Origin of the sequence: Curtobacterium sp. MR_MD2014 (assembly GCF_000772085.1) — a bacterium.
GTDB lineage: Bacteria > Actinomycetota > Actinomycetes > Actinomycetales > Microbacteriaceae > Curtobacterium.
This window is the reverse complement of the sequence record NZ_CP009755.1, coordinates 451,156-680,218: the sequence shown is the minus strand read 5'-3', so window position 1 is coordinate 680,218 and position 229,063 is coordinate 451,156. Positions and strand designations below refer to the sequence as shown.

General features: G+C 72.0%; 209 protein-coding genes and 1 tRNA gene (1 of these 210 cut by a window edge). 94 read left to right on the top strand and 116 right to left on the bottom strand.

Going from position 1 to position 229,063, the window contains the following annotated elements:
* The 3 genes from NI26_RS03265 to NI26_RS03255 form a co-directional block, all read right to left on the bottom strand.
* A protein-coding gene (locus tag NI26_RS03265; protein ID WP_066652332.1) for an ABC transporter substrate-binding protein crosses the window boundary here: on the bottom strand, nucleotides 1-694 show its 5' portion. 626 nt of this gene lie to the left of the window's left edge; only the first 694 of its 1,320 coding nucleotides appear in the window; the start codon lies at nucleotides 692-694; the stop codon falls past the left edge of the window.
* An 89-nt stretch (nucleotides 695-783) separates the two neighbouring features.
* Nucleotides 784-1,845 carry a LacI family DNA-binding transcriptional regulator gene (locus NI26_RS03260; protein WP_066652330.1) on the bottom strand — a complete coding sequence of 354 codons (1,062 nt, stop codon included), beginning with the start codon at nucleotides 1,843-1,845 and terminating at the stop codon, nucleotides 784-786.
* 111 nt (nucleotides 1,846-1,956) lie between these two features.
* Nucleotides 1,957-2,259, bottom strand: a complete 303-nt coding sequence (locus NI26_RS03255) for a hypothetical protein (RefSeq protein WP_066652329.1) — start codon at nucleotides 2,257-2,259, stop codon at nucleotides 1,957-1,959.
* 103 nt (nucleotides 2,260-2,362) lie between these two features.
* Here NI26_RS03255 and NI26_RS03250 point away from each other — a divergent pair, with 103 nt between their 5' ends.
* Nucleotides 2,363-2,872 carry a BLUF domain-containing protein gene (locus tag NI26_RS03250; RefSeq protein WP_066652328.1) on the top strand — a complete coding sequence of 170 codons (510 nt, stop codon included), beginning with the start codon at nucleotides 2,363-2,365 and terminating at the stop codon, nucleotides 2,870-2,872.
* Nucleotides 2,873-3,029: 157 nt separating this feature from the next.
* On the opposite strand, the gene NI26_RS03245 is transcribed toward NI26_RS03250, so the two are convergent.
* A complete protein-coding gene (locus NI26_RS03245) occupies nucleotides 3,030-3,710 on the bottom strand; it encodes a response regulator (RefSeq protein WP_066652327.1) in 681 nt (226 codons plus the stop codon).
* Nucleotides 3,707-5,368: a sensor histidine kinase gene (locus tag NI26_RS03240; RefSeq protein WP_158407727.1), complete on the bottom strand. Its 1,662-nt coding sequence runs from the start codon at nucleotides 5,366-5,368 to the stop codon at nucleotides 3,707-3,709. Before NI26_RS03240 ends, NI26_RS03245 begins: the two co-directional genes overlap by 4 nt.
* A 190-nt stretch (nucleotides 5,369-5,558) precedes the next feature.
* On the opposite strand from NI26_RS03240, the gene NI26_RS03235 reads away from it, so the two are divergent.
* Genes NI26_RS03235 through NI26_RS03225 form a run of 3 tightly spaced genes read left to right on the top strand, consistent with a single transcriptional unit; the run spans nucleotide 5,559 to nucleotide 10,405 of the window.
* Nucleotides 5,559-6,995 (top strand): cation:dicarboxylate symporter family transporter, encoded by a 1,437-nt coding sequence (locus tag NI26_RS03235; protein ID WP_066652321.1) that lies wholly within the window; start codon nucleotides 5,559-5,561, stop codon nucleotides 6,993-6,995.
* A gap of 24 nt (nucleotides 6,996-7,019) precedes the next feature.
* Nucleotides 7,020-8,879 carry a phosphoenolpyruvate carboxykinase (GTP) gene (locus NI26_RS03230; RefSeq protein WP_066652319.1) on the top strand — a complete coding sequence of 620 codons (1,860 nt, stop codon included), beginning with the start codon at nucleotides 7,020-7,022 and terminating at the stop codon, nucleotides 8,877-8,879.
* Nucleotides 8,879-10,405 (top strand): glyceraldehyde-3-phosphate dehydrogenase, encoded by a 1,527-nt coding sequence (locus NI26_RS03225; protein WP_066652317.1) that lies wholly within the window; start codon nucleotides 8,879-8,881, stop codon nucleotides 10,403-10,405. The genes NI26_RS03230 and NI26_RS03225 overlap by 1 nt, the downstream gene beginning before the upstream one ends.
* 190 nt (nucleotides 10,406-10,595) lie before the next feature.
* Here the strand turns inward: NI26_RS03225 and NI26_RS03220 are convergent, their stop codons facing one another.
* The gene (locus tag NI26_RS03220) at nucleotides 10,596-10,979 is read right to left on the bottom strand and encodes a hypothetical protein (protein ID WP_066652315.1); all 384 of its coding nucleotides are present in this window, start codon (nucleotides 10,977-10,979) and stop codon (nucleotides 10,596-10,598) included.
* A 305-nt stretch (nucleotides 10,980-11,284) separates the two neighbouring features.
* On the opposite strand from NI26_RS03220, the gene NI26_RS03215 reads away from it, so the two are divergent.
* From NI26_RS03215 to NI26_RS03205, 3 genes are all read left to right on the top strand, one after another.
* Nucleotides 11,285-11,962 (top strand): DsbA family oxidoreductase, encoded by a 678-nt coding sequence (locus tag NI26_RS03215; protein WP_066657769.1) that lies wholly within the window; start codon nucleotides 11,285-11,287, stop codon nucleotides 11,960-11,962.
* A gap of 158 nt (nucleotides 11,963-12,120) precedes the next feature.
* On the top strand, nucleotides 12,121-13,128 hold the full coding sequence (locus tag NI26_RS03210) for an aldo/keto reductase (protein WP_066652313.1): 1,008 nt from the start codon (nucleotides 12,121-12,123) through the stop codon (nucleotides 13,126-13,128).
* 26 nt (nucleotides 13,129-13,154) lie between these two features.
* Nucleotides 13,155-13,838 (top strand): SDR family NAD(P)-dependent oxidoreductase, encoded by a 684-nt coding sequence (locus NI26_RS03205; RefSeq protein ID WP_066652307.1) that lies wholly within the window; start codon nucleotides 13,155-13,157, stop codon nucleotides 13,836-13,838.
* A gap of 927 nt (nucleotides 13,839-14,765) precedes the next feature.
* Here the strand turns inward: NI26_RS03205 and NI26_RS03200 are convergent.
* Nucleotides 14,766-15,299: a cysteine hydrolase family protein gene (locus tag NI26_RS03200; RefSeq protein WP_066652306.1), complete on the bottom strand. Its 534-nt coding sequence runs from the start codon at nucleotides 15,297-15,299 to the stop codon at nucleotides 14,766-14,768.
* Nucleotides 15,300-15,809: 510 nt separating this feature from the next.
* On the opposite strand from NI26_RS03200, the gene NI26_RS03195 reads away from it, so the two are divergent.
* Both NI26_RS03195 and NI26_RS03190 read left to right on the top strand, forming a co-directional pair.
* Complete coding sequence (locus NI26_RS03195) at nucleotides 15,810-16,040, top strand: hypothetical protein (RefSeq protein ID WP_066652305.1); 231 nt, start codon at nucleotides 15,810-15,812, stop codon at nucleotides 16,038-16,040.
* 202 nt (nucleotides 16,041-16,242) lie between these two features.
* Entirely contained in the window at nucleotides 16,243-16,755 is a 513-nt protein-coding gene (locus NI26_RS03190; RefSeq protein ID WP_066652301.1) for an AAA family ATPase, read from the top strand.
* A gap of 24 nt (nucleotides 16,756-16,779) precedes the next feature.
* Here NI26_RS03190 and NI26_RS03185 read toward each other — a convergent pair whose 3' ends face one another.
* The 3 genes from NI26_RS03185 to NI26_RS03175 all read right to left on the bottom strand — a co-directional run bounded on the left by NI26_RS03185 (nucleotide 16,780) and on the right by NI26_RS03175 (nucleotide 18,491).
* Nucleotides 16,780-17,034 (bottom strand): hypothetical protein, encoded by a 255-nt coding sequence (locus tag NI26_RS03185; protein WP_066652300.1) that lies wholly within the window; start codon nucleotides 17,032-17,034, stop codon nucleotides 16,780-16,782.
* 90 nt (nucleotides 17,035-17,124) lie between these two features.
* On the bottom strand, nucleotides 17,125-17,904 hold the full coding sequence (locus tag NI26_RS03180; RefSeq protein ID WP_066652298.1) for an alpha/beta fold hydrolase: 780 nt from the start codon (nucleotides 17,902-17,904) through the stop codon (nucleotides 17,125-17,127).
* 164 nt (nucleotides 17,905-18,068) lie between these two features.
* Nucleotides 18,069-18,491 carry a GNAT family N-acetyltransferase gene (locus tag NI26_RS03175; protein ID WP_066652295.1) on the bottom strand — a complete coding sequence of 141 codons (423 nt, stop codon included), beginning with the start codon at nucleotides 18,489-18,491 and terminating at the stop codon, nucleotides 18,069-18,071.
* A gap of 233 nt (nucleotides 18,492-18,724) precedes the next feature.
* Between NI26_RS03175 and NI26_RS16095 the strand changes: the two genes are divergently transcribed.
* Complete coding sequence (locus NI26_RS16095; protein ID WP_081984643.1) at nucleotides 18,725-19,270, top strand: hypothetical protein; 546 nt, start codon at nucleotides 18,725-18,727, stop codon at nucleotides 19,268-19,270.
* On the opposite strand, the gene NI26_RS03170 is transcribed toward NI26_RS16095, so the two are convergent.
* A tRNA-Gln gene (locus tag NI26_RS03170) sits at nucleotides 19,240-19,311 on the bottom strand. The genes NI26_RS16095 and NI26_RS03170 overlap by 31 nt on opposite strands.
* A 94-nt stretch (nucleotides 19,312-19,405) precedes the next feature.
* Here NI26_RS03170 and NI26_RS03165 point away from each other — a divergent pair.
* Genes NI26_RS03165 through NI26_RS03155 form a run of 3 tightly spaced genes read left to right on the top strand, consistent with a single transcriptional unit; the run spans nucleotide 19,406 to nucleotide 20,825 of the window.
* Nucleotides 19,406-19,900, top strand: coding sequence for a MarR family winged helix-turn-helix transcriptional regulator (locus tag NI26_RS03165; RefSeq protein ID WP_066652288.1), 495 nt, complete (start codon nucleotides 19,406-19,408; stop codon nucleotides 19,898-19,900).
* 58 nt (nucleotides 19,901-19,958) lie between these two features.
* Nucleotides 19,959-20,447 (top strand): VOC family protein, encoded by a 489-nt coding sequence (locus NI26_RS03160; protein ID WP_144411231.1) that lies wholly within the window; start codon nucleotides 19,959-19,961, stop codon nucleotides 20,445-20,447.
* A gap of 33 nt (nucleotides 20,448-20,480) precedes the next feature.
* Nucleotides 20,481-20,825 (top strand): hypothetical protein, encoded by a 345-nt coding sequence (locus tag NI26_RS03155; protein WP_066652286.1) that lies wholly within the window; start codon nucleotides 20,481-20,483, stop codon nucleotides 20,823-20,825.
* A gap of 60 nt (nucleotides 20,826-20,885) precedes the next feature.
* Here the strand turns inward: NI26_RS03155 and NI26_RS03150 are convergent, their stop codons facing one another.
* The 7 genes from NI26_RS03150 to NI26_RS03120 form a co-directional block, all read right to left on the bottom strand.
* Nucleotides 20,886-22,733, bottom strand: coding sequence for an ABC-F family ATP-binding cassette domain-containing protein (locus NI26_RS03150; RefSeq protein WP_066652282.1), 1,848 nt, complete (start codon nucleotides 22,731-22,733; stop codon nucleotides 20,886-20,888).
* 234 nt (nucleotides 22,734-22,967) lie between these two features.
* A complete protein-coding gene (locus NI26_RS03145) occupies nucleotides 22,968-23,366 on the bottom strand; it encodes a PLD nuclease N-terminal domain-containing protein (protein ID WP_066652280.1) in 399 nt (132 codons plus the stop codon).
* 58 nt (nucleotides 23,367-23,424) lie between these two features.
* The gene (locus NI26_RS03140) at nucleotides 23,425-24,093 is read right to left on the bottom strand and encodes a hypothetical protein (protein ID WP_066652278.1); all 669 of its coding nucleotides are present in this window, start codon (nucleotides 24,091-24,093) and stop codon (nucleotides 23,425-23,427) included.
* Nucleotides 24,090-24,497, bottom strand: a complete 408-nt coding sequence (locus NI26_RS17045) for a molybdenum cofactor biosynthesis protein MoaE (protein ID WP_235426479.1) — start codon at nucleotides 24,495-24,497, stop codon at nucleotides 24,090-24,092. Before NI26_RS17045 ends, NI26_RS03140 begins: the two co-directional genes overlap by 4 nt.
* A 17-nt stretch (nucleotides 24,498-24,514) precedes the next feature.
* Entirely contained in the window at nucleotides 24,515-25,027 is a 513-nt protein-coding gene (locus NI26_RS17040) for a MogA/MoaB family molybdenum cofactor biosynthesis protein (RefSeq protein WP_066652261.1), read from the bottom strand.
* Nucleotides 25,024-25,524: a cyclic pyranopterin monophosphate synthase MoaC gene (moaC, locus tag NI26_RS03125; protein WP_066652259.1), complete on the bottom strand. Its 501-nt coding sequence runs from the start codon at nucleotides 25,522-25,524 to the stop codon at nucleotides 25,024-25,026. The genes NI26_RS17040 and moaC overlap by 4 nt, the downstream gene beginning before the upstream one ends.
* A complete protein-coding gene (locus NI26_RS03120; protein WP_235426473.1) occupies nucleotides 25,521-26,762 on the bottom strand; it encodes a molybdopterin molybdotransferase MoeA in 1,242 nt (413 codons plus the stop codon). The genes moaC and NI26_RS03120 overlap by 4 nt, the downstream gene beginning before the upstream one ends.
* Nucleotides 26,763-26,879: 117 nt before the next feature.
* Here NI26_RS03120 and NI26_RS03115 point away from each other — a divergent pair, with 117 nt between their 5' ends.
* From NI26_RS03115 to NI26_RS03080, 8 genes are all read left to right on the top strand, one after another.
* Nucleotides 26,880-27,740 (top strand): MTAP family purine nucleoside phosphorylase, encoded by an 861-nt coding sequence (locus NI26_RS03115; RefSeq protein ID WP_235426472.1) that lies wholly within the window; start codon nucleotides 26,880-26,882, stop codon nucleotides 27,738-27,740.
* Complete coding sequence (locus tag NI26_RS03110) at nucleotides 27,737-28,810, top strand: NAD-dependent epimerase/dehydratase family protein (protein ID WP_066652257.1); 1,074 nt, start codon at nucleotides 27,737-27,739, stop codon at nucleotides 28,808-28,810. Before NI26_RS03115 ends, NI26_RS03110 begins: the two co-directional genes overlap by 4 nt.
* Nucleotides 28,811-29,224: 414 nt before the next feature.
* Nucleotides 29,225-29,968: a glycosyltransferase family 2 protein gene (locus NI26_RS03105; RefSeq protein WP_058728516.1), complete on the top strand. Its 744-nt coding sequence runs from the start codon at nucleotides 29,225-29,227 to the stop codon at nucleotides 29,966-29,968.
* Entirely contained in the window at nucleotides 29,965-30,615 is a 651-nt protein-coding gene (locus NI26_RS03100; RefSeq protein ID WP_066652251.1) for a TIGR04282 family arsenosugar biosynthesis glycosyltransferase, read from the top strand. The genes NI26_RS03105 and NI26_RS03100 overlap by 4 nt, the downstream gene beginning before the upstream one ends.
* Nucleotides 30,612-31,274 carry a class I SAM-dependent DNA methyltransferase gene (locus NI26_RS03095; RefSeq protein ID WP_066652249.1) on the top strand — a complete coding sequence of 221 codons (663 nt, stop codon included), beginning with the start codon at nucleotides 30,612-30,614 and terminating at the stop codon, nucleotides 31,272-31,274. The genes NI26_RS03100 and NI26_RS03095 overlap by 4 nt, the downstream gene beginning before the upstream one ends.
* A 120-nt stretch (nucleotides 31,275-31,394) precedes the next feature.
* Nucleotides 31,395-31,640, top strand: a complete 246-nt coding sequence (locus NI26_RS03090) for a hypothetical protein (RefSeq protein WP_066652247.1) — start codon at nucleotides 31,395-31,397, stop codon at nucleotides 31,638-31,640.
* 163 nt (nucleotides 31,641-31,803) lie between these two features.
* Entirely contained in the window at nucleotides 31,804-33,423 is a 1,620-nt protein-coding gene (gene pgm, locus NI26_RS03085; RefSeq protein ID WP_066652245.1) for a phosphoglucomutase (alpha-D-glucose-1,6-bisphosphate-dependent), read from the top strand.
* Nucleotides 33,424-33,635: 212 nt separating this feature from the next.
* A complete protein-coding gene (locus tag NI26_RS03080; protein WP_081984641.1) occupies nucleotides 33,636-36,059 on the top strand; it encodes an MDR family MFS transporter in 2,424 nt (807 codons plus the stop codon).
* A gap of 89 nt (nucleotides 36,060-36,148) precedes the next feature.
* Here NI26_RS03080 and NI26_RS03075 read toward each other — a convergent pair whose 3' ends face one another.
* Both NI26_RS03075 and NI26_RS03070 read right to left on the bottom strand, forming a co-directional pair.
* Entirely contained in the window at nucleotides 36,149-36,655 is a 507-nt protein-coding gene (locus NI26_RS03075; protein ID WP_066652243.1) for a hypothetical protein, read from the bottom strand.
* A 67-nt stretch (nucleotides 36,656-36,722) separates the two neighbouring features.
* Nucleotides 36,723-37,619: a DNA-methyltransferase gene (locus tag NI26_RS03070; RefSeq protein ID WP_442854640.1), complete on the bottom strand. Its 897-nt coding sequence runs from the start codon at nucleotides 37,617-37,619 to the stop codon at nucleotides 36,723-36,725.
* Between the two features lie 79 nt (nucleotides 37,620-37,698).
* Here NI26_RS03070 and NI26_RS03065 point away from each other — a divergent pair, with 79 nt between their 5' ends.
* Nucleotides 37,699-37,983 carry a GNAT family N-acetyltransferase gene (locus NI26_RS03065; protein ID WP_066652241.1) on the top strand — a complete coding sequence of 95 codons (285 nt, stop codon included), beginning with the start codon at nucleotides 37,699-37,701 and terminating at the stop codon, nucleotides 37,981-37,983.
* 18 nt (nucleotides 37,984-38,001) lie between these two features.
* On the opposite strand, the gene NI26_RS03060 is transcribed toward NI26_RS03065, so the two are convergent.
* From NI26_RS03060 to NI26_RS03045, 4 genes are all read right to left on the bottom strand, one after another.
* Nucleotides 38,002-38,331: a hypothetical protein gene (locus tag NI26_RS03060; protein ID WP_066652239.1), complete on the bottom strand. Its 330-nt coding sequence runs from the start codon at nucleotides 38,329-38,331 to the stop codon at nucleotides 38,002-38,004.
* A gap of 119 nt (nucleotides 38,332-38,450) precedes the next feature.
* Complete coding sequence (locus NI26_RS03055; RefSeq protein WP_066652236.1) at nucleotides 38,451-38,972, bottom strand: hypothetical protein; 522 nt, start codon at nucleotides 38,970-38,972, stop codon at nucleotides 38,451-38,453.
* Between the two features lie 43 nt (nucleotides 38,973-39,015).
* Nucleotides 39,016-40,065, bottom strand: coding sequence for a lipoate--protein ligase family protein (locus NI26_RS03050; protein ID WP_066652234.1), 1,050 nt, complete (start codon nucleotides 40,063-40,065; stop codon nucleotides 39,016-39,018).
* An 83-nt stretch (nucleotides 40,066-40,148) separates the two neighbouring features.
* The gene (locus NI26_RS03045) at nucleotides 40,149-41,018 is read right to left on the bottom strand and encodes an alpha/beta hydrolase (protein ID WP_066657760.1); all 870 of its coding nucleotides are present in this window, start codon (nucleotides 41,016-41,018) and stop codon (nucleotides 40,149-40,151) included.
* A 126-nt stretch (nucleotides 41,019-41,144) separates the two neighbouring features.
* Between NI26_RS03045 and NI26_RS03040 the strand changes: the two genes are divergently transcribed.
* Complete coding sequence (locus NI26_RS03040) at nucleotides 41,145-42,086, top strand: acetamidase/formamidase family protein (RefSeq protein WP_066652232.1); 942 nt, start codon at nucleotides 41,145-41,147, stop codon at nucleotides 42,084-42,086.
* A gap of 410 nt (nucleotides 42,087-42,496) precedes the next feature.
* Here NI26_RS03040 and NI26_RS03035 read toward each other — a convergent pair whose 3' ends face one another.
* The gene (locus tag NI26_RS03035) at nucleotides 42,497-43,249 is read right to left on the bottom strand and encodes an SDR family NAD(P)-dependent oxidoreductase (RefSeq protein ID WP_066657758.1); all 753 of its coding nucleotides are present in this window, start codon (nucleotides 43,247-43,249) and stop codon (nucleotides 42,497-42,499) included.
* 118 nt (nucleotides 43,250-43,367) lie between these two features.
* Between NI26_RS03035 and NI26_RS03030 the strand changes: the two genes are divergently transcribed.
* Both NI26_RS03030 and NI26_RS03025 read left to right on the top strand, forming a co-directional pair.
* Nucleotides 43,368-43,787, top strand: a complete 420-nt coding sequence (locus tag NI26_RS03030) for a MarR family winged helix-turn-helix transcriptional regulator (protein WP_066652230.1) — start codon at nucleotides 43,368-43,370, stop codon at nucleotides 43,785-43,787.
* The gene (locus NI26_RS03025; protein WP_066652228.1) at nucleotides 43,784-45,130 is read left to right on the top strand and encodes an MFS transporter; all 1,347 of its coding nucleotides are present in this window, start codon (nucleotides 43,784-43,786) and stop codon (nucleotides 45,128-45,130) included. The genes NI26_RS03030 and NI26_RS03025 overlap by 4 nt, the downstream gene beginning before the upstream one ends.
* 139 nt (nucleotides 45,131-45,269) lie before the next feature.
* Here the strand turns inward: NI26_RS03025 and NI26_RS03020 are convergent, their stop codons facing one another.
* Nucleotides 45,270-46,163 (bottom strand): alpha-E domain-containing protein, encoded by an 894-nt coding sequence (locus tag NI26_RS03020; RefSeq protein WP_066652226.1) that lies wholly within the window; start codon nucleotides 46,161-46,163, stop codon nucleotides 45,270-45,272.
* A 146-nt stretch (nucleotides 46,164-46,309) separates the two neighbouring features.
* Here NI26_RS03020 and NI26_RS03015 point away from each other — a divergent pair, with 146 nt between their 5' ends.
* Nucleotides 46,310-46,831 carry a MarR family winged helix-turn-helix transcriptional regulator gene (locus NI26_RS03015; protein WP_066652224.1) on the top strand — a complete coding sequence of 174 codons (522 nt, stop codon included), beginning with the start codon at nucleotides 46,310-46,312 and terminating at the stop codon, nucleotides 46,829-46,831.
* Nucleotides 46,832-46,840: 9 nt separating this feature from the next.
* Nucleotides 46,841-47,104, top strand: a complete 264-nt coding sequence (locus NI26_RS03010; RefSeq protein ID WP_066652222.1) for a hypothetical protein — start codon at nucleotides 46,841-46,843, stop codon at nucleotides 47,102-47,104.
* Nucleotides 47,105-47,117: 13 nt separating this feature from the next.
* Here NI26_RS03010 and NI26_RS03005 read toward each other — a convergent pair whose 3' ends face one another.
* The 7 genes from NI26_RS03005 to NI26_RS02975 form a co-directional block, all read right to left on the bottom strand.
* A complete protein-coding gene (locus NI26_RS03005; RefSeq protein WP_081985207.1) occupies nucleotides 47,118-47,975 on the bottom strand; it encodes an NAD(P)-dependent oxidoreductase in 858 nt (285 codons plus the stop codon).
* 142 nt (nucleotides 47,976-48,117) lie between these two features.
* A complete protein-coding gene (locus NI26_RS03000; protein WP_144411230.1) occupies nucleotides 48,118-49,227 on the bottom strand; it encodes a M23 family metallopeptidase in 1,110 nt (369 codons plus the stop codon).
* 118 nt (nucleotides 49,228-49,345) lie between these two features.
* Nucleotides 49,346-49,789, bottom strand: a complete 444-nt coding sequence (locus NI26_RS17035) for a hypothetical protein (protein WP_066652218.1) — start codon at nucleotides 49,787-49,789, stop codon at nucleotides 49,346-49,348.
* Nucleotides 49,790-49,910: 121 nt separating this feature from the next.
* Entirely contained in the window at nucleotides 49,911-50,624 is a 714-nt protein-coding gene (locus tag NI26_RS02990; protein ID WP_081985203.1) for a lysophospholipid acyltransferase family protein, read from the bottom strand.
* Between the two features lie 141 nt (nucleotides 50,625-50,765).
* Nucleotides 50,766-53,915 carry a DUF7507 domain-containing protein gene (locus NI26_RS02985; RefSeq protein ID WP_066652216.1) on the bottom strand — a complete coding sequence of 1,050 codons (3,150 nt, stop codon included), beginning with the start codon at nucleotides 53,913-53,915 and terminating at the stop codon, nucleotides 50,766-50,768.
* A 171-nt stretch (nucleotides 53,916-54,086) separates the two neighbouring features.
* Complete coding sequence (gene recQ / locus NI26_RS02980) at nucleotides 54,087-55,928, bottom strand: DNA helicase RecQ (RefSeq protein WP_066652214.1); 1,842 nt, start codon at nucleotides 55,926-55,928, stop codon at nucleotides 54,087-54,089.
* A gap of 9 nt (nucleotides 55,929-55,937) precedes the next feature.
* The gene (locus NI26_RS02975) at nucleotides 55,938-57,068 is read right to left on the bottom strand and encodes a CPBP family intramembrane glutamic endopeptidase (protein WP_066652212.1); all 1,131 of its coding nucleotides are present in this window, start codon (nucleotides 57,066-57,068) and stop codon (nucleotides 55,938-55,940) included.
* A gap of 35 nt (nucleotides 57,069-57,103) precedes the next feature.
* Here NI26_RS02975 and NI26_RS02970 point away from each other — a divergent pair, with 35 nt between their 5' ends.
* Nucleotides 57,104-58,126: an EamA family transporter gene (locus NI26_RS02970; protein WP_066652211.1), complete on the top strand. Its 1,023-nt coding sequence runs from the start codon at nucleotides 57,104-57,106 to the stop codon at nucleotides 58,124-58,126.
* A 170-nt stretch (nucleotides 58,127-58,296) separates the two neighbouring features.
* On the opposite strand, the gene NI26_RS02965 is transcribed toward NI26_RS02970, so the two are convergent.
* Nucleotides 58,297-58,755, bottom strand: a complete 459-nt coding sequence (locus NI26_RS02965; RefSeq protein ID WP_066652210.1) for a GNAT family acetyltransferase — start codon at nucleotides 58,753-58,755, stop codon at nucleotides 58,297-58,299.
* A 111-nt stretch (nucleotides 58,756-58,866) separates the two neighbouring features.
* Between NI26_RS02965 and NI26_RS02960 the strand changes: the two genes are divergently transcribed.
* Together NI26_RS02960 and NI26_RS16760 are read left to right on the top strand one after the other, a co-directional pair.
* Complete coding sequence (locus NI26_RS02960; protein ID WP_235426468.1) at nucleotides 58,867-59,673, top strand: class E sortase; 807 nt, start codon at nucleotides 58,867-58,869, stop codon at nucleotides 59,671-59,673.
* Complete coding sequence (locus tag NI26_RS16760; protein ID WP_158407726.1) at nucleotides 59,670-59,846, top strand: hypothetical protein; 177 nt, start codon at nucleotides 59,670-59,672, stop codon at nucleotides 59,844-59,846. Before NI26_RS02960 ends, NI26_RS16760 begins: the two co-directional genes overlap by 4 nt.
* A gap of 97 nt (nucleotides 59,847-59,943) precedes the next feature.
* Here the strand turns inward: NI26_RS16760 and NI26_RS02955 are convergent, their stop codons facing one another.
* The 4 genes from NI26_RS02955 to NI26_RS02940 form a co-directional block, all read right to left on the bottom strand.
* The gene (locus tag NI26_RS02955; protein ID WP_066652208.1) at nucleotides 59,944-62,982 is read right to left on the bottom strand and encodes an AAA family ATPase; all 3,039 of its coding nucleotides are present in this window, start codon (nucleotides 62,980-62,982) and stop codon (nucleotides 59,944-59,946) included.
* Nucleotides 62,982-64,145 (bottom strand): metallophosphoesterase family protein, encoded by a 1,164-nt coding sequence (locus NI26_RS02950; RefSeq protein WP_066652206.1) that lies wholly within the window; start codon nucleotides 64,143-64,145, stop codon nucleotides 62,982-62,984. The genes NI26_RS02955 and NI26_RS02950 overlap by 1 nt, the downstream gene beginning before the upstream one ends.
* Before the next feature lie 90 nt (nucleotides 64,146-64,235).
* Nucleotides 64,236-65,450, bottom strand: a complete 1,215-nt coding sequence (locus NI26_RS02945) for a S24/S26 family peptidase (RefSeq protein WP_066652203.1) — start codon at nucleotides 65,448-65,450, stop codon at nucleotides 64,236-64,238.
* A gap of 43 nt (nucleotides 65,451-65,493) precedes the next feature.
* Nucleotides 65,494-66,093, bottom strand: a complete 600-nt coding sequence (locus NI26_RS02940) for a hypothetical protein (RefSeq protein ID WP_066652201.1) — start codon at nucleotides 66,091-66,093, stop codon at nucleotides 65,494-65,496.
* A gap of 247 nt (nucleotides 66,094-66,340) precedes the next feature.
* Between NI26_RS02940 and NI26_RS02935 the strand changes: the two genes are divergently transcribed.
* Nucleotides 66,341-66,934 (top strand): MarR family transcriptional regulator, encoded by a 594-nt coding sequence (locus NI26_RS02935; protein ID WP_066652199.1) that lies wholly within the window; start codon nucleotides 66,341-66,343, stop codon nucleotides 66,932-66,934.
* A gap of 54 nt (nucleotides 66,935-66,988) precedes the next feature.
* Nucleotides 66,989-67,498, top strand: coding sequence for a mycothiol transferase (locus tag NI26_RS02930; RefSeq protein ID WP_066652197.1), 510 nt, complete (start codon nucleotides 66,989-66,991; stop codon nucleotides 67,496-67,498).
* Nucleotides 67,499-67,568: 70 nt separating this feature from the next.
* Here NI26_RS02930 and NI26_RS02925 read toward each other — a convergent pair whose 3' ends face one another.
* Nucleotides 67,569-69,746 (bottom strand): DEAD/DEAH box helicase, encoded by a 2,178-nt coding sequence (locus NI26_RS02925; RefSeq protein ID WP_066652195.1) that lies wholly within the window; start codon nucleotides 69,744-69,746, stop codon nucleotides 67,569-67,571.
* A 287-nt stretch (nucleotides 69,747-70,033) separates the two neighbouring features.
* A complete protein-coding gene (locus NI26_RS02920; RefSeq protein ID WP_081984632.1) occupies nucleotides 70,034-70,915 on the bottom strand; it encodes a PPK2 family polyphosphate kinase in 882 nt (293 codons plus the stop codon).
* A gap of 311 nt (nucleotides 70,916-71,226) precedes the next feature.
* On the opposite strand from NI26_RS02920, the gene NI26_RS02915 reads away from it, so the two are divergent.
* Both NI26_RS02915 and NI26_RS02910 read left to right on the top strand, forming a co-directional pair.
* The gene (locus tag NI26_RS02915; protein ID WP_066652193.1) at nucleotides 71,227-72,258 is read left to right on the top strand and encodes an alpha/beta hydrolase; all 1,032 of its coding nucleotides are present in this window, start codon (nucleotides 71,227-71,229) and stop codon (nucleotides 72,256-72,258) included.
* An 83-nt stretch (nucleotides 72,259-72,341) separates the two neighbouring features.
* Nucleotides 72,342-72,596 carry a hypothetical protein gene (locus NI26_RS02910; protein WP_066652192.1) on the top strand — a complete coding sequence of 85 codons (255 nt, stop codon included), beginning with the start codon at nucleotides 72,342-72,344 and terminating at the stop codon, nucleotides 72,594-72,596.
* A gap of 128 nt (nucleotides 72,597-72,724) precedes the next feature.
* On the opposite strand, the gene NI26_RS02905 is transcribed toward NI26_RS02910, so the two are convergent.
* Both NI26_RS02905 and yczR read right to left on the bottom strand, forming a co-directional pair.
* The gene (locus NI26_RS02905) at nucleotides 72,725-76,147 is read right to left on the bottom strand and encodes an efflux RND transporter permease subunit (protein ID WP_066652191.1); all 3,423 of its coding nucleotides are present in this window, start codon (nucleotides 76,145-76,147) and stop codon (nucleotides 72,725-72,727) included.
* 85 nt (nucleotides 76,148-76,232) lie between these two features.
* Nucleotides 76,233-77,684 carry a MocR-like transcription factor YczR gene (gene yczR / locus NI26_RS02900; protein ID WP_066652190.1) on the bottom strand — a complete coding sequence of 484 codons (1,452 nt, stop codon included), beginning with the start codon at nucleotides 77,682-77,684 and terminating at the stop codon, nucleotides 76,233-76,235.
* A gap of 61 nt (nucleotides 77,685-77,745) precedes the next feature.
* Between yczR and yczE the strand changes: the two genes are divergently transcribed.
* Complete coding sequence (gene yczE / locus NI26_RS02895; RefSeq protein ID WP_200884130.1) at nucleotides 77,746-78,459, top strand: membrane protein YczE; 714 nt, start codon at nucleotides 77,746-77,748, stop codon at nucleotides 78,457-78,459.
* Nucleotides 78,402-79,271: a sugar phosphate isomerase/epimerase family protein gene (locus NI26_RS02890; protein WP_081984628.1), complete on the top strand. Its 870-nt coding sequence runs from the start codon at nucleotides 78,402-78,404 to the stop codon at nucleotides 79,269-79,271. The genes yczE and NI26_RS02890 overlap by 58 nt, the downstream gene beginning before the upstream one ends.
* A 91-nt stretch (nucleotides 79,272-79,362) precedes the next feature.
* Here NI26_RS02890 and NI26_RS02885 read toward each other — a convergent pair whose 3' ends face one another.
* The 4 genes from NI26_RS02885 to NI26_RS02870 are packed head-to-tail and all read right to left on the bottom strand — an operon-like array spanning nucleotide 79,363 to nucleotide 83,748.
* A complete protein-coding gene (locus tag NI26_RS02885; protein WP_235426464.1) occupies nucleotides 79,363-80,394 on the bottom strand; it encodes a Gfo/Idh/MocA family protein in 1,032 nt (343 codons plus the stop codon).
* Nucleotides 80,391-81,407 carry a Gfo/Idh/MocA family protein gene (locus NI26_RS02880; RefSeq protein WP_066652184.1) on the bottom strand — a complete coding sequence of 339 codons (1,017 nt, stop codon included), beginning with the start codon at nucleotides 81,405-81,407 and terminating at the stop codon, nucleotides 80,391-80,393. The genes NI26_RS02885 and NI26_RS02880 overlap by 4 nt, the downstream gene beginning before the upstream one ends.
* On the bottom strand, nucleotides 81,404-82,531 hold the full coding sequence (locus NI26_RS02875; RefSeq protein ID WP_066652177.1) for an ROK family protein: 1,128 nt from the start codon (nucleotides 82,529-82,531) through the stop codon (nucleotides 81,404-81,406). The genes NI26_RS02880 and NI26_RS02875 overlap by 4 nt, the downstream gene beginning before the upstream one ends.
* The gene (locus tag NI26_RS02870; protein WP_066652175.1) at nucleotides 82,528-83,748 is read right to left on the bottom strand and encodes an ROK family transcriptional regulator; all 1,221 of its coding nucleotides are present in this window, start codon (nucleotides 83,746-83,748) and stop codon (nucleotides 82,528-82,530) included. The genes NI26_RS02875 and NI26_RS02870 overlap by 4 nt, the downstream gene beginning before the upstream one ends.
* Before the next feature lie 139 nt (nucleotides 83,749-83,887).
* Between NI26_RS02870 and NI26_RS02865 the strand changes: the two genes are divergently transcribed.
* The 10 genes from NI26_RS02865 (at nucleotide 83,888) to NI26_RS02820 (ending at nucleotide 93,239) form a co-directional block, all read left to right on the top strand.
* Nucleotides 83,888-84,844 (top strand): carbohydrate ABC transporter permease, encoded by a 957-nt coding sequence (locus NI26_RS02865; RefSeq protein ID WP_081984625.1) that lies wholly within the window; start codon nucleotides 83,888-83,890, stop codon nucleotides 84,842-84,844.
* 10 nt (nucleotides 84,845-84,854) lie between these two features.
* The gene (locus tag NI26_RS02860; protein WP_066652173.1) at nucleotides 84,855-85,757 is read left to right on the top strand and encodes a carbohydrate ABC transporter permease; all 903 of its coding nucleotides are present in this window, start codon (nucleotides 84,855-84,857) and stop codon (nucleotides 85,755-85,757) included.
* 94 nt (nucleotides 85,758-85,851) lie between these two features.
* Complete coding sequence (locus NI26_RS02855) at nucleotides 85,852-87,159, top strand: ABC transporter substrate-binding protein (protein ID WP_066652171.1); 1,308 nt, start codon at nucleotides 85,852-85,854, stop codon at nucleotides 87,157-87,159.
* A gap of 132 nt (nucleotides 87,160-87,291) precedes the next feature.
* Complete coding sequence (locus NI26_RS02850) at nucleotides 87,292-88,137, top strand: DUF4097 family beta strand repeat-containing protein (RefSeq protein WP_066652169.1); 846 nt, start codon at nucleotides 87,292-87,294, stop codon at nucleotides 88,135-88,137.
* Nucleotides 88,134-88,715 (top strand): PadR family transcriptional regulator, encoded by a 582-nt coding sequence (locus tag NI26_RS02845; protein ID WP_066652167.1) that lies wholly within the window; start codon nucleotides 88,134-88,136, stop codon nucleotides 88,713-88,715. Before NI26_RS02850 ends, NI26_RS02845 begins: the two co-directional genes overlap by 4 nt.
* 128 nt (nucleotides 88,716-88,843) lie before the next feature.
* Nucleotides 88,844-91,093: an APC family permease gene (locus NI26_RS02840; RefSeq protein WP_066652165.1), complete on the top strand. Its 2,250-nt coding sequence runs from the start codon at nucleotides 88,844-88,846 to the stop codon at nucleotides 91,091-91,093.
* A gap of 13 nt (nucleotides 91,094-91,106) precedes the next feature.
* Nucleotides 91,107-91,862 carry a hypothetical protein gene (locus NI26_RS02835; RefSeq protein ID WP_144411229.1) on the top strand — a complete coding sequence of 252 codons (756 nt, stop codon included), beginning with the start codon at nucleotides 91,107-91,109 and terminating at the stop codon, nucleotides 91,860-91,862.
* Between the two features lie 107 nt (nucleotides 91,863-91,969).
* Nucleotides 91,970-92,236: a DUF3072 domain-containing protein gene (locus tag NI26_RS02830; protein ID WP_066652161.1), complete on the top strand. Its 267-nt coding sequence runs from the start codon at nucleotides 91,970-91,972 to the stop codon at nucleotides 92,234-92,236.
* Between the two features lie 171 nt (nucleotides 92,237-92,407).
* Nucleotides 92,408-92,848, top strand: a complete 441-nt coding sequence (locus NI26_RS02825; RefSeq protein WP_066652159.1) for a DoxX family protein — start codon at nucleotides 92,408-92,410, stop codon at nucleotides 92,846-92,848.
* A 169-nt stretch (nucleotides 92,849-93,017) separates the two neighbouring features.
* A complete protein-coding gene (locus NI26_RS02820) occupies nucleotides 93,018-93,239 on the top strand; it encodes a DUF3073 domain-containing protein (RefSeq protein WP_066652157.1) in 222 nt (73 codons plus the stop codon).
* A 498-nt stretch (nucleotides 93,240-93,737) separates the two neighbouring features.
* On the opposite strand, the gene purM is transcribed toward NI26_RS02820, so the two are convergent.
* The gene (purM, locus tag NI26_RS02815; RefSeq protein WP_081984622.1) at nucleotides 93,738-94,838 is read right to left on the bottom strand and encodes a phosphoribosylformylglycinamidine cyclo-ligase; all 1,101 of its coding nucleotides are present in this window, start codon (nucleotides 94,836-94,838) and stop codon (nucleotides 93,738-93,740) included.
* A 71-nt stretch (nucleotides 94,839-94,909) separates the two neighbouring features.
* On the opposite strand from purM, the gene purF reads away from it, so the two are divergent.
* Nucleotides 94,910-96,367 carry an amidophosphoribosyltransferase gene (purF, locus tag NI26_RS02810; protein WP_066652154.1) on the top strand — a complete coding sequence of 486 codons (1,458 nt, stop codon included), beginning with the start codon at nucleotides 94,910-94,912 and terminating at the stop codon, nucleotides 96,365-96,367.
* 87 nt (nucleotides 96,368-96,454) lie between these two features.
* Here the strand turns inward: purF and NI26_RS02805 are convergent, their stop codons facing one another.
* Nucleotides 96,455-96,889, bottom strand: a complete 435-nt coding sequence (locus NI26_RS02805; RefSeq protein WP_066652153.1) for a hypothetical protein — start codon at nucleotides 96,887-96,889, stop codon at nucleotides 96,455-96,457.
* Nucleotides 96,890-97,091: 202 nt separating this feature from the next.
* Here NI26_RS02805 and NI26_RS02800 point away from each other — a divergent pair, with 202 nt between their 5' ends.
* The gene (locus tag NI26_RS02800) at nucleotides 97,092-99,683 is read left to right on the top strand and encodes a helix-turn-helix transcriptional regulator (protein WP_066652152.1); all 2,592 of its coding nucleotides are present in this window, start codon (nucleotides 97,092-97,094) and stop codon (nucleotides 99,681-99,683) included.
* Between the two features lie 346 nt (nucleotides 99,684-100,029).
* On the opposite strand, the gene NI26_RS02795 is transcribed toward NI26_RS02800, so the two are convergent.
* Nucleotides 100,030-100,392: a sterol carrier family protein gene (locus tag NI26_RS02795; RefSeq protein ID WP_066657743.1), complete on the bottom strand. Its 363-nt coding sequence runs from the start codon at nucleotides 100,390-100,392 to the stop codon at nucleotides 100,030-100,032.
* 57 nt (nucleotides 100,393-100,449) lie between these two features.
* Between NI26_RS02795 and purD the strand changes: the two genes are divergently transcribed.
* Complete coding sequence (gene purD / locus NI26_RS02790) at nucleotides 100,450-101,718, top strand: phosphoribosylamine--glycine ligase (protein ID WP_066652151.1); 1,269 nt, start codon at nucleotides 100,450-100,452, stop codon at nucleotides 101,716-101,718.
* A 5-nt stretch (nucleotides 101,719-101,723) separates the two neighbouring features.
* On the top strand, nucleotides 101,724-102,584 hold the full coding sequence (locus tag NI26_RS02785) for a phosphoribosylaminoimidazolesuccinocarboxamide synthase (protein ID WP_066657742.1): 861 nt from the start codon (nucleotides 101,724-101,726) through the stop codon (nucleotides 102,582-102,584).
* Between the two features lie 251 nt (nucleotides 102,585-102,835).
* On the opposite strand, the gene NI26_RS02780 is transcribed toward NI26_RS02785, so the two are convergent.
* The gene (locus NI26_RS02780; protein ID WP_144411228.1) at nucleotides 102,836-104,032 is read right to left on the bottom strand and encodes a PP2C family protein-serine/threonine phosphatase; all 1,197 of its coding nucleotides are present in this window, start codon (nucleotides 104,030-104,032) and stop codon (nucleotides 102,836-102,838) included.
* A 117-nt stretch (nucleotides 104,033-104,149) separates the two neighbouring features.
* Here NI26_RS02780 and NI26_RS02775 point away from each other — a divergent pair, with 117 nt between their 5' ends.
* On the top strand, nucleotides 104,150-104,470 hold the full coding sequence (locus NI26_RS02775; protein ID WP_144411227.1) for a hypothetical protein: 321 nt from the start codon (nucleotides 104,150-104,152) through the stop codon (nucleotides 104,468-104,470).
* A 93-nt stretch (nucleotides 104,471-104,563) separates the two neighbouring features.
* Here NI26_RS02775 and lepB read toward each other — a convergent pair whose 3' ends face one another.
* Both lepB and NI26_RS02765 read right to left on the bottom strand, forming a co-directional pair.
* Nucleotides 104,564-105,193, bottom strand: a complete 630-nt coding sequence (gene lepB / locus NI26_RS02770; protein WP_066652147.1) for a signal peptidase I — start codon at nucleotides 105,191-105,193, stop codon at nucleotides 104,564-104,566.
* Nucleotides 105,190-105,714: a hypothetical protein gene (locus tag NI26_RS02765; RefSeq protein WP_066652146.1), complete on the bottom strand. Its 525-nt coding sequence runs from the start codon at nucleotides 105,712-105,714 to the stop codon at nucleotides 105,190-105,192. Before NI26_RS02765 ends, lepB begins: the two co-directional genes overlap by 4 nt.
* A 109-nt stretch (nucleotides 105,715-105,823) precedes the next feature.
* On the opposite strand from NI26_RS02765, the gene NI26_RS02760 reads away from it, so the two are divergent.
* The 3 genes from NI26_RS02760 to NI26_RS02750 all read left to right on the top strand — a co-directional run bounded on the left by NI26_RS02760 (nucleotide 105,824) and on the right by NI26_RS02750 (nucleotide 108,242).
* Complete coding sequence (locus NI26_RS02760; RefSeq protein ID WP_066652145.1) at nucleotides 105,824-106,615, top strand: SDR family oxidoreductase; 792 nt, start codon at nucleotides 105,824-105,826, stop codon at nucleotides 106,613-106,615.
* Between the two features lie 53 nt (nucleotides 106,616-106,668).
* Complete coding sequence (locus NI26_RS02755) at nucleotides 106,669-107,541, top strand: VOC family protein (protein WP_066652144.1); 873 nt, start codon at nucleotides 106,669-106,671, stop codon at nucleotides 107,539-107,541.
* 134 nt (nucleotides 107,542-107,675) lie between these two features.
* Nucleotides 107,676-108,242, top strand: a complete 567-nt coding sequence (locus NI26_RS02750) for a GNAT family N-acetyltransferase (RefSeq protein ID WP_066652139.1) — start codon at nucleotides 107,676-107,678, stop codon at nucleotides 108,240-108,242.
* Nucleotides 108,243-108,376: 134 nt separating this feature from the next.
* Here the strand turns inward: NI26_RS02750 and NI26_RS02745 are convergent, their stop codons facing one another.
* The gene (locus tag NI26_RS02745) at nucleotides 108,377-109,900 is read right to left on the bottom strand and encodes a catalase (protein ID WP_066652137.1); all 1,524 of its coding nucleotides are present in this window, start codon (nucleotides 109,898-109,900) and stop codon (nucleotides 108,377-108,379) included.
* Nucleotides 109,901-110,016: 116 nt separating this feature from the next.
* Entirely contained in the window at nucleotides 110,017-110,460 is a 444-nt protein-coding gene (locus tag NI26_RS02740; protein WP_066652134.1) for a Fur family transcriptional regulator, read from the bottom strand.
* Between the two features lie 263 nt (nucleotides 110,461-110,723).
* Here NI26_RS02740 and NI26_RS02735 point away from each other — a divergent pair, with 263 nt between their 5' ends.
* Nucleotides 110,724-112,064, top strand: a complete 1,341-nt coding sequence (locus NI26_RS02735; RefSeq protein ID WP_066652132.1) for an acyltransferase family protein — start codon at nucleotides 110,724-110,726, stop codon at nucleotides 112,062-112,064.
* 156 nt (nucleotides 112,065-112,220) lie between these two features.
* Nucleotides 112,221-113,042, top strand: coding sequence for a cytochrome c oxidase assembly protein (locus tag NI26_RS02730; RefSeq protein WP_235426461.1), 822 nt, complete (start codon nucleotides 112,221-112,223; stop codon nucleotides 113,040-113,042).
* Nucleotides 113,043-113,300: 258 nt separating this feature from the next.
* Here NI26_RS02730 and NI26_RS02725 read toward each other — a convergent pair whose 3' ends face one another.
* Nucleotides 113,301-114,845 carry a DHA2 family efflux MFS transporter permease subunit gene (locus NI26_RS02725; RefSeq protein WP_144411226.1) on the bottom strand — a complete coding sequence of 515 codons (1,545 nt, stop codon included), beginning with the start codon at nucleotides 114,843-114,845 and terminating at the stop codon, nucleotides 113,301-113,303.
* Nucleotides 114,842-115,450 (bottom strand): PadR family transcriptional regulator, encoded by a 609-nt coding sequence (locus NI26_RS02720; protein ID WP_066652130.1) that lies wholly within the window; start codon nucleotides 115,448-115,450, stop codon nucleotides 114,842-114,844. Before NI26_RS02720 ends, NI26_RS02725 begins: the two co-directional genes overlap by 4 nt.
* Nucleotides 115,451-115,596: 146 nt before the next feature.
* Between NI26_RS02720 and purS the strand changes: the two genes are divergently transcribed.
* The 4 genes from purS to NI26_RS02700 are packed head-to-tail and all read left to right on the top strand — an operon-like array spanning nucleotide 115,597 to nucleotide 119,924.
* Nucleotides 115,597-115,848, top strand: a complete 252-nt coding sequence (gene purS, locus NI26_RS02715) for a phosphoribosylformylglycinamidine synthase subunit PurS (protein WP_066652126.1) — start codon at nucleotides 115,597-115,599, stop codon at nucleotides 115,846-115,848.
* A 5-nt stretch (nucleotides 115,849-115,853) separates the two neighbouring features.
* Complete coding sequence (gene purQ / locus NI26_RS02710) at nucleotides 115,854-116,549, top strand: phosphoribosylformylglycinamidine synthase subunit PurQ (RefSeq protein ID WP_066657734.1); 696 nt, start codon at nucleotides 115,854-115,856, stop codon at nucleotides 116,547-116,549.
* Between the two features lie 47 nt (nucleotides 116,550-116,596).
* On the top strand, nucleotides 116,597-118,978 hold the full coding sequence (gene purL, locus NI26_RS02705; RefSeq protein WP_235426458.1) for a phosphoribosylformylglycinamidine synthase subunit PurL: 2,382 nt from the start codon (nucleotides 116,597-116,599) through the stop codon (nucleotides 118,976-118,978).
* 25 nt (nucleotides 118,979-119,003) lie between these two features.
* On the top strand, nucleotides 119,004-119,924 hold the full coding sequence (locus tag NI26_RS02700) for a 2-hydroxyacid dehydrogenase (protein WP_066652122.1): 921 nt from the start codon (nucleotides 119,004-119,006) through the stop codon (nucleotides 119,922-119,924).
* 12 nt (nucleotides 119,925-119,936) lie between these two features.
* Here the strand turns inward: NI26_RS02700 and NI26_RS02695 are convergent, their stop codons facing one another.
* The 3 genes from NI26_RS02695 to NI26_RS02685 are packed head-to-tail and all read right to left on the bottom strand — an operon-like array spanning nucleotide 119,937 to nucleotide 121,893.
* Nucleotides 119,937-120,389: a GNAT family N-acetyltransferase gene (locus NI26_RS02695; protein ID WP_235426456.1), complete on the bottom strand. Its 453-nt coding sequence runs from the start codon at nucleotides 120,387-120,389 to the stop codon at nucleotides 119,937-119,939.
* Between the two features lie 59 nt (nucleotides 120,390-120,448).
* Nucleotides 120,449-121,576, bottom strand: coding sequence for a lactonase family protein (locus NI26_RS02690; protein WP_066652120.1), 1,128 nt, complete (start codon nucleotides 121,574-121,576; stop codon nucleotides 120,449-120,451).
* Entirely contained in the window at nucleotides 121,573-121,893 is a 321-nt protein-coding gene (locus NI26_RS02685) for a chorismate mutase (protein ID WP_066652113.1), read from the bottom strand. Before NI26_RS02685 ends, NI26_RS02690 begins: the two co-directional genes overlap by 4 nt.
* A gap of 88 nt (nucleotides 121,894-121,981) precedes the next feature.
* Between NI26_RS02685 and NI26_RS02680 the strand changes: the two genes are divergently transcribed.
* On the top strand, nucleotides 121,982-122,389 hold the full coding sequence (locus NI26_RS02680) for a DUF1304 domain-containing protein (protein WP_200884129.1): 408 nt from the start codon (nucleotides 121,982-121,984) through the stop codon (nucleotides 122,387-122,389).
* Nucleotides 122,390-122,599: 210 nt separating this feature from the next.
* Here the strand turns inward: NI26_RS02680 and NI26_RS02675 are convergent, their stop codons facing one another.
* Nucleotides 122,600-123,616 (bottom strand): iron-siderophore ABC transporter substrate-binding protein, encoded by a 1,017-nt coding sequence (locus tag NI26_RS02675; protein WP_066652111.1) that lies wholly within the window; start codon nucleotides 123,614-123,616, stop codon nucleotides 122,600-122,602.
* A gap of 58 nt (nucleotides 123,617-123,674) precedes the next feature.
* Between NI26_RS02675 and NI26_RS02670 the strand changes: the two genes are divergently transcribed.
* Nucleotides 123,675-124,541, top strand: a complete 867-nt coding sequence (locus tag NI26_RS02670; protein WP_066652109.1) for a shikimate dehydrogenase family protein — start codon at nucleotides 123,675-123,677, stop codon at nucleotides 124,539-124,541.
* A 44-nt stretch (nucleotides 124,542-124,585) separates the two neighbouring features.
* On the opposite strand, the gene NI26_RS02665 is transcribed toward NI26_RS02670, so the two are convergent.
* Nucleotides 124,586-124,969 carry a YchJ family protein gene (locus NI26_RS02665; protein WP_066652107.1) on the bottom strand — a complete coding sequence of 128 codons (384 nt, stop codon included), beginning with the start codon at nucleotides 124,967-124,969 and terminating at the stop codon, nucleotides 124,586-124,588.
* Between the two features lie 54 nt (nucleotides 124,970-125,023).
* Between NI26_RS02665 and NI26_RS02660 the strand changes: the two genes are divergently transcribed.
* A complete protein-coding gene (locus NI26_RS02660) occupies nucleotides 125,024-125,692 on the top strand; it encodes a hypothetical protein (RefSeq protein ID WP_066652105.1) in 669 nt (222 codons plus the stop codon).
* A 48-nt stretch (nucleotides 125,693-125,740) separates the two neighbouring features.
* Complete coding sequence (locus NI26_RS02655; RefSeq protein WP_081984614.1) at nucleotides 125,741-126,472, top strand: SOS response-associated peptidase; 732 nt, start codon at nucleotides 125,741-125,743, stop codon at nucleotides 126,470-126,472.
* Between the two features lie 152 nt (nucleotides 126,473-126,624).
* On the opposite strand, the gene NI26_RS02650 is transcribed toward NI26_RS02655, so the two are convergent.
* The 3 genes from NI26_RS02650 to NI26_RS02640 form a co-directional block, all read right to left on the bottom strand.
* Nucleotides 126,625-132,183: an Ig-like domain-containing protein gene (locus tag NI26_RS02650; protein WP_081984612.1), complete on the bottom strand. Its 5,559-nt coding sequence runs from the start codon at nucleotides 132,181-132,183 to the stop codon at nucleotides 126,625-126,627.
* Between the two features lie 268 nt (nucleotides 132,184-132,451).
* Nucleotides 132,452-132,781: a hypothetical protein gene (locus NI26_RS02645; protein WP_144411225.1), complete on the bottom strand. Its 330-nt coding sequence runs from the start codon at nucleotides 132,779-132,781 to the stop codon at nucleotides 132,452-132,454.
* Nucleotides 132,782-132,894: 113 nt separating this feature from the next.
* Nucleotides 132,895-133,221, bottom strand: coding sequence for a hypothetical protein (locus NI26_RS02640; protein WP_066652101.1), 327 nt, complete (start codon nucleotides 133,219-133,221; stop codon nucleotides 132,895-132,897).
* Nucleotides 133,222-133,492: 271 nt separating this feature from the next.
* Between NI26_RS02640 and NI26_RS16085 the strand changes: the two genes are divergently transcribed.
* Nucleotides 133,493-134,383 carry a VanZ family protein gene (locus tag NI26_RS16085; RefSeq protein ID WP_144411224.1) on the top strand — a complete coding sequence of 297 codons (891 nt, stop codon included), beginning with the start codon at nucleotides 133,493-133,495 and terminating at the stop codon, nucleotides 134,381-134,383.
* 52 nt (nucleotides 134,384-134,435) lie between these two features.
* Nucleotides 134,436-134,564: a hypothetical protein gene (locus NI26_RS17260; RefSeq protein WP_268746769.1), complete on the top strand. Its 129-nt coding sequence runs from the start codon at nucleotides 134,436-134,438 to the stop codon at nucleotides 134,562-134,564.
* A gap of 94 nt (nucleotides 134,565-134,658) precedes the next feature.
* Here the strand turns inward: NI26_RS17260 and NI26_RS02630 are convergent, their stop codons facing one another.
* Both NI26_RS02630 and NI26_RS02625 read right to left on the bottom strand, forming a co-directional pair.
* Nucleotides 134,659-135,216 (bottom strand): hypothetical protein, encoded by a 558-nt coding sequence (locus tag NI26_RS02630; protein WP_066652095.1) that lies wholly within the window; start codon nucleotides 135,214-135,216, stop codon nucleotides 134,659-134,661.
* Between the two features lie 439 nt (nucleotides 135,217-135,655).
* Entirely contained in the window at nucleotides 135,656-137,476 is a 1,821-nt protein-coding gene (locus tag NI26_RS02625; RefSeq protein WP_144411223.1) for a DUF4012 domain-containing protein, read from the bottom strand.
* Between the two features lie 144 nt (nucleotides 137,477-137,620).
* On the opposite strand from NI26_RS02625, the gene NI26_RS02620 reads away from it, so the two are divergent.
* From NI26_RS02620 to NI26_RS02605, 4 genes are read left to right on the top strand one after another with little or no spacing between them, the layout of a single operon-like run.
* Nucleotides 137,621-138,715 (top strand): glycosyltransferase, encoded by a 1,095-nt coding sequence (locus NI26_RS02620; protein WP_200884128.1) that lies wholly within the window; start codon nucleotides 137,621-137,623, stop codon nucleotides 138,713-138,715.
* The gene (locus tag NI26_RS02615) at nucleotides 138,712-139,779 is read left to right on the top strand and encodes a glycosyltransferase (RefSeq protein WP_066652089.1); all 1,068 of its coding nucleotides are present in this window, start codon (nucleotides 138,712-138,714) and stop codon (nucleotides 139,777-139,779) included. Before NI26_RS02620 ends, NI26_RS02615 begins: the two co-directional genes overlap by 4 nt.
* Complete coding sequence (locus NI26_RS02610; protein WP_066652087.1) at nucleotides 139,776-140,651, top strand: glycosyltransferase; 876 nt, start codon at nucleotides 139,776-139,778, stop codon at nucleotides 140,649-140,651. Before NI26_RS02615 ends, NI26_RS02610 begins: the two co-directional genes overlap by 4 nt.
* Complete coding sequence (locus NI26_RS02605) at nucleotides 140,648-141,598, top strand: glycosyltransferase family protein (RefSeq protein WP_144411222.1); 951 nt, start codon at nucleotides 140,648-140,650, stop codon at nucleotides 141,596-141,598. Before NI26_RS02610 ends, NI26_RS02605 begins: the two co-directional genes overlap by 4 nt.
* 164 nt (nucleotides 141,599-141,762) lie before the next feature.
* On the opposite strand, the gene NI26_RS02600 is transcribed toward NI26_RS02605, so the two are convergent.
* Nucleotides 141,763-143,184, bottom strand: a complete 1,422-nt coding sequence (locus tag NI26_RS02600; protein ID WP_066652083.1) for an O-antigen ligase family protein — start codon at nucleotides 143,182-143,184, stop codon at nucleotides 141,763-141,765.
* 84 nt (nucleotides 143,185-143,268) lie between these two features.
* Here NI26_RS02600 and NI26_RS02595 point away from each other — a divergent pair, with 84 nt between their 5' ends.
* On the top strand, nucleotides 143,269-144,342 hold the full coding sequence (locus NI26_RS02595) for an acyltransferase family protein (RefSeq protein WP_066652081.1): 1,074 nt from the start codon (nucleotides 143,269-143,271) through the stop codon (nucleotides 144,340-144,342).
* Nucleotides 144,343-144,521: 179 nt separating this feature from the next.
* Here NI26_RS02595 and NI26_RS02590 read toward each other — a convergent pair whose 3' ends face one another.
* The 6 genes from NI26_RS02590 to NI26_RS02565 are packed head-to-tail and all read right to left on the bottom strand — an operon-like array spanning nucleotide 144,522 to nucleotide 152,029.
* Nucleotides 144,522-145,523 carry a glycosyltransferase family 4 protein gene (locus NI26_RS02590; protein ID WP_066652079.1) on the bottom strand — a complete coding sequence of 334 codons (1,002 nt, stop codon included), beginning with the start codon at nucleotides 145,521-145,523 and terminating at the stop codon, nucleotides 144,522-144,524.
* A 20-nt stretch (nucleotides 145,524-145,543) separates the two neighbouring features.
* Nucleotides 145,544-146,608, bottom strand: coding sequence for a polysaccharide pyruvyl transferase family protein (locus NI26_RS02585; protein ID WP_235426697.1), 1,065 nt, complete (start codon nucleotides 146,606-146,608; stop codon nucleotides 145,544-145,546).
* A gap of 5 nt (nucleotides 146,609-146,613) precedes the next feature.
* Nucleotides 146,614-148,143 carry a lipopolysaccharide biosynthesis protein gene (locus NI26_RS02580; protein ID WP_066652075.1) on the bottom strand — a complete coding sequence of 510 codons (1,530 nt, stop codon included), beginning with the start codon at nucleotides 148,141-148,143 and terminating at the stop codon, nucleotides 146,614-146,616.
* Nucleotides 148,143-149,618, bottom strand: coding sequence for a sugar transferase (locus tag NI26_RS02575; protein WP_066652073.1), 1,476 nt, complete (start codon nucleotides 149,616-149,618; stop codon nucleotides 148,143-148,145). Before NI26_RS02575 ends, NI26_RS02580 begins: the two co-directional genes overlap by 1 nt.
* 4 nt (nucleotides 149,619-149,622) lie before the next feature.
* Nucleotides 149,623-150,567 carry a hypothetical protein gene (locus NI26_RS02570; RefSeq protein ID WP_066652071.1) on the bottom strand — a complete coding sequence of 315 codons (945 nt, stop codon included), beginning with the start codon at nucleotides 150,565-150,567 and terminating at the stop codon, nucleotides 149,623-149,625.
* 13 nt (nucleotides 150,568-150,580) lie between these two features.
* The gene (locus tag NI26_RS02565) at nucleotides 150,581-152,029 is read right to left on the bottom strand and encodes a polysaccharide biosynthesis tyrosine autokinase (RefSeq protein ID WP_066652069.1); all 1,449 of its coding nucleotides are present in this window, start codon (nucleotides 152,027-152,029) and stop codon (nucleotides 150,581-150,583) included.
* 153 nt (nucleotides 152,030-152,182) lie between these two features.
* Between NI26_RS02565 and NI26_RS02560 the strand changes: the two genes are divergently transcribed.
* Nucleotides 152,183-152,902 (top strand): CPBP family intramembrane glutamic endopeptidase, encoded by a 720-nt coding sequence (locus tag NI26_RS02560; protein ID WP_081984608.1) that lies wholly within the window; start codon nucleotides 152,183-152,185, stop codon nucleotides 152,900-152,902.
* A 51-nt stretch (nucleotides 152,903-152,953) separates the two neighbouring features.
* On the opposite strand, the gene NI26_RS02555 is transcribed toward NI26_RS02560, so the two are convergent.
* Entirely contained in the window at nucleotides 152,954-153,898 is a 945-nt protein-coding gene (locus NI26_RS02555; RefSeq protein WP_144411220.1) for a hypothetical protein, read from the bottom strand.
* Nucleotides 153,899-154,036: 138 nt separating this feature from the next.
* Between NI26_RS02555 and NI26_RS02550 the strand changes: the two genes are divergently transcribed.
* Nucleotides 154,037-155,035: a nuclease-related domain-containing protein gene (locus NI26_RS02550; RefSeq protein WP_066652065.1), complete on the top strand. Its 999-nt coding sequence runs from the start codon at nucleotides 154,037-154,039 to the stop codon at nucleotides 155,033-155,035.
* Nucleotides 155,036-155,098: 63 nt separating this feature from the next.
* Here NI26_RS02550 and NI26_RS02545 read toward each other — a convergent pair whose 3' ends face one another.
* Both NI26_RS02545 and NI26_RS02540 read right to left on the bottom strand, forming a co-directional pair.
* Nucleotides 155,099-155,656 carry an arsenate reductase/protein-tyrosine-phosphatase family protein gene (locus NI26_RS02545; protein ID WP_066652063.1) on the bottom strand — a complete coding sequence of 186 codons (558 nt, stop codon included), beginning with the start codon at nucleotides 155,654-155,656 and terminating at the stop codon, nucleotides 155,099-155,101.
* A gap of 2 nt (nucleotides 155,657-155,658) precedes the next feature.
* A complete protein-coding gene (locus NI26_RS02540; protein WP_066652061.1) occupies nucleotides 155,659-156,963 on the bottom strand; it encodes an adenylosuccinate synthase in 1,305 nt (434 codons plus the stop codon).
* Between the two features lie 372 nt (nucleotides 156,964-157,335).
* Between NI26_RS02540 and NI26_RS02535 the strand changes: the two genes are divergently transcribed.
* The 3 genes from NI26_RS02535 to NI26_RS02525 all read left to right on the top strand — a co-directional run bounded on the left by NI26_RS02535 (nucleotide 157,336) and on the right by NI26_RS02525 (nucleotide 160,126).
* Nucleotides 157,336-158,913 (top strand): hypothetical protein, encoded by a 1,578-nt coding sequence (locus NI26_RS02535; RefSeq protein WP_066652059.1) that lies wholly within the window; start codon nucleotides 157,336-157,338, stop codon nucleotides 158,911-158,913.
* A gap of 75 nt (nucleotides 158,914-158,988) precedes the next feature.
* Nucleotides 158,989-159,867, top strand: a complete 879-nt coding sequence (locus NI26_RS02530) for a L,D-transpeptidase (protein ID WP_066652057.1) — start codon at nucleotides 158,989-158,991, stop codon at nucleotides 159,865-159,867.
* 85 nt (nucleotides 159,868-159,952) lie between these two features.
* Nucleotides 159,953-160,126, top strand: coding sequence for an Rv0909 family putative TA system antitoxin (locus NI26_RS02525; protein WP_066652055.1), 174 nt, complete (start codon nucleotides 159,953-159,955; stop codon nucleotides 160,124-160,126).
* A gap of 80 nt (nucleotides 160,127-160,206) precedes the next feature.
* On the opposite strand, the gene NI26_RS16755 is transcribed toward NI26_RS02525, so the two are convergent.
* Complete coding sequence (locus tag NI26_RS16755) at nucleotides 160,207-160,377, bottom strand: hypothetical protein (protein WP_153257418.1); 171 nt, start codon at nucleotides 160,375-160,377, stop codon at nucleotides 160,207-160,209.
* A 135-nt stretch (nucleotides 160,378-160,512) separates the two neighbouring features.
* Nucleotides 160,513-164,172 (bottom strand): S8 family peptidase, encoded by a 3,660-nt coding sequence (locus tag NI26_RS02520; protein ID WP_066652053.1) that lies wholly within the window; start codon nucleotides 164,170-164,172, stop codon nucleotides 160,513-160,515.
* Nucleotides 164,173-164,330: 158 nt separating this feature from the next.
* Here NI26_RS02520 and NI26_RS02515 point away from each other — a divergent pair, with 158 nt between their 5' ends.
* From NI26_RS02515 to NI26_RS02500, 4 genes are all read left to right on the top strand, one after another.
* Nucleotides 164,331-164,987: a TetR/AcrR family transcriptional regulator gene (locus tag NI26_RS02515; protein WP_066657692.1), complete on the top strand. Its 657-nt coding sequence runs from the start codon at nucleotides 164,331-164,333 to the stop codon at nucleotides 164,985-164,987.
* Nucleotides 164,984-165,700, top strand: coding sequence for a hypothetical protein (locus NI26_RS02510; RefSeq protein ID WP_066652052.1), 717 nt, complete (start codon nucleotides 164,984-164,986; stop codon nucleotides 165,698-165,700). The genes NI26_RS02515 and NI26_RS02510 overlap by 4 nt, the downstream gene beginning before the upstream one ends.
* Nucleotides 165,697-167,766 carry a YhgE/Pip domain-containing protein gene (locus NI26_RS02505; RefSeq protein ID WP_066652051.1) on the top strand — a complete coding sequence of 690 codons (2,070 nt, stop codon included), beginning with the start codon at nucleotides 165,697-165,699 and terminating at the stop codon, nucleotides 167,764-167,766. Before NI26_RS02510 ends, NI26_RS02505 begins: the two co-directional genes overlap by 4 nt.
* Before the next feature lie 281 nt (nucleotides 167,767-168,047).
* Complete coding sequence (locus NI26_RS02500; RefSeq protein WP_066652050.1) at nucleotides 168,048-169,067, top strand: LacI family DNA-binding transcriptional regulator; 1,020 nt, start codon at nucleotides 168,048-168,050, stop codon at nucleotides 169,065-169,067.
* A gap of 215 nt (nucleotides 169,068-169,282) precedes the next feature.
* Here NI26_RS02500 and NI26_RS02495 read toward each other — a convergent pair whose 3' ends face one another.
* From NI26_RS02495 to NI26_RS02480, 4 genes are all read right to left on the bottom strand, one after another.
* Nucleotides 169,283-169,954, bottom strand: a complete 672-nt coding sequence (locus NI26_RS02495; protein ID WP_442854643.1) for a TrmH family RNA methyltransferase — start codon at nucleotides 169,952-169,954, stop codon at nucleotides 169,283-169,285.
* An 87-nt stretch (nucleotides 169,955-170,041) separates the two neighbouring features.
* Nucleotides 170,042-170,353: a DUF4190 domain-containing protein gene (locus tag NI26_RS02490; protein ID WP_066652049.1), complete on the bottom strand. Its 312-nt coding sequence runs from the start codon at nucleotides 170,351-170,353 to the stop codon at nucleotides 170,042-170,044.
* 58 nt (nucleotides 170,354-170,411) lie between these two features.
* Entirely contained in the window at nucleotides 170,412-171,278 is an 867-nt protein-coding gene (locus tag NI26_RS02485) for a DUF3592 domain-containing protein (RefSeq protein WP_066652048.1), read from the bottom strand.
* The gene (locus NI26_RS02480; protein ID WP_066652046.1) at nucleotides 171,275-172,021 is read right to left on the bottom strand and encodes a TetR/AcrR family transcriptional regulator; all 747 of its coding nucleotides are present in this window, start codon (nucleotides 172,019-172,021) and stop codon (nucleotides 171,275-171,277) included. Before NI26_RS02480 ends, NI26_RS02485 begins: the two co-directional genes overlap by 4 nt.
* A 138-nt stretch (nucleotides 172,022-172,159) precedes the next feature.
* Between NI26_RS02480 and NI26_RS02475 the strand changes: the two genes are divergently transcribed.
* Nucleotides 172,160-172,957: an HAD-IIA family hydrolase gene (locus tag NI26_RS02475; RefSeq protein WP_058730132.1), complete on the top strand. Its 798-nt coding sequence runs from the start codon at nucleotides 172,160-172,162 to the stop codon at nucleotides 172,955-172,957.
* Between the two features lie 19 nt (nucleotides 172,958-172,976).
* Here NI26_RS02475 and NI26_RS02470 read toward each other — a convergent pair whose 3' ends face one another.
* From NI26_RS02470 to NI26_RS02450, 5 genes are all read right to left on the bottom strand, one after another.
* On the bottom strand, nucleotides 172,977-174,428 hold the full coding sequence (locus NI26_RS02470) for a phytoene desaturase family protein (protein ID WP_066652044.1): 1,452 nt from the start codon (nucleotides 174,426-174,428) through the stop codon (nucleotides 172,977-172,979).
* Nucleotides 174,425-175,321: a UbiA family prenyltransferase gene (locus NI26_RS02465; protein ID WP_066652042.1), complete on the bottom strand. Its 897-nt coding sequence runs from the start codon at nucleotides 175,319-175,321 to the stop codon at nucleotides 174,425-174,427. The genes NI26_RS02470 and NI26_RS02465 overlap by 4 nt, the downstream gene beginning before the upstream one ends.
* A gap of 29 nt (nucleotides 175,322-175,350) precedes the next feature.
* Nucleotides 175,351-176,226 (bottom strand): L,D-transpeptidase, encoded by an 876-nt coding sequence (locus NI26_RS02460; protein ID WP_144411218.1) that lies wholly within the window; start codon nucleotides 176,224-176,226, stop codon nucleotides 175,351-175,353.
* 144 nt (nucleotides 176,227-176,370) lie between these two features.
* A complete protein-coding gene (locus tag NI26_RS02455) occupies nucleotides 176,371-178,170 on the bottom strand; it encodes a phosphatase PAP2 family protein (protein ID WP_081984600.1) in 1,800 nt (599 codons plus the stop codon).
* Between the two features lie 213 nt (nucleotides 178,171-178,383).
* A complete protein-coding gene (locus NI26_RS02450; protein WP_066652040.1) occupies nucleotides 178,384-179,265 on the bottom strand; it encodes a CPBP family intramembrane glutamic endopeptidase in 882 nt (293 codons plus the stop codon).
* 22 nt (nucleotides 179,266-179,287) lie between these two features.
* On the opposite strand from NI26_RS02450, the gene NI26_RS02445 reads away from it, so the two are divergent.
* Complete coding sequence (locus NI26_RS02445) at nucleotides 179,288-179,977, top strand: metal-dependent transcriptional regulator (RefSeq protein WP_066652032.1); 690 nt, start codon at nucleotides 179,288-179,290, stop codon at nucleotides 179,975-179,977.
* A 571-nt stretch (nucleotides 179,978-180,548) separates the two neighbouring features.
* Here NI26_RS02445 and NI26_RS02440 read toward each other — a convergent pair.
* Both NI26_RS02440 and NI26_RS02435 read right to left on the bottom strand, forming a co-directional pair.
* Nucleotides 180,549-181,844 carry a sodium:proton exchanger gene (locus NI26_RS02440; RefSeq protein WP_235426454.1) on the bottom strand — a complete coding sequence of 432 codons (1,296 nt, stop codon included), beginning with the start codon at nucleotides 181,842-181,844 and terminating at the stop codon, nucleotides 180,549-180,551.
* Between the two features lie 349 nt (nucleotides 181,845-182,193).
* Entirely contained in the window at nucleotides 182,194-182,838 is a 645-nt protein-coding gene (locus NI26_RS02435; RefSeq protein WP_066652030.1) for a HEAT repeat domain-containing protein, read from the bottom strand.
* 91 nt (nucleotides 182,839-182,929) lie between these two features.
* On the opposite strand from NI26_RS02435, the gene NI26_RS02430 reads away from it, so the two are divergent.
* A complete protein-coding gene (locus tag NI26_RS02430) occupies nucleotides 182,930-183,883 on the top strand; it encodes an aldo/keto reductase (protein WP_066652028.1) in 954 nt (317 codons plus the stop codon).
* A 153-nt stretch (nucleotides 183,884-184,036) separates the two neighbouring features.
* Here the strand turns inward: NI26_RS02430 and NI26_RS02425 are convergent, their stop codons facing one another.
* Both NI26_RS02425 and pyrE read right to left on the bottom strand, forming a co-directional pair.
* Nucleotides 184,037-186,463: a hypothetical protein gene (locus NI26_RS02425; protein WP_066652026.1), complete on the bottom strand. Its 2,427-nt coding sequence runs from the start codon at nucleotides 186,461-186,463 to the stop codon at nucleotides 184,037-184,039.
* On the bottom strand, nucleotides 186,460-187,011 hold the full coding sequence (pyrE, locus tag NI26_RS02420) for an orotate phosphoribosyltransferase (protein WP_066652024.1): 552 nt from the start codon (nucleotides 187,009-187,011) through the stop codon (nucleotides 186,460-186,462). Before pyrE ends, NI26_RS02425 begins: the two co-directional genes overlap by 4 nt.
* Before the next feature lie 76 nt (nucleotides 187,012-187,087).
* Between pyrE and NI26_RS02415 the strand changes: the two genes are divergently transcribed.
* The 3 genes from NI26_RS02415 (at nucleotide 187,088) to NI26_RS02405 (ending at nucleotide 191,289) form a co-directional block, all read left to right on the top strand.
* On the top strand, nucleotides 187,088-188,776 hold the full coding sequence (locus NI26_RS02415) for a hypothetical protein (protein ID WP_066652022.1): 1,689 nt from the start codon (nucleotides 187,088-187,090) through the stop codon (nucleotides 188,774-188,776).
* A 93-nt stretch (nucleotides 188,777-188,869) separates the two neighbouring features.
* Nucleotides 188,870-190,234: a M23 family metallopeptidase gene (locus NI26_RS17030; protein WP_066652021.1), complete on the top strand. Its 1,365-nt coding sequence runs from the start codon at nucleotides 188,870-188,872 to the stop codon at nucleotides 190,232-190,234.
* Between the two features lie 218 nt (nucleotides 190,235-190,452).
* A complete protein-coding gene (locus tag NI26_RS02405; protein WP_066652020.1) occupies nucleotides 190,453-191,289 on the top strand; it encodes an exodeoxyribonuclease III in 837 nt (278 codons plus the stop codon).
* 367 nt (nucleotides 191,290-191,656) lie between these two features.
* On the opposite strand, the gene NI26_RS02400 is transcribed toward NI26_RS02405, so the two are convergent.
* Entirely contained in the window at nucleotides 191,657-192,580 is a 924-nt protein-coding gene (locus tag NI26_RS02400; RefSeq protein ID WP_066652019.1) for an AEC family transporter, read from the bottom strand.
* A gap of 174 nt (nucleotides 192,581-192,754) precedes the next feature.
* Between NI26_RS02400 and NI26_RS02395 the strand changes: the two genes are divergently transcribed.
* Together NI26_RS02395 and NI26_RS02390 are read left to right on the top strand one after the other, a co-directional pair.
* On the top strand, nucleotides 192,755-193,348 hold the full coding sequence (locus NI26_RS02395; RefSeq protein ID WP_066652018.1) for a nitroreductase family protein: 594 nt from the start codon (nucleotides 192,755-192,757) through the stop codon (nucleotides 193,346-193,348).
* 110 nt (nucleotides 193,349-193,458) lie between these two features.
* On the top strand, nucleotides 193,459-194,217 hold the full coding sequence (locus tag NI26_RS02390) for an HAD-IIB family hydrolase (RefSeq protein ID WP_066652016.1): 759 nt from the start codon (nucleotides 193,459-193,461) through the stop codon (nucleotides 194,215-194,217).
* Nucleotides 194,218-194,308: 91 nt separating this feature from the next.
* Here NI26_RS02390 and NI26_RS02385 read toward each other — a convergent pair whose 3' ends face one another.
* Together NI26_RS02385 and NI26_RS02380 are read right to left on the bottom strand one after the other, a co-directional pair.
* Entirely contained in the window at nucleotides 194,309-194,932 is a 624-nt protein-coding gene (locus NI26_RS02385; protein WP_066652014.1) for a phosphoribosylanthranilate isomerase, read from the bottom strand.
* Nucleotides 194,933-194,996: 64 nt separating this feature from the next.
* On the bottom strand, nucleotides 194,997-196,049 hold the full coding sequence (locus NI26_RS02380; protein WP_066652012.1) for a serine/threonine-protein kinase: 1,053 nt from the start codon (nucleotides 196,047-196,049) through the stop codon (nucleotides 194,997-194,999).
* 200 nt (nucleotides 196,050-196,249) lie between these two features.
* Here NI26_RS02380 and NI26_RS02375 point away from each other — a divergent pair, with 200 nt between their 5' ends.
* Nucleotides 196,250-196,453 (top strand): DUF2945 domain-containing protein, encoded by a 204-nt coding sequence (locus NI26_RS02375; RefSeq protein ID WP_066652010.1) that lies wholly within the window; start codon nucleotides 196,250-196,252, stop codon nucleotides 196,451-196,453.
* A 4-nt stretch (nucleotides 196,454-196,457) separates the two neighbouring features.
* Here the strand turns inward: NI26_RS02375 and NI26_RS02370 are convergent, their stop codons facing one another.
* The 14 genes from NI26_RS02370 to NI26_RS02305 form a co-directional block, all read right to left on the bottom strand.
* Nucleotides 196,458-197,231 (bottom strand): DedA family protein, encoded by a 774-nt coding sequence (locus NI26_RS02370; protein ID WP_081984594.1) that lies wholly within the window; start codon nucleotides 197,229-197,231, stop codon nucleotides 196,458-196,460.
* 332 nt (nucleotides 197,232-197,563) lie between these two features.
* Nucleotides 197,564-199,693: a PTS fructose transporter subunit IIABC gene (locus NI26_RS02365; RefSeq protein ID WP_066652008.1), complete on the bottom strand. Its 2,130-nt coding sequence runs from the start codon at nucleotides 199,691-199,693 to the stop codon at nucleotides 197,564-197,566.
* Nucleotides 199,694-199,788: 95 nt separating this feature from the next.
* On the bottom strand, nucleotides 199,789-200,793 hold the full coding sequence (locus NI26_RS02360; protein ID WP_235426453.1) for a 1-phosphofructokinase family hexose kinase: 1,005 nt from the start codon (nucleotides 200,791-200,793) through the stop codon (nucleotides 199,789-199,791).
* 17 nt (nucleotides 200,794-200,810) lie between these two features.
* Complete coding sequence (locus tag NI26_RS02355) at nucleotides 200,811-201,599, bottom strand: DeoR/GlpR family DNA-binding transcription regulator (protein WP_066652003.1); 789 nt, start codon at nucleotides 201,597-201,599, stop codon at nucleotides 200,811-200,813.
* Between the two features lie 149 nt (nucleotides 201,600-201,748).
* A complete protein-coding gene (locus NI26_RS02350) occupies nucleotides 201,749-202,303 on the bottom strand; it encodes a DUF2231 domain-containing protein (RefSeq protein ID WP_066652001.1) in 555 nt (184 codons plus the stop codon).
* A gap of 91 nt (nucleotides 202,304-202,394) precedes the next feature.
* Nucleotides 202,395-203,603 carry an ABC transporter permease gene (locus tag NI26_RS02345; protein WP_066651999.1) on the bottom strand — a complete coding sequence of 403 codons (1,209 nt, stop codon included), beginning with the start codon at nucleotides 203,601-203,603 and terminating at the stop codon, nucleotides 202,395-202,397.
* Complete coding sequence (locus NI26_RS02340) at nucleotides 203,600-204,364, bottom strand: ABC transporter ATP-binding protein (RefSeq protein ID WP_235426449.1); 765 nt, start codon at nucleotides 204,362-204,364, stop codon at nucleotides 203,600-203,602. The genes NI26_RS02345 and NI26_RS02340 overlap by 4 nt, the downstream gene beginning before the upstream one ends.
* On the bottom strand, nucleotides 204,361-205,407 hold the full coding sequence (locus NI26_RS02335; protein WP_066651992.1) for an efflux RND transporter periplasmic adaptor subunit: 1,047 nt from the start codon (nucleotides 205,405-205,407) through the stop codon (nucleotides 204,361-204,363). Before NI26_RS02335 ends, NI26_RS02340 begins: the two co-directional genes overlap by 4 nt.
* Nucleotides 205,404-205,880, bottom strand: a complete 477-nt coding sequence (locus NI26_RS02330) for a hypothetical protein (RefSeq protein WP_144411217.1) — start codon at nucleotides 205,878-205,880, stop codon at nucleotides 205,404-205,406. Before NI26_RS02330 ends, NI26_RS02335 begins: the two co-directional genes overlap by 4 nt.
* Before the next feature lie 53 nt (nucleotides 205,881-205,933).
* Entirely contained in the window at nucleotides 205,934-206,443 is a 510-nt protein-coding gene (locus tag NI26_RS02325; protein ID WP_066651981.1) for a hypothetical protein, read from the bottom strand.
* 85 nt (nucleotides 206,444-206,528) lie between these two features.
* Nucleotides 206,529-207,677, bottom strand: a complete 1,149-nt coding sequence (locus NI26_RS02320) for a sensor histidine kinase (protein ID WP_144411216.1) — start codon at nucleotides 207,675-207,677, stop codon at nucleotides 206,529-206,531.
* On the bottom strand, nucleotides 207,659-208,312 hold the full coding sequence (locus NI26_RS02315) for a response regulator transcription factor (protein WP_200884151.1): 654 nt from the start codon (nucleotides 208,310-208,312) through the stop codon (nucleotides 207,659-207,661). The genes NI26_RS02320 and NI26_RS02315 overlap by 19 nt, the downstream gene beginning before the upstream one ends.
* 282 nt (nucleotides 208,313-208,594) lie before the next feature.
* Nucleotides 208,595-210,763: an ATP-dependent Clp protease ATP-binding subunit gene (locus NI26_RS02310; protein WP_081984593.1), complete on the bottom strand. Its 2,169-nt coding sequence runs from the start codon at nucleotides 210,761-210,763 to the stop codon at nucleotides 208,595-208,597.
* Nucleotides 210,764-210,816: 53 nt separating this feature from the next.
* A complete protein-coding gene (locus NI26_RS02305) occupies nucleotides 210,817-212,211 on the bottom strand; it encodes an MFS transporter (protein WP_066651976.1) in 1,395 nt (464 codons plus the stop codon).
* 77 nt (nucleotides 212,212-212,288) lie between these two features.
* Between NI26_RS02305 and NI26_RS02300 the strand changes: the two genes are divergently transcribed.
* Nucleotides 212,289-213,476, top strand: a complete 1,188-nt coding sequence (locus NI26_RS02300) for a heparan-alpha-glucosaminide N-acetyltransferase domain-containing protein (RefSeq protein WP_081984591.1) — start codon at nucleotides 212,289-212,291, stop codon at nucleotides 213,474-213,476.
* A 101-nt stretch (nucleotides 213,477-213,577) separates the two neighbouring features.
* On the opposite strand, the gene tatA is transcribed toward NI26_RS02300, so the two are convergent.
* The 3 genes from tatA to NI26_RS02285 form a co-directional block, all read right to left on the bottom strand.
* Nucleotides 213,578-213,868 (bottom strand): twin-arginine translocase TatA/TatE family subunit, encoded by a 291-nt coding sequence (tatA, locus tag NI26_RS02295; RefSeq protein WP_396137163.1) that lies wholly within the window; start codon nucleotides 213,866-213,868, stop codon nucleotides 213,578-213,580.
* A 235-nt stretch (nucleotides 213,869-214,103) separates the two neighbouring features.
* Nucleotides 214,104-215,546 (bottom strand): sugar transferase, encoded by a 1,443-nt coding sequence (locus tag NI26_RS02290; protein ID WP_066651971.1) that lies wholly within the window; start codon nucleotides 215,544-215,546, stop codon nucleotides 214,104-214,106.
* Nucleotides 215,547-215,642: 96 nt separating this feature from the next.
* The gene (locus tag NI26_RS02285; protein ID WP_066651969.1) at nucleotides 215,643-218,387 is read right to left on the bottom strand and encodes a glycoside hydrolase family 2 protein; all 2,745 of its coding nucleotides are present in this window, start codon (nucleotides 218,385-218,387) and stop codon (nucleotides 215,643-215,645) included.
* A 318-nt stretch (nucleotides 218,388-218,705) separates the two neighbouring features.
* Here NI26_RS02285 and NI26_RS02280 point away from each other — a divergent pair, with 318 nt between their 5' ends.
* The 3 genes from NI26_RS02280 (at nucleotide 218,706) to NI26_RS02270 (ending at nucleotide 222,264) form a co-directional block, all read left to right on the top strand.
* Nucleotides 218,706-219,104, top strand: coding sequence for a pilus assembly protein CpaE (locus tag NI26_RS02280; RefSeq protein WP_066651968.1), 399 nt, complete (start codon nucleotides 218,706-218,708; stop codon nucleotides 219,102-219,104).
* Between the two features lie 80 nt (nucleotides 219,105-219,184).
* Nucleotides 219,185-220,015, top strand: coding sequence for an aldo/keto reductase (locus NI26_RS02275; RefSeq protein ID WP_066651966.1), 831 nt, complete (start codon nucleotides 219,185-219,187; stop codon nucleotides 220,013-220,015).
* A gap of 152 nt (nucleotides 220,016-220,167) precedes the next feature.
* On the top strand, nucleotides 220,168-222,264 hold the full coding sequence (locus tag NI26_RS02270; protein ID WP_066651963.1) for a hypothetical protein: 2,097 nt from the start codon (nucleotides 220,168-220,170) through the stop codon (nucleotides 222,262-222,264).
* Between the two features lie 62 nt (nucleotides 222,265-222,326).
* Here the strand turns inward: NI26_RS02270 and NI26_RS02265 are convergent, their stop codons facing one another.
* Nucleotides 222,327-223,475 (bottom strand): class I SAM-dependent methyltransferase, encoded by a 1,149-nt coding sequence (locus NI26_RS02265; protein WP_066651961.1) that lies wholly within the window; start codon nucleotides 223,473-223,475, stop codon nucleotides 222,327-222,329.
* A gap of 145 nt (nucleotides 223,476-223,620) precedes the next feature.
* On the opposite strand from NI26_RS02265, the gene NI26_RS02260 reads away from it, so the two are divergent.
* Nucleotides 223,621-224,277, top strand: coding sequence for a GntR family transcriptional regulator (locus NI26_RS02260; RefSeq protein WP_066651959.1), 657 nt, complete (start codon nucleotides 223,621-223,623; stop codon nucleotides 224,275-224,277).
* A 153-nt stretch (nucleotides 224,278-224,430) separates the two neighbouring features.
* Here the strand turns inward: NI26_RS02260 and NI26_RS02255 are convergent, their stop codons facing one another.
* The 4 genes from NI26_RS02255 to dnaK form a co-directional block, all read right to left on the bottom strand.
* Entirely contained in the window at nucleotides 224,431-224,841 is a 411-nt protein-coding gene (locus NI26_RS02255) for a heat shock protein transcriptional repressor HspR (protein ID WP_066657671.1), read from the bottom strand.
* Between the two features lie 123 nt (nucleotides 224,842-224,964).
* Nucleotides 224,965-225,969 carry a DnaJ C-terminal domain-containing protein gene (locus NI26_RS02250; protein ID WP_066651957.1) on the bottom strand — a complete coding sequence of 335 codons (1,005 nt, stop codon included), beginning with the start codon at nucleotides 225,967-225,969 and terminating at the stop codon, nucleotides 224,965-224,967.
* Nucleotides 225,970-225,992: 23 nt separating this feature from the next.
* A complete protein-coding gene (locus tag NI26_RS17115) occupies nucleotides 225,993-226,682 on the bottom strand; it encodes a nucleotide exchange factor GrpE (protein ID WP_081984588.1) in 690 nt (229 codons plus the stop codon).
* A 2-nt stretch (nucleotides 226,683-226,684) separates the two neighbouring features.
* Nucleotides 226,685-228,550 (bottom strand): molecular chaperone DnaK, encoded by a 1,866-nt coding sequence (gene dnaK, locus NI26_RS02240; protein WP_066651955.1) that lies wholly within the window; start codon nucleotides 228,548-228,550, stop codon nucleotides 226,685-226,687.
* Nucleotides 228,551-229,063: the final 513 nt, after the last annotated feature.

The window sequence follows — 229,063 nt, the reverse complement described above, 5'->3', positions numbered from 1 at the left end:
CCAGGGGCGAGTCGAACTTCACCTCGTGGGTGATCCAGTCGTCGTACTTCTCGAGGCCGCCGTAGCGGAGCACGTACTCCTCGAGCCAGTCCGTCATCGGCCAGCCGTTCGAGCCCTGCGACGCGATGCCGACGCACCACGGGTAGCCGGAGCCGTCCTTGATGATCTTCTCCTGCAGCGCGGTGAGCTCGGCGTCGGTCTTCGGGACCTCGTACCCCTTGGCCTCGAACGCGGCCGGGTCGTACCAGACGAGCGACTTCACGTTGATGTTGTAGGGCAGGCCGTACGTCTTGCCGTTGACCTTCGCGATGTCGGCGAGGCCGTTCGCCTCGTCCGCGGTGACGCTCTTGACGTCCACGAGGTCGTCGAGCGGCTGGATGCCCTGGCTGATGAGGGACTTGAGCACGCCGGGCTGGGGGAAGATCGCGACGTCGGGGGCCTGGCCGCCCTTCACCTGCGTGACGATCGACGTCTGGAAGCTGTCGCTGCCCGAGTACTTGACCGTGATGCCCTGGCCCTCGGCCCACGTGTCCAGGTCCTTCTGGAACGCCGTGGCCTGCGCACCGGTGAAGCCACCGGAGATCGTGACCGTGCCGTCGGACGATGCGGATCCTCCGGCGCTGCAGCCGGTCAGCGTCAAGCCGGTCCCGACCGCGAGCGCGGCGGCGACGGCGATGCCCTTACGAAGCCTCATTACTTCGACCTTTCACTCGCACAAACCCAAATCGTTTTGTGTTGAGGAAGAGCATCACACAGGGGCCGACCGCTCGCCACGGGCGCGGGTCACGAACGAGTAACGGTTACCGGTCCGATCGAGTCGCGGACGACGAGCTCTCCGCGGAGCCGCTCGACCCCGGCACGCGGCGTCGGCGGTGCGGTCAGCGCTCCCGTCTGCTCGAGCGCACGGCGGACCGCCGCACGACCCATCTGCTCGTGCGGGAGCGCGACGGTCGTCAGGCCCGGACGCAGGGCGGCGGCCACGAGCTGCAGGTCGTCGATGCCGACGACCGACAGGTCACGGCCGATCCGCATGCCCCGCTCCTCCGCGACCTGGTAGACCCCCATCGCCATCTGGTCGTTGAAGGCGAACACCGCGGTCGGGCGCTCGGCGGCGCGGTCGCCGGCTGCCTCCGGTACCGGTCCGAACAGCTCCGTCGCCGCCCGGAAGCCCGCTGCGGCATCCGCGACCTCGCCGACCGCGCGGACCACCACGGGGGTGCCGCCGGCCTCCACCAGGGTCCGCTCGTACCCCTCGACCCGGCCGGTCACGGCGGGACCGGCGCCCTCGACCGTCAGGTGCGCGATGCGCCGGTGCCCCGCCGCGAGCAACGCGCGGACCGCCGTCGCGGCGATGTCCTGCTCGTCGGGCACCACCGACGGCACCGGAGCAGCGGGGTCGAACGCGTCGAGCAGCACCGTCCGGGCCGGGTCGAGCGACCGCGGCAGCCGGATGACCCGGTTCGACGCCGAGGCGAACACCACCGCGTCGACCTGCCGCTGGATCAGGGCGTCGATGCGCGGGTCGTCGAACTCCCCGGCTGCGATGTCGACGATCATCAGGACGTGGTCGTGCGCGGCCGCCTCGGCCTGCGCCCCGACGATGATCTTGCCCGCGTACGGGGTCGACGCGATCTCCTCGGACACGAACCCCAGGACCGCCCGTCGGTCGGTCCGCATGGCACGGGCGATCGGGTTCGGCGCGTACCCGAGCCGTTCGACCGCTTCCTCGACCCGGAGGCGCGTCCGGGCACTCACGGTGCCCTTGCCGCTCAGCGCGTGCGACACCGTCGTGATCGACACCCCGGCCTCGGCCGCCACGTCGCGGATGCTCGTCGCTCGCGCCACGTGGTCTCCTGCTCTCTGCCCGTCCGGCCCGACGGCCCTTCCGGGAACCACCCGCGGACCGCACGTGCTGAGCCTAGTCACGCACTCGGCGGACGCGGGCACGGCGAGGGACTAGCGCGGAGCGGGCGCTCCCACGGCGAGCGCCGACGCCAGGGTCGCGATCAGCCCGAGCCGGGCGAAGTACGGTCGGGCGCCCACGGGGAGCACCGCGATCAGGGCGAACGCGTTCGCTGCGGTGTCCGCGAGCCGGTCCTGCTCGGACGCCGACAGCGGCACCCCGGCCACGACGAGGGTCGCCCACCCGACGATCTCCGCGCTCGGCAGCTCCGGGTCGCAGGCACTGGCACGGTCCACGCCGTCGGGCAGTGGCGTGACGCGGTGTGCCTGCAGGACCGCCTCGAGCTCTTCTCGCATCGCTCCACCGTAGAGAGCGGCACGACGTCGGTCACAGGGAACCGGGGGACGTCACCGCCCGGTCACCGGGTCGGCTCTCGGCTCGCGCGGGTTGAGTGGACCCGTGCAGCCCTCATCGGAACCGACGCAGACCCCGGGTGACGGCGCGCTGCTGTCGCTCGTCTACGCCAGCCGCGCGGTCGTCGGCTTCGGACTCGACGACCTCGACGACCTGCTGGCGCACGCCCGCAGCGCGAACGCCCGCGCCGGCGTGACCGGCCTGCTGCTGTTCCGCGACCACCGGTTCCTGCAGCTGCTCGAGGGGCCCGCCACGGCGGTCCGCGAGAAGATGGCGTACATCGCCGAGGACCCGCGCCACGACCAGGTCACCGTGCTGCTCGAGGAACAGGTGCCCGCACGGCAGTTTCCGGACTGGTCGATGGGCTACGCGGCCGAGACCACCCTGCAGCGCGCCGCGGTGCCCGGTCACCGCACCACCTTCGACGACCTCGACTTCCTGCCGGACGACCACGGCGGGGCACCGGACCTCGCCGCGGTGCGGGAGCTCCTGCAGTGGTTCCGGCAGGACCGGACCGGAGCAGGTGCGGACGCGGGCACGGCCCGCGCACGCTGACCCCGCTGCCGGGGCGACCGGACCACGGACGGGAGGCGCGGTGCCGGCCCGCACCGTGCCTCCCGTCCGGCACCGCGCACGGCCGCAGCGTGCCGCGCCGGCACGCGTCGTGCCTCCCGTCCGGTACGCCGCACGTCGCACGCCCGCAGCGCGCCGATCAGCGCAACCAGCGGTACTCGTACTCCGGCCGTCCCTGCCCGCGGTGGCGGACGTCCTTGGCGACCTGCCCGGCAGCGGCCAGGTGCTCGAGGTACCGCCGGACGGTGACCCGCGACAGCCCGGTCGCCTCGGCGACCTCGGATGCCGAACCACCGTCGGACCGCTGCAGCAGTGCGTCGCGCACCACCTCGAGCGTCTCCGGGGCGATGCCCTTCTCGTGGTCGGCGGGCGCGACCGGACGGAGCGTCCCGAGCCGCTGGTCGATGTCGGCCTGCGTGAGGGCACGACGGTCCTCGAACCCGCGCCGGAACTCGCGGTACGACGTCATCCGGTCGGCGAACGACCGGAAGCTGAAGGGCTTGACGAGGTACTGCACGACCCCGAGGGCGATCGCGTTCCGCACCGCCTGGACGTCGTGTGCCGCGGTCACCGCGACGACGTCGACGGCGGAACCGGCGGCTCGCAGCGTGCGGACGAGCTGCAGGCCGTGGGCGTCCGGCAGGTTCAGGTCGAGCAGCACGAGGTCCGGTCGCTCCGCAGCGACCGCGGCGAGCATCGCCCGACCGCTCCCCACGGTGCCGACCACGGCGAAGCCCTCGAGGCGCGACACGTAGGCCGTGTGCGCCTCGGCGGTCAGCGGCTCGTCCTCGACGATGAGGACCCGGATGGGCGCGGTCACGAGGGCACCCGCCCGGTGGTGATCTCGACGGTGAACGTGCTGCCGTCCGGTCCCGTGGTCACGGCGACGTCACCGCCGATGCGGGCCAGGGTGGCGCGGACGAGGTCGAGGCCGATGCCGCGTCCCTCGGGACCGGACTGCTTCGTCGACCACCCGCGCTCGTAGACGGCGTCGACGTCGGCGATGCCCGGTCCGTCGTCGCGGACGACGAGCCGGACGGTCCCGCCGGCTGCGGCGACGACGACCTCGACGCGGCCGCGGTCCGGGCCCTGCGGGGAACCGGCGACGGCGTCGACGGCGTTGTCCACGAGGTTGCCGAGCACGGTGACCACGTCGGCGGGTGCGGCCGGGACGGGGCCGAGCAGTCCGCTCGTGTCGGCGACCAGGTCGACGCCGCGCTCGCCCGCCTGTGCCCGCTTGGCGGCGAGGAGGGCGTCGAGCACCTCGGGCTCGGTGTGCGCCGGGTCGGCGCACGGGTCGCTCTCGCCGGACGCGTCGGTCCCGCTGCGCCGGTCGGTCTCGCCGTGCCGCTCGACCTCGCTGTGCCGGTCGATCTCGTGTGCGGCGAACCGGATCGCCTCGTCGACCCGACCGAGCTCCAGCAGCGCGACGACGGTGTGCAGGCGGTTGGCGAACTCGTGCGTCTGCGAGCGCAGCGCATCGGTGAGCGTCCTGGTGGCGGCGAGCTCGCCGGACAGGTGCAGCAGGTCGGTCTGGTCGCGGATGGTCGCGACGGTGCCGACCGGCCGGGTCGCCCCCCGCGGGAACGCCATCTCCTGGTTGACCACGAGCACCCGGTCGCTCGTGGCGTACGTCTCGTCCACGGCACGGTCACCCGATGCGAGCAGGGTCCGGAGGGCATCCGGCACGTCGAGCGCCGCCAGCGGCACCGGATCCTGGCGTTCGGCCGGCGCCGGCAGGTGCAGCAGCTCCGCCGCACGGTCGTTGTGCAGGACGACCGCCCCCGACCGGTCGACGACCACGAGCCCCTCGTGCACCGAGTGGAGCACGCCCTCGTAGGACGCGAAGACCCGCGCGAGCTCCTCCGGGCCCCGTCCCGCGGTGACCCGACCGAGGTACCGGCTGAGCAACCACGAGAACAACGCGGACACCGCGACCACCGCCAGGCCGAGCAGGACGACCGACGTGAGTCGCGGCACGAGGGCACTCGAGATGTTCGCCACGGTGACCCCGGCGGCGACCAGCCCGACGATCCGGCCGTCGTCGTCGGTGATCGGCGTGACGGCCCGCACCGAGGGGCCGAGCGTCCCGGTGGAGGTCTCGGTGAAGGTCCGGCCGTCGAGCGCCGGCTGGACCGTACCGCGGAACGGCCGGCCGAGCTCCGACCGGTCGGGGTGCGTCCACCGGGTCCGGTCGGGCGCCATGATCGTGATGAAGTCCGTGTGGGTGCGGCGCATCAGGTCGAGCGCGTACGGCTCGAGGCGCTCGGACGGGTCCGCGGTGGTCGCCTGCTGGACCACGAACGGGTTCCGGGCGATCGACACCGCGACGGCGGTGGACTTCTCGGCCGCGTCCGCCTCGAGGTCGGCTCGCGCCGAGGTCCAGCTCCAGACGCCACCGACCGCCACCCCGACCACGACGAACAGCAGCTGCAGCGCGAAGAGTCGCGCGGCGATGCTCCACCGACGGGGTACCACTGAGCTGCCTCCTCGCTCCGTTGCGGGACGACCCATCCTCGCGCACGGGGGCCCGTCCGCGCAGCCTCCCCGTGAACGTTGTGAACACAAGTCGCCGCCGTGGGGCGCTCCGCGCGAGGGTGTGTCCGTTCCCCCGAGGACGAACCGACCGGAGCGACGCCGCTCCCGGTCCTGACGACAAGGAAGTCGCATGGCATCGACGCACTCGACCACCGCCCGCCCACGGCGACGCGGTCTGGATCGCTCGCACTGGCTCTACATCGCGGTCATCGTGGCCGTGCTCGCCGGCATCGTGGTCGGCCTGACGGCCCCCGACTTCGCCGTCGGACTCAAGCCGATCGGCGACGGCTTCATCGCGCTGATCAAGATGATGATCGCGCCGGTCATCTTCTGCACGATCGTGCTCGGCGTCGGCTCCATCGCGAAGGCGGCGACGGTCGGCAAGGTCGGCGGGTTGGCGCTCGGCTACTTCGTCGCGATGTCGACGTTCGCCCTGGCGATCGGCCTCGTCGTCGGCAACCTCATCCACCCCGGCGACCAGCTCGACATGTCGAAGGCGACGTACGAGCTGCCCGCCGGCACCGAGGAGAGCGCGTCCTCGACGTCCGGGTTCCTGCTCGGGATCATCCCCGCGACGCTCGTGTCGTCCCTGACGAGCGGCAGCATCCTGCAGACCCTGTTCGTCGCGCTGCTCGTCGGCTTCGCGCTGCAGGCGATGGGCGAGAAGGGTGCGCCGATCCTCACCGGCATCCGCCACCTGCAGGCCCTGGTGTTCCGCATCCTCGCGATGGTCATGTGGGCCGCCCCGATCGGCGCCTTCGGGGCCATCGCAGCGGTGGTCGGTGCCACCGGCGTCGCGGCGCTCGTCGCGCTCGGGACCCTCATGGTCGCGTTCTACATCACCTGCATCGTGTTCGTCGTCGGCGTCCTCGGTGTCCTGCTCCGCGTCGTGACCGGCGTCAACATCTTCCGGCTCATGAAGTACCTCGGCCGCGAGTACCTGCTCATCGTGTCGACGTCCTCCAGCGAGGTCAGCCTCCCGCGGCTCATCGCGAAGATGGAGCACCTCGGCGTCTCGAAGCCCGTCGTCGGCGTCACGGTGCCGACCGGGTACTCGTTCAACCTCGACGGCACCGCGATCTACCTGACGATGTCCTCGCTGTTCATCGCGAACGCCCTCGGCACGCCGCTGAACATCCCCGAGCAGATCTCGCTCCTGGTCTTCATGATCATCGCGTCGAAGGGTGCTGCCGGGGTGACCGGTGCCGGACTCGCCACCCTCGCCGGCGGCCTGCAGGCGCACCGCCCGGACCTGGTCGACGGCGTCGGCCTGATCGTCGGCATCGACCGGTTCATGTCCGAGGCCCGCGCGCTGACGAACTTCACCGGGAACGCCGTGGCCACGGTGCTGGTCGGGACGTGGACGAAGCAGATCGACAAGCAGCAGGTCGAGCGGGTGCTGTCCGGTGCGGCGCCGTTCGACGAGCGGACGATGTCCGCCGACGACCACGGCGCGTCGGCTCGCGCAGACGGTCCCGGCTCGGCTCCCGCCACCGACGAGCGGATCTCGACCGAGGCCGTCCGCACCATCGTCGAGCCCGAGGGCTCGACCGCCACCCGCCGGTAGTCCCTCGTCACGAGGAGATCGACGATGATCACGAACCCCAACCACACGAGTCCCGCACCGCACACCGTGCCCGGCTCGCCCCGCGTCGCCCTGGAGGCGTGGGTCGCCCGGATCGCGTCCCTCACCTGCCCGGACCAGGTCGTCTGGTGCGACGGGTCAGCCGACGAGACCGCCCGCCTGACGCAGCAGCTCGTCGACGAGGGCAAGCTGATCGCCCTCGACCCGGGACGCCGACCGAACAGCTACCTCGCCCGGTCGGACCCGGACGACGTCGCCCGGGTCGAGGGGCGCACGTTCACCTGCTCCCGCACACCCGAGGACGCCGGTCCGACGAACCACTGGCGGGAACCGACCGCGATGCGCGCCGAGCTCGACGAGCGGTTCGCCGGGAGCATGCGCGGCCGCACGATGTACGTCGTGCCGTTCTCGATGGGACCGGTGGGCGGCCCGATCTCGCAGCTCGGCGTCGAGGTCACCGACTCGGCCTACGTCGTCCTCAGCATGGGCAGGACGACCCGGCTCGGGGCGGACGTGCTCCGCGCGATCGACGCCGGCGTGCCGTGGGTCGCGACCGTGCACAGCGTCGGGCACCCGCTCCGCGACGACCAGGGCGTCCCGCAGCCGGACGTGTCCTGGCCCTGCAACGCGACGAAGTACATCGTGCAGTTCCCGGAGACCCGCGAGGTCTGGTCGTACGGCTCCGGGTACGGCGGCAACGCCCTGCTCGCCAAGAAGTGCTTCGCGCTCCGGATCGCCTCGGTGATGGGTCGTGACGAGGGGTGGCTCGCCGAGCACATGCTGCTCGTCCGGCTCACCTCGCCCGAGGGCCGGGCCGTCCACGTCGCCGCCGCGTTCCCCTCGGCCTGCGGCAAGACCAACCTCGCGATGCTGCAGCCGGCCCTGCCCGGGTGGTCCGTCGAGACCATCGGCGACGACATCGCCTGGCTCCGCCCGGGTGCCGACGGACGACTGCACGCGATCAACCCGGAGGCCGGGCTGTTCGGCGTCGCACCGGGGACCGGCCCCGACACGAACCCCGTCGCGGTCGAGACGATCGCCGCGGACACGATCTTCACGAACGTCGCGCTGACCGACGACGGCGACGTCTGGTGGGAGGGCCTCACCCCCGAACCGCCCGCGCACCTGGTCGACTGGACCGGCGCCGCCTGGACACCGGCGAGCGGCACTCCGGCCGCGCACCCGAACGCCCGGTTCACGGTGGCGCTCGACCGGGTCCCGACGCTCGCCGACGGGTGGGAGCGCAGCGTCCCCGTCGACGCCGTCGTGTTCGGCGGTCGTCGGTCGACGAACGTCCCGCTCGTGGCGCAGGCGTCGTCCTGGGCCGAGGGCGTGTTCATGGGTGCGACGGTGTCGTCCGAGCGGACCGCCGCAGCCGAGGGCACCGTCGGGGAGCTCCGCCGCGACCCCTTCGCGATGCTGCCGTTCTGCGGCTACGACATGGCCGACCACTGGGTGCACTGGCTCCGGATCGGCGAGCGCCTCGGCGCCGGGGCACCGGCGGTGTTCCAGGTCAACTGGTTCCGGCGTGGCGAGGACGGCGCCTTCCTGTGGCCGGGCTTCCGCGAGAACGCCCGCGTGCTCGAGTGGATCGCGCGCCGCGTCGAGGGCACCGTGCCGGCGGTCGAGAGCCCGGTCGGCCTCCTCCCCGACCTGGACGACCTGGATGTGCACGGGCTCGACGTCACCGCCGCACAGCTCGAGGCCCTCTTCGCCGTCGACCCCGGGCCGTGGCTCGAGGAGTGCGACCTGACCGAGGAGTTCCTCGCCGGGTTCGGCGACCGCACGCCCCCGGTGTTCACCGCGATCCTCGACGAGCGTCGCGCCGCCCTGCACGCCACGGCCGACGTCCGGCAGGTCGCCTGATGCCGTCCGGCGCCCCGACCACGACCGGGGTGTCCACCGCCGCCGAGCGTGCGCGCCTGCAGCGGGTGTGGGACGAGAAGCTCGCTGCCGCCGAGGCGATGGTGCCGCTCATCGGACGGCTGTACCGGCGGGACGACGTCGTGCCGTCCGTCCACGGCCGTCCCCTGGTGGGGCAGTCCCCGATCGGGATCGTCAAGGCGCACCGGTCGAGCCGCCGGGTCGACGAGACCGAACTGCCGGTCGCGACGAGCCTGGCGATCCTGACCGAACTCGACACGATGGCGCTGTCGTCGGTGTCGGTGGACCTCGGCGACCTCGCGTCCCGCCACCGACGTGACCGCCTCGGCAGCACCCTGCGCGAGTTCCTCACCGACGAGTTCTTCCTGCACCGGGGCACGGCGGACGGACCGCACCGCGACGCCCCACGCGACGTCGTGCTGTACGGGTTCGGGCGGATCGGTCGGATGCTCGCCCGGATCCTGCTCGAACGCGCCGGGGAGCACGCCCCGCTCGCCCTGCGTGCCGTCGTCGTCCGCCGTCGCGGGCCCGGCGACCTGGTCAAGCGGGCGAGCCTGCTCCGCCGGGACTCGATCCACGGCCCCTTCGCCGGCACGGTGACCGTCGACACCGAGCACGACACCATCACCGCGAACGGCACCCTCGTGCAGTTCGTCTCGGCCGACTCCCCCGACGCCGTCGACTACCGCGCGCACGGCATCGAGGACGCGATCGTCGTCGACACCACCGGTCGCTGGCGCGACGCCGAGGGGCTCGGGCAGCACCTCCTCGCCCCCGGAGCGGCCCGCGTGCTGCTCACCGCGCCGGGGAAGGGCGACGTACCGAACGTGGTGCACGGCATCAACCACGACGGCATCGGCGACGACCCGGTCGTGAGTGCCGCCTCGTGCACGACGAACGCGATCGTCCCGGTGCTCAAGGTCGTGTCCGACGCCTGGGGCATCGTCCACGGGCACGTCGAGACCGTGCACTCCGCCACGAACGACCAGAACCTGGTCGACAACTACCACCCCGCCGACCGGCGAGGGCGGGCGGCGGGCCTGAACATGGTGATCACCGCGACCGGCGCAGCGAAGGCCGCCGAGAAGGCACTGCCCGAACTCCGCGGCCGGCTCACCGGCAGCGCCGTCCGCGTCCCCACGCCGAACGTCTCGCTCGCGGTCATCCACCTGACGCTCGGTCACCCGGTCGGACGCGACGAGCTGAACGGGGTGCTCCGGGACGCCTCGCTCACCTCGCCGCTCCGGCGGCAGATCGACTACGTCGAGTCGCCGGAGGTCGTCTCGACGGACCTGCTCGGCAGTCGGCGGGCGGGCATCGTGGACGGGCTCGCGACGATCGCGGACGGGTCCGAGCACGCGGTGCTGTACGTCTGGTACGACAACGAGTCCGGCTACAGCCGACAGGTGCACCGGGTCCTGCAGGAGATGGCCGGCGGCCGGCGGGCGGCGTCGCCCGCCGGTCACGCACTCCGTCCGGTCCGTGCGGCAGCGCACCTGTCGTCCTGACGGGGCGGACGGGAGGCGCGGACCACCGGACGCCGACCGGCGACGGTGATCCGCGCCTCCAGTCCGTCGTCGCGGTGCCGGTCCGTCAGCCGGCCTGCGGACGACCGGCACGATCGCCGTGCCACGTCGACCGCTCGGGACGCGACGTCGGTGCCGTCTCCCTCGACGTCGGTGCCGTCACCTGCACCGGCTAGGTGAAGAAGATGACGGTACCGACCCCGATCCAGGCGAGGCCGATGGCGGCCAGGGCGGCGAGGCTGGTGAGACTGGTCGCGATGACCGCCGACACCTGTTCGCGCCAGACGCGGAGCGAGCTCGCTGCGATGCAGAGGGCGAGGACGGCGACGGGCAGGGACGCGATCAGCGCGACGGCCTGGACGGCCGAGGTCCGACGATCGGCTGCTGTGGGCGGGAGCATGCCGTCGTCGTGGTCGAACTGGGACGGCGGGGTCTGGCGAGCGGGATCGAAGACGCCGGTCGCCACGAGCACGATGCCCCACAGGACGATCAGTGCGATCGCGAGGAGGGCCCGGACGTTGACCTGCCGCGACCGGTCCCGCCCCCGAAGCCCCATGCGCCGACCCTAGCGCGCTGGGCGCCGGACCTCCGCGAGCACGGCCCGCCCGGTGGCGGTCGGACGTCACGACAGCCGACAGGAGCGGTACCTCGTCCTCGAGAGCGACCGCATCGGCACAGGCCGCGCGCGGAACGGCGAGGACCGGCCGAGGGGATGAGCTGCAGCCGGTGGCTCCGGGGACGCTGGTCCGGTCGGTCTCGAGGCTGGGCTGTCAGTGCGGGCGGCGCACTTCGAAGTGCCTTTTGTAGGGCGCTGACGAACGGGTGATGATCTCGTCACGCACTACCAGTGAGGTGAACGAGATGAACGACACGACGTCGCCCGACTCCACGAGGCCGATCACGGTCGAGGTGTGGGCAGACCTGGGCTGTCCCTGGTGTTACATCGGCAAGCACCGACTCGAGGACGCGATCGCGCGGCGACCCGATCGTGACCGGTTCGAGCTCCGCCTGCGCTCCTTCGAACTGAACCCTGGCGCCCCGCACACTCCAGAGACGATCGAGAGCGCGTTCATCCGTTCGCACCGCGGCGACGCTGCAGTCGTCCTCCGTGCCGAACGGCAGATCCAGGCGGTCGCGCAGAGCGAGGGGCTCGCCTTCTCGCTCGACCGGTTGAACGCGAACACGTTCGACTTCCACCGCGTCGTCCACCACGCCGACGAGCAGGGGCTCGGGCTGGCGTTCTCCACCCTCGTTCAGGACCGGTTCTTCGCCGGCGAGCTGAACCCGTTCGACGTGGACGCCCTCGCGGCAACCGCTGCCGAGGTGGGACTCTCAGCCGACCGTGTCCGCGACGTCCTCGCCGGGGACACGTACGGCGACGCCGTCCGAGCCGACGTCGCCGAGGGCCGCGCGCTCGGTGCGCAGGGTGTCCCCTTCGTCGTCTTCGACCGCCGGTTCGCCGCATCCGGCGCGCAGTCCGTCGACGGGTACGCGCAGGCCCTCGACGCCGCCGCCGAAGCACCCGCAGGTGTCGCATGACCGGGACCGCGAGCACCTCCTCGGAGCAGACGCCGCTGCCGATCCCGACGCTTCGGCCGATCGGTGATGCCGGGGCGGCGTCCTGCGACCCCGACTCCGACGGCGCCTGCGCCCTCCCGGCCCGGACACACGAGAGCAGCTGAGGAAGAGGAAGCATCATGGAACGCAGGTACCTCGGAGCGACCGGCATCTCGGTCTCCGCGACAGCCCTCGGCACGATGAACTTCGGGGGGTTCGGCAACACCGACCGCGCCGAGGTGAACCGGATGATCCACACCGCGATCGATGCCGGCATCAACCTCATCGACACCGCCGACCGGTACGGCAACGGCGACTCCGAACGGATCGTCGGCGACGCGATCCGCGACCGCCGCGACGAGGTCGTCCTGGCGACGAAGTTCGGCCTGCCCGACGTCCGGGACCCGAACCAGCGCGGCGCGTCCCCACGCTGGATCCGCACGGCCGTCGAAGCGAGCCTGCAGCGACTCGGCACCGACCACATCGACCTGTACCAGCTGCACCGGTACGACTGGAACACCGATCTCGACGAGACCCTCGGGGCACTGTCCGACCTGAAACGGGAGGGGCTGATCCGCGCGTTCGGGCACTCGATGTTCCCGGCGGAGAAGATCGTCGAAGCACAGTGGGTCGCCGACCGACGCGCCCACGCACGCTTCACCACCGAACAAGCCCGCTACTCGATCCTGAACCGCCGCGTCGAAGCATCCGTCCTCCCCACCGCACGCCGGTACGACATGGGGGTGCTGACCTTCAGCCCACTCGCGAACGGGTGGCTCAGCGGCCGCGACCTCGCCGAGAACAGCCGCGCCCGACTCAGCCCCGGCATGTTCGACCGCACCGCTCCCGGCAACGCCGAGCGCTGGCACGTCGTCGAAGGCCTCCAGGACATCGCGTCGCAGGCTGGGCTGAGCCTGCCGCACCTCGCGACCGCGTTCGTCCGCAGCCACCCCGCGGTCACCGCCGTCATCGTCGGTCCGCGCACGCCGGAACAGCTCGACGACCTCATCGCCGCAGCCGAGCACACCCTCACGCACGACGTCCTCGACGCGATCGACGCCGTGGCAGACCCCGGCACGGAGACCCTCCCCGCCGACCACCTCACCGAGACTCCGGCGCTGACCGACCCGGCACAGCGCCGCCGCTGACCAGCACCACGACAGGAAGAAGCCTCATGCCCACCATCGCCATCATCGGAGCCGGTTCCGGCCTCGGACTCGCCATCGCCCGCACGTTCGGCGCCCAGGGATACGCCGTTGCCCTGATCTCCCGCACCCAGCACAAGCTCGACACGCTCACCGAGACGCTCGCAGCCGACGGCATCACCGCTGCCGGCTTCGCCGCGGACGTCCTCGACCGTCCCTCGCTCACCGCAGCCCTCGAGGCGGCGACGGACCGTTTCGGCAGCATCGACGTCCTCGAGTACTCCCCGGCCGACGCGACTTCGGGCGCCACCGCGCCCGTCGACGTCCGGCAGGCCACTCCGGAGAACGTGCAACCGCAGGTCGAGTACTACCTCTACGGCGCCATGGCCGCGACCGCGACCGTCCTGCCCGCCATGCTCGAAGCCGGCGCCGGGACGATCATCGTCACCACCGGTGCGGGATCCGTCTACCCGGTGCCGATGTTCGGCAACGTCACCGCCGGCGGCGCAGCACTTCGCAACTGGGCGCTGAACCTCGGTTCCGCGCTCGAAGCCGACGAGAGCGGCGTGCACGTCGCGCACGTCGCGATCGGCGTCTGGATCACCGACCAGGCACCGGAGGGCGTCGCGAGCCTGACGGCCGACGAGATCGCACCGCGGTACTGGGACCTCGTCACGACGAAGCGCGACCACGAGGTCGTCATCCAGGGCTGAGGGACGAGCCGCGGAGGACCTGACCCGAGCGCGTCCTCCGCAGCCGCTCCGGGAGCGGCGAGAAGAAACCATCGTGTTGGTGTTCGCGGCTTCCTCGGGGACCTCCTGGATGACGTCCCAGTGCTCGACGATCGGGCCGCCGTCCGATCGCCAGAAGTCGGCCACCGCCATACCGCGGGCGCCAGGTGCCAGGTGCCAGGTGCCGGTTGCTGTGGGTGACGACGAGGTCGCCTCGGCGATGGTCCGCTTGACGTCGAGGTGCAGTTCGGGGAACTGTCCGCGGAGCCAGTGCACGTACCCGACGAACGCGTCCGGGCCGTCGCCAGCCTGCGGGTTGTGCTGCGTGTAGGTCTCGCCGAGGGCTCGCGCGGCCGCGGCTTCCGGTTCGGATAAGAACAAAGCCCCCCTTGAAGCGTGCGAAAGGGATCAGCACAAGATCCGACCGGGCGCTGGCCTGTCGTCTGCGCTACAGGTGAGGAGGAGCCCGGCCCGATCAGGCGGCGGGGATCACCACGGTCGAGAGAATCGGCGCAATCACACCGTCAGGGCACGACAAGGCGCATGCCGGTCCCATCCGGAGCCACGTCCATGAAGCCGCGTTGCTCGTACAGATGTCGCCCCGGCGGGTCCGCAGTCAGGGTCACGTAGGCGCCGGCCGGCGCGTGACCAGGAGCTGTCGCCGACGACCCGGCCCACACCGGCAACGACGCCGGCCGGATCGACGACGTGCCGGAATGTCCAAGAGCCCGTCAATGCACCGGCGCCCTGCTCCTCGGACTTGGGCATCAAGCCGCTCTCACGTCGCAGCCGCAGGTAGTCAGCGAGCGGTGGTGGGCCCTCGAGAAGTCGGTGTCCGGAGCGCAGGGGCACCTGACGGGTCTGTCAGGAGAACGATCGGATCCGGGTACCTTCCGGTGCGCGGATCTCTCAGAAGCGCACCCGGTCATGCGCCTCTGCCGCGTAGTGTCGGCCGGGATAGCGCAGACCGCCGAAGTACATGTTCGTGTGCGCCACGATCTGCTCTCCGCTGATGTGCGCACCGTCATGCTCTGCATCCGTCGTCGTGTGGGCGTCGGACACCAGCGTGACGTCGAACCCTCGTGCCGCCGCCGCCTGGGTCGTCGTGCGGATGCAGTAGTCGCTCTGAGCTCCCGCGACCACGAGACGCTTCACGCGCAGAGATTCAAGGACTCCGTCCAGGTCGGTATCCGCGAACGAGTCGCGGTACTCCTTCCGAACTAGCGGCTCATCGGCTCGACGATGGAGCGGAGCCGCCAGCTCCCACTCCGCGGACCCCTCGGCGAAATTGCCGTGGTCCTGAACCCATACCACCGGCACGCCGGTGGATCGGGCTCGTTCGACGAGCTGGGCAGTTCGCTCGAGAACACCTGCTGCGTCGAAGCAGTCCTGGACGACACCGTGCTGGAGGTCGATGACAAGGAGGGCACTCGTGGTGGACACGACGCAATCATTGCAACAGCCAACCCCTTTGGCTCTCCGCAGCGCGCCATCGACCTGCGTGACCCGGTCCCCAAGGAACTCCGGTGGTCCACGACGCAGCCACGACGTGGAGCGGCGCGAGAAAGACGACATCGAACGAAGCTGCCCACACTGAGACAGCAGAAGTTGCGGTGGGAGCAGGCCACGCTGGTGCGCCCGTTGAACGACCGGCCACCGGACGTCGCAGCAACGCTTTCCGTGCGGCCCGTCAGCGCTTGCGACGAAGGAACGAGACGACGGCCACACCGACGATCGCGACTGCAAGGACGATGACCAACCAAGGCGGAATCGAGCCTTCATCGTTCGGGTTCACCACCGCGAGGACAGTCGGGGGACCTCTACGAGCAGCGCACTCATCGGCCGAATCCATCTACGCCTGCTGGTACCAGCCATAGCCTCGCCCGGTGGCGCATCGGCTTCTGAGACGGCCTGGATGTCGACGTCTCGTCCGATCCCGTAGAGAATGCGACGATGAATTCGTCTCGCCTCGCCTGCCTGACCGGCGGCATCCTCCTCACTGTCGGAGGCGTTCTCTGCGGCGGCGCGTTCCTCGCAGAGGTCACGTCCGATCCGGACGGCGGCGCGAACATCGGTGCCGGCGTTCTGTTGTTCCTCGGTCAGCCTCTCGCGTACATCGGCGTGATGCTCCTCGTCGTCAGCTCGATGCTGTTCGCCCGGTCCGACCGTTTCCCGCAACACTGAGGGCCCAGGAACTCCTGACTGGCGCCGATCGTGATCGTCGCGAGCGGAACTTGCCCTCATCGCGATGGCGGCCCTGGCTGCCGTTCGGGCCGACATCGGCTACTGGACGCATTCCCAGGGCTTTGGTGGTCGTGTCCACTTCGCGGGTGCGGCGCGTCCATGACCGATGGACAAGGAGCTACGGCCAACGAAGGAGTCGTCGATGCTGGTCCAGATCTGCGGGCTTCCCGGTGCAGGGAAATCGACGCTGTCTGCCGCGATCGCTGGGTTGACGCCTTCGCTGACGCTCCGCGTCGACGCGATCGAAGGCGCCATGTGGAAGTACGGGATCCCAAGCGAGCAGTCCGGGATCGCCGCGTACTCGATCATGCATGCCATCGCAGTACCCAACCTGCGGCGAGGACAGACGGTCATCGCAGACGCGGTGAGCGGCGTAGCAGCCGCTCGGGCTGGATGGGTGTCGACAGCAGATGCCGCCGGGGTACCGCTGCGCGTGATCGAGGTCGTGTGCGCGGACGCCGACGAACACCGCCGCCGCGTGGAACAGCGTGCGAACGACCTGCCAGGGTTCACGTTGCCGACGTGGGACGAGGTACAGCGCACCGCAGACGAGTACGAGCCCCGCACGGACGAGCGGCTCGTCATCGACAGCACCCGCGCGCTCGGAGAAACGGTCCGCCAGGCACTCGACTACCTTCAACTCCGCGCCCGGTAGCCGATCAGCTGTCGGACACGGATCTCAGGTCGATTCCGCTCCGGCGCTGGTTCTGCGGACTCCTGCGCGGCGCACAACGAAAGAGCCGATCGTTGCAGGGACCGCGAGGAGCACGGAACTCAAGGAAGCGCCGGAAGCGATCACGAGGGACCGCTCGGCGCGCTCAGGGTCCTCCCCGGGGAGGTTGCCGATGGCGGCGAGCAAGTAGGTCGGCAGCGTCAGCGCGACGAGCCAGAAGATTCCGGCGACGAGGGCCAGCACGAGTGCCAGGTCGGGCATGCGCGTGTTCGGTTCTCCGGGTTGTCGTCGCACAGTTCATCAAACCAGTCGGCAATGCAGGCTACGGCTCGCATCTCGACAGCCGGTCGGCTAGCGGTCGATCTGCGCGAGCCAGTCGCGGATCAGGGCGGCGGTGGTCCCGGGGAGCTCGAGGTGCACGTTGTGTCCAGCACCGTCGAGGACGACGAAGCTCCCGCGCGGGTAGTGGTCCCGGAGTGCGAGCCCGTCCTCGTACCCGACGACGTCGTCCTGCCGACCGAACAGATGCAGGGCCGGAGCGGTGAACGGCTCCGGGTGCCGCTCCTCTGGCACCGCGTCCAGCGCGTAGTCGGCCGAGATGCGGTCCATCACAGCAGGGTCGGCGCCACGGAGACCCGGGAGCACGTACCGCTCGAACGCCGCGAATGCGGTCTCGTCCTGGATGACGCTGACCTCCTCGAACGCCTCTCGCGCGTCGCCGGCGGAGTCGAGGACGGACGGTTCGATGTGCAGCACGGTGCGCTCGGGGACGGCCCTGTCTGCGTGTGCCGCATGCACCACACCCGCCAGGGTCGCGACGCCGAGGACGTGGTCTCGGCGTTCGTGAGCAACATGTCGGGCGATCATGCCGCCGAAGGAGTTCCCGATGACGGCGAACGGCTCGTCCCCGAGGTGGTCGTCGATCTCAGCGAGCACCCCGGCGGCCACGTCGACCGCGCTCTCCGCGGTCGCGGTCACCGCAGCGGCTTCGGCCCACGGCAGGTCGAGGAACACCATCCGCCAAGGCAGGTCCTGCACCGCATCCGCCAGCGGCAGCATGATCCGGTGGTCCACCCCGAAGCCGTGGAGAGCGACGAGCGGACGACCAGAACCAAGAACTTGCGCGATCACCCAGCAAGCCTACGAGCAGCTCGTACCGGTAGCCGATCGGCCGTCGAGACGCCGTCGGGCGCAGTTCATCGGGCCGGGAGGGCTGCGCTCGGTAGCCCTCCCGGCTCCGGTCAGAGAGTCCGGGCGTGATCGACGGTCGGGTACGGGATGAAGCCGAGGGATTCCTAGAGGGCTCGTGCCGGGGCGTGGAACTCGTCGCCGCCCGTTCCGATGTGCACCACGGTGACCCCAAGGTCTCCGAGCCTGGTCAGCGCCGCCGAGCAGAGCGCTCGCGCGACTCCGCGCCGTCGAGCGTCAGGGTGAACGGCAACCATCTCGAGTCGTCCGGAGGTCGCACCGGTGGTGTTCCAGCCGACGTAGCCGAGCGGTTCGCCGGGTTCTTCCGCCAGTGTGATGAAGCGACCCTCGTCGGGAGCCAGCAGGGAAGGGACTTCCTGGCGGTGGTCGTCCTCCCAGCGCCCATGGTCGTGCGCGGTGACCTCGGCCCGTAGCTGCGCGAGGGAGCCGGCGAGGAGAGGCCGGAACGTCTCGATCGTCAGTGCGGTGAGCGCGGGCAGGTCAAGCGGCGTGCAGTCGCGGATGTGCATGGTTGTGCTTCTTTCGTGAGCAGTCCGAAGGCTCCAGGCCCGGGGTCGGGGTAGAGGAGAGCGACGGCCTGAGCCGTCCCTCCAGATGCGCGTGCGCCAGCTCGCGAAGCAGTCCATGTGACCACGGTGACCAGGGGGTCTCAGCCAGGGAAGAGATGCGTCCTCCCTCGCACCGGTCGCTCACCGGAACGTGTGGTTGGTCTGAGGCAATCCGCCAGCGGGAGGACTCGACGATGCGACCGCTCCTCCTCTCGGGCGGCCCGGCAGTCGGTGAGACGACCTGCGCTCGGGCTCTCGCAGCCGATCAGGAGCGCGCAGCCTACATCGATGGTGACGACGTTCGTCAGCTCGTCGTCGCGTGCTTCATCGTGCACTCGGCTGTCACCCTCGACGAGGCCCGCAAGCGAGCAACAACCCGTCCGGTCTCCATCACGGATGAGGAGTTCGAGCTGTTGCACCGAATCAGTGCCACTCCGCCGCCGGTAGACCTCGTCCTCGACGTCACGCGAATGACCGTTGACGACCAGATCGAGCGCATCCGTGACGCTCGGGTGAAGGCGGAGTCGGATGTCCGGTGGTCGATCGCCCATCGAGACGGTGAGTCCGAGGGTCAGGGCGAGAGCCGTCGCCGTCTCCGATGCGCGCTTCCAGTCGATGTGGGCATCTTCGGCCGCGGCATGGAAGACGACTCCTCCGCCGAGCCGCGGAACGTCTCGACCCGAACGCCGAGAACTCGGAGCAACCCACGCTCCGCCTCCAGGATTCGAACCCGGACCTAACGGCACCAAAGGCCGTCGTGCTGCCGTTACACCAAGGCGGAACACACCGGACGGGGTGGAGCCCGTCCGGTGCCCGTCCATCCTCCCACGGCCCGGGCGCTGGCCGCGCGCGACCGGTTCGGCCAAGATGGAGGGATGCCGCAGCAGGACGAGGTCGACCGGATCGTCGCGGCGTGGGGTCGGGAGCGGGGCGACCTGGACTTCGGGCCGCTCGAGGTCCTGTCCCGCGTCGACCGGCTCGCCCGGCACCTCGACCGCGCACGACGGGCCGCGTTCGACGCGAGCGACGTCGAGCCTTGGGAGTTCGACGTGCTGTCGGCGCTGCGGCGTGCGGGCGAACCGTACGAGCTCAGCCCGAAGGCGCTGCTGCAGCAGACCCTGGTGTCGAGCGGCACGATGACGAACCGGGTCGACCGGCTCGCGGCGCGAGGGCTCGTGAACCGGCGGACGGACCCGCGGGACGGTCGGGGCATCCTCGTGTCCCTCACGGCGAGCGGTCGCGCAGCCGTGGACGCTGCGATCGCGGACCTGCTCCAGGCCGAACGCGCGATCCTGTCCGGGGTGTCCGAGGACGAGCAGGCGCAGCTGTCCGGGCTGCTCCGACGACTCATCCTCGGGCTCGGCGACTGACGGCAGCCGGCAGACGGCAGCCGGCAGCCGGCGGCCGGTCCGGCGTAGCGTGCGCGGCATGCACGCCATCACCCTCGCCGTGGCCGACGTCGGACGCTCGGCAGCCTTCTACCGCGCACTGCTCGGCATGGACGGCAGCGGGATCATCGGCACCGAGTACCCCGCGTCCGAGACCGCGGCGGGCGGCACCACGGCGATGTTCACCCTCGACGACGGGTTGATCGTCAGTGTCTACGGGCGCGAGGACATGCGGAAGGACTCCGGCGTCGCACTCGCCGAGGCACCGAGCACCACCATCGGGCACTTCGAGCCGTCGCAGGAGGCCGCACAGGCGTTCCTCGACCGTGCGGCAGCCGCCGGAGCGACGATGCTCGCGGCGCCGTACACGCGCCCGTGGGGAATGTGGTCCGGCTTCTTCCAGGACCCGGACGGCCACCTCTGGGAGGTCGTGGCGAACCCCGGTGGCGGTGACCCGGCCGGAGCCGACCCCGAGCAGGACAGCGTCGACCCGGAGTCGACGACAGCGACGCAGCCGCCTGGTTCCTGACGGCGTTCGCCAACGACACCGCCCACGACGTGCATGTCCGCACGGTCCGGGTCGACACCGTGCGAACACCTCGCGCTCGCGCCGCACCCGACCGCCGACGCTGCCGGGCTCACCGTCACCGAGGACGCCGCGCGCCCGTCGGAGTACGGCCGGACGGTACCGGTCGACAGCGGGGTCGTCGTCCCGCCGCACGGGTACCTCGACGTCGTCGGTCGGTTCGTGCTCGACCCGGACCAGCGCGCCGGGTTCGTCCGCGCCGTCGTCGTCACCGAGCAGGACCGGCTCGGCCGACTGCGCACGGTCACGGATCCGTCCGCCTACGGCGTGGGCCGGGGCGCGGACCTCGAGCCGACCGAACTCGACTGCGAGGGCCCCTGACCCGGGTCGTCCGGCAACGCTGCGTCGGTCGAGCTACGGGTCTCGGACCCGTGGCTCCCGCTACACCCCGAGCTGCTCGGCCACCTCGAGCCACCGCTCCTCGAGCTGCTCGACCTCGGCGTCGAGCGCCCCGAGCTTCGTCTGCAGCGCCCCGAGCCCCGCGTAGTCCGACTGGTCGTGCGCGGCGAACGCGTCGAGCAGCTTCTGCCGGTCCTGCCCCGCCTTCGCGATCTTCCGGTCGAGGGCCGACATCTCCTTCTCCGCGGCGCGACGGTCCGCACCCGACAGGCCGGACGCGGCAGGGGCGCTGGACCCGGCCGCGGCACCGCCGGAGCCGCCTGCCGGCGCCGTGTCGGGCCTCCCGGCCGAGGCGGCGGCGGCCGCAGCAGCCGTCTGCGGGACGGAGCCGGACGCGCGCAGCCGCATGTACTCGTCGACGCCGCCTGGCAGGTGGCGGAGGTGCCCGCCGAGGACCGCGTACTGCTGGTCGGTGACCCGCTCGAGCAGGTACCGGTCGTGCGACACGACGAGCAGGGTGCCCGGCCAGGTGTCGAGCAGGTCCTCCATCGCGGCGAGCATGTCGGTGTCGAGGTCGTTCGTGGGCTCGTCGAGGATCAGCACGTTCGGCTCGTCGAGCAGGATGAGCATGAGCTGCAGGCGGCGCTTCTGCCCGCCGGAGAGGTCCTTGACCGGCGTGGACAGCTGCTCCGAGGTGAAGCCGAGCCGCTCGAGCAGCTGCGACGGCGTCATCTCCTTGCCGTCTGCGATGTAACTCGTCTTCTTGCGGGCGACGACCTCGCGGACACGGTCGTCCGCGAACTGCTGCAGGTCGGCGAGCTGCTGGTCGAGCACCGCGACCTGCACGGTCTTGCCGGTCTTCACGCGGCCGGTGGTCGGCTGCAGCTTGCCGGACACCAGGTTGAGGAGCGTGGACTTGCCCGCACCGTTCGGTCCGAGGATGCCGGTCCGCTCCCCCGGTGCGATCCGCCACTCGACGTCACGCAGGATCACGTCGTCGCCGAACGAGACACCGATGTCGAGCAGGTCGACGACGTCCTTGCCCAGCCGGGCGGTCGCCATCTGCGACAGGCCGACGGTGTCACGGATCGGCGGCACGTCGTCGATCAGGGCGTTCGCCGCGTCGATGCGGAACTTCGGCTTGCTGGTCCGCGCGGGGGCACCGCGGCGGAGCCAGGCGAGCTCCTTGCGGGCCAGGTTCTGCCGCCGCTGCTCGCTCGCGGCTGCCTGCCGGTCACGCTCGACGCGCTGCAGGATGTACGCCGCGTAGCCGCCCTCGAACGGCTCGACGACACCGTCGTGGACCTCCCACGTGTCGGTCGACACCGCGTCGAGGAACCACCGGTCGTGCGTCACGACGACCATGCCGCCCTGGTTCGACGACCACCGGCGGTTGATGTGGTCGGCGAGCCACTGGATGCCCTCGACGTCGAGGTGGTTCGTCGGCTCGTCGAGGAACAGCACGTCCCAGTCACCCACGAGCAGCTTCGCGAGCGCGATCCGTCGCCGCTGCCCACCGGACAGGTCGTCGACCCTGGCCTCCCACGGGATGTCGGACACGAGGCCACCGATGATGTCGCGGATCTTCGGGTCCCCGGCCCACTCGTGTTCCTCGAGCTCGCCGACGACGATGCTGCCGACGGTCGCCCCCGCAGGCAGGACGTCGCGCTGGTCGAGGTACCCGACGGTCAGGCCGCGCCGATGGGTGACGCGGCCGGCGTCCGGCTCGAGGCGCTGCGCGAGCAGGGCGAGCAGGGTCGACTTGCCGTCACCGTTGCGGCCGACGACGCCGATGCGGTCGCCCTCGTCGAGGCCGAGGGTGACGCTGTCGAAGACGACACGGGTGGGGAACTCGAGATGCACGTTCTCGGCGCCGAGGAGATGAGCCACCCGTCAAGGGTAGGCGGCGCGGCGGGGTGCGGGTGCCGCGGGGTGCGGGTGCCGCGGGGCGCGGGTGCCGCGGGGTGCGGGTGCTGCGGGGTGGCGTTGAGTGCTCCCGCACAACCGTAAGCACGTCGCGCCACGAGATTCCGCGGCGCGACGTGCTTTGGGTTGTGCTGCGGCGAGCGGGGTGGCGGCTGCGGCGAGCGAGCGGGGCAGCGGCTGCCGGCCTGGAGGCGCGGCTCAGCTCCCCGGGGTCGGCTCGCCCTCGCCCGCGGCCTCCTTGGCACGCCGGAGGCGCGCCTGCGCCTCCCAGTACTCGATCTCGCGTTCGAGCGCAGCGAGCTCCTGCTCGGTGCCGTTCACGCGCTTGTCGCCGTGGGCGGCGCGGGCGTGACCGATGCTGGCGTACCGGTCCTCGTGGCGGTTCGGCTCGAGGTAGCGGCCGTGGTTCCGGTCGTTCGCGCTCCAGTCGTGCCCGACGGCGAACCACACGATGCTGCCGACCACGGGCACGAAGATGCAGATCAGGACCCAGGCGAACTTCGGGAGTCCGCGGACCTGGTCCTCGCCCCGGGTGACGATGTCGATCAGGGCGAAGACGAGCAGCACGATCCCCGCGCCGTACAGCAGAACGCTCATGGCTCCGGAGTCTATGGATCCGCCGAGTGCGGGACCATGCCCTGAACGAGTGCCGGGATCACGATCGGGCGTCGGTCTCCTGCGCGGTTCCACAGGTCTCGGCCGTGGTGACGTCGAGAGGGCCCGCGGCCAGCGGGTGCTGCGTCAGCCACCGTCGCGCGGCGAGGGTGTCCCGAGCGGGAACGACGACGGCTGCGATGTTCACCACGGCGAGCGCGGCGTACATCGGCCAGAGCGTGCCACCGACGGCAGCGCTGCTCACCCAGAGCACCGCTGTGGCACAGAACCACACCAGCTCGGTTCCCGACGCTGCCTGCACGGCCGCGGCGGTCACGACGTCGTGACGGTCGTCCGGCACGAGACGGCGGCCGTGGAACGCCTGCCGGACCGCGTGCCGCTCGCGCGTCTGCAGGACCGCCACCACCGGCGCTGGCGCCGGTCCGGCGCGTCGACGTGCCGCGGCTGCTCGGATGATCTGCGTGAGCAGGAGGACGAGCGCGCCGAGGGCGACGCCGATCGACACCACCGTCCTCGCGGGTGCCTCGGGTGGCACCGTGAGTGCCAGCGCGACCAGGACGGCGACGATCCCCGCAGACCCGCCGAGGACCCGTGCGACGGCACCCGCCGATCGCTGACGGTCGGCCGGGGCAGCAACCGCGAGCACGGCCTCCGCGCGCTCCTGCGCGAGTGCCCACCGGTGACCGGCCGCGGTCTCCTCGTCCGTCACAGCGCAGCGACCCACTCGTCCGTGCCGTCGGTGAACTCCTGGCGCTTCCAGATCGGCGTCCGCTCCTTCACCAGGTCGACGAGCGCGGCGCAGGCTGCGAAGGCCTCGGCACGGTGCGGCGACGCCACTGCTGCGGCGAGCGCCACGTCCCCGATGCCGAGCGCGCCGACGCGGTGCAGCACGGCGATGCAGACCTCGGGGTGGTCGACGGCGATCGTCCGGGCGACCTCGGCGATGACGTCTCCCGCGCTCGGGTGCCGTTCGTAGTCGAGTGCCGTGACGCCCTTGCCCTCGTCGTGGTCGCGGACGACCCCGGCGAAGGTCACGACGGCGCCGTCGCGGTCGGTCGTGACGGCAGCGGAGACCTCGTCCACCGTGATCACCCGGTCCACGACGTCGGCCACGACGACACGGTCGCCGCTCACGACGCGCTCCGGGGTGCGTGGCCCTCGCCGTGCAGCTGGGCCAGCACGTGGTCGAGCACCCCGTCCAGCACCGCGAGCCCGTCGGCGACGCCCCCGCGCGACCCGGGCAGGGTCACGACGACGGTGCGGCCACCGGCGATGCCCGCGACCCCGCGGGTCAGCAGCGCGGTCGGACCGGCACCGGCGAGTCCGCGCCGGCGGATCTCCTCGGTGATGCCCGGCAGCTCGAGGTCGATCAGGGGTGCGACGGCCTCGGGCGTGCGGTCGGTCGGGGTCACGCCCGTACCGCCCGTGGTGACGACGACCTTCGCGTCCGCGAGGAGCTCGGCGGACACCGTCTCGGCGATCGGGCCGCCGTCGGGCACGATCGTCGGCTCGGCGACGGCGAAGCCGCGCTCGCGCAGCCATGCGGCGATGACGGGTCCGGTGCGGTCGAGCGCGGGGTCGGTCGAGGCCTGCGTGGAGACCACGACGACGCCCGCGCGGCCCCTGGTCGGTTCGGGGTTCATCGGTTGCTCCAGTCGCCCGAGCGTCCGCCGTGCTTCTCGAGCACCCGGACGTCCGTGATCACGGCCGTGCGGTCGACGGCCTTCACCATGTCGTACACGGTCAGTGCCGCGACGCTCGCGCCGGTCAGGGCCTCCATCTCGACACCGGTGCGGGAGGTCGTGCGCACGGAGACCTCGATCCGCACGCGGTCGCCGTCGCCGGTGATGTCCACCTCGACCCCGGCGATGGGCAGCGGGTGGCAGAGCGGCACCAGGTCCGACGTCTTCTTGACGGCCATGATCGCCGCGATCCGGGCGGTGCCGATCACCTCTCCCTTGGGCAGCGACCCGTCGAGGATCCGCTCGACGACGTCGGTGCGGGTCACCAGCGTGGCCGTGGCCGTGGCCGAGCGGGCAGTGACGTCCTTGTCGGACACGTCGACCATGTGCGCGGTGCCGTCGGCGCGGACGTGGGAGAGCTCGGCGTCGCGCACGCCGTTCGGGTGGTCGTCGGTCATCGGAGGCTCCAGACGGTCAGCGGGTCCCCCGGTTCGACGGAGTCGGTGCCGAGGGGGACGTGGACGAGGTGGGTGGCAGCGGCGAGGTGCCCGAGCAGGTGCGAGCTCGGCCCGCCCACGAAGTGCACACGCCCGTCGGCGACCCGGCCGCGGCGGACCTGGTGCTTGCCGACGGGTGAGCTCGCCGACTCGGCGGCCGGCAGCTCGGCGGTCGGGCGGTCCGGTGCACCGACGAGGGCCGCGAGCTCCGGCCGCAGGAACACCTCGAACGACACGAGGGCGGACACGGGGTTGCCCGGGAACGCCACGACCGGCACTCGTCGACCGGCGAGGTCGACGAGTCCGAGGGCCTGGGGTCCGCCGGGCTGCATCGCGACCGGGGTCACGGCGAGTCCGCGCGGCTCGAGCACCTGACGCACGACCTCGTACGCCCCCGCACTGATCCCACCGGTGGTCAGGACGACGTCGGCCCAGTCACCGACGGCCGACTCGAGTCCCGGCAGGAAGGCGTCCGGGGCGTCGCTGAGCCGGACGCCACGGGCGATCGCACCGACCTCGGCCAGGGCCGCACGGAGCGCGACACCGTTCGCGTCGCGGATCACCGCGCCCGCTCCGTCGAGCCCGTCAGGCGCGGCGTCATCGGTGAGTTCGCTGCCGGTGGACACGACGAGCACGTGGACCGGGCGGACCACGGACACCTCGCCGACACCCGCCGAGGCCAGGGCCCCCAGGAGCGCCGGCGTCACCGGGGACCCGGTCGGGGCGAGCTCGGCGCCGACGGCGACGTCGCTGCCGACCCGGCGGACGAACGTCCCGGTGGTCGTCCCGGCGGGCACGGTCAGCGTGTCGAGCCCCAGCGCCGCGGGGAACGCCCCCGGCGGTGTCGCCTCGACCGGCACGACGGCGTCCGCGCCCTCGGGGATCCGCGCCCCGGTCATGATCGGCGCAGCGGTGCCCGGGCCGAGCGGTGCCGGCACGGCCCCGGCGGGGATCGGGTCGACCACGCGGACGTCGTTGCCGGCATCGGTCGACCGGACGGCGAACCCGTCCATCTGGCTGTTGTCGAACACCGGCAGCGGGACCGGCGCGGAGACGGCCCGGGTGAGCACCCGGTACCCACGGCCGGCACCGGCGCCGTCCGCCAGCGCGTCGAGCGGCAGGGTCTCCTCCGCCCGCGCAGCGAGCACGGGCGCGAGGAGCGCGGCGACCTCGTCGCGGTGCTGACCGATCGTGCGCACGGATGCCTCCGAACCTCGTGGGGACGCCCCGTTCCCGGTCGATGCCGGAGGGGCGTCAGTAGCGTATCCAGGGCGCACCACGCGCCGAGGACATCCGGAGGACCTGTGGAGGACCACGTGACCACGACCGAACCTGTGGACGGAACGACGGCTCGCATCGGGGTGATCGGGGGCTCCGGCCTCTACCGCCTCTTCGAGGAGGGCACCGCCGACGAGATCACCCTGGACACGCCCTACGGCCCGACGTCGAGTCCGATCACGGTCGGCACGATGGCCGGCAAGCGCGTCGCGTTCCTCACCCGCCACGGTCGCGAGCACTCGGTCGCCCCGCACCTGATCAACCACCGCGCGAACGTCTGGGCTCTCCGGTCCCTCGGCGTGCGTGCGATCGTCTCGTCGAGCGCGGTCGGTGGCCTGCACCCGGACTACGCCCCCGGCACCTTCGTCGTGACCGACCAGCTGATCGACCGCACCTGGGGCCGGAAGGACACGTTCTTCGAGGACCAGGTGCAGCACCTGTCCTTCGCCGACCCCTTCGACCCGGTGCTCCGCCGCGCCGCGATCGACGCCGTCGCCGCGCTCGACGTGCCCTTCCGGCCGACGGGCACGTGCGTCGTCATCCAGGGCCCGCGCTTCTCGACCCGCGCGGAGTCGACCTGGATGCGCGAGGCCGGCGGCCACACGATCAACATGACGATGACGCCCGAGGTGCCGCTCGCTGCCGAGCTCGGCATCGGCACGGTCAACCTGTCCTTCGTGACCGACGCCGACGCCGGCCTGGCCCCCATCGAGGACGAGGCGGCACGGTCCACCGAGGCCCCTGTCACCCACGGCGCCGTCATGGAGCGCCTGGCCCGCGCGAACGAGGTCATCGTCCGCGCCATCGGTGGCGTCGTCGCCGCGTTGCCCGACGACTACACCCCGCGCGAGCTCGTCCCCGCTGCCGCCAGCGCCAGCGTCCTCGGGGCGACGGCGTGAGCCGCCTGCTCGTCACCGGCGGCGCGGGCTTCATCGGGTCCGCGATCGTCCGTCGCGCCCTCGCCGAGGGGCACGAGGTCCGCGTGCTCGACTCCCTGCGCGACGACGTGCACGGCGACCCGGCCGAGGTCGTCCGCGCCCACGAGCAGCAGGGCCTGTCGTTCGTGCACGGTGACGTCCGTGACCGCGTCGCCCTCGAGGCGGCGCTCGACGGCGTCGACGTCGTCTGCCACCAGGCGGCCAAGGTCGGCCTCGGCGTCGACTTCCAGGACGCCCCGGACTACGTGTCGTCCAACGACGCCGGGACCGCGCACGTGCTCGCGGGCATGGACCGGCACGGCATCGGCCGCCTGGTCGTCGCGAGCTCGATGGTGGTCTACGGCGAGGGCGCCTACGAGACCGCCGACGGTGAACCGATGCGGCCGCCGGCACGACGACGCGAGGACCTCGACGCCGGACGCTTCGACCCGATCGGGCCCGACGGTCGCGCGCTCGTGCCCGGGCTGATCGACGAGTCGGCCGCCCTGGACCCCCGCAACGTCTACGCGCAGACGAAGGTCGCGCAGGAGCACCTGGCCTCGTCGTGGGCCCGCGCGACCGGCGGTACCGCGATCGCCCTGCGCTACCACAACGTCTACGGGCCGGGCATGCCGTCGAACACCCCGTACGCCGGTGTCGCGTCGCTCTTCCGCTCTGCCCTGGCCCGCGGCGAGGCACCCCGCGTCTTCGAGGACGGCCGCCAGCGTCGCGACTTCGTGCACGTGGACGACGTCGCGGGTGCCAACGCCGCGTCGATCGCCGCGACCGCGGAGCTGCCCGCCGAGACCTTCCGCGCGTACAACGTGGGCTCGGGCGTCGTCCACACCATCGGTGACATGGCCGCGGCCATCGCCGGGCCGGACGGCCCGCAGCCGGTCGTCACCGGGGAGTACCGACTCGGAGACGTCCGGCACGTCACGGCGTCGTCCGAGCGGATCCGTTCGGAGCTCGGCTGGCACGCGCAGGTCGACTTCGAGCAGGGCATGCGTGACTTCGCGACCGCACCGCTCCGCGCCGCCGTGCAGCGGTGACGCAGCGTCCAGCGGACGACGCCGCCTGAGACTCGTCTCAGCGGACACGGCTCGCGCCTCGGGGCGCGAGCCGTGTCCGCCCAGGCGAGTCTCGCGTCCGCCACCGCACCAGCGCGGGACGCCACCGCACCAGCGCGAGACGCCACCGCACCAGCGCGGGGCGAGCACGCACCACCCGCCCGCGCACGCGGACCCGGGACCGCACCCGGGCCTCCCGGCCGTCCCCCGATCGCGGGCCAGACGGTCCGATCACCGCGCTCGACACGCCCTGGGGGACAGGATCCTGTACCCCGCGACGTGTCATCGTGTTACGTCGTGAGCATGGACCGAACCCCACCCGCCGGCGACCAGCCCGACGAGGACGCGACGCGCGCGACCGGAGATCGGCCCCGTCGCCAGGGCGACCCGCACCGAATGGACCACATGACCGTCGACGTGATCCTCCCCTGCCTGGACGAGGCGGACGCGCTCCCGCGCGTCATCGGCCGCCTGCCCGAGGGGTACCGCGCCATCGTCGTCGACAACGGCTCGACCGACGGATCCGCCGACGTCGCCCGCGCCCACGGCGCGACGGTCGTCACCGAACCGGTCAAGGGCTTCGGCTCGGCGTGTGCCGCCGGCGTCGCCGCCGCGACCGCGGAGTACGTCGCGTTCTGCGACGCCGATGCCTCGATGGACCCCGCGGAGCTGCCCGACCTCGTCGCCCGCGTGGCCGACGGGCGGACCGACCTCGCCCTCGGTCGGCGCGTGCCGACCACCCGTGGCGCGTGGGCGCCGCACGCCCGCTTCGCGAACCGCGTGCTCGCGGTCCTGATGCGCCGCGCGACCGGCTACCGCCTCCGCGACCTCGGTCCGATGCGCGTCATGCGCCGCGCCGACCTGGTCGCCCTCGACCTGCAGGACCGACGCAGCGGCTACCCGCTCGAGATGGTCCTGGCGGCACACGCGGCCGGGTGGCGGGTCGACGAGTCCGACATCGGGTACGCCCAGCGCGTCGGTGACAGCAAGGTCACCGGCACGCTCCGCGGGACGGTCAACGCCGTCCGCGACATGTCCCGTCTGCTGCGCGAGTACGGCCGGGAGGCACGCCCCCGCGTGGTCGCGCCCGGTCCGGCCCGCGACGTGGCCGGGTCCACCACGGAAGGAGCACGCTCATGACGGACGTCACGGTGGTCGTCGTGGCCAAGGAGTGCCTGCCCGGCAAGGTCAAGACCCGGCTGACGCCGGCCCTGACCCCGGAGGGTGCTGCCCGCGTCGCCTCGGCCGCGCTGGCCGACACGATCGCGACGGTGCGTGCCCTGCCCGCCTCGCGTCGCGTGCTGCTCTACGACGGCGTCGTCCTGCCCGAGGGCACCGACGACTTCGAGGTCCTGCACCAGGTCGGCGGCGGCCTCGACGAGCGCCTCGGGGCGATGTTCGACGCGATGACCGGTCCGACGCTGCTCGTCGGCATGGACACCCCGCAGGCCACCTCCGAGCACCTCGCACCCGTGTTCGACGACCCGGAACGCGACGCGTGGTTCGGTCCGGCGGACGACGGTGGCTTCTGGTCGCTGTACCTGCGCGAGCCCGACGGCGCCCTGCTCCGCGGCGTCCCGATGTCGCAGGACGACACGGGCGCCGTGCAGCTCGCGCGCCTGACCGACGCCGGCCTGTCGGTCGGCACCCTGCCCGCGCTGCTCGACGTCGACACCGTCGCGGACGCCGAGCAGGTCGCCGCCCTCGCGCCGACCTCGCGCTTCGCCACGGCCTTCGCCGCCGAGCACGACACGACCATGACCACGACGACCGGAGGTGCCCGATGACGATGCACGACACCGTCACGTTCGGCGCCGGCGGCGGCGAGCCGTACGCCCGCGCCCTGCAGACCGACGGCCACCTGCGCCTGACCGACCCGGAGCGTCCCGACGTCGAGGTCACGATGGACGTCGGCCGGTGGAGCGCCGCAGCCGACCGGATCGACCGTTCCCTCCTCGAGGGCGCGGACGGCCCCGTGATCGACATCGGGTGCGGCCCCGGTCGCATGCTCGTCGCCGCCCGGGCGCTCGGCATCCCCTCGCTCGGCGTGGACGTCTCCGCCGAGGCCGTCGCGATCGCCCGACGCTCCGGCGGCACGGCCGTGCAGGGCTCGGTGTTCGACCCGATCCCCGACGAGGGCCGCTGGGACACCGCCCTCGTGATCGACGGCAACATCGGCATCGGCGGCGACCCGGTCGCGCTCCTGGCCCGGTGCGGCGAGATCGTCCGCGACGGCGGCCGCGTGGTCGTCGAGACCCACGTGGACCGCGCGGCGGACCGTGCGTTCACCGCGCACGTGGTCGACGTGGACGGCAACCGGAGCGAGGGCTTCCCGTGGGCCGAGGTCGGCGTCGACGCACTCCTCCGTCACGCGGCCACGGCGGGGCTGCGAGCCCGGCAGAGCTGGACCGCCGACGGACGGACGTTCTGCGAACTCGTCGCGTGACCGCGTCGCGTTGTCTTGCATGATTCAAGACAAAGCGGTAGCGTCGTGGGCAACAGCCGACGGCGTCCTGGTCGTCGGTCCGACGACCCGGGACCCTCGGCACGACGACGAGGAGCACCCGTGCAGAACCGACAGAACCCCCTCGGCGGCGCCTACGTCTCCGGTCTCGAGCAGCGCGACGAGCTCGGCGCGTACACGGTCGAGGCCGCATGGCGCCCGGTCGGCAGCTACACCGGCACCGGGGCGGGCCGTGCGCTCGGCCGCTTCGTGGACACCCAGTCCCGCCGTCCCGGCACCGCGACGTCCTCGACGCGGACCGTGACCGGCTCGCTGCGGACGACGACCGGGTCGTTCCGGACCGCCTGAGCCCCGGCTCCCCCAGACCGCGAGCGGTCGCCCGACCCGGGACGTCCCCCCACGTCCCCGGCAGGGCGGCCGCTCGTGCCGTACCGGGGCGGTCTCCTGCCGGACCCGTGCGGCTGCGTGACACCCGGCGACGCGCGGAGGGTCCTGGTGCCAGGATGGGCGCATGAACGACCGCGCCGGCACCCCCGCGACCGCAGACGACCTCGTCGACCTCGACGCCCTCCTGGCCGCGTACCACGAGCGTGTCCCCGACGTGTCGATCCCCGAGCAGAAGGTGGTGTTCGGCACCTCCGGCCACCGCGGCTCGTCGCTCGACACCGCCTTCAACGACACGCACATCGCCGCGATCACGCAGGCGATCGTCGAGTACCGCACCGAGCAGGGCACCACCGGTCCGCTGTTCATCGGCCGGGACACGCACGCGCTCTCCGCGCCGGCGGAGCAGACCGCGCTCCAGGTCCTGGCCGCCAACGGCGTCCGCGTGCTCGCCGACGCCGAGGACGGCTTCGTCCCGACGCCCGCACTGAGCCACGCGATCATCCGCTACAACCGCGCGGAGCACGGCGACACTGCCGACGGCATCGTCATCACGCCGAGCCACAACCCCCCTCGTGACGGCGGCTTCAAGTACAACCCGCCGCACGGTGGCCCGGCCGACAGCGACGCCACGTCGTGGATCGCCGACCGGGCGAACGCGATCATCGCCGGCGGGAACGCCGACGTCCGCCGCCAGGACGAGACCGCAGCCGAGGGCTACGACTACCTCGGCACGTACGTCGCGGACCTCGAGCACATCATCGACATCGACGCGATCAAGCGCGCCGGGGTGAAGATCGGCGCCGACCCCCTGGGTGGGGCGTCGCTGCCGTACTGGGAGCGCATCCGCGACCACTACGGCCTCGACCTGACCGTCGTGAACCCCGAGGTCGACCCGACGTGGGCGTTCATGACCCTCGACTGGGACGGCAAGATCCGCATGGACCCGTCGAGCCCGTCCGCGATGGCGTCGGTGCTCGCCCACAAGGACGACTTCGACGTCCTGACCGGCAACGACGCCGACTCGGACCGTCACGGCATCGTCACGCCCGACGGCGGCCTGATGAACCCGAACCACTACCTCGCCGTGGCGATCGAGTACCTCTACGCGCACCGCCCCGAGTGGCGCGACGACGCGGCGATCGGCAAGACGCTCGTGTCGTCGAGCATCATCGACCGCGTCGCGGAGTCGCTCGGCCGCCGGCTGTGGGAGGTCCCCGTCGGCTTCAAGTGGTTCGTCCCCGGTCTCATCGACGGCTCCGTGGCGTTCGGCGGCGAGGAGTCCGCGGGCGCCTCGTTCCTCCGCAAGGACGGCACGGCGTGGACGACCGACAAGGACGGCATCATCCTGGCGCTCCTGGCGTCCGAGATCACCGCGGTGACCGGCAAGACCCCCTCGCAGCTCTACACCGAGCTCACGGAGCGCTTCGGTGCGCCGGTCTACCAGCGGGTCGACGCCGCTGCGAGCAAGGAGCAGAAGGCCCGGCTCTCGAAGCTCGACGGCGACGCGATCACCGCCGACACCCTGGCCGGCGACCCGATCACCGCGAAGCTCTCGAAGGCGCCGGGGAACGACGCCGCCGTCGGCGGCGTCAAGGTGGTCACGGAGAACGCGTGGTTCGCCGCACGGCCCTCCGGCACCGAGGACGTCTACAAGATCTACGCGGAGAGCTTCGTCGGGCAGGAGCACCTCGAGCAGGTGCAGCGCGAGGCGAAGGAGATCGTGGACGCCGCCCTGGGCGCGTAGTCCCCGACGACCGACAGGGGCGTCACCGGATCCGTCCGGTGGCGCCCCTGTCGCTCCTCCGCATCCGCCGGAGGACCCTGCCGATGTCCACAGGAACGAGGCGGATGGGAACAATCCGTTTGCGCTGGTTGTATTTTTGCAGTGCGCGCAACAACGCTTCCCCGCGCCCGGGCGAGAGCGACGCGCGAGCACCAGTACGCACGGGAGACCGAATGACCCAGACGGCGACCGCACCCGCGGCCCCCACCACGTCCTCGAACGCGGTGATGAACCACCGACAGATCCTGCTCGTCATCTACGGACTGATGGCCGGCATGTTCCTCGGCGCGCTCGACCAGACCATCGTCGGCACCGCCATCCGCACGATCGGCGACGACCTGCACGGGCTCGACCAGCAGGCGTGGGTGACCACGGCCTACCTGATCGCGTCCACGATCACGACGCCGATCTACGGCAAGCTCTCCGACATCTTCGGCCGCCGCCCGCTGTTCCTCACCGCGATCGGCATCTTCATCCTCGGGTCGCTCGCCGCGTCGTTCTCGACCTCGATGCTCATGCTCGCCGGGTTCCGCGCGCTGCAGGGCCTCGGCGCCGGCGGCCTGATGTCGCTGCCGCTCGCGATCATGGGCGACATGCTCGCCCCGCGCGAGCGCGCCAAGTACCAGGGCTACTTCCTCGCCGTGTTCGGCATCTCCTCGGTCATCGGGCCGCTCGTCGGCGGCCTGTTCGCCGGCGCGTCCGAGATCCTGTTCGTCAGCGGGTGGCGCTGGGTCTTCCTGGTCAACGTGCCCGTCGGCATCATCGCGCTCTTCATGGTGACGACGTTCCTGCACCTGCCGAAGTTCGGCGACCGCGGGAAGCCCCGCATCGACTGGTGGGGCGCCTCGCTGGTCATCGTCACCCTCGTCCCGCTGCTCCTCATCGCCGAGCAGGGTCGCGAGTGGGGTTGGGACTCCCCCGGCGCGATCGCCTGCTACGCGATCGGCGCGCTGGGTCTCGTCGCCTTCGTGATCGTCGAGCGCTCCATGGGCGACGACGCGATCCTCCCGCTCAAGCTCTTCGGCTCGCGGGTGTTCTCGATGGCCGCGGTCCTGTCCGTGCTCGTCGGCTTCGGGATGTTCGGCGCGATGCTGACGATCCCGCTCTACCTGCAGATCGTCAAGGGCGTCACCCCGACCGAGTCCGGCTTCGCCATGCTGCCGATGGTGCTCGGTCTGATGATCTCCTCGATCGCCTCGGGTCAGATCATCTCGCGCACCGGCCGCTACGGCGCCTTCCCGATCACGGGCACCGCGTTCACGGCGATCGGCTTCACGCTCCTCACCTTCCTGACCGCCGACAGCCCCCTCTGGTTCCTCATGCTCGGCATGTTCGGCATCGGTCTCGGGCTCGGGCAGCTCATGCAGACACTGACCCTCGCCGCGCAGAACTCGGTCTCCCCGCGGGACATCGGCGTTGCCACGAGTGCAGCGACGTTCTTCCGCCAGATCGGCGGCACGATGGGCACCGCGGTGCTCCTGTCCGTCCTGTTCACGCTCATGCCGACGAACATCACCGGCGCGATGCAGAACGAGTCGACGCTCAAGCCGGCCCTCACCGCCGCGCTCACCCCCTCGGTCGCCAGCGCGTCCGAGAACAAGGGCGTGATGGACCAGATCTGGTCGAAGATCGTCGACCCGGTGCAGCAGAACGTGCAGCAGGGTCTCGACCAGGGTGCCGCAGCGGCGAAGCAGGCCGCGGACCAGGCCGTGACGAAGCAGGTCACCGCGCAGGTGCAGCAGCAGGTCGCCGCCGGCCGGATCCCCGCCGCCTCCGCCGACTCGGTCATCGCCGAGCAGGTCGCCGCGAACAAGTCGGCCGCCGAGCAGCAGGCGCTCGAGACCGCCGCGTCCAAGGCGAACGCCGAGGTCGTCGACGGCACGCTGCAGATCGACTACAGCAACGCCGACCAGCGGAAGGCCGTGGTCGACGAGGTCGCGCCGAAGCTGGTCGACCAGCTGAAGAACGGCGACACGGCGGCCAGCTCGTCCGCCGGCTCGGCCACGAGCGACACGTCGTTCCTCAACGGTGCGGACCAGCGGCTCACCCGTCCGTTCCTGGTCGGGTTCAGCCAGTCGGCCGTCGTCGTCTACTTCGTCGGGTTGGGTGTCATCCTGCTCGCCTTCGTCCTGACCTGGTTCTTCCGGGTCCCGCCGCTCCGCAAGGTGTCTGCACTGCAGGAACAGGCGAACGCGGCGAAGGGCGACTCCGACCGCCTGGCGGCGGATGCGCAGCAGGCGGCGGCGGACACCGGCTCGCTGGTCACCCCGGACACGGGGTCGGTCCGGGCGGTCCCGACCTCGCCCGACGTCACGGTGCAGCAGCCGCAGGACCGGTCCGGAGGCACCACCTCCCCCGCCGACCGGCCCGCCTCCGACACGGGTGCAGCTGACCGCGCCGGTCACGACCCCGAGGGCGGCACCCGGGCACCGCTCGCCGACGCGACCACGCACGGCGCGCACGCCGCGGCGGCACCGGTGGACGAGCCTCCGGCCACGACCGCGACCATCCGGACGCACCCGGCGCACGCCTCGTCGGACGGGGCCACGCCGCCGGGTACCACGGCCGAGCACCACGGGCGACACACGGCGGAGTAGCCCGCCGCCGCTGGGAGGCGACATCGTCGACGTCGTACGACGTCGAGGGTGTCGCCTCCGTCGTCCCTACCGGACGGGCGCCGCGCTCGTCAGCGCTGCCCGCGCTCCTGCTCCCGGAGCTCGACGTAGTCGCCAGCCGCGCACTCCGAGGTCGCACTGATCGTGTCGCCGCCGCCCAGGTCGGACGAGTTGAACGCGATGTTCGCGATCCCGGCGCCCCTGCCGTTGAGTCCGGAGTAGCTGCCGTCCCTGTTGATGAAGCGCTCCGTCACGAGCCCGGCACGCTTCCACAGCGTGGTGAGGGTGCTGACATCGGTCTCGATGTCGCCGCGCTCGGCTCGCGAGGACAGGATCGTGGAGTGCACGCCCTCGCCGTTGCCGCGTTCGTCCGTGCACGTCCCGAGTCGTGGGCCCTCCTCCACGGTCCAGTCCCCTCCGAGCGCACTGGCGGAGTCGTCCACGATCTGCTGCACCGCTCGCTCCGCGTCCTCGGGCCGCGACGACGGGGAACCCGTCCCGCCCGTGCACCCGGCCGTGAGGGCGAGTGCACTGACCATCAGTCCGACCGCAGCCGTGCGGACCCTCTTCGCCGCCATCTCCCCCGTCTCCCCGGGCGCAACGCGTCCGCCCCGATCCATCCTGGCCGCTCCGGGCGGAAGGCGCTCAGTCCTCCTGCGCGACGGGAGACACGACCGCCGAACCGACCGCCGACTCGACCGCTGCGTGCGGCAACCGGCGCCGCATCACGTCGACCGCCACCGGGTTGTCGTCCACGAGCACGAACCGCCGGCCCAGGTCACGAGCGACCGCACCGAGCGTGCCGCTCCCCGCGAAGAAGTCGAGCACCCAGTCCCCCTCGCGCGACGACGCCTGCACCATCCGACGCAGGACCCCCTCGGGCTTCTGCGTCGGGTAGCCGGTCTTCTCGCTGCCGGTCGGCGACACGATGGTGTGCCACCACACGTCCGTCGGCAGCTTCCCACGCTCGCGCTTCTCCGGCGTGACGAGTCCCGGCGCCATGTACGGCTCGCGGTCGACCGTCTCGGAGTCGAACCAGTAGCGCTCCGGGTCCTTCACGTAGACCAGGATCGTGTCGTGCTTGGTCGGCCAGCGCGTGCGGGACTTCGCGCCGAAGTCGTACGCCCAGATGATCTCGTTGAGGAACGCGTCGCGGCCGAAGAGCGCGTCGAGCAGCACCTTGGCGTAGTGGGCCTCGCGGTAGTCGAGGTGCAGGTACAGCGTGCCGTCGTCGGTGAGCAGCCGCCAGGCCTCGAGCAGGCGTGGCTCGAGGAACGCCCAGTAGTCCTCGAAGCGGTCGTCGAAGCGCATCAGGTCACCGCGGATCCGCTCGTAGGTCCGACCACGGAAGCCCGTGATCGTCCCGGCGTCGCCGACGGTCCGGCGCTGGGCGGTCACCGCGTGGCGCCGCTGCTTCCGTCCGGTGTTGAAGGGCGGATCGAGGTAGACGACCGTGAACGACGCGTCGGGCAGTGTCGGCAGGACGTCGAGGTTGTCGCCGAGCACGACGAGGTCGGGGCTCGAGTCGTCGATGCTGCGCACCGGACCATCCTCCCGCAGAGCGGACCGACGCCCGACCGCACCCAGCCCCCACCGCGTCCGACGGCGTACGGTCCCCTGCATGGCATCACCCGAGGTCCGCAACGACACCGACGCGCAGCAGTACTCCCTGGTCGAGGACGGCGAGGTCATCGGCTTCGCGGCGTACGAGGTCGCCGGCGACGAGATCCGCTTCACCCACACCGAGGTCGACCCCGCACACCGCGGCGGTGGCCATGCGTCGATCCTCGTCCAGCACGCGCTCGACGACGTCCGCGAGGGGTCCCTGCGGGTCGTCCCGCTCTGCACCTACGTCAAGGCGTGGATCGAGCGGCACCCGGACTACCAGGAGCTCACCACGCGCTAGCGCGGCAGGTGCTCGCGCTCAGTAGGTGCGGTCGAGCGTGCCGGGTCGCGCCTCGTGCCGCCCGCGGTGTCCGACCGCAGGCACACGGATGAGGACGGTGCCACTGAGCAGGTCGTGGTCGTCGTCGGCGGGCGTCGGGGCCTCCTCCGGGAGGCGCGACTGCCGCTCGTACTCGGCCTGCGTCTCGTGACGGGTCGGGGCGAACACCTCGTCCATCATCGCGCCGACACCGCCGGATCCGCCGCTGCGTGTGGCCTTGTTCGACAGGTCGATCCACCCCACGCGATCGGCGACCCACATCACGACGGCCGCCACGGCCACCGCCCCCAGGAGGATCAACCAGTTCACGGTCCCGACGCTACGTCAGTCGACCGGCCAGGGCCTCCGCCGCGCGGATGATCCTGGCGATCGGTCCGCCGCGCCGGCGGACTGCTCGCGAGCTCGTCCAACGGTGTCCGTCGTGCGGATCAGTCGACGACGACCGTCGCCTCCGGCTCGAAGCCGCGGTGCACGATGGAGACGTACCAGTACGAGACGACGTCGCCGTGCCGGACAGCATCGCTCGCGTCCGACTGCGGCTCCACCTCGACCGTCAGCCCGCCGCCGCGCGGCACCGTGACCGGCACCCTCGTGACCAGGCCGCACGGTACGTCGGTGCGCAGGACCTCGTCACGGCCGCCGGGTCCCACGGACACCCGCAGGCGCTTGCCGTCGACGCCGTTGCAGGCGACGAGGAGGTCCCAGTCGCCGGCGGGCGTCTCCGTCCCGGCCGCGCCACGGTCGAGTCCGTTCGACGAACCGAAGCCGCGGTCCCCGTCGAGCAGCGCTGCGTTCATCGCGTCGCCCCACCGGTCGAGTCCTGCCGCCCGTGTCGCGTCGGCATCGTCGGACAGCAGTCCGGAGACAGGTGCGGACGAGCAGGCCGTCGCGACACCGAGGACCACGAGTCCTGCGACCGTGGCGGACAGGAGACGGCTCGGACGACGCATGCGCAGAGCATAGAGGGCGCTCCGTACGGGCGTCACTGCCCGGTCAGGGCACCCGCTCGAGCCACTCCCGCGTCGCGAACTTCGTCTCGACCAGCTCGCGCGCGCGGGCCCGCTCCGCCTCGGTCACGTGGCCCTCGTGCGCGCCGTAGAGCTTCGTGAAGGTGCCGATCAGCCGGTCGATGATCTCGGCTCGGGTCAGACCGGTCTGCGAACGCAGCGGGTCGACACGCTTGGCGGCCGAGGTCGTCCCCTTGTCGCTCATCTTCTCGCGACCGATGCGGAGCACCTCGACCATCTTCTGGCCGTCCATGTCGTAGCTCATCGTGGCGTGGTGCAGCAGGGCACCGGTGCCGAGCCGCTTCTGCGCCGCGCCGCCGATCTTGCCCTTGGTCGAGGAGATGTCGTTGAGCGGCTGGTAGTACGCGTCGATCCCGAGGGACTTCAGCGCCTCGATCACCCACTCGTCCAGGTAGGCGTACGAGTCGGCGAAGGTCATGCCCTGCACGAGGTCGGTCGGCACGTACAACGAGTACGAGATGATCGCGCCGGCGTCCATGAACATGGCGCCACCGCCGGAGATGCGGCGGACGACCTCGACGCCGTACTTCGCGGCACCGGTCGGGTCGACCTCGTTCTTCAAGGACTGGAACGACCCGATCACGACCGCGGGCTGGTCCCACTCCCAGATGCGCAGGGTCGGACCGCGACGGCCGGCACCGACCTCCTCGGTCAGGACCTGGTCGAGCGCGAGGTGCTCGTTCGGGCTGATCGGCCCCTCGTGCACGATCTCCCAGTCGTACTCCTGCCACGTCGACGCCCGCGAGAGCGCGCGACGGACGGCGACCCCCACCGACTCCGGTGTGAAGCCGAGCAGCACCGCCCCCTCGGGCAGCGCCGTGCGGACCGCGGCGGCGATGCCGGCCGCGTCGGTGGTCGCGGGCAGGCCGTCCACGGCCTGGTCGATCAGCGGCAGCGCGTCGTCCGGCTCGAGGAAGAAGTCACCCGCCAGCCGGAACTCCTGGATGCTCCCGTCGACGACCTCGAGGTCGACGACGACCAGCTTGCCTCCGGGGACCTTGTACTCACCGTGCACAGGGCGAGCCTACGCCCGCCGTCCGCCGGACGGGAGGCACGGGGCACCGCTGCCACGCGCCTCCCGTCCGGCAGCCCGTCGCGTCAGCGCGCCACGTGGCGGTCGAGCCACGCGATCAGGTCGGCGACCACCTCGTCGCGGTTCGTCTCGTTGTAGACCTCGTGCCGCGCCCCGTCGTAGACGTGGACCTGGACGTCCGACAGCCGACCGCGACGGCGGTACGCCTGGGCGAGCCGCTCCACGGAACGGGGGCCGCCGAGGGTGTCGTCCGATCCGACCTGCAGCAGGATCGGCAGGTCGTGCGGGATGCCTCGGCGTGGCACGCCGAGCAGCCGCGCGGCGTCACGGACGCCGAAGAGCTTGATCACGTCGGCCTCGACCGCGAGCGGGTCGGCGGCGATCGCGTCGATGACGGCCCGGTCGCGCGTGATCCACTCGAACTTCGTCGGTCCGGAGCCCGCGTGCCGGGCGTTCAGGTCGCCGCTGTTCATCCACCCGGGCAGTCGGTACGCCGTGGCGGAGAGCACGACCCCGTCGTACCGCTCCGACGAGGTGTTCACGATCCGCTGTGCCATGAGCGACCCCCACGAGTGCCCGACGAGCACGAGCGGGACGCCGGGGTCCTGCGCGCGGGCGACGTCGCTCATCTGCTCCACGGCCGCGATCGCCGCCCGCAGGCCACCGGGTCCGAGCCGTCCGAGCCGCGCGTGGTCCCCGTCCCACTGCGCCAGACCGGTCCGGCCGTGCCCGCGGTGGTCGTTCGCGTGCACGGTGTACCCGGCACGGACGAGGTCCTGCGCGAGCGGCTCGTACCGGAGCCCGTGCTCCCCGACGCCGTGCGCGATCTGCACGATGCCCTTCGGCCTGGCGGCGCGCCAGGTCGAGTAGACGATCTCGACGCCGTGGGCGTCGGTGAACGAGGAGTCCCCTCGAGCGGCGGAGAAGGTGGGCACGGGTCGATCCTCGCAGACGTGGAGGCGGCGCAGGCGGTCCGTGGCGTGTCCGTCCGGCGTCCACGCAGCCGGCTCGGAGCCCGCCCAGGTCCACCAGGAACGCTGCACGCCTGGGAGGATCGACCGGTGACCTCCCACCGCATCGATGCCTCGCCCGACACCGCTGTCGACGTCCTCACCGCGGAACGCGAGCCCGTGCTCCGCGTCGAGGACGGTGACACCGTGACCGTTCGGACGCTGAGCGCCGCGGGCTACACCGAACGGCTGGCCGCGCCGGGGGCGGACGCACCGACGCTCCTCGATCCGCGACGCGGGCACTGTCTGGTCGGACCGATCGCGGTCGCGGGAGCGCGACCCGGACAGGTGCTCGCCGTGCGCTTCGACGCGCTGGTGCCGGACGACTGGGGCTACACCGGGTCCGGCGGCGTCGACACCCCGGTCAACCGGGCGCTCGGGCTCGTCGACGCTGCGTCGCGCGGGCCGCTGCTCTGGGACGTCGACGCGGACGCCGGCACGGCGTGGAACCAGCTCGGGCTGGGCGTCCGGACCGCGCCGTTCCTCGGCGTGGTCGGTCTGCCGCCGGAGCCCACCGGGGAGCACTCGACGATCCCGCCGCGTCCGCTCGGCGGGGGCAACATCGACTGCCGAGAACTGGTCGCCGGCGCGACGCTGTACCTGCCCGTCACCGTGCCGGACGCGCTGCTCTCCGTCGGGGACGGGCACGCCGCACAGGGCGACGGCGAGGTCTCCGGCACCGCGGTCGAGTGCGGCATGACCACCACGATGACGCTGTCCCTGCTCGACCACGCCCCGGTCGAGGGCGTCCACGCCGACACCCCTGCCGGCCACATCACGTTCGGGTTCGACGCCGACCTCAACACGGCGACGACGACGGCGCTCGACCGGATGGTCGACTGGATCGTCGGGCTGCACGGGATCACCCGCGGGCAGGCACTGGCGATGGCGAGCGTCGCGGTGAGCATGCGCGTGACCCAGGTCGCGAACCGGACCTGGGGCGTGCACGCACTGCTCCCCCACGACGCGATCCTCGCGCCCGACGCAGGCTGAGCGCCCGACGCGAGCCGACGGTCCATCGGCACCACGCGCCGGGACGGGAGGCGCGACCAGCGTGCTCGACGTCGGGGACTCGGGTCGCGCCTCCTGTCTGCCCGTTCCTTCCCATGACACTCGCGATGCAGGGAGAGAACGGGCGTACCTGACCGGAAGTTCCGACCAGGTACGCCCGAACCGACCAGGCACGCCCGATCCGTCCCGGTTGGCAGGCGCGCCACCATGCTCGTCGCGTCCGCGCTGGCGAGACGGCGCGCTCGAGCCGCGCCGCGCCTCCCGTTCGCCCGTTCTTTCCCATCGCACCTGCGATGGAAGGTGAGAACGGGCGTACCTGGTCGATCGTTGCGATCAGGTACGCCCGTTCTCACCGGGTACGCCCGATCCGACCAAGTACACCCGCTCCGGGGTCAGTGCGCGGAGTACCCGCCGTCGACCAGGTGGTAGCTGCCGCTGATGAACGAGGCCTTGTCGCTCAGCAGGAACAGCACGAGCGCTGCGACCTCGGCATCGGTACCGAGCCGCTTCGCCGCGTGCTCACCCTCGAGCGCCGCGAGCTCCTCGGCGGAGAGCGACGACCGGACGAGCGGGGTGTCGATGAACCCGGGACCGACCGCGTTCGTGCGGACACCCTGCGCCGTGTACTCGAGCGCCGCGACCTTGGTCAGCCCGACGAGCGCGTGCTTCGACGCCACGTACGCGGCGTTGTGCGCGATGCCGACCGACCCCAGCACCGACGCCATGTTCACGATCGCGCCACCACCGGCAGCCAGGATCGCCGGGATCTCGTAGCGGAGCCCGTAGAAGACGCCGTCGAGGTCGACCGCGCGGACCCGGTCCCACGCCTCGACGTCGTACTCGCCGATGGGCTGGGGAGCCGCACCGATGCCGGCGTTGTTCACCGCGAGGTGGAGCGCGCCGTAGGTGTCGACCGCGTGCTGGACCATCCGCTCGTTGTCGCCCGCGACCGCGGAGTTCGCCTCGAACGCACTCGCGGTGCCCCCGGCGCCCTCGATCTCGGCCACGACGCGCTGCGCGGCCTCGGCCTTGATGTCGGTGACGACGACCCGCGCGCCCGCGGCCGCGAGCTCCTTCGCGATCGCAGCCCCGATGCCGCTGCCGCCACCGGTGACGACGGCGACCCTGCCCTCGAACTCGGACATGTTCTCCTTCTTCCTCGACGTTCCGTCGATCGTGCACAAAGCAACACGTGTTGCGTACGCAGCGTACACCTCGCGCAGACCAGTTCGTTCGCTGAACTAATGAGGTAGGCTAACGGTCGTGCCCGACACCTCACTCGCCACCGACCTCCGCGTCGCGGTGGCCCGGTTGTCCCGGACGCTGCGCGCACAGAAGGTCGACGCGAGCATGACGGACGGCCAGTTCTCGGCCCTCGCGCGACTGCACCGCGAGGGCGCCATGACCCTCGCCGAGCTCAGCCGGCAGGACGGCGTCACACCGCCGAGCATGACGAAGTCGATCGCGGTGCTCGTGGACCGTGGCCTCGTGTCCAAGGTCGACCACGGCGACGACCGCCGCAAGGTCCTGCTCGCCGCGACCCCGGCCGGAGCGACCTTCGTCGAGGAGACCCGGCGCCGCCGCGACGACTGGCTCTCTCCGCGCCTCACGACCCTGACCGCCACCGAGCGCCGCACCCTCGCCGAGGCCACCGAGATCATGAGGAGGCTTGCCCAGCAGTGACCGCCCTGTTCCGCTCCCTGTCCACCCGCAACTACCGCATCTGGTTCGCCGGGGCCCTGGTCTCCAACGTCGGCACCTGGATGCAGCGCACCGCCCAGGACTGGATCGTCCTGACGAAGCTGTCCGACAACGACGCGATCGCGGTCGGCATCACGATGGCGCTGCAGTTCGGTCCGCAGCTGCTCCTGCTCCCGCTGACCGGCCTGGCTGCGGACCGCTTCGACCGGCGGCGGATGCTCATGCTGACGCAGGGACTCATGGGCGCCCTCGGGCTCGGCCTCGGGATCATGGTCCTCACCGACACGGCGACCCTGTGGTCCCTGTACGGCTTCGCCCTGGCGCTCGGCATCGTCGCCGCGTTCGACACCCCGATCCGGCAGGCGTTCGTCTCCGACGTCGTGCAGGGCGAGCACGTCTCGAACGCCGTCGCGCTGAACTCGGCGTCCTTCAACGCCGCCCGGCTCATCGGGCCCGCGGTCGCGGGGGTGCTCATCGCCGCGATCGGGTCCGGCTGGGTGTTCGTCATCAACGCCGGCTCGTTCCTGGCCGTCCTCGTCGCGCTCCGCTTCGTCGACCCAGCCCAGCTCGCCGAACGCGTGCGCGCGAAGCGCGGGAAGGGGCAGATCCTCGCCGGCTTCACCTACGTGCGGACCCGTCCGGACATCATCGTGGTGCTCTGCATGATCTTCGTCGTGGGGACCTTCGGCGTGAACTTCCCCATCTTCACCTCGACCATGGCGCGGGTCGAGTTCGGCAAGGGTGCCGGCGAGTTCGGCCTGCTGAACTCCGTCATGGCGATCGGTTCGGTCGCCGGCGCGCTCCTCTCCGCCCGGCGGGACCGCCCGCGGATGCGGACCCTCGTCGTCGCCTCGGCCGGCTTCGGCCTGGCGTGCACGGCGGCGGCCCTCGCCCCGACGTACTGGACCTTCGCGGTCGTGCTCGTCTTCGTCGGCCTGGCCTCGCTCACCTTCATGACCACGGCCAACGCGCTCGTGCAGACCACCACGAAGCCCGCGATGCGCGGTCGCGTGATGGCGCTGTACATGGCGATCTTCGCCGGGGGCACGCCGATCGGCGCCCCGGTGGTGGGCGCCGTCGCCGATGCGTGGGGGCCACGCTGGGCGATCGTGGTGGGAGCCGCGTCGGGCTTCGTCGCGCTCGCGATCGCCCTGGTCTGGCTCGTCCGCTGGGAACACCTGCGGCTGCGGTACGACGCCGACGCCCGACTGCACCTCGCGGTCACGCACGCGGTGCCGGTGGTCGGCACGCGGGCGTCGCGTGCCGCGCTGCGGCGCGACCTGGAGCGCGACGAGGCGGTGGCGGACCGGTCCAGCTCGGTCTGAGCGTCGGGACCGTCGCCGGCCAGGAGGCACGGGCCACCCCCGCCGCGCGCGCACCGCGACAGGATGCCGGCCGGGAGGCACGGTGCCAGCCCGCCACGGCCCTCCCGTCCGGCGCTGTGCCCCGCCCGACGACCGCAGCTCAGCGCGCGGGGGTCGCGACCGTGAAGACGCGGTCCTCGAGCGCCGCGACGACGGCGTCGACCGCGGCGGCGAGTCCCTCGGCGGCGGCTCGGACCCGGTCCGGAGCACCGACCTCCACGCGTCCGAGCGCCGAACGCGCGACCCGGAACGCGGCGACCTGGTCCCCCACGCAGGCGGGCGCGACGTCCGCGAGGCAGTCGTCGGCGCGCGCCGCGAGGAACGCGAGCGACCGCGGACTGTGCGACTCGTGGAGGAGGAACCCGGCGGCGTCCCGCGGATCGACGCCGTGGTGGTCGCGCCCCCGCCGGAAGGCCTCGCCGGCACCGCACGCCCGCAGCGCGGTGGTCCACGACGCCGCCGACCCCGCATCGACGAGCGACGACGCCAGCAACCGCGCCGTGAGGCCGCACCGCAGCAGGGACCTGCCCAGGGTGAAGAACTCCCACACCTCGTCGCGGCTGACGTCACCCTCGACGACGCCGACGGCCAGCGCGCTCCGTTCCCGCACCCACGCGAGGAACTCGTGCGCCCGGTCGACGGCGACCTTGCGCGGCATGCGCGACCGGGTGACGTCGAGGCAGTCCCAGAGCTCGGTGGACACGACCTCGCGCGCGCGACGGGCGTGGTCCCGTGCCACACCGACCGCGTGTGCCACGGAGGCGGGTTCGTGCCGGTCGAGGGCGAGCGACTCGACGACGGCCGCACGCTCACGGCGTCGTGCGGGCGCGTGTGCCCCCACGACGCGGTGCAGCACGGAGCCGACCGTGGACTCCTCCTCGACCACACCCGCGTCGGGCCGGACGACGTAGACGTCGAGCATCCTCGCGACCACGTCGGCCCGCTCCACCGCGCTCCCGACGTGGAACACGCTCCCCGCGAGTCGGCTCAGCACGTCGGCTCCTGCATGCGGCGAAGCTACCGAGCGGGCGTTGCGGCGGTGTTTCGGGACCGCGTCACGGGTGTTGCGAGCCATCCGGCAGACGCGCTCCCAGGGGACACTCGCTAGACAATCTAACTAGAGCGTCTAGCATTGTCCGTATGACGACCGAGGTGACGAACACCACCACGGGCTTCTGGTACGGGTCAGGATCCAGGGTCGACGCGGTGGACGTACTGAACGCGCTCCGTAGGTACCGGAGCGCCGAGAGCGCTGCCCAGCGCCGGGCGCGCGAGGCACTCGGCATCGGCGAGAACGCACTGCTCGCGCTCCGGGTCCTGCTGGACGCCGAGTCCGAGGGACGCTCCGTCAACGCGAAGGAACTCGCCGACCGACTCGAGATCACGCCGGCGTCGACCTCGGCACTCGTGGACCGACTCGTCCGCAGCGGTCACGTCGAACGACACCCCGACCCCCACGACCGCCGTGGGGTCATCCTCACCGCGTCCGGCGGGTCGATGCGGCAGGTGCTGCGGGTGATCGACCAGCTCGACACCCGCGCGATCGAGGTCGCCGAGCACCTGCCCCAGACGGACATGTCGGTCATCGTCGCGTTCCTCGAGGAGATGGCCCGGGTCGTCGACCACGACGAGGACGCGGCCGACACGGAGCGCTCCGCGTAGCCTCGTCCCATGCCCAGCGCACCGGACGAACCCGTCGGGGTCCCACCGCTCGGTCCGCGGTCGCAGGAGCCGGGCCGCGAGCACGCGCGCGACCCCGAGGACGACATGCCGCTCGCCGAGCTCGACGCACGCGCCCGGGCCGACGCCGCACTCCGGCGCATCCGGAACGGCGCCGACCCCGCGCGGGAGGCCTTCGACCTGGCGAACACGATGAACGACGAGGCCGTCGGACGACTCCGCGGCGCCGTGCTGCGCTGGCTGCGCCGAGACTGACCCGGCGGGCGGCCTACCGCTGGTCGTCGGCGAAGGCGGTGCCCACCGCAGCGATGTCGTCGGCGCCGTGCCCCGCTGCACTGGCGTCGGCGTAGACCCGGTCGAGCGCGTCGAGGAGGGTCGTCGACACCCCCGCGGTCCGTGCCGCGTCGCCCATCAGCCCGATGTCCTTCCGCAGGCCGTCGAGGGCGAACTGCGGCGCGAGGTCACCGCCGATCATCGCTGCACCCTTCGTGTGCGCGTAGGGCGAGTCGCTCGCGGTGCCGTCGATCGCGTCGAGGAACAGCTGCGGGTCGAGTCCGAGCGCACGAGCGATCGCGAGCGACTGGCCGGTGGCGGCGGTGATCGACGCGACCCAGGCGTTGGCCGCGAGCTTCAGGGCCGTGCCGTCGCCGACCCGCTCACCCGCGCGGACGGTCTTCGCCCCGATGGCGTCGAGCACCGGGTCCACACGGTCGAGCACGTCCGACGGGCCGGCGGCGAGCATGGTGAGCTTGCCCTGCTCCGCCGGGGCCTTCGTGCCGAGCATCATCGCCTCGACGAGGGTGATGCCGTACTTCTCGGCCAACTGCACCACGGTCTCGGTCCCCGCGACGCCGATGGTCGAGGCCTGCACCCACACGGCGCCCGCGGGAGCGTCCCCGGCAGCGGTCTCGAGGACGTCGACGACCGCATCGGTGTCGAAGAGCGTCAGCAGGACGACCTCGGCGTCGCTCACCGCCGCGGCAGCGTCCGTCGCCACGGTGGCGCCGGCGTCGCCGAGCGGGCGGGCCTTGTCGGCGCTGCGGTTCCACACGGTCACCCGGTGGCCCTCGCGCAGCAGCGACCCCGCGACCCCTGCACCCATCGTCCCCGTACCCAGCACCGTCACGCGCACCACTGTCTCCGTCCTGCGTCCGGCACCCTGCCGACGTCGCTCTCGACGCTACGCCTGCGCGGCCCGACCAGCCTGACCCGACCAGCCTGACCCGGTCGGCGTGCGGACGCCGACACCCGTCGCGTGTGCGACCCGTTCAGAGCAGGCCGCGAGCGGCGAGCCACGGGGCCGGATCGATCGGCGTCCCGCCGACGATGACCTCGAAGTGCAGGTGCGGGCCGGTGGAGACCCCGGTGCTGCCCACGGCGCCGAGCTGTTCGCCGGCCGACAGCGTCTGCCCGGGCAGGACGTCGATGCGGGACAGGTGCCCGTACCGCGTCTGCGTGCCGTCCGGATGTGCGAGGAGCACCTGGTTGCCGTACCCGCCGAGCGGCCCGGCGGACACGACCCGTCCGGGCATCGCGGCGACGACCGGCGTCCCGGATGCCGCGGCGAAGTCGAGCCCGTGGTGGTTCGTCGAGCACGCACCACACCCGGCGACCTGCCGACCGCCGAAGCCTCCGGCGGTCGGGATCGTCCCCGCGACGGGACGGACCACGTCCGAGCCCGTCGTGATCTGCACACGGCCGTGTCGATCGCCACCCGCCCGGGTCGCCTGCACGTCGAAGCCGTCGCGGACGACGGTGACGGTGACGCCGGACGCGACGCGGTAGTGCTGCTCCGGCGCCGGGGCGACCTGGTGCGCGGGTGCGGATGCGGGTGCGGCGCCGAGACCGAACCCGGTGGGGTCGTCGAGTGCGGCGGCCGGGGTCGACACGGAGACGACCAGGCAGGCTGCGAGGGCGGACGCCGTCACCGGGAGGAGTCGCGAGGACGACCCCGATCGGGCCGCCGGCAGCGCCGCGGGACGCTGAGGCCGACCGACAGCGACGCCCCTGCGGAGCTCGGGGACGTGCCGGTCACGCCCGGGTCGCCCGGACACGCGCGGGTCGGGCACGCGCAGGTCGGGTACGCGCAGGCCGTGCTTGTTGTGCTTGCCGAGCCTGCCGGGACGATCGGCGGACCGGCGAGGGGTGCGGAGGTCACGACGACTCGGCAGGGCTGCTCCGGACCGAGCGCCGTCGATGGTGGTGGTGGTGGTGGACACCGAGGCGGCGGCAGGGGGGACCGCCGCCTCGGCGGTCTGGCGGCCGACACGGACGGACCGGGCAGCGGCGTCGTTCGCCGCTCGGCGGGCCGCTCCGCGGGGGCGGATCGGTGCCGCCTGCGCCGAGCCGGGGGCGCTGTCGGTCGTGGTCGTCGTCATCGTGTCGGGAGGTCGGATCGGGTGGGTCGGGATGGGGTGGGTCGGGATGGGGTGTGTCGGGATCGGCTGTGTCGGGACGTTCGGACGTCGTCCGTCATCGGTGGCGGTGCCGGTCGGCTCAGCCGCGGACGACGCCGTCGCGCGTGATGCGCTCGAGCTCCCCGACGACGGCGTCGACGACCGCGCGGGTGATCGCATCGGTCACCGCTTCGACCAGGGCGAGCTGGTCGGGCGTGACGGCGACCTCGTTCGGGAGCGCGGTTCCGACCCGCTGCGGGATCTCGTCGATCGCGGCGACGAGGGCAGCCGGCACCAGGGCGGACCGCATCGGGGACACGGGGGCCGTCAGCGGCGAGGTGGGTGCGGGGACGACCCGGGTGCGTGCGGCGGTGACGGAGACCGCTGCTGCCGGAGCGGGCGTCGCCGTCGGGGCCGGTGCCGGTGCCGGTGCCGGTGCCGGTGCCGCCGGAAGGGTCACCGCGGGCTGCGCCTGTTCCGGAGCCGTGGTCGCGGCGCGGGAGGCCCGACGCGAGATCGAGTCGAAGAGGGGCGTGGAGGACATGCTGCTTGCCTTCCGGTCAGTGGTGGATCGGGCCGTCCTGGGCGGTCCGACTGGGCTCGTGCCTCGGGCACGAGGACGATTCAACCACTGATATTCCGAATGTGCAATAGCGCGTTCTGGATCAGTCGGGCTCGACCGCCTGCGTCGGGTCGTCGCGCCGCAGCACCTGCTTGACCCGCTCGACGATCGTCGACGGCGGATTGTTGTAGGCGTTCGCGGGTTCCTGCCCGCTCAACGCCTGGATCGCGTCCATCACGGCGTCGGTCGCGTGGCGCCGTGCACGGCCGGACGACGCCTCGCCGAAGTGGGACAGGTCCATCGGTGCACCGAACTCGATGGTGACGCGGGCGAGCCGCGGCAGCCGCGAGCCGACGGGCTGCACGTCCTCGGTGCCGGTGAGTGCGACCGGCACCACCGGCGCCCCGCTCGTCAGCGCCAGCCAGGCCACGCCGGTCCGACCCTTGTAGAGCCGACCGTCGAGGGACCGGGTGCCCTCGGGGTAGATGGCGAAGGCCTCGCCGGCCTCGAGCCGCTCGAGCCCGAGGTCGAGGGCGTGCTGCGCCGCAGCTCCCGCTCCGCGTTCGACCCCGATGGCACCGATCCCGCCGAAGAACGCGCGCGAGACCGCACCGCGCAGACCGGTCCCGGTGAAGTACTCCTGCTTGGCCAGGAAGGACACCTTGCGCGGCGCCATGAGGGTGATCGCCGGGGAGTCGATGAAGGACCTGTGGTTGCTCGCCAGGATGACCGGCCCGTGCTTCGGTACGTTCTTCCGTCCCACGATGCGCGGTCGCCAGACCAGGCGCGCGAGCGGGGTCACCACCGCACGGCTCATCGTGGTGGCGAACTTCGTCGTACCGGGCAACCGGGCCTCCTCGTCGTGGGAGGTTCCGAGTGTAGTGAGCGCGGAGCGGGCTGCATGCCGCGATCGGAATGGAAGCAGCGCGGGGACCACGAGGCCCCCACGCTGCACGGTTCAGCCGTCGTGCGACTCGTGCCCGGGAGCCGTGCGACGACGACGTGCGAGGCCCCAGAGGAGCACCCCGACGAGGAACCCGCCGACCGCCAGGGGCACCGCCGCGAGCACGGTCGACCCGGTGAACGCGAGCTCGGGCACCACCGGCGCTGCGGTCGGCGCCGGCGTGGGAGCCGGCTCGGTCCGGAGCTGCTTCGAGAACCAGGGCGAGAACACCCACGTCGGTCGTTCGTGCGCCGTCCCGGGCGTGACGACGAGGCCGGAACGCGCAGCGGGCTCGTCCGCAGCACCGTCGACGTCGACCAGTCGACCCTTGGCACGTGCCGTCAGCTCGAGCTCACCGGCGGATGCGTCGGTCGACGTGACCTGGGTCGGCGTCTCCGTGGCACACGTCGTCGTCGCGCCGGGCGCGAGTTCGTCGGCGCCACAGAGCACCGCGGAGTCGAACCCCTCGGACTCGATCCCGAGCGAGTCGACCGTCCGGTTGCCGGTGTTCCGCACGGTGAACGACGCGTCGACCGTCGCGCCGGGCCGCAGCGGCTCGTCCGTGCTCGGGGTGATCGCACCCTGCACGTCGAGGCCGCCGCGTCCGGTGAGCCCGACACGGACCCGGTCGGACGCCTCGACGGAGGAGCTGTCCGGGGCCACAGCATCGGCGGTGACCGGGACGGTCAGCGCACCGGCATCGACGTCACCCTGGGTGAGGGCGCTGTCCTCGGTACGGCAGACGGTCTCCGCGCCGGGAGCGAGATCGATCTCCGCGCACGTCGCCTCGTCACCTCCGATCGTGGCCGTCACCGCTGTCAGCGTCGTGTCGCCGTCGTTCCGCACGGTGGCGCTCCGCTCGACCAGGTCGCCCGCCTCGGGCACCTCGTGCTCCGACGCCGCCAGGTTCGCGGACGCCGTGACGCCGAGCGCCGGGTGACGGGGGACCTCGACGGACGTGGACGCATCGGCTCTGACGGCGGTGCCGTCGGGCGCGGCGCCCGAGACGACGGCCGCGACGTCGACCCGGCCGGCATCGACGTCCGCCTGGGTGACCTCGTGCACACCGACCACGCACTCGGTGGAGGCGCCCGGCGTGAGCTCGGTCGCGTCACATGCGGGTGCCAGCTCCGGGCGCCCGGGCACGGCGTACGACAGGTCGTGCACGGTCACGTTGCCCGTGTTCCGGACGGTACCTCGCAGCGCGATCGGCTCCCCCATCCGGAGGTCGTCGTACGACGCCGAGACGGTCGCCTCGACCGCGGGCGCCGGCTGCTGGACGTCGACGTCGGTGCTGGCCGAGGCGGCCACGCCGTCGCCGGAGGGCGTCCGGGCCGAGGACGTGAACTGCACCGTGACCCCGCCGTTGTCGACGTCGCGCTGCTCCACGCGGTACCCACGCCGCGTGGAGCAGGTCACGGAGGCGCCCGGTGCGATCGTGGTCGACGGACAGTCGACCGGCAGGTCGCGGCCGGCAGTCTCGACCGTGGCGTCGTGGAGCGTGACGTTGCCGGTGTTGGTGACCACGGCCTCCAGGTCGACCTCGTCGCCGACCGCGGCCGGCGTCGACGACGTGGGCCGCGCCTCCAGGCCGAGCGCCGGAGCAGCCGGGGTGGTGGGGACGGACGCGGATGCGGTCGCCTCCACCGCCGCGTCGAGCCGCGATGCCGCGGACACGGTGACCGAGTCGTCGACGCGGCCGGCGTCGACGTCGTCCTGGGTCACCGCGCGAGCCGCGGTGGTGCAGGTGGTGCTGGCACCGACCGGGAGGCTCGTGGCGACACAGTCGGTCGGGTCCTGTCCGGACGTGACGGCGAGGTCGTGGATCGCCACGTTCCCGGCGTTCGTCACCGTGACGCGGAAGGCGAGCTGCTCACCGAGGTCGGCGACGGCGTCGCCGTTGCCGCCGGTGAGGACCGGCTCCTCGGTCACGGTGAGCGCGTTGCGCTCTGCCGCGAAGGCGATCTTCGCGTCCACGGCGTCCTCGAGGCCGCGCGACGTGGTGATCGACGAGGGGTCGAGCGCGTGGTTCCCCGGCGTCGTCGTGGTGACGTCGAGCGCGACGGTGCAGGCGGCCTCCTCGTTCCGGAGGTCCCCGGAGGCCTGCACGGTGTGCCCGCCGGCCGTTGCCTCGACCGTGCCGTTCGCGCAGGTGGTCGCGACGTTCGGCTGGTCCGCGATCCGGAGCGCGTCGGGCAGGCCGTCCTCGAACGACCAGCCGGGCTTGCTGCCGGCCTCGCTCGTGTTCACCACCGTGAAGGTGAGCCGCGCCGTGTCACCGACGACCAGGTCGTCGCCGGTCAGGTCGGCGCGGAGCTCGGGCGTCGAGTCGTAGACGGTGACCTGGTCGATCGCCCCGTCGTTGCCGCTCGGCGAGGTCTGCTCGTTGCGCATCACCCAGCGGATCGCGTCGCCGCCGAAGAGCAGGCCGCCCTTCGAGACGAACGAGCCGCCGCGGAGCGGGACGCCGTCGGTGTCCAGGTCCTTCGACGCTGCGTCGGTGCAGGGGTCGATGGCGTGGTCGGAGACCGGTCGCTCGACCTCGCCGTCGACGAGCGCGAAGTCGAGCAGGGGATGCACGTAGTTCGTGCAGGCCGCCGCTGCGGCGTTCACACCGAACGAGATGAACCGACCCGGGTCCTTGATCTTCGACGTCTGCACGGACTCGGCCTGCACAGCGCCCTTCGGCACGGCCTTGTCGGTCGTCCACGCACTCACGACGTGGTTCGCCTTCGGGTCCGCGCTGCCACCGACGGTGCCGAGCGCGGTCGCGAGGGCACGGAGCGACGAAGCCCTGCACGAGGACGGCAGATCCGTTGTCGCGCCGTCGAGGATGATGCCGTTGCACTGGTCGTGGTCGAGCCATGCCGGGTCGGCGGTGTAGCGCTCCCCTTCGGCGCCGACGTAGTCCTCGAGCCCGATCCACTGGTCGGTGGTGTCGTGCTCGAAGCCCTCGGAGTAGAGGACCTGCGGGTCCGGAGCGGGGGCGCCGCGCAGAGCAGCCGACGCCTTGGCGGTGTGTTCGGCGACGGTCGATGCCGAAGCGGGTGCCGGGACGACCGCGGCAGCCACAGCGGTGCTGCCGAGGACGACGGTCGTGAGCCCGAGGGCCGTGGTGGTGAGCACGCGACGACGTCGGACGTGCTGGGGGTTCGTTCGGTGCATGTGCTTCCTGGTCTCCGGCCGCCCGGGACGGGCGGCGGTCTGGCCGTGCGGATACTGAAACACAATATGCCAGAATGAAGGATCGCGGGATGCGCACCCGTACGTGCGACGAACGCCCCGCCGGTCGAGGACCGTGGGGCGTTCCGAGGTCGGGTTCAGCGGGGCGGCGGCTCAGTCCGCGTGCGCTGCGACCACGTCGAGGACCGCGCGCCCGTAGCGCTCGAGCTTCGCGCCGCCGATGCCGGAGATCTCGCTGAGGGCGTCCTCGTCCGCCGGCTTCACCGCAGCGATCCCCCGCAGCGTCGCGTCGTTGAACACCACGTAGGCGGGGACCCCCTGCTCCCGGGCCTGCGCCGCACGCCAGGCACGCAGCGCCTCGAACAGGCCGAGCGCCTCCTGCGGCACGTCGGTGACCGCCTGACGTCGCACCCGTTGACTCCGCGGAGCCTTCACCGGGTCGCGACGCATCAGCACGCGCGTACGACCGCTCAGGACCTCGGCGCTCGTGGGGCTGAGGACGATCGTGCCGAAGCCGTCGCCCGACACCGCCGCGTAGCCCTGCGCCAGGAGCTGCCGGGCGACCGCACGCCACTCCCCCTCGCCCAGGTCGTTGCCGATGCCGAACGTGGCGAGGGAGTCGTGCCGCAGCTCCTGCACGCGGGGCGACTGCTTGCCGACCAGGATGTCCACGAGGTGCGCGACGCCGTACCGCTGGCCGCGCTCACGCTCCAGCCGGACCACGGTCGACAGGAACTTCTGCGCGGGCACCGTGCCGTCCCACGGCTCGGGCGGTGCGATGCAGGTGTCGCAGTTCCCGCAGGCCGTGGACTCCTGCCCGAAGTACGCCAGCAACCGCACCCGGCGGCACTCGATCGTCTCGCACAGCGCGAGCATGGCGTCGAGGTGGGCGCTGAGCTGCCGCCGGTGCGCCGCGTCGCCCTCGGACTGGTCGATCATCCGGCGCTGCTGCACGACGTCGTTCAACCCGTAGGCGAGCCACGCCGTCGAGGGCAGCCCGTCACGACCCGCACGTCCGGTCTCCTGGTAGTACCCCTCGACCGACTTCGGCAGGTCGAGGTGCGCCACGAACCGCACGTCGGGCTTGTCGATGCCCATGCCGAAGGCGATCGTCGCGACCATGACGATGCCGTCCTCGCGCAGGAACGTCGACTGGTTGCGCTCACGGACCTTCGCGTCGAGGCCGGCGTGGTACGGCAGCGCCGGGATCCCCTGGTCGGCGAGGGCGGCCGCGGTGCGTTCGACCGAGTTGCGGGACAGGCAGTAGACGATCCCGGCGTCGCCGCTGTGCTCGGTGCGGATGAACGTCAGCAGCTGCTGCAGCGCGCCGGTCTTCGGCTCGATGCGGTACTGGATGTTCGGCCGGTCGAAGTCGGCCACGAAGTGCGCGGCGTCGTCGAGCCCGAGTCGGCCGGAGATCTCGCGGTGGGTCTGCGGTGTCGCGGTCGCGGTGAGGGCGACGCGCGGCACCGTCGGCCAGCGCTCGTGCAGCACGCTCAGCTCGAGGTAGTCGGGGCGGAAGTCGTGGCCCCACTGGGCCACACAGTGTGCCTCGTCGATGGCGAACAGGGCGATGCGTGCGCGGTCGAGCAGGGATCGGGTCGACTCGAGTCGCAGGCGCTCGGGCGCGAGGTAGAGCATGTCGACCTCGCCGGAGACGACCGCCCGTTCGACCCGGGCGCGCTCGTCGGGGCCCTGGGTGGAGTTGAGGAACGCGGCGCGGACACCGTTGGCGGCGAGGGCGTCGACCTGGTCCTGCATGAGGGCGATGAGCGGCGAGACGACCACGCCGACGCCGTCACGGACGAGCGCGGGCACCTGGTAGCAGAGCGACTTGCCGCCACCGGTCGGCATGAGCACGAGCGCGTCGCCGCCGGAGACGACCTGGTCGATGATCGCGGCCTGCTCGCCGCGGAAGGCGTCGTACCCCCACACGCGGTGCAGGACGTCGAGCGCGGCAGCCCGCGACGGCGAGGTCGTGGTCGTCGTGCTCATGCACCCAGCCTACGAGCGCGGGGCGACACCCACCGTCTCGTCCACAGGCACCGCGTCGTCCGGGCCGGCCGCCGACGTGTCCCGGTCCGTCTCGGGACCGCGGGCCGGTGCGGCTGCCCAGCCCGTGCCTCCCGGCAGGGTCCACTGCCGACCGCCCGCCCAGACCGGAGCCGGACCGCGGAAGCGGGGCGCCTCGTGTCCCGGGAAGCGACGGTCGAGCCCCCGCCACCACGCGAGGAGCTCGATCATGCCCCAGAAGGCGAGCGAGGTCGCGAGCGTGACCAGGAAGCCACCCGCGGTGCCGTCCGAGGCGTCGAGGTCGACCTTCGACCAGCCGGGGGCCTGCAGCACGAAGATCATGATGTTGTTGAAGGCGTGCTGCAGGACGGTGGCCTCCATGCCGCCGGTCCGCAGCACGATGATCGCTGCGATCAGCCCGAACGAGCCGACGTCGAGGATGCCCCACACGTTGTAGCCGTTCGGGATGTGCCCCGCGGCGAACACGACCGTCGACACCGCGACGGCGACGACGACGCCGACGATCCGGACCGGGATCCACGACGCGATGGTCTGGATCAGGAAGCCGCGGAAGACGTACTCCTCCGCTGCACCCTGGAAGGGCACGAGCACCAGGACCATCACGATCGTGAAGGTCAGGGTGGCGGGCGAGACCGTCGACTGCCCGATGGCGTCGTGGTCCCAGCCGAAGCCGCCGTCGAACGAGAACATCCCCCACGTCTGCAGCAGGAACATCGGGATCGCGATGACGAGCGTGGGGAGCAGGCACCACAGCGTCCACCGCCAGCGCACTCGGAAACGCGTCGACGACAGGATGCCCGCCGGGCCGATCCGGGCGATCTTCACCGCGAGCAGGATGCCGGGCAGCAGCACCACGAGCGACAGCAGGGTCAGCGACAGGATGAGCGGGTCCGTGGGGTCGAGGGCGCCGCTCGTCAGGTCGTCCTGGAACCCGATCAGCCCCTCGGCGCCCTGCGTCGCACCGATCGGCACGAAGTACGCCACCGCGAGGACGATCTGCGTCACGACGTAGTACCCGACGAGGAACGCGAGCGCGACCAGCGGACGCCACCAGCGCCAACGGGCATCGACACGGGGCAGGCGGTGGTGGGGAACGCTCACCCGCGCAGGCTACCGGCACGGGCAGGATGGGAGCCGTGCTCTCCGTCCTGCTCGGCCTGACCGGTGCGGTCGTCTACGGGGCGGCCGACTTCCTCGGCGGCCTCGCCGCACGCCGGGTCCGGGCCGTGGTCGTCGCGGCCGCCGCTGCGGCGGTCGGGCTGGTCCCGCTCGGTGCCGGGGTGCCGCTCGTGGGCGCGACGTTCTCGACCGGCGCGGTGGTCGCGGGGACGGCCGCGGGTGTCTCCGGGTCCGTGGCGGTGCTGCTGCTGTACCGGGCGCTGGCCGTCGGCCCGATGAGCGTGCTGTCGCCCCTGACGGCGGTGTTCGCCGCGCTCACCCCGGTCGTCGTCGCGCTGCTGGGCGGGACGGTGCTGTCGTTCGCGGCGTCGGTCGCGCTCGTGGTCGCGGTGCTCGCGGTCGTGCTGGTCGCGGCGGTGCGGGACTCCTCGGGTGCGCGGGTGACCGCGGTCGGGGTGGCCACTGCAGCGGTGGCGGGGTGCGGGTTCGGCGGGATCGTGCTCGCGTACGACGCGGCACCCGGGGACGCCGGGGTCGCGACGCTCCTGGTCGGGCGGGTGGTGCAGACGGTGCTGCTCGGCGCCGTGGCGGTCGCGGTGGCGGCGCGGTCGGGGCCGGTGCGGCCGGCACGGTCCGGTCGGCCGGGAGGCACGGATCGCGTCGGTCCGCCGGCACCGGCCGCGCGGTCTGGCGCGGCTGACGCGAGGGCGGTGCGTCGACCGGGCCGGTCGCGCCGACCCGGCTCGTCGGGTCCGTCGCGGTGGCGGGGTCCGTTCCGCTGGCCGCGCTGGTCACGACCGACGGTGGTCGCCGTGGTGGCGTGCGGGGTGCTCGACGCCCTCGCGAACGCCTGCATCCAGGCGGCGCTGCACGTCGGCTCGGGCGACGCCACGCTCCCGGTGGTGAGCGTCCTCAACGCGCTGTACCCGATCGGCACGGTGGTGCTCGCCGGCGTCGTGCTGCGCGAACGGCTGACCGCGGTGCAGTGGACGGGGATCGTGCTCGCGTTCGTGGCCGCGGTCGGACTGGCGCAGGCCTAGCGCGCGTCGGGCGTCGGAGTCAGTCGTCGGGCGCCGGGCGCCGGGCGCCGGGCGTCGGGCGCCGGACGTCGGCCGTCGGCCGTCGGAGTCAGTCGTCGGGCGTCGGGCGCCGGGCGTCGGCCGTCGGCCGTCGGCCGTCGGAGTCAGTCGTCGGGCGTCGGGCGCCGGAGTCAGTCGTCGGCGATGAGGCGCTTGCCGAGCGAGACCGCGCGGTCCGGGGCGTAGCCGAGCGAGGCGTAGAACCCGAGGACCTGCTCGTTCCCCTCGCGCACCTGCACGTTGACCTTCGGGCAGCCGCGCTCGGTGAGCAGCCGTTCGAACTCGGCCATGAAGGCGCGACCGAGCCCGGAGCCCTGCAGGTCGGGACGGACGGCCAGGTAGTTCACCCAGCCGCGGTGCCCGTCGTACCCAGCCATGCCGACGCCGACGACCGTGCGCTCGTCGTCGTGCTCGGGCTGCTCGGGTTGGTCGGGCTGCTCGGCGACCAGGAAGAGCTCGGGCTGCTCGGCGACCTTCCGCGCGATGTCACGACGCGGGTCGTTCCATGGACGCAGCAACCCACAGGCTTCCCACAGGGCGACGACCGCCTCGGTGTCGTCGGGGCGGAACGGTCGGAACACCGGGGTCATCCGTCCACGCTAGCGGGACCCGTGGGCATCCACAGGTACGAGGACTCGTCACCTGTTCGTCGGCGTGGTCTGATAGACCTGTCCGACCACCCCATCCGGATCAGGAGCACCGTGACCGCACACGACACCGCCCCGACGCGCCGCTCGGCGCGCGAGGACGAGGCCACGCGGCCGCCACGACGCCCTCGACGCCGTCAGACCGTCGGCGGGGCGCTCGTCTCGCTGCTGGCCGAGCTCCTGATCATCGCCGGTGCCGGCACGGGCCTCTACGTGGTGTGGACCGCGTGGTGGACGGACGTCGTCGCCGTGAACGAGCAGACGAAGCTCGTCGACGACCTCGGGCAGCGCGCAGCGCCGAAGGTCGAGGGCTCGGAGCACCGGGGCGAAGCGCCCGTGCTCGCCGAACCGCCGGAGGTCACGAGCGTGTTCGGCACGATGCAGATCCCCCGCTTCGGCGCCGACTACCTCCGTCCGATCGGTGAGGGCACCGACCGCGAGCGCGTGCTCAACACGATCGGGCTCGGGCACTACCAGGACACCGCGATGCCGGGCGCCGAGGGCAACTTCGCCGTTGCCGGGCACCGCGTGACGTACGGCAAGCCGCTCAACCAGATCGCGGAGCTCAAGACCGACGACGCGATCGTCGTCCGGGTGACCGACGAGGAGAAGGACTTCGACGTCTGGTACGTCTACAAGGTCACCGACTCGCAGATCGTCACGCCGGACAAGATCGAGACGATCGCGCCGGTGCCGAACCAGCCGGGTGTCACGCCCTCGGCCGAGGACCGCTGGCTCACCCTGACCGCGTGCCACCCCATGTGGTCCGCCAAGGAGCGCTACGTGACCCACGCCAAGCTCGACTACTGGATGCCCGTCTCGGAGGGCACCCCCAAGGAACTCTCGGAGACGCCGAAGTGATCTTCCCGTTCGTCTGGCGGATCCTGCCCGGCCCTGCTGCCCTGAAGGTCCTCGAGCTGCTCGTGCTGCTCGCGGTGATCGTGTACGCGCTGTTCACGTGGGTCTTCCCGTGGATCGCCGCCGACATCCTGCCGCCGCCCGACGGCACGGTGGACGCGCCGCCGTCGCCCTGACCACAGCCGTCCGTCGACCGCCCGCGAGGTCCGCAGCGGCGGTCTGCGGTCCGACGTCTGCTGCCCGCTGCCCGCCGCCCGCTGCCCGCGCGGACCGTCAGACCGTGGTCGTGACCCGCGAGCCGCCCTCGGCGGTGCGCCGCACGGCGATGCGCTCGGGGATGCGCTGCTTGAGCTCCTCGACGTGGCTCACGATGCCGACCTGCCGTCCGCCGGCGGTCAGGCGTGCGAGTTGCCCGATGACGTCGTCCAGCGTCTCCGGGTCCAGCGTGCCGAACCCCTCGTCGACGAACAGGGTGCCGAGCGAGACCCCGCCGGCCTCGGCCTGCACGACGTCGGCGAGCCCGAGTGCCAGGCAGAGCGACACCGTGAAGGTCTCGCCGCCGGACAGGCTCCCCGGGGCGCGCCGGGTGTCGGTGGTGTGGTCGTGGACGGCCAGCGCGAGGCCGGTCCGGCGGGCCCGTGACCCGGCCTCGCGCTCGTCGGACGTCTCGAGGGTGAACCGCCCTCCGAGCATCCCCCGCAGCCGGTCGTTGGCTGCGGCGACGACGTCCTCGAAGCGCCGCATGAGCACGTAGGTACCGAGGGTGATCCCGCTCGGGTTCACGGCGGTGACACCGTTCGCGACGTCTGCCAGGCGGACCACGGCGCGGCTGCGTGCCGACGTGTCGTCGCGAGCACGGACGGCCCGGACCACCTCGGCGGCACAGCGGGCTGCGGCCTCCGACCGGTCGGACGCGGACACCGCCGCGCGGGTGGCCTCGTCCGCACGCTCGGCAGCGGCGACGGTCGCGGTGCGGGCGGCGTCCAGGTCGAGCGCGACGGTGGCCCCGGCGGCGGAGCCCTCGTCGGCGGCGGCCGCCACCACCGCCGGTTCGACGAGCCCGGCGTCGACGACGGCACGCTCCCGCTCGGCGGCGACGACCTCGGCCTGCAGCGCGGCCGAGGCATCCGGCTGGAGCAGTGCTGCCCGGGCCGCGTCGAGCGTGTCGAAGCCCTGCTCGGTCAGCGCCAGGTCGACCTCGGCGGACCGCTCGCGCACGGCCTGTGCCGCCGTCGTCGCCTGCGACTCGGCGACGGCGACCTCGTCGGCTCGTGCGACGAGGTCGTCGAGCTGCCGGACCAGCTGCGCGAGGGAGCGGTCGTCCGACGTCCCACCGATGCGGCCGTCGGTGTCGGCGGATGCGTCCCAGGAGCCCGCGGCGACGGTCGCTGCGCGCTGTCGGGCGTCCGTCACGGCAGCGGCGTCCTGGTCGAGCCGCGATCCCTCTGCCCCGCTCGTCGCCACGAGAACGGCGTGGTCGGCCTGCACGGTGTTGTGCTCGCGCTCGAGTGCCCGGGTCTCGTCGTCGTACGCCGTCCGCTGCCCCTCGACCTCGGCGACGCGGACTGCCGCAGCGTGGGCTGCCTGCACGCGGGCGTCGGCGGCCGCGGCTCGGGTCGCCAGGGCGTCGGCGTCCGTCTCCCCGACGGCGGCGCGCAGTCGTTCGAGGGCGGCACGCTCGACGGCGAGCGCGGACGCCGCCTCGGCGAGGGCGCCGTCGGCGACACGTGATGCGTCGGCGGCTTCGTCGACGGCGGCTGCGTCCGGGTGGTCGTCCTGCGGCAGGGCGACGTCCGGGTGCTCGAGCGCGCCGCACACGGGACAGGGGTCGCCCGGGACGAGTGCCGCGCCGAGTTCGCCCGCCAGTCCGGCGATGCGGCGGGTGCGCAGGGCCTGCTCGGTCCGCAGGAGCGCTTCGGCGCGGACGCGGCGGTCCGCCACCACCTGCTCCGCCCGGTGCACGGCGGCGGCTGCGGCGTCACGGGCGTCGAGGTCTGCGCGCAGCTGCCGGAGGCGCTCGACCTCGGCTCGGGCGGCCTCGGCGTCGCCCGCGGCGGTGGCCGCGGTCCGGGCTTCCTCGACGAGCGCGGCCCGACCGGCGGGACGCGCCTCGAGCGCACGGTCGAGCTCGGCCACCCGTCGGACGAGCAGTGCGGCCCGGTCGGCGGCGTCCGTGCGGGCCCGTCGGCGGTCGTCGAGCGTGGCCTCGACCGCGACGAGGTGCCGGACCGCCGCGACGCAGGTGGCCAGGTCGGTGCGGCGTGCGGCGGTGTCGACGTCCGACGGGACACCGAGGCGCGCACGGAGGTCGTGCGCTCGGCGACGGTGCTCGTCAGCACGGGAACGGGCGGCGTCGAGCCCCTGTGCCGGCGTCGTGACCCGGACGGCCCGTTCGGCGAGCGCGAGCCGGGCGCGGGCGGCCTCGACCCGGGGTGCGGCGTCGTCGAGGGCGCGGCGACGATCGAGGAGCACGGCACGTCGCGCCCTGGCCTGCAGTCGCGCGGCCACGTCGTGCTCGTGCACCCGGGCGCGTTCCGCCGCCGCGACCGCCTCGGTGCGATCTGCTGCGGTCGCCGTGGCCACGGCGCGCAGCGCGTCGAGGGTCCCCGGCACCGAGGCCTCGTCGGCGTCGACGACACCGGCGGCCTGGGCGAAGCGGCTCAGCGCGTCCCGCACCCGGGCGTCGGCGGACTCCACCTCGGCCTGGACCTCTCGGCGGCGGGCGGCGAGCTCGTCCGCCGTGCGGTCGTAGACCTGGGTGCCGAAGAGCGACTGCAGGAGCTTCCGGCGGTCCTCGCCCGGTGCCCGGAGGAAGCGAGCGAACTCGCCCTGCGGGAGCACGACCGTCTGCAGGAACTGTGCACGGTCGAGTCCGACGACCCGAGCGACCTCGAGCCCGATCTCCGGGATCCGCGAGGACACCGGCTCACCGACGACGTCGCCGGAGTGTGCGAGCCGGAAGAGCTGCGCCGACGCCTGCTGTCGCACCGTCCCTGCGCCGCGCTGCTTCGGCCGGTCGTACTGCGGCGTCCGGCGGACCCGGTACACGCCGGCACCGGTCTCGAACACGAGCTCCACGAAGGGTTCCACCCCGGGGTCGGCGTGCTGGCTGTGCAGGCGGTCGTGCGTCGATCCCTCGCCCGCGAGCCCGCCGTACAGGGCGAACACCACGGCGTCGATGATGGTCGACTTGCCGGAGCCGGTCGGGCCCTCGAGCAGGAACACCCCGGAGGCGGCGAGCGCCGCGAAGTCGATCGTCACGAGTTCGGGGTAGGGCCCGATCGCCCGGAGTTCGAGTCGGTGCAGGTACATCAGCGCCCCCGGTCGTCGTGCATCGCGAGGACCGCTGCCTCGTACGCCTCGGTCAGGACCGCGCGGTCGTCGTCGCCCGGCGTCGCGCCGGTGGCGAACGCGACGAAGTCGGCCGCGACCTCGACCGGGTCCGAGGTCGCCGTGACCGCCCGCGCCGCCTGCCGGTCGGGGCGGTCGGCGGGCTCGTGCGTGATCGCCAGCGCGTGCGGGAAGTGGTCCTTCACCCGGGCGTAGAGCCGCTCGGGGTGGACGGTGTCGGTGACCGCGACGCGGACCCAGGCGTCGGCGTCCGCGCGGTGCGCGCCGGACTCGATCGCCTCCATGCTCGTCCGGACGTCGACCAGGCGCCGGGGCACGGGAGCGGGTACCAGCTCCACCGAGACCCCACCGTCGGCCGCCAGTTCGACGAGGGTGACGCTCTTGCGCTGCTGCCGTTCCCCGAACGAGAACGCGAGCGGGGACCCGGCGTACCGGATGCGGTCCCCCGCGCCCACGCGCTGCGCTCCGTGCAGGTGTCCGAGCGCGACGTAGTCGATGCCGTCGAAGACCGAGGCGGCGACCTGGTCGACCCCGCCGACCCGGATGTCCTGTTCGCTGTCGCTCGGAGCAGCCCCGCCGACGAAGGCGTGCGCGACGACGACGCTGCGGGTGCCCGGGCGCTCGGCGAGGTCTGCTCGGATCCGTGCGGTGCCTGCGCCGACGACCGCCTGGTGGGACCGGGCGAGGGGCTCGTCCGGCACGTCCGCGAGGGCGTAGCGCGTCAGGTCGGGGTGCAGGTACGGGATCCCGTACACGGCGACGGGGCCGTGCTCGTCGTCGAGCAGCACCGGCGTGCGGATGCCCGTCGGCTCCGCCAGGATCCGCACGCGGTCGTGCATGACCCCCGCGCCGAAGCCGAGCCGCGCGGCGGAGTCGTGGTTGCCCGGGGTCAGCACGACCGTCGCCGTCTCGGCCAGGCGTTCGAGCGTCCGCGAGAGCAGCCGGACGGCGTCGACCGGCGGGATCGCACGGTCGTAGACGTCGCCGGCGATGACGACCAGGTCGACCGCGCGGTCGCGGACGGTCTCGACGAGGAAGTCCGCGAAGGTCGACTGGTGTCCGAGCAGGTCCGCACCGAGCAGCGTGCGGCCGAGGTGCCAGTCGCCGGTGTGGAGGATCCGCATGCCGCCACGGTAGCGGCGGCCGGGGACATCACCCGCGAGCCCGTGCCGCCCTGTGGAGGACCGGCGCGTGCCGCTGCCCGTGCAGGAACGTCAGCGCACGCAGCTCGTGCCGGAGACGAGCCCGAGCCCGAGGAGCGACGTGAACTGGATGGGCACCCCTGCGCTCTGCGTCGACGTCCAGGCACCCGGCGCGGCGGCGTTGGTCTGCACCTGCACGGTGCGCCTCGTGCCCAGGGCGAGCGCACTGCTGAGCTTGACGGTCGCGCTCCGCGCCTGGCCGTCGGCTGTCGTCGCGAGCACCGCCCCGGTCTCGTCGGTCACGGTGAACGACTTCGGCGGGTCCCCGGCGTACGACCAGCCGATCACGACCGAGCCGTTGCTCGAGTCCGTACACGAGAGGGTCGTGACGACCGGTACGGTCCCGGCGGTGAGCTGGACGGCCGTGCCGGTGGTCCGACCGAACGGTGCAGCATCGGCCTGCGTCGGCACGAGCACGGCGCTCGCCCCGACCACGACGGCGACGAGCCCGAGGACCCCGGTCTGGCCCACGCGAGGGACACGCTGCACGGCCGCGCGGCGTGCGGCGCGGCCGCGCTCGTCGACGTGGCGCGGGACGGGACGTGACGACCGGCGGTCCGGGACGCTGTGAGCACCCACCGCGGGCGGCGCTGCGGAGGCGATCAGTGCCTCCCGGCCGCCGTCGCCCGTGGGCCCGCCGCTGCCCGCGTGCCCACCGTCGCCGCGGTGCCGCGGACCGCGTCGACGGAGCGGAGCGTCGACCGTGCAGAGCAGGAGCACCGCGACGAGCGCGAGGGCGACGGTGCCGACCTCGACCCAGCGGCCCTCACGGACCCAGAGCACCGGGGTGGAGACGGACGGCACCCGCAGGAAGCCGACCCCGTGCACGGCGGAACGCTCGATCGGCGTCGAGTCGACCTGCGGGTTCGCGTCGCCCTTCGTGACGACGGTGCCGTCCGGGCCGGGTTCGACGAACCGGTGCATCCGCAGGTGTCCCGGCTGGTCGGGGTCGTCGGCGAGCAGGATCTGCCCGGGCCGGATCTCCGCCGGAGCGACCGGTCGCGACACCACGACGTCGCCCGGCGCGAGGCGCGGTGCCATCGACCCGGTCATCACGGTGGTGGGGTGCCAGCCGAGGAGCGCCGGAGCGGCCGACCACAGCGCGAGCCCGAGGAGCGTCGCGACGACGGCCCGGGCCGCGGTCGCGACGACGACACGCCCCCAGTCGACGACGTCGTGGAGCACGTCGTGCGGGGTGTGACCACCGTGCACTGCGATGCTGACCATGACTGCCTTCGACCGGGGGCGTGGTGACGGGCGGGGTGCCCTGCTAGTTGTTCTGGGCCTCCCAGGTGAGACCGATCTGGGCGTTGGTGCCCTGCGCCGCGTTCGGGGTGTTCGCGGAGACGGTGTACGTGACCCTGTAGACCCGGGTCTCGCTGGCGGCACCGGTCGTGGTCCACGCACCGAGGCCCGAGGCGAAGTTCGTCGCCTGCGTCCCGAGGGTCGGGAGCGTGTTCTCGAAGAGGGTCCCGCCGGTCGCTGCGGGGGTGAAGCCCGAGCACGACGAGAAGCCGCCGCCGGTGCCCTGCTCGATCTTGATCGTGGTGTTCTGTGCGAGCACGCTCGAGGTCGACGGCGAGGTCGCGTAGAGCTTCACGGTCGACGGCAGCGACCCGGTGGAGGTCACGGTGATGCACTTGCTGTCGACGGAGCCGGGCTTGAGGTTCGCAGCGGTGAAGAGCGCGGTGTTCGCGTCGTCGTCCGACAGCGCGACGGTGCCGGCGGTCCAGTTGCTGGTGGGGTTCGTGGTGGTGGCCGAGAAGGCCGAGTACGAGGCGGTCGACACGACGACGCCCGAGGCGACGAGGGCGGCGGGCACGGCGATCCAGGCGGCGAGACGGGCGGCGCGAGGGGACACACGGGACATGGTTGTCCTCCGGAGGAGAGATTCTGATCGGTGGTGGCTCCGGACCCGCGGTGGTTGGTCGCGCTACGGTGCCTGTGTACTACGGCGATCAAGCTACTTGTCGAACGTGTTGATGACAAGAGAAGCAATGACCCCATTGTTGGGGGGTGTCTCAATCGTTGAGATACTTGTTGCATGGACCTCTGACCCGGGTCCGCCCGCGTCCCGTCGATCGCCGCCGCGATCACCACCCGAGAAGAGCCACCCCGTGACGGACACCTCCCCCGCCCTGCCTCCCCTGACCGTCACGACCGGCCTCCCCCCGGCCCCGGTCTCCCCCGACGTCGAGATCGACCTCGAGAGCGACCTCGCGATCGGCGACCCGGCACCGGCGCACCGTGTCGGCACGGCCGCGGACGACGCCGGGCTCGCACGGATGATCGCGGCCTTCCGGGTCCTGCAGGTCCGGCACGCTCGGGTCCTCGCGCACGAGAGCGCCGCGCAGGGCCTCGGTATCACCGACACGCGCTTCCTGGTGCACCTCGCGGCATCGGAGGGGCAGGCGACGACACCGAAGCAGGCCGGCGACGTCCTCGAGCTGAGCACCGGTGCGATGACCTCGCTGCTCGACCGGCTCGAGCGCCACGGGCACCTCGAACGGCGCCCGAACCCGGGCGACCGGCGGAGCATCCTCGTGCACCTGACGCCGTCGGGCGCAGCCGTCGCACGGGCCGTCAGCGCCGCGTACGCCTCGGCCTTCAGCGAGGCCGTCCCCGCCACCGAGCGGAACGGCGTCGCGGCTGCCCTCGAGGCCATCGGCGCAGCGCTCGACCGGCGGCACCGCGCGGCCACCGCCCGCTGAGCGCGGACCGGGGCCCTGGAGCAGGGCCCGCACCCGCCGCGTAGCGTCGGCCGCATGACCCCTGCCGAACTCCTCACCGAAGCGTTCTCCCGCGTCCCCGAGACGGTCGAGCGTGCGCTCGACGGTCTGTCCGCGGACCAGCTCGCCGCTCGCCCGGCGGCCGGCGCGAACACCCTCGCGTGGCTCGCCTGGCACATCGCTCGCGGGCAGGACGCGCAGGTCGCCGACCTCGCCGGCTCCGAGCAGGTCTGGACCGCGGACGGCTGGGTCGATCGGTTCGACCTGCCGTTCCCGGCCGACGCGCTCGGGTACGGGATGTCGCGCGACGACGTCGGTCGCGTGCGCGCCTCGGCGGACCTGTTGAACGGCTACCTCCGCGCGGTCCACGAGCGGACGGTCGCGTACGTCGCGACGCTGGCGCCGGAGGACCTCGACGCCGTCGTCGACGACGCCTGGGACCCGCCGGTGACCCGCGGCGCACGGCTCGTCAGCATCCTCGACGACTGCACGCAGCACGCCGGCCAGGCCGGCTACGTGCGCGGCCTGCTCTTCTTCAGCCGCTGACCCCTTCCGGACGGACGGGAGGCACGGTGCCAGCTGGCTCCGTGCCTCCCGTCGGTCGAGGTGGTCGCGTCTAGCGCGCCGCGAGCTCCGCGACGATGCCGTCGCCGGGGGCGGCCTGCACGAGGTCCGCCTCGATCTCGGCGTTCTCGAGGATGCCCTCGATCTTCCGGACGCGGCCACGCGGGACGAGCGTGACGACGGTGCCCTCCTTGCCGGCACGGCCGGTGCGGCCGGAGCGGTGCATGTACGCCTTGTAGTCGTCCGGGGCGTCCGCCTGCACGACGAGCGACACGTCGTCGACGTGGATGCCGCGCGCCGCGACGTCCGTCGCGACGAGGACGTTCACCCGGCCGCTCGTGAGCAGCTGCAGGTTGCGCGTGCGGCGCGACTGGTTGAGGTCACCGTGGAGCGAGGTCGCCCGGATGCCGGCGTCCTCGAACTGGTCGGCCAGGCGCTCGGCGTAGGCCCGGGTGCGGGCGAAGACGATCGTCTTGCCGTCGCCGGCGACGAGCTCCTCGAGCACCTGGTCCTTCTGGCGCTGCTCGACGACCAGCACGCGGTGGTCGATGGTCGAGGACGCCTGGTCCTCGCCGGCGACCTCGTGGACGCTCGGCTCGTGCAGGAACTCGGACACGAGCGACGCCACCTGGGCGTCGAGCGTGGCGCTGAACAGGAGCTTCTGGGCGCGGTTGCCCTGCGGGGTGACCTCGGCGGTCGCGGAGAGGATCTCGCGCACCGGCTCGAGGAACCCGAGGTCGCACATGTGGTCGGCCTCGTCGAGCACGGAGACGACGACCTCGCTGAGGTCGAGCTTCCCCTTGTTCATGAGGTCCTGCACCCGGCCGGGCGTGCCGACGATGATGTCGACGCCGCGCTCGAGGGCACCCTCCTGGCGGCCGTAGGGCACACCGCCGTAGATCTGCGTCGTGAAGAGGCCCACCGAACGGGCGATCGGCTGCACCGTGCGGTCGATCTGCAGGGCGAGCTCACGGGTCGGGGCGAGGATGAGCGCACGCGGGGCGCGGCCCATCTTGCGCTTCGTGCCGCCGCCGTGCTCCATGAGCTTCTCGACCAGGGGCGCACCGAACGCGATCGTCTTGCCGGAACCGGTGCGGCCACGGCCGAGGACGTCCTTGCCGGACAGCACGTCGGGGATCGTCGCCGCCTGGATCGGGAACGGGGCCGTGGCACCCATCTCGGCCAGGGCGCGGGAGATGTTGCCGCCGATGCCGAGGTCGGCGAAGGTCACGCCCTCGACGTCGGCCGCGACGGTCGCCTCGGCCTGGAGCTTCTCGAGCTTGACGTCGTCCGCGGGGACGTAGGCCGGGCGTGAGTCGTCGCGGTCGCGGCGGGGCGCGCGGTCGTCGTCGGAGGAGCGGCGCTGCGGGCGGTCGTCGCGGTCGAACCGGCGCGGGGCACGGTCGTCACGGTCGAAGCGACGCGGGGCACGGTCGTCACGGTCGAACGACCGGCGCTGCGGACGGTCGTCGCGGTCGGGGCGTCGGGCACCACGGTCGTCGTCACGACGGGGAGCGCGGTCGTCGCGGTCGAACCGGCGCGGGGCACGGTCGTCACGGTCGAACCGACGAGCACCACGGTCGTCATCGCGACGGGGGGCACGGTCGTCACGATCGAACCGACGCGGGGCACGGTCGTCGTCACGACGGGGGGCACGGTCGTCACGATCGAACCGACGCGGGGCACGGTCGTCGCGGTCGAACCGACGCGGGGCACGGTCGTCATCGCGACGGGGAGCGCGGTCGTCGCGATCGAACCGACGCGGAGCACGGTCGTCACGGTCGAATCGACGCGGGGCACGGTCGTCATCACGACGGGGAGCGCGGTCGTCGCGGTCGAACCGACGCGGAGCACGGTCGTCGCGGTCGAACCGACGAGCACCACGGTCGTCCTCACGACGAGGGGCACGGTCGTCACGGTCGAACCGACGCGGAGCACGGTCGTCGCGGTCGTGGCCACGACCACCACGGTCACGGTCGAACCCGCGTCCGCCGCGGTCGTCACGGCGCTGGCCGCCGTCGCGCGGCTCCCAGTTCGGGCGAGCCGGGCGCTCGCCCTGCGATGCGCGGCCGCGACGCTCCTCGGCGTCCCAGCGCTGCTTCTGCCGCGGCTGGGCCGGGTCGGCGGCGCGGTACCCGCGGTGCTTGCTGCTGCGAGCGGCGGGCGTGCCGTTCGCGTGGCGGACTCGGTCGTCGGCACGCTGACGCGCGCCCTTGTCGTACGGGGCCATTGCTACTTTCCGGGGTGCAGACGTCCCACAGCGCCCGGCAGCGACATCGGCGGGGGCTCTTCAGCGGGGAGGGGGTTCTTCCCGTCGCGGATCGACGTGAATCCAGCCCTCGAGCGCACACACACCCAAACGAGACCCGCGGTCACATACCGCGGTGCCGAAGGCCGACCGATCGAGTCTACGTGACACGAGCCCGCCTGGCCAGCCCCGATCGACCGGCTACCGGCCGCGCGCGGGCCGTCGGCCGCGGGGCGGAGGGGTGCCGGGCCTCCAGACCGTGAGCGGGATCAGGACTCCGCGAGCCGCCGTCGCTGCTCGGCCACGTCGAAGTCGGCGGCGGGCCAGGTGAGCTGGAGGTCCTCGAGCGCGCGGAGCAGGAGCTGCTGCACGGCGAGTCGGGCGTACCACTTGCGGTTCGCGGGGACGACGTACCAGGGTGCCCGGGCCGTCGAGGTGCGCTCGAACACCGTCTGGTACGCCTGCTGGTACTCGTCCCACAGCAGACGCTCGTCGATGTCGCCCGGGGTGAACTTCCAGTGCTTGTCGGGGCGGTCCAGCCGGTCGCCGAGGCGCTCGCGCTGCTCGTCCTTCGAGATGTGCAGCATGACCTTGACGATCGTCGTGCCCTGCTCGACCAGACGGTCCTCGAAGTCGACGATCGCGCCGTACCGACGCTCGATCTCCTCGGGCGGGGCGAACGCGCGCACCTTCTGGACGAGGACGTCCTCGTAGTGGGATCGGTCGAACACACCGAGCTGCCCCGCCGCGGGGAGCTGCCGTTCGATGCGCCAGAGGAAGTCGTGCTCGCGCTCCTCGGCGGTGGGCACCCCGAAGCCCGCGTAGTGGACGCCGTTCGGGTCGACCGCGCCGACGACGTGCGAGACGATGCCGCCCTTGCCCGCGGTGTCCATCGCCTGCAGCACGAGGAGCACACGACGCTGGTCGCCGGCGGTGCTCGCGGCGTGCAGGCGTTCCTGCAGGGCGGCGAGGCGGTCGGCACCGGCGGCGAGGGCCTCGAGCCCGTCGATCTTGCGGCCGGGGAAGCCCGGCGTGCCGTCGGGGTCGACGCGGTCGAGGCGGAAACCCTCCTCGACGCGGAGCAGCGGTTCGGGGTCGGTGTTCCAGGCCTTGCGACGGCTCACGGGTCCTCCTGCGGGTCTCGTGCCCATCCTGGCACCCGGCGGATCCCGGCGTCCCTGGCGAGATCGGGCGTACCTGGCGAGATCGGGCGGCCCGGGCGCCCGGTGACTTCGGGTGGACCTGGCGAGATCGGGCACACCTGGTCGATCTGTTCGACCAGGTACGCCCGGGACGACCAGGTACGCCCGGGACGACCAGGTATGCCCGGGACGACCAGGTATGCACGGGACGACCAGGTACGCCCGGTTCGACCAGGTACGCCCGGCTCGGCCGCGGGGAGGAGCCCACTCGTCCGGACGGCGGACGCAGCGCCGAGCGGGCGGGATTAGCGTGGACGTCGATGAAGACCGGCCGCACCCTGCTCGCGCTCCTCACCGCGCTCGTGGCGACGGCCGTGCTCGGGTCGTGCAGCGGCACACCGGCGGGCGACCGTGACGACGTCGTCACCGCCGACCCCGTGATCTACCCGCTGTCGCTGCGCTACCCCGGCATCGAGGTCGTCGCCGACGTGCCCTACGGTCGGGAACCGCTGCAGCGCCTCGACGTGTGCCTGCCGCCCGACAGCGCACCGGACACCACGGCGACCCCGACGGCCCCGACGTCGACGCCAGCGACGCCGGCCGGTGACGCCACTGCGCGCGCGGACGCACGGGACACCCGTGCTGCCGGCGGCCGACCGGCCGTGATGCTCGTCCACGGGGGCAGCTGGTCGCACGGTGACAAGGCGACCGCCGCCTACCGGGCGGTGTGCCAGTACCTGGCGTCCGAGGGCTTCGTCACCGTGAACGTGGACTACCGCCTCGCACCGACGGACCCGTTCCCGGCGGGGCTCGACGACGTCCGCCGAGCGCTCGACTGGGTGTTCCGACCCGCGACGCTGGGGACCTACGACATCGACCCGGACCGCGTCGGGCTCTTCGGCGGCAGCGCGGGAGGCAACCTCGTGGCGATGCTCGCGGTGACCGACCACGAGTCGGCCGCGTGGGCCGCCGGTGACCGCATCCGCGCGGTCGTCGACCTCAGCGGTCCGACCGACCTCACGACGCGGTCGACCGAGCCGGACGGGGTGTCGGCGTCGTTCCAGCGGAAGCAGCTGCTCTACCTCGGTTGCCGGGACTACACGACGTGCCCGGCGGCACGGGCGGCCTCGCCGGGGTACCACGTCACCGACGAGACCGCTCCGTTCTTCGTGGGGCACTCCACCGACGAGTTCATCCCGCTGTGGGAGTCGCAGGAGTTCGTCGCCACCCTGCGCGAGCACGACGTCCCCGTGACGTTCGTCGCGGTCGAGGGGACGGCGCACTCGATCGCCCAGCTCGACCGGGCGATGAGCGAGCGGGTGGTGGCGTTCCTCCGCGACCGTCTCCGCTGACGGGTCCGGCCGGGCCGTGCCCCGTGCGGGTGGCACCCGGACTCGGGTGTGCGGGGGCTGGGGCGTCCGCGCACACTCGAGGGGTGACCGACACCACGAGCCGTCCCGCGCGCCCCGTCACCGAGTGGCCCACCCGGACCTCCGTCCGGACGTACGCGGAGCTGCTGCTCGGGCTGTCGTTCGCCGCCGCCGTGGCCTTCGGCGGATACTCGGCGGCCACCGGCCACATGGCGATCGCCGCCCAGGGTGCCGCCGTCGTGTTCCTCGTGACCCTGACCTGCGTGCTCGTGTCGTGGTTCCGGCAGGTCGACGCGGAGGAGTCCGGCACCCGCGACTGACGCGGGTCTCGGGCATCCGGACCCCGGCGTCCGCCGTCTGACGCCCAACACCCAGCGCCCGCGGTCCGGCGCCCTCGGTCCGGCACCCGCGACTGACGCCTCGAGCGTCGGGACCCCGGCGCCCGGTGTCAGTGCTCTGCTGCCGCCTCCCGCTCCGCCCGCCGGTCGGCCCGGCGTTCCCGGAAGCCCTCCACCACCGAGTACAGCGCCGGCAGCACGACGAGGGTCAACAGCGTCGAGGACACCAGACCGCCGATCACCACCAGGGCGAGCGGCTGCGAGATGAAGCCCGACTTCCCCGTCAGCCCGACCGCCATCGGCAGCAGCGCGAAGATCGTCGCGAGCGCCGTCATGAGGATCGGCCGGAGTCGGCGGGTCGCTCCCTCGATCAGTGCCTCGCGGACGCGGAGCCCCCGGCGGCGGTACTGGTTGACGAGGTCGATGAGCACGATCGCGTTCGTGACGACGATGCCGACGAGCATGAGCAGACCGATGAGCGACGCGACCCCGAGCGGGATGCCCGTGACGATCTGCAGGAGCAGCGCACCGGTCGCCGCGAACGGCACCGAGAGCAGCAGCAGGATCGGCTGCAGCAGGCTCCGGAAGGTCGCGACCATGATCACGTAGACGATCAGGATCGCGACGAGCACGGCGAGCAGCAGCTGGCTGAACGCCGACGACTGGCTCGACGCCACACCGCCGATCGTCGCCGACGCACCCTTCGGCAGGTCGAGGGCATCGACGGCCGTCGTGACGTTCTGCACCGCCTGTCCGAGGTTCGTCGAGTCGGGCGTGACCGTGATGGTCGCCGTGCGGACGGCGTTCGACGTGGTGATGGTGGTCGGACCGTCGGACTGCTCGACCGTCGCGACGTCGGTCAGCGGAACCTCGCCGCTCGCGGTCGGGATCGACAGCGACTTCAGCGCGTCGATGGTGGTCGGCGGCTCCGGGTCGGCGATGTAGACGTCGAGGGTGGCGTCGTCGATCTCGACGCTGCCGGTGTCCCGCGGCGAGACCGCAGCGGCGACGATCCCGCCGACCTGGGTCTCGGTGAGCCCGCGCTCGGCGGCCTTCGTCCGGTCGACCCGGACGGCCAGGTACGGCTCGGCGGCGGACAGGTTGCTCGACGCCGCGGTGGTGCCGTCGACACCGCGCATCTCGGTGAGGACCTTCTCCGCCGCGGTCTGCAGCTCGGCCTGGGTCGGCGCGGTGACGTCCACCTCGATGTCGCTCGACCCGCCGAAGCCGCCACCGGCGCTCGACAGGCTGACCTCACCGACGCCGTCGATCCGCTCGATGCGGTCACGGGCCTCGGACTGGATCGTCGTCTGGTCCACCCCGGCGTCGGTCGTGACGTTGTACTGCACGGAGGCAGATGCGCCGCCGCCGAACGCGGCCTGGATGGACTGGCCGCTCGACCCGATCGTGGTCTGCACGGTCTCGACACCGGAGACGTCCTGCAGCACCCGCTCGACCTTGCGCGCGGCGTCCGACTGCTCGTCGAGACTGGTGCCCGGCTCGAGGTCCTGCGTCACGGTGAAGGTGTTCTGCCCGGAGTCGCCGAGGTAGTTCGTCTTGACGAAGGGCACGGCCGCTGCGGTGCCGCCGAGGACGACCAGGGCGAGCACGAGGACGAGCGCCGGGCGGCCGACCGCCCAGCGGAGGACGGGCAGGTACCCGCGACGCAGCCGGTCGGACGTCCCGGCGTCGTGCAGGTCGTCGGCCGAGGTCAGCGCCCCGGTCGACGTCGGTCCAGCCGCCCCGGACGCAGCCGACACCGGTGCCGACGAGCTCGCGGGCACGGTCTCGGTCGACCCGGTCTCGGTCGTTCCGGTGGTCGGCACCGCCGCGTGCCGGTGCGTCTTCGGCGCCCGGAGCCACCAGTACGCGAGCACGGGCACGATCGTCAGCGACACGAACAGCGACGCGAGCAACGCCATCGTGACCGTGAGCGCGAAGGGCCGGAACAGCTCGCCGACGAGCTCGGCGACGAACGCGACCGGCAGGAAGACCGCAACGGTCGTGAGCGTCGAGGCGGTGACCGCCCCGGCGACCTCGCGCACGCCGTCGAGCACCGCCCGCCCGCGGTCGACGCCGGGTTGCAGGTGCCGTTTGATGTTCTCGATGACGACGATCGAGTCGTCGACCACGCGGCCGATCGCGATGGTGAGCGCGGCGAGCGTGATGATGTTGAGGGTGTAGCCGGCGGCCTGCATGCCGATCGCGGCGAGCAGCACCGAGGTCGGGATCGAGATCGCGGTCACCAGCGTCGACCGCCACGACAGCAGGAACACCAGGATGACGACGACCGCGAACCCGAGGCCGAGCAGGCCCTCCTCCGCCAGGGAGTCGATGGACTGCTGGATGTAGGGCGCCTGGTCGAACACCACGGTGAACTGCGGGTCGCCGGTGACCTTGGCCTCGATGCCGGGCAGTGCGGCCTTCACCGTCTCGGAGACGTCGACGGTGTTCGCCTCCTGCGTCTTCGTGATCGCGATGGTCAGCGCGGTCTTGCCGTCGACGCGGCTGATCGAGGTGCGCGGCGACTCCTCGATCTGCACCGTCGCGACGTCACCGAGCGAGGTCGGCGTGGAGGCGGTGCTCCCGCCCGCACCGCCGGTCGCGGTCGTCCCGGTGCCGGTCGCACCGGTCTGGCCCTGGCCCGCGGCCGTCCCGCCCGCGGTGCCGTCCCCGGAACCCGCGGAGCCGGTGGCCGTGCCGGTGCTGCCGGGAGCGCCCGCGGCACTGCCGGAGTCCGTCGCAGCACCGCCCGCGGACGATCCACCGGTCGACGAGCCGGACGACCCGGACCCGCTCGACGCCGTCAGGGGCAGCCCGCGGATGTCGTCGAGCGACGCGATGCGCTGCCCGGTCTGCACCGAGAGGGTCGTGCCGTCCTGCGTGATCGTGCCACCGGGGATCAGCGTGCCGTTGTCGTCGAGGGCGTCCGAGATCGACTGCGTCGTGAGCCCCCGTGCCGCGAGCTCGTCCTCGTCCGGGGTGATCACGATGCGGCGGCCGGGGTTGCCGAAGACGTCGGCCTGCCGCACGCCGTCGAGCTTCTCGAGGTCGGGCACCGCCGTGGCGTTCAGCCGGTCGACGAGCTGCTCCTGGTTGCCCGAGGCGGTGACGGCGAGCTGCAGCACGGGCAGGTCGTCGAAGGACCCGGTGACGATCTGGGTCTGCACGGTGTCCGGCAGCGACAGGGCGTTCACCGCGGTCTGGATCTTGTCCTCGGCGCTGGCCAGGTTCGACCCGTAGTCGAACGAGGCGGACACCACGCTCTGCCCGGTCGAGGAGGTCGCACTCGTCGACTCGAGGTTCGGCACGACCTGGATGGCCTGCTCGATCTTCGTCGAGACATCGTTCGACACGACCTCCGGCGTCGCGCCGGGGTAGGCGCTGACGATCGCCACCTGGGGGAACTGGACGCTCGGGATGAGCTCCTGCTTGAGGTTCGTCAGGGCGACGCCGCCGAACACCGCGACGACGATCGTGACGAGCGCGATGAGGGCGCGGTTCCGGAGGCTGAAGACCGAGAGGAGGTGCACGTGCCGATCCTCGCAGTTCCACCTGCGAACCAGACCGCCCGGCGCAGGTCCGTGGACGAACGTGCACCTGTGGACGACCGGGCGTTCAGACCACCGCGGCGAGCGACCCCCGGGCGCCTGCTGCCTCGCCACCGATCCGCGACCACGCGCGCCCGAGCACGTCGACCAGGCGCTCCCGGTCCGCCGCGGCCGTCGTCCAGGGCACCCGGAGGAACCGCTCGAACCCGCCGTCGGGGCCGAACACCCCACCCGATGCCAGGAGCACCCCCTCGGCCCGCGCGGCCAGGACGAGTGCGCTCGACACCGGACGGCCGAGCCCGACCCACGTCGTCAACCCGCCTGCCGGCGACGGGACGTCCCACTCGGGCAGCCGGGCGCGCAGGCCGGCCACGAGCTCGTCGCGACCGGCGCGCAGGAAGGTGCGCCGCCCCTCCAGGACGGCCGCCGTGCGCGGCACGAGCTCGCGCGCGACGAGCTGGTCGAGGACCGGCGTGCCGAGGTCGCCCGTCGGGCGGGCGAGCAGCAGGCGCTGGAGGAGCTCCGGTGCGGCCCGGACCCAACCGATGCGCAGGCCGCCCCAGAAGACCTTCGCGGCGGAGCCGATCATCACGACCGAGGCGCCCGACGGGTCGGCCGCGGCGAGCGGCGGCGCGGGGTCCCCGTCGATGCGGAGCTCCCCCATCGTCTCGTCGGCGACCACGGTCGTGCCGGTCGTCGCGGCGACGTCGAGCAGCAGCCGCCGGGTGTCCGCCGTCATGGTCGCCCCGGTCGGGTTGTGGAGCTCGGGCATGACGTAGGCGACCGCCGGGGCCGTCCGGCGCAGGGTCGTCTCGAGCGCTGCCGCGTCCCAGCCGGCGCGGGCGTCGACGGGCACGCCGACGAGTCGGGCACCGGCCTCGCGGAAGGCCTCGTGCGCGTGCGGGTACGTCGGCGACTCGACGAGCACGGTGTCGCCGCGGCGCACGAGCACGCGGGCGAGCAGTGCGATCGCGTGCTGGGCACCGATCGTGACGACCACCTGTGAGGGGTCGGTGGGCAACCCGCGCTCGGTGTACCGGTCCGCGATCGCTGCGCGGAGCCCGGGGTCACCGACGGTGTCGTAGCCGATGCCGGCGAGCGCGGCGGGCACGGACCGGACCGCCCGCTCGACGGCGTCGGCGACCTCGGGTGCGGCGTGCAGGGCGGCCTTCCGCAGGTCGAGCAGGTCCCCGGGCACCACGCCGCCGAGTCGCTCGGGGTCGGGCCGACCGGCCAGGTCGCGCGGCAGGTGCACGACGCTGCCGGACCCGCGCAGCGACACCACGAACCCGTCGTCCCGCAGCCGGGCGTAGGCGTTCGCGACGGTCGTCCGGGAGACGCCGAGGGCCTCGGCGAGCCCGCGTTCGGCGGGCAACCGGACGCCCAGCGGCACCCGGCCGTCGATGACGAGCACGCGGACGGCGTCGGACAGGGCCTCGTACGCGGGGGCGTCGGTGCCGTCCCGCCAGTCGGCGAGCAGGAGGGCGGCGGCACGGGCGCTGAGGGAGACCGGGGGCACGGGGCCACGCTAGCCCGATTGGCTCTCGACGGCCAGGCCAATCCGGCGGGAGCATCGGTGCATGCGCCGCTCCACCGCCCTCGTGCTCCGCTCCGTCCAGCTCGCCGTCGGGCTCTTCCTCTACGGCGCCTCGACCGCGCTGCAGGTCCGCGCCGTGGTCGGCGTCGGATCGTGGACGGTCCTGACGCAGGGCCTGGAGAACGTGCTGCCCTGGTCGTTCGGCGTCATCACCGTGGCGTCGAGCGTCGTCATCCTGCTGCTCTGGATCCCGCTCCGCCAGAAGCCCGGCATCGGCACGCTCTGCAACGTGCTGGCGATCGGCCCGTCGGCCGACCTGGTGCTGTGGCTCGTTCCGGAGCCCGACGGCCTGGTCCCCCGGATCCTGCTGTTCGCCGCGGGGCTCGCGCTGCTCGCCGTCGCGACGGCCTGCTACATCGGCGCCGGGCTCGGCACCGGTGCCCGGGACGGCCTGATGGTCGGCGTGCACGAGCGGTTCGGCTGGCCGCTGTGGCTCGCCCGCACGGTCATCGAGGTCACCGTCGTCGTGGTGGGGTGGCTCCTCGGCGGCGACGTCGGGGTCGGCACGGTGGTCGCGGCGTTCGCGATCGGCCCGATGGTGCAGCCGCTCATGCCGCTCTTCCGCCGCCTGCCGTGGTCCCGGCAACGCCAGGGCAGCACCCCTGGTGGCGGCGCACCGACTGCGGCTAGGGTCGCGCCATGCGACTCGGAGTGTCCTCCTACAGCTACGCCCGCTCGCTCCAGCGCGGTGCACTGACGATCCTCGACGTCGTCGACCGGGTCGCCGACGCCGGTGGCGAGCACCTCGAGATCGCCGCGGGCGGGTTCGGCGACGACCTCCCCCGGCAGCCCGAGCTCGTCGACCGGTTGCGCGAGCACGCCGCCGCCCGCGGGATCGGGCTCGCGAACCACGTGATCGGTGCGGACTTCTCGGACCCGGCGACCGTCGACGCCGAGGTCGCCCGCGTCCACGATCACCTCGACGTCGCACACCGGCTCGGGATCACGCACCTCCGCCACGACGTCGTCCCCTGGGCCTGGCGGGACGCCGACCACGCGGAGTTCGAGCGGGTGCTCGCGCAGGTGGTGCCGGTCTGCCGCGCGGTCGCCGAGCACGCCGCGACGCTCGGCATCACGACGATGGTCGAGAACCACGGCTTCGCCTTCAACGACAGCGAGCGGATCCTGCGACTGGTGCACGAGGTCGACCACCCGGGCTTCCGCGCGCTGCTCGACGTCGGCAACTTCGTCTGCCTCGACGACGACCCGCTGCGCGCGGTGCAGCGGGTGCTGCCGGTCGCGGCGGTCGTGCACCTCAAGGACTTCCTGGTGCGCGAGACCCCGCCGGCGGCCGACGGGTGGCTCACCACGCTGGCCGGTCGCGCCGTCCTCGGCACGGTGGTCGGGCACGGCGACCTGCCGCTCGGACGGATCGTCGAGCGGATCGTCGCCAGCGGGTTCGACGGGCCGGTGTCGATCGAGTTCGAGGGACTCGAGGACGACGTCGACGCGGTCGAGCGCGGACTCGCGAACGCACGCCGCCTGTGGGCGGCGGCCGGTGGCTCCTGACGCGACCGCCCGGCGGTCGGGCCGCACCCGCTGACGGCCTGGAGGCGCGGCACCGGCCGGCACCGCGCCTCCAGGCCGTCAGCGGGTCGGGTCAGACGGACCGCACCCGCACCGTCTCGCCGGTCGCGGCCGACTCCTGCGCTGCCAGCACGATCGCCAGGGTGCGCAGTCCCACGGCCGCGTCGGGCTGGGGCTGCTCGCCGGAGCGCACCGCGGCGACGAACCTGTCGAGCATCGCGGCGTCGAAGTCCGGCCCGTAGGGCAGGACGACCGACCGGCCGCTCGCGGCGTCGAGCCCGCGGACGCTGGGCCGGAAGAAGTCGACGTCCACCGATCCCTCGGTCCCGACGACGGTGAGGGCCAGCCCACCCCACGTCGGCGAGGTGTCCGGACGGCTCCACGAGCAGTCGATCGCCGCGATCGTGCCGTCGGCGTAGGTGATGGTGACCAGACCGGCGGTCTCGGCCTGCGCACGCGACGCGTGCAGCACCCGGTTCGTGACCGCCGTGACGGTCTCGGCCGGCGTGCCGTCCAGGAGCTCGTCGAGCAGGTCCGCGATGTGCACGACGTGGTCGACGATCGCGCCGCCGCCGGACAGTCCGGGTTCCGTGAACCACGAGCGGGTCAGCGGCAGCATGCCGTTGTTGGCACCGCGGACCGAGAACACCTCGCCGAGGCGGCCGGACCGCTTCGTCGCGGCGAGCCGGGCGAAGGTGCTCGCGAAGCGGACCGGGAAGGCGACCATGAGCAGCACGCCGGCGGCCTCGGCGGCGGCGCGCATCGCGAGCCCGTCCTCCCAGGTCGTGGCGAGCGGCTTCTCGCACAGCACGTGGGCCCCGGCGGCGGCGGCCTGTTCGACCAGGGCACGGTGCCGGGCGTTCTCGCTCGTGACCACCACGGCGTCGACCCCGCTCGCCAGCAGCTCCTCGACGGTGTCGACGTACGCGACCCCGAGGGCATCCGCGAGTGCACGACCGCGCAGGTCGACCAGGTCGGTGCCCGTCGAGGTGCCGTCCGGGTCGGTGCCGACGACCTCGACGTCGGGCATCGCCTGCAGCGCGGACAGGTAGGACAGGGCGTGCGTGTGCGCGAAGGACAGCACGCCGATGCGCAGGGCGGTCACGCCGTCGCCCCCTCGTGCGTCCCGGCCGCCGGGGCGGGCTCGAGGTCGACGGGCTGCCCCGTCGCGACCGACCGCAGCGCGGCGTTGACGATGCGGACCGCGGTGGCGCCGTCCTCGGCGGACACGCGGGGCACCACGCCGCCACGGAAGGCCCCGAGGTACTCGCGGATCTCGAGGAAGTACGGGTCCTCGGCGGGGTCGAGCTCGGGCAGGTCGCCGCCGACCCCGGCTTCGTCGAGGAGCTCCGCCGTGTAGTTCCGCTCGGCGCGGGAGTCGTGCGACAGGGACCCGAGGGTGCCGGTGGCGGAGAACTCGGTGACGAACGGCAGGTGCGCCGGCCCCCAGATGCCCGCGACGTGGCTGATCGCCCCGGACGCGTGGGTGAGCAGCACGTGCGCCGCCTCGACCGGGTGGTCGACGGTGCCCTTGCGGACGTGCACCGCGCTGACCCGGACGACGTCGCCGGCGATCCACCGTGCGATGTCCAGGTCGTGGATCATCTGGTCCATGATGATGCCGCCCGAGAGCTCGGGGTCGGCGAACCAGGCGGAGCGGGTCGGGAACGCACCCGAGCGGACGAACCGCAGGACGGCCAGTTCGCCGAGCTGCCCGGCCTCGACCGCGGCCTTGAGACGGACGTACTCGGGGAAGTAGCGGACCACGTGTGCCGGGTAGAGCTGGCGACCGGCCTCGTGCGCGAGCCGGACCAGGTCGTCGGCGTCCGCGTCGGTGCGGGCGAGCGGCTTCTCGCTGATGACGTCCTTGCCGGCGGCGAGCGCCGCGCGCACGACCTCGGCGTGGGCGTACGTGGGGACGACGACGTCCACCACGTCGACGCGGGCGAGGAGTTCGTCGAGCGAGTCGACCACCTCGCCGCCGTGTGCTGCGACGAGGTCCTCGGCGCCGACCTCGGAGAAGACGACGACGTCCCCGATCCGGAGCAGGTTCGGCAGGTGCGCGTGGGCGATCACCCCCGCGCCGACGAGGCCGATCCGGAGTCGCTGAGCGGTCATGGGGTCCTCCTGGTTCGTGGTGGTGCGGTGTCCGTGGTGGGTTCGGCGCCGTGGGCAGCGGTGGTGGCGGCAGGCGGCGCAGGGGCCGACTGCGCTGCGGTCGACTGCGCTGCGGTCGACTGCGCTGCGGTCGACTGCGCAGCGGTGCGGGCGAGCAGGGCTGCTCCCGCCAGGCCGGCACCGGCGCCCGCGAGGGACTGCTCGATGCGGGGCGCGGGACGCCAGCCGAGCCGCGCGTCCACCGCGGTGCGCAGCGGGGCGAGCAGGCGTTCCCCGGACCCGCCGAGTCCGCCGCCGACGACGACCACCGCCGGGTCGAGCACGGCGGACAGGATCGCGATCCCGGCGGCGAGCGCGTCGACCGCGTCGGCCCAGACCGCGGCGGCCACGGGGTCGGTGTCCACGGCGGCGACGATCTCCTCGGTCGCGCCGTCGATCGTACCGCCGGCCGCGCGGTAGCGCCGTCGGATGTTCCGTGCGGAGGCGTACACCTCGACGCACCCGCGCTGCCCGCACGTGCAGGGCTCGCCGCCCGGTCGGACGCACACGTGTCCGACCTCGCCGGCACCTCCGGCTGCCCCGACCACCAGGCGCCCGTCGACGACCAGGCTCGCGGAGACGCCGGTCCCGATCGGGATGAAGACCAGCTCGGCGACGTCCCGGCCCGCCGCGGTGCGTGCTGCGATCTCAGCCGTCGCGGCAGCGCGGGCGTCGTGCGCGACGGCGACGGGGACGCCGTACCGGTCGCGCAGGAGTCCGGCGAGGGGCAGGTCGTGCCAGTCGAGGTTGACCGCGACGACCACCGTCCCGGTCTCGGCGTCGACGACCCCGGGCGCGCAGAGACCGATGGCGGCGAGCGGGTGCCCGGCGGCGGCTGCGGCTGCGGCGAGTCGGTCGACGACGGCGGTGACGGCGGCGAGCGCCGGACCGCCCACGGCGGCGTCCATGGCCGCCGCGTGCGCGTCGGTCGCCGCGACCGGCGCCAGGGTGGGGACGACCGCGCGGTCGAGGACGACGTCACCGACCCGGACCATCCCCTTGACGGTGGTGCCGCCGACGTCGACGGCGACGACCGCGCCCGATGACTCCCGGCCGCCGTGCGAGCCCGTGCCCGCGGCGCTCATGCCGTCCGCTCCGTCGCCGCGCGGGCGAGTTCGTCGACGCGTGCCGGTGCGAGCACCTCGTCGATCGCGAGCACCGTCGCCCCGCGGATGCCGGCGTCGCGCGGGGACGAGCTCGCCCGGACGTCGAGGGCGTCCGCGACCATCGGCAGGCACGACCGGTAGAGCTCCCCGCGGATCGTCGCGACCAGGACGGACGACGCCGACATCGCCCCCGCCAGCACGACCTCGCTCGGGTTGCAGAAGTTCACGATGCCGGAGAGCACGCGGCCGATGTGCTCCCCCGCCCGGCGGAGCTCGTCGAGGACGACCGCGTCGCCCTGCGCCGCGAGCGCGAGCACGTCGCTCGTCCCGCCGACCTGCCGTCCGCCCGCGCGCAGCCGCGCCACGATCGCTCCCCCGGACGCCACCGACTCGAGGCAGTCCGGCACGCCGCAGGTGCAGCCGATCGCGGCCTGGCCGTCGACCGGGGTGTGGCTGATCTCGCCGGCGGCACCGCTCACCCCGCGGTGCAGGCGCCCGTCGAGCAGCACCCCCGAGCCGATGCGGGTGCCGAGCTTCACCGCGACGAGCGTGCCCGTGCGGTCGGGGCCCGGACGCTCGGCCAGGGCGATGAGGTTCGCGTCGTTCTCGACGAGGACGGGGGCGTCGGTGTGCTCGGCGAAGAGCTCGGGCAGCACGGCACCGTGCCACGACGGCTCGAACGACGGGGTCGCGATGCTGCCGCCCGGGTACGACACGGGCGCGGGGACGCTGATCGCGGCGCCGCGGAAGCGGGTCGTGTCGAGGCCGGCGTCGCGGGCGAGCTCGACGAACCGGTCCCACAGCGCGGCGACCGACGCCCGCGGTCCGGCGGCGACGGGCACCGTCGCGGCGCCGTGCTCGAGGGCGTCGGTGTCGGCGACGATCCGGCCGGCCAGGTCGGTGAGCACGATGCGCACGTGGTGGGCGCCGAGGTCGGCCGCGGCGACGAAGCCGGCGTCCGCCACGAGTTCGAGCCGCCGGGCACGCCGGCCGCCGCGGGACCCCTCGGCGCCGCTCTCGCGCACGAGCCCGAGCGCGGTCAGTGCGTCGACCCGGGCCGAGGCCGTGGACGGTGCGAGTCCGGTGCTCCTGGCGATGCTCGAGCGCGAGGTCGTGTCCGAGACGCGGATCAGTCGGAGGACGTCCCCGACGGACCCGGGGTTCCGGTCCATGTCCTGGAAGTGCTGCTCGTGCATGCCGACACTGTAGCGACGAAACGGTCGATTATCGAACGAAGTCGTTGCAGATTCGACTGTTTACTTTTGGTGATCGAACGGTAATCTGCTCGAAACAGCCGATTCCTAGCGTTCAACGACGAGCCAAGAGGAGGTCCGCATGACGAGTGCGGTTGAGAACCCGGCCCGGGTGCGTGTCCCCGGTCGACGGTCGTCCACTGCGGACGCGAGCCGGATGGAACGACGCGAGGGCCGAGCGGGCTACGTGCTCATCGCCCCGACGACGGTGCTGCTGGCGCTGTTCTACCTGTACCCACTGGCGCAGACCGTCTTCTACTCGTTCACCGACTGGAACCCCGCGTCCGGCGAGACGAACGGCTTCGTCGGCCTGTCGAACTTCACCGGGCTGTTCCAGGACGGCGAGTTCGTCCGGGCGGCCGGCAACACGGCGCTGTACGTGGTGGTCGTGGTGCCGATCACGATGGCCCTCGGGCTGTTCTTCGCGGCACTGCTGGCGCAGCCGTTCCGCGGTCGCGGCGTCTACCGGGCACTGCTGTTCGTGCCGTACATCGCCCCGATCGTCGGCAGCGCACTGATCTTCAGCTTCATCCTGTCGCCGCTCGGCGGTCTGGTGAACGGCGTGGTCACCGCGCTCGGTGCTCCCCCGATCGGCTTCCTGACGTCCGAGCCGTGGGCCCTGGTCTCGGTGATCGTGTTCTCGATCTGGCAGGGCGTCGGCTACACGATGATCATCTACTCGGCCGCGCTCACGAACATCCCGGCGTCCTACATGGAGGCCGCGACGCTCGACGGCGCCGGGCCGATCCGCCGCTTCTTCCGGATCTCGCTCCCCCTGGTCGCCCCGACCACGGGCTTCCTCGCGATCACCGGCGTGATCGGCGCGCTGCAGGTCTTCACGCAGGTCTACGTCCTGACCCAGGGCGGCCCGATCAACTCGAGCGAGACGATCCTCTACTACATCTACAACCAGGGCTTCGTGTTCTTCCACGGTGGCTCGGCCAGCGCTGCCGCCGTGCTCCTGCTCATCGTCGGCATCCTCGTCGCGGTCGTCCAGCTGCGGGTCATCAACCGCCGCGATCCCGTCGAGCTGAACTAGGACCGCCACCGTGACCCAGATCGCCTCCCGCACCCTCCCGGCGGACGCACACCGCGCCTCCCGTCCGCACCGCAGCCGCCCGTTCGGCGTGCTGTTCCGCAAGCACTCACCCGCCGTCCTGCGGCACGTCATCCTGCTCGTCGCGGTCGTGCTGTTCTTCGGCCCGTTCCTCTGGATGCTGCTGACGAGCTTCAAGTCCTCGGAGGAGGCGCTCGCCTTCCCGCCGACCTTCCTGCCGCGGCAGTGGGAGCTGTCGAACTACACCGACATCTTCACCGTCGCTCCCTTCGGGCTGTACTTCTTCAACTCGACGGTCGTGGCGATCGCGACCACCCTCGGGCAGATCGTGACGAGCCTGGCTGCGGGCTTCGCGTTCTCGCGCCTGAAGTTCCCCGGCAAGAACATCGTCTTCGTCGTCCTGCTCGCCGCGCTCCTCGTGCCGTTCGAGGTCGTGTTCACGCCCCTCATCACCCTGCTGTCCTCGCTGCACTGGCTGAACAGCTACCAGGGCCTCATCGTCCCGAACATCCCGTCGATCCTCGGCACCTTCCTCTTCCGGCAGTTCTTCACGTCGTTCCCGAGCGAGATCGAGGACGCCAGCCGGGTGGACGGTGCCGGGGTGTGGCGGCGGATGTGGTCCGTCGTGACGCCGATGGCGACGCCGATGATCGGGTCCTTCGCGGTCCTGTCGTTCGTCTACAACTGGAACAACTTCTTCTTCCAGTTCCTCGTGGCGTCGCGGACGGAGTTCTTCACCGTCTCCGTCGGCCTCACGCAGCTGCAGTCCGCGAACGCGAGCCAGAGCTTCAACCTGCTGATGGCCGGCTCGACGCTGGCGATCCTGCCGGTCTTCATCGTCTTCATCATCTTCCAGAAGCAGATCGTGTCGGCCATGGCCGGCGGACTCCGCTGATCCCGCACCGCCCCTCGCTCCACTCCTCCTCATCACCCTCCGCTCCACGCGGAGGCACCCTTCGCTCCACCCGAAGTCCGAGAAAGGACGACTCATGCGCAAGCGACTGCTCGGCGCCACGGCCCTCGCCGTGGGTGCCGCACTGGCCCTGTCCGGGTGTTCCGGCGGCTCCGTCACCGGCAACTCCGGCGGCAGCGGCGGCAAGACCACGATCACGGTCTGGCACAACTACACGGGGCCGCAGGCCACCGAGGTGAAGAAGCTCATCGACGAGTACAACTCCTCGCAGGACGAGATCGACGTCCAGCCCCAGTACGCGGCCTCGTCCGACCAGTTCGACGCGAAGCTCATCAACGCGCTGAAGAACGACACCGGTCCCGACATGGTGCTCGGTGACAGCACCCCGCAGCAGACCGGCGAGGTGATCCAGACCGGCAAGGTCCTGCCGCTCGAGGACCACCTGTCGAGCGGAGACGTCACGAAGGACAGCTTCACCGAGGGCATGCTCTCGACCGGCGAGTTCGACGGTAAGCAGTACACGCTGCCGACCGACATCGGCGACTACGCCGTCGTCTACAACAAGGAGATGTTCAAGGCCGCGGGCATCACCGACACCCCGACGACGTGGGCGGAGTTCCAGGACGACGCGAAGAAGCTCACCAAGGGCACGACCCAGTACGGCGCCTACCTGCCGATCGGTACCGGTGAGTGGCCGGTCTTCACGTGGCAGTCGATGCTCTGGGGTGCCGGCGGCGACTTCCTCAACGAGGACAACACCAAGGTCGAGTTCAACAGCGACGCGGGCGTGAAGGCCCTCACCGCGTGGACGGACATGCTGCAGGACGGCTCGGCCTACCCGCAGTCGCTCCTGACCACCTCGACGAACGGCGCCGTCCCCGCGCTCACGTCGAAGAAGGCCGCGATGGCGATCACCGGCGCGTACGACCTGTCGACCATCGACAGCACGCTCGGCAAGGAGAACGTCGGTGTCTTCCCGCTCCCGGGCATCGAGGAGCCGGCGATGAACCTCGGCACGAACAACTCGTACATCATCGAGACGACGACCGCGAAGCAGGACGCCTCGTGGAAGTTCCTGCAGTGGTGGCTCAGCCCGGACACCCAGGCGAAGTGGGACATCGCGACCGGCCTGCTCCCCGCGAACCAGGCCACGGCGGACAACGCGACGTGGAAGCAGTACCTGGACGAGAACCCGCGCCTCAAGGCCTTCGCCGACGAGCTCGAGTACGCCAAGGCCCGTCCGTCGATCACCGCGTACGGCGAGGTGAGCGCGGCGCTGTCGACGCAGCTGCAGTCCGCGATGCTGCTGAAGACCAGCCCGAAGGAGGCCCTCGACGCGGCGGCGGAGAAGGCACAGGCGGCGCTGGACGACGCCGCGAAGTAGGCCCGCTCCGCAGGACGGCCCCGCTCCCCACCGGGAGCGGGGCCGTCCTGCATCCTGGCCTGGTGACAACGGGTCACTCGCGATGTACCGTGACTCCACACACGCGATACATCGCGAGTTCGAGGAGGCAACATGGCCCAGGAGAAGTGGCTCGTCGAGGAGCCCAAGGTGATCGACACCGGCATCGTCCGCGCCCTGCGCGTCGGGCTCGCCGGTGGGCAGGTCGACGTCGTGGCCCACGACGAACCGACCGCCCGGGTGGAGGTGCACGGCGTGTCCGGCAAGCCGCTCAAGATCGAGCTGGACGGCGACACGCTCACCATCGACCACCCGCAGGTCCGGTGGGACGACCCGCTCGGCTTCCTCAGGTCGTTCCGCGGTCGCGCCACCGCCGACGTCAGCGTGCTGGTCCCCCGCGACGCACGGGTCACGGTCGGCGTCGTCTCCGCGGGGGCGCTGCTCTCCGGCACGAACCGCGGCGCCTCGGTGAACACCGTCTCGGGCGACGTCGTCGTCGACGGGCTCGCGGGCGACCTCGCCGTGCACGCCGTCTCCGGGGCGACCACGGTCCGCGACCTCGACGGCGCACTGACGGTCCGCACCGTGTCGGGCGACGTCGTGGCGACGGGCGCGATCCCGCGCCTCACGGCCGACGGGGTGAACGCCGACGTGGTGCTCGACCTGCAGGGCACCCCGGACGCCGCACGCATCAACACCGTGTCCGGTTCGGTGAGCGTCCGGCTCGAGGACGGCGTCCCCTACCGCTGCACCGTCAGCACCGCGTCCGGCAAGCTGCAGTTCGACGACTCCGAGATCCGCGGCGTCCGCGGCTCGTACGTCAAGCAGGGCGGCGAGCTGAGCGGGCAGTGGCTCGACCTCAAGGTCAACTCGGTCTCGGGCGACGTCGCGGTCCTGCACGCCCCGCCCGCCCCGGCCGCCCCGACGGACGCCCCGACCGGCGCGGAGGCGTCCGAATGAGCCCCGTCTTCGCGCACGGTCACCTGCGCCTGTCACTGCTCGCCATGCTCGCCGACCGCCCCATGCACGGCTACGAGCTCATCCAGGCCCTCGGCGAGCGCTTCGGCGGCGCGTACGTCCCGAGCGCCGGCACCGTGTACCCGCGGCTCGCCAAGCTCGAGTCCGAGGGGCTCGTCACCAAGACCGTCGACGGCCGCAAGACCGTGTACGCGATCACCGACGCCGGCCGCGCCGAGCTCGACGCCCGCGCCGAGGAGCTCGCCGCGGTCGAGTCCGGGGTCGCCGACTCGGTGCGGTCCCTGGCCGACGGCGTCCGCGCCTCGGTCGGCGAGGCCATGCGCTCGCTCCGAGCGGACCTCGCCGCGAGCGCCCAGGCCCCGCGCGGTCAGACCGCCGACGAGCCCGTCGACGTCCCGACGGAGGGCGCCCGCGCCCTGCGCGAGGTCGAGATGGCGATCGCCGCGTTCCGGCAGCAGGTCCGGGCGGACCTGCGTCGCCGCGCGACGCGCGGGACGCTCACCGAGGACACGGTGACGCGCCTGCGGGACGGCCTGGAGGCCCTGCGCCGCTCCGTCTGACGGCCGCCGGCGGACGGGTGGTGGCGAGCCGCGCCTCCCGTCCGCTGCCCGTCGACGTGCGTCCGGCGCACGGCCGTCGCCGCCTGTCCGTTCCCACAGTGTTGACTCGGGCGCGCAACTGAGTAGGTTTGCCGCTCGTGACGAACGAGATCCGGTCGCTCAAGGCGCGACTGATCGGCGATCCCCTGCCCTCCGAGAAGCTCGAGGGACAGCTCCTCCCGAAGCACCTGGCGCTGCCGATCTTCGCGAGCGACCCGCTGTCGAGCGTGGCGTACGCCCCGCAGGAGCTCCTCATGATCCTGCTGCTCGGCGGGATGGCGTTCCTGACCTTCGCCCCGTGGGTCGCGGCCGTGGTGGTGCTGCTGCTCGTCGTGGTCGTCGCGTCCTACCGGCAGCTCGTCAAGGCCTACCCGTCCGGCGGTGGCGACTACGAGGTCGCCCACCGGAACCTCGGCGAGAAGGCCGGCCTCGTCGTGGCGAGCGCGCTGCTCGTCGACTACGTCATGACGGTCGCCGTGTCGGTGGCCTCGGGCGTGGACAACATCATCTCGGCCCTGCCGACACTCGACCCGTTCCGCGTCGAGCTCGCGGTCGCCTTCGTCGTGCTGCTCGCCGGGGTGAACCTGCGCGGCGTCCGCGAGTCGAGCAAGGCGTTCGCGGTGCCGACCTACCTGTTCGTCGGCTCGGTGTTCGTCATGGTCGTCACCGGCCTGGTCCGCACCGCCCTCGGCAACGCCCCCGTCGCCGAGTCCGCCGCGTACACGATCGACAACGTCGAGCACACGACGCAGGCGGCCTTCGTGCTGCTGCTCCTGCGCGCGTTCGCGTCCGGCTGCTCGGCCCTGACCGGTGTCGAGGCGATCGCGAACGGCGTGCAGGCCTTCCGTCGCCCGAAGATCCGCAACGCCCAGACGACGCTGGTGCTCATGGGCTCGATCGCGATCGTGCTGTTCGTCGGGCTCATCACGCTCGCGCTCGTCTCGCACGTGCACTACGCCGAGCGCGCGTGCGACCTGCAGGGCTTCACCGCGTGCGCGACCACACCGCAGCGCTCGCTCATCGCGCAGATCGCCGCCGCGACCTTCGGTGGCGGCAGCGTGCTGTTCTTCGTCGTCCAGGCGACGACGGCCGCGGTCCTGCTCCTCGCCGCGAACACGGCCTTCAACGGCTTCCCGCTGCTCGGCTCGATCCTGGCGCGGGACTCCTACGCGCCGAAGGCCCTGTCGACCCGCGGCGACCGCCTCATCTACTCGAACGGCGTCATCGTGCTCGCGCTCGTCGCGGTCGCGCTGCTCGTGGTCTACCGCGCGAACGTCACGAGTCTCATCCAGCTGTACATCATCGGCGTCTTCGTGTCGTTCACGCTCGGCCAGACCGGCATGGTCCGGCACTGGCTGCGCCTGCTGCGCTCGGACCGCGACGGCAGCGCGGACGAGCCCGTCGACCGCGGACAGGTGTGGCGCTCGCTGACGATCAACGCGATCGGCGCGACCTCCACCTTCGTCGTGCTCGTCGTCGTCACCATCACGAAGTTCACGCACGGCGCCTGGCTCGTGTTCGTGATCATGCCCGTGCTGTTCGTCCTCATGCTCGGCGTCAACCGGTACTACCGCGACGTCTCGCACGAGGTCGAGGCGGACGTCGACACGCAGTTCGGCGCGACCGGCGACCACGCGATCGTCCTCGTCAACACACTCCAGAAGCCGGTGCTCAAGGCGATCGACTACGCCATCGCGGCACAGCACGCCGGACTCGAGGCGGTGCACGTCGCGATCGACGACGCCGAGGCCCGCCGGCTGCAGGAGCAGTGGGTCGAGCACGGGATCGAGGTCCCGCTCACCGTCGTGCCGAGTCCCTACCGCGACATCTCGATGCCGCTCATCCGGTACATCAAGGCGCACCGGGCCGAGCACGGGTCCGAGGTCGTCACCGTCTACACGCCGGTCTTCGTCGTCGGGCACTGGTGGGAGACCCTGCTGCACAACCACCGCGGGCGCCGGATCCGCAAGAAGCTCCTGCTGGTGCACGGGGTGACCGTGGCCCTGGTGCCGTGGCTGCTCGACTCGTCGGAACTGCTCTACGGCCGGCGCTCCCGTCCGCTGCCGGGGCAGGAACGCCGCGGTGAGCCGGTCCGGCCGGCACTCCGCCGCTCGCCGCAGGGCGTGTCCCACCACGACGCGCAGGAGGACCGTCTGCTCCGGTCCGTCCAGCGGAACAGCCTGCAGCCGGTGGGGTCGCCGGCGCAGCGCGACGGCCTGCAGCCGCGGCGGGCGTCGCGTCCCGCCGGTCCCGCGGAGGGCGTCGACCCGACCCAGTGCACGGGCGAGGTGCACCTCCTCGTCGCCACACCTGCACGCCGTGACGGCGGCCGGTCGTAGCATCGTCGGCGACATGACGATCTCCGACCTGCGCACCTTCGCGACCTTCGACGGCCACGGCGGCAAGGTGTCGAAGCGCGTCGAGGTGCTCGACCACGAACCACCGGTGGCCGGACCGTACGCCGGACTCGTCGCCGTGCGCGGTGAGCACCCGCTCGGAGCCCTCGACGAACGCCCCGCCGACGACCGCGCCGACCTCGCCCGCGGGGTCGCCAGCATCGGCTGGGTCGACCCGGCCACACTCCGCGACTGGTACCGACCGGACCGCGTCGTGGTCACGCGGCTCGAGGCACGCCGCTCCGGGCTCGAGCCGGGGCTCTACGCCGACTCGCGTGGCCGCGGTCGCGTGCGGATCGACGGCCTGGAGGGACTGCTCGCCCCCGACGGTCGGCCCGCCTTCCGTGCACTGGCCGGTCCGGTCGACGCCCCGGTGGTCGACGTCCCCCTACCCACCGACCAGGCGGTGCGCCTGGTCGCCGTGCGCGCCGTCAAGGGTGGTCTCGAGGTCGTGACCACCCCGGTCTCGCCGTTCCTCTCCCCCGGTCGGTACGCCGCGTACGACGCCGACGTGGCCGGGCTGCCGCCCCGGGCGTCCACCGGGCAGGTGTCCGTGCGGGCGGCGGTGCTCATCGACGGGTCGTTGCACGAGGTCGTCCGGATCGACGAGCGGGCGGCGACGATCTGGATCGAGCAGGGCGGCGACGAGGTGCCGATCGCGACGAGCGGCGTCGGACCGGACCTCGTGCGCTACACGGCGACGCCGGTCTGAGCGCCGCCGTCCGCCTGGTCGGGAGCCCGGTCCGCGTGCCGGCGGACGTCCCCTGGGGGACGTCCTCGCTGCGTGTCGTGTCCGGCGTCGCGCGTAGGTTCAGCGCCATGACCGACGCAGCAGACCAGACCCCCGACGAGTCGCACCAGGGCGAGACCCTGGGCGGCGAGCGTCCCGACCCCTCGACGACCGCGAGCAAGGACCCGGAGCAGTGGGTGACCGGCGACGAGCCCATGACCGGCCCGCAGCGCAGCTACCTCGACACCCTCGCCCGCGAGGCCGGCGAGGAGCTCCCCGCGGACCTCAGCAAGGCCGAGGCGTCCGAGCACATCGACCGCCTGCAGCAGCAGACCGGGCGCGGCGCGGACTCCTGACGCGACACCCTGTCGCCCGACGCCGGTCCCCGCTGTGGTGGACCGGCGTCGGTCGTTCCTGAGCGTCGGTCCCCGATTCGGCGGACCGACGTCTGGGTGCCCCCTGGCCGAGTGCGGACAATGCCCCGAGGGCCTCGGGTCGATGACACGTCACCGCATAGCGTCTTCGCCATGCGAACGACATCGACCTCCATCGGCCTGACCGCGCTCCGCATCGTCCTCGGCGTGGTGTTCACCGCACACGGCGCCCAGAAGTTCGCGCAGGGGATCCCCGGCGTCGCGCAGGGCTTCTCGGGCATGGGCGTCCCGCTCGCCGAGGTCGCGGCACCCCTCGTCGCCGGCCTCGAGCTCGTCGGCGGGATCCTGCTCGTGGTCGGCGTCGCGACACGGGTCGTCGGACTGCTGCTCGCGGTCGACATGGTCGTCGCGGGCCTGCTCGCCCACGCGACCGCCGGCTTCTTCGCCCAGGACGGCGGCTTCGAGTACGTGCTCGTGCTCGCCGTCGCCTCGCTCGCGATCGCCCTGACCGGACCCGGGCGGTTCTCGCTCGACGCCCTCGTCCTGCGCTCGGCACGGCGGAAGCGGGGCGTGCCGGAGCCGCTCGCGGCGTGAGCCCTGGTCACCTCTGCGACCGGCCGACGGGGGACGCCGATGGGCAGGTGGGGAACGGGGTACATGGTAGAGTGATCGGCAGATTTCAAACCACGAACCGTTCGGTTCCCCGGGTGGCAACCATGCACCCGCCAGGACCGGACCAGAGCCGATCACGAGGGGGTCACGCATGGGGCGCGGCCGTCAGAAGGCAAAGCACACCAAGGTCGCCCGGGAGCTGAAGTACTTCAGTCCGGACACGAACTACGGTGCGCTCGAGCGAGAGCTCTCCGCCGGGCAACACTCGGACGAGAACTCCTACGTCGACCGCTGGGCTGACCAGTACGGTGAGGAACCGGGCGACGACGAGGACGAGTTCGAGCCCCAGCAGGACCAGGACAAGTCCGCCTGACCCGGACCGTCGACGCCGCGCACCCTCCGGGGTCGCGCGGCGTCGTCGTGTGCGCGGGCACCGGCGGTCGGCGGGCACGTCCAGCTCGCTGGGCTCGAGCCCTGGTCGCACGACTTGCCACTCACCTTCGACATGAGCGGCAGTTCGCGCGACCCGAACGATCGCACGCGGCAGGTCGTGCGACCAGGACGGCCGCGCCGGCACCGGTGGAACATCGCCGACGCCGGCCCGAGCGGGTCGACCTCGCCGCACCACCGCACGCGGCGGCGAGCTTCGGTCGCACGACTTGCCGCTCACCTTCGACATGAGCGGCATGTCGTGCGACCCGAACGATCGCACGCGGCATGTCGTGCGACCAGGACGGCCGCGCCGGTACCGGTGGAACATCGCCGACGCCGTCAGCTCGGCGCAGACGGTGACGCCGCGCGACCGCACGACGCCGTCAGCTCGGCGCGACCGCACGACGCCGCGCGGCCGACGAGGTCGGGGCGGTGCGCCTCAGCCCGCGTAGGAACCGACGAGTCGGACCGCTCCCCCGTCGACGCCCTTGGCACCCTGCTCGAACCCGTCCAGGTTCCGCGCCGAGGTCGACACCGTGCCGACCGTCCACGCGGGCAGCCCCACGGCCCGCAGGTCGTCGAGCACCGCCGATGCCGAGGACGCCGCGACGACCGCGAACATCCCGATGCCGAGGTTCCAGGTGCCCTCGGTGTCCTCCACCGGTGTCCCCGCCATGTCCGCGAGCACCCGGAACACCGTCGGGGGCGTCCACGTCGAGCGCTCGACCTCGACCCAGGTGCCGACGGGCAGCACCCGCGCCAGGTTCGCGGCGATGCCACCACCGGTGACGTGGGACAGCGAGTGGACGACGCCGGGTCGGGCGTCGAGCAGGTCGAGCAGCGGCGCGGTGTACAGCCGGGTGGGCTCGAGCAGGGCTTCGCCCACCGAGACGCCCGCGCCGAACTCCGGCAGCTGGTCGGTGTACCCGATGCCCTTGCCGGACAGGATGTGCCGGACCAGCGAGTACCCGTTCGAGTGCAGCCCGGAGGACTCGATCGCCACGACGACGTCGCCGTCCTCGACGAGGTGCGCGCCGAGCTGGCGTCCGGCCTCGACGACACCGGTCGCGGCACCCGCCACGTCGTAGTCGTCCGGCCCGAGCAGCCCCGGGTGCTCCGCCGTCTCGCCGCCGACCAGGGCGGTCCCGGTCGCCGAGCAGCCGCGGGCGATGCCGGCGACGATGTCGGCGATGCGGTTCGGCACGACCCGGCCGCAGGCGATGTAGTCCGTCATGAAGAGCGGCTTCGCGCCCACCACGACGATGTCGTCGACGACCATGCCGACGAGGTCCTGGCCGATCGTGTCGTGCTTGTCGATCGCCTGCGCGATGGCGACCTTGGTGCCGACGCCGTCGGTCGAGGTCGCGAGCAGCGGACGCTCGTAGTCCTTGAGGAACGAGACGTCGTAGAGCCCGGCGAACCCGCCGACACCACCGAGCACCGATGGGTCGTGGGTCGCCGAGACGGCGGACTTCATGAGTTCGACGGCCAGGTCACCGGCGGCGGTGTCGACACCGGCGGCAGCGTACGGGTTCGGCATGCGTGGTCCTCCGCGGAGCATGGCAGACTTGTTCGGTACCACCCGATCCTACGGTCTGGAGCACTCCGCGAATGTGCGGCATCGTCGGCCTCGTTGCGCAGGGGCCCGTCAACCAATCCATCTACGACGCCCTGCTGCTCCTGCAGCACCGGGGCCAGGACTCGACCGGCATCGCCACGGTCGAGGGTCGCGTCCACCACATGCACAAGACGCGTGGGCACGTCCGTGAAGCATTCCGCACCCGCGACATGCGTGCCCTGCTCGGCACGATGGGGCTCGGACACGTCCGGTACGCCACGAAGGGCGTCGCGAGCAACGAGGAAGAGGCCCAGCCGTTCTACGTGAACGCGCCCTACGGCATCGTGCTCGTGCACAACGGCAACCTGACGAACACCCGCGAGCTCACCCGCGAGCTGTTCGACATCGACCGCCGTCACCTCAACACGACGAGCGACACCGAGCTGTTGGTCAACGTCCTGGCGCACGAGCTCCAGGGCCAGGTCCGCGGCAGCGAGCTCGACGCCGGTCAGGTGTTCGACGCGGTCGAGCGCGTGCACGAGCGCGTCGAGGGTTCCTACGCCACGATCGCCACGATCGCCGGGCACGGCCTGCTGGCGTTCCGCGACCCGTACGGCATCCGACCGCTGATCCTCGGCCACAAGTTCGACGAGGCCGGGCAGCCGGAGTGGGTCGTCGCGAGCGAGTCCCTCGTGCTCGAGTCCGGCGGCTACGAGGTCGTCCGCGACATCGCTCCGGGCGAGGCCGTGTTCATCGAGATGAACGGCCAGATGCACGCCCGCCAGTGCGCGAAGGACCCGCGCCTGGTGCCGTGCTCGTTCGAGTACGTCTACCTCGCGCGTCCCGACTCCGTCATGAACGGCATCTCGGTCTACGACGCCCGCCTCCGTCTCGGCAACCGCCTGGCCGACACGATCGCGCAGTACGCCCCGACCGGGGACATCGACGTGGTCATGCCGATCCCGGACTCGTCCCGACCCGCGGCCATGCAGGTCGCGCAGAAGCTCGGCATCGACTACCGCGAGGGCTTCTTCAAGAACCGCTACGTCGGCCGCACGTTCATCATGCCCGGGCAGGCGGAGCGCAAGCGTTCGGTGCGCCAGAAGCTCAACGCGATGTCGTCCGAGTTCAAGGGCAAGAACATCCTGATCGTCGACGACTCGATCGTCCGCGGCACCACGAGCCGCGAGATCGTCGAGATGGCACGGGCAGCCGGTGCGAACGAGGTCACGTTCACGAGCGCGGCTCCCCCGGTCCGGTACCCGCACGTGTACGGCATCAACATGCCGACCCGCGCCGAGCTGATCGCGCACGACCGGAAGATCCCGGAGATCAACCGCGTGCTCGGCAGCGACCACCTCATCTACCAAGAGGTCGCGGACATGCGTGACGCGATCATCGAGGGCTCGGACGTCACCGACCTCGAGATGAGCTGCTTCACCGGTGAGTACGTCACCGGCACGGTGAGCCCGGAGTACCTGTCGTGGGTGGAGGCGAACCAGCTCAGCTGAGTCGCGTCGCCACGGCGACCACGGAACGGACGGGAGGCTCCCCACCAGCTGGTGGGGAGCCTCCCGTCCGTCGTGCGGTGCAGACCGTCAGCGGTCGGTGCGTCCCGCGGGTCCGCCCGCGTCACCGTGCTCCTCGACCTCGACCTCGCCGTCGACGGTCTCCTCGGCCGGCTCGACCTCGACGCGCTCCGCCGTCAGGCGGGCGGCGCGGCGGGCGAACACGCGGTCGAGGACGATCGCCACGACGGCTCCGACGAAGGCGCCGATCGTGACACCCCACAGCGAGAAGTAGCCGACCAGCGTGCCGAAGTCGGCGTCCTGCTGGTCGCCGCGGTCGATGTCCATGGTGAGCGTCACGACCAGCAGGGTCGCGAGGAAGCCGAGCACCGCGCCGCCGACGATGAACACGCCGAACTTCGGTGCGCGGCGGATGGTGACCTCGTCCGCCGAGCTGACGGCGCTCGGAGCCGGCGTCGCGGCCGGCGCTGCCGGGCGGTCTTCGGGTCGGTCGGTGTCGCTCACCCGACCATTGTCCCCCACTGTGGGACGTCCGTCGGCCTGTTGCGCGTCGACCGATCCAGGGCATGATGTCCCTACCGGTCGGTATCCACGGAACGCAGTCAGTCGGACACCGACCACCCGGTCGAGGACGATGTCGGAGCCCGGGAACGGGATCCGTGAGCCGGGGGGAGCAGGCGGACGACCAGGAACGGGAGGTGACGGGGTGCACGAACAGTCCGTCCGTGGGCGTCGCCGCCCCCGCACGCCCGGACGCATCCCGTGGCCGATCGTGCAGCGTCGCGAGGAGGACCGCGCGGTCTCCGTCGTCGCCGAGCACCGCTGGAGCGTCGCGATCGTCGGCGCACCGGGGCTCGGCAAGACCTCCACCGCCGCCCGCGTGACCGACCGAGTCGCTCGCCGTGACCCCACCGGTCGCACGGTCGTCGTGCCGATCACCGCGGTCGAAGCCGGTCGCTCGATGCCGTTCGGTGCCGTGGCGGACCGCTTCGGTGAGCTGCCGGCGGCCCTGGCGGACCTGGTCGACGACGCCTCGGCCGCACGCCGACTGCGCGAGACCGACGACCTGGCCGACCGCGACGTCGTGCTGCGCGTCGACGACGCCGACCACCTCGACGCCATCTCGGCTCGGTACGTCGCCTGGCTCGTCCGCGACCAGGGTGCGCGGCTCGTGCTGACGTGCCGCGACTTCACCGCACTGTCGGAGCCGCTCCGCGCACTGTGGCAGGACGACCTGCTCGAGCGCATCGACCTCGCCCCGCTCGACCTGCACGAGACCGGCGAGGTCGTCGCACAGGCACTCGGCGCGCAGCTCGAGACCGCCTCGACCGAGCGCGTGCACCGGGCGACCGCCGGCAACCCGCTGTACCTGCGCGAGGTCGTCCGCGCGGCACTGACGTCCGGGGCGCTCGACCAGACCGCGACGGGCTGGTACTGGCGCGGCCGGGTCACCGCGTCGAACAGCCTGGCGGACATGTACCGCACCGAGCTCGGCGCGCTGCCCGAGGACCTCCGTGACGTCGTCGACATCGTCGCGCTCGCCGACCCGATCCCGCTCGTCCGACTGCTCGGGATGGTGTCCGGCGGCGATGTCGACCGGGTCGTCGCGCTCGGCCTGGTCGCCGTCGACTCCGCCGAGGACGGCACGAGCATCGTCCGGTCGTCCCACCCGCTCGTGGGCGAGGTCGTCCGTGGCCTCGTGCCGGTCGCGCGGCGCACGGCACTGTTCGCGCGCGCCAACGCCTTCCGGACCGCCCGGCCGGAGGGAGCGCCGCCGGCCGCCCGGCTCCGCGCCGCGCTCTGGTCGCTCGAGTGCGGTGTGCTGCCGTCGGTCGGCCAGCTCATCGACGCCACCCAGGTCGCGGTCCGGCTGCAGGAGCACGAGAGCGCCGTCGCCCTGGCCTCGGCCGCACTGCGCACCGCGCTCACGGCCACCGAGCGGGTCACCGCCCTCTGCCTGCGGTCCATCGCGCACTCGTACAGCACGGGTCGTGAGGCCGGTCGCGCCGACGCGGAGGCCGCGTGGGACCTCGCCCGGAAGCGAGCCGGCGAGATCGACGACGCCGTCGTGGTCGAGGCGTGCGAGACCCTGGCGAACATCCGGCAGTTCCACGACGACGACGTCGACGCCGCCGTGGCGCTCTCCGAGGCCCTCGCACCCCTCGTCGGTCCGGAGACGGCCGAGCACGTCCGGCTGCTCCGACTGGCCCACCTGGGTTGGGGCGGTCGGTTCGCCGAGGTCCGGGCGGAGATCGAGCGGTCGCGCATCCTCCAGCAGCCGACCGTGCCCGTGTCGCTCCTGTGCCTCGCGCCGTGCGTCACCATGGCACTCGCGACCGAGGGCCGGCTCGAGGAGGCCGCCGCGTTCGCGCGTCGGGCGATCGCCACCGCCGTCGAGCACGTCGAGGCTGCCCCGTGGGGCGTCGGCGAGAACGTCTCGGTGCTGCACCAGGTGCAGGTCTGGCGCGGGGACATGGCCGACCTGGTCACCGAGATCCCGGTCCGACGCGGGAGCCCGTTCCTGAAGTACGACTTCACGCTCGAGCTCATCGGCCTGGGCAACCACGCGATCGGCCAGCGACGGTGGGACGACGCGATCGCCGCGTTCTCGGCGGCGTGCGAGCGCTACGACGTGGCCGACCACGGCGGGTTCGCTGCCTACCCCTGGGCACGACTGGCCATGGCGTACGCGTACGCCGGCGACACCGAGCGCGCGGCCGCGGCACTCGAGCGCGCCCGCACCACACCGGGCCGCGCGATGCGGATCACCGGCGAGCAGGTGGCGGTGTCGATCGCCTGGACCGAGACGGTGCTCGGCAACCCGGCCGGACTCCGACACGCGGACGAGATCATCGAGCGCAGCACCCGTGACGGGTCGTGGCTGCACGTGATGTACGCGGTGACGCAGCACTACACGCACGACATGACGTCCGGGCGGGACACCACCGCGTCGCTCGCCCGCATGCGCGAAGCTGCAGCGCGCGTCGACGGTCCCCTCGCCCGCGCGGTCGTCGAGTACGCGGACGCCGAGCTCGCCGGCGACCGGACGCGGGTCGTGGCGGCGCAGGGGGTCCTCGCCGCGCACGGGATGGCCGTGTCGGCCGGTCGGGTCCGCCCACCGCTGACGAACCGGGAGTACGAGGTCGCGGAACTCGCGGCGCAGGGCCTGAGCAACCGGCGGATCGCGGAGACGCTGAGCCTGAGCGTGCGGACGATCGACGCGCACATGTCGCGGATCTTCGCGAAGTGGGACGTGCACGCGCGGTCGGAGCTGGTGGAGATGCTCGGCGCCCGCTGACCACGCGTCGGCGTCCTGATGGTCGTCCTGCGGCGTCCTGAACCGCCTCGGAAGCTGACGCAGGGTCAGGAAAGGTCCCCGATGGGACCGCGATCGTTGCGGTTTGCAGCACGACTCGCCGTACCGGTTGACAACGAAGGCAGCATGTCGCGTACCTTGAACCCTGTCGCCGGGTTCGGACCCGTTCGGGTCGGGTCCGAATCCCGGCGACTTCGACGTTACGCGGGTGGTCCTGTCGGTCACATCGGTAGGACCTACCTAAGTCGGTGAGCCAGGCTGTACGACCCGGCCGAGCGCCCCGGCTGCCGGGTCACCCGGCCGCGCGACCGCAGCGGCGCGACCGGCGTCAGACCGCGGTGCGGACCGGCAGGAACGCCGTCAGGTCGGCACGGGAGCCGGACGCGCTGACCCGCGACGCCGCCAGGGCCTCGTCCCACCGCAGCTCGCCCAGCGCCAGGGCCAGCCAGGTCGTGGCGTCGGTCTCCACCACGTTCGGCGGGGTCCCCCGCGTGTGCCGTGGACCGGGGACCGCCTGCACCGCGGCGAACGGCGGGACGCGGACCTCGACGCTGTTGCCGGGGACGTCGTCGGCCAGGCGCTGCAGGGTCCACCGCACCGCGGTCGCGACGTCCGAGCGGACGGTCGAGCCCGCGCGCACGGCGGCGAGCGCGGAGCGTCCGGCGGCGTCCTCGATCCTCTTCGGCGGCATGTCCACAGGCTAGCCGTCGCATCGCGGACGGCGTGTCGCGCTCGGTAGGCTTGCCGCGTGCGAATCCTCGTCCTCGGTTCCGGTGCCCGCGAGCACGCGATCATCACGGCCCTCCTCGCAGAGCGGGCCGGACACGTCATCACGGTGGCCCCCGGCAACGCCGGCATCGCCACCGACGTCGAGACCGTGTCGCTCGACCCCACGAACGGCGAGCTGATCGCCGAGTACGCGATCGAGAACGGCGTGGAGCTCGTGGTCGTCGGGCCCGAGGCGCCGTTGATCGCCGGGGTCGCCGACCCGCTCCGGACCCGGGGCATCCCGGTGTTCGGCCCGAGCCGTGCGGCCGCCCAGCTCGAGGGGTCGAAGGCGTTCGCGAAGCGCATCATGGCCGAGGCCGGGGTCCCGACCGGACGCCCCGTGTACGCCGGCACGGTGGACGAGGCCGTGGCCGCGATCGACGAGCTCGGGGCACCGTACGTGGTCAAGGCCGACGGGCTCGCCGCGGGCAAGGGCGTCCTGGTGACCGAGGACCGGCAGGCGGCCGTCGACCACGCCACGTACTGGCTGCAGCACGGCCGCGTGGTGGTCGAGGAGTTCCTCGACGGCGAAGAGGTCTCGCTGTTCTTCCTGAGCGACGGGCACGACGTCCGGGCACTCAGCCCCGCACAGGACCACAAGCGCCTGGGCGACGGGGACACCGGTCCGAACACCGGCGGCATGGGCGCCTACTCCCCGCTCCCGTGGCTCGCCGAGCGGTGGGAGTCCGAGCAGGCGTTCGTCGCCGAGGTCACCGAGCTCGTGGCGCTCCCCACCGTCCGTCGACTCGAGCACGAGGGGACGCCGTTCATCGGCCTGCTCTACTGCGGGCTCATCGTGACCGAACAGGGCGTCCGCGTCATCGAGTTCAACGCCCGCTTCGGCGACCCGGAGACCCAGGTCGTGCTCCCCCGCCTGACCACGCCGCTCAGCGCCCTGCTGACGGCGGCCGCGACCGGACAGCTCGCGTCGGCTCCGCAACCGGCGTTCAGCACCGACGTCGCGGTCACGGTGGTGCTCGCGAGCGAGGGCTACCCGGAGAACCCGCACACCGGTCGGGTCATCACCGGCATCGACGCTGCCGAGGCGCGCGAGGGCGTGTCCGTGGCGCACGCCGCGACCGCCGTGCTCGACGACGACCTCGTCGCCACCGGCGGCCGGGTGCTGAGCGTCGTCGCGACGGGCACCGACTTCGCACAGGCCCGGGAGCGCGCCTACGCCGGACTCGGCGACATCGCGCTCCAGGGGGCGCAGTACCGCACCGACATCGCCGCGAAGGTCGCACGGTGACGGCCGTGTCCGAGCTGCCCGGCTGGCGGCACGTCTCGTCGGGCAAGGTCCGCGAGCTCTACGTGCCCGCGGGCGTCGACGACGTCGCGAGCGCGTCGGAGCTGCTGCTCGTCGCCTCGGACCGGGTCAGCGCCTACGACTTCGCACTCGAACCCCCGATCCCCGGCAAGGGCGAGCTCCTGACACGGCTGTCGCGCTTCTGGTTCGACCGCATCGCGGACGTCCCGAACCACCTGGTCGACCCCGGTGCCGGCGGGACCCCGGTGCCGGAGTCCGTGGCCGCCAGGTCCATGCACGTGCTGCCGCTCGCCATGTTCCCGGTCGAGTGCGTCGTCCGGGGGTACCTGGTCGGCAGCGGTTGGGCGGAGTACCGCGAGACGCAGAGCGTGTGCGGTGTCCCCCTGCCCGCGGGGCTGTCCGAGGGCGACCGCCTGCCCGAGCCGATCTACACCCCGGCCTACAAGGCGCCGCAGGGCGAGCACGACGAGAACATCTCCTTCGAGCAGACCGTCGAGCTCGTCGGGCGCGAGGACGCCGAGGCCCTCCGCGACCTGTCGCTGCGCGTCTACGGCGAGGCGGCGGCGATCGCCCTCGAGCACGACGTCGTGATCGCCGACACGAAGTTCGAGTTCGGCCGCGACACCGACGGCACGATCCGGATCGCGGACGAGGTCCTGACCAGCGACTCCAGCCGCTACTGGGACGCCCGCTCCGGCAGCCGCACGGACTCGTTCGACAAGCAGATCGTGCGCGACTGGCTCAGCGCGAACTGGGACCGCCAGGGCACCCCGCCGGTGCTGCCGGCGGAGATCGTGGACCGCACGGCCGCCCGCTACGCGGAGCTCATCGAGCGCCTCGGCGCCTGACCGCCGGGCCGGCGTCGCGGCCCGGCCGGGTGCGTCCCGCCACGCGTCCGCCGATCACGGATCGCGCCCCGGCACGGACGTCGCGCCCTCGCACGGACGTCGCACCCCGCCACAGCAGGGTGTGTCGTCCGCAGCGGAGCGCGACGTGACCGGGTGCCGGCCGGGAGGCGCGTGGCGGGGCCGCCGCGCGCCTCCCGTCCGACCACGTGACGACCGACGACCGCCGGTCGCCGGTCGCCGGTCGCCGTGGCTCAGTCGCGGACGAGCACGACGACCGTCAGGTCGTCACCGGGGTCGTGCTCGAGCGCACGGGCGCGGACCCGACCCAGGAACGCGTCGATCTCGGGCTCCTCGCGCCACAGGGCCCCGAGCCGGGACAGCGACTGCAGCGTCGAGTCCCAGAGTTCGAGCGCACCGTCGCTGACGAGCACGAGGACGTCACCCTGCTCGAGCACGAGCGACCCCGACGACCGGGTGAGCCCGGCCGGGTGCAGGCCGATCGGCAGGTCGTTCGACAGGAGCGTCCGTTCACGGCCGTCCGCACGCATCTGCAGGACGAGGCCGTGCCCGGCGTCGACGAAGTCCATCCGTCCGCTGGTCGGATCGAGCCGGCCGTGGAACATGGTGGCGAACGACTCGGCACGGCCGAGGTCCGGCGCGACCTGCTCGTCCAGGGCGGCGATCGCCCGCCCGGGCTCCTCGTCCGGCCGCGCGAGGAGCGCTCCGCGGATCGTCGCCGCCAGCAGCCCGGCGGACATGCCCTTGCCCATCACGTCCGCGACCGTCAGGTGCAGGGCGTCACCGGCGAGGTGCCACTCGTGCAGGTCGCCGGAGACCACCCCGTGCGGGACCGACATGCCGCCGATCCGGTACCCCGGCACCGTGACCGGCGTGGGCTGCAGCCCGGCGAGGACGTTCCGGAGGCGGTCCTCGTCCGCGCCGGCCGCGAGCTCGCGCTCCGCCCACACGCCGAGCTCCTCGAGCAGCGCCAGGTCGTCGGGCTCCAGCGTCCGGGGCTGCGGGTCGACCAGGCAGAGCGTGCCGACCTTGACGTGGTCGTCGCCGACGCGGAGCGGCACACCGGCGTAGAAGCGCACGTTGGGGTCCTCGACGACCATCGGCATGTCGGCGTACCGGTCGTCGGCGCGGGCATCCGGTACGACGATCGGACCGGCCTGGTCGAGCGTGCGGCCGCAGAACGTGTCCCGGAGCGGGATGGTCGGCCCGAACACGGCGTCGCTCTGCTGCGACTTGATGGTGAGGACCTCGGTGCCGGCGAGGTTGAGGAAGGAGCCCGAGACACCGAACGCCTCGCGGGCGATCCGCGTGATGCGCTCGAAGCGTTCCTCGGGCCCGCCGTCGACGACGTCGAGCGCGGCGACGAGGGCCGCGCGGCGGACGGCGTCGGGCGATGATCCGGCGGAGGTCGGTGAGGTCCCCTGGTGCATGCCCTCCACGCTACTGGTCCGCCGTGGGAGCGCCCCTCCCCAGAACGGTGGACCCGGGAACGCGCGACCGGATCCGCCGGACACGCGCCCGTGTCGGACGCGCGTACCCTCGGCACGGTGATCCGTCGTGCTCCGCTCGTGCTCGCCCTCGGCGCTGCCGCCGCGCTCTCGCTGACGGGGTGCGGCGCCCACGACTCGACCGGGCAGATCTCGGTGACCGTGTCGTCGAACGCTGCGGATCGCCCCTACGAGGTGAAGGTCTTCGCGGCGACCGGCAAGCTGTCCGAGCACCAGCGGGTGTTCCCCGGAGGCACCGCGGACTTCGCCGGGGTCCCGCTCGGCGACGTCACGGTGCGGGCCGGCGACCTGTGCTCCGTCCGGACGACGGTGTCGGGCGACGACGTCACGCGGGTCACGCTCAGCACGACCGGCTGCTGACCGGCCACCGCGTCCGGACGACCCGGCTGCTGACCGGCCACCGCGACCGGACGGCCCGGCTGCAGGGCCGTCCACCGCGCTGCGCGGGGCCCCTCACCGCGGGTCGGGCACCGCGTCCCACTCCTCGCCGTACCGGCCGAGCACGCTCCACCGCGTGACCGGCCAGGTCACGACGAACGCCCGGCCCACGACGTCGGCCGTCGGCACCGTCCCGTGGATGCGCGAGTCGGCCGACTCGTACCGGTTGTCGCCCATCACCCAGATCCGCCCCGCGGGCACGGTGACGTCGAAGTCCTCCGCCGAGACACGGTCCACGTCGGACGGCCGGACCACGTACGGCTCGTCGACCGCGTGGCCGTTCACGGACAGCCGTCCCTGGGCATCGCAGCACGACACCCGGTCGCCCGGCAGCCCGATCACCCGCTTGATGAGGTCGTCGCCCTGCTCGCTGGTCAGCCAGTCGCCCGGGTCGCGGAAGACCACGACGTCGCCCCGGCGGAGCGGCGCGACGCCCGGCACGAGCTCGTTCACCAGCACGTTGTCCCCGATCAGCAGCGTGCGCTCCATCGAGCCCGACGGGATCGAGAACGCCCGCACCAGGTAGGCCTTCACCAGGAAGGACGCCAGCAGCGCGACGACCACGATGACCGCCAGGTCGCGGACGAAGCGCCACCCGGACCGCACCGGTCGTCCGGCACGCGACTCGTCGGTCTGCTCGCTCAATGCGTCACCACCACCTTCACCAGGCCGATCACGAAGGCCACCGCGGCGAGCACGATGCCACCCCAGAGCCCGAGGAACGTCGGACGCCGTCCGCTGAACCGCTGCAGGAACACCCCGACCATCGCGATGCGGACGACGAGGATGACGATCGCCGCGGTCTGCGCCCACTGCGCCGGCAGCCAGTCCGCCCACGCGACGGCGTAGAGCACCGCGGGGATGAGGCCGGAGGTCGCGATCGGGTTCGCGTCGCGCAGGATCGCCCCGATCGTCTCCCGGTGCTCGGCGTCGTCACCGGTGTCGCCGATGGTGTGCGCCACGAGGTGGGACAGCACGTGCGCCAGGTACGTCAGCACCGCCGTCGCGAGCACCGTGAGCACCGCTGCCCCGTGCTCGATCTGCTCCGGCCCCACCGCGATCGCGACCGCGAGCACGGTGATGTTGCCGTAGATGTACGACGACATGCGGTCGCGCAGACGGTCGACCGGGAAGGTCGCCAGGTCGGGTCGGCGGGAGGGCGGCATGCTCCCATCCTGGCCCTGCCGCGCCGCGCCGGGCCGACGGGATCCCGTGTGCGATGCCATCCTGGTCGGGCGACGCACCGACGCGTCGCCCGGACGGGAGGCACGACCCATGACCCACGGACCGCTCACCAGCAGACCGCTCGCCCTGGTGACGGGCGTCGGCCGCCGCGCCGGGATCGGTGCCGCGATCGCGACGCGGCTCGCCGCCGACGGTTGGGACCTCGCCCTCTCGTGGTGGGGGCCGTACGACGCGCGCGTGCACGGCGCGGCCGACCCCGACGGGGTGGACGCGGTGGTCGCGGAGGCCGAGCGTGCGGGGGCACGGGTGACGCGCCTCCCGGTCGACCTGGCCGACCCCGAGCAGGCGGCCGCGCTCGTCGGCCGCGCCGAGGCAGAGGCCGGCGTGCCGGTGACCGCCGTGGTGATGTCGCACTGCGAGTCGGTCGACTCGGACTTCGCGACCACGACGGTGGAGTCGTTCGACCGGCACCTGGCGGTGAACGTGCGCGCGCCGTTCCTCGTCGTGCAGGCGTACGCGCGGCGGCTCCGCGAGGGTGCGGCCGTACCGGAGGACCGCCGTCGCATCGTCGCGCTGACGAGCGACCACGTCGGGTTCAACCTGCCGTACGGCACGAGCAAGGGCGCACTCGACCGGTTGATCGTCGGGGCTGCCCTCGAGCTCGGCGACGTCCGGGTGAGTGCGAACCTGGTGAACCCGGGCCCGAACGACACCGGGTGGATGACCGACGAGATCCGCCGAGCCGCCGTCGCGCAGACCCCGCTCGGGCGCCCGTCGATGCCGACCGACACCGCGGCGCTCGTCGGGTTCCTGCTCGGGCCGGACGGCGGGTGGGTGAACGGCCAGCTGCTCAAGACGGACGGCGGGTTCAGCGCGAAGTAGCCCGTGGTCGCGGTTTGGTTGACGCGTCAACCATTCCGGCGCACACTGGGGGCATGCACACGCAGGACCTGCTCGCAGCCGACACCGGGATGGGCGCCGTCACGCTCCACGTGGCCGACCTCGACACGATGGTCGCCTACTACCGCGACGGCGTCGGCCTGACGGAGCTGACGAACGCGGGCGGGACCGCCGTGCTCGGTCGTGGGTCGACGCCGATCGTCGTCCTCGAGCACGCCCCCGCGATGCGGCACGCCGCCCCGCACGAGGCCGGGCTCTTCCACACCGCGATCCTGTTCGACACGCAGGCCGACCTGGCGGCAGCGCTGTACTCCGTCGCGACGAAGTACCCGCAGACCTTCACGGGCAGCGCCGACCACCTGGTCAGCAACGCGTTCTACTTCCATGACCCCGAGGGCAACGGCGTCGAGCTGTACTGGGACCGCGACCGCACCGAGTGGTCGTGGACGCACGGGATGGTCGACATGGCCACGATCTACGTCGACCCGAACGCCTTCGTGCAGGAACACCTGACCTCCTCGGCGCTCGAAGCGGCCAGCACGCGCCCCGGCCGGGTCGGCCACGTGCACCTGTCCGTGGGCGACGTCGCCACCGCGAAGGCGTTCTACGTCGACCGGCTCGGCTTCGCGACGACCGCGGCGATGGGCGACCAGGCGCTGTTCGTCAGCGCGGGCGGGTACCACCACCACATGGCGATGAACACGTGGAACTCCCGCGGGGCCGGGCGCCGGCAGCAGGCACTCGGGCTCGGGCTCGTGCGGATCGAGGTGCCGGGCGCGGACGACCTCGGCGCACTCGTGTCCCGCATGCACGACACCGGGGTGCAGACCGCGGACGACGGTCGGACCGTGGCGTTCGAGGACCCGTGGGCGAACCGCATCGAGGTGACCGCGCCCGGTCGCGGCTGAGCGGCTCGCGCGCGGGCGGTCTGCGCCGAGGCTCGGCTCCGCGGACACGTTCGTGGTCGAGCACACGCGAACATGTCCGCCTGGCCGAGCCTCGGGCCGCACCGACGCGCAGGCGGACCCGGCAGGATGGACCCGTGAGCGAAGACATCCGGTGGGAGGTGGTCGAGGAGAGCGCACTGTCGCTCCCCGACCACGAGGCGATCGCAGCGATGCTCGGGCAGGCGTTCCCGAGCTGGTCGCACTGGTACGTGGGCGGCCGCGACTACGCCGGCATGCAGCCCGAGCGCCGCGTCGTCGGCTGGGGCGAGGACGGCACGGTGCTCGCGCACGTCGGGATCCGTCGGATGTTCGTCACGGTCGGTGGGCAGGACGTCCTGGTCGGCGACACCGGCATCGTCGCCGTCTCGCCGAGGCTGCAGGGCAGCGGGGTCGGCCGCGAGCTCCTCGTCCGCACCCGCGCCGTCCTCGAGGGACTCCGCGTGCCCTACGGCTTCCTCGGCGCCGGCGAGGACCGCATCCCCTTCTACGCGCACATGGGCTGGCACGAGGTCGACGGCGCCGTCGGCACGTTCTCGGCCTTCACGGCCGACGGGGTCGGTGTGAACGAGACCGAGCAGGGCGGCTGGATGCTCCTGCCGGTCGAGGCGCAGCTGGAGGACTGGCCGACGGGCGAGATCATGCTCAACGGACAGCAGGTCTAGGAACGAGGACCGGGCCCCGCCACCAGCCGGGCGAGACCATGCTGAACGGCCAGCAGGTCTGACACAGCCACGACGACGGACGGGAGGCCCGGTACCAGCTGGTACCGGGCCTCCCGTCCGGCAGGTGGTGGCGACTACGCCTCGACCGCGACCTTCTCCGGGTCCTCGTTCGAACCGGGCGCGCTCGGCGCGACCGCGGCGCGCACGCGCGCCCCCAGGTCGCCGTCGACGCTGGTCCAGTAGGCGAACACGCGCTCGCGCAGGTCGTCGCGCGTCACCTTCGAGACGTGGCCGGCGATGTTGCCGACCAGGCGCTCACGCGCGGCGTCGTCGAGGACCTCACGGTAGAGCGTGCCGGCCTGGCCGAAGTCGTCGTCCTCCGCGTGCAGGGTCGCCGCGGAGCGCTGCAGCGCGCCGTCGGACTCCCAGCCCGGGACGTCGTCCGTCGCGGTCGGGTCGGCGTGCGCTCCACCCTGGGTGTTCGGCGCGTAGACCGGTACCTCGGCCTTCTGGAAGTCGAAGCGCATGGCGCCGTCCTTCGAGTACGAGTGGACCTCGTTCTTCGGGGCGTTCACCGGCAGCTGCGCGTGGTTCGTGCCGACGCGGTAGCGCTGGGCGTCCGCGTAGCTGAAGATGCGCGCGAGGAGCATCTTGTCGGGGCTCGCCGCGATGCCGGGGACGAAGTTCGACGGCGCGAACGCGGCCTGCTCGATCTGCGCGAAGTAGTTCTCCGGGTTGCGGTTCAGCTCCATCGTGCCGACCTCGATGAGCGGGTAGTCCGCGTGCGGCCACACCTTCGTCAGGTCGAACGGGTTGAAGCGGTAGCCCTCGGCGTCCGCGTACGGCATGACCTGCACCTTGAGGACCCACTTCGGGAAGTCCTGGCGCTCGATCGCCTCGTAGAGGTCGCGGATGTGGAAGTCGGCGTCCTCACCGGCGATGCGGTCGGCGTCCTCCTGCGTCAGGGTCTTGTGGCCCTGCTGCGTCTCGAAGTGGTACTTCACCCAGAAGCGCTCGCCCTCGGCGTTGATCCACTGGTAGGTGTGCGAGCTGAAGCCGTCCATGTGGCGCCACGACGACGGCAGGCCGCGGTCACCCATGAGCCACGTGACCTGGTGGGCCGACTCCGGGGAGAGGGTCCAGAAGTCCCACTGCATGTCGTGGTTGCGGAGGTGGCTGCCCGGCAGGCGCTTCTGCGAGCGGATGAAGTCGGGGAACTTGATGCCGTCGCGGATGAAGAACACCGGGGTGTTGTTGCCGACGAGGTCGTAGTTGCCCTCTTCGGTGTAGAACTTCAGCGCGAAGCCGCGGGGGTCGCGCCAGGTGTCCGGGGAGCCCTGCTCACCGGCGACGCTCGAGAAGCGGGCGAGCATCTCGGTCTGCTTGCCCGGCTGCAGGAACGCGGCACGCGTGTACTGCGAGACGTCGTGCGTGACGGTGAAGGTACCGAACGCACCGCCGCCCTTCGCGTGGACGACGCGCTCCGGGACGCGCTCGCGGTTGAACTGGGCGAGCTTCTCGACCAGGTAGTGGTCGTGGAGGGCGAGGGGGCCGTCGGCGCCGACACCCATGGAGTGCTGGTCGCTCGAGACGGGGGCGCCGGAGTTGGTCGTCGTGGTGGGGGTGCCGGCGGGGCCGGTCGTGTTCTGGTCGGACACGGTTCCTCCTCAGGTGGAACGGTTGGTTCGGTCAGGATGGTTCGGGTTGCTCGTGGGGCGCGTCACGTCGGTGTCGCGCCGGGCGGTCTCGTCCGACTCCGGACGTCCCGCCGGAGTCAGGCCGTGACGACCTGGGCGTCGTCGCGTTCCGCCGCTGCGCAGCGTTCGCAGATGCCCCAGTACGTGACCTCGGCCGTCGTGACGGCGAAGCCGTGCGTTTCCGACGGCGTGAGGCAGGGGGCGTGGCCGACGGCGCAGTCGACGTCCTCGACCGCGCCGCACATCGTGCAGACGATGTGGTGGTGGTTGTCCCCGGTGCGCCGCTCGTACCGCGCCGGACTGCCCGCGGGCTCGATGCGCCGGACGAGTCCTGCGCCGGTCAGGGCGCCCAGCACCCCGTAGACGGCCTGGTGGCTCGTCGTCGGCAGCTCGACCGAGACCGCGGTGAGGATGTCGTCCGCGGTCGCGTGCGGCATCGATCCCGAGGCACGCAGGACGGCCAGCCGGGGCGTCGTCACCCGCAGGCCGGCAGCCCGGAGCAGGTCGGCGTCGGCGTCCATCAACTTCTTTCTCTTGCACCGGTCAAGACAAGCTCCACCGTACACGGTCGTGGGCTCGGGGCCCAGGGGGCGGCGTGCTGCGCGTGTCGGCGCGCCATCCGGCCGTGCCCGTCCGCAGCGGCGGTGTGCCCCCCTCCCCCACGGCGACTCCGCGCGCGACTCTCAGGACGATGTATGCCGCTGCTGGCATGCGATGTGTCACGATCCGGTCGCGATCCGCTGGGACGATGCTGATCCAGCCGGTCGGGCGCTAGCGTCACGGCATGTCCACGAAGCAGGGGCCTTCGTCGCGGATCGACTCCGTGCCGGCCAGCAGCGCTCAGGACGTCCGGGGGATCATCGCGCAGCGGGACCTGGTCGTCGACCTCATCAGGACGGCGTGCGTCGTCCTCGTCGTCGTCGTGCACGTCACGATGGTCGGGGTGGCGGTGTCGGCCGACGGCATCGGTGTCACGAGCCCGCTGCAGGAGGCGGCCTGGTACGTCCCCGCGACGTGGGCGGGCCAGGTGATGCCGCTGTTCTTCGCGGTCGGCGGGTTCGCGAGCGCAGTCGGGTGGCGCAGCACGCTCGCTCGGGGCGGCGGCGCGCGGGACTTCGTGGCGACGCGACTCGTGCGGCTCTACCGCCCGGCGGTGCCGCTGTTCGTGGTGCTGGCACTCGGCCTGGGCATCGCGACGGCCCTGGGCACCTCCTCGGAGCTGCTCGCCGAGGTCGCGTTCGGCATCGGCTCGCCGCTCTGGTTCCTCGCCGCGTACGGCATCACGCAGTACTGCGTGCCGGTGATGGCACGCCTGCACGCGCGAGCGCCGTTCCGCACGCTCAGTGTCCTGCTGGTCCTCGCGACGGCCGTCGACACGCTCCGCTTCGCGACCGGCACCGCCGAGGTCGGACTCCTCAACCTCGGCCCGGTGTGGCTCTTCGCGCAGCAGCTCGGGTTCCTCTGGGCGGACGGCTGGTTCGCCCGCCGCTCGAGGCTGCTGCTCGCGGCCGTCGCGCTGGCCGGGTACGCCCTCCTCGTCCCGCTGACGAGCGTCGGACTCTGGGCGCCGGACATGCTGCAGGACCTCAACCCGCCGATGCTGCCGCTGGCGGTGCTCGCGGTGTCGCAGGTCTGCCTCGTGCAGCTCGTGCACCGACCGCTCACCCGACTGATGCAGACCCGGCCGGCGCAGGCGACCGTGTTCGTGCTCGGTCGTGACGGCATGGCGATCTACCTCTGGCATCTGCCGCTGTACATCGCCCTCAACGGCGTCGCGCTGTCGCTCGCCGTCCCGTTCCCCGACCCGGGTTCCGTGCCGTGGTGGGCGACGCGGCCGATCGCACTCGTCGTCGTGCTGGCCGCGGCGATCGGTGTGGCCAGGGCGCTGCGCCGGTGGGACCGCCCGCTCCCCCGACTGCAGCCGGGGACCGACCGGGCGGGGTGGCCCGTGGTGACCGCCGCAGCGCTGTGCACGATCGGTCCGGCGTTCGTCGTGATGCAGTGGCACCTGTCCTTCGGCGTCGCGGTCCTCGGCGCGGTCGCCGTGCCGGTCGGGGTGTGGTTGCTCGGCCGGACCCGGCCCGCGCGGACAGCCTCGGCAGCCGTGGGACCAGTGGGCACCTGAGCCGATCCTCACCGCCGCTGCGCATCGGCCCGGCTGCGGCGGGGTCGGACGGGCGGAGGATGACGGAGCCGGCTCGTCCGGCCCGACACCAGGAGGCACCCCACGCCCGAACCCGCCGAGTTCTGGAGCACCTGGCACGTCGATCCCCTGGCCGCGGTGCTGCTGGCGGTCGCCGCGGTGACCTACGGCTGGTGGCTCGTCGGCGCTCGACGCCGTGGGGCCCGGTGGTCCGCCTGGCGCACCGCGTCGTTCCTGGTCGCACTGCTGCTCTTCGCCGTGCTGCAGTTCGGCATCGTCGGGCGGTACGACCAGGAGCTCCGGTGGGCGTTCACGCTCCGGCTCGCCCTGTTGTTCTTCGCGGTTCCGACCTTCGCCGCCCTGGCCGCTCCCGTGTCCCTGCTGCGCCTGGGCGGACCCGCGCACTGGTCCGCCGTCGCCGACCGCGTGGTGCACTCCCGGCCGATCCGGGTGCTCGGCAACGCGATCGTCGCCCCCGTGGTCGGGCTGGTGCTCTTCGCGGTGCTGCTCACCCCGCTGTCGGCGGTCGTGCGCGAGTCGAGCGTGTGGGCCGCGCTCGTCACCGTGTCCGTGCCGGTGCTCGGCTTCACGGTGCTCGGGCCGCTGTCCGAGCCGGGGGTCCTCCGGAGTTCGACGTTCGTGACGGTCGAGTTCCTGCTCGCCTTCGTGGAGCTACTGCTCGACGCGGTCCCCGGCATCGTGCTGCGGGTGTCGGACCACGTGCTCGACGGGTCGCTCGTGCACGCCGTGGGGCAGCCGTGGTTCCCGTCCCCCCTGCGCGACCAGCACCTGGCGGGTGACCTGCTCTGGTTCATCGCCGAGGTCGCCGACGTCCCGGTGCTCGTGATGCTGTTCGTGCGGTGGCAGCGGACGGACCGCCGCGAGGCCCGCTCCGTGGACGCCCTGTCCGACGAGGAGATGGCCGAGCTGACCCGGGCGCACCTGCAGCGGCGGGGATGAGCGGGGTCCGGGGGGTCGTGCGGCGCCGTCGTACGACAGATGCGCTGTCGTACGACGACGATCCTGTCGCACCAGTCCCCGCCGATCCACGCTCTTCCGCTCTGGACGGCAAGAACGACAAGACCGCTGTCGTACGACAGCGGTCTTGTCGTTCTACACCGGCACGACCCGGACGACTGCCCCGCACGACCGGCACCCCGGACGACTGCCCCGCACGAGCGGGACCGGGGTCCGTGCGCGACGACCCCAGCCGCAGCGTCAGCGCGCCGCGGCCTCGGGCTCCGCCGCGCCGGGCTGCGTCTCGACCGCGCCGGTCTGCTTCCACGCCGTCGTCTGCTTCGGCTTCGCCAGGAACAGCGCCGCGACGATGGCCGCCACGAGCACCACGGCCGGCAGCACGAGCGACTGCCCCATCGCCGTGGCGAACGGCTGCTGCAGGAACTCCGGCAGCGCGCCGACCTGCTGCTCCGCACCGCCCGAGCCCGTGCCCGACCCGGACGGGAAGTTCGCCGTGATGCGCGCCTCGATCAGCGCCGCGATGCCGGCCGAACCGAGCACCGCACCGATCTGCCGCGTGGTGTTGTAGACGCCCGACCCCGCACCGGCGAGCGCCGGCGGCAGGTTGCGCGTCGCCGAGACCGAGAGCGGACCCCACATGCAGGCGTTCGCGAGCCCGAGGAGCGCGCTCGGCAGCAGCGTCCAGCCCCAGCCGGCGCCCGACCACAGCAGGGCGCCGAACCAGAACAGCCCGCCGGAGAAGCACGCGAGGCCGAACGAGCCGACCCACCGCGGGTTCCACTTGTTGAGGTTCTTGCCGACGAGCGGTGCGAGCGCGGCGGACAGGACGGCCTGCGGCACGAGCAGCAGGGCGGCCTGGGTCGGCGAGAAGCGCAGGACGTCCTGTGCCCAGAGCATGATCGGCAGCGCGAACGACGAGATCGCGACGCCGACGGCCGTGATGGCGATGTTGGCGAGCGTGAAGTTGCGGTCCTTGAACAGGCCGAGCGGCAGCAGCGGCTCACCCTTCTGCACGCCCTGCCACACCACGAAGGCGGCGAGCACGACGATGCCGGTGATGATCAGCGACCAGACCGAGATCGGGCCCGTGATGGTGCCCCAGTCGTAGGTCTCGCCCTCCTGGATGCCGAAGACGAGCAGGAACATGCCGGCGGCGCTGAGCACGATGCCCAGGTAGTCGAAGCGGTGTCCGTGCCGCTCGAAGCGGGGGACGAAGCGCTGCGCGAGCACGAAGGCGACGACGCCGACGGGGACGTTCACGAAGAAGATCCACTCCCAGCCGAGGCCGTCGACGAGCAGCCCGCCGACGATCGGGCCGACGAGCGAGGCGACGCCGGCGACGGCGCCCCACAGGCCCATGGCCGCACCGCGGTTCTGCGGCGGGAAGATGCGCGTGATGACCGCCATCGTCTGCGGGGTCATCATCGCGGCGCCGAGGCCCTGCACGACGCGGGCGAGGATGAGCACCTCGATCGACCCGGCGAGGCCGCACCACAGGCTCGCGAGGGTGAACACCACGAGACCCGCCTGGTACAGCACCTTCGGGCCGAACCGGTCGCCGAGGCGCCCGGTGATGAGCAGCGGCACCGCGTACGCGAGCAGGTAGGCGCTCGTCACCCAGATGACCGCGTTGATGTCGGCGTCGAGCGCCTGCGCGATCGTGGGCGTCGCGACCGACACGATGGTCGAGTCGACGAGGATCATGAAGAAGCCGACGACGAGTGCCCAGAGCGCGGGCCACGGCTTCTTCCCGTGCTGCAGGTCGGCGGACGTGGTGGAGGTCATCGAGTGGTGTCCTGGTCCTTCTGTGGTGCTGGGTCGGGGACGGCGGGGCCGTCCCAGGGGATGTCGCCGCTCGCGATCCGGTCGGCGGTGGCGGTGAGCCACTCGATCTGCGCGGTGAGCATGCCACGCACGTACGACACGTCGAGCCAGTAGCGCTCGGCGAGCTGCTTGGCCTGGAGGCCCGTGGCGGCTTCGTCGTACCCGGCACGTTCCGCGCGGAGTGCGGCAGCGCGTGCGCGCATCGCGGTCACCGCGTCGGTGGCGGTCAGGTTGTCGACGTGGGACACCGCGAGCTGGAACTCGGGGTACTCGTCGGCGGGCTCCGCGATCATGCGCCGGAGTCCGGCGTCGAGCTCCGCGCGGCCGTGGTCGGTGATGGCGTAGGTGGTGCGCTCGGGCCGGTTGCCCTCGCGCGCGGTCCCGAGTGCCTCGGCGTACCCGAGGTCCACGAGGCGTCCGATCTGGTGGTACAGCGTGCTCGGCCGGACCTTGACGTTCTGGTCCTCGTGCCGGTGGAGCATCGTCTGGAACATCTCGTACGGGTGCATGGGCGCCTCGGCGAGCAGGCCGAGCGCGGCGAACGCGAGGGGCGTGAGCGACGCCATCCATGCCTCCAGACCATGTTCGCGAGCGATTATTCGACTTGGAACATACGCCTTGGACGACTTCTCCACAAGCGGCCCGGCGCGGCGCGCGCGGCCCGTAGACTGATGCCGTCCCACCCAACCCACCCAAGCGCTGGAGTGAACACGTGCCAACCATCGTCGTCGAGGTCATGCCCAAGGCAGAGATCCTCGACCCCCAGGGCAAGGCGGTGGGCAACGCCCTCGCCCGTCTCGGCAAGGCCGACCTGACCGACGTCCGCATCGGCAAGCGCTTCGAGATCGCCGTCGACGGCCCGGTCGACGACGCGAAGCTGGCCGAGGTCCGCGACATCGCGGCCGACGTCTTCTCGAACGCCGTGATCGAGGACGTCGTCTCCGTCACCGTGCAGGACGCGTGACGCGGATGCGCATCGGCGTCATCACGTTCCCGGGCTCGCTCGACGACCGCGACGCCCAGCGCGCGGTCCGCCTCGCAGGAGCCGACCCCGTCGCGCTCTGGCACGGCGACCACGACCTGCAGGGGGTCGACGCGATCGTGCTCCCCGGTGGGTTCTCGTACGGCGACTACCTGCGTGCCGGCGCCATCGCGGCGAAGGCCCCGATCATGGCCGAGGTCATCGACGCCGCAGGCAAGGGCATGCCCGTGCTCGGCATCTGCAACGGGTTCCAGATGCTCGCCGAGGCCCGCCTCGTGCCGGGCGCCCACACCCGCAACGCGCACCAGCAGTTCATCCGCCGCGACCAGAAGCTCCGCGTCGAGACCGCCGGCACCGCCTGGACCTCCGGGTTCAGCGCCGGGCAGGAGATCACGATCCCGCTGAAGAACGCCGACGGCCGGTTCGTCGCCGACGCCGACGAGATCAAGCGCATCGAGGACAACGGCCAGGTCGTGTTCCGCTACGTCGGGGTGAACCCGAACGGGTCGATCGACGACATCGCGGGCGTCTCGAACGAGCGCGGCAACGTCGTCGGGCTCATGCCGCACCCCGAGCACGCGACGGAGCCCGGGTTCGGCCCGGACACCCCCGCGGCGATGGCCTCCGGCACGGACGGCCTCACCTTCTTCACCTCCGTGATCGAGTCGACGCTCGTCAAGTGACGACGACTCCGACGAACACGACTCCAGTGACAGGGAACGACAACACCGTGACGACCCACGTTCGCCCGAAGCCCGACACCGTCCAGGACGCCGCCGCCACCCCCGACAAGGAGCAGCCGTACGAGGCACTCGGGCTCAAGGCCGACGAGTACGCGAAGATCCGCGAGATCCTCGGCCGCCGCCCCACCTCGGGCGAGCTCGCCATGTACTCGGTGATGTGGTCCGAGCACTGCTCGTACAAGTCGTCGAAGAACTACCTCCGTCAGTTCGGCAAGAAGGTCACGCCGGAGATGACGAAGAACCTGATGGTCGGCATGGGCGAGAACGCCGGTGTCGTCGACGTGGGCAACGGTTGGGCGGTGACCTTCAAGGTCGAGTCGCACAACCACCCGTCGTACGTCGAGCCCTACCAGGGCGCCGCGACCGGCGTCGGCGGCATCGTCCGCGACATCATCTCGATGGGCGCGCGCCCGGTCGCCGTGATGGACCAGCTGCGCTTCGGTGCGATCGACCACGAGGACACGGCGCGCGTCGTGCACGGCGTCGTCGGCGGCATCTCGTTCTACGGCAACTGCCTCGGCCTGCCGAACATCGGCGGCGAGACCTACTTCGACCCGGTGTACCAGGGCAACCCGCTCGTCAACGCGCTCGCGGTCGGTGTCCTGCGGCACGAGGACCTGCACCTGGCGAACGCCTCCGGTGCCGGCAACAAGGTCGTGCTCTTCGGTGCCCGCACGGGTGGCGACGGCATCGGCGGCGCGTCGATCCTGGCGTCCGACACCTTCACCGAGGGCGGCCCGACCAAGCGCCCGGCGGTGCAGGTCGGCGACCCCTTCGCCGAGAAGGTCCTCATCGAGTGCTGCCTCGAGCTGTTCCGCGAGGAACTGGTCGAGGGCATCCAGGACCTCGGTGCCGCTGGCATCTCCTGCGCGACGAGCGAGCTCGCCTCGAACGGCGACGGTGGCATGCACATCTCGCTCGACGACGTCCTGCTGCGCGACCCCACGCTCACGGCCGAGGAGATCCTCATGTCCGAGAGCCAGGAGCGCATGATGGCGGTCGTCCGCCCGGACAAGCTCGACGCGTTCCTCGCGGTCGTCGGCAAGTGGGAGGTCGAGACGAGCGTCCTGGGCGAGGTCACCGGCACCGGCCGTCTCGTCATCGACTGGCAGGGCCAGGAGATCGTGAACGTCGACCCGCGCACGGTCGCCGTCGACGGTCCGGTGTACGACCGCCCGGTCGCCTACCCGTCGTGGATCGATGCGCTGCAGGCCGACACCGCCGCCTCGCTCGAGCGTCCGACCGACGGTCCGGCCCTCAAGGCGCAGTTCCTGCAGCTGCTCGGCTCGCCGAACCTCGCGTCGAAGAACTGGGTGACGAACCAGTACGACACCTACGTGCTCGGCAACACCGCGCTGTCCTTCCCCGACGACGGCGGCATGATCCGCGTCGACGAGGAGACGGGGCTCGGCGTCACCGTCGCGACCGACGCCAACGGCCGCTACTGCCAGCTCGACCCGAAGCAGGGCGCGCGCCTGGCGCTGGCCGAGGCGTACCGGAACGTCGCCGTCACCGGCGCCGTCCCCGCCGCGGTCACCGACTGCCTGAACTTCGGCTCGCCGGAGAACCCCGAGGTGATGTGGCAGTTCTCCGAGGCCGTCGAGGGCCTGGCGGACGGCTGCATGGAGCTCGGCATCCCGGTCACCGGCGGCAACGTGTCGTTCTACAACCAGACCGGCACGACCCCGATCCACCCGACGCCCGTCGTCGGTGTGCTCGGCATCATCGACGACGTCGCCCTGCGCGTGCCCTCGGGCTGGCAGGACGACGGCCACAACGTGTACCTGCTCGGCACGACGAGCCTCGAGCTCGACGGCTCGGCGTGGGCCGGCACCGTCCACGGGCACCTCGGTGGTCGCCCGCCGGCGGTGGACCTCGACCGCGAGAAGGCCCTGGCGGAGCTGCTGCACGCGGCATCCGGCGAGCAGCTGCTCACCAGCGCCCACGACCTGGCGGACGGCGGCCTCGGCCAGTCCCTCGCCGAGTCGGTCCTGCGCTTCGGGATCGGCGCACGCGTGGTGCTCGACGAGCTCGAGGAGCGCGACGGCGTCGACACGGCGACCGCGCTGTTCTCGGAGTCGACGGGTCGCGTCATCGTGACCGTGCGCCGCGAGGACGACGTGCGGTTCCGCGGGCTGTGCGAGGGTCGCGGCTTCCCGGTGCTGCGCATCGGTGTGACGGACGCCTCCTCCGGCACGCTCGAGGTGCAGGGCGCGTTCGAGGCGTCGATCGACGAGCTGCGGGGCACGCACGGCGCGACGCTGCCGGCGCGCTTCGGCGACGTGATCGTCGAGGACGTCACCGAGGGCTACGTCGGGCGCGGGCCGCTCGACGACCACGGTTCGTTCTCGCCGCGCACCGACAGCTGACGGCGACCAGGAGCACCGCGACCGCATGCCGATCGTCACCCTGCCCTTCGTCGAGCTCGTCGACCGGTTCGGCCCCGTGCCGGTCGGCGTCGAGCTCGACGTGTGGGACGTCGAAGGCCCGTACGACCGCCCCGAGGACGTCGCGCTCACGCTGCTGCCGTTCTACTTCGCGGGTCGTCACCGGTGGCAGTTCGTGCACGACCTGCCGAACCTGCGACTCCTGCAGCTGCCGAGTGCCGGGTACGAGCACGCCCTGCCGCACGCCCCGGCACACGCGCAGGTCGCGAACGGCCGCGGTATCCACGACGACGAGACGGCCGAGCTCGCGGTCGGTCTGGCGCTGACCTCGCTCCGCGAGATCCACACGTTCCAGGCCGACCGCGCCGCAGGGGTGTGGGACGTCCGCACCACTCGATCGCTCGCGGATCGTCGGGTCACGGTGGTCGGTCACGGGGCGATCGGCGCTGCGATCGCCACGCGGTTCGAGGCGATGCGGTGCGACGTCACCGTCGTGGCCCGCACTGCGCGGGAGCAGGACGGGCGGTACGTGCACGCGTTCGGGGAGCTCCCGGAGCTCGCGGCCCGGACGGACGTCCTCGTGCTCATCACCCCGCTCACCGACGAGACCGAACACCTCGTCGACCGAGACCTGCTCGCTGCGCTGCCCGACGGAGCCCTCGTGGTGAACGTCGCCCGCGGGCGGGTCGTCGACACCGATGCCCTGGTCGCGGAGCTCCAACGCGGGCGGCTGTCGGCAGCGCTCGACGTGACCGACCCGGAGCCGCTCCCGGCCGGGCACCCGCTCTGGACGACGCCGAACACGGTGCTGACGCCCCACGTCGGTGGGAACACGGACCTCAGCGTGCCGCGGACCCTCGAGCTCGTGCGACGCCAGGTGTCCGCGCTGGCAGCGGGCCGGCCCTTCGCCAACGTCGTCCACGGCTGACGCCCGGCTCCCTCAGCGCAGCGGCAGCGCCATCCCGAGGCTCGGCGCGACGTCCTCGAACCCGAGCGAACGGTAGAGCCGCTGACCGGGCGGGTCCCCGACGAGCGTGATGTAGGCGCCTTCCGGCGCGCGGGACCGGATGTCCGCCACGAGCCACTCGACGACGACCCTCCCGAGCCCCCGGCGCTGGTGGTCCGGATCGGTGGCGATGTCGGCGATGTGGAAGTACCACCCGCCGTCCCCGATCGTGCGGCCCATGGCGACGGGGACCCCGTCGGTGTCGACGACGTGCACGGCCGACCAGCTCCCCGCGATCGCCCCGGCACCCTGCGCAGCGTCCTTCGGTGACAGACCGGAGTCCCGTCGCAGGCGCAGGTAGTCGTCCAGCGGCGGCGGCCCGACCACCAGGCGGTACCCGTCGGCGAGCACGCCCGACGCACCGGCCACGGGCACGGGCACGGGCACGGGCGCCCCAGCGCCATCCCCGGCCCCGGCACCAGCGCCGGCCCCAGCCCCGACCTCGGTCACGACCGGGCCGGCACCGGCACGATGCACGCGGGCGACCCGACGGCGATCTGCGCCACGGTCTCGCCCGGCACCCCGTCCGCCCCGATGGGCAGCACGGCGATCGCGTCGGACATCTGGTTGGCCACCAGCAGGTACCCGGGCACCTGCGCGAAGTGCCGCGGCCAGACGCCGCCGCACGACGCCGACCCGACGACGGTCAGCCCGTCGTCCGCGGTGTCGAGCACCACGATCAGGTCCCGGCCTCGGACCGCGACGACGACCCGTCCGGCCCGGTCGACCTCGACGTGGCTGAGGAGCGACTCCCCCACCTCGCCGTCGAACGCCGGCGCCGAGGCGATCGGCCGCAGCGTCCCGGAGCCGTCGCGGCGCAGGCGGTACACGCGTCCGTCGAGCTCACCCGCGACGACGAGATCCGCGTCGGCCCCGGCCCCGAGCCACGCCATGTGCCGCGGCCCGACCCCGGGCCCGAGGTGGTGCACGCGCACGAGGTCGATCGCGGGGTCAGCCGTCACCCGGAACTCGTGGAGTGCGTCGCCGCCGAGGTCCGCGACGAGCACCGTGCCGTCGGGCGTCGCGATCGACTGGTGGGCGTGCGGCCCCTCCTGCCGGTCCTCGACGGGCCCCTCGACGTCGGGGAGCACGCCGGTGACGAGTGCGGACTCGGGGACGACGACCCGGTCCGCGCTGCCGTGGGTCCCGACGACGCCGTCGCTCGCGGTCACCGAGGCGGCGTGCGACTCAGCGGCCTCGAGCGACACCGCGGTCACGGTGCCGGAGACGTAGTTCGTGACGACGAGCGCACCGGAGGGGTCGACCCGCACGTGGCAGGGTGCGTCACCACCGGCGTCGGCATCCCAGCGGTGCTCGAGCGCACCACCGGCGTACCGGAAGGCCGAGACGCGACCGTCCGCGGTCTCGGACACGGCGTAGACCCGGTCGCCGGAGAGCGCGAGGAACGAGGGGTCGTCCATCACGGCGACGGTGGAGGCGGTGGTCCCGTGCACGACCGAGATGCCGGTCGCGTTCCCACCGCCCGTGGCCGTGTACGACCCGACGAGCAGGTGCAGGTCGGCGAGATCCCGCGGGAAGTCGTCGGCCGGGAACCCTGCAGCAGCCCCGCTCACCGCTCGCCGCCGGCGATGCGCTCGTGGTGGTGGATGACCTCGGCGACGATGAAGTTCAGGAACTTCTCCGCGAAGGCGGGGTCGAGGTGCGACTCGGCGGCCAGCTGTCGGAGCCGCGCGACCTGCACCTGCTCACGCCCCGGGTCGGCGGCCGGCATGCCCGCCTCGGCCTTCAGGTAACCGACCCGCTGGGTGTACTTGAAGCGCTCGGCGAGCATGTGGATCACGGCGGCGTCGATGTTGTCGATGCTCTGCCGGATGCTCGCCAGCTCGGCGACCGCATCGTCGTGGACGGGTGTGGACTCGTCGGCACTCATGGCCCGAGCCTACCGGCGGGCCTCCGCCGAGCGGGCTGGTGTGACTGGCGGACACGAGCACTGCTCCGGGGCTGCGAGAATGGAGGCCATGTCGGTCCTGCTCGTGATCTCGGGCGTGTGTGCGGTCCTCGCGGGCCTCGTGCACGTGTACATCTTCTTCCTCGAGTCCGTCGCATGGACGAGTCCTCGCGTCCGCCGCGTGTTCGGCATCGCCTCGGAGTCCGAGGCACAGGCCACCCGCTCCCTCGCGTTCAACCAGGGCTTCTACAACCTGTTCCTCGCGATCGGCGCGATCCTCGGCGTCGTGTTGGTCGTCACCGGCAGCGGTGCGACGGGGTGGACCCTCGTGGTGTTCTCGAGCGCGAGCATGCTCGGCGCCGCGGTCGTCCTGGCCGGCACGGGTCGCCGGTACCTGAACTCGGCGTTCGTGCAGGGCTCGCTGCCGCTCATCGCCCTGCTCTTCGCCTTCATCGGCTCCACCTTCACCGCCGCGTAGCGGAACGCGCGGAACGGCACCAGACGTCGGACGGGAGGCGCGGTGCCGGCCCGCACCGTGCCTCCCGTCCGGCGACCGCGCACCATCCGTCACCGCCGGTCGCCACGCCCCCGCACGCACGCACGCACGCAACGAGGGACGCACGCAACGGGAGACGCCGGGTCGCGACTCGCGACCCGGCGTCTCCCGTACTCCCCCTGTGGCTGTCGGTCAGCCGACCTTCTTCGCGAACTCGTCCGGCAGCCGGTCCAGCGCCCACTCGATGGCGGCGGTGGTGCCGAGCGAGAACGCGTTCGACACGTCCGCGTCGTCGACGACGATGGAGTGCCCGGCCTCGACCGACGGCACCTTCTGGAACAGCGGGTCGGACTCGGCCTTCGACGCGTCGACGTAGATCGGCAGGACGACGGTCAGGTCGGCGTCGAGCAGGTCGAGGTTCTCCTCGGACAGGCTCACCGAGAACGCGTCGCCGGCCTGCTGGTCGACGGCCTTCGGGATGGTGAAGCCGAGCTGCTGCATGAAGGTGGAGCGGCTGTCCTTCGAGGCGTACGCGCCGAAGCCGTCCGCCGTGTACGAACCGACGACGGCGGTCTTGCCGTCGAACTCGGGGTGCGCCTTCCGCGCCGCCGCGTACGCGTCGTCGAGGTCGGTCAGCAGCTTCTTGCCCTCGGACTCCTTGCCGAGTGCACGCGACACGAGGTCGACCTGCTGCTCGGTGGTGGTGAGGTAGTTCGCGCCGCCCTTCGGCACCGCGACGGTCGGCGCGATCGCGGAGAGCTTCGCGTAGCGGTCCTTGTCGCCCGAGCTCTTCGTGTCGAGGATCAGGTCCGGCTTGAGCTTGAGGATCTGCTCGTAGCTGGGCTCGAGCGTCTGGATGATCGTCGGCTTCTTCGTGTACGCGTCCTTGAGCCACGGCCCGACGCCGTCGCCACCGAAGGCGAGCCAGTCGCTGGCGCCGACGGGCTGCACGCCGAGTTCGAGCGCCGTCTCCGCGTCACCCCAGCCGAGGGCGACGACGCGCTTCGGCTGCGAGGGGATCTCGGTCGTGCCGAGTGCGGTCTGGATCGAGACGGGGAACGCGCCGCCCGAGCCCGAGGCGCCGTCGGACGCGGCGGGCGACGAGGAGCCGGAGGTGCACCCGGCGAGGACGAGGGACGCGGCGACGACGGCGCCGGCGGCCGCGAGCACGCGGCGGACGCGGCGCGCTGAGGGGGAGGTTCGGATCACACAGGTAAGGCTACCCTAAGCACCCCAGTCGAGGGGGCTGAGCGGCTAGGCTCCGGACGTGGAGTTCACCGACCCCGACCGGACCCGGCTGGCCGTGCTGGGCTCCCCCATCGCGCACTCGCTCTCCCCCACGCTGCACGCGGCGGCCTACGACGTGCTCGGGCTGCCGTTCACGTACGGGAGGCACGAGGTCGCCTCCGGTGGGCTCGACGCGTTCGTCGCGGGGCTGGGTCCCGATTGGCGCGGGCTCAGCCTGACCATGCCGCTCAAGCGGGACGTGCTGCCGATGCTCGACCGCACCACCCCGCTCGTCGACGAGCTCGGGGTGGCCAACACCGTGGCGTTCCGGCAGGAGGGCGACCGCGTCGTCCTGGCCGGCGCGAACACCGACGTCGAGGGCATCGTCCGACCGGTGGAGGCACTCGGGCACCTGCCGGGCGAGGCGACGATCGTCGGCGGTGGGGCCACTGCGGCGAGCGCCCTCGCGGCTGCGGTGCGGCTCGGCGCGGTCGACGTGCGGCTCTTCCTCCGCGACACCGCGAAGGCCGGCTCCCTCGTGGACCTGGCGGTGCGCCTCGGGGTGACGCTCGAGGTGCTGCCGATCGACTCGCTGCCGGGGACGCGGCACGGGTTCCTCGTGTCGACGCTGCCCGGCGGCGCGGCCGATCCGCTCGAGCTGCTGCCCTCCGGGCCGGACGCGGTGCTGTTCGACGTCGCCTACGAGCCCTGGCCGACCGCCGCGGCCGGACGCTGGGCCGCTGCCGGGGGCCGGGTGCTCAACGGGCTCGACATGCTGACGGAGCAGGCGATCGGGCAGATCCGGTTCTTCGTGTCCGGCGACGACACCGAGCTGCTGCCGGACGAGGCCGCGGTCCGACGGGCGATGCGGCTCGCGGTCGGGCTGCCGGCGACCATCACCGCCTGACGATCAGCGCTCAGGCGACGACGCCGTCGACGGTGAACCACGGTTCAGGCGACCACACCGTCGACGTAGAACCACCGCCCCTGCTCGCGGACGAACTCGCTCGTCTCCTCGAGCGTCCCGCGGTCGTCGTCGGTGCGCCACCACGCGCGGAAGGCGACCTGTCCTGCGGAGTCGAACGGGCCTCCCGACCGGGTCGACACGATGTCCAGGCGCGTCCAGCGCTGCGACGGGTCGAGCGTCAGCTCGTCCGGCCGCGTGCGCGGGTGCCAGGTGAGCAACAGGTACTCCGGCAGCCCGAGCGCGAATGCGGTGAACCGGGAGCGCATGAGCCGCTCGGCGGTCGGGGCGGCGGCACCGGCGTGCAGGGGCCCGCAGCACTCGCCGTAGGGGTTGCCGCTCAGGCAGGGGCAGCGCTGTTCGTCGTCCACCCGGGCACGCTAGCAGCGGCCGGTCCTCGCAGCCTCGCGGCGTAGAAGGGTTCCGTGTACCGGCTCGGATGGCAGGTGTTGCGCGGGCGCCTCTGGGAGGTCGTCGACCCGGCGCGGGCCCGTCGCGCCCTGTGGTCGGCGGGAGCCGTCGCCGCGGTCGCCCTCGTCGTGTTCGTCGCGACGGAGTGGACGTGGGCCTGGGTGGGCCCCGGTGTCCTCCGCCCGGTCGCCGCGATCACCTTCGCGACGCTCGGAGTCCTCGCGGTGGCGTTCTCGTGCTTCCCGACGGCTCGCGAGATCGGTCCCGAGCTCCGGATCAACGGGCGACAGGTGCGACCCGACTGGCAGCTGTCCGTGCGGTGGTCGGTGCAGCCCTACATCGGCCGGCGAGCGCGGCCGATCGCGCCCGAGGACCGCGAGGCCGTCCTGATGGACGTGCCGCTGTTGCAGCGTGGACTGGTGCGACGGCTCTCGCGGCTCGGGCCGCTCCTGGTGGGGGCGGCCTCCGGCGGGATCACGGCGCTCGTCTCCGGACAGGTCGAGGTCTTCGTGGTCCTGTGGCCCTTCGTGTACCTCTTCACGCTCCCGGACATGGTGGCGCGGCTCGGACTCGCCGAACGTGCCCGTCTCGCGGCGCTCGAGACGGCACCGCCCATGCCGGGGCACCGTCCGCTCTGGCGCCGGCACCCGCACGGGTCGAAGGTCCGCCTGCCCGGCGAGTGACGGCTGCGCGCCCGCACCACTGTCGGCCCCGGCGGGCACACTGGGCGCATGTGTGGAAGGTTCGTCGTCTCCGACACCACGGCCGATCTGCTGCCCGAGCTCGTGGGTGAGCTCGCGGCGCGCACCGAGCACGTCGACGAGGACACCGGCGAGGTGCACGCCGGCCTCGCCCCGAGCTGGAACGTCGCGCCGACCGACCCCGTGTACGCCGTCCGGCAGCGCCACGGGCAGCGCCAGCTCCCGCAGATCAGCTGGGGCTTCGTGCCGTGCTGGGCGAAGGACTTCCGGAAGCAGCGGCCGAAGCCGATCAACGCCCGCATCGAGACGGTCGCGACGAGCGGCATGTTCAAGCGGGCCTTCGCGACGAACCGGTGCATCGTCCCCGCGCTCGGGTACTACGAGTGGGTCGTGCGCGAGGACGGCAAGGAGCCCCACTTCGTGCACGAGCCCGACGGCGCACTGGCGATGGCGGGCATCGTGAGCGCCTGGCCGGACCCGACGAAGCCCGAGGACGACCCGGACAAGTGGCGGCTGTCGCTCGCGATCATCACCCGCGACGCACACGTCGCGCCCGGCGAGGTCCACGACCGGATGCCGGCGTTCCTCACCCCGGACGGCTACGACGACTGGCTCGACGGCGACCTCGGCTCCGACGACCTGCTCGCGCTGCTCGACCACGAGTCGCTCGCGGTCGCGGCCGGGCTCGAGCAGTACGAGGTCTCCCGCGCGGTGAACAGCGTGCGGAACGACGGCCCGCAGCTCATCGCACCCATCGGGTGAGCGCTGCGCACCACGGGCCCGTCCGCTGACCCCCGAGGGCACGGCGACCCGACGTCGGGTCGTGACCACGGACGACGGACGGGAGGCCCGGATCACGTGCGCCTGTCGGCTGACGTGATCCGGGCCTCCCGTCCGGTGGTGGGGTGCGGTCGTCAGGACCCGCTGCGGCGGCGCGTCCCCGTCACGACGGCGGTCCCGTCACCTCGGCGGCGGACCACCAGGAACGCCCCGGCCAGGACCATCGCGACCGCGGCCAGGCCGAGTCCGACGAGTCCCGTGGTGCCGGTGAAGGCGAGCTTCGCGATGTGCGCGACCGCCGCGATCCCGGTCGGGTAGGACACCTCGATGGTCGCGCGGACCAGCTGCGCGGCACTGTCCAGCACCGTGTAGTCGATCGAGGTGCGCGCTGCCCAGCCGTGCTCGGGGGTGAACACGACCTGCCCGCGGTCGACCTGCCAGGTGCCCATGCCCTGCACGACGACCCGGTCGGTCGGTGCGCCGGTGGCCGGGTCGACCAGGTGCAGCGTGGTCGCCACGAAGTGCGCTCCGCCACTGGCGTGGTCGTTGTCGATCGGGCGGATGGTGACCGGGTGGCCCACGGCACCGACACCCGAGTCGTCCGTGGCGGTGGCGGCCGCGACGACCGTCATGACCGCGGTGGCCGTCGTCGTCTGCCCGGAGACGTCGGTCACCGTGTAGGTGAACCGGTCCGTGCCGGTGAAGCCGTCCGCGGCCTCGTACAGGTACGAGCCGTCGCGCTGCACCGAGACGGTGCCGTGCGCGGGCTTCCGGTCGAGTGCGACGGTCAGGCCGGTCCCCCGGTCGTTGCCGAGCAGGCCGTGCCGGGCGTCACGGGCGACCGGGGTGCCCGCGACGGTCCGTGCGCTGTCGTCGACGGCGTCGATCCCGACGGTGATCCACACGGTGGCGTCCGCGGCCTGGCCCTCCAGGTCGTGGTCGCGGTACGTGACCGAGTCCACACCCGAGAAGCCCTGGTCCGGCGTGTAGACGAACGTCCCTGCGCCGGCGATGCGGACCGTGCCGTGCCGAGCCGTCCCCGCGGACACGACCCGCAGGGCCGAGCCGTGGTCGTTGCCGAGCACGCCCGGGTCGACCGCGGTCACCGGGGTGCCGGCGGCGGTGCTGGTGCGGTCGTCGGTCGCGACCGGGGTGACGGTGATCGTCACGAGGCCGGTCGATGTCGAGCCCTCGGCGTCCACCGCGGTGTACGTGAAGGTGTCGGTGCCCGAGAAGCCGGCAGCCGGCGTGTACACGTACGAGCCGTCCTTGCGGAGCTCGACCGTGCCGTGCTCCGGCTGCCGGTCGATCTTCGCCCAGAGCCCCGCGCCGGAGTCGTCGGTCAGGACGCCCGAGGCCGCGGACACCCGCAGCGTGCCGTTCGTGGTGGTGGTGCCGTGGTCGGCCGTCGCGACGTTGCCGACCAGGACCGTGACCGTGGCGGTCGCGGTCTGCCCGGAGGCGTCGGTCACCGTGTAGGTGAACGTGTCCGTGCCGGACCAGCCCGTCGTCGGCGTGTAGACGAGCGAGCCGTCCGCCGCGGTGGTCACCGTGCCGTGACGCGGAGCCGTGTGGTCCGTGACCGTCAGCCCGGTGCCGTGGTCGTTCCCGGTCAGCACGGTCCCGCCGAGCGCGAGCGGGGTGCCGGAGGTGGTCTGCAGCACGTCGTCGGTCGCGGTGGGTGCAACGGTGACGCGCACCGTGGCGGTCGCGGTCGAGCCGGCGGCATCGGTCACCGTGTAGGTGACCGTGTCGGTGCCCGAGAACCCGTCGGCGGGCGTGTAGGTCACGCCGGTGTCGCGGGCGGCCGTGCCGTCGGTGCCGGTCGTGTCGGAGATCCGGACGGTGCCGTTCGCAGCCGTGCCGATGCCGGTCACCCGGAGCGCGGTGCCCTTGTCGTTCTCGATCACGGCGACGTCGACCGGGGTCCCCGTCGTGGTCGTCGCGGTGTCGTCGACGGCCTTCGGTGCGACGGTGATCGTGACGGTGCCGGTCGTGGTGTTCCCGGAGCCGTCGGTGATCGTCACGTCGAAGGTGTCCTTGCCGGAGTACCCCGGTTCGGGCGTGTACGTGTACGAGCCGTCCTTCCCGACCTCGACGGTGCCGTGACCCGGGTCCGTGTTGTCGGTGACGGTCAGGCCGGTGCCGGTCGCGCCCTCGAGCACGCCCTCGTCCGCGGGCACCACGAGGGTGCCGTCGGCGGTGGCGTCGGCGTCGGTCGCGGCGACCACGGGCGTGATGGTCACCGTGACGGTGCCCGCGGCCTGCTCGTCGTTCGCGCCGGTGACCCCGTACGGGAAGGTCGCCGTGCCCGAGGTGCCCGGAGCCGGGGTGTACGTGACGGTGCCGTCGGCGTTCAGCACGACGGTGCCGGCGCTGGGCTGCCCGACCGACGTGACGGTGAGGCCGGAACCGTGGTCGTTGCCGGTCAGGTCACCCGAGGTCACCGTGACGGGCTGGTCGGCAGCGGTGCGGATCCGGTCGTCCTCGGTGCGGGGCGTGACGGTGATGGTCACGAGCCCGGTGCTCTTCTCGTCGGTGTCGGACGCGTCCTTCGCCGTGTAGGTGAAGCGGTCCGAGCCCGACCAGTCCGCGGTCGGCGTGTACGTGTAGGAGCCGTCGGCGGCGAGGTCGACCGTGCCGTGCAGCGGCTGCTCGTCGATCGTCGCGGTCAGCCCGGTGCCGTGGTCGTTCGCCAGGACGCCCTCCGCCACGGGGACGGTCAGCGTGGTGGACGCCGGGACGGTCGCGGAGTCAGCGGTGGCCTGCGGTCCGACCACGACGACGACCCAGGTGGAGTCGGTGCGGCCCGAGGCGTCACGGACGTCGTACCAGAACGAGCCGGTACCCGAGAAGCCGTCGGCAGGGGTGAACACGGCATTGCCGTCCGCGTCGAGCACGACCGTGCCGTTCGAGGCCTTGCCCACGCCGATGACGGTGAGCCCGGTACCGGAGTCGTTGCTCGTCATGGCCGTCGCCGCGACGGTGACCGGGGTGCCGGCCGTCGTCGAGGTGGTGTCCGGGCGGGCGGTCGGCGAGACCGCGATCGTCACGGTCGCCGGCTGCGACGTCCGGCCGGAGCCGTCGGACACCGTGTAGGAGAGGGTGTCGGTGCCGGACCAGTCACGGGCCGGGGTGTACTCGACGGCCCCGTCCCCGTTCACGACCGCGGTGCCGTGGGCCGGAGCCGTGGCGATCCTCGGCGTGAGGTCGGTACCGGTGTCGTTCGCCGCCACGTCGATCGCTACGGGATCGTTCGCCGTCGTCGCCGCGCGGTCGTCGGCCGCGACGGGCACGACCACCACGGTGACGGAGCCGCTGACGACCGTGCCGGCGCTGTCGGTGGCCTGGTAGGTGAACGTGTCGGTGCCGGAGAACCCGGTCGCGGGCACGTAGGTGTAGGTGCCGTCGGGTGCCAGCGTCAGCGAACCGTGCGTCGGCTCGGTGTTCGAGCGGATCGTCAGGCCGGTGCCGCGGTCGTTGCCGAGGATGCCGTCGGCGCGGGTCGTCGCCGTGGCGGTGCCGCCTGCGGGCAGCGTGATCGTGTCGTCGACCGCCGCGGGGCGCACGAGGACGGTCACGGTGACGGTGTCGGACTTCCCGTTGCCGTCGGTGACCGTGTAGTCGAAGGTGTCGTCACCGGAGTAGCCGTCGGCCGGGGTGTACGTGTACGAGCCGTCCTTGCCGACGGTGACCGTGCCGTGTGCGGGCTGGGTCGACCCGGTGACGGTCAGGCCGGTGCCCTGGTCGTTGCCGAGCAGGCCCGGGGCACCGACGGTGGTCGGTCCGCCGGCGGTCACGGTGATCGCGTCGGCGCCGGCCGCGGGCAGCACCGTCACGGTGACGGTCGCCGTCGTGGTGGTGCCGTTGCCGTCGGTCGCCGTGTAGGCGAAGGAGTCGGTGCCCGAGAAGCCGCGGGCCGGGGTGTACCGGTAGGACCCATCCTCCCCGAGCTCGAGGGTGCCGTGCGTCGGGTCGGTGTGGCGCGTGATGGTCAGGTCGCTGCCGCCGTCGTTGGCCAGGAGGCCCGTGGTTGCGTCCGCCGTGACGGTCCCGCCGGCGCGCACCGAGAAGGCGTCGTCGGCGCCGCTGGGCGAGACGGTGACCGTGACCGTGCTCGTCGACGTGCGGCCGGAACCGTCCGCCGCGGTGTACGTGAACTGGTCGGTGCCGGAGAAGCCCTTCGCCGGGGTGTAGGTGAAGCTCCCGTCCGCCGAGGTCGTCACGGTGCCGTGTGCCGGGGCGCCCGCGGACTGCAGGGTCAGGCCCGTCCCGGAGTCGTTGCCGAGCACACCGGCAGCGGCGACCTCCAGCTTCGTCCCGACCGGGGTGCTGTAGGCGTCGGGCTTCGTCGCGACGTGCGCGAGCTTGAGCGTGTTGGTGAACGTGACGACGACGTCGGTGCCGTCGGCGGTGGTCGCCTGTGGGAACCGGAACGCCGCCGTGCCGCCGGTACCGCTCGCGACGGTGCGCTTCGTCGACAGGTCGACGGCCTGCCACGTCGTGTCGTAGTCCGCGGGGTCGGTCGTGCCGGCGGGCTGCTGCGTGACCGTGTAGTCCTTGTCCGGCGTGGTCAGCAGGGCACCGGCGGTCTTCGGCTGGACACCGGTCGCGGTGCCGCTCGTCGTGCCCGAGGCACCGGGCGTGGTGGCCTGGATGCCCTGACCGGCGATGGACAGCGCGAACTGGTCGGTGTCCTTCCAGCGGTCGTCGACGGAGGCCTGTCCGGTCAGGGTGTCGGCGTAGTTGCAGGTGGCGAGGTCGGTCGCGCCGAAGTCGCCGGTGATCGCGAAGCGACGCTGCTCGGCACCCGACGTCGGGTCGAGCTGGAACACCGTCGTCGTCTTGACACCGTTGGTCGCGGTCGCGGACGAGGAGACGTAGAGGTACCCGTCGGACGAGAAGGCGATTCCGGGGCTGTTCGTGCCGTTCGGCAGCGTCCCGATCTCGGTCGTCGACAGGTTGCGGCCGCCCGACGGCATCGCCGTCGTCGGCAGCTCGGTGGTGTCGACGCGGTAGACCTTGTGCGCGGCCACGACGAACATGAGCCCGCGCGAGCTGAACGCGAAGTCACCGTTGACGCCGGTGCCGCCGGTCGAGTTCGTCGTCGTCATGCCGGTCAGGGTGCCGACCTGGCCGAGCAGCTTGCCGGCTGTCGGGTCGTACGCCCAGATCCGGGTCGCGTCGCCGTAGTAGTAGATGCCGGTGACCGGGTTGACCGCGCCGCGGATCACGGTGTGCACCCCGTCGGTCGGGATGGTCGCGAGGACCTGCCCGGTCTTCGGGTCGTACTGCTTGATGGTCGCGGTGCCGCCGTTGGCGGCGCCGAACATCGAGACGCCCTCGCGCGAGATGCCCAGGCCGTTGTTGCCCTCGGCCCCGAGCTCGGTGACGGGGACGTTCTTCCCGGCCTCGGTCGTGGGGGTGATGTCGACCGCGATGACCTTGCCCGTGCCGTCCACGGCGTAGAGCGTGTTCTGGTTGCAGACGAGGCGACCGTTGTCGAGCGCTGAGACCGCAGCCGACGCCGGCTCGGCCGCGACGACCGCGGTGGTGGCGGACACACCGGCGCCGACGAGCAGCGCGGCTCCGAGCATGGCGACGAGACGTCGGCCGGGGCGTCGGGAGGGCAGGGGGCGACGACCTGCAGGGTCGTCACCGGGCACACGGGTGCCCTGGTGCACAGGCAGCATGAGTCACTTTCGGGTCGAGACGATGCCGACGCCGAGCTGTCGTGACGGTCCGTGCAGAGGGACGGTCGCTGGCGTCGTCCCGATCCTGGCAGGACACTGAGTGCACCAGGGGTCAACACCGGTCCCCAGTGTGGGGGACCCTCCTCGAACTGGGGGTGCATGCTGGCCGCCCCGCGACGACGGTCGCGGCGGGCGCACGACGACGGGAGGCCCGGGTCACGTCCGGCGTGTGGCGGAGGTGACCCGGGTCTCCCGGTCGGATCGTTGCTCAGTCGAGCGTGCGGCGCACGTCCGGCAGCAGCTGGTGGACCCGCTCGGCGAGGCGGTCCTGCGCCTCGTGCAGCGAGCGGAAGTCGCCGACGTACTGACCGAAGGTGTCGGACACGAAGAAGTGTGCGCCCTGCTGGTCGATCACGCCGCCGTAGTAGCCGCCGTAGTTCGCCGCCCAGAGCCCCGCGTCGGCCTCGGACCAGACGACGTGCGCCCGGGCCGGTGCATCGGGGGACACGACGCCGGCAGCGATGCCGGTGATGACCTCGATGGTCGCCGTGTCCACGGTCACCTCGGCCTGCTGGCTGTTGGCGACGCTGGTGCTCATGGTGGTGCTCCTCGTGCTGCTGTGGTGCTGGACGGTGCTGGTGGTTCGGGTCGTGCTGGTGGTACGGGTCTGGCTGGTGGTGCTGGCCGCGAGGGCCGGATGGTCGTCGGGCACTACGCGACCGGACGGATCACGGCCGGCAGCATCACGTGGAGCTGGTCCGAGAGCTTCGTCTGGGCCTCTTCGAGCGTGGCGAAGTCGCCGACGACGAGTCCGAAGGTGTCCGAGGCCACGTAGCGGCCGTCGCGCTTGTCGACGCTGCCGCCGAAGTAGCCGCCGTAGTTGGCGATCCACTCGCCGTCGTCCTCCTGCGTCCACGTGGTCTTGGCACGTGCTGCGCGGCCGGAGTGCTCTGCCTCGGCCTCGAGGATCGCGATGACGTCGACCGTGTCGGTGTCGAGGGTGACCTCGCGGGTGTCGGTGGTGACGGTGGTGCTCATGTCGCTCTCCTTCGCGATCCGGGGTACATCAGGTGATGGTGCAACCGTACGAGAACGTCCCCCGGCGACGCCAGCGATGCCCGTCCATTCACGGGTTTCGTGCATACGGATCGGGGTACAGCCCCGGATTTCCGGGGTCGGGGGACGCGGGAACGGGGTACAGGTGCGCGATCGGGGTACTCGTTCCGTGGATGAACTGCTTCCTGCGGGTTCCCGAGGTCCCCTCGCGTCCATCCCGGACGGGAGGCGCGGCCCACTAGCGTCGTTCCCGATGAGCACCAGGACGAGGACCACGATCGTGCGCAGCGGGATGGTGGCTGCGGTCGTGCTCGTGGGCGCGGTCCTGCTGGTGCCCGGCGTCGCGGACCGGGTCCGGTCCGCGCTGCTCCACCTCGTGGGCGCGCTGCGCGCGCTCGGGCACGGCACCCTGACGCTCGGTGACGGGTTCGTGGCCGCGATCGCGGTGACCCTGGTGACCGCCCTGCTGCCGGTGCTGCTGGCGGGGGCGAGCCGGGCCTCCCGGCCGGCCGGGGTGGCGAGACGCGCCCTGGTGAGCGCCGTCGTCGTGCTGGCGGCCGCCGTCGTCGTGGCGGCACAGTCCTCCACCCCGGGCGAGCGGTTCCGGTCCGTCGTGCTCGCGGGCCTCGTCGGGGTCGCGGTCGGGGCGCTGCTCGACGCGGCCTGGCACGCACGACACCGCGCCGCGCACGCGTCGGGGCGCACGAAGCGGGTGGCGTGGACGCTCGCGGCCGCCTACGCGCTCCTGGTGGTCCTCGTGGCGACGGCGGGCTCCCCCGTCGACCGAGGGATCCACCCGTGGCTGACGCGGGCGATCGCCGCGGGGCACCGGCTCGGCGCTCCGCAGTGGCTCGACTACGGATCGGTCGAGTTCACCGCGAACGTGCTCTTCTTCGTGCCGTTCGGATTCTTCGTGCTGCTGCTCTTCGGCGCGCGCGCGTGGTGGGTCGGCATGCTCGGCGGATTCTTGGCGAGCTGCGCGATCGAGACGGTGCAGGCGCTGTTCCTGCCGGCGCGGTTCGCGTCGGTGGACGACGTGCTGTCGAACACCTCCGGAGCGGTGCTCGGGGTCCTGCTGGGGATCGTGGTGCTGGGGCGGGCCCGCGTGAGCGCGGCTCGCGGACAGTCGCGGGCCGCAGTGTGACGATCTGACGACGGACGAACCGCTCGGCCCGTGCGCGGCCTACGGTCAGCGCATGGACCCGAACCCCGATCGGAAGCACCATCGCCCCTACCGCCGGCCGTCGACCTTCCCCTGGTGGCTGTGGATCGTCGCGCCGCTCGTCGTGATCGCCGTCGTGGCGATCGCCCTGGTCGTCACCTGATCCGTCCGACCTGACCCGTCCTCGTTCCTCCATCGACGACAGCACGAAGCCCCCGGCACCGAGGTGCCGGGGGCTTCGTTCAGTTCAGCTGTGCTCAGGCGGCGTCGTGCTGACGACGGACCGACTTGCGGGCGACCAGGAGGCCACCACCGAGAACGATGGCGCCGCCGGCAGCCCAGAGGCCGAGCGTCGAGATGGTGCCACCGGTGAAGGCGAGCTGGCCGGGGGTGCCGGAGTTGCCGTTCGAACCGACCGTGACGGCGGTGTCGCCGGGGGCGACGGTGAACGAGGCGAGGCCGACGACGCCCGAGGTGGCGCCCGTGGCGGTCAGGTTGTAGGTACCCGAAGCACCGGCCGGGAAGGTGACCTTGACGACGAGCGCGCCGGTCGGCGAAGCCGTGTAGGCCTTCGAGACCGTCGTGGTCGGCAGCGCACCGAGGGTCACGGCGCCGGCGCCGGTCACCTGGACGTTGACGGTCTCGCCGTTCTGGAATGCACCGTCGGTGAAGCTGACGTTGGCGGTGCCGCCCGCGACGTAGCTGCCCGAGACGGAGACGCTCGAGTCCGGCGCGTAGCCGGCAGCGTTCGCCGCGGTCGGGATGGCGATGAACGCTGCGCCCGCGAGGACGGCAGCTGCGATGAGCTTCTTCATGAAGTGTTTCCCCTAAGAATCTGATCCTGCAGACCCTGACACCCAGAGCCCGTGGCACTCCCCCCAAACGCAAGCCGTGAAGGAGCAAGCGGTCGCTATGGCGAAGTTCCCTCAATCTAGCGGGAATCCTCAGGTTGTTGCCACCAGATCCGAAACTTTTTCGAGATCGAGCCGATCCCGGTGCGCATCAGGGACACCTCTGCATCGCTCGACACCCCGTCAGGAGGCGTCCCTCCCCGGCGAAAAACCCAGTTGAGAGGCCATTGCGGGTACTACCTCCGACAGCGCCGGGCCGCGCGCAGTCCCACCTGGGACCGGCTGAGCCGGGTGCTCAGGAAAGTCCAGACCCCCCACTCTGGGGACAGCTCGAATCGCGCTACGCGGCTCGACACGCCGTCGCCTCCGGTCCGTGGACGAGGCGCGGACGTATGGTTCGCGCTCAGCTCGCGGGGATCGGGTCCTTGCACTCGAACCGCAGGGGCTCGACCTTGCCCTGCTCGACGCCCGGCGTCGAGATCGCCTCGACACCGGCGTTCGCGAACTTCGCGTCCCCGAGGTACGCGACCCGGAACGTCGTGCTCTCCCCCGGTCCGAGCAGTGTCTGCAGCTGCGCGACCGGGTGCCCACCGTCCGTCGCCGTCTGCACGCCGACCTGCTTGCCGTCCTGCGTCGAGCCGAGGTAGATGGCGTTCTCCGGCGCGTAGACCGCGAGGAGCGTCTTGATCTTCCCGGGCTCGGTACCGAAGATGCCACCGCCCGTGACGTACTCGGGGAGACTCGTTGCGGCGTCGGCCGGTGCGGTGTTCTTCAGGGTGACCTCGACCACGGAGGTCGGACGGCCGTCCTGCCGGCAGACCGACGATCCGACCGACACGGACTTGTCGAGGTAGTAGTCCATCTTCGCGGCGGTGCCGTCGTTCAGGTAGACGCCGAACTGCCGGGTCTCTCGAGACGCGGTGGGAAGCTCGCCGGCCAGCGGCGTCCCGTCGAGCCGCCGCTGCTCGTCCTCCGACGCGCTCCACAGACGGAGGCGCCCCTCGTCGGTCCCCTGGGTCAGCGCTCCGATGAACCGCTTCGCGTCGAAGCCACCGCTCGACACCTTGTCGAAGACCGCGCTCGCGGCTGAGGCGAAGAAGACGTCCTGGACCGCGGGATCCGGGTACTTGGCGTAGACGTCGCTCAGCAGCAGTTGGACAGCGTTGTCCGAGGTGAGGGTCTCACCGGTCGCCAGCTGCACCGGCCCCGTCGCCCGGAGCATGTAGCTCAGCGTCACCGGGTCCATCGCGAGGACTCCGTCGACCTCCTGCCCGAACTTCTGCTTCCACATCTCACGGGCGAGCTGCGCAGTGACATCGAAGCGTGGTGTGAGGTTGACGTCCTGCATGTACCTGCCGGTGATGTCCCCGTACAGGCTGGCCGTGTCTGACTCGAGCGGAAGCACCGGCTGCTCGTAGGGGCCGAAGGACGAACCCGCGGCCTGGTTCTCGAGCTTGATCGACCCGTCCTGCACCTTGAGCAGCGCGACGGCACCCGGGATGCCCCCGCCTGCTCGGAGCTCCGCGTTGTTCTGGAACAGGAGCACGTAGTTGCGTTCGCCGTCCCGAGCGAGCATCGCCGGTGCGAGCTGCACGACGCGGTTGGCCGTGTCGACCTGCGTCGACGCGGACTGCACGGCGTTCCGCAGCTGGTTGACCGCAGACGTCACCGGCGAGAGCGTGCCGCTCGTGTCGATCGCTTGCGCATCGCGGTCGGCCTTCGTCAGCGTCTCGGCCGCCTGCGCGACCGCCGGCTGCGCGGTGACGAGTGGATCGAGGTCGACCTTGCCGTCCTTCGGCGCGAACGAGTCGACGCCGAGCCCACCGACGACGCCGGCGACGGGACTCACCGCACCGTCGGCCACATCGTCGACGACCACGGCGACCTCGCGCACAGCACGCAGGTTCGTCCCGAAGAACGGGACGTACTGGGCTGCGCCCCACACCGCGTCCCCGGTGAGCGACCGGGCCGCGGACGCCTCGTCCTCCAGGCGCTTCGCGGTCTGCTGCGCCGCACTCGTGTCCGCGTCCGTCAACTGCGACCGCAGCGTGCTGACGTCAGAGACCGCCCGTTCGAGATGCCCCTTGGCGAGCACACCGCGCACCCCCACCCAGACGGCGGCGAGGATCAGCAGGAGGACGACGGCCAGGACGGTCCACAAGACGACGCGGGCCCTGGACCCCCGGCTCCCTGCAGCGCGTCGCGACTCGGGCTGGTCGGACATGCGGCTCAGTCTAAGGGTGAGGATTCGTTCGACGTCGCAGCCAGACCAGCCGCGTCCAGAGCATCGATGATGAGGGTCACTTCGTATTGCCCTCTACGATGAAAGTCCTTGCACCCAAGAGCGGAGCGATCTGTGCGTCGATCTGTGGCCATCATCGGCACACGCGGTTATCCGAGCTACTACGGCGGATTCGAGACAGCCGTGCGTCGCCTCGCGCCTTACCTGGTCGAAGCCGGCTGGGACGTCACCGTCTACGGGCGGCGAGGGTCGGTCACCGAGACTGACCCGTCGGCGCATCCAGACGTCCGGAGCAAGTACACATGGGGCCTCAACTCGAAGTCCCTCAGCACGCTCTCCTTCGGCGCGACTGCGTCCGCTTCGGCTCTCGTCAACAAGCCCGATGTGGCCCTGATCATGAACGTCGCAAATGGCTTCTTCTTGCCGGCGTTACGGGCGCGGGGCATCCCTTCGCTGCTCAACGTCGACGGTATCGAGTGGGACCGCGCCAAGTGGAACCGAGTCGCCAAAGCGGTCTTCCGCTCAGGCGCAGCGATGTCTGCCCGCTGGGCGGATGAACTCGTCTTCGACGCTCGGGCCATCGGCGACCGCTGGAGAAGGGACTTCGGGGTGGGCGGCACGTTCATCCCGTACGGCGGTGACACGCACGAAGCCCTCGACGTGGAGGACGGTCTGCAGCACCGGGGGTACGTGCTCTACGTCGCACGCTTCGTTCCGGAGAACAGCGTCAACGAGTTCTTCTCCGCGGCCCGGCAGCTCGAAGGCCGCTGGCCTGTCGTCATCGTGGGTAGTGACGGTTTCAACGGCCATCTGGATGAAGCAGCTCGACAGCTGAGCGCAAACTCCGAGAACGTGCACTGGCTCGGCCACGTCAACAACGACGACAAGCTGCGCTCGCTCTGGCAGCACGCAGGCGCGTACTTCCATGGCCACAGCGTCGGTGGGACGAACCCAGCGCTCGTGCAGGCGATGGCGAGCGGTGCCCCCACGGTGGCCCGGGATACGCCGTACAACCGAGAGACACTCGGCGAGACAGGAATCTTCGTCGAGGCGACAACGGATGCAATCGTCAGAGGAGTCGAGACGATGATGCAGGCGCCAGAGCAGGATCAGTTCGGACGAGCAGCCAGAGATCGTGCGGTGCAGGACTATTCGTGGGACGGAGTGTGCGCTGCTTACGAGCTCGCACTGAGCAGGTTGATGGACGAGAAGCGACGATGACGGCAGGCGGTCGTTCTGTCCGCATCTACCCTGAGCTCAGGGCTGCGCAGGTGGAGCGACACGAGCAGCTGGTGCCAGCAGAAGGTTGGTACTTCAAGACGAACTACGACATCACCGGCGAGGTTGCTCCGGCTTTCGTTCCGATGTCGACCCTCAAGGCCCTTCTGACACTGGCCTTCGCGGAGGTTGAGACGCTTGAAGTACCCGAGCTTCTCTGGGCTCGCGAACTTCCGCGCACGCTCGCGCTGCTGGTGGTTCACAAGTTGACATCGCGGCGATCGGCCAGACGTGTCTTCTATGCCATCGAGAACAACGATCCTGAGACTGCCCTGCTCGGCACACGCAAAGTTCCGAGGTGGATCTCCGCTCCTCTGCGCGGAGCCCTCGGACTCTCCGCTCGTTGGTTGATCGATGCCGTCGTCTACGGGTCAGAAGGGTCCCGTCGGGCGTACCAGAGCTTGCCGCTCGTCCGGGGGATGCACTCCACTCTGATCGAGGAACTTCCTGGACGGCCGACCGGACCTGCGCTGCCCGAAGACCGGCGCGGCGCGGTCTTCGTGGGTGCGCTCGAGACACGCAAGGGGGTTCCCGCACTGATGAAGGCTTGGGAAATGATCGAAACGGGTCACGCGGATCGGCAGATCCGGATCATCGGGAACGGGGAGCTCGTCTCAGAGGTCCGCACCTGGTCGGACAAGAACCCAGCGCAACGAATATTCCTCGGACAACTTCCACACGATCAGGTTCACGACATCCTCACCCAGAGCTCCGTGCTCGCGGCCCCGTCCCTCCGAGAAGGCCGCTGGCGCGAACAGATCGGGCTGCCGATCAAGGAAGCGCTGCGGGCCGGAGTGACGGTGGTGAGCACCCCGGACACGGGCCTAGCAGACTGGCTCGTCACGAACGGTCATCACGTGGAGCAGATCGACGCTCTCGCGGGTGCCCTTGCCGCAGCCCTCGATGCGCCGCTGCATCCGGCCGAAGTGATCCGGGCGCTACCGCAGTTCGATGGCCGTGTTGCAGCGGACCATTGGCTGCGGCGAAGCACCGAGGCGGCATCATGACGACGAAGAAGGTCCTCGGAGCAATCGTCGTTCATCACCGCAGCTACGAAACAATCGAGAAAGTACTGTCCGACCTGGTGCACGAGGGGGTGGCGCCAGAGAACATCGTCGTTGTCGACAACAGCGATCAAGACGATTCCGAAGACCGACTCAGGACGCTCCTGCCGGGTTCAACCCGACTGCTCAGCGTGGCAAATCACGGATACGGTGCCGCTGTGAACGCCGGTGTGCGAGAGCTCCAGGCGCACGCAACGTACGATCTCCTCCTCGTCGCAACGCACGAGGTTGAGATTGCCGACGGTTCTGTAGGCGCCCTCGTCGACGCGGTTCGCTCTGCACCGAACATCGGTGCCGCCGGTCCGACCCTCATCAGCAGGGTGGACGGCGCGGACAAGGTGTGGTCGACCGGTGGACGGTTCACACGGTGGGCGAGAGTACCGCGGCACCACGATCATCGAGCGGACGTCCACGCGGTGCAGCAGTCGGGGTCACCAACTCGTCGAGAGTGGCTCGACGGCGCGTTCGTCCTCTACAGAGCGCAGCTGCTGTCAGAACTTCGGGTCAACGAAGTCTTCTTCATGTACGTCGAAGAGGTTGACCTCCACCTTCGGATAGCTCGAGCCGGTTTCGAGGTCGTTTGGGTTCCTGAGGCAAGGGTTCGCCAGAGCTCGAACGGCACGCCCATGTTGTACTTCGGACGGAACCTCGCGCTTCTGCACCGTCTCAACGGCGAATCTCGACGCCTGGTACTACTGCCGTTCGTCGCCTTGAGAATGGCGCTACCTCTTGTGGTTCGGAGGAGATCCTTGCGACCTGTCATCGACGTGGTGAAGGGAATCGTTCGAGGTCTGACCGAGAGGATGACCCGTTGACGCGGCGCACACTGGTGATCAACCCTCTCGGTGGTGCACTTCTCCACTACCGTTCGGAACTCGTCAGCGTCCTGCGGGAATCGCTGCAGGACCCGCTGGTCCTCGAGTTCGAGGAACCATCGGTGAGCCATGAGTCTCGCTACCGCTGGGTGAGCAGGTACATCAAATCCCTGATGATCGCTCGTTCCCGGCAACGCCGGGCGCCCGGAAGTACCGCGATCATCACCTGGCCGGTGCTCGGCTACCTGGACCTTCTGCTGACGGCGGTTGTCCTTCCCAACTCCTGGCTGACCGTGCATGATCCCGTACCGCTGGTCCGTGCAGTCGGGTACGGCAAGCTGGCTCGTTCCGCAGCACGCACCCTGGGTCGCCACGCGAAGATCATCGTCCTGAGCCATCAAGCATCGGACGAAGTGCGGCGGGCGCTCCCTCGTGCAACGATCCGCGTGCTTCCCCATCCGATCCTCGAACCGGACCTGCAGCGACAGCGCCCGGAGCACACGGTCATACGGGTCCTCGGGCAGTACAAGGCGGACCGAGATACCGATCTCCTGCGATCGATCGCTGCGGAACATCCCGCGTCACGGTGCACGATCACGGGTCGAGGCTGGCCGAAGGTGGCCGGCTGGGAGGTCGACGACCGCTTCGTTCCGGAAGCAGAACTCGACGACCTCATCCGTTCAGCCTCGGTCGTGCTCATCCCGTACCGCCGCTTCTTCCAGAGCGGCGTCGCGGTTCGGTGTCTCGAGACCGGGACGCCGTTTGTCGGCCCCTCAGACAGTTCATTGTCTGATCTACTTTCCGAGAGGCTCGATTTGCTGGCGGAGTCGTCATCCGCTGACTGGATCCGCGCCATCCGCGCAGCGCTCGGTGTATCCGAACACGAAATGACCTCGATATCCGCCCAGGCAAGAGGGCGCGCCGCGCACGAATGGGCAGCGATGTAGCTACTTCACCGGCGGGCGCTTGCGCCCTGATCAGAACGCTCGACCCGCACGACGACCGGTCGCCCCGGCAGACAGGTTGGACCACAGCAATCTCAGTTGTTGCGACGATGCAGCACGATGAACGCTCCGCAGCGTGGTCCGCACCTTGTGAACGGCGTATCGAATCAGCGTGTCGCAAGCACCGGAAGCGTTTCGACAACTGGCTCGTTCCGGGAGTTCCTGTCCGTCGAAGCCGCGAGTGCGCCGAGAAGACCGCCGAACAGCACAGCGGAGTTTGTGCTCAAAGCAACCGGGGCGACGATCGATACCGCGAGCATGGCGACGAAGGCAGTCGCAAGCGCGAAGGTCGAAGTCGAGGCGCACTTTGCCGCGCGCAGCAGGGGGCTCGCGAAACTAGCGACGAGTAGTAGAACGCTCACCGCTCCGCCCTTGACTGCGACCCATCCGTAGAAGTTGTGGGCGAAGTACGGCGCATAGTCCACGAGGAAGCTTGCGGTGCCCGTGGACGGCTTGTAGGCATACCCGAAACCGTGGCCAATGAACGGTGACGAGAGGAATCCCTGCATCAGGAACGAGTTCTCCCGAGCACGGAACTGAACGGACGGGTCGGTGGACTGAACTGTCGAAGTGAGCCCGCCGATGACTCGATCGCTGTAGCTGTGTACCTGCGTATTGACGAAGTCACCGCCAGGGAGCGTTGAGAGCACGGGTCCCAACAAGACGAGGAGCCCGAAGACCGAAAGAGCCGTGATGACGATGAGGGAACCGCGCACGAAGGAGCCGACGCTTCGACTAGCGACGACTGCGAAGAGGATGGCAACCGCAACAGCAAGGATCGAGTTGCGCGAGAAGCTGAGCACTGTGATCAGGAGTGCCGGCGCACTGAGCATCCACGAGTCAACGATCCGGATACGTCCCGCGACGGAGAGCGCTACGACGGCGCACAGGACTGCGAGAGCCGGGAAGGTCGCCTCGGTGAGAAGACGCGTCGCTGCCGCGCTGTTACCCGACACCAAGGTCAGTGAAGCGTCCTCTGTACGACCGCCAACCTCGAGGCCCGTCGTCGCTCCCGCGAGGGTGACCGCGGCCGATATCCAGAGCACCCATCCGAGCACCTTGAAGCATTGATGCCCGAGAGGCGTCCCGAAGATGCGGGACGCGATCATGGCGGCGGCAACGCACTCAAGTAGAGGGCGCACGTCGTAGAGGATCTTCGACACCGCGTTCTGTTGCGCGAAACCAACGAGCAGTGCGACAGCGATGGATGCTGCGAACGCAAGAACGATCAGGTTCGATCTACGGGTACTTGGGTACTGCGTCAAGGAGTAGACAAGAGCGACGAGGAGGAACGGCTCGTGCGCGTGCAGCGTGGCGCCGGCCAGTTCGAACGTCGTAGGCAACGCCGCTGGGAGCGCGATACTCGACAGTATCAATGCCAGGTAGATCGACCAGGTCGGCCGCATGAGCAAGAGCAGAACGACGCCCACTGCGAGCAGAGGAACCAGGGCCAGGGGCGACTGCACGATCGCGTAGGCCGCGAGAAGCGTCGCGACCACGCTCCCCGCCGGGATGATGATTCTCTGCACAGCGCTGACCCTACCGGCAGTGACTACCTCTCAACACCCCCGTGGGATCCTCTAGGCTACCGTTGAACCGACGGAAGGGGCCCGGTGGCCGTCGAACATGCTCGCCCGGCGCGTGAGAACGCTCTCGACTTCCTCCGTCTCTTCGCAGCCTCAGTCGTGGTACTCGCCCATGCGCAGGCTGACTTCCGCACAAGCTTCCTCTGGAACGCATCGCAACTCTTCGACGGTGTCGGCATGTTCTTCATCATGAGCGGCATGCTCGTCTACAGATCGGGCGAAACCACGTGGATCCGAACGGGGCGCTGGCGCGATTTCTTCTGGAATCGCTACTTGCGGGTCGCACCGGGCATATACGCGTTCGCTGTCGTCGCCCCACTCGTCCTACTTGCTGCCGGAGCGATTGCGCTCGCCGATCTTCTCAGCTATCCGATCGTTGTGTGGCTCGGTAGCAGCCTACTTCTGTTGCCGAACTACGATCCGCCAATTTGGGAGAACGTCGGAACCGGCGTGATCAACGGCCAGCTGTACACCATCCCTGCCGAGGTCAGTTTCTACCTGGTCGTACCAGTTCTCGTGATGGCCGCTCAACGTTTCGGCTTCCCGAAGATGCTGGCGGTTTTCATCTTGGGAACACTGATCGTGAACAGTCTCGTCGGTTTGGCTGGAACGACGGCCGAAGCCGTCATCCACCACACCTTCGTAGAGCGGGCCGGCTTCTTCGCTGCGGGCATGTTCTGGGCGAAGTATCGAGACAGGATTCCCGCTCGATGGTGGCTGTTTGCCTTGAGCTGCCTTGTGTACCTGCCCGTCAAGCTCCTCGCTCTGAATACTGATGCGCTTGGACCTCTGTCGCCGTTCCTGATCGCCGTACCGCTGAGCTACATGGTCGTGTTCTTCGGTTACCACGGCCCACGATGGCTCGGAAGGATCACCACCTGGATAGGGGATCTCAGCTACAGCACCTACATCTGGCACGTACTGGTGATCAACCTGCTCCTTTGGTCCGGAGTGGTTACATCTTGGTGGCTCGTCCCGTTGGCGCTCGTCATTACCTGGGGGATCGCCTGGCTCTCGTGGAGGACTGTCGAGAAGCCAGCGCTCAGGCTCAAGCGACTCTCCAGCCGCGACGTCACAGTCGCGCCGGGCGCAACACCTTGAGGGCAAAGCGAGACCGTCCGAGCTGAGTCGAGTGATGAGAACTTGCCCTCGATAGCCCTCTGCACGCGTCGGCAGCACGGCCAGCCGCGCAAGACCGACCGTCACCTCCAGTACCAAGAAGATGGTGAAGGAGCGATCAAGCGGAGCGCCCCCAACCGACGTCTCCTCCGGCATTGACTTCAGATGGTCATTGCGAACGCAGCGATGTCGTCTGACATCCGCGCCGAGGTGAAGTGCTCCTCCACCCGCTCACGTGCTCGACGCCCCATGGTCGCCGCAGCCGCGTGGTCGTCGAGCAGGCCGATGATGTGGCGGGCCATTGCCTCGTGGTCCCCGGGTTGCACCAGGAAACCAGTGCTGCCGTGCGCGACGTAGTCGTCGATGCCGGCTGTGGAGGTGATCACCACTGGTCGGCCGACCGCCATCGCCTCGAGCGACACGGTCATCCCTGATGCATGCAGGTTCGGCCTGGTGGCGATTGCTACGACGCTTGCACGACCGTAGGCGGCTCGCAGCTCAGAGTGAGTGAGGTACGGAACGATCTTCACGCCGTCAGGGGGCGTAAGAGCCGTCCGCGACTGCACGAGGACATCGATGTCCGGTCGGGTGCGTCGTACGATCTCAATGGCTTTGAGGAGTGTCGCCGGGTCCCGGTCCCGGTCGCCCCCTGCGCTGAACAGCATGGGCCGTTGCGGGAACTGCTGTTCTGCCCAGAAATCTGGGTCCACGCCGAACCGGAGGTAGCGAACAGGCGGGCCGCCCGGCCCGAGCCAGCGTGAAACGACGTCGACTTGCGGACGACTCAAGGCCCAGACGAGGTGTGCACGACGAAGCGCACGACGGATGAGGAAGCGCTTGACCTTCGCGCTGAGCGACGAGTCTGTGTCAGTTGCCCAGATCACGCCCGTCAACACTTTGCCTGTCGGCGATTCCTGCAGCATCCGGAGCGCGACGTCCTCTTCCCAGCTCAGCTGGACAGACCCGCCATCGACGGGTCCACTCCGTCTGAGGAAGAGCGATCGGAGCAACTTCGTCGGAGCGAGTGCCCCGACCTCCCGAGCCTTCGCAGTCGGGAAGTGCTTGGTCAATCCATCCAGGCCGTAGGGCCACCGGTCCGGCACCTCGCCTTGCTGATGCCGCCGTTCCCAGGTCGAGACGTCTCGCCCCTCGGCGAAGTGCACGCTGACGTCCGGACTTGTTGTCACGCTCGACCTCGCTTTGCCCGCTCGGGCGTGCTCTTGCGGGCCTGGAGCCAAGCAGCAGCATCGCTCTCATCGTCGATGAACAAGAACTCTCCAAGATCCTTGGTACTGGCTTCGATCACACCCGCGATCTTTCCGTACGAGTTGTCCGCAACGACGTGGGGTTTGCCGAGCAGCAATGCGAGTACATGGGCGTGCAGTCGGTCTGTCGCGACCAGCGCGCGTGCGTTGAACAGCCGTTGCCCGTCACGAAGGTTCAGGCGATTGAGGGCAGCGTAGGACAGCTTCATCAACACGTAGTAACTGCGAGACGATCCGAGTCCGGGGAACTTCCGCGCCAGTCCGAGCGGCATCCGGCTCACCTGCCAGAGGGCCTTGTCGAGGCTGCGTAGGCCCCAATCAGCGACCTCGTCTTGCGGTCCGAGCGCTGCTCGGACCGCCGGTAGGATCCCTGCTCCCCGCTCGTGGTCCCGGCGTGCAAGAACCAGGATGCCCTGCCTGCGAGCGGACGTCTCGGTCGAGGGCTGCCAGCCGAGGGCCGCATCGTGGCAGAACGACGTCTGCACGTCAGGCAGTAATGCCCGAGCTCGTTCGTACGAGCGCCGATCACGTACCAGCAAGTGAAAGTCGGGGTGCTGCGCGAAGATCTCGTTGGCGCGCGCAGCAGCCGCTTCATCCTGAAACTCGATCGATTGCGGGAGTTGTACGATCTTCCGCTTCGGGAACCTCTGAACTACCTGCTCACGGAAGATCTGGAACTGTGGCCACAGGTCTCCGAAATTACCGCCGCCGTGCAGCAGGATCGGTCCCTCCGGGACGAGCTTCTCCAGGAGCGCGGGTGAGAATCGCTGAACGTCGGAGCTGTAGTGCACACGGACACCGATTGCTCGCAGGTGGTCGAGTTCACCGCGCCAGATCATCGCATCGCCCACGTTCTGGTGGTTCGGGAAGTCGAGCAGTGCCACTTCGCGATGCGTACCGAGGAGCGAGGCGAAGACGTCTCGCGTCTCCTCCCGCAGCTGGTCCATCGTGCGCGGAACGCTCCTACCGATCCGGTCGATCATCTCGCTCACAGTTCAAGCCTTCCCATCGTGATGAAACTCCGCCACGGCACACGGTTCTTCATCGACACCGCGACGACTCCACTTCCGAACAAGAAAGCGGCCGCCACGAGGAAATCAGAGGCGGCGAGCCCCGCGAACCAGTTCGCGAGGATGAGACTGACTGAAGCTGCCGCCACACTTCCGCCGAGCATCAGGAGGAACACCGGTACGGCGACGCTGCGCGTCCAGGTTCGAAGCGAGAACTCCAGGACACGAGAGGCCCGGGTGAGGTAGACGGGCTCGACGAGGGCGAGCGGCAGCGTGAGGCCGAGAGCAACGCCCGGCAGCCCGAGGAGGTGCCCGAACAGCAGGGAACCGATGACGGTCAGCACCATCCACACGAGTTGCGGCACGAAGAACACGCCGGGGAATCCTGCTGCGTCCGCCGCGGGTATGAGCGGGAGATGAACCGCGTTGACCAGCAAGCCTGCGAGCAGCACGACCATGGTCAAAGCGATGGCCTCTACCGGTACGCCCGCTCCCAACCACACGCGGACGAGGTCGCGCGATGCGATCATCAGCACCGCACAACCGATCGCGCTGACCGAAAGCGTCACGAAAGAGATCGCAAGGAGCGCGGTGCGCGCTTGATCTCGTGAGATCACATTGAGCCGGCTGAGCGCCGGGCGGAACGGATCGTTCGCCCAGCCGATCAGCTGCCGCACACTCGTGTACACACGGAACGCGGCGTTGTAGTACGTCACGTCCTGCGGCCGGAGCGTCACTCCTGCTGCAATGGTCCCCGCTTGCAGGAGGAGCGCGCCGACAGCGTTCACCGCGAAGGCTCGCGTGCTGTAGGACAACATGTAGCGCAGGGTTGCTCTCGGGAAGCCCGCCCACCGCATCCGCGCAAGTCGTCGCCGAGACACGATGTACCACGACAGCAGAACAGGAACCAGCACCGCCACTGCTTCGGCCATGGCAACGAAGACGATGTCGCGGAACACGAAGCAGGCGACGAGAGTCAACATGACCCTGACCAGCACTCCGACCGTCTGATTCCTCCGTTCGACGGGCAGAAGACCCGCGCCGTTCAGAGCGGAGCCGAAGGGCTTGAGCAGCAGTGCCACGAGCATGGCGGTACCGGCTACCAGTAGCCAGACCGTCTCCTGAGGGGACAGAACGGCCTGCACCTTGGTGGACCAGAGGTACAGAGTTGCAATGGCTGCGAACGCCGGTGCGACCACGACCATCGCGAGCGCGTTCCAGATGAGGCCCGCCTGGAGGAACTCGCCCAGGGACCGCTGCTCGCCGCCGGCGCGTGCTCGTGACCCGAAGTGAACGATCGCGGTTCCTACACCGAGATCGGAGTAGTTGAGGTACTGCGCCACCGCGGAGACGACCAGCCAGACGCCGTAGTGCTCAGCTGAGACCGTCGCGATGATGATCGGTAGCAGAAGGATCCCCGCGAGCAGTCCGGCCATCCCAGCGCCGGCACTGCTCAAAACCCCCGCGAGGCCCCTGTGACCGCGGGACTGATCCGCGGAGTGACCCATCAGTACGCTCCGTCGCTACCCACGACCGCGCGTAGGGTCTTCCAGAGGATCACGAGGTCCCCCACGATGGCCCAGTTCTCCACGTAGTACAGATCGAGACGCACCGAGTCCTCCCATGACAGGTCAGATCGTCCGCTGACCTGCCACAGGCCGGTCATCCCTGGCTTCACCAAGAAGCGTCGGTGTACGTGCACGTCGTACCGCTCGACCTCTCGGGCGAGAGGGGGCCGCGGTCCGACCAACGACATGCTCCCGACCAGGACGTTGAACAACTGCGGAACCTCGTCGAGGCTGTAGCGCCGCATGAAGGCACCGACGCGCGTGACGCGCGGATCGTTCTTCATCTTGAACAGGACCGTGTTGCCCTCGGCGCGGTCGAGCGCGCTCAGCTCCTGCAGGCGCTGCTCCGCGTCGACGACCATCGACCGAAACTTGATCATGTGGAACGTCGAACCGTTCAGGCCGACGCGCTCCTGCAGGAAGAACACCGGCCCGGCGGAGGTCACCTTGACGAGCAGCGCGAGCACGAGCAGGACCGGGGAGAGCACGATGATGAGCGCCGCCGATCCGATCAGGTCGAACGCCCGCTTGGTGTAGAGCTTCCGGCCCGAGTAGGTCGGGGTCTCGACGTGGATGAGCGGGAGGCCCTGGACCGGGCGGGTGTGGATCCGCGGGCCACCGATGTCGGTCAGGCTCGGCGCGACGACCAGGTGCTGCCGTCCGGGCTCGAGCGACCAGCTCAGCTGGCGGACCCGCTCCGGGGGCAGGTCGTCTGAGCTCGTGATGACGACGGTGTCCGCTCCGGTCGCCGCCAGGGCTGCCGTGACCTCGTCGATGCCGCCGTGGCTCTCGACGGTGGAGCCTGGCAGCAGACCCCGCGTGCCGTCGGACACGGCCGCGCCGACCACGCGGTAGCCGGCTTCGGGCGTTCGGGCGAGCTCCCGTGCGATGTGCAGCACGCTCGCCGTCGAACCGACGAGCAGGACCCGCGCGGAGTACCCGCCGTGCTTGCGCTCGGCGACGAGCCACTGGCGCCACATCCAGCGCGAGAGCAGCAGCACGAGGATGCCGACGGGGAACGCGATGAGCACGTAGCCGCGGGCCAGGTCGACGCGCAGCAGGTAGGCGGCGATCGCGATCAGCCCGAACACCCGGACGCTCGAGTCCGCGACCAGCCGGTACTCGGTGCTCCCGACGCCGATGACGCGGTCACCACGGGTGTCGTAGAGCGCCAGGCCGATCATCCAGACGGCGATGACGACGACGGAGATGCCGAAGTAGCTCAGGCGCAGGTCCGCCGTGTTCGTCATCAGGTTCGAGTCGAACCCGAGCCAGGCGATCTGCACGCCGAAGACGACCCAGATCAGCGCCAGCAGGTCGGTGACGAGCACGCGACGCGAGTACGTGCGGCTCCACTCGCGGGTGCTCCCCGTCGAGACGGGCCGGTGAACGGCCTCGGCCGTCACTGCCACCACCGCGTCACCACGTCGCCCCGCCGTCGTTCGACACCGCGACGCTGTCGCCCGCCCACATCCAGACGTCCTGCCCGGAGCGGTCGAGCGCGATCGCGCCCTCCGTCGCGACCGGGTTGCACCCGATCGGTGTGGTGGTCGTCGCAGGCGTCACACCCGACGCCGGCATCGTCTCGATCTGCACGCCGTTGCACGAGTCGGTCCCGACGCGGGCGAGCGTGTACTCGGTCCCGTTCACCGCGAGCGCACGGACGCCGTCGATCGGCACGGTCACCCAGGCACCGGTACCGGTGCGCCACTGCAGCTCGTCGGCGCACGCGACCAGCGTCGTGCTGTCACCGCGGAAGGCGTCGAGCGGCTCCTCGCAGGGCGAGGGCACGACCGCGTCACCGAGCACCAGCCCCTGGTCGGTCACCCCTGCGCCGGCGGCACCGGCGGTCCCGAGCACCCAGGTGGCTCCGTCGTCGGTGCTCGTGCGGACCTCGGTCGCGCACTCGTCGCCGACGCCGACGAGCACGGACAGGCCCTCGGCGGTCGCACGCAGCGACCCGATGGTCCGCACGTCGTCGCCCAGGGCGACGGGTGACCACTCCTGCCCGCCGTCGGTGGTGTGCTCCAGCACCGTCTCGGAGACGTCACAGGTCGTACTGGAGGCTCGCCATGCCTCCAGGCCGTCGACCGCGGACAGCATGTGGCGGGTCGACACCCCGTCGGCCGTCGGTCCTGCGGACGCGGTGGCGGACGGTCCCGGCGTCGCCGGCGCTGACGCGCTCGAACCGAACGTCGGCACCGGACCGGCGTCGCCACGCGCCTCCGGCGCGGTGCGCGCGAGCGCCAGCGCCACCAGGACGACGTCGACGACGACGAGCGCGACGACCACGAGTGCGATCCCGATCAGCGTCGTCCGCGGCAGCTCGCTCCCGAGGCTTCGGATCCCCCGGCGCTGGCTCATCCCCCGACCGCCGTCAGCGGTCCGCGCGGCGGACCACGCCGAGCTTGCCGCGGGTCTTCCCCGGCGACTTGGTGGACTTCTGGGGCGGTTCCTCTTCGTCGAGGCCGTACCCGTAGCCGTACCCGTAGCGGCCGTAGCCGTACGCGCCCGGACCCTTGACCGGCATCATCGTGATGACGAAGCCGGCGATCGGTGCGCCGACGTTCTCGAGCGACGCGACGGCGGCGGCGAGCTGGCCCTTGTGGGTCTTGCCGGACGCGACCGCGAGGATGGCGCCGGACGCCTTCTTCGACAGGATCGCGGCGTCGGTGACGGGCAACAGCGGCGGCGCGTCGAAGAGCACGTAGTCGAACTGCTGCTCGAGCGTCTCGATCAGGTCCTGCATGGCCTTCGAGCCGAGGAGCTCCGACGGGTTGGGCGGGATCTGGCCGGCGGGCAGCACGACCATGTTGCCGCGGCCCCAGGGCTGCGCGACGTCCTCCAGGCTCGCGCGACCGATGAGCACGTCGGTCAGACCGGCGGAGCCGTCCACCTCCATGTACTCGCCGACGCGGGGGCGACGGAGGTCGGCGTCGATCAGGATGACCTTGAAGCCGGCGCTGTCCAGCGCGATCGCCAGGTTCGCGACGGTGGTGCTCTTGCCCTCGGACTGCATCGACGACGTCATGACGAACGTGCGCGAGCCGGTACCGAGGTCGAGGAACTGCAGGTTCGTGCGGAGCGTGCGGAAGGACTCGGCGCGCGGGCTGCGCGGATCGACCTGCACGATGAGCGGTCGCTCGGACGCCTTGTTGTCGTAGGCGATGCCGCCGACGACGGGCTTGTCGCTGATCTTCTCGACGTCGGTCTCGACGCGGACGCGGTTGTCGAGCGTCTCGCGCAGCACGGCGATGCCGACGCCGAGCGCCAGACCGACGAGCAGGCCGAGGGCGATGTTGACGGGGACGTTCGGGCTGACGGGCGAGCTCGGCACCTGCGCCTGCTTCACCCGGGTCAGCTTGACGCTGCTCGAGCCGTTCTCGTCGGTGGCCTCGATGTCCTCGACCACGTTGGTGAGGCTCTGCGAGGTCGCGTTCGCGATGTTCGTCGCCTGCACCGGATCGGTGCCGTTGACCGTGATCGAGATGAGGGTCGTGCTCGTCGGCGCCGTCGCCGACACCATCTTCGACAGCTCGTCCGCGTTCATGTCGAGCCCGAGCGACGAGATGACCGGCAGGAGCACGATCGGCGTCGACACCAGGTTCGAGTACGTCAGCACGCGCTGCTGCGTGAAGGTGTTGCCCTGGGCCAGGTCGCTGGCGCTGCCCGACGTCTCCGTCGACACGAACACCTGCGCCTCGGCGGAGTACACCGGCTTCTTCAGCAGGGAGAACCCTGCCGCCGCCGCGACGCCCACCAGGGCGAGCACGAGGATCAGTGCCCAACTCTTCCGCAGCACTGTGATGTAGTCGCGCAGTTCCACGCGGCCCGCCTTCCCCGATCCTGGCCGTTCCTGTGGTCCCGACACAGGTTCCGTGGGCTTGTCCCAGCAGACGGCATACAAATAGTGCCACACCATTGAGCCTCACTCGGCTGTTCTTGCCGATCTGCGTCGGTCGTCCTCTACGCTCGCCCCATGACATCCGAGCCGGAAGTGGCCGCCACCGAGCCCTCGACCGCCCGGCAACGCGACCTCGTCGCCCTGCTGGTCGCCCTCGTCGTGGCGGTCGTGCTCGCCCGGATCGTGAGCAGCCTGACGCTGCGCGGCGCCGTCCCCGGCCCGGTGCTCCAGGTGCTGCTCGGCAACCTCGCGGTGTGGGTGCCGCTCGTGCTCGGCATCGTCTGGGTCCTGCGCCGCTCGGGCCGTGACCTGTTCGGTCGCTTCCGGATCGAGCTCGGCGACCTCGTGTTCGCGCTCGGGGTCGTGATCCTGACGCGGGTGTTCGACGCCGTGCTCGCGCTGTCGTTCACCGGGACGAGCGGCCTGCAGCCCGCGCCGTCGCTCGGGACCCCGGACATCGGGCTGCTGCTCGTGTCGGCGGTCGGCATCGTGCTGGTCAGCCCCGTGCTCGAGGAGCTCTTCTTCCGCGGGCTGTTCCAGCGCCTGCTCGCCGCCGAGCTCACGCCCCGGACGCGCTGGCTGGCCGTGCTCGTGACGGCGTTCCTGTTCGCGCTGTCGCACCTCTTCCTCGGGTCGGCGACGACCTCGCTCGGTGGGGTGCAGGTGTTCCTGACGACCTTCGTGCTCGGGCTGCTCACGGGCACCCTGGTCGCGATGACGAACCGCATCGGCGGCGCGATCGTGGCGCACGTGCTGTTCAACGCGGTGGCGGTCGTCGCGACCTGGCCGCGCTGACGCGGTCCGGAAGCCGCCCAGCGCCGTTCGACCTGGCCGCACCGATCCTGCTCAGGGCTCCGACCGGCGCCGTCCGTCCCGCAAGCGCACGACGACCGCACCGGCGACTCCGATGACGGCGGCGACCAGCAGCGGCACCAGGGTCGCTCCCGCCGGTCCCATCGCCATCACGAAGACCGTGGCGCCGGCCGACACCATCTCGAGCGGGTACGGCAGGTACACGCGCGACCCCAGTGCGTACGACACCGCCGTGATCGCCGCGGTCCCCGTCCACAAGAGCCCGAGCGCGATCAGCGCGGCGATGCCCTGACCGACCGTACGGAGCCCGGTCCACGCGATCGCCGCACCGACCGCAACGGCCGGCAGCCACCGCAGCACCGCGAGGACGACGCCCGCCGCGTCGCCGGGCGAGGACACCGGCGGGACGACGAACGTGTTCGCCCACGACCCGAGCGCCACCGCACCGACGGCGAGTGCGACGAGCGCACCGCCGGGAGCCGCTCGGGCGACGAGCGCAGCGAGCACCGCCGCCGCTCCGACGCACACGAGCGACCCGACGGTGAGCGCGACGACGTACAACTGCGCGGCGCTGACGTCCGCACCGGTACCCGGCGTCCCGTCCATCCGCATGCCGGCGCCCGTGACGACGGCGGTCTCGACGACGGCCACGACCTGCACCCCGACCAGCCCGGCGAGCGCCGCGAGCGATCCGCTGCGCCGGACGGACCCGCGAGCACGCAGTACCCGGACGGCGATGCCGGCGACGACTCCCCCGACGAGCAGCAGTGCCGCGATGGTCGTCACCGCGTACTGGCTGAACGGCAGCAGGGCGATCGGCATGTCCGACGGGTCGGTGGTCGGCGTCGCCCACAGGTTCTGCAGTGGGAGCCGCATCCCGGTGATGATCCACGGGAGCAGACCGGCGACGGCCGCCCCGGCTCCGACCGCGACTCCGACGGTGATCTGCTGCGCGCTGCCGCGCTCTTCCTGGTGCACCACGGCACCGTACCGACCACGGCGGATCGTGCCGGCGTCCGCTGCCACCCGTGGGCCGTCGGACACATCGCCCACCGGACCTCGGGACGCGCCGGGGTGCGGCGACCGACTCGCGTCGAGCCGTGGTGAGGTGAACCCATGACCAGCGACCTCGTGCCGTGGGTGGTCGCCGGGGGGCTCGCGATCGTCGTGGTCGTCCTGGTGATCGTCCTGCGGCGGACCCAGTCCTCCAACCGTGCCGCCCTGTCCGACGCCGAGGTCCGGCTGGACCACCGCACCGGCACCCTCGAGCGGGAACACCGCGAGCAGACCGCAGCCGCCGACGCGGAGCACGCGCGGCAGCTCGCCGGTGCCGAGACGTCCCGCCAGCAAGCCCTCGCCGAAGCGGAGGCCGGTCGCGCCCTCGCCCGCACCGGCATGCGCTGGGAAGAGGCATCGCAGCGCACGATCCTCGAGGTCTGCAAGGCCGCCGGGATCAACGGCGCCCTGCTGACCAACGTGGTGTTCGTGCCGGTGGCCCAGGGCGAGCGGGACAGAGATCGCAGCTACGCCGCCCAGCTCGACCACGTGCTCGTGTTCGAGTCCGGCCACGTGCTGGTCATCGAGAACAAGCGGTGGAACGGCATCGTGTTCGACGGCCGCAAGCCGAGCGCCGTGCACCACGCGTTCCGCAACCTGCTCGACGAGTCCTCCCTGACCGGGTCGTTCGCGATCCAGGTCCGCAGCCGTCGCGTCCTCGACCACGCGGACGACGTCGAGCACTGGTGGCAGGTCCGGGTGCAGTCCGGCGGGAACGCCCCGACCCGGCAGGTCCGGCAGCAGGCCCGCCGGCTGCAGCGGTTCCTGGCCGACGAGGACGGCAACGGACCGCAGTGGGTCGACTCGTGCGTGTTCTACTCCGGCGACGCCGCGGCGTACGTCAACCCCGAGGACCGCAGCACGAGCACGACGCCGACGGGTCGTTCCGCGACGACCGCCGTCGTGACGAACGACAACGAGCTCCGCGGACTCGTCACCGACCTGGCACGCAAGCACGCCGTGCCGAACCGGGCGCGCACCGACTCGGTCGTGCGGCAGCTGGCCGGCCAGGGCGCGCACACGATCACGGTCGGGACGTACCGCCTGCCGGAGGCGTGAGCAGACACGACGAAGCCCCCGCCACCGAGGCGGGGGCTTCGTCGTTCCCGGGGCGGAGGGGCGTCAGCGCAGCGCGCGCAGGGCGTCCGCGATGGGAGTGAGCGCCGCGTCGATCTCGTCGGCGACCCGCACGTGGGTGTCCTCGGACCGACGGTAGGGGTCGTCCACGTCGTCGTCCGCCGGGTCGGCGGGCGGCGGCACGGTCCCCCGCAGTCGAGCGACCCGGTCGACCAGGTCCTGCGCGGTCTCGATGCCGGCCAGGTCTCCGGGCTCCAGCCCGTCGAGCACCCGGGCGAACTGCTTGATGGTGAACGCCCGCTTCGCTGCCCGCGGTGCGAGCGACACGACGGCTGCGCGGTGCGAGCGCTCGGCGGTGAGCACGAGGTCGGCCGACGCCGCGATCTGCTCCGTCAGGTAGCGCGAGCGGTGCGTGGAGGGCGCCCCACCCAGACGCGACGACTGCGCGGCAGCCGTCTCGTCCATCAGGGCGCCGTCGTCGGCGATGGTGCCGGCCGACTCGACCGTGAACGCCGGGGCGTCCGGGCCGAGCCGGGCCTCGAGCACCTGGGCGCCGAGGGGCGAGCGGCAGATGTTGCCGCTGCAGACGAACAGGATCCGCATCGTCACGCGGCAGCCTCGCCGGTCCCGAGCAGGTCGTGGCGGACCACGATCGCGTCACGGCCGGGGCCGACGCCGATCGCCGAGATCCGCGCTCCGGACATCGCCTCGACCGCGAGCACGTAGTCCTGCGCGGTCTTCGGCAGGTCCTCGAACGACCGGGCACCGGTGATGTCCTCGGTCCAGCCGGGGAACTCCTCGTAGATCGGCTTCGCGTGGTGGAAGTCCGACTGGTTCACGGGGACCTCGTCCACGCGCTCACCGTCGACCTCGTACGCCACGCAGACCGGGATGGTCTCGAGCCCCGTCAGCACGTCGAGCTTCGTCAGCACGAAGTCGGTCACGCCGTTGATGCGCGCCGTGTACCGGGCGATCGGGGCGTCGTACCAGCCGCAGCGACGCGGACGGCCGGTCGTGGTGCCGAACTCGAAGCCGTTGGCGCGGAGGAACTCCCCCGACTCGTCGAACAGCTCGGTCGGGAACGGGCCGGCGCCGACGCGGGTCGTGTACGCCTTGACGATGCCGATGATGCGCTCGAGCTTGCCCGGGCCGATGCCCGAACCGGTCGCGGCGCCGCCGGCGGTCGCCGACGACGAGGTCACGAACGGGTAGGTGCCGTGGTCGACGTCGAGCATGGTGGCCTGGCCGGCCTCGAACAGCACGGTGTCGCCCCGCTCGAGCGCGCGGTGGATCTCGAGCGCGGTGTCGGCGACCATCGGGCGCAGGCGCTCGGCGAAGGACAGCAGCGACTCCACGACCTCGTCCGCGTCGATCGCGCGACGGTTGAAGACCTTGACCAGCAGGTGGTTCTTCTGGTCGAGGGCCGCCTCGACCTTCTGCCGCAGGATGTTCTCGTCGAAGATGTCCTGGATGCGGATGCCGACGCGGTTGATCTTGTCGGCGTAGGTCGGGCCGATGCCGCGACCGGTCGTGCCGATCTGGCGCTTGCCGAGGAACCGCTCGGTCACCTTGTCGACGGTGCGGTGGTAGTGCGTGATGACGTGCGCGTTCGCGGACACCAGGAGCTTCGAGACGTCCACCCCGCGGGCGCGGAGCGCGTCGAGCTCCTGGAACAGGACCTCGAGGTCGACGACGACACCGTTGCCGATGATCGGGGTGACGCCGGGCGTCAGGATGCCGGACGGCAGCAGGTGCAGCGCGTACTTCTCGCCGCCGACGACGACGGTGTGGCCGGCGTTGTTGCCGCCGTTGAACTTGACGACGTAGTCGATGCGGGACCCGAGGAGGTCGGTTGCCTTCCCCTTGCCCTCGTCACCCCACTGGGCACCGATGATGACTGCTGCGGGCATGGAGGTTCTCCTCACGTTGGCGGAGGACCGCACCGGCGGGCATAGGCCGATGGTCCACCCGAGTCTATCGACTGTCCATCTGCACGCCACCCGCCTGTGGAGAACCGGTCGACGCTCGAAACCTGTGGGTACTCAATCCTGGAGCGGTCGCAGGCTGCGGATCCGCCGATGCCGGGGGACATCTGATCCGTTCCACTGTCGAACGATCCTCGGGCGGACGTACGGTGCGGGAGCGCGACTTCCCGGCCGCGTTCCCTGGGTTCCCTGCCCAGTCCTGCGATCACGAGATCCGTGGTCGGCGACGTTCGTGGTGCCCGCACGACGGACGTCATCTGATCCGTGCCGTCATGCCGCACGGAGATGGGTTCAACGATGAACAAGGCTCTCTGGAGCAAGAAGGCGCTCGCGGTCCCCGCGTGCGCCGCGATCCTGATCGGCGGCCTCACGCTGGTCGCCACCCCCGCGAACGCCGACCCGGCCGACCTGCGGCTCACGGGTCAGTCGGTGTCGAACGGTGTGCTGACCCTGACGGGCAAGGGCACCCCGGGCGAGAACGTCATCCTGCAGAAGGGCTTCCCGGCCGAACGGCACGAGATCGCCGCGGACGGCAGCTGGACGATCACGTACACGCTGCCGGACAAGGCAGCGCACACGTACGAGCTCGACCAGCAGAACGGCCTGAACGCCGACGGCAGCCTGACCGTCGAGGTCCCCGCGCAGCAGACCGCCTTCGCGGTGAGCTCGCACACGGTGTCGGGCCGCACCCTGACGGTCACCGGCACCGGCACCCCCGGCCTCACCGTGCAGGTGGACCCGGCGAACGGCACCGTCCAGCGCAGCGCCGTGGGCAGCGACGGCACGTGGAAGCTCACCTACGAGATCCCCGCGAGCGCCGGCACCGACGCGAAGACCTACACGGTCCTCGAGGAGAACAGCGGGTTCCAGGTCCAGGACCAGGCCAGCTTCACGGCGGCCGCCGAGGCCACCCAGGCCACGTTCTCCGTGACCAGCCCGAAGGACGGCTCGGCCGTCGACTCGCGCACCGTCACCTTCACCGGCACCGGTCAGCAGGGCGACACCGTCAACCTCCTCGGCACGAACGACCAGCGCCTCACCGGCGTCGTCGTCGTCGGGGCCGATCAGACGTGGTCCGCCACGGTCACCTTCCCGTCGACGGCGGCGCGGCAGCAGGCCGTCCGCGTGACCGACGTCCGTGGGGGCAGCGGCGCCGGCGACACGACGGTGGACATCACGCTCCCCGCGGTGGCGCCGGCCGACCAGTTCTCGCTGACCAGCCCGAAGGACGGCTCGACCGTCGGGTCGCGCACCGTCACGTTCACCGGCACCGGTACCCCCGGCGACCTGGTGAACACCCTGGACGCCGACGGCGACCGGGTCGCCCCGCAGGTCCTCGTCGGAGCAGACGGCACCTGGACGACCACGGGCACGTTCAGCAACTCGGCTGCCGTCGTCCAGAAGCTGTCCGTGAACCAGGTCGGTGGCGCGCAGGGTCAGGGCACGGTCGACTTCACCATCACCCTGCCGGCAGCCTCCACCCCCGTCACGACGCCCCTGACCCTGGTCACGCCGAAGGACGGTTCCACCGTCGCTTCCCGGACGGTGACCTTCTCGGGCAAGGGCACCCCCGGCGACGCGATCGCGGTCGTCGACGCCGACGGCGACGTCGTCGCTCCGCCGACCCTCGTGCAGGCGGACGGGACGTGGACGACCACGGGCACGTTCTCCGACTCGGCGGCGACGGAGCAGGAGCTCACGGTGGGCGAGGTCGACAGCGATGCGACCGTCGTCGACACCATCGACTTCTCGATCACCCTGCCGGCGGTCGGGACGAGCACTGCTCCGGGCACCGGCACCACACCGGGTGCCAGCACGGGCACCGGCACGACGCCGGCGCGACCCACCGGGACCCTCCCGGTCGTCGCCGGCTAGTCACCACACAGCGGTCCGCGGACGGGGCGCGACCAGCGGTCGCACCCCGTCCGCGGCCCACCGGAGGAACACCGCATGACCCACACCCGAACCGTCCGCCTCACGATCCCGGCGCTCGGCGCCGCACTGCTCCTGACCTTCGGCCTCGCCGGCTGCACCGGGCACGGCACCACGGCGGAGACGAAGCCGTCGGCGACGTCCAGCGCCACCGCCACGAGCACGCCCTACGCCGCACCGACCGCAGCGCAGGTCACGATCCTGCCGGAGGCGAAGTACGACGCCGTCATCGGCGGCCTGATCCCCTACTACGAGTCCACGATCCCCGAGGTGGCCGACGAGGCGTACACGATCTCGTCCGACGCGCCGCTCTACGGCGAGGACCGCGCCCAGCCCGTCGCGCGGCTCGCCGCGAAGAACTTCCTGGGCCAGGCGACCGTCGTCGTCCCCGTGCAGGTGTCCGGCGACTGGGCCATGGTCCTGACCCCTGCGCGGCAGGCGCTACCGTCCGCGACGAACGGTGCCGCTGCCGCACAGAGCGCGGCCTGGATCCGACGGGACCTCCTGCACCGGAGCCGATCGCTCCCCGACCACGTCGTGATCTCGGTGGGCAAGCAGACGGTGTCGATCGTCGACGCGGACGGCACGACCCTGCACGACTTCCCCGCGGGGGTCGGCGCCGGGGGCACCCCGACCCCGACCGGCGTCATCGGGTACATCCAGGCCCGGTACCTCGACCCCGCCCAGGACCAGACCGTGCACCCGATCCAGCTGACCACGCTGCACTCCGCTGCCGCAGACGAGCCCTACGGCGGCACGGACGGCGGACTGATCGGATTGCACTACCAACCCGTGGCGCGTGGTGCGGTGTCGCACGGCTGCGTCCGACTCGACGGCGACGCGGTCGATGCCGTCGACGCACTCCCGCTCGGCACGGTCGTGCAGATCGTCGCCTGAGACCCGGTCACCCCACCTGGGAGCCCGTCCGGGCCGACCGGCGCAGCGTCGGACGGGTCAGATCCGACGAGCAAGGGAGCACGACATGAGTGACCTCGGTGACAAGGCCAAGGACTTCGCGGACAGCGACAAGGGCGAGCAGGCGACCGACGCCGGTCTCGGCAAGGCCGCGGACGCGGCCGACAAGGCCACCGGCGGTGGCCACGGCGACCAGATCGACAAGGCGGAGCACGCAGCCGACGACAAGATCGGCAAGTAGACCGCACCACGGAACGGACGGGAGGCGCGGTGCCAGCTGGCACCGCGCCTCCCGTCCGTCGTGGTGGTGGCGTTCCGCGATCAGGCGCGGAAGAAGTCCTGGTACGACGGGTCGCCCACCGGCTGGGCGTGACCTGGCTGCGCGAGCCGCTCCTCGACCATGGCCTGGAGCGCGTCGGGCGGGGTCAGCCCACGGCGGCGCCACTCCATCGGGTTCGCCCGGAGCTGCATCAGGGAGGTGTGGGATCGCATGGCCTCACTCTCCCATCCATTGCCTAGTTTGCCTAACTACATGTCCCATTGCCGCACTCGGGACCACTCCGCTCGGAGACCGGGAACGGCGAACGCCCCGCCACCGGACCGGTGACGGGGCGTTCGTGTCGATCGCTACTTGCGAGGTGCCACCTTCGCGGTCTCGGCGGAGGTCGCCGAGCCGTCCTGGTAGCCCGTCGCCTTCGCCGTCACCTCGACGGAGAAGCGGTGCCCCGCGTCCGTCGTGCCGAGCGTGTAGCGCTGGTCCGTCGCACCCTGCACCGCGACGCCGTCACGGAGCCACTGGTACGAGTACGAGACCTTCTTGCCGTCCCACGAGCCGGGCTTCGCCTTGAGCGTCTTGCCGACCTTCGGGGTGCCGGAGATCGTGACGGCGCTGCCCTCGCGGAGGGTGAGCGTCGGCGCGGTCTGCGCCGCCTGGAGCACGTCGGCCTGGTCGCCCACCGCGTTGCCGAGGTGGAGCAGCAGGACCCGGGCGTTCGTGGCGTCGGCCTGTCGCGTGACCTGCAGCGCGCCCTTGTCCGCGTAGAGCACACCGGTGGTGGTGCCCTGCGCGAAGGTGAGCGCCGGTGCCGACGGGTCGTACGTCGCCGGGTCGGTCTCGTCCACGACGTTGGAGCCGCTGGTGGCGAGGGCCGGGGCGTACGCCGACTCGGTCAGGACCGAGTAGTCGAACGGACCGGTCGCACCGATGGTCGACGCCGACACCGTCAGCACCTTGACGGCGCTGTCGAACGTGTTGACGTCCTGTCCCGCGGTGCCGCCGTTGAGCGGCTGCGCGTCGACCGTCTTGCCCGTCGCGAGGTCCACCGTGGTGGCGAGCGTCGCGTCGACCGTGGCCGACTTGGCGTCGTAGACGAGGTAGTCCGGCTCACCGTCGCGGTCCGTGTCGATGAGGACCTCGACGTTGGTCACCGCGCCGGGGTTCGCGTCGGCACCCGCGGTCTGGACGCCGAAGGCGAGCGTGTCGGATGCCTTGTCGTAGTTCGCGCCGTAGGCCCGGATGTCGGCGGCCTGCAGCGACTGCTTCGCCGAACCGGCGGGCAGCGGCTCCTGCGGGTCGGTCCCGCCCAGGACGAACGGTGCGACGGACGAGTGGTACCCGGTCACGGCGTCGCCCTGGTCGACCGAGCGGCCGGTGAGCGCGAGCTCCGCGGTCGTGGTCGAGCCCGAGAACGCGATGTCCTTGCCGTGCACGGCACTGACCGGCTTCGGCGCGACGTACGCACCGAGGCGCATCGGGTTCAGCTTCGCGTCCGTCGGCGTGAAGGACACGACACCGGACTCGGCGGCGACGAACTCACGCTGGTAGCCGGACTGCACCGACTCCTGCGTGGGGTCGATGACGCGACGCAGCTGCGTCGGGTCGGCGATCGTGTACGTCAGCTTGACGGTCGCGGTGCCGTGCGCCGGAGCGGTGACCCGCTTCGTGCTCAGCGAGAACGCGACACCCGGCTGGTCCACCTGGGCCTGGTACGCCACGTCGTACGTGTGCGGACGGCCGTCGGTGTTCTGGATCTGCAGGGTGCGGGACTCGGTGGTCTTCCCGCTGACCTCGACGACACCGTACGAGGCGGTGACGAGCTGGTCGTTCTCGATGCTGCGCACCGTGGTGCCCGCGGTGACCGCCTGCAGCGCGTCGACGCGGCCGGTGCCCTGGCGCAGCAGCGTGGCGTTCCGGTCACCCTGACGAACGTCGTGCGTCGCGGTGTTCATCACGGCGGCCTTGACCTGCGGGGCCGTCCACGACGGGTGCGACTGGAACGTCAGCGCGACGATGCCGGCCACGTGCGGGGTCGCCATCGAGGTGCCGCTCATCGACATGCGGCCGTCACCGGTGCCGTTGGCCGCGGAGATCACGTTGACCCCGGGGCCGGCGACGTCCGGCTTGACGATGTCGTCGAACGAGCCGTGCACGCCACGGCTGGTGAACGGGGCGAGCGTGTTCACGTTCGCCTGGTCGGTCGCCAGCTGGAAGCCCTTGAGCTCCTGGGCGAACTGCACGTGCAGGGTTCCGGCCGTCGCGGCGGCCTGGAGGCTCGCAGCGCTGTCCGAGGTCAGCTCGGCACCCGGGATGGTCGCGTTCCCCGCGATGCCCGAGTCGAAGCTGGTCACCGTCCCGGCCAGCAGGACGCCGACACCGCCGGCTGCCTGCACGTTGGTGAAGCGCACACCGGAGCCGCACTCGAGCGCCCCGTCGGTCCACTTCAGCCAGACGACCTTGCCCTTGATCTCCGCGGCCTCGTCGGCGCTGAACGCTGCGCAGCCGTCGATGTTCGTGGTCGGGACGACGACGTCGCCCTCCACCGGCAGCGTGCCCTGGTAGTTCTGCGAGTACTGCGCTCGGTAGGTGCCGGCGACGTCGGACGGCGCGGTGGCCTTGACACCGTCGAACAGCGACTGCCCGGTGGCGCTCGCGGCGACGGTGAGGGCGCCCTCGGCGTTGCCCGGCGAGCCACCGATGTCGGTGAAGTCGTCGGCGTTGCCCGAGGCGATGACGGGCAGGACACCGCGGGCGGTGAGCGCGTCGATCTTCGCGTTGTCGGGGTCGTCCGGTGCGCCGTAGTCGGAACCGAGCGACAGGTTGAGGACGTTGATGTCCTTGCCCTCGGTCAGGGCCTGGCCGACCCAGTCGAGCGCGGCACCGGTCAGGTCGGTCGAGCCGCCGCCGTCACCGAACACCTTGAGGGCGTAGAGGCCGGCGTCCGGCGCGGTGCCCGGGCCGATCCACATGTCCTGGACGGACTGGTTGGTCAGCTTCGTGTAGTCGCCGCGGAACGTCTTCTTGTCCGCGGTCAGGCCGTAGCCCGCGGCGGTGCCGGACACGTGCGTGCCGTGGTCGCCGCCCTTGCCGTCGATCGGGTTCGCGTCCGGCTTCGGGGTCGGGTCGTAGCCCGCGCTCGAGGAGTCGGCGTTGTAGGTGGGGCCGGCGAAGTCGTAGCCACCGAGGTACTTCTTCGCATCGAACCAGCTCGGGTCCGGCGCGCTCGTGCTCGCGAGGGCCTGCTCGTACGCGGCCGTCGTGCCGGGGCCGCCGAAGTCGGCCTGGGTGTAGTCGAGACCGGTGTCGAGGACGGCGACGTTGACGCCCTTGCCGGTGCGGCCGGTCTGCTGCCACGCGTCGAGCGAGCGCGTGTAGACGTCGCTCGCGGCGTTCTTCGGGCTGACGCCGTCCGCGCCCGGCTGCACCAGGTCGGGGTCGACGCCGCTCGGGGCCTTCGACGCGTCACCCGGGGTCGGGTCGACGATCTTCTTCGGCGTGAGCGGGATGATGCTCTCGACGTCCGACCGGCTGGCGATGTCGCGCAGGGCGTCGACGTCGGCGACGACGGCGACACCGGGGACGGTGTACTCGGTCGAGTACAGCTCCGTCGCCTCTGCGTCGGACCGCTTGACGGCGGCGCGGACGGCGTCGACGGTCGACGTGATCGCCTGCACGCGCTCCTTCGCGGCGGACGACGGCGTCTTCGACTTCGTCAGGTCGCCGCCCTTCGCCTTCGCGTCGACCTCGAGGGCCCCCTGGCCGGTCGTGCGGACGAACGCCGCGACCGTCTTCTGGGGCTTGGCGTCGCGCAGGGGCGCCGCGAGCTTGAGGTCGGCGGCGGAGAGACCGCTCGGCGCGGCGTTCGCTGCGCCGCCCACGGCGAGACCGCCGCACGACAGGGCGACGGCGGCGATGCCGGCGGTCAGGATGCGTGCGACGCGTGACCGCGTGGTGCGCTCCGTGGTGGGTGGTTGCTCGGGTACTGCACGGTTCGGTGTTGCACGTGTCACAGGGCGCACTCCTCGGCTCTGTCCGTGGTGGGAATTCCTGTGAAGTTATGCGTTCGTTCACAGGCGGAACAGTCCGCACTTTGGAGGACTGACCCTCGTTCGGGGGTACAGCACCTCGTAACTTGCACAGCTGTGTGCACGTTATTACGATGGTGCTCGTGACCACCACCGACCAGCCCGGACGCGCGCCCCGACGGGACGCGACGGCGAACCGGGCCGCCCTGATCGAGGCCGCGCGGAGCGTCCTGCAGCAGGACCCCGATGCCTCGCTCGAGACCATCGCGTCCGCCGCGGGCCTGTCGCGCCGTGCGGTCTACGGACACTTCCCCTCCCGCGACGACCTCGTGCGCGAGGTCGTGACCGGCGGCGCCGCACGGATCGCCGGCGCGATGCCGTCGTCGTCCGAGCTCGCCGACCTCCCGCCCGCCGCACGGCTCGCGGCGATCGCCGTGACGCTCTGGGCCGAGGTCTCGCACGTGCGCTCCATGGCCCGCGTCGCCCTGCGCAGCCCGTTCGCCGAGTCCGTGGCCGAGGTGTTCGCGCCGCTGCGGGCACAGGTCCGCACGGCCTGCGCGCTCGGCATCGACGAGGGCTCGATGCGCGACGACGTCGACGCGGACACGCTCGCCCGCCTGGTCGAGGCCGCGTGCATCGCCGTCCTCGACGAGGCCACCCGGTCCGGCACGAGCGACGAAGCCGGTCGCCGCACGGTCGTGCTGTCGGCGCTCGGCACCGCCGGCATCGACTGGCGCACCGCGCTGCTGTCCGAACCCGCCGCACCCGCACCCCGTACCGAGCAGGAGACCCGCGCATGACGCTCGAACTCGACCACGTCGGCATCGGCGACGAGCCCGGCGCCGCGCTGCCCGTCGTGTCCGCCGTCGCCGCCCCTGGTCGCCCCGGGGTGGTCGCCGTCGAGACCGAGCAGGCGCCGGTGCTCGCGTCCCTGATCGCCGGCGGGCGGATGCGTCCCGAGTCCGGGCGGGTGCTGCTCGACGGACACGAGGACGCCGCAGCGGTGCGCGCGGCCTTCGCGCTCGTGGACACCCCGGGCGTCGCCGAACCGTTCCCCGTCATGACGCTCCGGAAGGTCGTGCGCGAGGAACTCGCGTTCGCCGGGCAGCGCCCCTCGCGCGACCACGTCGACACCGTGCTCGACGAGCTCGGCATGCGGGACCACGCCGACACGCACGTGCAGCGGGTCCCGACCGACGTGCGGGTGCGGCTGCTCGTCGAGCTCGCGCTGCTGCGGCACGGGGTCACGGGCATCGTGCTCACCTCGCCCGAGCGGCACGGCGGCGCCGTGGCCGACTGGTTCGCGGTCGTGCGCGACGTCGCCCGGCGCGGCGTCACCGTCGTCCTCGTGACGTCGAAGGCCGCCGCAGCCACCGTCGAGCAGCTGCTCGACACGATCCGCACCGAGGGTCCCGACGACGCGACCTCGGCCGACGGGGGCGACCAGGGCCTCCCGTCCGGCCCCTCCGACCCCGAAACTCCCGCAACCGTCCCGACGGAGGCACCCGCGTGACCATCCCCTCGCTCATCCGCGCCGAACTGGCGCGCCTCACCGCCACGCCGCTCGCCCGGCTCGCGTTCGTCGCCCTCATGGTGGTGCCGCTGCTCTACGGCGGCGCGTACCTCTGGGCGAACCGCGACCCGTACGCCAAGCTCGACCAGATCCCGGCCGCGATCGTCGACCAGGACGCCGGCGCGACGCTCGACGGCGAGCGGGTCGACTACGGCGAGGACGTCACGAAGGAGGCGATCGACGGCGCCGACTTCAAGTGGACCGAGACGACCGCGGCCGACGCGCGCTCCGGCGTGCGGAACGGCAAGTACGACTTCGTCGTGACGATCCCGCACGACTTCTCCGAGGCCCTGGCGTCGGCGCAGGGCGACGACCCGAAGCGTGCCGAACTCGTCATGACGACCGCGGACACGAACTCGTACCTCGCCTCGACCATCGCGGAACAGGCCGGCAAGACCATGCGCACGGCCGTCGCCGAGCGGGTCGGCAAGCAGGCGGCGACGACCCTGCTCGTCGGACTCGCCGACGTGCGGGACAGCCTCGGCGACGCCGTCGACGGTGCGGGACAGCTCGCATCGGGGGCCACCACGGCTGCCGACGGTGCGTCCTCGCTCGCGTCCGGCACCTCCGCGCTTTCCGACGGGGCCTCGCAGCTCGCCTCCGGTACCGCCTCGCTGCCCGCGCAGACCGCGCAGCTCGACAGCGGCGCACAGCAGGTCGCGTCCGGCGCCTCGACCCTGGCGTCCGGGCTGCAGTCCGCACAGCAGCAGACCGCGTCGCTGCCCGCGCAGACCGCGCAGCTGAACGACGGCGCGCAGCGGGTCGCCGCGGGGAACGCCGCGTTGGCCGACAAGGTCGACTCGGTCAGCGCCGACGTCGACGCGGTGCAGCCGGTGGACGCCGCCACGGTGCTCGCGCAGATCACCGCGAACCTGCCGGAGGGCGTCACGCTGACCCCCTCGCAGCAGGAGGCGATCACGAAGGCGGTCGGCGACGTGAACACCGCCGGCGCCTCGGCCAAGGAGACCTACGCGTCGACCAAGTCGGCCGTCGACCAGCTCCGCGACGGGTCGGCCCAGGTCGCGGCCGGCACGTCGGCGCTGGCCTCGGCGTCGCCGCAGCTCGCGGACGGCATCGCATCGGCGTCGAGCGGCGCCTCGCAGCTCGCATCGGGCTCGTCGCAGGTCGCCGCGGGCACGTCGAAGCTCGCCGCCGCGGCACCGACGCTGTCCTCCGGTGCGGCCTCGCTCGCGGACGGTGCCGCGTCGGCCGCGTCCGGTGCCTCGCAGCTCTCGTCGGGTGTCGACCAGCTCGAGGACGGCTCGAAGGAGCTCGCCGCGAAGCTCGACCAGGGACGCACGAGGATCCCGGCGTCGACCGCCGCACAGCGCTCGTCGCAGGCGTCCGTGATCTCGGACCCGGTCAAGGTCGGCGACGACAACGTCGCCGCCGCGTCGAACTACGGCGCCGGCCTCGCGCCGTTCTTCATCTCGCTCGCCGCCTGGATCGGCATGTACGCGCTGTTCCTCATCCTCAAGCCGATCTCCAAGCGGGCGATCACCGCCGTGCAGAAGCCGCTGCGCGTGGTGCTCGGCGGCTGGCTCACCCCGGCGCTCCTCGGGGTCGTGCAGATGGCGGCGCTGTTCCTGATCGTGCGGTTCGCGCTCGACCTCGACGTGGTGCACGCCGGGTCGACGGTGGCCGTGATGGTGCTCGCCTCGGCGACCTTCGCGGCGATCATCATGGCGCTCAACGTGCTGCTCGGCTCGGTCGGGCAGTTCCTCGGCCTGGTGCTCATGCTCGTGCAGCTCGTGACCGCCGGCGGGACCTTCCCGTGGCAGACGCTGCCGGGGCCGTTGGCGGCGCTGCACTTCGCGCTCCCGATGACCTACTCCGTCGACGCGATCCGGCAGACGATGTACGGCGGGTCGTTCGCGGCGGTGTGGTCGGACGCGGGGGTGCTCGCGTGCTGGTTGCTCGGCGCGCTGCTCGTGTCGTACGTCGTCACGGCGCGGCAGACCCGCTCGCGGACGCTGCGCGACCTGCGGCCGAGCCTGATCGGGTAGCGCGGGCGGCGCGGGCGCTCGGGCGCTCGGGGCGGCGCGGCCGTCAGCACAACGAGAAGCACGTCGCGCCACGCGGTTCCGTGGCGCGACGTGCTTCCGGTGGTGCGCGAGCACCCAGCACCACACGCCGCCTCCGCGCCACCTCCGCCCCGCGAGCACGCCGGACACCCCGCGCTCGCCCCACCGCACCCCACCCACCCCGGTCGGCGCACCATGTCCTGACAACCGCTCGAGTCGGGGCCGCTACGATCGAGGGACACCACGACGGGTCGAGGGAGATCATGGGAGACGGCAGGTCCGCCACCGCAGACGGCAAACCGGCGACCATCTACGACGTCGCCGCCCGCGCAGGGGTCTCGAAGTCCCTCGTCTCGCTCGTGCTCCAGCGGTCCCCGAAGGTCAGCGACCAGCGCCGCGAGGCCGTCCTGCGGGCCATCCAGGAACTCGACTACCGCCCGAGCACCGCGGCCGTGTCCCTCGCCGGCACCCGCAGCCGCACGATCGGCGTCGTCCTCGACGACTTCCGCAACCAGTGGTTCGTCGACCTGCTCACCGGCCTGCGCGAGGCGCTGCAGGACCAGGGGCACCGCCTCGTCGTCGCCGACCGCTTCCTCAACACCGGGCTCGACGCCTCACCCGTCGAGGGCTTCCTGTCCATGCGCGTCGAGGGCATCGTCATCGCCGGCGAGCCCGACACCGACCTCGCGATCCCGGCGAGCATGCCCGTCGTCGTCGCCGGCGGTCGTGCGGTGCTCCCCCGCGCCGACACCGTCGCGAACGACGACCGCGCCGGTGGTCGGATGGCCGCCGAACACCTGCTCGCGCTCGGCCACACGCGCATCGGCTTCGTCGGCGGGCGCTCGGCTGCGTCCGCGGAGCGGCTCACCGGCCTGGAGGCACGGATCACCTCCGCCACGTCGCCCGCCTCGCTCGCCACGCACGTCATGCCCGTGGAACCCACCGAGGAGGCCGGCGCCGAGGCCGTCGGGCACCTGCTCGACGGCCACCCCGACGTCACCGCGGTGTTCGCCGCGAACGACGTCATGGCGCTCGGTGCGATGTCGGGGCTCGCCGCACGGGGCTTGCGCGTCCCCGAGGACGTGTCGGTGATGGGCTACGACGACACCCCGCTCGCGGCGTCGTCCTACGTCGGCCTCACGAGCATCGACGACCGCAGCGTGGAGATCGGCCGTGGCGCCGGGGAGCGCCTGCTCGCCCGGATCGCCGACCCGACCGCTCCGGCGCAGGAGACCCTGGTCGAGCCCCGGCTCGTCGCCCGCCGCACGACCGCTCCGCGCTGACGCGAGCGTCCGCGCCGCGCTGACGCGCACGTCCGCGCCGCCCGCACCTCCCGCGCGCACCCGAGTCTCGCCTCCGCGGACACGTTCGCGGCCCCGGCGCCGCGAACGTGTCCGCGGAGCCGAGTCTCGTGCGCGGCCCCTCCGGCCCGGCGGCCCGGCGGCCCGGCGGCCCCCCGGCCCGGCGGCCCGGCGGCTCCAGCCCGGCGGCGAGCGCGTCAGTCCGTGGGCAGGACCGCGTGCTGGACGACCCAGGCGTGCATGACGATCGCCGCCGCGGCCGAGGCGTTGATGCTCCGCGTCGACCCGAACTGCGTGATCTCGAGGTGGGCGTCCGCACCCGCGACGGCCTCGTCGGTGAGCCCCGGCCCCTCCTGCCCGAACAGGAACACGCAGCGCTCCGGGATCGCCGCGGTCTCGATGCGCTCGGCACCCGGGGTGTTGTCGATCGCGACGACCGGTCGTCCCTCCTCGTGCATCGCAGCCAGGAACGCCGCGACGTCCGGGTGGTACCGCACGTGCTGGTACCGGTCGGTGACCATCGCCCCGCGCTTGTTCCAGCGTCGCCGACCGATGACGTGCACGGTGCCGGCGAGGAACGCGTTCGCACTCCGCACGATCGACCCGATGTTGAGGTCGTGCTGCCAGTTCTCGATCGCGACGTCGAAGGCGTGCCGGCGGGTGTCGAGCTCGGCGACGATGGCGTCCATCGACCAGTACCGGAAGCGGTCGACGACGTTGCGGGTGTCCCCGGCGGCGAGCAGCTCCGGGTCGAGCCGGGGGTCCTCCGGCCAGGGCTCGGGGTGCGGCCCGACGCCGTTCGTCGTGGCCTCGTGGGTCGGTGGCAGCGTGGGACCGTCCGGCTGCGCCGGTCCCGTCGACGGGACCACGGGGTCGGACGGGAGGCGCTCGGTCACGTGACCAGCGTAGGGCGCGTGCCCCGCGCCTCCCGTCCGGCGACCGCCGTCAGCCGACGGTCAGTACGACGTCGGGTACGTGACCGACGGCTCGGACATCGCGACCGCGACGAGCGCGATGAAGAGCACGGCGTAGAAGACCGTGATCACCCCGCCGACGATGACCGCGGCGAGCGCCAGGCCACGGCCGCCCTCGTCACGCTTCTTCGCCTGGGACATCGCGACGAAGCCGAGGACGAACCCGACGATCGGCGCGACGAACGCCGCGACGAGCGCGATGATCGCGAGGGTGTTCGTGCGCTGCGGGGCGGCCGGCGCCGTTGCGTACGGCTGGTACGGGTGCTGCTGGGGCTGGACGTTCTGTTCTGACACGGCTGACGAGCCTAGGAGCGCCGCGTTTTCGTGGAGAAGTGCCAATCTTCGTCCGGCCTCAGGTCGTGCCGGGGCGCAGGAAGTCCTCGGGGTCGTCACCGCTGCCGGTCGTCGTGAAGATGCGCTTGCGGTCGCCGGGGCGGGCCGGGTCGTGGAGCACGGTCACCGTCCCGCCGAGCACCGGAGCGGTGCCGTGGGTGAAGCCCTCGGTCCGCTCGACCCAGCGCCGGACGCCGTGCAGGTCCACGAACGAGAAGGTCCACCGCAGCAGCGTGCGCGACGCGTCCGGGGTCGTGCCACCGCTGATCGCGGTGACCTCGCCCGTGGTGCGGCGGCCGTTCGCCAGCACGTCCGTGAGCCGGGCGCGCCGGTTCCCTCGGCCGATCCGCGTGGCACCGCCGGCCACGAGCGCGAGGACGGTCACGACGGTGAGGAGCCCCGGCAGCCACCACACGGCGGTGTACAGGATCCAGCTGCCGACGCCCCACGTCTCGTCGTGCCCGAACGTCGGGTCCACGGCCACGCCGACGCGGTCCGGTGCGGGCCACTGCGTGGTCGTGGCCCACCAGGTGCACGCGGTGGCACCGACGAGCCAGAGCGGCAGCGGCCCGAGCCCGACCAGGTCGGTGGTGCGCCCGGACCACCGGTGGTTCCACCGCGTGTACACGCCGACGGCCACCAGGGTGCCGACGACCGCGCTCGGGGCCGCCCACAGGTGCGTCTCCGGGTCGGGGCTGTCGGAGAAGATGCTGTTGACCGTCATCATCCGGAAGCGCAGGACGAAGTCCGACACCGCGAGTCCACCGATCACCCCCGCGGCGACGACCAGCAGTGCACCGACGACGGTCATCGTCAGGGCGGTGGTCGAGCCGCGGTACCGGGCCTCGCGTTCGCGGCGCGCCTGCTGCGGGTCGACCGTGCTCACGACGCGGTGGTGCCGTGCGTGCGGACGCGGGCCTCGATGCCGGCGGTGATGATCTCGAGGCCCAGGGCGAAGCGGTCGTCGTACGAGTGCTCGCCGAGGATCTCCCCGACCACGCGGTGCCGCTCCGGACGTCCCGCCTCGGAGTCGCCGCGGCCGACCTGCACGCCGGCGTGCCCGACGACGAAGTCGTAGACCACGAAGAACGCGTACATGGCCTCGCGCTCCGGCAGACCCGCCTGCTGCAGCGCCCCGACGACCTTCGCCACGACGGCGTCGGACTCGGTGGAGGCGAGCGGGGCGCGCTGGCTGTGCGACTCGAGCACGAGGGGGTGGGTGCGCATGAGGTCGCGGAAGGTGCAGGCGAAGACGTGGACGACCGAGCGCCAGTCGTCCGGCCAGACGAAGGTGGCCGTGAACTCGTCGACGGTGCGACGGACGAGCTCGGCGTGCAGGTCGTCGAGGCCGCCGATCGTCCGGTGCACGGTCATCGGTGCGACGCCGAGCTTCGCGCCGAGGGCGCGGAAGGAGAGGCGGTCGAGGCCCTCCTCGTTGGCGATGGCGGTGGCGGCGTCGACCACCTGCTGTCGGCTCAGGACGTTGGGGCGACCGCGGCGGCGACGGGGTGCGGCGGCGGTGTCGGCTGCCGGTGTCGTCCCGGTGGGGGCGTCGGCCGCTCCCGCGCCGGTACGGCCGTCGGTCGTGGTGCGCGGCTGTGCGGTGGGGCTGCCGGGGTCGACGAGCACGGGGAGGCCTCCTTGATCCGGTACGTGTCCCGAAAATCGTAACCCAAAGCCGAACGCCGGTCGGTGTCCGGTCGGCCAGTCCTCCACAGTCGGGTGACCACCGGGCCCGGCGAGCGGCGGCCCCAGTACGCTGGGCCCATGGCGACCCGCGACGAAGTCGAGTGCTGGCTGACCGACATGGACGGCGTGCTCGTCCACGAGAACCAGGCCCTGCCGGGCGCTCCCGAGCTCATCCAGCAGTGGCTGGACGAAGGGACCGAGTTCCTCGTCCTGACGAACAACTCGATCTTCACGCCGCGTGACCTCAGCGCCCGGCTGCGGTGGTCGGGGCTCGAGGTCCCCGAGGAGCGCATCTGGACGTCGGCGCTCGCCACCGCGGACTTCTGCCGCTCGCAGATGCCCGGCGGCTCCGCGTTCGTGATCGGCGAGGCCGGCATGACGACGGCGCTGCACGAGGCCGGCTTCATCATGACCGAGACCGCGCCCGACTACGTCGTCGTCGGCGAGACCCGCAACTACTCGTTCGAGGCGATCACCAAGGCCGTCCGGCTCATCCGCGACGGCGCCCGGTTCATCGTGACGAACCCCGACGCCACCGGGCCCAGTGCCGAGGGGGTCCTGCCGGCGACCGGGGCCATCGCCGCGATGATCGAGAAGGCCACCGGGAAGCAGCCGTACGTCGTCGGCAAGCCGAACCCGATGATGTTCCGCTCGGCGATGAACCGGATCGGGGCCCACTCCGAGAACACGGGCATGATCGGCGACCGCATGGACACCGACGTGCAGGCGGGCATCGAGGCCGGGCTCCACACCGTCCTGGTGATGACCGGCATCAGCGACCAGGCCGAGATCGACCGGTACCCGTTCCGCCCGAGCGAGGTCATCGCCGGCGTGCACGAGCTCGTCCGCGCGGAGCCGATCGAGGTCGAGCTCTAGCGAGGGCGCGAACGCGCGCTCAGACCGGGTTCGCCCGGAGCAGCCGCTCCGTCGCGATCATCGCGCCGCCCACGACCGCCGGGATCCCGCCGCCGGGGTGCACCGACGCGCCCACCCGCCACAGCCAGGGCCGCCAGCGGTCGTTGTACGAGGGGCGGTGGAACGGCCCGCTCTGCCACGGCGGACGGGCCGCCCCGTAGAGCGCCCCGTGCGGTTCTCCCCCGGTGCCGTAGTACTGCGGGTCGAGGACCACGTGGTCGTCGAGCAGGTCGGTGATCGGTCGGTCGAGGCCCAGCGCTGCCGACACCCGGTCGACCTCCCGCCGCACGAAGGGGTGGTCGATCTCGTAGTGCGCCCCGTCCGCGGGTGCGGTCAGCAGCACGCCCACGGTGCCGTGCGGGTTCGGGGAGAGCTCGCCGGCGCGGTAGTGGTTGACGAACACCATCGTGTCCGCCGGCTCGTCGCCCGCCTCGAGGCTCCGGTGCAGTGCGTCCGGCTTCGTCGGCAGCACCACGCTGTGCGTCGCGAGGCCCTCGGGCAGCTCCTCGCGCAGCACGCCGTAGAGCGCGACGGCGGAGCAGGACAGGGCCCGGGGGCGGGGGCGGGGGCGGGAGCGCGGGCGGGGCAGCGCGGACATCGCGGACATCGCGGACGGACCGGCCGGTCCGGTCAGCGCGGCGAGCCGGTCGGCGTCGAGGGCGCTGACGACCAGGTCGGCGGGGTGGTGCGCGGCCTCGGTGGTGACGCCACCGCGCGCGATGCGGGTGACGGCCTCGCCGGTGCGGACCTCGACGCCGGCGGCCTCGGCGAGTCGCTGCAACGCGAGCACGACCTCGTACACGCCACCGCGGGGCACCCACGCGCCGGTCTCCGCCATGATCGCCGGCATGCTCGCGTAGAGCGCAGGGGTGCGTGCGGGTGAGACCCCGGCGTTGAGGGTGTGGATCGCGATGATCTCGCGCAGCCCGTCCGGCAGCCACGCCAGGCCGTCGAGGTACGCACGCGTCGTGAGCCGCGAGCCGTACACGGAGAGCAGGCGACGGACGGCCGGCAGGGCCGAGCGGTCGAGCGGGTCGGCGAGCAGGAGCCGCGTGACGTCGTCGGCGAGCGGCGCGTGCAGGTCGGCGAAGCGTCGCCACGCCGGGTACCAGGGGTGGTCGGGCGCGACCGGCAGCGCGGTCTCCTCGCCCCGGTGGAAGTACCGGCCGACCTCGGGCATGCGCACGAGGTCGAGGTGCCCGTCCTCGCCGGAACGTCCGCCGAGTCGCCGCAGCAGCTCGTCCCACACCGCCGGGAAGGTGACGAGCGACGGCCCGGTGTCGATCCGGTCCGCCCCGAGCTGGATGCGACGGCTCTTGCCCCCGAGCCGGTCCGACGCCTCGAGCAGGGTCACACGGTGCCCGGCACGGGCGAGCAGGGCGGCGGCGGTGAGCCCACCGATCCCGCCTCCGACGACGACGACACGACTCACCGGGCACCTCCGAGCACGATGGACACCAGGAGCAGCACCCCGGCGAAGGACCCCGCGATGTACGGGAAGGCGACCGACAGGCGGTACAGGCGGTGACCGGTCTCCGGCGACGGGGCGCGCAGCAGGCACACGACGAGGATGCCGGCGATGAGCAGGTTGACGGCGGCGACGGGGATGCTGACCACGGCGAACAACACCGTCGACACCACCCACCAGGCGCCGCTCCACAGCGCGGTCCCCCGGGGTCCGAGCCGGACCGCGGTCGTGGTGATGCCCGCGTCACGGTCCTCGACGATGTCCTGCACGGCGTCGAAGGCGTGCTTGGCGACGCTCCAGGCCATCAGTCCCAGCGCGGCGGGCCACGTCGGCTCCTCCTCGAGGGCGAACGGCACGATGACCAGCGGCAGCGCGTACGCCGCGTTGCTCAGCGAGTCGAGGTACGGCCGGGCCTTGAAGCGCACCGGTGGCGCGGAGTAGCAGACGAAGACGACCGCGTAGAGCAGGATCGCGGCGTTCGCGAGCGGCGGCAGCGTCAGCAGGAACGCGACGAGGAACGGCACGTTGACCACGGCGACCGCCCAGACGATGAGTCGGACCTCGGACTGCCGGATCCTGGCACCCTCGATGGACCCCTTGCGGGGGTTCGTCGCGTCGGTGTCCTGGTCGAACACGTCGTTGACGCCGTAGATGAGCAGGTTGAACGGCAGCGTCAGCCAGATCAGGATCGGCAGCGCCCGCAGGTCGAACAGCGCGCCGGTGAGCCACACGGCGACCAGCCCTGAGCCGATCGTGTTGATCCACAGGACCGGACGCGAGACGTGCACCAGTCGACGCACGGTCGCACCGGCCCCGGACCGCAGGGTCCTGGGCAACTGTCCGGTCCCGTCGGTCACCGGCCCGAGCGTACCCGGCGGTGCCCGTGCTACTCCACCGTCACGAGCGTCCCGAGCGGCAGGGCGTCGAGCGCCGCGACCCCCTCCGCGGAGAGTCGCACGCACCCGTGGGACACCGCCCCCGAGGCCGCCGCGTTCCAGTGCAGGCCGATGAGCCCGCCGTCCGACCCGCCGTACGGTTCGTCGGCTGCGCTCGAGTGCAGCGACGTCAGCTGGATCGCCTGGTCGCCCGTCCCTTGCGAGGGGTCGACGTACCGCTGCTCCAGGTACCCCGTCACGCCGGTCGGCGTCGGGGTGTCGGAGGTGCCCACGCCCGCGGGGAAGCTCCGGGTGACCCGTCCGGACGAGGACTCGATGGACACGGTCTGGTCGGCCGTCGAGATGACCACGTGCGACGTCGGTGTGACCTGCTGCACGAGTGCCGTCCGCGGCACCCACGCGGCCGTCTGCGCGGCCGCGTGTCCGTCGGCCGCCGAGGGCAGCTCCCGACGCGCCGGCGTGAGGACGAGCTCCCAGTCCCCCTCGTGCCGCAGTCCCACGACCGTCGTGGGCTGGCCGAGGAAGTCGGTGGCCGCGAAGCGCGCGACAGGGTGCTGCCGATCGGACCCGAAGAGCGGTGCGTCGGTGCGGAGGTGGAAGACCTCGGCGGACGACACCGTCCGGTCGACGGGCAGCAGGCCGTCGACCACGGCCGAGTAGCGCGCTTCGGGCAGCGCGGCGAGCGCCGCTGCGGCGACGTCGGGGACGCTCGGTACCGTGCGCGCCGTGGCCGTGGGGGTGCGGTCCGCCGCGGCGGGGACGGCGTCGCCGCCGGTCGCGCCGGTCAGCACCGGGACGGCGATCGCGGCGGCGGCGACCACGACGGCGGCGATGCCGACGGTGGTCCAGGTCTTGGGGTACGGCACGGGGGCCTCCGGTGGTGCGAGGGGGGGTGAGCGGTCAGGGGCGGCGGACGGGAGGCGCGGGGCGGGGCGGTCCCGCGCCTCCCGTCGGGTGGGTGCGGACGGGAGGCACGTGACGGTCCGGTTGCGCGCCTCCCGTCCGGTGGGTCAGCCGCTGACGACCGGCAGGTGCACGCCGGCGGGGACGGTCCCGGTGGCGCCGGTGCCGCCCGCCGTGCCCGCGCCGCCGGTCGAGCCGCCCGCGTTCGACGCCGCGGTCACGGTGATCGCGAGCGGCGTCACGAGCACCGAGGCGCCCGACGCGTCGGCGAGGTCGAGCGTGTGCGCGCCGACCGGAGCGTCCGCGGGGATCACGACCGAGCCGGTCGCGGTGCCGTCCGTACCGACCGTGAGCGTGCCGACCGTGACCGGGTCGGACCGCAGGACGACCTGCAGGGTGGCGCCGGCGGGGAGTCCGGTGCCGGCGAGGGCGATCGTCTTCCCGGCCTGCACGGAGGTGCCCTCGGGGGCGCTCAGCACGCCGGAGACGACGCGGGCCTGCCCACCGGTCGCGACGACCGTCGCGGTGCCGTCCGCGCCGACGGCGACGGTCGCGCTCGTCGCGGCTGCGAGGTCGAGCCGCTCCCACGAGCCGTTCGCGGAGCCGGACTGGTCGAGGGGGTGGCCCGAGGCGATCTCGGTCTGCGCGAGCACCTGCGTGCGCTGCGCGTCGGTCAGGGTCGGGAAGGTCGACAGGAGCAGGTTCGACGCGCCGGTGGGGACCGACGGGGCGAGACCCGCGGTGCCGGTCTGCGCGAAGCCGTAGGTCATGCGCTCGCGGTAGACCTGCACGGCCGAGGCCCGGTCGGTGACGACCTGCGCGGTGCCGCCGGGCATCGCCTGGCCGCCGTAGGGGTCGTCGGTGTAGGGCCGCTCCGCGGCGATGCAGTTCGCGAGGGTGTCGCCGCACTTCGCCTCGAGGTACGCCGTGAGCTCGGCGCGGGCCGGCTCGAGGACCTCGGTGCGGTACTGCGTGTCGGACCAGCGGGCGGCGAGGGCGGCCTCGCCGTCGATGCGTCCTCCCGTGATGTCGAGCGGGTAGTGGACGCCGAGGACGATGCGGTCGTTGCCGGCCTCGGACGTGCGGGCGAGGATCTCCGGCGCGAGTTCGGGCACGAGCGTGGCGAGGGTGATGCCCGCCTGGTACGCCGTGGTGGTGTGCCCGGACGGGTACGAGCCGCCGGTGCAGATGCCCTTCTGGCCGTAGCCGGCGTCGAGCACGACGTCGTTCGGCGAGAACTCGTGCGTGGTGTCGGTCGTGGCCGGCACCCGCGTGATCGTGAGGTTGCCCTTCGCGTCCGCCCAGGCCGTGCCGGTGCGGTTCGCGGCGAGCGACGACGCGTTCACGGTCGCCGGGTTGCAGCTGGCCGTGTCGTCACCGGCGGGCAGCGTCGCCGCGGTGTCGGTCGGCAGGTACGGCCGCGGGTAGCTGTAGTGGGCCTTCGCGTCGCCGGTGCCGACGTAGGCGCCGCTCGTACCGTTCGACGAGTTGACGAGCGCGTTGACGAGCGGCAGGTCGCCGTCGTTGCGCCCCTGCACGAACAGCTTGCTCAGCGTCTCGCCGAGCCCCTGCGACACGGTGAAGGACTGGTCGTAGGCGGTGTTCGTCGCGTTGTCGTACTCGGCGTCCTGCAGCGCCCGGAACTGTTGCGCCGTCGTCGCGTGCTGGTTGATCCACGACGTCAGCTGGTCGTTCTTCGCCAGCGTCGCCGGGTCGTCCACGGTGCCGTGCAGGTCGTTCTTCCCGCTCGACGTCCAGTACTGGTCGTACCCGCTGAGCAGCGACACCAGGTCGGGCTCGGTGGAGTCGCTCGGGTACGTCGCGGCCTGCGCGGCGAGCGGTGACCCGAGCACGAGTGCGGTCGCGACGGTGGCGACGGTCACGCCGCGGACGGTGGATCTGCGCATGTGGTGGTGGTCGCCCGGGGGCGACGCCCCTTCCTGTTGTACCGGTGTGGGAACAGGGTGAACCTAGGGACGGGTGGTTGCCGGGCGGCGAACGGTCCCCCACCCGGGGGTGAACCGGGCCGCAGGCTGTGCGCATTCGCAGCCCGTCGCCCTCGCGGACGAGTCGGCCCGGCGGCACCCGCCGGGCCCGGCACCTGAGCGCGGGCGGTCGGGTCAGACGGCGGACGGGAGGCGCGGCTCGTCCCCCTGCACCGCGGGCGCCCCCACGGGCGGCACCGACCGCCACCGGCGCAGCAGGCGGTGGCCCCGGTCGTCCCGCCATGCGACCAGGCCGCCGGCGACCACCCCGAGGGCGAGCACCGCGAACGCGAACAGTCCGAGGAGCCCGACGGGCACCATCCGCACGAGGTCCTGCGTCGGCACGGTGGCCGACACCGCGATCGACCCGAAGTCCCAGAAGGCGTGCAGCAGCACGGGAGCGAGCAGGTTCCCGGTGAGCCGGCGGGCGAGGTAGAGCGTCGAGCCGAACGACGCCGCGAAGACGACCTGCACGACGGTCGCACCGACCTCCGCGCCGGCGAGGACGTTGAGGAAGTGCAGCAGCCCGAACAGCACGCACGACGCGATCCACACGCCGAACTCGGGCAGCCGCCGCCGGAGCCCGACGAGCAGCACGCCGCGGGTGAGCAGCTCCTCGAACACCCCCACGAAGAGGACCCCGACGGCGAGCAGCAGGAAGTACCGCACCGGCTGGGCGCCCCACTCGACGAGCGGGAGCCGGGCGACGCACACGGCTGCGATCAACGCCGGGGCCGTGAGCGTCCACCGGAGTGCCGTCCGACGACGGTCGGCGGTCGCGATCGGCCACCAGCCCAGCGCGGTGACGTAGACGCAGAGCACGAGCACCGCGATGCCCTCCGGCACCACGAGTGCCCCGAGGACGCCCTCGACGGTCTGCCCGAGCGTGCTGTAGTCGTCGCTCGGCCGCGAGCGCCAGGCGCTGACGGCCGCGAAGGCGACGAGCGGCGCGAGGCCGAGCAGGAGCGACGGGGGCACCGGCCAGCGACGGCGTCGGGCGGGTGCGGTGGTGGTCACCCGCCGTTTGTACCATTGACGCATGCGCCTGCCCTCCCTGTCCGTCATGGCGGAGGACTACGTGAAGCTCGTGTGGAAGTCGACCGAGCGCGGCGGCGAGGGGCTCGCGACGCGGGACATCGCGGCGGCCCTCGGGGTCTCGGCGTCGACGGTGTCGGGGAACCTCCGCAAGCTCGACCGCGACGGCCTCATCGAGCACACCCCCTACTACGGCGTCGTGCTCACCCCGCTCGGGCAGCAGGTCGCCGTGGCGATGGTCCGTCGCCACCGGCTCATCGAGACGTACCTGGTGCAGCGGCTCGGCTACTCGTGGGACGAGGTCCACACCGAGGCCGAGGCGCTCGAGCACGCGGTGTCCGAGACGTTCCTCGAGCGGGTCGACGCCGACCTCGGCCACCCGACGCACGACCCGCACGGTGACCCGATCCCGGCGACGGACGGGTCAGTCCCGTCGTCGGCGGGCACGCTGCTCGGCTCGGTCGAACCCGGAGCCTGCGGGGTCGTGGACCGGGTGTCCGACGACGACCCGGCCCTGCTCCGGTACTTCGACGAGCTCGGGGTCGCACTGGGCACGCACCTGCGCGTCGAGCGGGTCCGCGACTACGCGGGTGTGATCGCCGTCAGCCGGCGGGCTCCCGACGGCGAGGAGTCCCTCGTCGACCTGCCGGCCGCCGCCGCCTCGGCCATCTGGCTCGCCCCCGACGCCGACTGACGCCAGCCCGCCGCCCGCTCGCCGAGCGGGCACTTCCTGTCACACTCGGCGGCTCCTGCCGACGGATCCTGCCCGCCCGACGGGACGCGCGCGGCACGTCCTGCCCGTTCGATGCGGCTGGCGCCCACGAACGGACGGGAGGCCCGGTGCCAGCCCGCCCCGAGCCTCCCATCCCACGATTCCCGTCGCACGACATGCCGCTCACCTCCGCCGCCGACGGCACGTCATGCGACCGGAACCGCCGCCGACGGCAGGTCATGCGACCGGAACCGCCGCCGACGGCACGTCGTGCGACCTGAACCGTCGCCGACGGCAGGTCGTGCGACCGGAACCGCCGGCGCGCCCATTGGACGGGAGGCCCGATGCCAGCCCTCCCCGAGCCTCCCGTCCCACGATTCCCGTCGCACGACATGCCGCTCACCTCCGCCGCCGACGGCACGTCGTGCGACCGGAACGGCCGCCGACGGCACGTCGTGCGACCTGAACGGCCGCCGACGGCAGGTCGTACGACCGGAACCGACCGCAGCCGCCGCGCCCGCGGCCGCGGCCGCGGGCGGAGCCGCGCCGCCGCCTACGCGGCCGGAGCGCCGGCGGCGCCGGCCCGCCGGAACGGGGCCCGCAACGTCGGCACGATGTCCTTCCGGTTGATCCACAGCACCACGAGCGCCGCGACCACGTGCACCCCGCTCAGCACCCACCGCCCGCTCGTGTCCGTCACCACGAACTGCACCGCGAACAGCGCCACGAGCGCGATCGCCGACCACCGGTGGAAGCGCAGCGCGATGATGATCGCCACGCCCAGCACGGTCTGCGACGCGGTGAGCACGAACTCCTCGACCTGCCGACCGTCGAGCGGCAGCCCGCCCGTCGTCCCGCCACCGAGCACGTGGGCGATCGGCAGCGACCCGACGAGCAGCGACCACTGGTTGACCTTCGACGCGATGAGCGTCCCGATCGCCGCGCCGCCCATCCCGCGCAGGGCGAAGAGCGCTGCGACGATGAACTCGGGCGCCTCGGTCGCGAGCGGCGCGAGCCACTGCACGAGGAAGTAGCTGTCGATGCCGAGCGCGCTCCCCGACTCGACGAGTGCGTCCGCGAACGGCTCCGCCGACGACAGGATGACGGCGGCGGCCACGAGGAACAGCGCGACGATCGTCCAGCGGCGCGCACGCTGCGGCATCGAGGCGATGTTCCCCGCCATCCCGACCATCTCCTCGTCGCCGCCGTCGTCCGGCGCCTGCGACGCCCGCCACAGGTACGCGACGAAGGCGGCGAGCAGCACGAACCCGAACCACAGCGGGATCGAGCCCATCAGCGGGATGAGGAACGCGACGACCGCCAGGAGCGCCAGGAAGCCGATGTCCAGCCGCGAGGACTGCTGCAGCTGCAGCACCGTCGTCGCCGACCGGGGCAGGGTGCCGGCGCGGACGTACCGGCGGGCGACGAGCAGCGAGATCACCACGACGAGGGGCCAGCCGAACCCGAGCAGCAGCCGGTTCGAGCCGGTCATGTTCGCGGCGGCGAACTGCTCGTACGACGGGTCGTACCCGGAGCGGAACGCGTAGTACAGGTCGACGGCGTACTCGGGCAGCACGGCGATGAGCGCGAGGATCGCGATGGCGAGCGCCCCGGAGATGTCCTTCTGCGCGGCCTCGGCGGCCCAGGCGAGCAGGAACGAGGCGGCGACCACCGCACCGCCGAAGACCAGCAGGTCGACGACGGGGTTCGGGGCGGAGCCCGTGACGCGGAAGACCACGGCGGGCAGGGCGATCACGATGCAGATCGCGATGCGCCCCCAAGCGCTGCGTCCCATGCGGGCGGGCGGTGCGTCGGCATCGACGACGCGGACGGGTGAGGTGTCGATCACGGGGTGGTCCCTTGGTCGGGCCGCACCGATCGCGCAGGGGTGGGGAGCGCTTCGGCACGGCAGAACGGCCGAAGGTCTCGCTCGCCCGCCGGGTGGGACCGGCAGGTGGTGCACCGGGCCGATCGTCGTGATGGCCAGTGTGTCGATGCACGCGCTGGGAGCTACTCCCCTTCGCCGTCCACCTTGGCGCGCTCCGATCCGCGTGCGCAAGCCGATCGGGCCTGTTCGTCGACCCGAATCCGGGTCTTCCGCGGCCCGTCCCGGAACGGCGGGACGCGCTCGTGGCGCACCGCGCGTCGGACGGGAGGCCCGTGGCGGCGCAGCCACGGGCCTCCCGTCCGTCAGGTGGTCACCCGGAGGCGCGTTTGCCGCGTCCGAGCGCCATCTCGCGACGGGCGCGTTCGAGCGCGAGCGCCGATCCGGCGTCCGGGTCGGCGAGCAGTCGTCCGGTCTCGTCGACGTGCGCGCACACGGCCTCGCCGCGACGTTCGGACGCGTCTGCCAGGACGGGGGCGACGACGTCCTCGCCGAGCGAGACCAGCGCACGGCTCAGCGCGAGTCGGGTCTCCCGGTCACCCTGACCGAGTTCGCGGGCGAGGCGTCGGGCGAGGGCGGGACCCTCCTCGGCCGGAGCGAGCAGGACGGCCGCGCGCCAGGCCGTCCGACGCACACCGGGGTCGTCGTCGCCGAGCCGGTCGGCCACCTCGGGGTACACCGACCCGTCGCGGATCTTCGACAGGGTGTGGAGCGCCTGGGAGCGCGCCTGCGCCTCCGGACGGTGCAGCTCGTGCGTCAGCCGGGGCACGACGGTCTCCGCCGGCAGCCTGACGAGCGCCCACGTCAGGGCCTCGCGCACCTGCAGGTCCGGCTCGACGGCACAGCGTTCGACGAGCACCTCGAGGTCGGACGGCCTCGCCTCGGTGCCGGCGGCCATCACGGCACGGAGTCGGACGGACGAGCGGGGGTCGGTGAGGTCGTCGGCGAGGGTGGTCATCCCCTCATGCAACACCGGGTACCCGCTGGTCACGTGCACGGAGCCGGGGCATAGCGTGGACGGGACCCGTACCGCACCGGAAGGACTCCCCATGCCCCGCATCGGAACCAGTGACCTGCACGTGTTCCCCCTCGCCCTCGGCGGCAACGTCTTCGGCTGGACCGCCGACGAGCAGACCTCGCACCGGGTGCTCGACGCGTACACCTCGGCCGGCGGCGACTTCGTCGACACCGCGGACGTGTACTCCGCGTGGGCGCCGGGCAACGAGGGCGGCGAGTCGGAGCGCGTCATCGGCTCGTGGCTCCGCGCCTCCGGGAAGCGCGACGACGTCGTGGTCGCGACGAAGGTCTCGCAGCACCCGCAGTACAGCGGCCTGTCCGCGTCGAACGTCGCTGCGGCTGCCCGCGCGAGCCTCGAGCGGCTGGGCACCGACCGGATCGACCTGTACTACGCGCACTTCGACGACCAGGACACCCCGCTCGAGGAGACCGTCCGCGCGTTCGACCAGCTCGTGCAGGAGGGCCTCGTCCGGTACACCGCGATCTCGAACTACTCGCGTCCGCGTGCCGAGGAGTGGATCCGCATCGCGAAGGAGAACGGGCTGGCGCTGCCCGTCGCGATCCAGCCGCACTACAACCTCGTCACCCGTGAGCCCTACGAGTCGGACATCGCCCCGCTCGCCGCGTCCGAGGGCCTGGGGGTCGTGCCCTACTTCGCGCTCGCCGCCGGGTTCCTGACCGGGAAGTACCGCACGAAGGACGACTTCGCCGGCAAGGACCGCGAGGGGCAGGTGTCGGGTTACTTCTCGGACGAGGGACTGGCCGTGGTCGACGCGCTCTCCCGCATCGCCGAGGCGCACGAGGCCGAGATCGCATCGGTCGCCCTCGCGTGGCTGCAGGCCCAGCCGGACGTCGTCGCGCCGATCGCGAGCGCGCGGAACACCGAGCAGCTGCCGGCGCTCCTGGCGTCCGCGGACCTCGAGCTGGGCGCCGAGGAGCTCCGCACCCTGGACGAGGCGTCCGCGCGGGTCCCCGCCGCATCCTGACGGCGCCGCCCGCCCCGCCCCCGCGCTCCCGCGCTCCCGCGCCCGCGGTCCTGCGGCCCGGCTACCCCCGCGGAACGCAACGTCGGCGGTTGCTCGCAGCGGTACAACGCTGCGAGCAACCGCCGAGGTTGCGTCTGGCGGAGAGGGGGCGGGTCAGGTGCCGCTCGGGGCGAGCGAGCCGGTCAACGGCTGGCCGCTCGAGCGCGTCGCGAAGCACGAGATGAAGGTGTTGCCGCGGTCCCAGGTCTCCTGGTCGGGCGCGTAGGTGCCCTGCACCTGCACGTCGCCGTACCGCGCCGCCGCCGCGGTGTCGACTGCCTGGGCGGTCTGGCACACCTGAGCCGCCTGCGCCGCCAGGTCGTCCGGCCCCGGCCACGCTCCGGCCTCGACCTGGATCCGGGCGGTCAGCTGCCCGGCGTGCGCTGCTGCGCAGTCGACCACCGTGAAGGACTGCGCCCAGGCGTCGGTGAACGGCGACAGGCACTCACCGCCGGCGAGCTCGTTCCAGGCGTGCTCACCCGGGGCGGCCTGGGTGGTCGCGAACTGCAGCGGCGGTGCGGGGGCCGCGGCGGCCTCGGTTGACTGCTCGTCCGAGGGCTCGTCCGAGGGAGCGGCCGACGCAGCGGCGGACGACGCGCTCGCCGCGGGAGCGCTCTCCTCGCTGATGGAGTTCCCGAGGATCCAGCGGGTGAGCCCGAAGACCGCCACCAGCAGCACCACGATGAGCACGACGGCTCCGATCACGAGCAACTGCTTGCCGCGCTTGCCCTCGCCCGCGAGCCGCCCGAAGCCCTCGTTGATGAAGTTGTCCCGTCCGCCACCGTCGCCGGGAGCCGTGCTCCCCGAGGCCGTGCGGTCGGGAGCCGTCCCAGGGGTTGCTGCGCGTGCACCGGGCGTCCCGTCACGACCGGGAGCGCCGGCCGGAGCGGCGACCGCGGGCATCATGCGCGTCCCCGAGTCCTCGGGGTCGTACCCGGTGTCGCCGAGCTGCCCGACCGCAGCCGTGCCGAACAGGTCCTTGATGACGCTCGTGTCGCTCGTCTCGCGGCCGTCCCACTCGTCCTGGTCGAGGTCGTCCGGTGCAGCGGCGGGCAGGCGCTCGACGGGGTGCTCGTCGTACCGCTCGTCGTGAACGTCGTCCTCGTCGCGGCGGTCGCGGCGGTCGCTGCGGGCGTCGCGATCGCCGGCCAGCCCCCGGAGGTCCTGGCCGACGGACGGCGGGAGGTGCGCCGGGTACGCAGCGGTGGCGTCCGACGACGCCGGTTCGATCAGCGGCGGCGCCGCGGTCGGCGGCACGGTGGCGTCGGGCTCCGCCCACCAGGGGGTCGCCGCTGCAGCGACGGGCATCGGCGCGTCCGCAGCGGAGTCGTCACGTCCGACACCGCCCACGGCCGGCACCGCCGTCGTCCGTGCATCGTCGTCGCGGTGTTCGCGGTCGCCCCGGTCGTCGTCCTGCACCGCCGGCAGCGCCGTCGTCCGTGCCACGTCGTCGTCCTTCGCATCCGCCGGGGCCGACGTCGGCACCGGAGCGGGTACCGGCAGCGGTGCCGGCACCGGCGCCGCGAGCAGCCCGCTCGGGAGCCCACCGGCAGGCGTGTCGACCTCGCCCGCGACCACGTCGTCGTCCGCCTCGTCCGCGAGCGACCACGACCCAGCCCCGAGTGCCGTGGTGTCGAACCGGCCGGTCGTCAGCGTCGTCGGGACCTCGCCGGTCTCGTCGTCCCGGATCGCCCAGTCGAACGGCCGTTCCGTCGCGCCGGCCGAGGCAGCGTCACCCGCTCCCTGCAGGCGCAGCAGCTCGGTGAAGCTCGGCGGCTCGTTCGTGGGTGCCGGCGCGGGCGGCAGGACGTTCTCGACCCCGAGCGGCTGCGCGACCGGCCCGGTCGGCGTCGGCGCGGGCGTTCCCGGCTGCGACCCGGTGACCCGCCCGAGCCAGTCGACGTCGCTGCGCCCCTGGCCGAACGGGTCGGCACGTCGTCGCTCGTCGTCGACGGCGCGGTTCTCGGCAGCGCGCTCGTCCCGGTGGCGCATCGCGGTCGGCAGCGAGATCGAGGACGGGTGCGAGACCGTGCTCGTCGGCGGCACCGGCGCAGCGGGCGGGATGCGGTCCCCGAGCGTCTCGCGCTCGTGCTCGACCGTCGCCTGCGGGTTCTCCGACGGCTCGCGGAGCTCGTCGCCCATGTGGATCGCCTGGGTCGCTCCGGCATCCTCGTCGGACTCGGATCCGGACCCAGCCCCGGACGTGGACCCCGGGCCGGACCCGGCCTCACGGTCGCCGACGGGCGGTGCCGGCACGACCGGTGCGGGCGCGACCGGTGCGGGGTCGACGGCCTCCGGCTCGAACGGCTCCGGCAGTGGCGCGCCGGTCTCACGAGCAGCCCGCTCCGCCTCGCGCCGCTCGCGGCGCGAGGGCCACTCGTCGGCACCACGCGGCGCACCGAAGATGTCGGCGGCACTGCGGAGACCGCGGAACGGAGCGTCCGAGCCGGACGCGCGCAGGGCCTCCCGGTCGTCCGCCCCGTCTGCCGGGCCGGACGGACGGTCGGGATCGCGCGCGTCGTCCGGACGCTCCCCGGTCACGCGCTCAGCCCCAGGTCGGCCAGTCCGATCGCGGCGAAGTAGGGGTAGCCGGCCGCCTCGATCCGCTCCTTCGCGCCGGTGTCGCGGTCGACGACGACGGCCACTGCGGCGATGATCGCGCCCTCGCGCTCGAGCGCCTCGGCGGCCTTGAGCGGCGAGCCGCCCGTCGTGGAGGTGTCCTCGAGCACGACGACGCGCTTGCCGCGGACGTCCGGACCCTCGACCTGGCGGCCGCGGCCGTGGTCCTTCGGCTCCTTGCGCACGACGAACGCGTCGTAGGAGAGTCCGCGCGCCGCGGCCTGGTGCAGCACGGCACTCGCGATCGGGTCGGCGCCCATGGTGAGGCCACCAACGGCGTCGACGTCCGGCACCTGCTGCAGCAGGTCCGTCATCACCTGGCCGATGAGCGGAGCGACCCGGTGGTCGAGGCTCACCTTGCGCAGGTCGATGTAGTACGACGCCTGCTTGCCGCTGGTGAGCGTGAAGTCGCCGTGGAACACCGCGTCTGCGGAGATGTGCTGGATCAGCTGGTCGCGCGTGTCGGTCACAGCCCACAAGGGTAGTCGCTCGGCCCCGGAACGCCATCGCCAGGCGGCGTCACGGCTCGCTCGGTACGCTCCGCTCATGTCACCCGTCGCGCCCGGCCCGTCCGGCCGCGCTGCGGTCCCGGAGCCGGTCGCGATCGCTCCGGCGGGTCCGCCGTCGCGCCGCCGGTGGGTCGCGTCCGGCCAGGAGGCACTGGGCGCCGCCGTCGCGCTCGCCCTGGCCGTCATCGCCCTCGGCCACGTCCTGGTCACCGAGCGGGTCGCCCTGCTCTGGTACGACGGCGACTCCGTCCTGCTGCCGCTCGTCGAACGGTCGATCCGGCTCGGGCAGCCGTTCGAGTGGGCGATGTCACCGGCCCTGTTCTTCTTCCCCGAGCTGCCCGTCTACCTGCTCTGCTCCCTCGTCACCGCGACCCCGCAGCAGGCGCTGGCGCTGAACGGCGTGCTCGTGCTGCTCGCCGTGTACGCGCTGGTGCGGGCGGCGGCGAACGAGCTCATGCCGGCCGCACGCCGGTCGGCCAGGATCGCGGTGTCCGCCGTCGCGCTCGGGTTCGTGACCGCGATCGTGCTCACGGAGTACACGGCAACTGCGACCTCGCTCGAACTCGGATCACTCCTCCTGACGACGACCTACTACTACGGCGCTGTGCTCGCCATGCTCGGCACCGCGGTCCTGGTGCTCCGCGCGGTCCGGACCGGCCGCGCCTCCGTCGTCGTCCTCGTCGTGACCGGCCTCGTCGCCGCGTGCACCACGGCGTCGAACCCGTTGTACGTCCCGTGGTCGGCGGCGCCCGTCGTCGTGACCCTCGTGCTGCTCTCGCTCGCGCGACGCGTCCCCTGGCGTCCGACCGGGTGGATGTCGGCCGTCCTCGTCGCCGGTTCCGTCGTCGGGTACCTGCTCCGGATCCCGCTCGCCCCGTTCGTGTCGCTCGACCCGTCGACCTACGTGCACCCGGAGCAGGCGGGCCGGACGCTCGCCTTCTTCGCGGCGCTGACCGACGACCGCGCCGGGTCGGCCCGTGGCGACGCCGAGCTGCTGCTGCTCTTCGCGGGCGTGGTGCTGGCCGTCGGCGGCACGGTCTGGGCCTGGCGGGTGCGGACCGCGCGGACCGTGCTCGTCGCGACCGTGCTGCCGCTCGTGACGGTCGTGGCGGTGTCCGTCGGGGTGGTCGTCGCCGGGTCGGAGACACCGCGGTACCTCGAGCCGATCGTGACCGCACCGCTCCTGGCGCTCGTCGCCGTCGCCGAGCTCGTGCGCTCCGCCGTCCGTCGGACCCGGGTGCACCGGCCGCGCCGCGGCGTGCAGCTCGCCGCGGCGATCGCCGCGGCGGTGGTCCTGCTGGGTGGGGCGGCCGTCGCCCCGACCACGGTCAGCACCGTCGCGACGGCCCGGTACGCGCCGGCGGACTGCCTGGACCGCTGGGCGGACGGACGGCAGGTCACCGGCGTCGGGCAGTTCTGGACCGTCCGGCCCCTGGCGGCGTACGCGTCCGACGACGTCGAGCTCCTGCAGGTCCGGGACACGTTCGAGACCTACCCGTGGCTCGTCGACCTCGGTGCCTACCGGGATGCCAGACCGACCTTCGTGGTGATCGGTGCCAACGACGTCTGGACGACCGCGGTCGAGGACTCGCTCGGGGCGCCGGCGACCATCACGCACTGCACAGGGTTCGACGTCTACGACTACGCGGGCACGGTCGGGGCGGCCGTCCTGCAGCGCGACGTGGTCGGCAGCGCGGACGCCATCCGTCGCGAGCGGGGCTTCTGACGCGCGGTCGCGGCGCGTGATGCCGTCGGGAGTTCTCCACAGGCGGCGCGGCGGCGTGTCGCGCGGGCTGTACGGATGTATAGGCTCGACCCCGTGACTCGTCCCACAAGCCACCGCGTCCCGCGCCCCGCCCTCCGTCTCCGCATCGCCGCCACCGGCCTGGCCCTCGCCGGCCTGCTCGCGACGGTGCTCGTCGACGCGCCGAGCGCGAGCGCCGCGAAGTACCCCTCGTGGGACGAGGTCATGGCGGCCCGGGGGCAGGAGTCCGCGAAGCAGGAGCAGATCACGAAGATCCGCGGGGTCATCTCCGGGCTGTCGGACCAGGTGCAGGAAGCCGAGGCCGAGGCGAAGCGCCTCGGTGACGACTTCTTCGACGCGCAGAGCGAAGCGCAGGAAGCCGCGGCCACCGAGCAGAAGCTCCGTGCCGAGGCCGACGAGCACGCCGAGATCGCCGAGCGCAGCGCGTCGCAGGCGGGGCAGTTCGCGGCGCAGATGGCGCGGCACGGTGGCGCCGACGTGACGGCGTCGGTCCTGGCCGAGGGCGAGGACGCCCGCGACCTGCTGTACGACCTCGGCGCCCTGAGCAAGCTGTCGGAGCAGGCCGAGCGGGTCGAGGCAGCGGCGAGCGCCGACGCCTCGGTCGCCCGGTCGCTGACCGCGCAGGCCGACCGCGCGTCGAAGGCGCTCGACGAGCTCGCGGCCGAGGCCGAGCGCAAGATGCAGGCGGCCCAGGCAGCCGCCGACAAGGTCCAGGCCGCGTACGACGAGCAGCAGGAGAACAAGGCGCGGCTCGACGCCCAGCTCGCGACCCTGACCTCGGGGCGTGTGCGCACCGAGGCCGAGTTCGCCGAGGGTGAGAAGGTCCGCAAGGCGGCTGAGGAGAAGGCCCGGCAGGAGGCCGAGGCCGCACGGCAGCGCGAAGCCCAGCGGCTGGCCGACGCACAGGCGGCGGCAGCGAACCGCGGTGGCGGTGGCGGTGGCGGCGGCGGTGCGCCCGCTCCGGCTGCCGGCGGTGGCGGCGGGGGCGGCGGGGTCGGTTCCGGCTCCGGCACCGGCTGGGTGCGCCCCGGCGGTGGCTACGTCATCAGCCCGTACGGGTACCGCGTGCACCCGATCACCGGTCGCGTCACGAAGCATGACGGACTCGACCTGACGAGCGGCTGCTCGACGGCGATCGTCGCGGCCTCGTCCGGCACGGTCGAGTACGTCGGCTGGTACGGCGGGTACGGCAACTACGTCCGCATCAACCACGGCGGCGGTGTCTCGACCGCGTACGGCCACATCGTGAACGGTGGCTTCCGGGTCTCCCCCGGCCAGCGGGTCTCGGCGGGGCAGCTCATCGCCCTGGTCGGCTCGACGGGCAACTCGACCGGCTGCCACCTGCACTACGAGGTCCACATCAACGGCGCCACGATCGACCCGGCTCCGTTCATGGCGGCGCGGGGAGTCCGCCTCTAGTCCGGAGCGCACGGCGGGCGGCGCTCGTCACGCCGGCGCTGCACGGCGGGCGGCGCGCGTCACGCCGCGACTCCGACATCGCACCTGTCGATCGACGGGTGCGATGTCGCACACCCGGCCAGAATCGTCGGGCCAGCGGCGTCGGGCCGGACGCGCCGGGTGTCAGCTCCTGGTCCGGCGCGAGCGGCGTGCCAGCCGTCACCGGTAGGTTCGATCCCATGCGCGTGGCGACCTGGAACGTGAACTCCGTCCGCACCCGAGTGGGCCGGATCGTCGACTGGCTGGTGCGCGAGGACGTCGACGTCCTCGGCATGCAGGAGATCAAGTGCAAGCCGGAGCAGTTCCCGGTCGAGGCGTTCGAGGCGGCCGGCTACCAGGTCGAGGCGCACGGGCTGAACCAGTGGAACGGCGTCGCGTTCGCCAGTCGCCTGCCGATGGAGGACGTCACCCGCGACTTCCCCGGTCAGCCCGGCTTCCTCAAGGGCCACGAGGGGCCGGACCTGCCGGTCGAAGCACGGGCGATGGGCGTCACCGTCGACGGTGTCCGGCTGTGGAGCCTCTACGTCCCGAACGGCCGGGAGCTCGGTGACCCGCACTACACGTACAAGCTCGACTGGCTCGCACAGCTGGCCGACCGCACGACCGAGTGGCTCGACGCCGAACCGGACACCCCGCTCGCGCTGATGGGCGACTGGAACGTCGCGCCGCTCGACCAGGACGTCTGGGACCTCCGGGTGTTCGAGGGCGCCACGCACGTCAGCGAGCCGGAGCGTGCGGCGTTCCGCGAGTTCGAGACCCGCGGGCTGCAGGACGTCGTCCGCCCCCTCGTGCCAGAGGGCTACACCTACTGGGACTACAAGTCGCTCCGCTTCCCCCGCAACGAGGGCATGCGCATCGACTTCGTGCTCGGGTCGCAGGCGTTCGCGGACGTCACCGTCGGCGCCACGATCCACCGCGACGAGCGCAAGGGTGACGCCCCGAGCGACCACGTCCCGGTGTCGGTCGACCTCGACCTGGAGACCTCGCTCGACGACGATCGTCCGATGATCTTCTGACGCCGGCCCGGTCCCGGCCGACAGCCGGCGCCGCGCCCGCGGTCGCGGAGCGCGCCCGCCGCTGACGTCCCCGAGCGCGCCCGCCGCTGACGTCCCCGAGCGCGCCCGTCCCTGTCGTCCCCGAGCGCGCTCGAGGCCACCCTGAGTGCGCTCGGACCACCGCGAGCGTGCACGACGTGCCGCGCGCTGGTCACCGACCGGGCTCGATCGGTCGCCCGAACCCGCTGACCGTGACAGAGATGGCCCGGTCAGCACCGGTAGGCGCCGGCAGGGCGAGCCCCGGCAGGGCACCGATCGGCACAGGCAGGCACCGGCAGGCACCGGCAGGTTCGGCAGACCCCGGCATCCCGCGGTCGGCGCGCCCGCGCTAGGGGTGCAGGAGCGCGGCGATGACGACCAGGACCGGGACGGCGCCGATCGTCGAGACGAGCACCACGTCGCGCGCCACCGGGACGGCCGCCTGGTAGCGCTGGGCGTAGTTGAACACGTTCTGGGCCGCCGGCAGCGCCCCCAGGGTGGTGAGGACGAAGACGTCCTGGTCGTCGAGCCCGAAGACGAACCGGGCGACGACGTACGCCACCGCCGGCATGACGAGCAGCTTGAGCGCCGAGGCCACGAGCACGTCCGGTCGTGTGGCACGGTCACGCAGCGGGGTCGCGCCGTGCAGGCTCATGCCGAACGACAGCAGCACCACGGGCACCGCAGCAGCACCGACCAACGAGAACGGTTCGAGCACGGGCGCCGGCAGCTCGAGGCGGAGCGCGGAGCACACGAGCCCGACGAGCGAGGCGATGATGATCGGGTTCCGGAAGGGTCCGACGACCCGGGACCGCCAGCCGCCACCGCCCGCCGTCGCCGCGTCGAGGACCGTCAGGGCGAGCGGGGCCAGCACGACGAGCTGCAGCAGGATGACCGGGACGACCGCGGTTGCCTGGCCGAGGACGTACACCGCGACCGGCAGACCGATGTTGTTCGCGTTCACGTAGCCGGACGCCAGGGCCCCGACCGTGGTCGTGGCGACGGACCGCCGGAGCACCAGGCGGAACACCGCGACGGCGACGAGCCCGACCGTGACGGCGCTGACCAGCGACACCCAGAGCATCGGGGAGAGCAAGGACTCGATGTGCGCCGTGGCGATGGTGTGGAAGAGCAGGCACGGCATGAGCACGAAGAACGCCAGACGGCTCATCACGAACTGCGCGTGCGGGCCGAGCAGGCGGACGCGCCCGACCACGTAGCCGGCGGCGATGATCGCGCCGATGATCGCGAACCCCGTCAACACGCCACCCATCGCACCCATCCTCGCAGCCCGACGGCACGGACGGCGACCAGGACGGCAACACGTGCGGCCGGCCGAGCACACGTGGCACAGCGGGCACGACCGCGGCCGGCCGCGACCGACCGGCGCACATGTGACGTCACTCAGCCGGGAAATGCGTTCGCATCGAATACGGTTGCAGGCACCATGACCTCGACGCCCGACACGCTCTCCCGTTCGACCGACTCCAGCCAGCCCCTCGTGCCGCTGCTCGAGGAGCGCTGGAGCCCGCGCTCCTACGACGACACCGCGACGATGACCGACGCCCAGCTCGACGCCGTCCTCGAGGCCGCTCGCTGGGCCGCGTCCGCGATGAACCACCAGCCGCGCCGCTTCGTCGCCGGCCGTCGCGGCACGGACACGTTCGCGAAGATCAACGACAACCTGCTCGGCTTCAACGCCGCGTGGGCCTTCCGTGCCAGTGCCCTGGTGGTCGGCATCCTCGAGACCACGACCGAGGACGGCGACGAGCGCCCCTTCGCACAGTACGACCTCGGCCAGTCCCTCACCGCGCTGACCGTCCAGGCGCACGCCGAGGGCCTCCACGTGCACCAGATGGCCGGCATCGATGCCGAGGGCCTCCGCGCCGCCTTCGACCTGCCCGAGCGCTTCCTCCCCTACACCGTGACCGCGATCGGCACCGTGGCGGACCCGTCGCAGCTCGACGAGAAGGCCGCCGAGCGCGAGGTCGCTCCGCGCACCCGCCTGCCCCTCGACGAGGTCGTCCTCGTCAAGGAGTAGGGACGACGCGCAGCAGCGCACGGTGCCGCGCATCGCTCCACGACGACGCGCGGCACCGCACCACGACGGCCGGGACCCCGTTGCCCACCGGGCCTGACAGAATCGGTGTCATGACCACGCCCCGCCTCGTCGCCTTCGACCTCGACGACACCCTCGCGCCGTCGAAGTCCCCGCTCGACCCGCGCATGCTCGAGACGTTCGCCGCGCTGCTCGCCACCGTGCCCGTCGCGGTGATCTCGGGCGGCAACTTCCAGCAGTTCGAGCAGCAGCTCGTGCATCCGCTCCGCGAGCGCGAGGGCCTCGTGCTCGACGACCTGCACCTGCTCCCGACGTGCGGCACGGCGTACTACCGCTGGTCCGGGTCGGACTGGGCCCTGCAGTACGCCGAGGACCTGACGGACGACGAGAAGGCCCGTGCCCTCGCGGCCGTCGAGTCGCAGGCGAAGGCCGCTGGCTACTGGGAGTCGGAGACCTGGGGCGAGATCCTCGAGGACCGCGGCTCGCAGATCACCTTCTCGGCGCTCGGCCAGTCCGCTCCGGTGGACGTCAAGAAGCGCTGGGACCCGACCGGCGAGAAGAAGGACCACCTGCGTCGACTCGTCCAGGCCGAGCTCCCGGACCTCGAGGTCCGCTCCGGCGGGTCGACCAGCGTCGACATCACCCGGAAGGGCATCGACAAGGCGTACGGCATGCGTCGCCTCGCCGAGCTGACGGGCATCCCGCTCGACGACATGCTGTTCGTCGGCGACCGCCTCGACCCCGAGGGCAACGACTACCCGGTGAAGGCGCTCGGCGTGCCCTGCCATGCGGTGGAGGGCTGGGAGGACACCGACGCGTTCCTCACGGAACTGATCCCCACCCTGCGCTGACGCGCACACGGACGGACGGGAGGACCGGTGCCAGCTGGCACCGGGCCTCCCGTCCGTCCCGTGGTGGCGTCAGGCGCGACGTCGCCCGCGGTCAGGGGATGCTGCGGACCGCCTCGACGAAGGAGCGGATCTTCGCGGCGTCCTTGACGCCGCGCTCCGACTCGACGCCGCTCGAGACGTCGACGCCGTCCGGGTCGAGCGCCTGCACGGCGGCGACGACGTTCGCGGGCGTCAGACCGCCCGCGAGGATCCAGGCCTCGTCGACCCGATCGGCGAGCGTCGCCGGGTCGACCAGCGTGCCGCTGCCGGGCACCGCGGCGTCGAGCAGCAGCAGGTCGTGGTCGAACGCCGCGCGCTGCTCGGCGGTCTCGCGCAGGTAGTCGTCGGCGGACACCGCGCGGATGGTGAAGAAGCCCGCGTCGCGGGCACGGGCGAAGTCGCTGGCCGACTCGCGGCCGTGCAGCTGCAGGGTGGTGAGCCCGACCTCGGACGCGATGCCCACGACCTCGTCGATCGGCTGGTCACGGAAGACCCCGACGGCGTCGATGCCGTCGGGCACCCGCTCGACGAGTTCCTTGGCCAGGTCGGCCGTCACGGTGCGGGGGCTGCCGGCGGCGAACACGAACCCGACCGCGTCCGCACCGGCGTCCACAGCGGCGTCCACGGTCTCGGGCGTCGACAGGCCGCAGATCTTGATCCAGCGCTGGTCGGTCATGGTCCCATCCTGCCAGGGCCGACCGTCGGACGATGCCCTCGGGCTGCGCTGTGGACGAACCCGTTCAGTGCAGCGTGCCCGCGACGTACGCAGCCGCACACGCGGCGAGCACACCGAACGTGGCGAACGAGCCGACGAGCACGTTCCGGCGACGCCAGCGGCGCACTGCCGTGAAGGTCCCGCGCTTCGCGTGCTTGTGCGCCGCGCGGTGCAGCTTGTGGTCACGCTTGTGCTTCGTGCGGTCCGGCCCGAGCGGCACGGGACCGGTGATCTGCGTCGACCCGCCGCGCAACGCGTTCGCGACGGCCACGGCCGTCGGGCGCTTCGCCGGGTCGCGGTGCGTCATCTTGGCGAGCAGGTCCTTCCACTCGACACCCACTTCCGCGGGGACCTGCGGGTCGTTCCGGAGCCGCGCGAGGGCCGCCTCGATGAGGGTGCCGGAGTACTCCTGCTTGCCGGTCAGCGACTCGAGCAGCACCAGGCCGAGCGAGTACACGTCGGTCGCGAAGCCGATCGGCTCACCGGCCACCTGTTCCGGGCTGAGGTACGCGGCGGTGCCGATGATCGTGCCGTCGTTCGTCAGGCGGGAGCCGTCGACGAAGTGGGCGACGCCGAAGTCGGTGAGCTTGACCGAGCGGACGAAGCCGGATGCGCCCTCGTCGTTGATGAGGATGTTCGCCGGCTTGACGTCACGGTGCACGATGCCGCGCGAGTGCACGTAGGCCAGGGCGTCGGCGAGCTGTGCGCCGAGGTCGGCGACCTCGTAGTTGTGCAGCGCACCGCCGGCGAGCCGACGGAGCAGCGTCGTGTCGGCGATGAGCTCCATCACGATGAAGCGGTGCGGACCGTCCTCGAACTCGTGGGTCCCGGCGTCGTAGAGCGGGACGAGGCCCGGGTGCGAGAGCATGCTGAGCAGGCGGATCTCGCGCTCCTGGCGGACGCGGTCGGCCGTGGTCATCGAGTCCGGTGTCGCGAACAGCTTCACGGCGACGAGCCGGTAGGTGTGCTCGTCGCGGGCCTCGTACACGGACCCCATGCCACCGGTACCGATGAGCTTGACGAGCCGGTAGCGGCCGGAGAGGACCGTGTCGGCTCGTGCGCTGTCGACCAGGGTCATGGTGCACGTCGTTCCGTCTGGAGCCATCGGGGACCGCGGCCCACGCCGCGAACTGACTCGCCGTCAACGGTACGCGTCCCACCTCGATCCCGCAGGGGCGTTACGACATCGTGATGGGGGACAGATGCCCGTGGATCCGCGGATCTGCGGGGGTACGGTCCGGAGTCACGGAACCACACCCACTACGCAAGGAGGACATCGTGGCGCTGTCGAAGGGCGACGAGGTGCACTGGAACACCTCGCAGGGCAAGACGACCGGCAAGCTCGTCGAGAAGAAGACGAAGAACTTCACGTTCGACGGTCAGGACTTCAAGCCGACGGACGACGACCCGTACTGGATCATCGAGTCGGAGAAGTCCGGCAACAAGGCCGCCCACAAGGAGTCGGCACTCACGAAGAAGTGACCGGTCAGTCGTTCGCGGGCGTCGCACGGCGGCGTCCGCGGGCGGCTCCGGTCGTCGCGCCGTCCTGCGCCGCCGCACGCTGCTCGGCCCGCTCGGCACGGACGCGGCGGATGCGCCGGACCACGAACGTCACGACGACGACCGCGATCGCCACGTAGAGCACGCGGTCGATCCACTCGGTGTACTGCTCGACCTTGTCGTACTGCGTGCCGAACGCGGCACCGAGCAGCACGAGCGCGCTGTTCCAGATGCCGCTGGCGATGATCGTGAAGACCGAGAACGGCACGAGGTGCATCCGGTCGGCGCCGGCGGGCAGCGAGATCAGGCTGCGGACGATCGGCACGAAGCGGCCGAAGAAGACCGCGCTCTTGCCGTGCCGGTGGAACCAGTCGGCGGCCTTGCGGAAGTCGTCCTCGTCGACGAGCGGCAGTCGTCCCAGCAGCCGGACGGTCCGTTCGAACCCGATCACCGCGCCGAGCCAGTAGAGCACGAGTGCACCGAGGTACGACCCGAGCGTCGCCAGCACCAGGACGAGGACGAGGTTCATCTGCCCGGCTCCCGCCAGGAACCCCGCGAGGGGCAGGATCACCTCGGACGGGATCGGCGGGAACACCGTCTCGACGAAGAGCATCAGTGCGACGCCCCACTCCCCCAGCGCGTCGATGAGCTGGAGCACGAAGCCCGACAGCCCACCGAGGTCCTCGGTGCCCTCCGGCCGCGAGCCCGCGGCGGTGGTCGTCGCGGGCAGGGTCGGCGGCAGCGTGAGGGCGGTCGTCATGCCCCGAGTCTCCCTGAGTGTCCTGACAGATCACGGTGCGCTCCTGCTCGCGCACGCGCCGGACGCCGGCGTCTCGCGGAGACGCCGGCGTCTCGCCGTCATCGGTGCCGCTCCCGAGACGCCGGCGTCGGACCGAGACGCCTCGTCCCCGCTGAGACTCCCCCGGATCCCGCGGCGTCTCGGCGGCGGGGCGGCGTCTCGCGGAGACGCCGGCGTCTCGCGGCCCGGCGACGCGACCCGGCACGACCCCGCGGCGCGAGCCGCACGACGACGGACGGGAGGCCCGTGGCGGATCCGCCACGGGCCTCCCGTCCGTCAGGTGGTGACGCCCGCTACACGGCGGCCGGCGCGCGCTGCCCGACCGTCTCGCCGGCCACCGCTGCCTGCTCAGCGGCCACGGAGTCGGCGGCGGGCGACTTGCGCACCCACTTCTTCAGCCCGACCAGGACCAGCGCGGAGACGACCGTGCCCGCCAGGATCGCGACGATGAACATCAGGACGTCGCCGATGGCGAAGAAGACGAAGATGCCACCGTGCGGAGCGCGCGACGTGACGCCGGCACCCATCGAGATCGCACCCGTGACCGCGGCACCGATCATCGAGGCGGGGATGACGCGCAGCGGGTCGGCCGCCGCGAACGGGATCGCCCCCTCGGAGATGAAGGACGCGCCGAGCAGCCAGGCGGCCTTGCCGTTCTCACGCTCCGGCTTGGTGAAGCCCTTGCGGTACAGCACGGTCGAGGCGAGCGCCAGGGCCAGCGGCGGGACCATGCCCGCGGCCATCACGGCCGCCATGATCTCGAACGGCACCACGTTCGTGGCGGTGCCCGCACCGAGGCCGGCGACGGCGAACGCGTAGGCCACCTTGTTGACCGGGCCGCCGAGGTCGAACGCCATCATCAGGCCGAGGATGATGCCGAGCAGGATCGCCGAGGCACCGGAGAGCGAGTTGAGGAACCCGGTCAGCTGGGTCATCAGCCAGGCGATCGGGCCGCCGAGCACGAGGAGCATGAGGCCCGAGGCGATGATCGACGCGAACAGCGGGATGATCACGACCGGCATGAGGCCACGGAGCCAGCGCCAGGTCGGGATGCGGCCGATCCAGTACGCGGCGGCACCGGCGATGAGACCACCGACGAGCCCGCCGAGGAAGCCGGCGTTCATGAACACCGCGATCGACCCGGCGACGAAGCCCGGCGCGATGCCCGGGCGGTCGGCGATGGCGTAGGCGATGTACCCGGCCAGGGCGGCGACGAGGAACCCGAGGGACACCCCGCCGATCTGGAAGGCCGCTGCACCGAGGTAGTAGCCGAGGCCCTCCGGCGGCAGGTTGAGGAGCGTGGAGTTCGTCAGCGTGTAGACGGCGTTGTTCTGGCCGGAGTCGCCGTGCGGGAGCGCGATGGCGTAGCCGGAGAGCAGGAAGCCGAGGGCGATGAGGAGACCGCCGCCCGCGACGAACGGGATCATGTAGCTCACACCGGTGAGCAGCCAGCGCTTCAGCGCCTGCCCGAAGTGCTCGTCGGCCTTGTTCGACTCGGATGCGGTCGCGGCACCGCCCTGGACGCGCGCGGCGTTCGGGTCGTCGGCGGCGCGGATGGCCTCGGCGATCATCGCGTCGGGCTCGTCGACGCCGCGCTTCACCGGCCCGGACACGAGCGGCTTGCCGGCGAAGCGGCTGCGGTCACGGACGTCCACGTCGACCGCGAACACGACGGCGTCGGCGCGGGCGATGAGCGCGGGGTCGAGCGGCTCGACCTGCGAGGAGCCCTGCGTCTCGACGTGCATCTCGGCTCCGGCGCGCTCCGCGGCGGCGACGAGGGCGTCGGCGGCCATGTAGGTGTGCGCGATGCCGGTCGGGCAGGCGGTCACCCCGACGATGACCTTCCGCGCGCCGGTGGCGCCGCCGGCCGCGCCGCCGGCTGCTGCGGCCTGCGCGGGCTGCGACGTGGTCGGACGGGAGGCACTGCTCCCGTTCCCGACACCGGCTGCGGCGACCTCGCCGCCCACTTCACGCTGCACCAGGTCGACGACCTCCTGCGGGGTCGAGGCGGCGCGGAGCGCGGCGGTGAAGTCCTCGCGGATGAGTGCCCGGGCGAGGGTCGACAGGACCGTGAGGTGGTCCTTGTCGGCACCCTCGGGCACGGCGATCATGAAGACGACGTCGGCGTCGCCGTCCGGCGCTCCGAACGGCACCTTCCGGGCGAGCCGCGAGAACGCCAGCGTCGGGCTCGACACCGAGGCCGACCGGGCGTGCGGGATCGCGATGCCGCCGGGCACACCGGTGCCGACGCTCGCCTCGCGCTTGATGGCGTCCTCGGCCAGGGTGGCGCCGTCGGCCGCGCGGCCGGTCGCGGCGACGCGGTCGGCGAGCACGCGGATGACGTCGGACGACGTCGCGCCGAGGTCCTCGTCGAGGCCGACGAGCTCGGCGCTGATGAGGCGCTGCGTCGTGTCTGCGGACATGGGGTTGCTCCTTTGCAGTGGCGCCGGGGGCGCGGGCAGTGCTGGTTCGGGGTGGTGCTGCGGGGTGGTGCTGCGGGGTGGTGCTGCGGGATCGGTCAGGCGATCGGCGCCGGGACCTGCGTCGTGTGCAGGGTCCGGACCGTCACGCTGCCGGGGTCGGTGTGGTCGAGGGCGGGCACGTCGCTCCCGGGCAGTGCCGCGGCAGCGGCCCCCGTGGCGACGGCCTGGGCGAGGCGCTCGGACGCCGAGGCTCCGGCGACCTCGGCGAGCAGGTAGCCCGCGAGGGACGAGTCACCGGCACCGACCGTCGAGCGGGCGACGATGCGGGGTGCGGCGGCGACGTGGCTGCCCTCGCCGGAGACGAGGACGGCGCCGGCGCTGCCGAGTGTGAGCAGCACGGTGTCGACGTGCTTCTCACGCAGCCGGTGGGCGGCGGCGACGGCTGCCTCGAGGTCCTGCTCGTAGACCTCGGGGTCACCGCCGACGACCTCGGCGAGTTCCTCCGCGTTCGGCTTGACCAGGTCGATCCGCTCCCCCGACTGCAGCAGCGCGGTGAACGGGATGCCCGACGAGTCGACCGCGACCCGGACGTCGTCGCCGTGGCGCTCGCGCACGGCACGGACGAGCACGGCGAGCGCGTCGTCGGGCAGGCCCGGCGGCAGGGACCCGGCGAACACCACCCAGCGGGCGGACGGCCCGGTCGGGGTCGGTCCGGCGGCGTCGGCGACGAGCGCGGCGAGGTCCTCGAGACGACCCGCGAGCGAGGGCCCGGGCTCGTTGAGCTTCGTCGTCGTGCCGGTCGGCTCGGTGACGGTGACGTTCGAGCGGAGCGGGGCACCGATCGGCAGTGCGGCGGTCGGGATGCCCCGGGTCGCCAGGCCGAGCAGGACGGGGTCGAGCTCGTCGCCGGGCAGGACCGCGAGGGTGTCCCCGCCGCTCGCGACGACGACCCGGGAGACGTTGACGCCCTTGCCGCCCGGCTCGGCCGTGGTCCGGACGGCCCGCTGCACGGCGCCGCGCTGCAGCTCGCCGCCCAGCTCGATCGTGCGGTCGAGGGACGGGTTCGGCGTCACGGTGACGATCCGGGTGCTGGGGTGCACGGTGTGCTCCTGCTGGTTCATGCGACCACGACCTCCACGTCGGCGTCGGCGAGCGCACCGGCGAGGTCCGCCGGGGGCTCCTGGTCGGTGACGAGGGTGTCGACCTCGTCGAGTCGGGCGAAGCGCATGAGCGCCTCGACGCCGTGCTTGGCGGCGTCGGCGAGGACGACGCTCCGTCGCGCCGCGAGGACGTAGGCGCCCTTGACCCCGGCCTCGTACTCGTCGGGCGTGCTCAGCCCGAAGCCGGCGGACAGGCCGTTCGTGCCGACGAACGCGATGTCCGGGCGGAGCGCCGCGATCTGCTCGACGGTGGCCGTGCCGACGGCCGCGCTCGTCAGCCCGCGCACCCGCCCGCCGAGCAGGTGCAGCTCGACGTGCTCGCTGTGCTGCAGGGTGGCGGCGATCGGGACCGAGTTCGTGACGACGGTCAGGGTGGCTCCGGGGGTCGCGGGCTCCCAGCGGACCAGCTCGGCGGCGACGGCGGCGCAGGTGGTGCCGGCGTCGAGGGCGATGGACCCGGTGAACGACGACGGCACCAGGCGCATCGCGGCGCGGGCGATCGCCGTCTTCGCGGTGCCGTGCTGCCCCTCGCGCTCGGCGACGGAGAGCTCGACCACGCTGGAGCGTCCGACGGGGACCGCTCCCCCGTGCACCCGGCGCAGGACACCGGCGGTCTCGAGGGCGTCGAGGTCGCGGCGCACGGTCTCGGTCGTGACGTCGAAGTGCTCGGCGAGGTCGGCGACGGACACCCGCCCGGCCGACTGCAGCGTGGCGGCGATGGCGTCCTGCCGCTCGGTTGCGTACATGCCGGAACTCCTTCGTTCTCGTTGGTTCGAGGAACTGTACGTCCGAAAGCAACACGAACGCAACTGTTTCGCGGCAGAACCAACACGAACGAAGGAACGCCCGACCTGCCGGTGCAGATCGGGCGTTCCCGTGGAGGCCGAATGGAGCGTCAGTCGTCGAAGGGGACCCGGTCGCTCGACCCCACCCCGGCACGCTGCCGGTAGGACAGGTGTCCGCCGAGGTACCCGCCGACGCTCACGACGGTGAGCCCGACGACGCCGAGCGCCTTGCCTGCCGCGGTGTTGCCCTTCCGTCGCTGCCACCACGACAGGCCGAAGAACGTGATGCCGACCCAGTTCACCGCCTGGTGCACCCACCCGGTCCGGCGCTGCTCGAGCGAGAGCTCCGCCCAGTCGACGTAGCCGGCGATCGACGCACTGCCCGCCGATGCGATCCCGACCCCGGTCAGCGTCTGCGCCGCGCGCGCGTTGCCCTTCCCGCCGATCAGGTCGAGGACGGCCGCCGAGATCCAGGCGCCGAGCGGCACCTGCACCATCAGCGGGTGCAGGGGGTGTCCGAACGGCACGCCGTGCAGCAGCTGCCGCAGGGCCTTCGGCTTCGCGACCGCGCGGACGACGCGCGTGTCGAGGTCGACGGCCTTGTCGAGCACGCTGGCGTGCTCGATGGAGTCGGTGAGGCGACGGATGATCGGCAGCTCTGGCATGCCCTGGACGCTAGGCCGCCGGGCCCGGTGTCGGTTCCAGGAACCGGCACCGGGCCTCCCGGCCGGTGCGCCCGGCGGACCACGCGACCGGTCAGACCGCTGCGAGCGCCGAGGTGGGCGGGATGCGTGCGGCGCGGGCCGCCGGGTACAGCCCCGAGACGCCGCCGATCACCACGGTCGCGGCGAGTCCGCCCCCGACCGCCCACAGCGGGATCGCCACCGGCCACCCCTGCGCGAGCGCGAAGGCGATCGTGACGCCCAGCCCGATGACCACCCCAGCGACACCGCCGAGGAAGGAGAGCAGCAGCGACTCCACCAGGAACTGGTCGCGGATGTTCCGTCGTCGGGCGCCGAGTGCACGCCGGACACCCACTTCTGCCCGTCGTTCGAGGACCGTGATCACCATCGTGTTCGCGACACCGATCCCGCCCACGAGCAGGGCGACCCCACCGATCCCGACCAGGAGCCCGGTGAACGAGTCGTCCGTCGCGTTCTTCGCCGCGAGGGCGTCGGACGGACGGGTCACCCCGACGTCCTGCGGGTGGTCGGGGCTGATCGCGTTCGCCAGGACGTCCCGCGCGTCGGCCACCCGTTCCGGGTCGACGCGCGTGTAGACCGCGGTCGGGTGTCCGTCGAACCCGAGGGTCGTCGCGAGCGCCTGTGGGACGAAGACCTGGTTGTCGAGGTCCTCCGCGAGTTGCAGCGGCGCGAGGACGCCGACGACCTGCACCCACTGTCCGCCGATCCACACCCGGGTGTCCGGCCGGAGCTCGTCGATGCCGAGGTTCTTCGCGGCGACCGCCCCCAGCACGGCCTGGGCGGGGGCGTCCGGCGACGGGTCGACCCACCGTCCGGCCGCCAGGGATCCGCCGAGCACCGTCGGCACGTCACCCCAGACGGTCATCACGCCGATGCCCTTCGTCTCCGCCGCGGGCACGAAGGGGTTCCGGTAGACGCGGCCGTCCTCGGCTTCGCCGACGCCGGCGGCGTCCTGCACGTCGGACTGTCGGAGCGCCGACTCGACGGCCGTGCTCGGCAGGGGCGGGACGTCCCCGAAGCCCTGTGCCTTCGTGACCGTGAGGACGTTCGTGCCGAGTGCGTCGAGCACCTGGTCGAGGGCCGCCTTGCTCGACGACGAGATGCCGACGACGGCGATCATGGCGGCGATGCCGATCGCGATGCCGAGCGCCGACAGCACGACCCGGCCCGGACGGGTCCGGAGCCCGAAGACCCCGAGCCGGAGCAGGTCTCCGGCGCCGACCGTCCGCGGGCGCTGCACTCGCGCCGTGTGCGCGCTCACCGTCCGGCTCCGACGATCGCGTCGGCGAGGGCACCCGCGTCCGAGGTGCTCGAGTCGTCCTCCACCGCCCCGTCCCGCATCCGCACCTGGCGGGGCAGCGAGGCCGCCAGTGCCAGGTCGTGCGTGATGACGAGCACGGTGGTCCCGGCGTCGTTGAGCTCGCGGAGCAGCCCGAGGATCTTCCGACCGCTCGCGGTGTCGAGTGCACCGGTCGGCTCGTCGGCGAGCAGGATGGTCGGATCGCCGACGATGGCGCGGGCGATCGCGACGCGCTGCTTCTCGCCGCCGGAGAGCTGCGGCGGGCGGTGCCCGACGCGGTGCTCGAGACCGACCCGTCCCAGTGCGTCGACCGCGCGCTCCATCCGAGCCCGACGCGGGACGCCGGCGTAGAGGAGTCCGTCGGCGACGTTCTCCGCCGCGGTCGCGCCGGCCTGCAGGTGGAAGTGCTGGAAGACGAACCCGATGTGCTCGGCGCGGAGCCGGGACAGGTCGTCGTCGCGCATCGACCCGACGTCGTGCCCGGCGATCGTCACGGTGCCCGAGGTCGGCCGGTCGAGCGTCCCGACGGTGTTGAGCATCGTCGACTTGCCGGAACCCGAGGGACCGACGACCGCGACGAGCTCCCCGGCGGTGACGTCGAGCGACACCCCGCGGAGCGCCTGCACGTCGCCGTAGGTCTTCACCACCTCACGGAGGCGGACCACCGTCTCCGCGGCGCGTGGGCCGGCGACGGCATGATCGGCGAGGGTCGCCGCGCTCACGAGGGCACCACGACCTCGTCGCCCTCGTGCACGTCGCCGGTGACCGCCGCACGACCGTCGGCGACGAGCCCGACCTGCACCGTCACGCGCTTCGTCGTGCCGTCACGTCGGGCGACCTCGACGCCGTACTCGCCGGAGCGTCCGGTCGCGGACAACGCCTGCACCGGCACCGAGAGCACGTCCTTCGCGGTCTGCCCGGGGGCCTCCACCCGGACGGATGCCGCTGCGGGGATGCTCTGGTCGCCGGCGTCGAACGCGATCGTCGTCAGGACGGTCTTGCCGCCCGTGTCCGACTCGTCCGGCTCGGCGTCGACGACCTCGCCCTCGATCGCGTCCTCGCCGCCGTTCAGACGCACCCGGACCTTCGTGCCGACGGCGAGGCGCGCGGCGTCCGCCTGGGACACTGCGGCGTTCACGACGCGCTTCGTGCTCGTGACCTGGAGGACGTCCCCGGCGGCGGGCTGGCCGAGCTTCGCGACGACGGAGTCGACGCGGACGGGGCCGTCGACGAAGACGATGTCGTCCGCGGTGAGCGCGCCGGTGACCTCCAGCCCACGGTCCTCCTGCCAGCGCTGCACCGCTGCCCGGGTGCGCTTGCCGAACGTCTCGTCGACGGACACGTCGTAGCCCAGGGCGGCGAGGTCCTCGTTGAGCTGCCGGACGTCGGCCCCCTCGATGCCGTACTCGAGCGTCCGCCAGAGCGGGGTGGCGCCGTACATCGCACGGACCGGTCGCTCGTCGACCGCGTACACCGGCTGGTCCTGCTCGATGACCTGTCCGGGTTCGGGCAGCCAGGTCACGGTACCGGACGCCGCGCCCGGGACCCCGGTCGGTGCGCCGTACCCGAGGGCACCCGCGAACAGCTTCGAGTCGGTCAGGTCCCCCTTCTCGACCGGGGCGGTGGCCTGCTTGCTGCGGGTCTCGGCGGCCGAGGACTCCGTCGGGGTCCCGCCGACGACCGCCCACGTGCCGACTCCGGCTGCCAGCACGGCGACCAGGCACGCACTGACGACGACGGTGCGCCCGCGCACGGTCCCGGTCACTTCGTCTGCACCTTCGCGCCGGAACCCTCGTAGCACTTCCCGAGGACGTCCGCGTACGCGGTGTCGCCCGCTGGGGCCCGGTACGCGTCCGCGCGCTCCGGGTCGTCCGGGTAGTCGGTGTACCCAGCCTTCCGCATGCACTCCGCGACCTTCAGGGCGAGCGCCCGGAACTCCGCGCTGTCCCGACCGCTCTCGGCCTCGCGCGCCGCCTCGGGGTCGTGCTCCCGCGTGCACTCCGCCAGGGCGTCCTGCTGACCCTGCACGTCTCCGGTCGTCGGGGTGAACCGGTAGTCGTCGTCGGTCACGTCGTAGCCCGCGTCCCGCATGCAGGACGCGACGGCGTGGTCACTGCTCGTCTCGGCGGGGCCCGTCGGCCGGCCGGGGTCCGGCTGCGAGGCGGAACAGCCGGCGAGGACGCCGGCGAGGACGAGGATCGCCGCGGCGATCCCGGTGCTGGTGATGGTCCGTGTCATGGTGCTCCTCGTGCGGTCGGGGGCGGTCGTCGTCGTGGTGCGGCTGGGCATCGTCAGCGGCTCTGCGTCTTCGTGTCGGGCGCGTGTTCCGTCAGGCACTCCTGCCAGCGCTCCTCGAAGTCCGGACGTTCGGAGATGTCGCCGTAGTTGAGCTGCCCGGGTTCCTGCACGGGTGCGTCGGGGAACTCCTCCCGGATGCAGGCGTCGACCGCGGCGTACTGGCGCTTCCACTCGTCCTTCTGCGCCGAGTCGGCGGACTGCACGCCGATCTGCTGGTTGCACGTCTGTGCGGCCTCCAGGAAGGCAGCCTGATCGACCCCGGGCGGCGTGAGCACCGAGCCGCTGGTGACCTCGTCGTCGCTCGGGTCCTCGGCCTCGAAGCCGGCGTGCCGCATGCAGGACCCCCACTTCGACCCGAGCCCGCTGGACGCGGCGGTGTCAGCCGCTCCCGCCGTGTCGTGCGCGGTGCACCCGGCGAGGGCGAGCGGAGCGCCGACGACGAGCGCGAGGACGACGGCGGCCCGGTGGAGGATCGAGGGAGTCGGTGTGGTGGTGTTGTTCATGCATCCAGGACACCGGACACGGTGTTTCGGGGACGGCCGCCCGCCGATTACACCGACGAAACACGAATCACACCGACCACACCGATCACACCGATGAGACACGAACGACGGCGCGGAGCCCGCCGTCGGCCAGGGGCTCGAGCCGGAGCGACCAGCCGTGCGCGTCCGCGATCGCGGCGACGATCGACAGCCCGAGGCCGCTGTGCCGCTTCGAGCCCGGGTGCTCCCCGCGACGGAACGGCTCGGTGAGGTGCTGGACCTCGTCCGGGTCGATGAGCACCCCGGTGTTCTCGACCGTCACCCCGTGCACGCCTGTGCGGACGAGGACCGTGCCGCCCGGTTCGTTGTACTCGATCGCGTTGTCGACCAGGTTGCCGACGAGTTGCCGGACGAGCAGCGGTTCGCCGGTCAGCCCGCGGGGCACGTCCTGCTCGTCGACGACGAGCGTGACGTCGGCGTCACGCGCAGCACCGGCGGCCTGCGCGACGACGTCACGGGCGACGGCACCGAGGTCGACCGCCGTCGACCGGTCCTCGAGTCCGCGCTCCGCCTCGGCGAGCACCAGGAGCGAGTCGACGAGGTGCTCGGTGCGACGGTTCTGCTCGAGGAGCTCCGCCCGGACCGCCGCGAGCTCGGCCGGGGTGGCGTCGTCGGGCAGCCCGATCTGCACCGACGCGCGCTGCACCGCGAGCGGCGTGCGCAACTCGTGCGCGGCCTGCGCCACGAACCGCCGTTGGCTCGCGAACGCCGCCTCGAGCCGGTCGAGCAGGGCGTCCACCGTGCGCGCGAGCCTGCGGAGTTCGTCGTCGGGACCGTCGAGCGCGATGCGTTCGTGGAGGGTCGACGCCGAGATCCGGTCGGCGGTGCGCGCCATCCGGTCGATCGGGCGCAGGACCTGGCGGCTCAGGACCCAGCCGAGCAGACCGGCGAGCACCCCCGCGACGGCGATGCCGACCGCCGACCACTGCCACTGCTGCTCGGCGGCGACCTGCACGAAGGCGACCGCACCGGAGGGCACCGCCGAGGGGTCGACGTGCGGATCACGTCCGACCGACGGCGTCGCGGCCGAGGACAGCGCCGTCGGTCGGAACTCGGTGGCTGCGCGGAGCGACCACTGGGACGCGAGCGCGACGAACACGAGCACGCCCGTGGTCAGGGCCATCGCGGAGACCGCGAATCCGACGGTCGTCCGGACGCCGATGCTCCAGAGCCGCGTCACAGTGCGTACCCGCACCCCGGGACGGTCCGGATCGGGTCCGGCGGCCCGAGCTTCTTGCGGAGCTTCGACAGGGTCACCCGGACGGCCGCCGTGAACGGGTCGATGTTCATGTCCCAGACCTTCTCGAGCAGCTCCTCGGACGAGACGATGCGACCGTCCGCGCGGAGCAGCACCTCGAGCACGCCGAGCTCCTTCGACGTCAGGTCGAGCGGTCGGCCGTCGCGGGTGGCGATGCGCCGGTTCGAGTCGACGACGATCCCGTCCCGCTCGAGCACCGGCGCGACCGGCGCGACGCTCCGCCGCCCGAGCGCACGGACCCTGGCGACGAGCTCCGGGTACTCGAACGGCTTCGCGAGGTAGTCGTCCGCACCGAGTTCGAGCCCGTGCACGCGGTCTGCCAGCGTGGTCGCGGCGGTCAGCATGAGGATCCGGGTCAGCGAACCCCTCGCCGCGAGTCGACGCGCGACCTCGTCCCCGTGCAGACCCGGCAGGTCGCGGTCGAGCACGACGACGTCGTAGTCGTTCACCGACAGGAGTTCGTCCGCCTCGTCGCCCCGGTGGGCGACGTCGACGGCCATGTCCTGGCGACAGAGTCCCTTCGCGACGAGATCGGCCAGGGAGGTCTCATCGTCGACCACGAGTACACGCACATTCGACATTTCACATGCGATGTCTATGAATCCGCTGAGTCGAGGTGGACGGTCCCCCGCCGTTCGTCGAACCGCACGACGAACTCGGTCGTCTCCGCGGATCGGGTGATGAACAGGGGGACGGTTTCGACGGTCTGTGGTTCCATGCGACCACCGTCGCGCGTGCACTGTTTCGCGGCCGTAACGCTGCCGGGGGCGACGCAACGACCGGGAGGCCCGGTGCCGGTCCGTCGGACCGGCACCGGACCTCCCGGCCGCACCCTGCCGCGGGGCGGACGCGACCTACTCCTCGACGATCTCCGCGAGCTCGAACGGCTCGACCGTCAGCTCGTCGCCGCCCGCGGCGACGTCCACGCGGACGGTGTCCCCGTCGCGGACGTCCCCGGACAGGATCGCCCGCGCCAACCGGTCGTCGATCTGCCGCTGCATGAGGCGGCGGAGCGGCCTCGCCCCGTAGACGGGGTCGTAGCCGCGGTCGGCGAGCCAGCTGCGCGCCGCCGGCGTCACGGCCAGCTCGAGTCGGCGGTCCGACAGACGACGAGCCAGACGGTCGACGTACAGCGACACGATCTGGCCGAGGTCGTCGGTGGTGAGCGCCTGGAACACGACGATGTCGTCGAGACGGTTCACGAACTCGGGCCGGAACGCCTGCTGCACGAGCTCACGCACGGCCTCGTCCCGTTGCTCGTCCGTGAGCGTCAGGTCGGTCATGAACTGCGATCCGAGGTTCGACGTCAGGACCATGATCGTGTTCCGGAAGTCGACCGTGCGCCCCTGCCCGTCGGTCAGGCGTCCGTCGTCGAGCACCTGGAGCAGGACGTCGAACACCTCGGGGTGCGCCTTCTCGACCTCGTCGAGCAGCACCACCGAGTACGGGCGGCGCCGGACGGTCTCGGTGAGCTGCCCGCCGGCCTCGTACCCGACGTACCCGGGCGGGGCACCGATGAGCCGAGCGACCGAGTGCTTCTCGCCGTACTCGCTCATGTCGATGCGGACGAGGGCCTTCTCGTCGTCGAACAGGAACTCGGCGAGCGCCTTGGCGAGCTCGGTCTTGCCGACGCCGGTGGGGCCGAGGAACAGGAACGAGCCCGTCGGGCGGTCTGGGTCGGAGATGCCGGCGCGGGTGCGACGCACCGCCTCGGACACGGTGGACACCGCGGCGCGCTGCCCGATGATCCGACGACCGAGTTCGGTCTCCAGGTGCAGGAGCTTCTCGGTCTCACCCTGCAGCAGGCGCCCCATCGGGATGCCCGTCCACTGCGCGATCACGGCGGCGATGTCCTCGTCCGTGACGCTGTCGTTCACCATGCGGTCGGCGCTCTCGGCCTGCTCGGCCGCCGCGAGCTCGGCCTCGATCCGGGGCTTCTCGCCGTACTCGATGCGCGACACCGTCTCGTACTGCGCCTCCCGCTGCGCGCGCTGGCTGCGCATGTTCAGCTCGTCGAGCTGCTGCTTGAGCTCACCGATGCGGTTGAGGCTCGCCCGCTCGGCCTGCCACCGCTGCTCGAGCTCGTCGAGCCGCTCCTGGCGCCCGGCGAGCTCCGCGCGCAGGGTCGCCAGCCGCGCCTTCGACGCGTCGTCCTTCTCCTGCTTCAGCGCGAACTCCTCGACGCGCAGGCGGTCCACGCTGCGCTTGAGCTCGTCGATCTCGACCGGGCTCGAGTCGATCTCCATGCGCAGTCGGCTGGCGGCCTCGTCGATGAGGTCGATCGCCTTGTCGGGGAGCTGGCGACCGGAGATGTAGCGGTTCGACAGGCTCGCGGCGGCGACCAGGGCGGAGTCGTTGATGGTCACCTTGTGGTGCGCCTCGTACCGCTCCTTGAGTCCGCGGAGGATCGCCACGGTGTCCTCGACGCTCGGCTCCCCCACGAACACCTGCTGGAAGCGGCGCTCGAGCGCGGCGTCCTTCTCGATGTACTCGCGGTACTCGTCGAGCGTCGTCGCGCCGATCAGCCGCAGCTCACCGCGGGCGAGCATCGGCTTGAGCATGTTCGACGCCGCGACGGACCCTTCACCGCCGCCGGCCCCCATCAGCGTGTGCAGCTCGTCGATGAACGTGATGACCTGACCGTCCGAGTCGTCGATCTCCTTGAGGACGGCCTTGAGCCGCTCCTCGAACTCGCCGCGGTACTTCGCGCCGGCGATGAGGGCGGACATGTCGAGCGACACGAGCCGCTTGTCCTTCAGCGAGTCGGCGACGTCGCCGGCGACGATGCGCTGCGCGAGACCCTCGACCACGGCGGTCTTGCCGACCCCGGGCTCACCGATGAGCACGGGGTTGTTCTTGGTCCGCCGCGTCAGCACCTGGGAGACACGGCGGATCTCGGCGTCACGACCGATCACCGGGTCGAGCTTGCCGCTCCGCGCGATCGCGGTGAGGTCGACGCCGTACTGCTCGAGGGCGGTCTTCTGCCGTTCCTGCGAGTCGGGGGCGCCCTGGAGGTTCGCCATGCGGTCCGTCCTTTCCGTGCGGTGGTGGTGTACTTGAGTCTACTGCACTCAACTTACGAGCGCAGCGGTGCATTCCGGATCCCGACCGCGCTGACGACGGCTCCGGCGGCGAGCAGCAGCGCCATCACGACCATCGCGCGGTGCAACCCGTCGACGCTCACCCCGCCACCCAGGACGACGCCCGCCAGGGCCACCGTCACCAGCCCGGCGATGCGGGCGACCGCGTTGTTCACGGCGGACCCGGCACCGGCCTCCGCCTGCGGCACCGATCCGAGGACGGCACTCGTCAACGGCGTCACCATGGTCGCGATCCCCGCGCCGATCAGCACGAGCCCGGGCAGCACCGACCACCAGTAGCCCGCCGGGTCGTCGCCGGCGAGCAGCATCAGCAGCGCGCCGACCGCGGCCACGGCCGGCCCGGCAGCCATGAACCACCGTGGACCGTACCGGCCGGAGAACGAACCGACCGTGGTGGACAGCGCCAGGAGCATCAGCGTCGGCGGCAACGTCGCGAGTCCGGCGACCCACGCGGGGAAGTCCCACACCTCCTGCAGGAACAGGGTCACGACGAAGAACACCATCCCGAGCGCCCCGTAGATCGAGAGCGTCGCCAGGTTGCCGACCGTGAAGTTGCGCGCGCGGAACAGCTCCAGCGGCACCAGGGGCGAGCCGGCGGTCCGGGTCACGCGGAGCTCCCACGGCACGAAGGCCACGAGGGACGCCGCGCCGAGCACGAGCGCGGCGACGACGACCGGCGCGCCCCACCCGAGGCGCTCCTGCTCGATCAGGCCGAGGACGACACCGCCGACCCCGACCACGGCGAGCACCGCGCCGATCACGTCCACCCGCGGACGGTCGCCGGTGACCACGTCGCCGGAGATCCGCCGGACCAGGGGGATGGTCACCGCGATCGGCACGGCCGTCACCACGAAGATCCAGCGCCAGCCGATGCCGTCGACGATCAGCCCGCCGACGACCGGCCCGAGGATGGACGCGGCGCTCGACCAGGCCGTCCACGACCCGATCGCCTTCGCCTGCGCGGCGCCCCGGAACGCCGCGACGATGAGCGCCAGGGCGCTCGGGGTCACGAGCGCCCCACCGACACCCTGGAACGCCCGGGCGACGACCAGGACCTCGCCCGTCGGCGCGATCGCGCACACCACCGAGGCGACACCGAAGACGACCAGGCCCCACCGGATGATCCGGACCCGGCCGAACAGGTCCGAGAGGGAGCCGGCGACCAGGATCAACGAGCCGAGCGTGACCAGGTAGGCGTCGACGGTCCACTGCTGCACGACGAGACCACCACCGAGCTCCCGGCGGATCGCGGGCAGGGCGACGTTGACGACGCTCGAGTCGAGCCCGACGACGAAGGACGCGAGGATCGCGACCACGAGGACCACCCGGCGGTCGTCACGGAGCGGGGCCGTTGCGGCCGGAGCGGTCATGCGCCCCATCCTCCTCGTCGGAGTGATCCGGCGACCGGTTGCGCCGACGAAACAGCGCGCTCGCGAGCATCGTCGACATGCAACATGTCAACGCCCCCACTCGTCCACGTCTCGCCGGCCTCGACGCCGCTCGCGGGCTCGCCGTCCTCGGCATGTTCGCCGCCCACGTCGGAGCGGCGGACACGCTCTTCGACTGGACGGATCCGTCGAGCTGGCCCGACCTCGTGAACGGTCGCTCCTCGGTCCTGTTCGCGCTCTGCGCCGGGGCCTCCCTGGTCCTGCTCACCACAGGTCCGGGGCCGGCCGGTCGGGTCCGCGACCGACGGCACGTCCTCGCCCGTGCCGCGACGCTCCTGGCGATCGGCGGGCTCCTGACCCTGGTGCCCGGAGGCGTGCTCGTCATCCTGCCGACCTACGCCGTGCTGTTCGTCGCCGCGCTGCCGTTCCTGCGGCTCCGGCTCCGCTGGGTCGTCCTCGCCGCCGTGCTCGCCCTCGTGGTCGGTCCCGTGCTCGCCCTCGTCGGACAGGCCGTCGTCGAGATGACCGGCGGCAGCAGCACCGCGGGGCTGCTCTTCACCGGGTACCCCGCCGTGTCGTGGTTCGGGGTCGTCCTCGCGGGCGTGCTCGTGGCTCGACTCGGGCTCGACCGCGCCGACGTCCTGCGCCGGGTGCTCCTGGTGGGTGTCGGGCTCGCCGCGACCGGGTACGGAGCCGCGATCGGCACCGCACTCGGCATCACGGGACCGGTCGGGACGATGATCCCCGTCGGCGGAGGCGGGGACAGCGGCAGCGGCAGCGGCAGCGGCTCCGCGCCGGTGGCGCCCGCCGTCCCGGAGGGCGGCCCCGGCATCGTCGCCCAGAACCCGCCCTTCCCACGGATCGACTGGGCACGCCTGCTCGACGTCACCCCGCACGCCGGGTCGACCTTCGAGCTCGTCGGAGCCCTCGGCATCGCCCTCGCAGTGCTGGCTGCGCTCGGGCTCCTCGGTCGGTACGCCCCGACGGTCCTGCTCCCGCTCAGCGCCGTCGGCCGTCTCGCGCTGACGCTCTACTGCGCGCACGTCCTGGCCATCGGCGTCTGGTCGCGATCGGGCGAACCGGACCCGCTGCCGGCACTCGGCGGGTGGGGGCCCTTCGTCGTCCTCCTCGTGGCCGCCGTCGTCGCCGCACTGCTCGTCCACCGCTCCGGGCGTCGGGGTCCCCTCGAGGCGCTCACCCGACGTGCCGCCCGAGCACTCGACGATCCACCGACCACGACGTCCTGACGTCGAGCAGGACCAGGGCCGGAGCAGGACGTCGCCCGAACGCCGAAGCCCCCGCGACCAGAGTGGTCGCGGGGGCTGCCGACAGGACGGGGCTGGGTGTCCTAGTTCTTGGGCTCGGCGGTCGAGTGCACGTCGGGCTGCACCGAGGGGCCGGGGTTGACGACGGGCTGCGCGGTCGGCTGCGCCGTGTTCTGCACGGTCGGACCGGTCGTCGCCGTGTTCACGGTGCCGTCGTCGTTCTTCTTCTTGTCGTCGCCCATCTCCTTCTTGAAGATGTTGATCGACTGGCCCAGGCCCTTGGCGAGCGCCGGGAGCTTGGTCGCACCGAACAGCAGGATGATGATCCCGAGGATGATCAGCAGGTGGATCCCCGTCAGGTTTCCGAGCATCATGTCTCCTTGTTCTGGGTCTGGCGACGCCCGTCCGGTCATCGTCGACCGGGAGGGCGGAAGTCCGTCGTCCGATCATCGTAACCCGCACCCGACCGGAAGCCCAGGCGGGAGCCGGAACGGACACCGTTCGCACAGGCTGCACCGGACGACATGGCAGCACCCCCGGAGGCCGCTGCTCTCCGGGGGTGCGCCGTTCCGGCCGCGGGTCAAGGCGCGGCCGGGGTCGGTGGGGCGGCTAGTAGGCGCCGCGGGACCGCAGGACGGACGGGATCGTCCTGGCGAGGATCACGAGGTCGTGCACGAACGACCAGTTCTCGACGTAGTGCAGGTCGAGCCGCACGCCCTCGACCCAGTCGAGGTCGGATCGACCACTGACCTGCCACAGTCCGGTCATGCCGGGCGTGACGAGCAGGCGCCGGTCGGCGAAGTCCTCGTACACCGCGACCTCACTCGGCAGCGCGGGGCGGGGGCCGACGAGGCTCATCGACCCCGTGAGGACGTTCCACAGCTGCGGCAGCTCGTCGAGCGACGTCCGACGAAGGAACGCACCGACCCGCGTCACACGAGGGTCCCGCTGGAGCTTGAACAGGGGCCCGGAGCCCTCGTTGGCAGTGGCGAGTTCGGCGATCCGGGCCTCGGCGTCGACGCACATCGTGCGGAACTTCAGGATGGAGAACTCCTGCCCGCCTCGGCCGACCCGGCGCTGCAGGAAGAACACCGGGCCTCCGTCGTCGAGCCGGATGACGACGGCGATCGCCGCGAGCAGCGGCGCGAGCACGACCAGGCCGACGGCGGACCCGACCACGTCGAGCAGACGCTTTCCCCGACGGCACCCGTAGTCGGGCGTCTCGACGTGCATGAGCGGCAAGCCGTCCACGGGTCGCTCGTGGACACGACCCGACGCGATGTCGGCCAGCGGCGAGGAGACGACGAGTTCGACGCCACGCTCCTCGAGCTGCCAGCCGAGACGGCGCAGGCGCTCGTGGCCGCCGCGGATCGCACCGGCGACCACGACGGCGGCGACCCCGGTCGACGTCGCGACGTCGAGCACGTCGTCGATCCCGCCGACGACCTGCGAGGCGTCATCGCCGAGGGTGACCTGCGTGCCGAGGTCGGCGCAATCGGTGACCACGGCGGCGACCCGGTAGCCCGCGGCAGGGGTGGCGACGATGCGTCGTCCGACGTAGCGGACGTCGTCCAGGTCGCCGACGAGCAGGACGTCGAGCAGCTGCCGCCCCTGGACCCGGCGCCGGGCGATGACCGTGCGGACGGCCTTGCGCCCGAGCGCGAGCAGGACCAGGCCGAGCGGGAACGCGATCGCCACGTACCCCCGCGCGATGTCGAGACGGACCGCGTAGGCGATCACGGCGACTGCTGCGGCGGCGGCGAGGCTCGCGGTCACGAGCCGTCGGTACTCCTCACCACCGACGCCGGCGATGCGGGGGTCGCGCGTCCGGAAGCCGGAGAGCAGGGCAGTCCAGAGCACGATGATCGCGGGGGCCGTCACGACCTCGGTCCAGCCGGGGCTGGTCGCGAGGGAGGGCCCCTCCCACGGGAACCGGAGGGCGTGCGCGACGCCGAACGCGACGACGAGCAGCCCGAGGTCGAGCGCGCCGACGACGAGCGAGAACCGGTGCGATGCTCCTGCAGGGACACCCCGTCGAGGCGTGCTCGTCATCGGCCGACGCACTGCGAGCGACATCCAGCACCTCCGGACGATGGCCGGCAGGGGCGTTCCCTGCCGGGTCCGGTGACACCGGACCCGGCCAGTATATCAGTGCGGAGTGTGAGGTGTCGCGGGCAGCACAGCGTCCGTGAGCGACCAGAGCGCCGCGCCCTCCGTCAGGCGAGCAGCCTCGGCGTCGGACAGCCCGCGGACCCGGAAGCCCACGCGCTCCCCCGGCAGCAGCGTCATGAAGCCGCGGTCGACGGTGCCGGTCGGCGCGATGCGGTCCGGCTGCACGAGCAGGTCCCGCACGAGCGACTCGGCCTCGACGACCAGGTGGTGTCCGTCACCGTCGGCCGCGGGGGCGACCGTCGTGCGGTACCGCGCCGGCTCCCACTGCACGTCCTTGTCCGGCGACGCGGTCCAGACCGCACGACGCCAGTCCATGTCCGCCACGACGAGCTCACGCGTCGGGTCGTCCAGGACGCCGACCGACTCGGGCAGGTCGACGACGGCGACGCCGGCCTCCGACAGCCGGACGGGCAGCGTGACCTCGGCGAGGATCCTGCCGGACACGTGCATGCGCCGGACCCGCACCACGCTGTCGCGACCGCCGCGGGAGGACCGCACCGCGATCTCGACGGGCGAGTGTCCGAACGACCCGGGCGACACCCCGAGCGACAGCGTGTCGACGAGCCCCCCGGACTCGGAGGCGCCGTCGGCGGTACCGGCGCTCGCGGCGGTCCCGGCCGCCCCGTCGAGGGGAGCCGACGTGCCGACGTGGTCCGCGCCTCCAGGCCGGTCTCCGGACGACGTCGGAACCGCGTCGTCGTCAGCGGACGGACGCACGACGGGCCGGATCGCCAGCAGGACGTCGTCGTACAGCCGACGCAGCTCGTGGGCGAGCGGCTTGAGCCGCCCGGCGGAGTCGATCGCGGACCACGATGCCACCGGCCAGAGGTCGTTGAGCTGCCAGACGACGACCCCGGTGTTCCGCGGCCAGTGCGTCCGCCAGTGCTCGACGCCGGTCGCGACGGCCCGCGTCTGCTGCAGCTGCGTCAGGTAGTGCCAGCGGTCGAACTCGGCCGGATCGACGACGCCGAAGCGCGGCTCGATCCCCCGTGCCAGCTTGCCCATGCCGTCGTCGGCCTTCTGGTGGTGCACGACACCGGGCGAGTCCACGCGCAGCGGCTCGTCCGTGACCGCGTCGCGGAGGGTGCGCCAGGCGGGCGGCGCCTGCCACCCGAACTCGGACACGAACCGCGGGACGGAGTCGCGGTAGTGGTCGTCGGACAGCCGGTTCCAGACGTCCCACGAGTGGTGCGTCTCGTGGTCGACGTCGTTCGCGGGCAGGGTCTCGGAACCCGACCAGGGCGAGGCCACCGTGTAGAAGCGCGACGGGTCGACCGCGTCGACGATCGTCGGGAGGAGGTCGAGGTAGTAGTCGAGTCCCCAGCCACGGTCGCCGAGCTCCTCGGCCCAGCCGTCCGCGTCGTGCAACCAGATGTTCTCGTTGTTGCCGTTCCAGACCACGAGCGACGGGTGGCCGGCCAGGCGTGCGACGTTGTCCCGGGCCTCGGCGACGACCTCGCTGCGGATCGGCTCGATCTCGGGGTAGGCCGCGCAGGCGAACGCGAAGTCCTGCCAGACGAGCAGACCGAGCTCGTCGCAGACGTCGTAGAAGTCGTCGGACTCGTAGACCCCGCCGCCCCACACGCGGACGAGGTTCACGCCGAGGTCCGCGGCGACGCCGAGCCGGTCCGCCGTCCGCGCGCGGTCCACCCGCGACACGATGACGTCGTCCGGGATCCAGTTCACGCCGCGGACGTCGATGACGGTGCTGTTCACCACGACGGTGAAGGGCTTGCCGACCGCGTCGTCCGCGGTGTCGATCCGGGCCGAGCGGAAGCCCGTCTTCGCCGTCCGGCGGTCCAGGACCTCGCCGTCGACGGTCTGCAGCTCGACGGTCACGTCGTAGCGGGGCTGCTCGCCGTAGCCGCGCGGCCACCAGCGCCGCACCTCGGGCACGCGCACCGTGACGACGGTCTCGTCGTCCTTCGGGGTCAGCTGCGCCCGGGAGCGCTGTCGGGTCGTCCCGCCGTCCACGGTCGGGCCGGCGACCGTGACGACGAGCACGAGGTCGTCGTCCTCACCGTCCTGGTCGAGGTCGTTCATCCCGGACCGCTCGACCCGCACGTGCGCGTCGAGGACGCCCTCGCCGGCCTCGACGTCGACCAGCGGCTTCACCTCGGCGAGCCGCGCCGTGGACCAGCGCTCGATCGCGACCGGACGCCACGGACCGCTCGTCACCGCGGTCAGGCCCCAGTCCCAGCCGAAGTTCGACGCCTGCTTGCGGATGTACGGGAACGGTTCGTCGTACGGTCCCGGCATCGAGCCGGCGCGTGCGGCGACCCGGCCGGCCTCGCGGTACGGCGACTCGAAGAGCAGCTCGAGCTCGCGGTCGCCCGCGGCACCCGGGACGTCGTTGAGGTCGAACCGGTACCGCCGGTGCATGTTGCGGGTGGTGCCGACGACCACGCCGTCGAGGCTCAGCTCGGCGACCGTGTCGAGCCCCTCGCACACCAGGTCGACGCGCTCGTGGCCCCGAGGTGCGACGTCCACCGTCCGCCGGTAGGCCCAGTCGGCCCGGCCGACCCACTTCGCGCCGTCCTCGTTGCGGTCGACGGTCGGGTCCGCGACGATCCCCTCGCGTTCGAGGTCCGTGTGCACCTGACCCGGCACCGTGGCGGGGATCGTGCGACCCGTGATCCCGGCCGGTGCCCCGGTCGGCACCTGGTCGCCGGCGATCGCCACGGTCCAGTCGTCGCGGAGTTCCTCGCGCTCGAGGGTCATGCGGGTCCTTTGCTGGGCGGACGGGGAGGGCGGACAGGACCCGGCGGCGGCTCGTGGCCGCCCCGGCACCGTGACACCGGCCGGCGGTCGTGCCCGTGGTCGCGTGAGCGGCCGGGAGGCACGGCACCGGTCGCCCAGGCGTCGTCGCGTCCGCGCGCGCGGACGAGTGCTCGTCGCGCGCGGGGGTGCTCGGCGATGCTAGTACGTCGACCTTGCCGGCGACCACGTCCACGACGACGGACCGCGCGACGCGTCCTGACGGCGTCGGGCCCCGTCGGGTCGCGTCCGCCCTCCGGCCCTGCGTGGCAGGGTGGTGCGGTGATCACCGTCGAACTCGCCCGGTCGCTGCGCGACGCCGGACTCCGCTGGCACCCGGGGACGGGCGACCGGTTCGTCATCGACAAGCCCGGGGTCGACGACGACGTCTACACCGTCTCCGAGATGACGGTGGAGCGGCACGACCACCCCAGCGGCACCTCGCTCGGCTTCAACGGGACGACGGAGTGGGCGCTCGACTCGGTCGAGGCGTCCGAGTCGCTCTGGCTCCCGCGGGAGGACCAGCTGCGCGACCTGCTCGGACCGGCGTTCGTGTCGCTCGCCGCCGGGTTCGTCGTCACGGCGACGATCGACGGGGTCGCCCGGGAGTTCCGGAGCGACGACCCGGCTGTGGCGTACGGGGACGCCCTGCTCGCGTACATCACGGCCGCGCTCGCCTGAGCGGTCCGGTTCCCGCGCGCAGCGCGCCCGACTGAGTGTTGCCGGAATGCCTCCTGGGGGCGCTTTGGTTGCATGGTGACATGACCGTTCCGAACATCACCCTGAACGACGGCAAGACCATCCCGCAGCTCGGCTTCGGCGTCTTCCAGATCGAGCCCGAGAACACGAAGGAAGCGACCCTCACCGCACTCGAGGTCGGCTACCGCCACATCGACACCGCCGAGATGTACGGCAACGAGAAGGAGGTCGGGGAGGCCATCGAGGCGTCCGGCATCCCGCGCGAGGAGATCTTCGTCACGTCGAAGCTCAACAACGGCTTCCACGACCCGGCCCTCGCCGCCGAGAACGGCAAGAAGTCGGCCGACCTGCTCGGCGGGTACACGGACCTCTTCCTCATCCACTGGCCGCTGCCGACCGTGACGGACTTCGTCCCGACCTGGAAGGCGATGGAGGAGCTCTACCACGCCGGCACCGCCCGCTCGATCGGCGTGAGCAACTTCCAGGCGCACCACCTCAACCGCCTGGCCGCCGAGACGACGATCACCCCGGCCGTCAACCAGATCGAGGTGCACCCGTACCTCGTGCAGGACGAGCTCCGCGCATACGGCACCGAGCACGGCATCGCCACCGAGGCCTGGTCCCCGATCGCTCAGGGCCTCGTGCTCGACGACGAGACCATCACCCGCATCGCCGGCGCCACGGGCAAGACCCCGGCGCAGGTCGTCCTCCGCTGGCACATCCAGCGCGGCGACATCGTCTTCCCGAAGTCGGTCACGCGCTCGCGGGTCGAGGAGAACTTCGCGATCTTCGACTTCGAGCTCTCCGACGACGACATGACGGCGATCACGTCGCTCGACAAGGGCCACCGCACGGGCCCGGACCCCGACACGTTCGACTACGTCCCCGCCTGATCCGAGGTCACGTCGACGAAGCGCCCCGCCACCGGCGGGGCGCTTCGTCGTGCACGGGGTATCGCTCACACCCGGAATAGTTTCAGTATGCGAAATACAACATGGGTGCTCGTCCGCGCTGTCACTGGCACGGATCCCACCGAAAGGAACCCATGCGCAAGATCACCCGTGCCGCCACCGGGGCGGCACTCGGACTCGTCCTCACCTCGTCGGGTTTCGTCGTCGCGACGGCCGCCAACGCGGCACCCGACCTCCCGACGATCCCGGGCGCGACGCACGAGCGACCCATCGCCGACAGCTTCACCGGCATCAACGAGGTCCAGGGGGCGCGGAGCACCGGCGAGCGCGACGGGCTCAGCGTCTTCGAAGCGAGCCGCGCGACCCCGTCCGTCGCGGTCACGAGCTCGGTCTCGAAGGGCTCGCTCAAGGTCGTCGACCAGCAGGGCCACCTGCTCTGCACCGGGCACAACACCCCGGCGAACCAGCACCTGTACACCTGCGACCTCGCCGTCCTGCCGTCGGGTCCGCAGGTCATCACCGCCGCGGTCGTCAAGGCGGACGGGCACCACAGCGCTCCGGACCAGGCGCAGCTCGACGCCTACGCCGCCGACCCGGTCGTCTCGTCCGTCGACCGGAAGGGCGACGACCTGGTCGTCCGCGGCACCGCGAACCGCGACGTGCGCGTCGAGGCATCGCTCGACCGGGGGTCGATCGTGGCGAGCGCCCCGACCGGCGCCGACGGCCGCTTCGAGATCACGATCCCGGGCGGTGCCGCCGCCGAGCAGGCCGCGCTCCGCGCCGTGAACGACGTGATCCCGGCCAGCACCCCGAACCACGACCTGTTCGCCGTGAGCAACTGGGCCCCGGTCGACACCGGCAGCACGCAGCCCGGCGACGGCGAGCAGCCCGGCGACGGCCAGCAGGGCGGCGGCGAGCAGCCGGGTGCCGGTCAGGGCGACGGCCAGCAGGGCGGCGGCGAGCAGCCGGGTGCCGGTCAGGGTGACGGCCAGCAGGGCGGCGGGGAGCAGCCCGGCGAGGGGCAGTCCCCGGTCGAGGCCGTGACGAACCTGCACGACGGCGACGAGGTCCGCACCTCGCAGCCGACGTTCGAGGGCACCGCCCGTCCCGGCGGCTCGGTGAGCATCGGCGGCATCACCGGCCCGGCGCTCGGCGTCGCCACCGCCGACGAGCACGGGCACTGGTCCACGAAGCTCGAGGGCTCCCTCTACAAGGGCGAGAACCGGGTCGTCGTCCGCTTCCAGCAGGCGAACGGCGACTGGGTCGAGCGCCAGCGACTCGACATCACCTACACGCCGAAGTCCTCGACGTTCGAGCCGGCCCTGGCGAGCGGATCGACCGTCCACGAGGCACGTCCCGCCATCTCCGGCTCCGGCGTCCGCGCCTACAGCCCGGTGGACCTGGAGGACGCGAACGGCCGCACCTACGCGTCGGGGCGTGCGAACGCCGACGGCGAGTTCACGCTGGCCTTCTCCCGCGACCTGCACGAGGGCGAGAACGACCTGCACTTCCTCTTCGAGAGCCGTACGGGCGCCTGGACCAGCTCGGCCTACGTCCTCACGTACTCGGCGCCCGGCGAGGGCACCGAGCAGCCGGGTGAGGGCACCGAGCAGCCCGGCGACGGCAGCGGCACCGAGCAGCCCGGCGAGGGCACCGAGCAGCCCGGCGACGGCAGCGGCACCGAGGAGCCCGGCGACGGCAGCGGCACCGAGGAGCCGGGTGACGGCGCGTCCGACACCGCGTTCGCCGTCGACTCGACCCGCATCAGCGACAGCCAGGTCGCCGTGGACGTCCTCGGCCCGAAGGGCACCGAGGTGACCGTCGCGGCCAACGGCAAGACCAAGACGGTGACCCTCGGCGACGAGGAAGCGGCGCAGGTCGTCGTGACCGCTCCGAAGAAGCTCACCACGGTCGTCACCGCGACCGCGACGATCGACGGCGAGCAGGTCGAGCGCACGCTCACGATCGGCAACGGCGACCACGCCGCCGACCAGCTCGAGGCCCAGGTCACGAGCACCAGCGCCCTCTTCGGCACCGCGCAGATCACCGTGTGGGGCCTCCCCACCGGCATCGCCGGCCTGCAGGCCCACGAGGGCGAGCAGCAGCTCGCCGCGGGCGCGATCAAGGCCGACGGCGAGGGCAAGCTCTCCCTGTCCGGTCTCGCGAAGGGTGACCACGTGATCACCGTGACCGCCGGCGGCAAGCAGACCCAGGTGTCCGTGCACATCTGAGCCCGACCGCTCGCGCACGACGGCCCCGTCACCACGGTGACGGGGCCGTCGTCGTCCCCGCCTCAGTCGGCCCGGCGCGAGGCCGTCACCGTGAACTTCGCGGTCCGGACGACCTGTCGGGTCGGTCCGACGAGCCGCTCGAGCATGGGTCGGTACCGCAGGTGCGAGTTCCAGACGCACCACAGTTCACCGCCGGCCTGGAGGATCGTGGCCGCGTTGCGGAACATCGCCTCGGCCGCGTCGGTGCTCACCGTGGTGCCCTCGTGGAAGGGCGGGTTGCAGAGCACGAGCTTCGCAGACCCCTCGTCGAGCTCGTCGCCCGCGTCCGACCGGACGACCGTCACCCGGTCCGCGACGCCGTTCGCCACCGCCGTCGCCCGCGTCGACGCCACGGCGATCGCCGAGACGTCGGTCGCGACCACCTTGACGGCCGGGCGGCGGCGCGCCAGAGCAGTCGCGATGACGCCGTTCCCGCACCCGAGGTCGACGGCGACCCGCGCCGACGGGACGGCGTCGTCCATGACGTCGAGCAGCACCCGGGTGCCCTGGTCGAGCGACGTCCCCGCGAAGACGCCGCCGTGCGCGACGAGCGTCATCCCGAGCTCGTCGACGTGCACGGACCGCGGCCAGGGGTTCGTCGCGTCCGCGCGCACCGCCGTCGCACGGAGCGGGTCCTGCGCGATGAGCAGCCGCGACTTGCCGCGACCCCGTGACGCGGTGACCTCGCCGAAGTACCGGCGCAGGACGTCGTTCTGCGACAGGTTCATGTGCTTCGAGACCCCGCCGCAGAGCAGGACCACGTCGGGCGCCGCCCAGCGGGCGACGGCGCGTGCGAGTTCGTCGAGCCGGTCGTTCGACTTCGACAGCCGGAGGAGCACCAGGCGGACGTCGCGGAAGGCCTGCTCGAGCGTCTCGGTCAGCACGAAGCCGCTCCGGCCGAAGGTGCCGGCGTTCGCCTGCAGCGCCCGCACCCCGACGAGCGAGTCCTGCACGACCCGGACGCCCGACGCGCCGTGCACGGTCATGGCTCCGAGGGTCAGCACCCCGTACCGGTCGTCGACGACGGCGACCTCACCGGGCTGCCGGAGCGCGTCCCCGTGCACGTGCGGTGCCTCGTCGAGCATGAAGCGGTCGGTGCCGTCGATCGCGACGAGGTCGGGCTCGTCCCTGACCGGGGAGCGCCGGAAGTGGTCGGCGAAGTCGAATGGCACGGCCCCAGGGTACTCAGACGACGGTGCGGAGCCGCGCCGGTGCGCACGGCAGCGGTATATCACCGGTGCCGGTGGTATCCCAAGCCCCTACGCTCGGAGGAGACCGTTGCGCGACGAGCAACGGCAGGACGAGCGAGAGGGGCCGATGTTCGCTTCGCCAGACGCCGGCCGGCGTCCCCGCCTGCGGGACCAGGCGCGGGAACGCCTGCGGACCGAGATCATGAGCGGGGCGCTCGCCCCGGGGACCCTGCTCGACGACGAACAGCTCGCGCTCCGGCTCCGGTGCTCCCGGACGCCGGTGCGGGAAGCACTGTCGGACCTCGGGCACCTCGGTCTCGTCGAGTTCCGGCCGAACCGGTACACGCGCGTCACGGTCCCGCGCCGCGACGAACTCATCCCGACGCTGCAGACGCTCGGACTGCTCTTCGGGGGCGTCGTCCGCACCACGATCGGCGACCTCGGGGACCGCGACCGCGCCGCGCTCTTCCGGCGCATCGGGCTCGTGCTCGACTGCATGGCGATGCCCACGTGGCAGTGGGGTTCGGACGCGATCACCCCGGTCTACCGGACCTTCCTCGCGGCGTGCGACAACCCCCTCCTCGTGGCGGCCCTGAGCGGGACCCTCGACGGCCTGACGTACCGCCTGCGGCACGACGACATCCGGAGCGCACTGCCCTGGGAGCACATCCGGAACGGCCTCGTCGCGCTCCGCGTCGCGGTCGACTGCCGCGACGGACGGCTCGCGGAGCGGGCGACCTGGACGGTCCACCTGCTCCCCGACCCCGACCGTGGGCGGTCCTGACGTGTGCGCGTCCTGCATCCGCTCGGTCATCGACACGGCCCGGGCGCACCGTCCCGGTCGCTGCTCCCCCGAGGACGACCGCCCGTCGCTCCCCCGCTGCACCGCTGTCGACGGTGTTCGCCGCGACCTCTTCGGCCCGCCGGTCGACTGACCTCAGCGCTGGGGGCGGTACAGCACGACCGCGGTGTTCCGCTGCGGTCGCATGCCCGCGCGCAGCGGGACTGCAGCGCCGGTGGTTGTCGCCGCGAAGACACGGGCGCCCGGGCGCGCGATGAGCTGATCGGCGAGCGCCCGCTCCAGCTCGCGCACGCGGTCGCGGAGCACCAGGTTCTCGTTCTCGAGGTCGAGCACCCGCCGGATCCCCTCCAGCGACACCCCCTCGGACCCGAGTCGCGCGATCTCGCGCAGCTGCGCGACGTCGCGCATCGAGTAGCGGCGCGAGCCACCGCGGGTGCGGCCCGGCACGACCAGGCCGAGCCGGTCGTACTGCCGCAGCGTCTGCGGGTGCATCTCGGCGAGCTCCGCCGCCACCGCGATCGCGAGGACGGGCGAGTTCTCGTCCATGTCGGTCATGGCTGGTTCCTTTCCGTCGTCCTCGTGGTGCAGAACCAGCCTGGAGGCCCGGTGCGGCTTCCTGACGGAGCCGCGCCGAGCCTCCAGGCCGGTTGTCGTGCTGGTTGCGCAGCGCTAGCTGCGCGCCTTGGCGAGGAGGTCCTCGCGGGGGTCCTCGTCGGGCAGGACGGCGCGGAGGGCCTCGACGGCCTCGCGCTGCTTGTCCGACAGGTGCGACGGCACCGCGACCTGCACGGTGGCGAGCAGGTCACCGGTGCCGCTCTTGGTCGTGACCCCGCGTCCCTTGACGCGCAGGACGCGGCCGGACGGCGTGCCGGGGGCGACCTTGAGCTTGACGGGCTCGCCGCCGAGCGTCGGCACCTGGATCGTCGCGCCGAGCGCCGCCTCGACGAACGTCACGGGGACGTCCACGCGGAGGTGCTGCCCGTCGCGCTCGAAGACCGGGTGCTTGCGGACGGAGACGCTGACGACCAGGTCGCCGGCCTCTCCGCCGTCCGGACTCGGCTCGCCGCGCCCGCGCAGGCGGATCTTCTGCCCGTCAGCGACGCCCGCGGGGATGCGGACGTTCACCGGTCGGCCGTTGCCCTGCGAGAGCTTGACGGTGTCACCGGCGATCGCGGTGGTGAAGTCGAGCGTCGTCGACGCCGTGACGTCGCGGCCCTTGGTCGGACCACCGAAGCCGCGGAAGCCGCCGGACGACTGCCCGAAGCCCTGACCGCCGCCGAACATTCCGCCGAGGATGTCCTCGAAGCCGCCGGCACCACCGCGGGTACCGCCCTGGCCGAAGCGGACACGCTGCCCGCCCTGCTGGCCGAACATCCCGCCGAAGACGTCCTCGAACCCGCCGCCCTGGCCCGGGCCACCCGCGGTGAAGCGGGCGCCCGAACCCATGGCGCGGACCTGGTCGTACTCGGCGCGCTGCTCCTTGTCGGAGAGCACCGAGTAGGCCTCGCTGATCTCCTTGAAGCGGGACTCGGCGGCAGCGTCACCCGGGTTGGAGTCCGGGTGGTACTGCCGTGCGAGCTTCCGGTAGGTCTTCTTCAGCTCAGCGTCGCTCGCCGTCTTGTCGACGCCGAGGACCTTGTAGAAGTCCTTGTCGAACCAGTCCTGACTGGCCATGAATCCCTACCTCCTGCCGTTGCTCAGGCCGGGACCGCGACGGCGACCTTGGCCGCACGGAGCACGCGGTCGCCGAGCTTGTAGCCCGGCTCCACGACGTCCGCCACGGTCTGGTCGGTCGCACCCGGCGTGGGCAGCTGCACGATCGCCTCGTGCACGTTCGGGTCGAAGAGCTCGCCCTTCTCGCCGATCTGCACCAGCTTGAACTTCTCGAAGCCGCCGCGGATCTTCTGCCCGATGACCTGCATGGGGCCCTCGGTCAGGTCGCCGTGGGCCTCGGCGCGGGTCAGGTCGTCCAGGGCCGGCAGCAGGGCGCGGACGACCTCGGCGATGACGGCGTCGCGGTTCGCCTCGCGGTCGCGCTCGACGCGCTTCCGGAAGTTCACCAGCTCGGCCTGCGCGCGGAGCATGTCGGCGCGCATGTCGGCGACGAGGTCACGGTCGGCCTGCGACAGCTTGTCCTCTTCCATGCCGCGGGCCGCGTCGTCGAGCAGGGCCTGGTCCTCCGGGGAGAGGTCGCTGGCCTCGTCGGCACCCGCCTGGTCGCCCGTCGCCTGGTCGGCCTGCGGGCCGCCGGCGGCGGGGCCGTCCGTGGGGATCTCCACGTCCGGCCCCTCCGCCTCGATGAGGTCCTCGGGCTCCTGCGCGTTGGTGGCGTCGCCCTCGACCTGGGGCTCGTCCTCGTTCGGCACGTTGTCCTTGGGGTCCGTCATCGTTACTTCTTGTCCTTGTCGTCCTCGTCGTCCACGACCTCGGCGTCGACGATGTCCTCGTCGTCCTGCTGGGGCTGGTCAGCGGTCGGCTGCTCGCCACCGGCCGCGGCGGCCGCGTCCTGCTGGGCGTAGATGGCCTGGCCGAGCTTGCCCTGCGACTCGTTGAGCTTGTCGAAGGCGGTCTTCACGGCCTCGTCGTCGTCACCCGCGAGGGCCGACTTGAGGGAATCGACGTCAGCCTGCACCTCGGACTTGACGTCCGCGGGGAGCTTGTCGTCGTTCTCCTTGATGAGCTTCTCGATCGAGTAGACGAGCTGCTCGGCCTGGTTGCGACGCTCATTGGCCTCGCGGCGGGCCTTGTCCTCGGCGGCGTGCTCCTCGGCCTCGCGCACCATGCGCTCGATGTCCTCCTTCGGCAGCGACGAGCCGCCGGAGATGACCATCGACTGCTCCTTGCCGGTGCCCTTGTCCTTCGCGGACACGTGCACGATGCCGTTGGCGTCGATGTCGAAGGTGACCTCGACCTGCGGCACGCCGCGGGGAGCCGGGGCGATGCCGGTGAGCTCGAAGGTGCCGAGCGGCTTGTTGTCACGGGTGAACTCGCGCTCGCCTTGGAAGACCTGGATCGCGACCGACGGCTGGTTGTCGTCGGCGGTCGTGAAGGTCTCGCTGCGCTTGGTCGGGATCGCGGTGTTGCGGTCGATGAGCTTCGTCATCAGGCCGCCCTTGGTCTCGATGCCGAGGGACAGCGGCGTGACGTCGATGAGCAGGACGTCCTTGCGCTCGCCCTTCAGGACACCGGCCTGCAGGGCGGCGCCGACGGCGACGACCTCGTCCGGGTTGACGCCCTGGTTCGGCTGCTTGCCGCCGGTCAGGCTCTTGACGACCTCGGCCACGGCGGGCATGCGGGTCGAACCACCGACGAGCACCACGTGCGCGATGTCGTTGACCGAGACACCCGCCTCCTTGATGACGTCGTTGAAGGGCTTCTTCGTGCGGTCGAGCAGGTCGGAGGTCATCTGCTCGAACTGCGCGCGCGAGATGGTCTCGTCGAGGTTCAGCGGGCCCTCGGCGGTCAGCGTCAGGTACGGGAGCTGGATGTTCGCCGACATCTGCGACGAGAGCTCCTTCTTGGCCTGCTCAGCCGCTTCCTTCAGGCGCTGCTTCGCGATCTTGTCCGTGGACAGGTCGACGCCGTGCTCGTCCTTGAACTTCTTGACGAGGTGGTCGACGATGCGCTGGTCCCAGTCGTCACCGCCGAGGCGGTTGTCGCCCGAGGTCGCACGGACCTGGATCGTGGAGAAGTCGTCGTCCTTGCCCACCTCGAGCAGGGAGACGTCGAACGTGCCGCCACCGAGGTCGAAGACCAGGATGAGCTCGTCCTCCTTGCCCTTGTCGAGGCCGTAGGCGAGCGCCGCGGCGGTCGGCTCGTTGATGATGCGGAGGACGTTGAGGCCGGCGATCTCACCGGCGTCCTTCGTGGCCTGGCGCTCGGCGTCGTTGAAGTACGCCGGGACGGTGATGACCGCGTCGGTGACGTCCTCACCGAGGTACTGCTCGGCGTCGCGCTTGAGCTTGCCGAGGGTGCGGGCCGAGATCTCCTGCGGCGTGTAGCTCTTGCCGTCGATGTCGACCTTCCAGTCGGTACCGATGTGGCGCTTCACGGAGGCGATGGTGCGGTCGACGTTGGTGACGGCCTGGCGCTTGGCGGTCTCGCCGACCAGGACCTCGCCGTCCTTCGTGAAGGCGACGATCGACGGCGTGGTGCGGAGCCCCTCGGCGTTCGCGATGACCGTGGGCTCGCCACCCTCGAGCACGCTGACGACCGAGTTGGTGGTTCCGAGGTCGATGCCTACTGCACGTCCCATGTTGTGGTGCTCCTTCGGTTGGGTTCGTGGTCTTGCTGAAGCATACGCGGAGTTGCGTCCGCTGCACTCAAGTTTACTCAGAGCCGGCCGCGCGTCAAGTCCCCGAAGCGGAAGTTGAGTCGAGCGGGGGCAAGTTCGCCGTAGTCATCGCACTCGGCAGAACCTCAGGAACATGGCTGATATTTCTTATGTCCTATGACCAGTGCCCGGCGCTGTCCTGCGCGCGTGGCCTCGATCCGAAAGACATCTCTTCACATGAAGTCATTCCTCCGGAGGGCCGTCGCGACCGGCGTCGCCCTCTCGTCCCTCGCCGTCGGCGTCACCGTCGTCGCGCCTGCACATGCTGCGACGCGCGCAGAGAGCGCGCCTCGTGTCAAGCTCCTCTTCCAAAGCGGTTCGAGCATCGTCACGCCCAGCCAGCGAGCGGCAGGTAACGCAACGGAAACGTTCTACAAGAGCTACGCAAGCCTGCAGCAAGCTCTTGAACAGGCGCCGGCTTTCGACGCCCTGCTC

Bases quoted from the DNA above. Each gene is read 5' to 3' on its own strand.
- NI26_RS16095 (WP_081984643.1), top strand. From the start codon at position 18,725: ATGCGACCGCTCCTCCTCTCGGGCGGCCCGGCAGTCGGTGAGACGACC.
- NI26_RS02655 (WP_081984614.1), top strand. From the start codon at position 125,741: ATGTGTGGAAGGTTCGTCGTCTCCGACACCACGGCCGATCTGCTGCCC.
- NI26_RS02275 (WP_066651966.1), top strand. From the start codon at position 219,185: ATGACCGTTCCGAACATCACCCTGAACGACGGCAAGACCATCCCGCAG.
- NI26_RS03225 (WP_066652317.1), top strand. From the start codon at position 8,879: ATGCCGTCCGGCGCCCCGACCACGACCGGGGTGTCCACCGCCGCCGAG.
- NI26_RS02400 (WP_066652019.1), bottom strand. From the start codon at position 192,580: ATGGGTGGCGTGTTGACGGGGTTCGCGATCATCGGCGCGATCATCGCC.
- purF (WP_066652154.1), top strand. From the start codon at position 94,910: ATGTGCGGCATCGTCGGCCTCGTTGCGCAGGGGCCCGTCAACCAATCC.
- NI26_RS03235 (WP_066652321.1), top strand. From the start codon at position 5,559: ATGGCATCGACGCACTCGACCACCGCCCGCCCACGGCGACGCGGTCTG.
- NI26_RS02545 (WP_066652063.1), bottom strand. From the start codon at position 155,656: ATGCGGATCCTGTTCGTCTGCAGCGGCAACATCTGCCGCTCGCCCCTC.
- NI26_RS02855 (WP_066652171.1), top strand. From the start codon at position 85,852: ATGCGCAAGCGACTGCTCGGCGCCACGGCCCTCGCCGTGGGTGCCGCA.
- NI26_RS02310 (WP_081984593.1), bottom strand. From the start codon at position 210,763: ATGGCGAACCTCCAGGGCGCCCCCGACTCGCAGGAACGGCAGAAGACC.
- NI26_RS17035 (WP_066652218.1), bottom strand. From the start codon at position 49,789: ATGTCCTCCACGCCCCTCTTCGACTCGATCTCGCGTCGGGCCTCCCGC.
- NI26_RS03210 (WP_066652313.1), top strand. From the start codon at position 12,121: ATGGAACGCAGGTACCTCGGAGCGACCGGCATCTCGGTCTCCGCGACA.
- NI26_RS16755 (WP_153257418.1), bottom strand. From the start codon at position 160,377: ATGCGATCCCACACCTCCCTGATGCAGCTCCGGGCGAACCCGATGGAG.
- NI26_RS02380 (WP_066652012.1), bottom strand. From the start codon at position 196,049: ATGACCCTGGTCGACAGCGCACGAGCCGACACGGTCCTCTCCGGCCGC.
- NI26_RS03145 (WP_066652280.1), bottom strand. From the start codon at position 23,366: ATGAGCGTTCTGCTGTACGGCGCGGGGATCGTGCTGCTCGTCTTCGCC.
- NI26_RS02820 (WP_066652157.1), top strand. From the start codon at position 93,018: ATGGGGCGCGGCCGTCAGAAGGCAAAGCACACCAAGGTCGCCCGGGAG.
- NI26_RS02650 (WP_081984612.1), bottom strand. From the start codon at position 132,183: ATGCTGCCTGTGCACCAGGGCACCCGTGTGCCCGGTGACGACCCTGCA.
- NI26_RS02795 (WP_066657743.1), bottom strand. From the start codon at position 100,392: ATGCCGCCGAAGAGGATCGAGGACGCCGCCGGACGCTCCGCGCTCGCC.
- NI26_RS03205 (WP_066652307.1), top strand. From the start codon at position 13,155: ATGCCCACCATCGCCATCATCGGAGCCGGTTCCGGCCTCGGACTCGCC.
- NI26_RS02550 (WP_066652065.1), top strand. From the start codon at position 154,037: ATGACCAGCGACCTCGTGCCGTGGGTGGTCGCCGGGGGGCTCGCGATC.
- purM (WP_081984622.1), bottom strand. From the start codon at position 94,838: ATGCCGAACCCGTACGCTGCCGCCGGTGTCGACACCGCCGCCGGTGAC.
- NI26_RS02915 (WP_066652193.1), top strand. From the start codon at position 71,227: ATGAAGACCGGCCGCACCCTGCTCGCGCTCCTCACCGCGCTCGTGGCG.
- NI26_RS02830 (WP_066652161.1), top strand. From the start codon at position 91,970: ATGACCGACGCAGCAGACCAGACCCCCGACGAGTCGCACCAGGGCGAG.
- NI26_RS03190 (WP_066652301.1), top strand. From the start codon at position 16,243: ATGCTGGTCCAGATCTGCGGGCTTCCCGGTGCAGGGAAATCGACGCTG.
- NI26_RS02950 (WP_066652206.1), bottom strand. From the start codon at position 64,145: ATGCGGATCCTCCACACCGGCGACTGGCACCTCGGCCGCACGCTGCTC.
- NI26_RS02920 (WP_081984632.1), bottom strand. From the start codon at position 70,915: ATGGGCACGAGACCCGCAGGAGGACCCGTGAGCCGTCGCAAGGCCTGG.
- NI26_RS03155 (WP_066652286.1), top strand. From the start codon at position 20,481: ATGTCCGCACGGTCCGGGTCGACACCGTGCGAACACCTCGCGCTCGCG.
- NI26_RS02990 (WP_081985203.1), bottom strand. From the start codon at position 50,624: ATGAGCCGTGCGGTGGTGACCCCGCTCGCGCGCCTGGTCTGGCGACCG.
- NI26_RS02940 (WP_066652201.1), bottom strand. From the start codon at position 66,093: ATGTCCCGTGTGTCCCCTCGCGCCGCCCGTCTCGCCGCCTGGATCGCC.
- NI26_RS03220 (WP_066652315.1), bottom strand. From the start codon at position 10,979: ATGGGGCTTCGGGGGCGGGACCGGTCGCGGCAGGTCAACGTCCGGGCC.
- NI26_RS02925 (WP_066652195.1), bottom strand. From the start codon at position 69,746: ATGGCCCCGTACGACAAGGGCGCGCGTCAGCGTGCCGACGACCGAGTC.
- NI26_RS02435 (WP_066652030.1), bottom strand. From the start codon at position 182,838: ATGACCACCCTCGCCGACGACCTCACCGACCCCCGCTCGTCCGTCCGA.
- NI26_RS02285 (WP_066651969.1), bottom strand. From the start codon at position 218,387: ATGACCCTCGAGCGCGAGGAACTCCGCGACGACTGGACCGTGGCGATC.
- NI26_RS03000 (WP_144411230.1), bottom strand. From the start codon at position 49,227: ATGACGACGACCACGACCGACAGCGCCCCCGGCTCGGCGCAGGCGGCA.
- NI26_RS03175 (WP_066652295.1), bottom strand. From the start codon at position 18,491: ATGCACATCCGCGACTGCACGCCGCTTGACCTGCCCGCGCTCACCGCA.
- NI26_RS02290 (WP_066651971.1), bottom strand. From the start codon at position 215,546: ATGACGAGCACGCCTCGACGGGGTGTCCCTGCAGGAGCATCGCACCGG.
- NI26_RS02720 (WP_066652130.1), bottom strand. From the start codon at position 115,450: ATGGCGTCGCTCACGCCCCTCGCGTTCGCCGCGCTCGGCCTGCTCGCC.
- NI26_RS03160 (WP_144411231.1), top strand. From the start codon at position 19,959: ATGCACGCCATCACCCTCGCCGTGGCCGACGTCGGACGCTCGGCAGCC.
- NI26_RS02300 (WP_081984591.1), top strand. From the start codon at position 212,289: ATGCAACATGTCAACGCCCCCACTCGTCCACGTCTCGCCGGCCTCGAC.
- NI26_RS02835 (WP_144411229.1), top strand. From the start codon at position 91,107: ATGACGATCTCCGACCTGCGCACCTTCGCGACCTTCGACGGCCACGGC.
- NI26_RS02740 (WP_066652134.1), bottom strand. From the start codon at position 110,460: ATGGACGCCGACGCCGACCTGCTCCGGGCTGCCGGCCTGCGGGTGACG.
- purQ (WP_066657734.1), top strand. From the start codon at position 115,854: ATGCGCATCGGCGTCATCACGTTCCCGGGCTCGCTCGACGACCGCGAC.
- NI26_RS02680 (WP_200884129.1), top strand. From the start codon at position 121,982: ATGTCGGTCCTGCTCGTGATCTCGGGCGTGTGTGCGGTCCTCGCGGGC.
- NI26_RS02370 (WP_081984594.1), bottom strand. From the start codon at position 197,231: ATGACGACCGCCCTCACGCTGCCGCCGACCCTGCCCGCGACGACCACC.
- yczE (WP_200884130.1), top strand. From the start codon at position 77,746: ATGCGCCGCTCCACCGCCCTCGTGCTCCGCTCCGTCCAGCTCGCCGTC.
- NI26_RS02725 (WP_144411226.1), bottom strand. From the start codon at position 114,845: ATGACCTCCACCACGTCCGCCGACCTGCAGCACGGGAAGAAGCCGTGG.
- NI26_RS02890 (WP_081984628.1), top strand. From the start codon at position 78,402: ATGCGACTCGGAGTGTCCTCCTACAGCTACGCCCGCTCGCTCCAGCGC.
- NI26_RS02780 (WP_144411228.1), bottom strand. From the start codon at position 104,032: ATGCACCAGGGGACCTCACCGACCTCCGCCGGATCATCGCCCGACGCC.
- NI26_RS17040 (WP_066652261.1), bottom strand. From the start codon at position 25,027: ATGAACCCCGAACCGACCAGGGGCCGCGCGGGCGTCGTCGTGGTCTCC.
- NI26_RS02395 (WP_066652018.1), top strand. From the start codon at position 192,755: ATGACCTCGACGCCCGACACGCTCTCCCGTTCGACCGACTCCAGCCAG.
- NI26_RS02945 (WP_066652203.1), bottom strand. From the start codon at position 65,450: ATGGTCAGCATCGCAGTGCACGGTGGTCACACCCCGCACGACGTGCTC.
- NI26_RS02700 (WP_066652122.1), top strand. From the start codon at position 119,004: ATGCCGATCGTCACCCTGCCCTTCGTCGAGCTCGTCGACCGGTTCGGC.
- NI26_RS17260 (WP_268746769.1), top strand. From the start codon at position 134,436: ATGGACCCGAACCCCGATCGGAAGCACCATCGCCCCTACCGCCGGCCG.
- NI26_RS02685 (WP_066652113.1), bottom strand. From the start codon at position 121,893: ATGAGTGCCGACGAGTCCACACCCGTCCACGACGATGCGGTCGCCGAG.
- NI26_RS03230 (WP_066652319.1), top strand. From the start codon at position 7,020: ATGATCACGAACCCCAACCACACGAGTCCCGCACCGCACACCGTGCCC.
- NI26_RS03105 (WP_058728516.1), top strand. From the start codon at position 29,225: ATGGACCACATGACCGTCGACGTGATCCTCCCCTGCCTGGACGAGGCG.
- NI26_RS03080 (WP_081984641.1), top strand. From the start codon at position 33,636: ATGACCCAGACGGCGACCGCACCCGCGGCCCCCACCACGTCCTCGAAC.
- NI26_RS17115 (WP_081984588.1), bottom strand. From the start codon at position 226,682: ATGACGGACCCCAAGGACAACGTGCCGAACGAGGACGAGCCCCAGGTC.
- NI26_RS02255 (WP_066657671.1), bottom strand. From the start codon at position 224,841: ATGGACGAGAACTCGCCCGTCCTCGCGATCGCGGTGGCGGCGGAGCTC.
- NI26_RS02475 (WP_058730132.1), top strand. From the start codon at position 172,160: ATGGCGACCCGCGACGAAGTCGAGTGCTGGCTGACCGACATGGACGGC.
- NI26_RS03015 (WP_066652224.1), top strand. From the start codon at position 46,310: ATGACGACCGAGGTGACGAACACCACCACGGGCTTCTGGTACGGGTCA.
- NI26_RS02625 (WP_144411223.1), bottom strand. From the start codon at position 137,476: ATGTCCGACCAGCCCGAGTCGCGACGCGCTGCAGGGAGCCGGGGGTCC.
- NI26_RS02325 (WP_066651981.1), bottom strand. From the start codon at position 206,443: ATGAACAACACCACCACACCGACTCCCTCGATCCTCCACCGGGCCGCC.
- NI26_RS02305 (WP_066651976.1), bottom strand. From the start codon at position 212,211: ATGACCGCTCCGGCCGCAACGGCCCCGCTCCGTGACGACCGCCGGGTG.
- NI26_RS02985 (WP_066652216.1), bottom strand. From the start codon at position 53,915: ATGCACCGAACGAACCCCCAGCACGTCCGACGTCGTCGCGTGCTCACC.
- NI26_RS02330 (WP_144411217.1), bottom strand. From the start codon at position 205,880: ATGACACGGACCATCACCAGCACCGGGATCGCCGCGGCGATCCTCGTC.
- NI26_RS03055 (WP_066652236.1), bottom strand. From the start codon at position 38,972: ATGCGTCGTCCGAGCCGTCTCCTGTCCGCCACGGTCGCAGGACTCGTG.
- NI26_RS02735 (WP_066652132.1), top strand. From the start codon at position 110,724: ATGTCCACGAAGCAGGGGCCTTCGTCGCGGATCGACTCCGTGCCGGCC.
- NI26_RS03100 (WP_066652251.1), top strand. From the start codon at position 29,965: ATGACGGACGTCACGGTGGTCGTCGTGGCCAAGGAGTGCCTGCCCGGC.
- NI26_RS02560 (WP_081984608.1), top strand. From the start codon at position 152,183: ATGACATCCGAGCCGGAAGTGGCCGCCACCGAGCCCTCGACCGCCCGG.
- NI26_RS02365 (WP_066652008.1), bottom strand. From the start codon at position 199,693: ATGTCCGCAGACACGACGCAGCGCCTCATCAGCGCCGAGCTCGTCGGC.
- NI26_RS02445 (WP_066652032.1), top strand. From the start codon at position 179,288: ATGCGCCTGCCCTCCCTGTCCGTCATGGCGGAGGACTACGTGAAGCTC.
- NI26_RS02755 (WP_066652144.1), top strand. From the start codon at position 106,669: ATGCACACGCAGGACCTGCTCGCAGCCGACACCGGGATGGGCGCCGTC.
- NI26_RS02530 (WP_066652057.1), top strand. From the start codon at position 158,989: ATGACCCACACCCGAACCGTCCGCCTCACGATCCCGGCGCTCGGCGCC.
- NI26_RS03165 (WP_066652288.1), top strand. From the start codon at position 19,406: ATGCCGCAGCAGGACGAGGTCGACCGGATCGTCGCGGCGTGGGGTCGG.
- dnaK (WP_066651955.1), bottom strand. From the start codon at position 228,550: ATGGGACGTGCAGTAGGCATCGACCTCGGAACCACCAACTCGGTCGTC.
- NI26_RS02640 (WP_066652101.1), bottom strand. From the start codon at position 133,221: ATGAGCACCACCGTCACCACCGACACCCGCGAGGTCACCCTCGACACC.
- NI26_RS02845 (WP_066652167.1), top strand. From the start codon at position 88,134: ATGAGCCCCGTCTTCGCGCACGGTCACCTGCGCCTGTCACTGCTCGCC.
- NI26_RS02870 (WP_066652175.1), bottom strand. From the start codon at position 83,748: ATGCACGAGCAGCACTTCCAGGACATGGACCGGAACCCCGGGTCCGTC.
- NI26_RS02630 (WP_066652095.1), bottom strand. From the start codon at position 135,216: ATGAAGAAGCTCATCGCAGCTGCCGTCCTCGCGGGCGCAGCGTTCATC.
- NI26_RS02535 (WP_066652059.1), top strand. From the start codon at position 157,336: ATGAACAAGGCTCTCTGGAGCAAGAAGGCGCTCGCGGTCCCCGCGTGC.
- NI26_RS03185 (WP_066652300.1), bottom strand. From the start codon at position 17,034: ATGCCCGACCTGGCACTCGTGCTGGCCCTCGTCGCCGGAATCTTCTGG.
- NI26_RS02585 (WP_235426697.1), bottom strand. From the start codon at position 146,608: ATGATCGACCGGATCGGTAGGAGCGTTCCGCGCACGATGGACCAGCTG.
- moaC (WP_066652259.1), bottom strand. From the start codon at position 25,524: ATGACCGACGACCACCCGAACGGCGTGCGCGACGCCGAGCTCTCCCAC.
- NI26_RS02260 (WP_066651959.1), top strand. From the start codon at position 223,621: ATGTTCGCTTCGCCAGACGCCGGCCGGCGTCCCCGCCTGCGGGACCAG.
- NI26_RS02405 (WP_066652020.1), top strand. From the start codon at position 190,453: ATGCGCGTGGCGACCTGGAACGTGAACTCCGTCCGCACCCGAGTGGGC.
- NI26_RS02525 (WP_066652055.1), top strand. From the start codon at position 159,953: ATGAGTGACCTCGGTGACAAGGCCAAGGACTTCGCGGACAGCGACAAG.
- NI26_RS02510 (WP_066652052.1), top strand. From the start codon at position 164,984: ATGACGCTCGAACTCGACCACGTCGGCATCGGCGACGAGCCCGGCGCC.
- NI26_RS02850 (WP_066652169.1), top strand. From the start codon at position 87,292: ATGGCCCAGGAGAAGTGGCTCGTCGAGGAGCCCAAGGTGATCGACACC.
- NI26_RS02385 (WP_066652014.1), bottom strand. From the start codon at position 194,932: ATGACCGACCAGCGCTGGATCAAGATCTGCGGCCTGTCGACGCCCGAG.
- pgm (WP_066652245.1), top strand. From the start codon at position 31,804: ATGAACGACCGCGCCGGCACCCCCGCGACCGCAGACGACCTCGTCGAC.
- NI26_RS03065 (WP_066652241.1), top strand. From the start codon at position 37,699: ATGGCATCACCCGAGGTCCGCAACGACACCGACGCGCAGCAGTACTCC.
- NI26_RS02645 (WP_144411225.1), bottom strand. From the start codon at position 132,781: ATGAGCACCAGCGTCGCCAACAGCCAGCAGGCCGAGGTGACCGTGGAC.
- NI26_RS03095 (WP_066652249.1), top strand. From the start codon at position 30,612: ATGACGATGCACGACACCGTCACGTTCGGCGCCGGCGGCGGCGAGCCG.
- NI26_RS03035 (WP_066657758.1), bottom strand. From the start codon at position 43,249: ATGTCCGAGTTCGAGGGCAGGGTCGCCGTCGTCACCGGTGGCGGCAGC.
- NI26_RS02875 (WP_066652177.1), bottom strand. From the start codon at position 82,531: ATGAGCGCCGCGGGCACGGGCTCGCACGGCGGCCGGGAGTCATCGGGC.
- NI26_RS02430 (WP_066652028.1), top strand. From the start codon at position 182,930: ATGCCCCGCATCGGAACCAGTGACCTGCACGTGTTCCCCCTCGCCCTC.
- NI26_RS02865 (WP_081984625.1), top strand. From the start codon at position 83,888: ATGACGAGTGCGGTTGAGAACCCGGCCCGGGTGCGTGTCCCCGGTCGA.
- tatA (WP_396137163.1), bottom strand. From the start codon at position 213,868: ATGATGCTCGGAAACCTGACGGGGATCCACCTGCTGATCATCCTCGGG.
- NI26_RS03215 (WP_066657769.1), top strand. From the start codon at position 11,285: ATGAACGACACGACGTCGCCCGACTCCACGAGGCCGATCACGGTCGAG.
- NI26_RS03010 (WP_066652222.1), top strand. From the start codon at position 46,841: ATGCCCAGCGCACCGGACGAACCCGTCGGGGTCCCACCGCTCGGTCCG.
- NI26_RS02270 (WP_066651963.1), top strand. From the start codon at position 220,168: ATGCGCAAGATCACCCGTGCCGCCACCGGGGCGGCACTCGGACTCGTC.
- NI26_RS02390 (WP_066652016.1), top strand. From the start codon at position 193,459: ATGACCACGCCCCGCCTCGTCGCCTTCGACCTCGACGACACCCTCGCG.
- NI26_RS02880 (WP_066652184.1), bottom strand. From the start codon at position 81,407: ATGACCGCTCAGCGACTCCGGATCGGCCTCGTCGGCGCGGGGGTGATC.
- NI26_RS02965 (WP_066652210.1), bottom strand. From the start codon at position 58,755: ATGACCCCGGTGTTCCGACCGTTCCGCCCCGACGACACCGAGGCGGTC.
- NI26_RS02500 (WP_066652050.1), top strand. From the start codon at position 168,048: ATGGGAGACGGCAGGTCCGCCACCGCAGACGGCAAACCGGCGACCATC.
- NI26_RS02765 (WP_066652146.1), bottom strand. From the start codon at position 105,714: ATGCCGCCCTCCCGCCGACCCGACCTGGCGACCTTCCCGGTCGACCGT.
- NI26_RS03195 (WP_066652305.1), top strand. From the start codon at position 15,810: ATGAATTCGTCTCGCCTCGCCTGCCTGACCGGCGGCATCCTCCTCACT.
- NI26_RS02250 (WP_066651957.1), bottom strand. From the start codon at position 225,969: ATGGCCAGTCAGGACTGGTTCGACAAGGACTTCTACAAGGTCCTCGGC.
- NI26_RS02455 (WP_081984600.1), bottom strand. From the start codon at position 178,170: ATGCGCAGATCCACCGTCCGCGGCGTGACCGTCGCCACCGTCGCGACC.
- NI26_RS02615 (WP_066652089.1), top strand. From the start codon at position 138,712: ATGACGGCAGGCGGTCGTTCTGTCCGCATCTACCCTGAGCTCAGGGCT.
- NI26_RS02610 (WP_066652087.1), top strand. From the start codon at position 139,776: ATGACGACGAAGAAGGTCCTCGGAGCAATCGTCGTTCATCACCGCAGC.
- NI26_RS02930 (WP_066652197.1), top strand. From the start codon at position 66,989: ATGACCCCTGCCGAACTCCTCACCGAAGCGTTCTCCCGCGTCCCCGAG.
- NI26_RS16085 (WP_144411224.1), top strand. From the start codon at position 133,493: ATGAGCACCAGGACGAGGACCACGATCGTGCGCAGCGGGATGGTGGCT.
- NI26_RS02955 (WP_066652208.1), bottom strand. From the start codon at position 62,982: ATGTACCTGCACCGACTCGAACTCCGGGCGATCGGGCCCTACCCCGAA.
- NI26_RS02825 (WP_066652159.1), top strand. From the start codon at position 92,408: ATGCGAACGACATCGACCTCCATCGGCCTGACCGCGCTCCGCATCGTC.
- recQ (WP_066652214.1), bottom strand. From the start codon at position 55,928: ATGAGCACGACGACCACGACCTCGCCGTCGCGGGCTGCCGCGCTCGAC.
- NI26_RS02540 (WP_066652061.1), bottom strand. From the start codon at position 156,963: ATGCCCGCAGCAGTCATCATCGGTGCCCAGTGGGGTGACGAGGGCAAG.
- NI26_RS02580 (WP_066652075.1), bottom strand. From the start codon at position 148,143: ATGGGTCACTCCGCGGATCAGTCCCGCGGTCACAGGGGCCTCGCGGGG.
- NI26_RS02570 (WP_066652071.1), bottom strand. From the start codon at position 150,567: ATGAGCCAGCGCCGGGGGATCCGAAGCCTCGGGAGCGAGCTGCCGCGG.
- NI26_RS02760 (WP_066652145.1), top strand. From the start codon at position 105,824: ATGACCCACGGACCGCTCACCAGCAGACCGCTCGCCCTGGTGACGGGC.
- NI26_RS02355 (WP_066652003.1), bottom strand. From the start codon at position 201,599: ATGTACGCAACCGAGCGGCAGGACGCCATCGCCGCCACGCTGCAGTCG.
- NI26_RS02415 (WP_066652022.1), top strand. From the start codon at position 187,088: ATGTCACCCGTCGCGCCCGGCCCGTCCGGCCGCGCTGCGGTCCCGGAG.
- NI26_RS03255 (WP_066652329.1), bottom strand. From the start codon at position 2,259: ATGCGAGAAGAGCTCGAGGCGGTCCTGCAGGCACACCGCGTCACGCCA.
- NI26_RS03075 (WP_066652243.1), bottom strand. From the start codon at position 36,655: ATGGCGGCGAAGAGGGTCCGCACGGCTGCGGTCGGACTGATGGTCAGT.
- NI26_RS02350 (WP_066652001.1), bottom strand. From the start codon at position 202,303: ATGCCAGAGCTGCCGATCATCCGTCGCCTCACCGACTCCATCGAGCAC.